Origin of the sequence: Paraburkholderia sp. J10-1, from assembly GCF_905220165.1 — a bacterium.
In the GTDB taxonomy this organism is placed as follows: Bacteria; Pseudomonadota; Gammaproteobacteria; order Burkholderiales; family Burkholderiaceae; genus Paraburkholderia.
In genome coordinates this window covers 798115-1028800 of record NZ_CAJMYW010000002.1, presented here as the reverse complement: position 1 = coordinate 1028800, position 230686 = coordinate 798115, and the positions used below count along the sequence as shown (strand labels likewise).

193 protein-coding genes (1 of these 193 cut by a window edge) are annotated in these 230686 nt (G+C 65.1%); 98 read left to right on the top strand and 95 right to left on the bottom strand.

All coding sequences use genetic code 11. The features are described 5' to 3' along the window. Nucleotides 1–220: 220 nt before the first annotated feature. Nucleotides 221–1096, bottom strand: a complete 876-nt coding sequence (locus U5A65_RS11380) for a lipid A biosynthesis lauroyl acyltransferase (protein WP_321914482.1) — start codon at nucleotides 1094–1096, stop codon at nucleotides 221–223. 878 nt (nucleotides 1097–1974) lie between these two features. On the opposite strand from U5A65_RS11380, the gene U5A65_RS11375 reads away from it, so the two are divergent. The 3 genes from U5A65_RS11375 to U5A65_RS11365 all read left to right on the top strand — a co-directional run bounded on the left by U5A65_RS11375 (nucleotide 1975) and on the right by U5A65_RS11365 (nucleotide 4917). Further along, nucleotides 1975–2709, top strand: coding sequence for a PadR family transcriptional regulator (locus tag U5A65_RS11375; RefSeq protein WP_415764611.1), 735 nt, complete (start codon nucleotides 1975–1977; stop codon nucleotides 2707–2709). A 68-nt stretch (nucleotides 2710–2777) separates the two neighbouring features. Further along, nucleotides 2778–3587 (top strand): siderophore-interacting protein, encoded by an 810-nt coding sequence (locus tag U5A65_RS11370; protein ID WP_321909229.1) that lies wholly within the window; start codon nucleotides 2778–2780, stop codon nucleotides 3585–3587. A gap of 61 nt (nucleotides 3588–3648) precedes the next feature. Then, nucleotides 3649–4917 carry an MFS transporter gene (locus U5A65_RS11365; protein ID WP_321946299.1) on the top strand — a complete coding sequence of 423 codons (1269 nt, stop codon included), beginning with the start codon at nucleotides 3649–3651 and terminating at the stop codon, nucleotides 4915–4917. A 192-nt stretch (nucleotides 4918–5109) separates the two neighbouring features. Here the strand turns inward: U5A65_RS11365 and U5A65_RS11360 are convergent, their stop codons facing one another. Continuing rightward, on the bottom strand, nucleotides 5110–6267 hold the full coding sequence (locus U5A65_RS11360; protein ID WP_321909233.1) for a porin: 1158 nt from the start codon (nucleotides 6265–6267) through the stop codon (nucleotides 5110–5112). 596 nt (nucleotides 6268–6863) lie between these two features. Here U5A65_RS11360 and dbpA point away from each other — a divergent pair. The 6 genes from dbpA to U5A65_RS11330 all read left to right on the top strand — a co-directional run bounded on the left by dbpA (nucleotide 6864) and on the right by U5A65_RS11330 (nucleotide 14049). After that, nucleotides 6864–8261, top strand: a complete 1398-nt coding sequence (gene dbpA, locus U5A65_RS11355; protein ID WP_321909235.1) for an ATP-dependent RNA helicase DbpA — start codon at nucleotides 6864–6866, stop codon at nucleotides 8259–8261. Between the two features lie 107 nt (nucleotides 8262–8368). Then, the gene (locus U5A65_RS11350) at nucleotides 8369–9019 is read left to right on the top strand and encodes a DsbA family oxidoreductase (protein WP_321946298.1); all 651 of its coding nucleotides are present in this window, start codon (nucleotides 8369–8371) and stop codon (nucleotides 9017–9019) included. A gap of 145 nt (nucleotides 9020–9164) precedes the next feature. Beyond that, nucleotides 9165–9878 carry a DUF3348 domain-containing protein gene (locus U5A65_RS11345; RefSeq protein WP_321946297.1) on the top strand — a complete coding sequence of 238 codons (714 nt, stop codon included), beginning with the start codon at nucleotides 9165–9167 and terminating at the stop codon, nucleotides 9876–9878. A gap of 22 nt (nucleotides 9879–9900) precedes the next feature. Further along, nucleotides 9901–12780 carry a DUF802 domain-containing protein gene (locus tag U5A65_RS11340; RefSeq protein WP_321946296.1) on the top strand — a complete coding sequence of 960 codons (2880 nt, stop codon included), beginning with the start codon at nucleotides 9901–9903 and terminating at the stop codon, nucleotides 12778–12780. Next, nucleotides 12777–13424 (top strand): OmpA family protein, encoded by a 648-nt coding sequence (locus U5A65_RS11335; protein WP_321909240.1) that lies wholly within the window; start codon nucleotides 12777–12779, stop codon nucleotides 13422–13424. Before U5A65_RS11340 ends, U5A65_RS11335 begins: the two co-directional genes overlap by 4 nt. Further along, nucleotides 13414–14049, top strand: a complete 636-nt coding sequence (locus U5A65_RS11330; protein ID WP_321946295.1) for a DUF2894 domain-containing protein — start codon at nucleotides 13414–13416, stop codon at nucleotides 14047–14049. The genes U5A65_RS11335 and U5A65_RS11330 overlap by 11 nt, the downstream gene beginning before the upstream one ends. 14 nt (nucleotides 14050–14063) lie before the next feature. Here the strand turns inward: U5A65_RS11330 and U5A65_RS11325 are convergent, their stop codons facing one another. From U5A65_RS11325 to U5A65_RS11315, 3 genes are all read right to left on the bottom strand, one after another. Beyond that, a complete protein-coding gene (locus U5A65_RS11325; RefSeq protein WP_321909243.1) occupies nucleotides 14064–15185 on the bottom strand; it encodes a 3-deoxy-7-phosphoheptulonate synthase in 1122 nt (373 codons plus the stop codon). Nucleotides 15186–15352: 167 nt separating this feature from the next. Beyond that, nucleotides 15353–16360, bottom strand: a complete 1008-nt coding sequence (locus U5A65_RS11320) for a sterol desaturase family protein (RefSeq protein WP_321909245.1) — start codon at nucleotides 16358–16360, stop codon at nucleotides 15353–15355. Between the two features lie 13 nt (nucleotides 16361–16373). Continuing rightward, nucleotides 16374–17360: a beta-propeller fold lactonase family protein gene (locus U5A65_RS11315; RefSeq protein WP_321909247.1), complete on the bottom strand. Its 987-nt coding sequence runs from the start codon at nucleotides 17358–17360 to the stop codon at nucleotides 16374–16376. Nucleotides 17361–17618: 258 nt separating this feature from the next. On the opposite strand from U5A65_RS11315, the gene U5A65_RS11310 reads away from it, so the two are divergent. After that, complete coding sequence (locus tag U5A65_RS11310; RefSeq protein WP_321946294.1) at nucleotides 17619–18962, top strand: Nramp family divalent metal transporter; 1344 nt, start codon at nucleotides 17619–17621, stop codon at nucleotides 18960–18962. A 234-nt stretch (nucleotides 18963–19196) separates the two neighbouring features. Then, nucleotides 19197–20672: a glucose-6-phosphate dehydrogenase gene (gene zwf / locus U5A65_RS11305; protein WP_321909251.1), complete on the top strand. Its 1476-nt coding sequence runs from the start codon at nucleotides 19197–19199 to the stop codon at nucleotides 20670–20672. A 50-nt stretch (nucleotides 20673–20722) separates the two neighbouring features. Here the strand turns inward: zwf and U5A65_RS11300 are convergent, their stop codons facing one another. Together U5A65_RS11300 and U5A65_RS11295 are read right to left on the bottom strand one after the other, a co-directional pair. Continuing rightward, nucleotides 20723–20872 (bottom strand): hypothetical protein, encoded by a 150-nt coding sequence (locus U5A65_RS11300; RefSeq protein ID WP_321909253.1) that lies wholly within the window; start codon nucleotides 20870–20872, stop codon nucleotides 20723–20725. Nucleotides 20873–20937: 65 nt separating this feature from the next. Next, nucleotides 20938–21354, bottom strand: coding sequence for a MarR family winged helix-turn-helix transcriptional regulator (locus U5A65_RS11295; protein ID WP_321946293.1), 417 nt, complete (start codon nucleotides 21352–21354; stop codon nucleotides 20938–20940). A gap of 192 nt (nucleotides 21355–21546) precedes the next feature. On the opposite strand from U5A65_RS11295, the gene U5A65_RS11290 reads away from it, so the two are divergent. Further along, a complete protein-coding gene (locus U5A65_RS11290) occupies nucleotides 21547–22611 on the top strand; it encodes an alcohol dehydrogenase (RefSeq protein WP_158761012.1) in 1065 nt (354 codons plus the stop codon). 154 nt (nucleotides 22612–22765) lie between these two features. Here U5A65_RS11290 and U5A65_RS11285 read toward each other — a convergent pair whose 3' ends face one another. Together U5A65_RS11285 and U5A65_RS11280 are read right to left on the bottom strand one after the other, a co-directional pair. Beyond that, nucleotides 22766–24142, bottom strand: coding sequence for an LLM class flavin-dependent oxidoreductase (locus tag U5A65_RS11285; RefSeq protein WP_321909257.1), 1377 nt, complete (start codon nucleotides 24140–24142; stop codon nucleotides 22766–22768). A 115-nt stretch (nucleotides 24143–24257) separates the two neighbouring features. Continuing rightward, nucleotides 24258–24461, bottom strand: a complete 204-nt coding sequence (locus U5A65_RS11280) for a hypothetical protein (protein WP_321933519.1) — start codon at nucleotides 24459–24461, stop codon at nucleotides 24258–24260. On the opposite strand from U5A65_RS11280, the gene U5A65_RS11275 reads away from it, so the two are divergent. Beyond that, nucleotides 24460–26580, top strand: a complete 2121-nt coding sequence (locus tag U5A65_RS11275; RefSeq protein ID WP_321946292.1) for a tetratricopeptide repeat protein — start codon at nucleotides 24460–24462, stop codon at nucleotides 26578–26580. The genes U5A65_RS11280 and U5A65_RS11275 overlap by 2 nt on opposite strands. Nucleotides 26581–26647: 67 nt before the next feature. On the opposite strand, the gene U5A65_RS11270 is transcribed toward U5A65_RS11275, so the two are convergent. After that, entirely contained in the window at nucleotides 26648–26866 is a 219-nt protein-coding gene (locus tag U5A65_RS11270) for a hypothetical protein (protein ID WP_321909262.1), read from the bottom strand. 164 nt (nucleotides 26867–27030) lie between these two features. Here U5A65_RS11270 and U5A65_RS11265 point away from each other — a divergent pair, with 164 nt between their 5' ends. The 3 genes from U5A65_RS11265 (at nucleotide 27031) to U5A65_RS11255 (ending at nucleotide 30194) form a co-directional block, all read left to right on the top strand. Further along, a complete protein-coding gene (locus U5A65_RS11265; RefSeq protein ID WP_321909264.1) occupies nucleotides 27031–27378 on the top strand; it encodes a DUF1330 domain-containing protein in 348 nt (115 codons plus the stop codon). 157 nt (nucleotides 27379–27535) lie between these two features. Further along, on the top strand, nucleotides 27536–27985 hold the full coding sequence (locus tag U5A65_RS11260; RefSeq protein ID WP_321946291.1) for a hypothetical protein: 450 nt from the start codon (nucleotides 27536–27538) through the stop codon (nucleotides 27983–27985). 79 nt (nucleotides 27986–28064) lie between these two features. After that, the gene (locus U5A65_RS11255; protein WP_321909268.1) at nucleotides 28065–30194 is read left to right on the top strand and encodes a phosphocholine-specific phospholipase C; all 2130 of its coding nucleotides are present in this window, start codon (nucleotides 28065–28067) and stop codon (nucleotides 30192–30194) included. On the opposite strand, the gene U5A65_RS11250 is transcribed toward U5A65_RS11255, so the two are convergent. Beyond that, entirely contained in the window at nucleotides 30191–30409 is a 219-nt protein-coding gene (locus U5A65_RS11250; RefSeq protein ID WP_321909269.1) for a hypothetical protein, read from the bottom strand. The genes U5A65_RS11255 and U5A65_RS11250 overlap by 4 nt on opposite strands. 83 nt (nucleotides 30410–30492) lie before the next feature. Between U5A65_RS11250 and U5A65_RS11245 the strand changes: the two genes are divergently transcribed. After that, nucleotides 30493–32733 (top strand): TonB-dependent receptor, encoded by a 2241-nt coding sequence (locus tag U5A65_RS11245; RefSeq protein WP_321946290.1) that lies wholly within the window; start codon nucleotides 30493–30495, stop codon nucleotides 32731–32733. Between the two features lie 200 nt (nucleotides 32734–32933). Beyond that, a complete protein-coding gene (locus tag U5A65_RS11240) occupies nucleotides 32934–34376 on the top strand; it encodes an NAD-dependent succinate-semialdehyde dehydrogenase (protein WP_321946289.1) in 1443 nt (480 codons plus the stop codon). A 32-nt stretch (nucleotides 34377–34408) separates the two neighbouring features. On the opposite strand, the gene U5A65_RS11235 is transcribed toward U5A65_RS11240, so the two are convergent. Further along, nucleotides 34409–34807 (bottom strand): GFA family protein, encoded by a 399-nt coding sequence (locus tag U5A65_RS11235; RefSeq protein ID WP_321909272.1) that lies wholly within the window; start codon nucleotides 34805–34807, stop codon nucleotides 34409–34411. Between the two features lie 224 nt (nucleotides 34808–35031). On the opposite strand from U5A65_RS11235, the gene U5A65_RS11230 reads away from it, so the two are divergent. Together U5A65_RS11230 and U5A65_RS11225 are read left to right on the top strand one after the other, a co-directional pair. After that, nucleotides 35032–36090 (top strand): catalase family peroxidase, encoded by a 1059-nt coding sequence (locus U5A65_RS11230; RefSeq protein ID WP_321946288.1) that lies wholly within the window; start codon nucleotides 35032–35034, stop codon nucleotides 36088–36090. After that, nucleotides 36087–36629: a cytochrome b gene (locus tag U5A65_RS11225; RefSeq protein ID WP_321909276.1), complete on the top strand. Its 543-nt coding sequence runs from the start codon at nucleotides 36087–36089 to the stop codon at nucleotides 36627–36629. Before U5A65_RS11230 ends, U5A65_RS11225 begins: the two co-directional genes overlap by 4 nt. Before the next feature lie 51 nt (nucleotides 36630–36680). On the opposite strand, the gene kdgT is transcribed toward U5A65_RS11225, so the two are convergent. Next, nucleotides 36681–37697, bottom strand: a complete 1017-nt coding sequence (kdgT, locus tag U5A65_RS11220; protein ID WP_321946287.1) for a 2-keto-3-deoxygluconate transporter — start codon at nucleotides 37695–37697, stop codon at nucleotides 36681–36683. Nucleotides 37698–37986: 289 nt separating this feature from the next. On the opposite strand from kdgT, the gene kduI reads away from it, so the two are divergent. From kduI to kdgR, 3 genes are all read left to right on the top strand, one after another. After that, nucleotides 37987–38823, top strand: a complete 837-nt coding sequence (gene kduI / locus U5A65_RS11215) for a 5-dehydro-4-deoxy-D-glucuronate isomerase (RefSeq protein ID WP_321946286.1) — start codon at nucleotides 37987–37989, stop codon at nucleotides 38821–38823. A 43-nt stretch (nucleotides 38824–38866) separates the two neighbouring features. Next, a complete protein-coding gene (gene kduD, locus U5A65_RS11210; protein WP_321909282.1) occupies nucleotides 38867–39637 on the top strand; it encodes a 2-dehydro-3-deoxy-D-gluconate 5-dehydrogenase KduD in 771 nt (256 codons plus the stop codon). Nucleotides 39638–39764: 127 nt separating this feature from the next. Next, a complete protein-coding gene (gene kdgR / locus U5A65_RS11205; RefSeq protein ID WP_321946285.1) occupies nucleotides 39765–40586 on the top strand; it encodes a DNA-binding transcriptional regulator KdgR in 822 nt (273 codons plus the stop codon). Here kdgR and U5A65_RS11200 read toward each other — a convergent pair. The 3 genes from U5A65_RS11200 to U5A65_RS11190 are packed head-to-tail and all read right to left on the bottom strand — an operon-like array spanning nucleotide 40583 to nucleotide 44823. After that, nucleotides 40583–42088, bottom strand: a complete 1506-nt coding sequence (locus U5A65_RS11200; RefSeq protein ID WP_321946284.1) for an efflux transporter outer membrane subunit — start codon at nucleotides 42086–42088, stop codon at nucleotides 40583–40585. The genes kdgR and U5A65_RS11200 overlap by 4 nt on opposite strands. Before the next feature lie 16 nt (nucleotides 42089–42104). Beyond that, on the bottom strand, nucleotides 42105–43694 hold the full coding sequence (locus tag U5A65_RS11195; RefSeq protein ID WP_415764599.1) for an MDR family MFS transporter: 1590 nt from the start codon (nucleotides 43692–43694) through the stop codon (nucleotides 42105–42107). Next, nucleotides 43684–44823 (bottom strand): HlyD family secretion protein, encoded by a 1140-nt coding sequence (locus U5A65_RS11190; RefSeq protein ID WP_321933543.1) that lies wholly within the window; start codon nucleotides 44821–44823, stop codon nucleotides 43684–43686. The genes U5A65_RS11195 and U5A65_RS11190 overlap by 11 nt, the downstream gene beginning before the upstream one ends. Before the next feature lie 95 nt (nucleotides 44824–44918). Between U5A65_RS11190 and U5A65_RS11185 the strand changes: the two genes are divergently transcribed. The 4 genes from U5A65_RS11185 (at nucleotide 44919) to U5A65_RS11170 (ending at nucleotide 47775) form a co-directional block, all read left to right on the top strand. After that, nucleotides 44919–45641 (top strand): CerR family C-terminal domain-containing protein, encoded by a 723-nt coding sequence (locus U5A65_RS11185; RefSeq protein WP_321909290.1) that lies wholly within the window; start codon nucleotides 44919–44921, stop codon nucleotides 45639–45641. A 112-nt stretch (nucleotides 45642–45753) separates the two neighbouring features. Beyond that, the gene (locus U5A65_RS11180; protein ID WP_321909292.1) at nucleotides 45754–46389 is read left to right on the top strand and encodes a LysE family translocator; all 636 of its coding nucleotides are present in this window, start codon (nucleotides 45754–45756) and stop codon (nucleotides 46387–46389) included. A gap of 102 nt (nucleotides 46390–46491) precedes the next feature. Continuing rightward, complete coding sequence (locus U5A65_RS11175) at nucleotides 46492–47058, top strand: TetR/AcrR family transcriptional regulator (RefSeq protein WP_321946282.1); 567 nt, start codon at nucleotides 46492–46494, stop codon at nucleotides 47056–47058. Nucleotides 47059–47349: 291 nt separating this feature from the next. Then, on the top strand, nucleotides 47350–47775 hold the full coding sequence (locus tag U5A65_RS11170; RefSeq protein WP_092000433.1) for an organic hydroperoxide resistance protein: 426 nt from the start codon (nucleotides 47350–47352) through the stop codon (nucleotides 47773–47775). Nucleotides 47776–47853: 78 nt separating this feature from the next. Here the strand turns inward: U5A65_RS11170 and recD are convergent, their stop codons facing one another. From recD to U5A65_RS11120, 10 genes are all read right to left on the bottom strand, one after another. Beyond that, complete coding sequence (gene recD / locus U5A65_RS11165) at nucleotides 47854–50055, bottom strand: exodeoxyribonuclease V subunit alpha (RefSeq protein ID WP_321946281.1); 2202 nt, start codon at nucleotides 50053–50055, stop codon at nucleotides 47854–47856. Beyond that, nucleotides 50052–53873 (bottom strand): exodeoxyribonuclease V subunit beta, encoded by a 3822-nt coding sequence (gene recB / locus U5A65_RS11160; RefSeq protein ID WP_321946280.1) that lies wholly within the window; start codon nucleotides 53871–53873, stop codon nucleotides 50052–50054. Before recB ends, recD begins: the two co-directional genes overlap by 4 nt. Beyond that, a complete protein-coding gene (recC, locus tag U5A65_RS11155; RefSeq protein ID WP_321946279.1) occupies nucleotides 53870–57454 on the bottom strand; it encodes an exodeoxyribonuclease V subunit gamma in 3585 nt (1194 codons plus the stop codon). Before recC ends, recB begins: the two co-directional genes overlap by 4 nt. Before the next feature lie 228 nt (nucleotides 57455–57682). Then, a complete protein-coding gene (locus tag U5A65_RS11150; protein WP_321909310.1) occupies nucleotides 57683–58774 on the bottom strand; it encodes a sn-glycerol-3-phosphate import ATP-binding protein UgpC in 1092 nt (363 codons plus the stop codon). Nucleotides 58775–58799: 25 nt separating this feature from the next. After that, nucleotides 58800–59645 (bottom strand): sn-glycerol-3-phosphate ABC transporter permease UgpE, encoded by an 846-nt coding sequence (gene ugpE / locus U5A65_RS11145; protein ID WP_321909311.1) that lies wholly within the window; start codon nucleotides 59643–59645, stop codon nucleotides 58800–58802. Nucleotides 59646–59658: 13 nt separating this feature from the next. Next, on the bottom strand, nucleotides 59659–60540 hold the full coding sequence (gene ugpA / locus U5A65_RS11140) for a sn-glycerol-3-phosphate ABC transporter permease UgpA (RefSeq protein WP_321909313.1): 882 nt from the start codon (nucleotides 60538–60540) through the stop codon (nucleotides 59659–59661). Between the two features lie 151 nt (nucleotides 60541–60691). Next, on the bottom strand, nucleotides 60692–61927 hold the full coding sequence (locus U5A65_RS11135) for an autotransporter strand-loop-strand O-heptosyltransferase (RefSeq protein ID WP_321946278.1): 1236 nt from the start codon (nucleotides 61925–61927) through the stop codon (nucleotides 60692–60694). 103 nt (nucleotides 61928–62030) lie between these two features. Next, a complete protein-coding gene (locus U5A65_RS11130; protein ID WP_321946277.1) occupies nucleotides 62031–63272 on the bottom strand; it encodes an NAD(P)/FAD-dependent oxidoreductase in 1242 nt (413 codons plus the stop codon). 145 nt (nucleotides 63273–63417) lie between these two features. After that, nucleotides 63418–64326, bottom strand: a complete 909-nt coding sequence (locus U5A65_RS11125) for a transporter substrate-binding domain-containing protein (RefSeq protein WP_321909320.1) — start codon at nucleotides 64324–64326, stop codon at nucleotides 63418–63420. Nucleotides 64327–64519: 193 nt separating this feature from the next. Continuing rightward, nucleotides 64520–65827 carry an MFS transporter gene (locus U5A65_RS11120; protein ID WP_321946276.1) on the bottom strand — a complete coding sequence of 436 codons (1308 nt, stop codon included), beginning with the start codon at nucleotides 65825–65827 and terminating at the stop codon, nucleotides 64520–64522. Between the two features lie 308 nt (nucleotides 65828–66135). Here U5A65_RS11120 and U5A65_RS11115 point away from each other — a divergent pair, with 308 nt between their 5' ends. Then, complete coding sequence (locus tag U5A65_RS11115; RefSeq protein WP_321946275.1) at nucleotides 66136–66660, top strand: nucleoside 2-deoxyribosyltransferase; 525 nt, start codon at nucleotides 66136–66138, stop codon at nucleotides 66658–66660. Between the two features lie 17 nt (nucleotides 66661–66677). On the opposite strand, the gene U5A65_RS11110 is transcribed toward U5A65_RS11115, so the two are convergent. The 4 genes from U5A65_RS11110 to U5A65_RS11095 all read right to left on the bottom strand — a co-directional run bounded on the left by U5A65_RS11110 (nucleotide 66678) and on the right by U5A65_RS11095 (nucleotide 71768). Next, on the bottom strand, nucleotides 66678–68351 hold the full coding sequence (locus U5A65_RS11110) for a S10 family serine carboxypeptidase-like protein (RefSeq protein ID WP_321909326.1): 1674 nt from the start codon (nucleotides 68349–68351) through the stop codon (nucleotides 66678–66680). A 123-nt stretch (nucleotides 68352–68474) separates the two neighbouring features. Continuing rightward, entirely contained in the window at nucleotides 68475–70097 is a 1623-nt protein-coding gene (locus U5A65_RS11105) for a S53 family peptidase (protein ID WP_321909328.1), read from the bottom strand. A 372-nt stretch (nucleotides 70098–70469) separates the two neighbouring features. Further along, nucleotides 70470–71360, bottom strand: a complete 891-nt coding sequence (galU, locus tag U5A65_RS11100; RefSeq protein WP_321909330.1) for a UTP--glucose-1-phosphate uridylyltransferase GalU — start codon at nucleotides 71358–71360, stop codon at nucleotides 70470–70472. Nucleotides 71361–71624: 264 nt separating this feature from the next. Beyond that, nucleotides 71625–71768 (bottom strand): hypothetical protein, encoded by a 144-nt coding sequence (locus U5A65_RS11095; protein ID WP_199272116.1) that lies wholly within the window; start codon nucleotides 71766–71768, stop codon nucleotides 71625–71627. Between the two features lie 199 nt (nucleotides 71769–71967). On the opposite strand from U5A65_RS11095, the gene U5A65_RS11090 reads away from it, so the two are divergent. Next, entirely contained in the window at nucleotides 71968–73149 is a 1182-nt protein-coding gene (locus U5A65_RS11090) for an acyltransferase (protein ID WP_321933561.1), read from the top strand. 595 nt (nucleotides 73150–73744) lie between these two features. On the opposite strand, the gene U5A65_RS11085 is transcribed toward U5A65_RS11090, so the two are convergent. Genes U5A65_RS11085 through U5A65_RS11075 form a run of 3 tightly spaced genes read right to left on the bottom strand, consistent with a single transcriptional unit; the run spans nucleotide 73745 to nucleotide 79955 of the window. Further along, nucleotides 73745–76231, bottom strand: a complete 2487-nt coding sequence (locus U5A65_RS11085) for a glycosyltransferase family 4 protein (RefSeq protein WP_321946274.1) — start codon at nucleotides 76229–76231, stop codon at nucleotides 73745–73747. Continuing rightward, nucleotides 76228–77694: a flippase gene (locus U5A65_RS11080; protein ID WP_321933563.1), complete on the bottom strand. Its 1467-nt coding sequence runs from the start codon at nucleotides 77692–77694 to the stop codon at nucleotides 76228–76230. The genes U5A65_RS11085 and U5A65_RS11080 overlap by 4 nt, the downstream gene beginning before the upstream one ends. Nucleotides 77695–77723: 29 nt before the next feature. Continuing rightward, entirely contained in the window at nucleotides 77724–79955 is a 2232-nt protein-coding gene (locus U5A65_RS11075) for a hypothetical protein (protein ID WP_415764589.1), read from the bottom strand. 345 nt (nucleotides 79956–80300) lie between these two features. On the opposite strand from U5A65_RS11075, the gene U5A65_RS11070 reads away from it, so the two are divergent. The 3 genes from U5A65_RS11070 to U5A65_RS11060 are packed head-to-tail and all read left to right on the top strand — an operon-like array spanning nucleotide 80301 to nucleotide 83419. Beyond that, nucleotides 80301–81395 (top strand): acyltransferase, encoded by a 1095-nt coding sequence (locus U5A65_RS11070; RefSeq protein WP_321946273.1) that lies wholly within the window; start codon nucleotides 80301–80303, stop codon nucleotides 81393–81395. A 37-nt stretch (nucleotides 81396–81432) separates the two neighbouring features. Next, a complete protein-coding gene (gene gmd / locus U5A65_RS11065; RefSeq protein WP_321909340.1) occupies nucleotides 81433–82476 on the top strand; it encodes a GDP-mannose 4,6-dehydratase in 1044 nt (347 codons plus the stop codon). Continuing rightward, on the top strand, nucleotides 82463–83419 hold the full coding sequence (locus U5A65_RS11060; RefSeq protein WP_321946272.1) for a GDP-mannose 4,6-dehydratase: 957 nt from the start codon (nucleotides 82463–82465) through the stop codon (nucleotides 83417–83419). The genes gmd and U5A65_RS11060 overlap by 14 nt, the downstream gene beginning before the upstream one ends. Nucleotides 83420–83501: 82 nt before the next feature. On the opposite strand, the gene U5A65_RS11055 is transcribed toward U5A65_RS11060, so the two are convergent. The 10 genes from U5A65_RS11055 to U5A65_RS11010 form a co-directional block, all read right to left on the bottom strand. Continuing rightward, on the bottom strand, nucleotides 83502–84659 hold the full coding sequence (locus tag U5A65_RS11055; protein WP_321933568.1) for a glycosyltransferase family 4 protein: 1158 nt from the start codon (nucleotides 84657–84659) through the stop codon (nucleotides 83502–83504). Nucleotides 84660–84690: 31 nt separating this feature from the next. Further along, nucleotides 84691–85911, bottom strand: coding sequence for a glycosyltransferase family 4 protein (locus U5A65_RS11050; RefSeq protein ID WP_321946271.1), 1221 nt, complete (start codon nucleotides 85909–85911; stop codon nucleotides 84691–84693). Then, a complete protein-coding gene (locus tag U5A65_RS11045) occupies nucleotides 85908–87401 on the bottom strand; it encodes an O-antigen ligase family protein (protein ID WP_415764586.1) in 1494 nt (497 codons plus the stop codon). Before U5A65_RS11045 ends, U5A65_RS11050 begins: the two co-directional genes overlap by 4 nt. 2 nt (nucleotides 87402–87403) lie before the next feature. After that, nucleotides 87404–88549 (bottom strand): glycosyltransferase, encoded by a 1146-nt coding sequence (locus U5A65_RS11040; protein ID WP_321946270.1) that lies wholly within the window; start codon nucleotides 88547–88549, stop codon nucleotides 87404–87406. Nucleotides 88550–88583: 34 nt separating this feature from the next. Beyond that, nucleotides 88584–89510: a glycosyltransferase family 2 protein gene (locus U5A65_RS11035; protein ID WP_321909347.1), complete on the bottom strand. Its 927-nt coding sequence runs from the start codon at nucleotides 89508–89510 to the stop codon at nucleotides 88584–88586. A 40-nt stretch (nucleotides 89511–89550) separates the two neighbouring features. After that, the gene (locus U5A65_RS11030; protein ID WP_415764722.1) at nucleotides 89551–91797 is read right to left on the bottom strand and encodes a polysaccharide biosynthesis tyrosine autokinase; all 2247 of its coding nucleotides are present in this window, start codon (nucleotides 91795–91797) and stop codon (nucleotides 89551–89553) included. 60 nt (nucleotides 91798–91857) lie between these two features. After that, a complete protein-coding gene (locus tag U5A65_RS11025; protein WP_321909352.1) occupies nucleotides 91858–93033 on the bottom strand; it encodes a polysaccharide biosynthesis/export family protein in 1176 nt (391 codons plus the stop codon). Then, on the bottom strand, nucleotides 93030–93479 hold the full coding sequence (locus tag U5A65_RS11020; protein ID WP_321909354.1) for a low molecular weight phosphotyrosine protein phosphatase: 450 nt from the start codon (nucleotides 93477–93479) through the stop codon (nucleotides 93030–93032). Before U5A65_RS11020 ends, U5A65_RS11025 begins: the two co-directional genes overlap by 4 nt. Before the next feature lie 50 nt (nucleotides 93480–93529). Continuing rightward, nucleotides 93530–94945, bottom strand: a complete 1416-nt coding sequence (locus U5A65_RS11015) for a UDP-glucose/GDP-mannose dehydrogenase family protein (protein WP_321909356.1) — start codon at nucleotides 94943–94945, stop codon at nucleotides 93530–93532. 77 nt (nucleotides 94946–95022) lie between these two features. After that, on the bottom strand, nucleotides 95023–96402 hold the full coding sequence (locus U5A65_RS11010) for an undecaprenyl-phosphate glucose phosphotransferase (protein ID WP_321946269.1): 1380 nt from the start codon (nucleotides 96400–96402) through the stop codon (nucleotides 95023–95025). A gap of 498 nt (nucleotides 96403–96900) precedes the next feature. Between U5A65_RS11010 and U5A65_RS11005 the strand changes: the two genes are divergently transcribed. Continuing rightward, nucleotides 96901–98421, top strand: a complete 1521-nt coding sequence (locus U5A65_RS11005; RefSeq protein WP_321933579.1) for a mannose-1-phosphate guanylyltransferase/mannose-6-phosphate isomerase — start codon at nucleotides 96901–96903, stop codon at nucleotides 98419–98421. A gap of 57 nt (nucleotides 98422–98478) precedes the next feature. Here the strand turns inward: U5A65_RS11005 and U5A65_RS11000 are convergent, their stop codons facing one another. Further along, nucleotides 98479–99723: a transposase gene (locus U5A65_RS11000; protein ID WP_321909363.1), complete on the bottom strand. Its 1245-nt coding sequence runs from the start codon at nucleotides 99721–99723 to the stop codon at nucleotides 98479–98481. 710 nt (nucleotides 99724–100433) lie between these two features. Between U5A65_RS11000 and U5A65_RS10995 the strand changes: the two genes are divergently transcribed. Beyond that, the gene (locus tag U5A65_RS10995; protein WP_321909830.1) at nucleotides 100434–100862 is read left to right on the top strand and encodes a DUF2501 domain-containing protein; all 429 of its coding nucleotides are present in this window, start codon (nucleotides 100434–100436) and stop codon (nucleotides 100860–100862) included. A 135-nt stretch (nucleotides 100863–100997) separates the two neighbouring features. Then, nucleotides 100998–101483, top strand: coding sequence for a hypothetical protein (locus U5A65_RS10990; RefSeq protein ID WP_321909365.1), 486 nt, complete (start codon nucleotides 100998–101000; stop codon nucleotides 101481–101483). A gap of 5 nt (nucleotides 101484–101488) precedes the next feature. On the opposite strand, the gene U5A65_RS10985 is transcribed toward U5A65_RS10990, so the two are convergent. Continuing rightward, entirely contained in the window at nucleotides 101489–102091 is a 603-nt protein-coding gene (locus U5A65_RS10985) for a DUF4337 domain-containing protein (RefSeq protein WP_321909367.1), read from the bottom strand. Between the two features lie 409 nt (nucleotides 102092–102500). On the opposite strand from U5A65_RS10985, the gene U5A65_RS10980 reads away from it, so the two are divergent. Beyond that, nucleotides 102501–103712 (top strand): helix-turn-helix transcriptional regulator, encoded by a 1212-nt coding sequence (locus tag U5A65_RS10980; protein WP_321946268.1) that lies wholly within the window; start codon nucleotides 102501–102503, stop codon nucleotides 103710–103712. Nucleotides 103713–103807: 95 nt separating this feature from the next. On the opposite strand, the gene U5A65_RS10975 is transcribed toward U5A65_RS10980, so the two are convergent. The 5 genes from U5A65_RS10975 to U5A65_RS10955 all read right to left on the bottom strand — a co-directional run bounded on the left by U5A65_RS10975 (nucleotide 103808) and on the right by U5A65_RS10955 (nucleotide 108749). Then, nucleotides 103808–104509 carry an ABC transporter ATP-binding protein gene (locus U5A65_RS10975; RefSeq protein ID WP_321946267.1) on the bottom strand — a complete coding sequence of 234 codons (702 nt, stop codon included), beginning with the start codon at nucleotides 104507–104509 and terminating at the stop codon, nucleotides 103808–103810. Next, nucleotides 104509–105279, bottom strand: coding sequence for a high-affinity branched-chain amino acid ABC transporter ATP-binding protein LivG (gene livG, locus U5A65_RS10970; RefSeq protein WP_321946266.1), 771 nt, complete (start codon nucleotides 105277–105279; stop codon nucleotides 104509–104511). The genes U5A65_RS10975 and livG overlap by 1 nt, the downstream gene beginning before the upstream one ends. Continuing rightward, nucleotides 105276–106556 (bottom strand): high-affinity branched-chain amino acid ABC transporter permease LivM, encoded by a 1281-nt coding sequence (locus U5A65_RS10965; protein WP_321946265.1) that lies wholly within the window; start codon nucleotides 106554–106556, stop codon nucleotides 105276–105278. The genes livG and U5A65_RS10965 overlap by 4 nt, the downstream gene beginning before the upstream one ends. Before the next feature lie 7 nt (nucleotides 106557–106563). Beyond that, entirely contained in the window at nucleotides 106564–107490 is a 927-nt protein-coding gene (gene livH, locus U5A65_RS10960; RefSeq protein WP_028213765.1) for a high-affinity branched-chain amino acid ABC transporter permease LivH, read from the bottom strand. A 143-nt stretch (nucleotides 107491–107633) separates the two neighbouring features. Next, nucleotides 107634–108749: a branched-chain amino acid ABC transporter substrate-binding protein gene (locus U5A65_RS10955; protein ID WP_321909377.1), complete on the bottom strand. Its 1116-nt coding sequence runs from the start codon at nucleotides 108747–108749 to the stop codon at nucleotides 107634–107636. A gap of 1008 nt (nucleotides 108750–109757) precedes the next feature. Between U5A65_RS10955 and U5A65_RS10950 the strand changes: the two genes are divergently transcribed. The 3 genes from U5A65_RS10950 to U5A65_RS10940 all read left to right on the top strand — a co-directional run bounded on the left by U5A65_RS10950 (nucleotide 109758) and on the right by U5A65_RS10940 (nucleotide 112601). Further along, nucleotides 109758–110747 carry an ABC transporter substrate-binding protein gene (locus U5A65_RS10950; RefSeq protein ID WP_321909379.1) on the top strand — a complete coding sequence of 330 codons (990 nt, stop codon included), beginning with the start codon at nucleotides 109758–109760 and terminating at the stop codon, nucleotides 110745–110747. Between the two features lie 161 nt (nucleotides 110748–110908). Further along, on the top strand, nucleotides 110909–111805 hold the full coding sequence (locus tag U5A65_RS10945; protein WP_321946264.1) for an ABC transporter permease: 897 nt from the start codon (nucleotides 110909–110911) through the stop codon (nucleotides 111803–111805). 1 nt (nucleotide 111806) lies between these two features. After that, entirely contained in the window at nucleotides 111807–112601 is a 795-nt protein-coding gene (locus U5A65_RS10940) for an ABC transporter ATP-binding protein (protein ID WP_321946263.1), read from the top strand. A gap of 85 nt (nucleotides 112602–112686) precedes the next feature. On the opposite strand, the gene U5A65_RS10935 is transcribed toward U5A65_RS10940, so the two are convergent. After that, the gene (locus tag U5A65_RS10935; RefSeq protein WP_321909387.1) at nucleotides 112687–113088 is read right to left on the bottom strand and encodes a PaaI family thioesterase; all 402 of its coding nucleotides are present in this window, start codon (nucleotides 113086–113088) and stop codon (nucleotides 112687–112689) included. A gap of 345 nt (nucleotides 113089–113433) precedes the next feature. On the opposite strand from U5A65_RS10935, the gene U5A65_RS10930 reads away from it, so the two are divergent. Then, nucleotides 113434–114579, top strand: a complete 1146-nt coding sequence (locus U5A65_RS10930; protein ID WP_321909832.1) for an alanine--glyoxylate aminotransferase family protein — start codon at nucleotides 113434–113436, stop codon at nucleotides 114577–114579. Nucleotides 114580–114611: 32 nt separating this feature from the next. On the opposite strand, the gene U5A65_RS10925 is transcribed toward U5A65_RS10930, so the two are convergent. Together U5A65_RS10925 and U5A65_RS10920 are read right to left on the bottom strand one after the other, a co-directional pair. Then, nucleotides 114612–115370 (bottom strand): class I SAM-dependent DNA methyltransferase, encoded by a 759-nt coding sequence (locus U5A65_RS10925; RefSeq protein ID WP_321946451.1) that lies wholly within the window; start codon nucleotides 115368–115370, stop codon nucleotides 114612–114614. A gap of 119 nt (nucleotides 115371–115489) precedes the next feature. Then, nucleotides 115490–116659 (bottom strand): porin, encoded by a 1170-nt coding sequence (locus U5A65_RS10920; RefSeq protein ID WP_321909389.1) that lies wholly within the window; start codon nucleotides 116657–116659, stop codon nucleotides 115490–115492. Between the two features lie 427 nt (nucleotides 116660–117086). Between U5A65_RS10920 and U5A65_RS10915 the strand changes: the two genes are divergently transcribed. The 8 genes from U5A65_RS10915 (at nucleotide 117087) to U5A65_RS10880 (ending at nucleotide 127211) form a co-directional block, all read left to right on the top strand. Continuing rightward, nucleotides 117087–118355 (top strand): MFS transporter, encoded by a 1269-nt coding sequence (locus U5A65_RS10915; RefSeq protein ID WP_321946262.1) that lies wholly within the window; start codon nucleotides 117087–117089, stop codon nucleotides 118353–118355. 31 nt (nucleotides 118356–118386) lie between these two features. After that, entirely contained in the window at nucleotides 118387–120798 is a 2412-nt protein-coding gene (locus U5A65_RS10910) for a glycoside hydrolase family 31 protein (RefSeq protein WP_321946261.1), read from the top strand. 185 nt (nucleotides 120799–120983) lie between these two features. Beyond that, entirely contained in the window at nucleotides 120984–121670 is a 687-nt protein-coding gene (locus U5A65_RS10905) for an HAD family phosphatase (protein WP_321946260.1), read from the top strand. Between the two features lie 171 nt (nucleotides 121671–121841). Then, nucleotides 121842–122306, top strand: a complete 465-nt coding sequence (locus U5A65_RS10900; protein WP_158760321.1) for a MarR family winged helix-turn-helix transcriptional regulator — start codon at nucleotides 121842–121844, stop codon at nucleotides 122304–122306. Nucleotides 122307–122323: 17 nt separating this feature from the next. Then, nucleotides 122324–124459 carry an FUSC family protein gene (locus U5A65_RS10895; protein ID WP_321946259.1) on the top strand — a complete coding sequence of 712 codons (2136 nt, stop codon included), beginning with the start codon at nucleotides 122324–122326 and terminating at the stop codon, nucleotides 124457–124459. 37 nt (nucleotides 124460–124496) lie between these two features. After that, a complete protein-coding gene (locus tag U5A65_RS10890) occupies nucleotides 124497–124706 on the top strand; it encodes a DUF1656 domain-containing protein (protein ID WP_158760323.1) in 210 nt (69 codons plus the stop codon). 7 nt (nucleotides 124707–124713) lie between these two features. After that, a complete protein-coding gene (locus tag U5A65_RS10885; protein ID WP_321933600.1) occupies nucleotides 124714–125694 on the top strand; it encodes an HlyD family secretion protein in 981 nt (326 codons plus the stop codon). Further along, the gene (locus U5A65_RS10880; protein ID WP_321933601.1) at nucleotides 125691–127211 is read left to right on the top strand and encodes an efflux transporter outer membrane subunit; all 1521 of its coding nucleotides are present in this window, start codon (nucleotides 125691–125693) and stop codon (nucleotides 127209–127211) included. Before U5A65_RS10885 ends, U5A65_RS10880 begins: the two co-directional genes overlap by 4 nt. A gap of 15 nt (nucleotides 127212–127226) precedes the next feature. Here the strand turns inward: U5A65_RS10880 and pbpC are convergent, their stop codons facing one another. The 3 genes from pbpC to U5A65_RS10865 all read right to left on the bottom strand — a co-directional run bounded on the left by pbpC (nucleotide 127227) and on the right by U5A65_RS10865 (nucleotide 136678). After that, on the bottom strand, nucleotides 127227–129437 hold the full coding sequence (gene pbpC, locus U5A65_RS10875) for a penicillin-binding protein 1C (RefSeq protein WP_321946450.1): 2211 nt from the start codon (nucleotides 129435–129437) through the stop codon (nucleotides 127227–127229). 62 nt (nucleotides 129438–129499) lie between these two features. After that, nucleotides 129500–135520 carry an MG2 domain-containing protein gene (locus U5A65_RS10870; protein ID WP_321946258.1) on the bottom strand — a complete coding sequence of 2007 codons (6021 nt, stop codon included), beginning with the start codon at nucleotides 135518–135520 and terminating at the stop codon, nucleotides 129500–129502. A 369-nt stretch (nucleotides 135521–135889) separates the two neighbouring features. After that, nucleotides 135890–136678: an SDR family oxidoreductase gene (locus U5A65_RS10865; RefSeq protein ID WP_321946257.1), complete on the bottom strand. Its 789-nt coding sequence runs from the start codon at nucleotides 136676–136678 to the stop codon at nucleotides 135890–135892. 110 nt (nucleotides 136679–136788) lie between these two features. Between U5A65_RS10865 and U5A65_RS10860 the strand changes: the two genes are divergently transcribed. Further along, nucleotides 136789–137346 carry a helix-turn-helix domain-containing protein gene (locus U5A65_RS10860; RefSeq protein WP_321946256.1) on the top strand — a complete coding sequence of 186 codons (558 nt, stop codon included), beginning with the start codon at nucleotides 136789–136791 and terminating at the stop codon, nucleotides 137344–137346. Between the two features lie 122 nt (nucleotides 137347–137468). On the opposite strand, the gene U5A65_RS10855 is transcribed toward U5A65_RS10860, so the two are convergent. Continuing rightward, nucleotides 137469–137804 carry a DUF4148 domain-containing protein gene (locus U5A65_RS10855; RefSeq protein WP_321909410.1) on the bottom strand — a complete coding sequence of 112 codons (336 nt, stop codon included), beginning with the start codon at nucleotides 137802–137804 and terminating at the stop codon, nucleotides 137469–137471. A 253-nt stretch (nucleotides 137805–138057) separates the two neighbouring features. On the opposite strand from U5A65_RS10855, the gene U5A65_RS10850 reads away from it, so the two are divergent. The 3 genes from U5A65_RS10850 (at nucleotide 138058) to U5A65_RS10840 (ending at nucleotide 140699) form a co-directional block, all read left to right on the top strand. Further along, a complete protein-coding gene (locus U5A65_RS10850; protein WP_321946255.1) occupies nucleotides 138058–139452 on the top strand; it encodes a selenium-binding protein SBP56-related protein in 1395 nt (464 codons plus the stop codon). Nucleotides 139453–139466: 14 nt separating this feature from the next. Next, nucleotides 139467–140114, top strand: coding sequence for a hypothetical protein (locus U5A65_RS10845; protein ID WP_321946254.1), 648 nt, complete (start codon nucleotides 139467–139469; stop codon nucleotides 140112–140114). Nucleotides 140115–140297: 183 nt separating this feature from the next. Then, complete coding sequence (locus U5A65_RS10840) at nucleotides 140298–140699, top strand: DUF3597 domain-containing protein (protein WP_321933609.1); 402 nt, start codon at nucleotides 140298–140300, stop codon at nucleotides 140697–140699. 124 nt (nucleotides 140700–140823) lie between these two features. On the opposite strand, the gene U5A65_RS10835 is transcribed toward U5A65_RS10840, so the two are convergent. Then, on the bottom strand, nucleotides 140824–141684 hold the full coding sequence (locus U5A65_RS10835) for an oxidoreductase (protein WP_321946253.1): 861 nt from the start codon (nucleotides 141682–141684) through the stop codon (nucleotides 140824–140826). A 287-nt stretch (nucleotides 141685–141971) separates the two neighbouring features. Here U5A65_RS10835 and U5A65_RS10830 point away from each other — a divergent pair, with 287 nt between their 5' ends. Both U5A65_RS10830 and U5A65_RS10825 read left to right on the top strand, forming a co-directional pair. Beyond that, entirely contained in the window at nucleotides 141972–142829 is an 858-nt protein-coding gene (locus U5A65_RS10830; protein ID WP_321909419.1) for an NADPH-dependent oxidoreductase, read from the top strand. A 45-nt stretch (nucleotides 142830–142874) separates the two neighbouring features. Beyond that, on the top strand, nucleotides 142875–143786 hold the full coding sequence (locus U5A65_RS10825) for a 2-dehydropantoate 2-reductase (RefSeq protein WP_321946252.1): 912 nt from the start codon (nucleotides 142875–142877) through the stop codon (nucleotides 143784–143786). 33 nt (nucleotides 143787–143819) lie between these two features. On the opposite strand, the gene U5A65_RS10820 is transcribed toward U5A65_RS10825, so the two are convergent. From U5A65_RS10820 to U5A65_RS10800, 5 genes are all read right to left on the bottom strand, one after another. Continuing rightward, entirely contained in the window at nucleotides 143820–144269 is a 450-nt protein-coding gene (locus U5A65_RS10820; protein WP_321909422.1) for a PaaI family thioesterase, read from the bottom strand. Between the two features lie 141 nt (nucleotides 144270–144410). Continuing rightward, nucleotides 144411–145670, bottom strand: a complete 1260-nt coding sequence (gene boxA / locus U5A65_RS10815) for a benzoyl-CoA 2,3-epoxidase subunit BoxA (protein WP_321909423.1) — start codon at nucleotides 145668–145670, stop codon at nucleotides 144411–144413. A gap of 52 nt (nucleotides 145671–145722) precedes the next feature. After that, nucleotides 145723–147150, bottom strand: a complete 1428-nt coding sequence (gene boxB, locus U5A65_RS10810; protein WP_321909425.1) for a benzoyl-CoA 2,3-epoxidase subunit BoxB — start codon at nucleotides 147148–147150, stop codon at nucleotides 145723–145725. A gap of 57 nt (nucleotides 147151–147207) precedes the next feature. Further along, nucleotides 147208–148884 (bottom strand): 2,3-epoxybenzoyl-CoA dihydrolase, encoded by a 1677-nt coding sequence (gene boxC / locus U5A65_RS10805; RefSeq protein WP_321933613.1) that lies wholly within the window; start codon nucleotides 148882–148884, stop codon nucleotides 147208–147210. A 127-nt stretch (nucleotides 148885–149011) separates the two neighbouring features. Continuing rightward, complete coding sequence (locus U5A65_RS10800; protein ID WP_321933615.1) at nucleotides 149012–149968, bottom strand: helix-turn-helix transcriptional regulator; 957 nt, start codon at nucleotides 149966–149968, stop codon at nucleotides 149012–149014. A 129-nt stretch (nucleotides 149969–150097) separates the two neighbouring features. Here U5A65_RS10800 and U5A65_RS10795 point away from each other — a divergent pair, with 129 nt between their 5' ends. The 4 genes from U5A65_RS10795 (at nucleotide 150098) to U5A65_RS10780 (ending at nucleotide 155214) form a co-directional block, all read left to right on the top strand. Beyond that, nucleotides 150098–151711: a benzoate-CoA ligase family protein gene (locus U5A65_RS10795; RefSeq protein ID WP_321946251.1), complete on the top strand. Its 1614-nt coding sequence runs from the start codon at nucleotides 150098–150100 to the stop codon at nucleotides 151709–151711. Between the two features lie 21 nt (nucleotides 151712–151732). Then, nucleotides 151733–152554 (top strand): alpha/beta fold hydrolase, encoded by an 822-nt coding sequence (locus U5A65_RS10790; protein WP_321946250.1) that lies wholly within the window; start codon nucleotides 151733–151735, stop codon nucleotides 152552–152554. Nucleotides 152555–152830: 276 nt separating this feature from the next. Further along, the gene (locus tag U5A65_RS10785; RefSeq protein ID WP_321909435.1) at nucleotides 152831–154192 is read left to right on the top strand and encodes a HAMP domain-containing sensor histidine kinase; all 1362 of its coding nucleotides are present in this window, start codon (nucleotides 152831–152833) and stop codon (nucleotides 154190–154192) included. Next, nucleotides 154189–155214 (top strand): response regulator, encoded by a 1026-nt coding sequence (locus U5A65_RS10780; protein ID WP_321909436.1) that lies wholly within the window; start codon nucleotides 154189–154191, stop codon nucleotides 155212–155214. The genes U5A65_RS10785 and U5A65_RS10780 overlap by 4 nt, the downstream gene beginning before the upstream one ends. Before the next feature lie 82 nt (nucleotides 155215–155296). On the opposite strand, the gene cqsA is transcribed toward U5A65_RS10780, so the two are convergent. Continuing rightward, nucleotides 155297–156598 (bottom strand): alpha-hydroxyketone-type quorum-sensing autoinducer synthase, encoded by a 1302-nt coding sequence (cqsA, locus tag U5A65_RS10775; RefSeq protein ID WP_321909438.1) that lies wholly within the window; start codon nucleotides 156596–156598, stop codon nucleotides 155297–155299. Between the two features lie 607 nt (nucleotides 156599–157205). Further along, complete coding sequence (locus tag U5A65_RS10770; RefSeq protein ID WP_321909439.1) at nucleotides 157206–158375, bottom strand: GGDEF domain-containing protein; 1170 nt, start codon at nucleotides 158373–158375, stop codon at nucleotides 157206–157208. 155 nt (nucleotides 158376–158530) lie between these two features. On the opposite strand from U5A65_RS10770, the gene U5A65_RS10765 reads away from it, so the two are divergent. From U5A65_RS10765 to U5A65_RS10740, 6 genes are all read left to right on the top strand, one after another. After that, entirely contained in the window at nucleotides 158531–158833 is a 303-nt protein-coding gene (locus tag U5A65_RS10765) for an antibiotic biosynthesis monooxygenase (RefSeq protein WP_321909440.1), read from the top strand. Nucleotides 158834–158934: 101 nt separating this feature from the next. Then, nucleotides 158935–159246, top strand: a complete 312-nt coding sequence (locus U5A65_RS10760) for a DUF2795 domain-containing protein (protein WP_321909442.1) — start codon at nucleotides 158935–158937, stop codon at nucleotides 159244–159246. Next, nucleotides 159243–159767, top strand: a complete 525-nt coding sequence (locus U5A65_RS10755; protein WP_321946249.1) for a response regulator — start codon at nucleotides 159243–159245, stop codon at nucleotides 159765–159767. The genes U5A65_RS10760 and U5A65_RS10755 overlap by 4 nt, the downstream gene beginning before the upstream one ends. A 249-nt stretch (nucleotides 159768–160016) precedes the next feature. Further along, nucleotides 160017–160550 carry a PRC-barrel domain-containing protein gene (locus tag U5A65_RS10750; protein WP_321946248.1) on the top strand — a complete coding sequence of 178 codons (534 nt, stop codon included), beginning with the start codon at nucleotides 160017–160019 and terminating at the stop codon, nucleotides 160548–160550. 90 nt (nucleotides 160551–160640) lie between these two features. Further along, the gene (locus tag U5A65_RS10745; protein WP_321946247.1) at nucleotides 160641–162773 is read left to right on the top strand and encodes a phosphocholine-specific phospholipase C; all 2133 of its coding nucleotides are present in this window, start codon (nucleotides 160641–160643) and stop codon (nucleotides 162771–162773) included. Nucleotides 162774–162927: 154 nt separating this feature from the next. Continuing rightward, the gene (locus tag U5A65_RS10740; protein ID WP_321933633.1) at nucleotides 162928–163722 is read left to right on the top strand and encodes an SDR family oxidoreductase; all 795 of its coding nucleotides are present in this window, start codon (nucleotides 162928–162930) and stop codon (nucleotides 163720–163722) included. 139 nt (nucleotides 163723–163861) lie between these two features. On the opposite strand, the gene U5A65_RS10735 is transcribed toward U5A65_RS10740, so the two are convergent. The 3 genes from U5A65_RS10735 to U5A65_RS10725 form a co-directional block, all read right to left on the bottom strand. Then, nucleotides 163862–164026 carry a DUF1328 family protein gene (locus U5A65_RS10735; RefSeq protein WP_027820439.1) on the bottom strand — a complete coding sequence of 55 codons (165 nt, stop codon included), beginning with the start codon at nucleotides 164024–164026 and terminating at the stop codon, nucleotides 163862–163864. Nucleotides 164027–164245: 219 nt separating this feature from the next. Further along, on the bottom strand, nucleotides 164246–165091 hold the full coding sequence (locus tag U5A65_RS10730; protein ID WP_321909449.1) for an alpha/beta hydrolase family protein: 846 nt from the start codon (nucleotides 165089–165091) through the stop codon (nucleotides 164246–164248). A gap of 146 nt (nucleotides 165092–165237) precedes the next feature. Further along, complete coding sequence (locus tag U5A65_RS10725; protein ID WP_158760356.1) at nucleotides 165238–165564, bottom strand: hypothetical protein; 327 nt, start codon at nucleotides 165562–165564, stop codon at nucleotides 165238–165240. Between the two features lie 80 nt (nucleotides 165565–165644). On the opposite strand from U5A65_RS10725, the gene U5A65_RS10720 reads away from it, so the two are divergent. Further along, nucleotides 165645–166331: an SOS response-associated peptidase gene (locus U5A65_RS10720; protein WP_321946246.1), complete on the top strand. Its 687-nt coding sequence runs from the start codon at nucleotides 165645–165647 to the stop codon at nucleotides 166329–166331. A 60-nt stretch (nucleotides 166332–166391) separates the two neighbouring features. Here U5A65_RS10720 and rhaS read toward each other — a convergent pair whose 3' ends face one another. From rhaS to rhaM, 6 genes are all read right to left on the bottom strand, one after another. Continuing rightward, a complete protein-coding gene (gene rhaS / locus U5A65_RS10715) occupies nucleotides 166392–167399 on the bottom strand; it encodes a rhamnose ABC transporter substrate-binding protein (protein WP_321909454.1) in 1008 nt (335 codons plus the stop codon). Between the two features lie 81 nt (nucleotides 167400–167480). Then, on the bottom strand, nucleotides 167481–168500 hold the full coding sequence (locus U5A65_RS10710) for an ABC transporter permease (protein ID WP_321946245.1): 1020 nt from the start codon (nucleotides 168498–168500) through the stop codon (nucleotides 167481–167483). Further along, nucleotides 168493–169548: an ABC transporter permease gene (locus tag U5A65_RS10705; RefSeq protein ID WP_321933639.1), complete on the bottom strand. Its 1056-nt coding sequence runs from the start codon at nucleotides 169546–169548 to the stop codon at nucleotides 168493–168495. Before U5A65_RS10705 ends, U5A65_RS10710 begins: the two co-directional genes overlap by 8 nt. After that, nucleotides 169545–171083 (bottom strand): sugar ABC transporter ATP-binding protein, encoded by a 1539-nt coding sequence (locus U5A65_RS10700; RefSeq protein WP_321946244.1) that lies wholly within the window; start codon nucleotides 171081–171083, stop codon nucleotides 169545–169547. Before U5A65_RS10700 ends, U5A65_RS10705 begins: the two co-directional genes overlap by 4 nt. A gap of 28 nt (nucleotides 171084–171111) precedes the next feature. Further along, nucleotides 171112–172017 carry an amidohydrolase family protein gene (locus U5A65_RS10695; protein ID WP_321946243.1) on the bottom strand — a complete coding sequence of 302 codons (906 nt, stop codon included), beginning with the start codon at nucleotides 172015–172017 and terminating at the stop codon, nucleotides 171112–171114. Between the two features lie 20 nt (nucleotides 172018–172037). Next, nucleotides 172038–172352, bottom strand: coding sequence for an L-rhamnose mutarotase (gene rhaM, locus U5A65_RS10690; protein WP_321946242.1), 315 nt, complete (start codon nucleotides 172350–172352; stop codon nucleotides 172038–172040). Between the two features lie 202 nt (nucleotides 172353–172554). On the opposite strand from rhaM, the gene U5A65_RS10685 reads away from it, so the two are divergent. Then, nucleotides 172555–173547, top strand: coding sequence for a LysR family transcriptional regulator (locus U5A65_RS10685; protein ID WP_321909461.1), 993 nt, complete (start codon nucleotides 172555–172557; stop codon nucleotides 173545–173547). 7 nt (nucleotides 173548–173554) lie between these two features. On the opposite strand, the gene U5A65_RS10680 is transcribed toward U5A65_RS10685, so the two are convergent. The 9 genes from U5A65_RS10680 to U5A65_RS10640 form a co-directional block, all read right to left on the bottom strand. Continuing rightward, nucleotides 173555–174337 carry an SDR family NAD(P)-dependent oxidoreductase gene (locus U5A65_RS10680; RefSeq protein WP_158760364.1) on the bottom strand — a complete coding sequence of 261 codons (783 nt, stop codon included), beginning with the start codon at nucleotides 174335–174337 and terminating at the stop codon, nucleotides 173555–173557. A gap of 54 nt (nucleotides 174338–174391) precedes the next feature. Then, nucleotides 174392–175570, bottom strand: coding sequence for an L-rhamnonate dehydratase (gene rhmD / locus U5A65_RS10675; protein WP_321909463.1), 1179 nt, complete (start codon nucleotides 175568–175570; stop codon nucleotides 174392–174394). 24 nt (nucleotides 175571–175594) lie between these two features. Then, the gene (locus U5A65_RS10670) at nucleotides 175595–176953 is read right to left on the bottom strand and encodes an MFS transporter (protein WP_321909465.1); all 1359 of its coding nucleotides are present in this window, start codon (nucleotides 176951–176953) and stop codon (nucleotides 175595–175597) included. A gap of 96 nt (nucleotides 176954–177049) precedes the next feature. Then, the gene (locus U5A65_RS10665; RefSeq protein WP_321909467.1) at nucleotides 177050–177802 is read right to left on the bottom strand and encodes an SDR family NAD(P)-dependent oxidoreductase; all 753 of its coding nucleotides are present in this window, start codon (nucleotides 177800–177802) and stop codon (nucleotides 177050–177052) included. Next, complete coding sequence (locus U5A65_RS10660) at nucleotides 177799–178662, bottom strand: fumarylacetoacetate hydrolase family protein (RefSeq protein ID WP_321909469.1); 864 nt, start codon at nucleotides 178660–178662, stop codon at nucleotides 177799–177801. Before U5A65_RS10660 ends, U5A65_RS10665 begins: the two co-directional genes overlap by 4 nt. A gap of 219 nt (nucleotides 178663–178881) precedes the next feature. Continuing rightward, nucleotides 178882–179598 carry an MIP/aquaporin family protein gene (locus U5A65_RS10655; protein ID WP_042261976.1) on the bottom strand — a complete coding sequence of 239 codons (717 nt, stop codon included), beginning with the start codon at nucleotides 179596–179598 and terminating at the stop codon, nucleotides 178882–178884. 114 nt (nucleotides 179599–179712) lie between these two features. Continuing rightward, nucleotides 179713–181215: a glycerol kinase GlpK gene (glpK, locus tag U5A65_RS10650; protein WP_321909471.1), complete on the bottom strand. Its 1503-nt coding sequence runs from the start codon at nucleotides 181213–181215 to the stop codon at nucleotides 179713–179715. Between the two features lie 106 nt (nucleotides 181216–181321). Continuing rightward, complete coding sequence (glpD, locus tag U5A65_RS10645) at nucleotides 181322–182872, bottom strand: glycerol-3-phosphate dehydrogenase (protein ID WP_321946241.1); 1551 nt, start codon at nucleotides 182870–182872, stop codon at nucleotides 181322–181324. A gap of 279 nt (nucleotides 182873–183151) precedes the next feature. Beyond that, entirely contained in the window at nucleotides 183152–183931 is a 780-nt protein-coding gene (locus tag U5A65_RS10640) for a DeoR/GlpR family DNA-binding transcription regulator (protein ID WP_158760371.1), read from the bottom strand. A 157-nt stretch (nucleotides 183932–184088) separates the two neighbouring features. Here U5A65_RS10640 and U5A65_RS10635 point away from each other — a divergent pair, with 157 nt between their 5' ends. The 3 genes from U5A65_RS10635 to U5A65_RS10625 all read left to right on the top strand — a co-directional run bounded on the left by U5A65_RS10635 (nucleotide 184089) and on the right by U5A65_RS10625 (nucleotide 186774). After that, complete coding sequence (locus U5A65_RS10635) at nucleotides 184089–185480, top strand: nucleobase:cation symporter-2 family protein (RefSeq protein WP_321946240.1); 1392 nt, start codon at nucleotides 184089–184091, stop codon at nucleotides 185478–185480. Nucleotides 185481–185581: 101 nt separating this feature from the next. Continuing rightward, nucleotides 185582–186172, top strand: a complete 591-nt coding sequence (locus tag U5A65_RS10630; protein WP_321946239.1) for an XRE family transcriptional regulator — start codon at nucleotides 185582–185584, stop codon at nucleotides 186170–186172. 53 nt (nucleotides 186173–186225) lie between these two features. Next, nucleotides 186226–186774, top strand: a complete 549-nt coding sequence (locus tag U5A65_RS10625; protein ID WP_321933648.1) for an N-acetyltransferase family protein — start codon at nucleotides 186226–186228, stop codon at nucleotides 186772–186774. Nucleotides 186775–186804: 30 nt separating this feature from the next. On the opposite strand, the gene U5A65_RS10620 is transcribed toward U5A65_RS10625, so the two are convergent. After that, nucleotides 186805–187170, bottom strand: a complete 366-nt coding sequence (locus U5A65_RS10620) for a hypothetical protein (RefSeq protein ID WP_321909479.1) — start codon at nucleotides 187168–187170, stop codon at nucleotides 186805–186807. Nucleotides 187171–187498: 328 nt separating this feature from the next. On the opposite strand from U5A65_RS10620, the gene U5A65_RS10615 reads away from it, so the two are divergent. Then, the gene (locus U5A65_RS10615; protein ID WP_321909481.1) at nucleotides 187499–187768 is read left to right on the top strand and encodes a hypothetical protein; all 270 of its coding nucleotides are present in this window, start codon (nucleotides 187499–187501) and stop codon (nucleotides 187766–187768) included. Between the two features lie 84 nt (nucleotides 187769–187852). On the opposite strand, the gene U5A65_RS10610 is transcribed toward U5A65_RS10615, so the two are convergent. Continuing rightward, nucleotides 187853–190138: an NADP-dependent malic enzyme gene (locus U5A65_RS10610; protein WP_321933650.1), complete on the bottom strand. Its 2286-nt coding sequence runs from the start codon at nucleotides 190136–190138 to the stop codon at nucleotides 187853–187855. A 163-nt stretch (nucleotides 190139–190301) separates the two neighbouring features. On the opposite strand from U5A65_RS10610, the gene U5A65_RS10605 reads away from it, so the two are divergent. Beyond that, nucleotides 190302–191267 carry a LysR family transcriptional regulator gene (locus tag U5A65_RS10605; protein WP_069266119.1) on the top strand — a complete coding sequence of 322 codons (966 nt, stop codon included), beginning with the start codon at nucleotides 190302–190304 and terminating at the stop codon, nucleotides 191265–191267. An 80-nt stretch (nucleotides 191268–191347) separates the two neighbouring features. On the opposite strand, the gene U5A65_RS10600 is transcribed toward U5A65_RS10605, so the two are convergent. Next, nucleotides 191348–192670: an MFS transporter gene (locus U5A65_RS10600; protein ID WP_321909486.1), complete on the bottom strand. Its 1323-nt coding sequence runs from the start codon at nucleotides 192668–192670 to the stop codon at nucleotides 191348–191350. A 290-nt stretch (nucleotides 192671–192960) separates the two neighbouring features. On the opposite strand from U5A65_RS10600, the gene U5A65_RS10595 reads away from it, so the two are divergent. The 8 genes from U5A65_RS10595 (at nucleotide 192961) to U5A65_RS10560 (ending at nucleotide 198989) form a co-directional block, all read left to right on the top strand. Then, nucleotides 192961–193704 (top strand): IclR family transcriptional regulator, encoded by a 744-nt coding sequence (locus U5A65_RS10595; protein ID WP_321946238.1) that lies wholly within the window; start codon nucleotides 192961–192963, stop codon nucleotides 193702–193704. Between the two features lie 63 nt (nucleotides 193705–193767). Then, complete coding sequence (locus tag U5A65_RS10590) at nucleotides 193768–194820, top strand: cyclase family protein (RefSeq protein WP_321909492.1); 1053 nt, start codon at nucleotides 193768–193770, stop codon at nucleotides 194818–194820. 46 nt (nucleotides 194821–194866) lie between these two features. Beyond that, on the top strand, nucleotides 194867–195568 hold the full coding sequence (locus U5A65_RS10585) for an SDR family oxidoreductase (protein WP_321909494.1): 702 nt from the start codon (nucleotides 194867–194869) through the stop codon (nucleotides 195566–195568). A gap of 2 nt (nucleotides 195569–195570) precedes the next feature. Next, complete coding sequence (locus U5A65_RS10580; protein WP_321946237.1) at nucleotides 195571–196539, top strand: 3-hydroxyacyl-CoA dehydrogenase; 969 nt, start codon at nucleotides 195571–195573, stop codon at nucleotides 196537–196539. 70 nt (nucleotides 196540–196609) lie between these two features. Further along, a complete protein-coding gene (locus tag U5A65_RS10575; RefSeq protein ID WP_321909497.1) occupies nucleotides 196610–197941 on the top strand; it encodes a short-chain fatty acid transporter in 1332 nt (443 codons plus the stop codon). Between the two features lie 52 nt (nucleotides 197942–197993). Beyond that, on the top strand, nucleotides 197994–198278 hold the full coding sequence (gene catC, locus U5A65_RS10570; protein ID WP_158760386.1) for a muconolactone Delta-isomerase: 285 nt from the start codon (nucleotides 197994–197996) through the stop codon (nucleotides 198276–198278). A 12-nt stretch (nucleotides 198279–198290) separates the two neighbouring features. After that, nucleotides 198291–198587 carry a YciI family protein gene (locus U5A65_RS10565; protein WP_321946236.1) on the top strand — a complete coding sequence of 99 codons (297 nt, stop codon included), beginning with the start codon at nucleotides 198291–198293 and terminating at the stop codon, nucleotides 198585–198587. A gap of 225 nt (nucleotides 198588–198812) precedes the next feature. After that, nucleotides 198813–198989 (top strand): DUF1328 family protein, encoded by a 177-nt coding sequence (locus U5A65_RS10560; RefSeq protein ID WP_321933658.1) that lies wholly within the window; start codon nucleotides 198813–198815, stop codon nucleotides 198987–198989. A gap of 54 nt (nucleotides 198990–199043) precedes the next feature. Here U5A65_RS10560 and U5A65_RS10555 read toward each other — a convergent pair whose 3' ends face one another. Genes U5A65_RS10555 through U5A65_RS10545 form a run of 3 tightly spaced genes read right to left on the bottom strand, consistent with a single transcriptional unit; the run spans nucleotide 199044 to nucleotide 203727 of the window. Further along, entirely contained in the window at nucleotides 199044–199994 is a 951-nt protein-coding gene (locus U5A65_RS10555) for a dimethyl sulfoxide reductase anchor subunit family protein (protein ID WP_321946235.1), read from the bottom strand. Then, nucleotides 199995–200861 (bottom strand): 4Fe-4S dicluster domain-containing protein, encoded by an 867-nt coding sequence (locus tag U5A65_RS10550; protein ID WP_321946234.1) that lies wholly within the window; start codon nucleotides 200859–200861, stop codon nucleotides 199995–199997. Between the two features lie 13 nt (nucleotides 200862–200874). Further along, entirely contained in the window at nucleotides 200875–203727 is a 2853-nt protein-coding gene (locus U5A65_RS10545; RefSeq protein WP_415764719.1) for a molybdopterin oxidoreductase family protein, read from the bottom strand. A 299-nt stretch (nucleotides 203728–204026) separates the two neighbouring features. Here U5A65_RS10545 and U5A65_RS10540 point away from each other — a divergent pair, with 299 nt between their 5' ends. The 3 genes from U5A65_RS10540 to U5A65_RS10530 all read left to right on the top strand — a co-directional run bounded on the left by U5A65_RS10540 (nucleotide 204027) and on the right by U5A65_RS10530 (nucleotide 207529). Further along, the gene (locus U5A65_RS10540) at nucleotides 204027–204242 is read left to right on the top strand and encodes a TOBE domain-containing protein (RefSeq protein ID WP_321946232.1); all 216 of its coding nucleotides are present in this window, start codon (nucleotides 204027–204029) and stop codon (nucleotides 204240–204242) included. 220 nt (nucleotides 204243–204462) lie between these two features. Then, nucleotides 204463–205635, top strand: a complete 1173-nt coding sequence (locus U5A65_RS10535) for a porin (RefSeq protein ID WP_321909510.1) — start codon at nucleotides 204463–204465, stop codon at nucleotides 205633–205635. Between the two features lie 214 nt (nucleotides 205636–205849). Then, entirely contained in the window at nucleotides 205850–207529 is a 1680-nt protein-coding gene (locus tag U5A65_RS10530) for a metallophosphoesterase family protein (RefSeq protein WP_321909512.1), read from the top strand. Nucleotides 207530–207568: 39 nt separating this feature from the next. On the opposite strand, the gene shc is transcribed toward U5A65_RS10530, so the two are convergent. Next, nucleotides 207569–209602 carry a squalene--hopene cyclase gene (gene shc, locus U5A65_RS10525; protein ID WP_321909513.1) on the bottom strand — a complete coding sequence of 678 codons (2034 nt, stop codon included), beginning with the start codon at nucleotides 209600–209602 and terminating at the stop codon, nucleotides 207569–207571. Between the two features lie 64 nt (nucleotides 209603–209666). On the opposite strand from shc, the gene U5A65_RS10520 reads away from it, so the two are divergent. The 10 genes from U5A65_RS10520 to U5A65_RS10475 all read left to right on the top strand — a co-directional run bounded on the left by U5A65_RS10520 (nucleotide 209667) and on the right by U5A65_RS10475 (nucleotide 219397). Beyond that, complete coding sequence (locus U5A65_RS10520; RefSeq protein WP_321909515.1) at nucleotides 209667–210374, top strand: TetR/AcrR family transcriptional regulator; 708 nt, start codon at nucleotides 209667–209669, stop codon at nucleotides 210372–210374. Between the two features lie 118 nt (nucleotides 210375–210492). Beyond that, nucleotides 210493–211452, top strand: coding sequence for a 4-hydroxyproline epimerase (locus tag U5A65_RS10515; protein ID WP_321934157.1), 960 nt, complete (start codon nucleotides 210493–210495; stop codon nucleotides 211450–211452). Further along, on the top strand, nucleotides 211452–212621 hold the full coding sequence (locus tag U5A65_RS10510) for an FAD-dependent oxidoreductase (RefSeq protein ID WP_321946449.1): 1170 nt from the start codon (nucleotides 211452–211454) through the stop codon (nucleotides 212619–212621). The genes U5A65_RS10515 and U5A65_RS10510 overlap by 1 nt, the downstream gene beginning before the upstream one ends. After that, nucleotides 212614–212889 carry a 2Fe-2S iron-sulfur cluster-binding protein gene (locus tag U5A65_RS10505; RefSeq protein WP_321909518.1) on the top strand — a complete coding sequence of 92 codons (276 nt, stop codon included), beginning with the start codon at nucleotides 212614–212616 and terminating at the stop codon, nucleotides 212887–212889. The genes U5A65_RS10510 and U5A65_RS10505 overlap by 8 nt, the downstream gene beginning before the upstream one ends. After that, nucleotides 212886–214154 (top strand): FAD-dependent oxidoreductase, encoded by a 1269-nt coding sequence (locus tag U5A65_RS10500; RefSeq protein WP_321946231.1) that lies wholly within the window; start codon nucleotides 212886–212888, stop codon nucleotides 214152–214154. The genes U5A65_RS10505 and U5A65_RS10500 overlap by 4 nt, the downstream gene beginning before the upstream one ends. 100 nt (nucleotides 214155–214254) lie before the next feature. Further along, on the top strand, nucleotides 214255–215037 hold the full coding sequence (locus U5A65_RS10495) for an AraC family transcriptional regulator (protein WP_321909521.1): 783 nt from the start codon (nucleotides 214255–214257) through the stop codon (nucleotides 215035–215037). Nucleotides 215038–215207: 170 nt separating this feature from the next. Next, nucleotides 215208–216122, top strand: a complete 915-nt coding sequence (locus tag U5A65_RS10490; RefSeq protein WP_133180379.1) for a dihydrodipicolinate synthase family protein — start codon at nucleotides 215208–215210, stop codon at nucleotides 216120–216122. A gap of 90 nt (nucleotides 216123–216212) precedes the next feature. Then, a complete protein-coding gene (locus U5A65_RS10485; RefSeq protein WP_321946230.1) occupies nucleotides 216213–217250 on the top strand; it encodes an Ldh family oxidoreductase in 1038 nt (345 codons plus the stop codon). 87 nt (nucleotides 217251–217337) lie between these two features. Further along, nucleotides 217338–218000: a response regulator gene (locus U5A65_RS10480; RefSeq protein WP_201696283.1), complete on the top strand. Its 663-nt coding sequence runs from the start codon at nucleotides 217338–217340 to the stop codon at nucleotides 217998–218000. Further along, the gene (locus U5A65_RS10475) at nucleotides 217997–219397 is read left to right on the top strand and encodes an ATP-binding protein (protein WP_321933676.1); all 1401 of its coding nucleotides are present in this window, start codon (nucleotides 217997–217999) and stop codon (nucleotides 219395–219397) included. Before U5A65_RS10480 ends, U5A65_RS10475 begins: the two co-directional genes overlap by 4 nt. A gap of 38 nt (nucleotides 219398–219435) precedes the next feature. Here U5A65_RS10475 and ampC read toward each other — a convergent pair whose 3' ends face one another. The 5 genes from ampC to U5A65_RS10450 form a co-directional block, all read right to left on the bottom strand. Next, nucleotides 219436–220614: a class C beta-lactamase gene (ampC, locus tag U5A65_RS10470; RefSeq protein ID WP_321946229.1), complete on the bottom strand. Its 1179-nt coding sequence runs from the start codon at nucleotides 220612–220614 to the stop codon at nucleotides 219436–219438. Nucleotides 220615–220702: 88 nt separating this feature from the next. Further along, on the bottom strand, nucleotides 220703–222271 hold the full coding sequence (locus tag U5A65_RS10465; protein ID WP_321909532.1) for a purine-cytosine permease family protein: 1569 nt from the start codon (nucleotides 222269–222271) through the stop codon (nucleotides 220703–220705). 161 nt (nucleotides 222272–222432) lie between these two features. Further along, nucleotides 222433–223362 (bottom strand): LysR family transcriptional regulator, encoded by a 930-nt coding sequence (locus tag U5A65_RS10460; RefSeq protein WP_321909533.1) that lies wholly within the window; start codon nucleotides 223360–223362, stop codon nucleotides 222433–222435. Nucleotides 223363–223374: 12 nt separating this feature from the next. Next, on the bottom strand, nucleotides 223375–224808 hold the full coding sequence (locus U5A65_RS10455) for an FAD-dependent oxidoreductase (protein WP_321946228.1): 1434 nt from the start codon (nucleotides 224806–224808) through the stop codon (nucleotides 223375–223377). A gap of 80 nt (nucleotides 224809–224888) precedes the next feature. After that, entirely contained in the window at nucleotides 224889–225233 is a 345-nt protein-coding gene (locus tag U5A65_RS10450) for a cupin domain-containing protein (RefSeq protein ID WP_321946227.1), read from the bottom strand. 171 nt (nucleotides 225234–225404) lie between these two features. On the opposite strand from U5A65_RS10450, the gene U5A65_RS10445 reads away from it, so the two are divergent. From U5A65_RS10445 to U5A65_RS10420, 6 genes are all read left to right on the top strand, one after another. Then, a complete protein-coding gene (locus tag U5A65_RS10445; RefSeq protein WP_321909538.1) occupies nucleotides 225405–226235 on the top strand; it encodes a helix-turn-helix transcriptional regulator in 831 nt (276 codons plus the stop codon). A 164-nt stretch (nucleotides 226236–226399) separates the two neighbouring features. Next, nucleotides 226400–227350, top strand: a complete 951-nt coding sequence (gene speB / locus U5A65_RS10440; protein WP_321909540.1) for an agmatinase — start codon at nucleotides 226400–226402, stop codon at nucleotides 227348–227350. Nucleotides 227351–227368: 18 nt separating this feature from the next. Next, on the top strand, nucleotides 227369–228853 hold the full coding sequence (locus tag U5A65_RS10435; protein WP_415764553.1) for an aldehyde dehydrogenase family protein: 1485 nt from the start codon (nucleotides 227369–227371) through the stop codon (nucleotides 228851–228853). Further along, complete coding sequence (locus U5A65_RS10430; RefSeq protein WP_321946226.1) at nucleotides 228751–229383, top strand: DUF2946 domain-containing protein; 633 nt, start codon at nucleotides 228751–228753, stop codon at nucleotides 229381–229383. Before U5A65_RS10435 ends, U5A65_RS10430 begins: the two co-directional genes overlap by 103 nt. Before the next feature lie 196 nt (nucleotides 229384–229579). Then, a complete protein-coding gene (locus tag U5A65_RS10425) occupies nucleotides 229580–230431 on the top strand; it encodes a hypothetical protein (RefSeq protein ID WP_321909841.1) in 852 nt (283 codons plus the stop codon). 28 nt (nucleotides 230432–230459) lie between these two features. After that, nucleotides 230460–230686, top strand: the 5' portion of a protein-coding gene (locus U5A65_RS10420) for a copper resistance protein CopC (RefSeq protein WP_321909543.1). It continues 136 nt past the right edge of the window; only the first 227 of its 363 coding nucleotides appear in the window; the start codon lies at nucleotides 230460–230462; the stop codon falls past the right edge of the window.

Here is a 230686-nt window from a genome sequence, read left to right as displayed (position 1 = left end):
TGCCCGCGTCAACGGGCGTTCGAGGTCCGCGCGCCCGCTCTCGCGGTATCGAGACACGGCGGGGCGTCGGTCCCTGGTCAGAGACCGTCGGTCGAAAGCGTTATCTATTCGCCATTGCTCGCCGACACTTTCTGCTTCACAGCCTGCATACGCAAAGGTCGAACACAACGCGGTGCCGCTGGCAAACGCGGCCTACAGGCTCAATGCCCCAGTGAACTGTTCAATATACCGATGCCATACCTGGTGGTCGATGCTTGAAACGTCGGTGCACCCAGTAATACTGCTCGGGAAACTTAACGACCTGTTCCTCAAGGAACGCATTCATGCGACGCGCGTCGACCATATCGCTCCCCGATGGGAACTCCGCGAGCGGCTCGAAAATTGTCAGCTTATACCCTTGATAATTCGGGAGCACCTCGGTCACGAAGGGAACAACCCGCGCGCGCGCCAGTCTCGCGATACGCGAAACGGCTGTGAGCGTGCAGGCGGGAACGCCGAAGAATGGGACAAATACAGAGTTGTCAACGCCTTGGTCCATATCCGCCGCGAGCATGACTGGTTTGCCGGAACGCAGCAATGCCACGATCTTTCTTGCACTGGTCGCACGCTCGATCATTTCCGCACCGAATCTCCCGCGTTGCCGCTTGGCCAGGTCACACAGGGTTGTGCTTGACATACGCGTATACAGAGAGGCGACGGGGAGGTGCGTCGAGTAGAGCATGCAGCCCACCTCAATGCCCACAAAATGAAAACCCATGAAGATGGTGGGCGGGGCTGCATCGTCATCGAGATCAATTTTGCTTTCGATCTGGACGATATCCCGGATCGACTGCGCACTGCCAAACCACTGGATGCCTCGCTCAAGATAGCTACGAACAACATGGCGGAAGTGAGCTCTGGCGAGTTTCTGATGTTCGCGGCTGGTCTTCTCTGGGAAGCAAAGACGCAAGTTCACCAGGACAATATGCTTGCGGCGACTCGGAAGCGCGTACAACGCAGTGCCGACAACCATTCCGAGCCTGGCGACAAATTTGTAAGGAAGGATGGAAAGCGTGCGTAGCAACGCCACGATGAGCACATGGCTGAGACGTTTCAAAGATTGTCCCTTATTGGCGGTGAAACCAGGAATGCGAAGTCAAATGCCCGGCAGGTGACCTTTCTGCTCGTCACCGCTCAATGGAAACGGTTTCGCTCAAGAGATCAACCGTGGAGCATACAGTCCCGGCGTGATCACCGGGCAACTGGGACGACTCGCGAAATTACCGACTCTAACAAACGGCTTCGGTGCGATCTATCCCAAGAGATCCTGGTGGTGAGTAGTCGCCGCTGGCACCGACGGCGCTTTCCCACAACTGAAAGGGGGTTCCTGCCTGCGGTGGTTATGCGAATGGCACTTCCGCGCCGCAAGGGGACCTTCGTTCTGCAAGACAGCGAACGACGGCTTCGGGTCGACAAGCGCCCTCCGCGTCGCAGGAAACCATCACACACACATTTCCCCAAAACCGTCCTTTGCGCGCTTTGCCCGGCGCGCAACACCGCGTCGCCCTTTCTGGTTTTCGCGCCAACTGGATCCGGCTGACACAGGAAGCGCGCGCACGATGAGCAGATACGCCATTGCGCTAACCGGCCTTATCGCCGCCCCGAACGCCTGGCAGCGTGCTCCGAAAGGCGCTGGCGTTCCGTCTCACGCTACCGCCCCCAACGCCCGTCACTCGGACCCGTTTGCGCCATCCACGCCACTGGCAAGTACGCTCGGCGAAGACGTTGAGCGGGCGGCCGAATCAAGGTACCTGGGATTCGCTACCCGTGGACCGCGCCTCCGGTAATCTGGCCCCATGCTCTTCTGACCTGCATCCGCGGGGTCGCCGCAGACTGCGTCGCACGCTCCGCCCCCCAAATATTCTCTTTGACAAACACTCTTAAGATATATATCTTAAGACATGTTTTAAGACACCCTAGCGATAAGGAGGCCCTATGCGCCACCATCTGCAGTTTGGTCATACCGGCCGGCACGGCCACGCCGCGCGCGATCCGCGCGCTTTCTTCGGCGGCCGTCACCCGGCCATGCAGGCGCTTCACGCGCTGCGTCACGCCATGGGCCGCCATCGCGGCGGCGAAGGTCCCGGCGACTTTGGCGACCGCTTCGGCGAAGGTTTCGGCCGCGGTTTCGGCGGTTTCGGCGACGGCGACGGTTTCGGCCGTGGCCGCAAGTTCAGCTCCGAAGACCTGCAGCTCATGCTGCTCGTGCTGCTCGCCGAGCGCCCGAGCCACGGCTACGAGCTCATCAAGGCGCTCGACGCGCGTTCGAACGGCTTCTACAGCCCGAGCCCCGGCATGGTCTATCCGGCCCTCACGTATCTGGAAGAACTGGGCTACGTGAGCGTGACGCTGGAGGGCAACCGCAAGCGCTACGAGCTTTCGCCCGAAGGCCGCACGTACCTCGAAACCAACCGCGAACGCGCAGACCTGATCCTCGCGAAGCTCACGCACTTCGGCCGCAAGATGGAAGTCATGCGCCGCGCGATGGCCGGCGAAGATCCCGCCGAAGGCAGCGGCTGGGTGCGCGAACTGATCGAAGCACGCCGCGCGCTCAAGCACGCACTGCTGCGCCGCACCGACGTCGCGCCGGAAGAGCAGCGCCGCATCGCCGCGATTCTTGCGCGCGCCACCCAGGAAATTGAAAACGGCAGCGAGGGCGAAGGCGTTTGACACGCCACATCGATTCGTCACGCGCCACGCGGCGGCCACGCCGCACCACCCCAACATCGGAGCCATACATGCAGAACCCGTCCCAACTCGAAGTCGTCCGTGTACGTCACCCGCTGAAGTTCCGACTGTTGCGCGTGGCGCGCGTCACCGCGCTCTCGCCCGCGCTCGTGCGCGTGACACTCACGGGCGACCTGAGCGACTTCGTCTCGGCGTCGTTCGACGATCACGTCAAGGTGTTCTTCCCCGCCGCTGGCGAAGAAAAGCCAGTAGTGCCAACTTTGGGTCCTGACGGCGTCGCCTACCCCGATGGCGTCGAGCGTCCCGCCATGCGCGACTACACGCCGCGCCGCTTCGATGCGCAAAGTAACGAGCTCGATCTGGAATTCGCACTGCACGAAGCCGGCCCGGCCACCGCATGGGCGGCACAGGCGCAGCCCGGCCAGTATCTCGGCGTGGGCGGCCCGCGCGGCTCCATGGTGATTCCCACGGGCTTCGACTGGCACCTGCTGATCGGCGACGAAACGGCGCTGCCCGCGATCCAGCGGCGCCTCACCGAACTGCCGCCCGGCGCGCGTGTGGCCGTAGTCGTCGAAGTGGCGAACCGCGCAGCCCGCATCGAGCTGCCCACCGAAGCCGACCTGTACGCCATCTGGTGCTATCGCGACGAAAGCGAGTCGGAGCACCCGCTCCTGGACGGCGTAGCCGAAGTGTGGCTGCCGCCCGGCGAGGGTTACGTCTGGGCCGCTGGCGAAGCCTCGGAAATCCGTGCGGTGCGCGCGCATCTGTGCAACGAGCGTGGCGTCGACAAGAAGCGCATCCGCGCCTCCGCCTACTGGCGGCGCGGCGCGCAGGCGGCCCACGAAACGATCGACGACTGATCGATCCTGCTGGCGCGGCAACCCTGCCGCGCCTTTTTACTTTCAGGCTCCAAGCCAATACATGACCACTACTCTCACACCGCTACGCGAACGCACGCTGCTCTGGCTGCTGGCGCTCACGCAGTTCACGGTCATCATGGATTTCATGGTGATGATGCCGCTCGGCCCGCAGATCATGCATGCGTTCGCGATCACGCCGGCGGCGTTCGCAACGGCCGTTTCCGCGTATTCGCTCTGCTCGGGTCTATCAGGACTCCTTGCGGCGACCTATATCGACCGTTTCGATCGCCGCCGTCTGCTGCAAGTGGCCTATGCCCTCTTCGCGCTCTCCAATCTCGCCTGTGCGCTCGCCACGAACTTTCATCTGCTGCTCGCAGCGCGCGCGTTCGCGGGCCTCACCGGCGGCATACTCGGCTCGATCGTGATGGCGATCGTGAGCGACGTGATTCCCGCCGCGCGGCGCGGCGCGGCCACGGGCATCATCATGACGGCGTTCTCCATTGCGGCCATTGCGGGCGTGCCGGCCGGCGTGCTGCTCGGCGCGCATTACGGCTGGAGCGCGCCGTTCCTGCTGCTCGTCGCGCTCTCCGTGGCGATCTGGCTCGCGGGCTCGCGCGTCGTGCCTTCGCTCACCGAGCATCTCGGCCAGCGCACGCCGCTCGCGCAAGTGCTGCCGAATCTCTGGCAGCTGCTCACGTTGCCGCGCCATCTGAAGGCCTTTGCGCTCACCTTCACGATGATGGCCGGGCACATGCTCGTGATCCCGTTCATCGCGCCGATGCTCGTCGGCAATCATGGCGTCGCGCCGCAGCAGCTCTCGTGGCTCTACATGGCGGGCGGCGCCGCGACGTTCATGACCTCGCGCGCGGTGGGCCGTCTCGCGGACCGCTACGGCAAGCGCCGCGTGTTTCGCGTGATGGCGCTCGTCTCGCTCGCGCCGGTGCTGTTCGTCACGCATCTGCCCACGTTGCCCTTCTTCGCGCTCGTGGCGTTCTTCGCGCTCTTCATGATCTCGATGTCGGGCCGCATGGTGCCGATGCAGGCGCTGCTCACCACCATTCCCGAGCCCGCGCGGCGCGGCGCGTTCCTGAGCGCCAACAGCGCGGTGCAGGCGCTCGGCACGGGCATCGGCGCGTGGCTGGGCGGCCAGTGGCTCACGAATGGCGCGCACGGCGCGATCATCGGCTTTGGGCAGAACGGCTGGATCGCGGCGGCGCTCACATGCGTGGCGGTGCTATGGGTTTCGCGGGTGCGGGGAGCGACGGAAGACGTGCCGAATGACGTAGCCGCGCCTGCGGCAAGCGTCGCACCAGCGGCTGTGAAATCCTGAGCCACAAAAGAAAACCGGTTCACAGCCGTGGCGCGCCTTATGAGCGCGCCACGCACCGTGAACCGGTCGTGCTTCAGGTAGAAAGCGGATGAAGCAGCGGGCCAAGGGTATGGCCCGCGTGAAGCGCGGGCCCCGACCGGCCGATCGGGTGCTCGCGCTTCGTCGCTCCACGAGGGAGCGAGCCAGTGATGCTTAGAAGCGGTGACGCAGACCCACCGTTGCGGCGACCTGGTTCTGCGAGGTCGACGGCGACAGCGTGTTGATCATTGCAACGTTCGCGCCGGCGTCGCCGAGGCTGCCCGAAGCGTGCTGGTACACGGCGCCAGCGTACACGTCGGTGCGCTTCGAGAGCGAGTAGTCAGCCGTCAGCGAAACCGTGTGCCACTTCGGATCGCCCGAACCGTTCGAACCCGTGACCTTGCCGTCCGTGAACGTGTACGACGCGTTCAGGGCGAGAGCCGGCGTGAGCGCGTAGGCGCCGTTCAGCTCGAAGTTGTCCATGTGCAGGTTCGTGCCCGACGGGATCGAGAACGTGTTGCCGCCCTGGCCGCCAGCGATCAGGTTTTCGTACTGCGTGTGCGTCCACACGAAGCCGACCGTTGCCGGGCCGTAGTTGTAGTTCACGCCTGCGCCGAACGTGCGTTGCGTTTGTGCCGACAGATTGAAGTTGTTGCCGTTCGAAGCCGAATTCGCGCCGTTGGCGTTCGTGTTCGTCGGCGAGTTGTTCATCTGCAGGTAGGCAGCCGCGAAGTTCAGCGGGCCGTTGCCGTACGATGCGCCCGCGCTCCATGCGCGGTTGTTCGCGAACTGGCCGGCGTCATTGCTGAAGCCGTACATGCCGCCGAACTTGAAGCCCTGGTAGTTGACGCTCTGGTACTTAACCGCGTTCTTGATCGAGAACGAGTGGTCGAGGTTGTCGTTGTCGAACGGGTGAGCGGCGAGGTTGTTGCCGTAGCCCGAGCCGGTTTCCGACAGCGGAGCGAGGTAGTCGACCATCGAGTCGTACTGGCGGCCGAGCGTCAGCGTACCGAAGCGGTCGCTCTGCAGACCGACGAACGCCTGACGGTTGAACATCGTGCCGCTCTCGGTGTCCTTGCCGTTGTTCAGGTTGAAGCCGTTTTCCAACGTGAAGATCGCGTGCAGACCGCCGCCCAGGTCTTCGCTGCCCTTCAGGCCGAAGTACGTGTCGCCAACGGTGCCGCTACCCTGGTTCCATGCGGCGTGGCCGCCTGCATTGTTCGCATAGACGATACCCGCATCCAGTGCGCCGTAGAGAGTAACGCTGCTTTGTGCGTGAGCGGAGGCTGCGAAAGCGCCGAGGACGCCCGCGATAATCAAAGTATTCTTCATGACTTTCCTTATGACATTCAGACCGCGCTGAAGCGGCTCCGGGTATTGGAGCCACACCGGCAATCCCGGGCGAAGTCTACGTGTCAAAGGCTTTAAATCGCCTTGGCAAACGCTGTAACAGATATTTGCTAAATCTGGAAATATCGAAAGAAAATTCCGTAAGTGCCTGTTGTAAATGGGAAATACGGAGTAATGCACCGATCAGCCTGAATAGGCCGTGTGGCAATCACGCGACGCCCGGATCGGTACTGGAATTCGATTATTGTGGAAATCGGCTTAATTGCCGGGTATTTCAGGCGATTAAAATTTCCTTGATGAGTTGAACTTTATCACGACAATACCAGTCATATCGCGCGCGTGCATTATTTCCATATGCGGCGATTATTATTGCGTGAAATCGCGATTATCAAACGAGACGTTTTCGGCCTCCTCTATGGCGCCCGTCATTCCCCTCGCGCGGCACGCGCGCGGGCGCGAGCGCGCGCATCCGTTAAAATCCCGGAACGCTCGCGCGCATTGCGCGCGCACCACCCGCATCGACGCCACTTCTACCGAACGGCCGCGTCGCCCTCACCCGTCCGGCGCGAGACCCCGTCATGACAAACAAAGCCACTGCAACGCCCTTTAGCGAGCTGCCACTCGCGCCCGCCACGCTCGCCAACCTCACGCGCCTCGGCTACGTCGACATGACGCCGATCCAGGCCGCGAGCCTGCCCATCGCTTTCGCGGGCCACGACCTGATCGCCCAGGCCAAGACCGGCAGCGGCAAGACGGCCGCCTTCTCGCTCGCGCTGCTCTCGCGTCTCGACGCGCGCCGCCAGGACGTGCAGGCCATGATCCTCTGCCCCACGCGCGAGCTGGCCGACCAGGTCACGCAGGAGATCCGCCGCCTCGCGCGCGCCGAAGAAAACATCAAGGTGCTCACGCTGTGCGGCGGCACGCCCATGCGTCCGCAGGCGGCGAGCCTCGAACATGGCGCGCACATCGTCGTGGGCACGCCTGGCCGCATCATGGACCATCTGGAGCGCGGCAACCTCGCGCTCGGCGCGCTCAATACGCTCGTGCTCGACGAAGCCGACCGCATGCTCGACATGGGCTTCTTCGACGACATCGCCACGGTGGCACGCCAATGCCCGAAGGAGCGTCAAACGCTGCTCTTTTCGGCGACCTACCCCGAAGGCATTACGAAGCTGAGCCAGCAGTTCCTTCGCAATCCGAAGGAAGTCAAGCTCGAAGAACATCACGACGACAGCAAGATCCGCCAGCGCTTTTACGAAGTCACGGAAGACGAGCGCCTGCACGCCGTGGGCATGCTGCTCAATCACTACCGGCCCGTGAGCACGCTTGCGTTCTGCAACACGAAGCAGCAATGCCGCGACCTGCTCGACGTGCTGCGCGCGCAGGGCTTTCACGCGCTCGCGCTGCACGGCGAGCTCGACCAGCGCGAGCGCGACCAGGTGCTGATCCAGTTCGCCAACCGCAGCTGCTCGGTGCTCGTGGCCACCGACGTGGCCGCGCGCGGCCTCGACATCGCGCAGCTCGAAGCCGTGATCAACGTGGACGTGACGCCCGACCCCGAGGTGTACGTGCACCGCATCGGTCGCACGGGCCGCGCCGACCAGGACGGCTGGGCGCTCAGCCTCGCGAGCATGGACGAAATGGGCCGCGTGGGCGGCATTGAGCAGGCGCTCAAGCGCGAAGTCGAGTGGAGCCCCCTCGCGGAACTCAAGCCCGCCAGCAACGAGCCGCTGTTGCCGCCGATGGAAACGCTGCAGATCCTCGGCGGGCGCAAGGAAAAGATCCGTCCCGGCGACGTGCTGGGCGCGCTCACCGGCGAAGCGGGCTTCAGCGGCGCGCAGATCGGCAAGATCAACGTGACCGATTTTTCGACCTACGTGGCCGTGGAGCGCAGCATCGCGCGCGACGCGCTGCGCAAGCTCAACGCGGGCAAGGTCAAGGGCAAGAAGGTCAAAGCCCGCATGATGGACGAATAAGCCCCCGTACACGCTGACGAATCATCCGCGCCGGGTGCGCACGCCGTTTGCGCACCCGCCATGCACTGCGCCCCAGTGACTCCGCGCTCAACCGGATCAGGAAAGCCATGAAACAAACGCTCAAAATCGATTTCGTCTCCGACATCGCGTGCCCGTGGTGCGCGATCGGCCTCTCGTCGCTGAATCTCGCGCTCGAGCGTCTGCGCGACACCGTCGATGCGCAGATCGTCGTGCATCCGTTCGAACTGAATCCGCAAATGGGCCCGGGCGGGGAATCCGTGGTCGAGTATCTCGGCAAGAAGTACGGCCGCACGCCCGAACAGATTGCCGAGACGCAAGCCATGATCCGTGAGCGCGGCGCGAGCGTCGGCTTCTCGTTCGGGCCGCGCGAGCGCATCTACAACACGTTCGACGCACATCGCCTGCTGCACTGGGCCGGCATGGAAGGCAAGCAGCTGCCGCTCAAGCTCGCGCTGTTGCGTGCGTATCACGGCGAGGGCAAGGACACGAGCGACCACGCGGTGCTCCTCGCGGCGGCGCAGTCCGTGGGGCTCGACGCGGAGCGCGCGCGCGAAGTCCTGGAAAGCGGCCAGTTCGCCGACGAGGTGCGCGCCGAAGAGCACGAATACCAGGCGGCGGGCATCCAGTCGGTGCCGGGGATCATCTTCAACCAGCAGTATCTGATCAGCGGCGGCCAGCCCGTCGAGACCTTCGAGCAAGCCATCCAGCAAATTCTGGACGAGAGCGCCAAGGCCTGAAGCCCCCGCGCGGCGTGGCCTCGCGCCCACGAGAGCCGCGCTTTCACCGCTCGCGGCGGCGCCGTTCAGGCGCCCGGCAAACCGCCGATGCCGGCCGCCTCCTCGCGGGCGTGTAAACTAGCGGGTTTTTTGCCCAGGTGGAAAAGTGCTAGCCCCGCAACGCCTCGCGTTGAGCGGCCCGACGCTCGTTCGCTTACTTGCGCGCTTCGGCGAAGCCGAGGTGCCCGAATCCCGGCAATCGATCTCGGACCAGCTGAGCCAGTGGCTCGGCTGGACGGACGCTATCGCGCTTTCGACGGCGCTGAGCGTTCAAACGCCGGGCGGTGCGCCAGCAACGCGCGTCGGCGTCAGCGCCGAACAAAGCCAGAGCGAGCGCGTGCGCGCGGCGCTGAGAAAGGCCATTGCTGGCGAAGGCGCGCCCGCGCGGCGCGATGGTCGCCGCACGCAGGCCGCCAGCCCGCCAGCCGATGTGGAACCCAATTTCGCGGATTTCCGCCAGCGCTACCTGGCCCTGCAGCAGGCGATGGAGACTGACATCGCCACGCTGCGCGCCCGTTTGCGCGCCGCGCTGGCCGCCCGCGCGCCTGCGCTCGCGCGCCTTGCGACCGTGGATGCCGTCATGGAACAGGCGCTCGGCGCGCGCGAGCGCAGCCTGCTCGCCGGCGTGCCAGCGCTGCTCGGCGCGCATTTCGAGCGGCAGCGCGCGGCGGCGGCCGCTGCGCAAACCGACGCGGAAAGCGCCGCGCCGCACGCGTGGCTCGCCGGCTTTCGCAAAGATATGCAGAGCGTGTTGCTCGCCGAACTTGAGATTCGGTTTCAACCGGTGGAAGGGCTGCTTGCCGCCCTTCGCACCAGCTAACCCAAACGCTATGTCCCGCGCTATGTCCCGAATTCGCATTGAACCTGTTGTCTTCGTCGTGGGTCTCGCCGCCGTGTGCTGGATCGGCGCCGGCTACGCGCTCACCAACCCGCTTGCGAGCGCCGTCACGCTGCTGATCGGTGCGTGCTATGTCGCGGGCGCCTGGGAGCTTTATCGCTTTCAGCAGGCCACGACCACGCTCGTCCAGGCGCTCGCGCAGTTGAACGCGCCGCCCGCGCGCCTGGCCGGCTGGCTCGACACGGTGCATCCGGGCCTGCGCAACGCGGTGCGCGCGCGTGTCGAAGGCGAGCGCGCGGCCCTGCCGGGCCCGGCGCTCGCGCCGTACCTCACGGGCCTGCTGGTGCTGCTCGGCATGCTCGGCACGCTGCTCGGCATGGTCGTGACGCTCAAGGGCACGGGCGCGGCGCTGGAAAGCGCCACCGACCTCGATGCGATCCGCGCCTCGCTCGCCGCGCCGGTGAACGGCCTCGGCTTCGCGTTCGGCACCTCCATCGCGGGTGTGGCCACCTCCGCCATGCTCGGCCTGCTCTCCGCGCTGTGCCGCCGCGAGCGCATCGCGGCCGCGCAGCAGCTCGACGCGAAGATCGCGACGACGCTGCGCGCCTTCTCGCCGGCCCATCAGCGCGAAGCCTCGTTCAAGCTGCTGCAGCGCCAGGCCGACGCCATGCCCGCGCTGGTCGACAAGCTCGGCGCGCTGATGACGCTGATCGAGCGCCAGGGCGCCGCGCAGCACGAACAGCAGATCGCCACCCAACAGGCCTTCGCCGCGAACGCCGAAGCCGCCTGGAGCCGCCTCGCGGCTTCCGTGGGCCAGTCGCTCAAGTCGAGCGCCGCCGAAAGCGCGCGTGCCGCGGGCGCGGCGCTGCAGCCGGTGGTGGAAGCGACCATGGCGGGCCTCGCGCGCGAATCGGCGTCGATGCAGGGTGCGCTCACGCTGGCGGTGCAGCAGCAGCTCGAAGGGCTCGCAAGCGGCTTCGAGGCGTCGACGGCAAACGTCGCCGAGATCTGGAACCGCGCGCTCGCGCAACACCGCCAGACCAACGAGGCGCTGGCCGCCGACCTGGGCGGCGCGCTGGAGCGCTTCAACGCAAGCTTCGAGCAACGTGCCGCCGGGCTGCTCGATGGCGTCTCGACGCGCTTCGAAAGCGCTTCGGGAACGATGTCACAGGCCTGGCAGGCGGCGCTCGAGCAGCAGGAGCGCACCGGCGAAAAACTCGCCGCAGGCAACCAGCAGGCGCTCGCCACGGCGGCGGCCACGTTCGAACAGCATTCGGCCTCGCTGCTGCGTGCGGTCGATGCATCCCATGTGGACCTGCAGACGAAGCTTGGCGCGCGCGACGAAGCGCGGCTCGCAAGCTGGGCCGAAGCGCTCGCGACCATGAGTGCCGAACTGCGTACGCAGTGGGAAGCGACGAGCGCCGTTTCGGCGCAACGTCAGCAGGAAATCTGCGCGACGCTCGCACAAACCGCGAACGACATCGCCGCACAGTCTCAGCAGCACGCGAGCAAGACGATTGCCGAAATCGACCGTCTCGTCGATGCCGCTTCGGAGGCGCCGAAGGCTGCCGCGAACCTGCATGCGGAAATTTCGGCGCGCGACGAGCAACGCATCGAAACGTGGACGGCGTCGCTCGCGACGATGGCCGCCGGGCTGCGCGCGGAGTGGGAAGCGGCTAGCGCGCTTTCGGCGCAGCGTCAGCAGGAAATCTGCGCGGCGCTCGCGCAAACCGCGAACGAGATCGCCGCGCAATCGCAGCAGCACGCGAGCAAGACGATTGCCGAGATCGATCGTCTCGTCGATGCCGCTTCGGAAGCACCGAAGGCTGCCGCGAACCTGCATGCGGAAATTTCGGCGCGCGACGAGCAACGCGTCGAAGCATGGACGGCGTCGCTCGCGACGATGGCGGCCGGATTGCGCCAGGAGTGGGAAGCAACGAGCGCAACCACTGCGCAACGCCAGCAGGAAGTCTGCGCGACGCTCGCGCAACACGCGAACGAGATCGCCGCGCAGTCGCAACGCCACGCAACGAATACGATCGCCGAGATCGATCGCCTGGTACAAGCCGCGGCTGAAGCGCCGAAGGCCGCCGCGAACCTGCACACGGAGATCTCCTCGCGCGACGAGCAACGTCTCGCCGCATGGACTGCCTCGCTGGCCACGATGTCCGCCGCATTGCGCGAGCAATGGGAAACCACGAGCGCGGCCACCGCGCAGCGCCAGCAGGACATCTGCGAAACGCTCGCCCAGACCGCCAGCGACATCACCACGCAGTCGCAGGCCCATAACGCCAGCACGATCGCCGAAATCGGCAGCCTCGTGCAGGCCGCGTCGGCCGCCCCGCAAGCAGCGGCTGAAGTCATCGCCGAGCTGCGCCAGAAGCTCTCGGACAGCATGGTCCGCGACACCGCGATGCTCGACGAACGCAATCGCCTGCTCGCCACGCTCGAAACGCTGCTCGACGCCGTGAACCGCGCTTCCACCGAGCAGCGCTCGGCAATCGACGCGCTCGTCTCCACGTCGTCGGATCTGCTCGAACGCGTGGGCGGCCAGTTCAGCGCGAACGTCGAAGCCGAAAGCGGCAAGCTGGGCGCGATTGCCGCGCAGGTGAGCGGCAGCGCCGTCGAAGTGGCGAGCCTCGGCGACGCGTTCGGCGCGGCCGTGACCGTGTTCGGCGAATCGAACGACAAGCTCGTGGCGCATCTGGAGCGCATCGAGGCCGCGCTCGACAAGTCGCTCGCGCGCAGCGACGACCAGCTCGCCTACTACGTGGCGCAAGCGCGTGAGGTCATCGACCTGAGCATGCTGTCGCAGAAGCAGATCGTCGAGAACCTGCAGCAGCTCGCCAGCCAGCGCGCGACCGCCGGAGCGGATGCGGCATGAACGACGAAATCGACGGCGGCGCGGCCCCTGCCGCGCCGGTCTGGCCCGCGTTCGCCGACCTGATGTCGGTGCTGCTGGGCGCGTTCCTGCTGATCCTCGTCGGCGTGGTCGGCATGCAGCTCGAACTGTCGAGCCGGCTCGCGAACGAGGTGAAACAACGCAAGGCCGAAACCGAGCGCCGCAAGACGCTCGAAGAAGCGCTCGCGGGCCCGCTCGCGGCGGGGCGCGTGACGCTCGTGAACGGCCGCATCGGCATTAGCGGCAGCGTGCTGTTCGCGCTGAACTCGGACCAGTTGACGCCGCAGGGCCGCGATCTGCTCAAGAGCCTTGCCGGTCCGCTCGCGGCGTACTTGAAGACTCGCGATGAAATCCTGATGGTGAGCGGTTTCGCCGACGACCAGCAAGTGCACGCCGGCAACCGCCGCTTCGCGGATAACTGGGAGCTTTCGGCCGAACGCGCGCTGACGGTCACGCGCGCGTTCATCGACGAAGGGGTTCCCGCGTCGTCGGTGTTCGCGGCCGCGTTCGGCTCCGAGCAGCCGGTGAGCGCCAACACCGACGAGACCGGCCGCGCAAAGAACCGCCGCGTGGAGATTGCGCCGGTGCCGCGGCCGACCGTCGGCGAGAGCAAGCATGGTCAATGACATGGGCCCGCAGTCGGCCCCTGACGCACGCGCCCTGCTCGACGCCTGGCGCGCCCGCGGCGCGGACCAGCTCGACCCGGTGCGCTTTCATTTGATCGAGGCGCTGGAGCGGCGCGCCGCCGCGCATGCGGGCGACGCGCGGCGGCTCATCGACGCGCGGCTCGCGCAACTGCTGGACGCCTTTGCCGACGACCTCGCGCGCGAGGACTCGAAAATCACGCACACGCTCCGCGACGAGACGGCGAGGAGCGAACTGGGCCGCCTCGTCGATTCGCTCGCGCGCGCGGAGCCCGCACAACCGGCAACGCGAGTGCGGCACGAGCCGGACCCGGAGCTGGTCGAATACTTCCGGCAAACGTGGTCGCGCGTGCGCTCCGAAAAGCAGTTGCGGCAGTCGCTGGACCAGGTGCCCAGAAACGCCGGGCCGCTCAATTCGAGCAGCCTCGTGCATCGCGCGCTCTCGCTCATGCGCGAGGTGTCGCCGGGCTATCTGCAGCAGTTTCTCGCCTATGCCGATGCGCTTTCGTGGCTCGAGCAGTTGAATGCGAGTGTGGGCGTTGCGGCGCCGGTGAAGGAGCCGCCGCGGGCGACGGCGGCGAAGAAAGGGGCGCGCAAGGGGCGCTAGGGGCGTTAGCGCCCTCACCCCGCCTTGCGCCGCTCCCGCACCGCCTGCGCCAGCCCATCGAGCACCGGCGCCGTTTGCGCCCAGCTGATGCACGCATCGGTAATCGACACGCCGCGCTTGAGCGGCACGCCCGGCTTCTGGTCCTGGCGGCCCTCTTCGAGATGGCTCTCGATCATCACGCCGATAATGCGCTTGTCGCCACCCGCCAGTTGCTCGCCGATATCGCGCGCCACGTCGATCTGACGCTGATGCGCCTTGTTCGAATTCGCGTGCGAGCAGTCGATCATGACCTGCTCGCGCAGCCCCGCCTTCGCAAGCGATGCGCAGCACGCCGCCACGGAAGCCGCGTCGTAGTTCGGCCCGCTCTTGCCGCCGCGCAGGATCACATGGCAGTCGTCGTTGCCGCGCGTTTCGAAAATCGCGGCCATGCCCATCTTCGTCATGCCCATGAACGCGTGGCTCGCGCGCGCCGCGACGATGGCGTCGCTCGCCACCTGCACGCCGCCGTCGGTGCCGTTCTTGAAGCCGATCGGGCATGAGAGGCCCGAAGCCAGCTGCCGGTGGCTCTGGCTTTCGGTCGTACGCGCGCCGATCGCGCCCCACGCCACGAGGTCGGCGATGAATTGCGGGCTCAGCAGATCGAGGAATTCCGTGGCCGTGGGCAGGCCGAGCGCGTTGATGTCGAGCAGCAGCTGGCGCGCCGCGCGCAAGCCCTCGTTGATGCGGAAGCTGCCATCGAGACGAGGGTCGTTGATATAGCCCTTCCAGCCCACCGTGGTACGCGGCTTCTCGAAGTACACGCGCATGACGATCAGCAGTTCGTCCTTGAGCGTGTCGGCCTTCGCCTTCAGGAGCTTCGCGTATTCGATGGCCTGGTCGTGGTCGTGAATCGAGCAGGGGCCCACCACCACCACGAGCCGGTCGTCACGCTGCGCGAGCACCTCGGCGATCTCGCCGCGGCTCGTTTCGACGAGGTTTTGCGTGTCCTGCGGCACCGGCAGCTCGTCGAGCAGCAGCGCGGGCGAAATGAGCGGACGCACGGCGCCGATGCGCGTGTCGTCGATGCGGGTCGTGTCCTGGGTGGCGTCGGCCACGCCGACTTCCTGGTCGTGCTGCGGATTGTCGATACGGCTCAAGATGTTCTCCAACTGCGCCTTTGACGCGCGCATCATGCATGTGTGGGGGATGAATGCGCGATTATCGCATCCGGCGCGCCAGCGGCATCCCGAAACGTCATCCTGAAACGAAACGAGGCGGCCCGAAGACCGCCTCGCATGAGGGCCATGACACTGCGCGCTTCCCGTCAGCGCGCCGCATCTCCCATCGGATAGCCCTTGCCCGCAAGGCGCCGCGCGATGCGCACGAGCGCAAACCACTGCTGCGCGAGCAGCCCTTCGCCATAGTTCGCGCCCCGGCCCTGCGGCACGGGCAACTGGTCGCGAATGCCGGTGGGCTCGTGCTGCTTGTTCCACGACGCCGTGCGGAACAGCATGTCCCACCACGGAAACAGCACGCCGAAGTTGCAGCCGTAGCGCGTGCCTTCGTGGCCGTAGCCGATCGCGTGATGACGCCGATGAAACGCCGGGCTCACCACAATGCGCTCGAGCAGCCAGCCAAGGTCGAGCCGCGCATTCACGTGCTGCACGCTTTGCATGAAGTTGCTCACGGCCACGAGCACGACGAACTGCGCGGGCGGCACGCCGATAAAGAGCGAGATGCCCGCGAAGAACGCGGCCTGCACGATGTCGTCGAGGAAATGATTGCGATCGTCGCACCACAGCGACATCTGCTGCTGGCTGTGATGCACGGCATGCAGTTCCCACCACACGCCGAAGCGATGCTGCCAGCGGTGATACCAGTAGCCCGCGAAGTCGAGCACGACGAGATAAATCAGGAACGACACGAGCGGCTTGTCGGTCACGCCGGGCCAGAGGCTGTCCACTTCGATGTTCGGCACGTTGTGGATCGCCATCAGGCTCTGCCAGTGATTGAACACGGGCGTGAGCAAGAAGAAGAAGGCGATGTTCAGAATGCCGAGCTTCGCGATCCACGTGTACCAGACGTCGGCGCGCAACGCCTTGCGATCACCCCAGTTTTCCGCGGGACGCAGCGCTTCGAGCGGGCGCAGCAGCACATACGAGGCACAGATCTGCAGCACGCCCACGATCACCCAGTAGAGCGCGTCGTAGGTGTCCTCGTCATAGCCCATCAGGCCGATCTTGTAGAAGATCGGCTGCACCACGTCCACGTAAACGAGCGTCTGCAGCCACGAAACGAGGTTGTCGGCCTGCGAAAGCAGCGTGTCGAGCATCGAGACTCCCTAATCAGTCCGGGTTCGGCGCGTAGAACGGCGCGCTGTTCGCGAAGTAGATGCCGTGCGGCGAGCGGCCCACCGCGATCGTGTCGATCAGCTTGCGCGTGGTCAGGTCGATCACGCCTACGTGCTTCGCGAAGCGGAACGTCACCCAAAGGTAACGCTTGTCCGCCGAAAGCTCCATGTCGTCGGGACCGGGGCGCAGGCCCGTGATGTCGGCCACTTTGGTGAGCGTCGTGTAGTCGAGAATGCTGATCGTGCTCTCTACGCGATTCGACACGGCGATATGTTTGCCATCGTCCAGATTGCGGAAGTTATGCGCGCCGCGGCCGGTCTGGATCTTTTTCACGACCGTGCGGTTGTGCCAGTCCACCACGGCCACGTTGTCCTCGCCCGTCATGCCGACGAGCAGATACTTGTCGCCGGGCGTCATCCAAAGGCCCGCAGGCGTGTTGCCCACGTGCAGCTTCCAGAGCACCGTTTGCGTCGGCAGATCGATCGCGGCCACTTCACCCGTGTCCTGCAGCGTGACGAACGCCGTTTTGTTGTCGGAGGCGAACGTGATGTGGCTCGGCGTTTTCGCGAGCGGAATGCGCTTGGCGATCGTGAGGTTCTGGCCGTCGTAGTGATAGACGTCCACGCGGTCGAGCCGCAGGCCCGCGGTCACGAACCATTTGCGGTCGGGCGAGAAGCCGAGCTGATACGGATCTTCAATGCCTTCCAGGCGGCGCTGTACCTGCCCCGTATGCGGGTCGAGAAACAGCAGGTCGTTCGACACCGAATCGGCGACGATGAGCGACTTGCCATCGGGCGTGATCATCAGGTGATGCGGTTCCTTGCCCGTGGGTTCGGTGCCGACCACGGTGCGGCTCGCCTCGTCGATGAGCGAAAGCTTCGCCTCGCCCGAGTCGAGCACGATGACCTTGTCGTCGGCGTGGGCGAGCGCGCCCCATGCGAGGCCGCTCATCAGCAGCGCGGAAGCGAGCGTTTTTTTCATGTGAGCCGGTGCATTCGAAAAGATCGGGAATTCAGGCATTTCGTAAGGGAAAGAGAGCAGCGAAGGCGCGCTGCGCCGGTTTGTGCTGAGATAGTGCCAAGGCAGGCGCGCGGATTGCCTGCTTAACGCATGAGGGCCCGATTCCGATGACGCCTTTGCAACACATTTGCCGCATTTGCGGGCGCATTCGCGTCTGCTCCGTGCAAGGGTCATGGCATTGGGATGCGCTAACAGACTCTTTCTCGTGCGAGAAGTTGCATGGATCATCGCGCCCGCGACGACCGCGCGAATAACGCGGACACCGGCTTGCGCGCGCCCGACGGCCTCACCCGCAGCACGGCCGCCGCGGTGCGCGAAGCGCTCGAAGGACGCCGCCGCGGCGTCGCCCTTCTGCTGCCGCTCGCGGGTCCGGCCGTGGTCATCTCCGTCGCCTATATCGATCCCGGCAATATCGCGACCAATATCCAGGCCGGTGCGCGCTACGGCTACGCGCTGCTGTGGGTCGTGCTGCTCGCCAACGTGATCGCCATGCTGTTTCAGGGGCTTTCCGCGAAACTTGGCATCGCCACGGGGCGCAATCTCGCCGAACTCTGCCGCGACAACTTGCCCGCGCCGCTCGTGTGGTTCATGTGGATCGTGAGCGAGATCGCCGCCATGGCCACCGATCTCGCCGAGTTCCTCGGCGGCGCGATCGGCCTTGCGCTGCTGTTTCATCTGCCGCTGCTCGCGGGCATGGCGGTGACGGCCGTCGTCACCTACGCGCTCCTGTTCCTGCAGCGCGCGGGATTCCGGCCCCTCGAACTCCTGATCGGCGCGCTCGTGGGCGTGATCGGCATTTGTTATGTTCTGGAGCTATTCATCGCGCCGGTCGAGTGGCCGAGCCTCTTGCGCCACCTCGCCACGCCACGCCTGCCCGACGCGCAAGCCGTAACAATCGCGGTGGGCATCATCGGCGCAACGGTCATGCCGCACGCGCTTTTTCTGCACTCGGGGCTCACCCAGGCGCGCGTGCTCGCGCGCAACGACGCCGAGCGCAAGCGGCTCGTAAAGTTTTCCAACGTCGAGGTCGTGGCCGCGCTTTCGGTGGCCGGGCTCATCAACATGGCGATGGTGGTGATGGCCTCCGGTGCGTTCCACCAGGGCTATGCCGATGTCGCCGAAATCGAGACCGCCTACCGCACGCTCGCCCCGCTGCTGGGCGCGGCGGCCGCCAGCATCTTCCTCGTCTCGCTGATCGCCTCGGGCATTTCGAGTTCCGTGGTCGGTACGCTCGCGGGACAGATGATCATGCAAGGCTTCGTGAATTTCCGCATCCCGCTCTGGCTGCGCCGCGCGGTGACGATGGTGCCGAGCTTCGTCGTGGTGGCGCTCGGCGTGAACGCCACGGAGGCGCTCGTCATGAGCCAGGTCGTGCTGAGCCTCGCGCTGCCGTTCCCGATGGCCGCGCTCGTGTGGCTCACGTGCCGGCGCGACGTGATGGGACCCCATCGTAATCGCGCGCTCACGGCCGTGGCAGCCGTGGCGGGCGCGCTCACGGTGCTCGCGCTCAATGTGGCGTTGGTGCTCGCGACCTTCGGCGTGGCGGTGCCGGGGCTCGGCTAATGATCAGCTGAATGCCGCGCGATGCATGCATGAACGGCCGGTCGGTTTATTACCGAAGCGGTGTCGCGCAACACCGCGCTCGCGCCACGCGTGCAAACTCGCGCGAAACCATGCACCATTAGCGTTTTCGCCGCGCCCGCTCTTGCGACGGGTGCGGGTTCTGCAACCGCGCGCTAGCCGTCTAACGGTCGTGCCCGACATCGTTACCCGAGCGCGCGTCACCTCCGACCTGCCATGACGAATCAGCCTGCCCAAGCCTTGCCCGAACAGCCCGTCGACATGATTATTTTCGGCGGCGGAGGCGACCTGGCCGCGCGCAAACTGCTGCCCGCGCTCTACATGGCGCACCTGCACGGCAACCTGCCGCCGGAAACGCGCATCATCGCCGTGGGCCGCAAGAACTGGACGATCGACGACTATCGCAAGTTCATGGAAGAGCAGTCGCGTCCGTTCATCGACGCGAAAGCATTCGACGCGCAAGCGTGGGACCGCTATCTGAACCTGTTCCAGTACGTGATCATCGACGTGAACGATGCCGCCTCTTACGGGAACCTGAAGGCGGCGTCGCGCGAGCATGCGCTGCGCGTGTTCTATCTCTCCACGTCGCCCGAACTGTTCACGACGATTTGCGACAACCTCACGGCGGCCGGTCTGATCGACGGCAGTTCGCGCGTGGTGCTCGAAAAGCCGCTCGGCCACGATCTCGCCTCGGCGCAGGAGATCAACGAGTCGGTGGGCCGGCACTTCGCCGAGTCGCAGATCTACCGGATCGACCACTATCTGGGCAAGGAAACGGTGCAGAACCTGATGGTGCTGCGCTTTGGCAATCCGATCTTCGGGCCGCTGTGGCAGGCGCCGTACATCCGCAGCGTGCAGATCACCGTGGCGGAAACCGTGGGCGTGGGCAGCCGCGCGGGCTTCTACGATCACACGGGCGCGCTGCGCGACATGGTGCAGAACCACTTGCTGCAGCTGCTGTGCATCGTGGCGATGGAGCCGCCCGTCTCGCTCGACCCGGACGCCGTGCGCGACGAAAAGCTCAAGGTGCTGCGCTCGCTGCGCCCCATGTCGCTTGCCGACATCGCGCGCGACACCGTGCGCGGCCAGTACGCGGCGGGCGCCGTGGACGGCCAGCCGGTGAAGGGCTATCTGGAAGAAGACAACGTGCCGGCCGACAGCAAGGCGGAAACGTTCGTCGCGCTGCGCGCGCACATCAACAACTGGCGCTGGGCCAACGTGCCGTTCTTCCTGCGCACGGGCAAGCGCTTGCAGAAGCGCCAGTCGGAAATCGTGATCGAATTCGCGGACCTGCCGTTCTCGATCTTCCCGAGCGGCCCGCGCAACTATGGCAACCGTCTCGTGATCCAGCTTCAGCCGGAAGAGTCGATCCAGTTGCAGATGCTCGCGAAGGAACCGGGCAGCGGCATGAACATGCTGCCAGTGAGCCTGAATCTCGACCTGCAGCAGGCCATTCCCGAGCGCCGCGCAGAAGCGTACGAGCGTTTGCTGATCGACGTGATCCGCGGCCGTCTCACGCACTTCATGCGCCGCGACGAACTGGAAGCCGCATGGACGTGGGTCGAGCCGATTCTCAACGGCTGGAAGGAACTGAACGATCGCCCGCGCACCTACACGGCGGGCACGTTCGGGCCGGCGGCGTCGTCGGCGCTGCTCGCGCGCGAAAACCTGTCGTGGGCCGAAGAGATGTGATGTGAAGGACGCGAGCGCCGCGCGCAACGCGCGGCGTTCGCTGCACTGTGCTACTGGTCGCCCGAATCGGGACGAAAAAGATCGAAGCCGGCGAACACGATCACGCCGCTCAGCGCGATCATCGGCACCGAATGGCGCCCGAGAAAAAGAACCGCGGCCGCAAGCCAGGTTGAAATACAGAAAGCGCCGATGCGCCGCATGATGCTACTCCCTACTCTTTAAATCCCTTGCTTCAAGGCTGCGCATCACGCGCGCCCCAGTGCTTTCAGCCCAACGTCGCGCGCGCGGTGCGCAGGCGCGACACCGTATCCACGAATGCCTCGCCGCCGAGCGTGCGCTTCAGGCGGCTCGCGACCGCCGCGCTCGCCGCGTTGAGCGGCTCGCGGATCGCCATGGCCTGCGCCGTGGGCACGATCGCCACTTCGCGGCCGTCGCCTTCCGTGCGGTGGCGCTCCACATAGCCGCGCGCCTCGAGGCCGTCGAGCACGCGCGTGGCCGTGGGCCGCGCGATGGAAAGCAGATCGGCCAGTTCGCGCTGCAGCGAACCGGGACGCTCCAGCACGGCGCGCAGCATGAAACCCTGCGGCGGCGTGAGTTCGAAGCGTTCGAAGGCTTCCGCCCATTCGCGCTCGAGGCGCCGCGCGAGCGCCGTGGTGTTGAAGTAAAGGCAATGATCGAACATGCGCAGAGGATAACTCAATATAGTTAGCTATGCAACGATCCACGCATATTGCGCATGACAGGTCTCCGCTCAATCAAAGGGAAATAGAACGGTCGGACGAATATGTAACGCATCCGCTATGATGCGAAGGGATCGCAATCGCCTGGCTGTGCCTGACCGTCGTACACAACACTCACGGAGACATCGATGCAAATGCGCTGTTACTGCGTTATCCATCACGGCAAGCCGCTCGAACTGGTCGAGCGCGACGTGCCCGAACCCAAGGGCACCGAAGTCTTGTTGCGCGTGAAGGCCGCGGGCCTGTGCCACTCCGATCTGCACATCTGGGAAGGCTATTACGACCTGGGCGGCGGCAAGAAGCTCTCGCTCGCCGACCGCGGCATCAAGCTGCCGCTCACGCCGAGCCATGAAATCTGCGGCGAAGTCGTGGCGCTCGGCCCCGATGCGCAAGGTGCAGTAGAAGCGCTCGCAGCAGGCACGTCGGCCGTCGTGCATCCGTGGATCGGCTGCGGCGAATGTGCGGCCTGCAAGCGCGGCGAGGAGAACATCTGTGCGAAGCCGCAGTCGCTCGGCGTGCTGCGCGACGGCGGCTTCGCCGACTACGTGATCGTGCCGCACCCGCGCTATCTCGTGGACCTCGCCGGCCTCGATCCCGCGAAGGCCGCGCCGCTCGCGTGCGCGGGCGTGACGACGTATTCGGCGGTGAAGAAGTTCGGCGCGCGTATCCACGAAGGCCCCGTGGTCGTGATCGGCGCGGGCGGCCTTGGCATGATGGCCCTCGAAGTGCTCAAGGCGATGGGCGCGCAAGGCGCGATCGTCGTGGACGTGGACCCCGCCAAGCGCGAAGCCGCGCTGGCGGCCGGCGCGCTCGCCGCCATCGACGCGCGCGCGGACGACGCCGTGCAGCAGATCGTCGCGGCAACGGGCGGCGGCGCACGCGCGGTGCTCGACCTCGTGGGCGCAACGCCTACCGTCAAGCTCGCGCTCGACTCGTGCGCGCGCGGCGGCCACGTGGTGATCGTCGGCCTGATGGGCGGCGACCTCACGCTTTCGCTGCCCATCATCCCGATGCGGCCGCTAAAGATCGAAGGCAGCTACGTGGGCACGCTGCCCGAGTTGCGCGAACTCGTCACGTTGATGCGCGAAGGCAAGATGCAGCCCTCGCCGGTCACCACGCGGCCGCTCACGGAAATCAACGAGGCGTTCGAAGCGCTCGTGCAGGGCAAGGTGGTCGGGCGCCAGGTGCTGGTGCCCTGATGATGGCGCGCAAGCGCGCCGCCGTGAACGGCGGGCGCTTGCCTGCCAACGCGTTGCGTTCTCGCCGGTCACAGGTCATTTCGGCCTTGGCCGCGACACGCGCTGCGGATTGACTCCACCTTGAATGAGCGCGATCAAACTGTCGCGAACGGCATCAAACGCCCGGCTCGAGCGCCTCTTCACGCACATGTCGCGAGCCGGGCCGTTTCAAGCCGAGATGCTCGCGCAGCGTGCGCCCCTCGTACTCGCTGCGAAAGAGACCGCGCCGCCGCAGTTCGGGCAACACGAGCTCGACGAAATCGGTGAGCGAGTCGGGCAGCAGCGCGGGCATGACGTTGTAGCCGTCCGCGCCGTAGTTCACGAAGCGCTCTTCGAGCGCATCGGCAATTTGTTCTGGTGTCCCAACCAGTTGCCAATGCCCGCGCGCGCCTGCAACACGCAGGTACAACTGGCGCAGCGTCAGGTTTTCGCGGCGCGCAAGCGTCAGCGTGAGCGCCTGGCGGCTCTTGCTCGCATTGGTTTCCGGCAGTTCGGGAATCGGGCCGTCGAGCGGGTAGCCCGATAGATCGAAGCCGCCCGTCAACGTGGACACCATGGCGAGCCCCACCGCCGGGTCGATCAACGCCTGCAGTGCCTCGAACTTCTCGCGCGCCTCAGCCTCGGTGCGCCCGACAATCGGCATCACGCCCGGCATGATCTTCAGATCGCCCGGGTCGCGTCCGTATTGCGCCATGCGGCCTTTTACGTCGGCGTAGAACGCCACGGCGTCTTCCAGCCTCTGCTGCGCGGTGAAGATTACTTCAGCCGTACGCGCGGCGAGCGCCTTGCCTGCCTCGGAAGAACCCGCCTGCACGACCACGGGCCGCCCCTGCGGCGCGCGCGCCACGTTCAGCGGCCCGCGCACCTTGAAGAATTCGCCGCGATGCGCGAGCACATGGCGCTTCGCGGGATCGAAGAAGCGGCCGGCGGCCTTGTCGTGCAGGAAAGCGTCATCGTCCCAGCTGTCCCACAGCCCTTCCACGATGTGCGCGAATTCGGCGGCGCGCTCGTAGCGCGTGGCATGCGCGAGATGCTCGTCGAAGCCGAAGTTGCGCGCCTCGTGCTCGCTCGACGACGTGACGAGATTCCACCCTGCGCGCCCGCCGCTGATGTGATCGAGCGAAGCGAACTTGCGCGCGATGTGATACGGCTCGTTGAATGTTGTGGATGCCGTGCCGACGAGGCCGATGCGCTCCGTGACCGCCGCGAGCGCCGAAAGGAGCGTGATTGGCTCGAATTGCGCGACATAGCTGTGCGCGGTGCGGCTCAGGAAGTCGGTGTTGTCGCCGCGTGTGCCCGAGCCGTCCGCGAGAAAGACCAGGTCGAATTTCGCGGCTTCGGCTATGCGCGCCAGGTCGACGTAATGGCGAAAATCGCTGCCCGCGTTGGCATTCGCATGCGGATGCCGCCATGCCGCGATATGGTGGCCAGTGGGATAGAGAAAAGCGCCGAGACGCAGATGACCGCGCCGTGTTCCAGCAGATTGGCTCATGATGACAGGCGTTGCGCGCGAGAAATAGGACCCGGCTCATTCTCTTGCGCGTGGCGGCCTGTCGCCACGAAGAAATCGCCACATCGATATGCCTGCGCGCGCAAAACGGCGCGCCTTACGATGCACCCACGCCCGCGTCCGCCTGCAAGCGCTCTGCAAGCCTTGCGCGCCCGGCACGCTTGATCGGCTGAATAACGGCAACGTAAGCGCTCAGTTCGCGCCGTTGCCTGAGCCCGAGCTGTCGTAAGCTCGACACTGCCCCATTGTTCGTGCCGCCCAGGCGTCGCACACCGGCCCCGACGATTTCCACTGTGACCATGACGACGCCCCTCGCGCCCGCCCTCGACGACCTCCTGCGTGAAGCCAATGCGCTGTGCGAAACGCACCGCTTTGCCGATGCCCTCGCCTTGCTCGACCCGCACATCGGCCCGCCGCCCGACGACGCGGCGCTCGCGCCGGCGCTCAATCTCGCGGCCTTGAGCGCAATGGGCACGGGCGACGCGGCTCGCGCCCAGGCGCTGTGGCAGCGCTGCCTCGCAGCAAAGCCAGACTTCGCGCAGGCATATAGCGGTCTCGCCGCGCTCTTTGCGGCGCTTGGCGTACTCGATCAAGCCGAGGCCCTCTATGAACGGCTGCTGATGCTTACGCCCGCCGACGCCGACGCACGCAGCAACCTCGGCGTCGTGCTGCAGCGCCAGGCCCGCCACGCCGAAGCGGAAGCCGCCTTTCGCGCCGTGCTCGCGCACCGCCCAGCTCACGCCGACGCCCACTACAACCTCGGCCTGCTGCTGCAAGGACAAGACCGCCACACAGAAGCCGAAAGCGCGTTGCGCGCCGCCATCGCCGCGAATGGGCGCCATGCAAAGGCGTACAACGCGCTGGGCGCACTACTGCGTGACGCGGCGCGCGGCGACGAAGCCGCCGACGCCTTTCGCCAGGCCCTGCTGATCCAGCCGCAGTATCCGGAAGCGCTCAATAATCTCGCGATGCTGCTGAAGGCGTCCGGCAAACTCGCGGAAGCCGAACTCGCGGCGCGCCTTGCATTGCAGATTCGCCCCGGTTTCGTCGATGCGCTCAACAACCTCGGTTGCGTGCTCACCGACCTCAAGCGCGTGCCCGAAGCGGAAGCCGCCTTTCGCCAGGTGCTCGCGCTCGCGCCGAACCACGCCGAGGCGCACTACAACCTCGGCGTCGCGCTGCATACGCTCGAGCGGCTGCCCGAGGCCGAAGCGGCATATCGCGAGACGGTGCGCCGCCTGCCGGGCCGCGTGGAGGCCTATAACAATCTCGCCTGCGTGCTGATGGCGCTCGGGCGGCGCGGCGAAGCACTCGACGTGCTCAACGAGGCGGTGGCCGTGCGGCCCGATTTCGCCGAGGCGCACTTCAATATCGCGAGCCTGCACAAGGAATTCGGCCGGCTCGACGAAGCGGAGGCCGGCTACCGCCGCGCGCTCGATGCGAACCCCGAATACGGCGACGCGAAATTCCGCCTCGCCACGCTGCTCATCAGCATGGGGCGCTTCGAGGAAGGCTTCGCGCGCTACGAATGCCGCTATACGATGCCCGGTTTCGTGCACTACGCAACGCAACGCCTGCTGCGGTGCCCGGCCTGGCAGGGCGAACCGCTCGCTGGCAAGTCGCTGCTGCTGTGGCAGGAAGACGGCCTCGGCGACATGCTGCAGTTCGGGCGCTATGCGCGCGTGCTCAAGGCGCAGGGCGCGGCGCACGTCGCATTCGCCTGCCAGCCGCCGCTGCACCGGCTCTTTCGCGGCGTGGAAGGCATCGACGCCGTGCTCGACCATGAAGCCGGTGCGGCAGCGGCCGGCCAGTTCGACTGCTGGGTGAGCCCGATCAGCGTGCCCCACCTTCTGGGCACGACGCTTCAGACGATCCCCGCGCCGCTTGCCTGTACGCCCGAGCCCGCGCTCGCCGACCACTGGGGCGCGCGCCTCGCCACGCTCGCGCCGGGCCCGCGCATCGGCATTGTCTGGAAGGGCAACCCGAAGCATTTCAACGACGCCCATCGCTCGCTGCCATCGCTTGCCGCGCTCGCTCCGCTGTGGAACCTGCCGGGGGCGCAGTTCGTGAGCCTGCAAAAAGGCCAGGGCGAAGACGAAGCGCAGAATCCGCCTGCGAGCCTGCCGCTGCTGCACCTCGGCAGCGACGTGCGCGATTTCGTCGATACGGCGGCGATCATCGCGCAGCTCGATCTCGTGATTTGCGTGGATACCTCTACCGCGCATCTGGCGGCGTCGCTCGGCAAGCCGTGCTGGGTGCTGCTGCCGCAATACGATCTGGACTGGCGCTGGATGCACGAGCGCGAAGATTCGCCGTGGTACCCAGGCACGATGCGCCTGTTCCGCCAGCGCATGAACGAAGCATGGAGCGCCGTTGTGGAGCGCGTGCGCGCGGCGTGTGCGGAGCGCTTTGGCGTTTGAACCGTGTTTGAACCGTGTTTGAAACGCGGCTCGGAGATTCGGGGGACGAGCAAGGCGCTCGCGCGCCTCAATCCCAGATGTTGCGGAACGCCACGGCGACGATCACCGGCACGCACATCACGAGCGGAATGGCGAAGTACGGAACCTCCAGGTCGACCACCCACTTGTAGATGAGCCAGCCAATACCCAGCGCGAGCGTGAGCACGCCCACGAGCGCCGTGAGGGTGTTCAGCAGCCACTTGGGCGGCGGCTTGCGCGCGGGTTTATTCTCGGGTGACGGGTTCATGGCGGCGGTGACGAAAAGCGAAAACGTCTCGATCCGGGCTGTGGATGGTCATGTATTTTACCCCGCCGCAGCGGCCGCATTACCTCCCAGGTAATCGATTCCCCGCCCTGCGCGCCCTATTCTCGCAAGCGTTGGCCCACCCTTTCACGCTCACGAGACCTGCCATGACCGCCTACGCCATTGCCCATCTGCGCGACGTCGAACCTTGCCCCGAGATTGTCGAATACCTGGAGAAGATCGACGCCACGCTCGCCCCTTTCGGCGGCCGCTTCATCATTCACGGCGGGCGCGTGGAGCGGCTCGAGGGCAAGTTTTCCGGCGATCTCATCATGATCGAATTCGCGAGCCGCGAAATCGCGCGCGCGTGGTATCGCTCCAGCGCCTATCAGGCGATCCTGCCGCTGCGCGCGGAACACTCGCACGGCGAAGTGTTCCTGATCGATCAGGTCGAGATGCCGCATCGCGCGACCGACGTGCTGCGTCCCGCTCACGAAAACAGCCCCGCAAAGTGAAAGCATTTCGTTAGCCGCCAATCGGCGGCGAATGATTTTCGCGCGCCACGTTTGCAAAGCAAATTCATCGCTCGCAAACGTTTTCGCGTGTTTCACAATTCTTTCTTCATCGACAGCGAAACTGTGCGCGACCCATCCCCACAGAACGGATGCGCACATGAGAATACGCCGTCCCAACCGCGTGTCGACGACCCTGTCGACCGTGGCGATCGTTGTACTCGCAACCATCATGCTCGATGCATGCGGCCCGGGCTATGGCTCGTCCGCAGCTTCATCGACGCCGGATGCATCGGAAAGCCAGAGCGCCGCTACGGCATCGCCATTGGCCAATAGCGCGCGAATCACGCCGTTGCCGACGCCCGACGCGAACACGTCGGCGAATGCATCGACGAACGCTTCGGCTAACCCGAGCGCCATCCCCGCATACGGCGCGAATGCGGCACCCGCCGCGAACACCGCGAGCGACCCCGCGCAAGGCGCGCGGGCCAGCCTCGCCGCCGACAGCGACCAGGTCACGCCGGTCATGAGCTATGCGCCTGGAGACAGCGCGCAGACCCAGGCCAGCAACGGCAGCGACTCCAGCAGTTCAGCAACGTCCAGCCATTGAAGCACTGCACCCTGTGTGCACCTGTGCCAGTACACCGTCGGGCACGACACTCCAACCTCAAGCAGAAAGGTGAACAACAATGACGTCAACCAGCCGTCGCCGTTTCCTGCAGACCGTCGCGCAGTCGGGCGCCGCAGCCGCAGCGATGACCGTTCTTCCCGAATCGATCCGCAATGCGCTGGCCATTCCGGCCAATTCGCGCACGGGCACGATCCGCGATGTCGAGCACATCGTCGTGTTCATGCAGGAGAACCGTTCGTTCGACCATTACTTCGGCCATATGCGCGGCGTGCGCGGCTATAACGACCGCCTGCCGATTCCGCTGCCGGGCGGCCTGCCGGTGTGGTATCAGCCTTCGAAGGAAGATGCCACGAAGCCCGTGCTGCCGTTCCACCTCGACACGTTCAAGACGAGCGCGCAATGCGTGGGCGACCTCGACCACTCGTGGTACCCCACGCAGTACGCGATCAACAACGGTCTGTACAACCAGTGGCCGCAGTACAAGACCGACATGACGATGGGCTATTACCTGCGCGCGGACATTCCGTTCCACTACGCGCTGGCCGATGCGTTCACGGTGTGCGACAACTACTTCTGCTCGCTGCCTGGCCCGACGCACCCGAACCGCTCGTATCTCATGACCGGCATGGTCGATCCGACCGGCACGATGGGCGGCCCGCTGCTCGACAACAACGACTACGTGGACGGCGACGTGCCGCCCACCTACCAGCTGCTTTCGTGGACGACCTACCCCGAGCGCCTGCAGGCGGCCGGCATTTCGTGGCAGATCTATCAGCAAGGCACGAACGGCAGCGACCCGCTGAACGGCAACTACGGCACGAACATCCTGCAGAACTTCGCGAACTTCATCAACGCGCAGCCGGGCTCCGCGCTCTACCAGCGCGCGCAAACGGTGCGCACGATCGCCGACCTGAAAAACGACGTACTCCAGAATAATTTGCCGCAGGTCTCGTGGCTGCTGCCGCCCGCGGCGTTCTCGGAGCACCCGAAGTACACGCCGGCCTATGGCGCGGAATACACCTCGCAGATCATCGAAGCGCTCACGTCGAACCCCGATGTGTGGAGCAAGACCGTGCTCTTCATCATGTATGACGAGAACGACGGCTTCTTCGACCATATCGTGCCGCCGCAACCGCCCACGACGTCCACGCAGGGCAAGTCGACGGTGAGCGTGGAAGGCGAGATCCACAACGTGGTCAACCCGCTGCGCGGCGGCAAGTACACCGCCGACGGCCTGCCCTACGGCCTCGGGCCGCGCGTGCCGATGACGGTCGTCTCGCCGTGGACCAAGGGCGGCTTCGTGTGCTCGCAGGTGTTCGACCATACTTCGGTGATCCGCTTCATCGAAGCGCGATTCGGCGTGCAGGAGCCCAACATCACGGCATGGCGCCGCGCGGTGTGCGGCGACCTCACCACGTGCTTCGACTTCCGCACGCCCGACGCCACGATGCCCACGCTGCCCGACACGAGCAACTACATGACGCTCGCCGACAACCAGTGCTCGGCCAACTCGGCGCCCACGGTGCCGGCCACGCCGCTGCCGATCGACGCGCAGGAGCCCGGCGTGCGTTACGCGCGCGCACTGCCCTACGAGCTGCATGTGAACGCGAAGGCCAACGCGCAGAACAACACGCTTTCGATCACGTTCGCGAACACGGGCCGCCAGGGCGCGCACTTCTACGTGTACGGCACGAACCGCAGCGACGGCCCGTGGCGCTATACGGTCGAAGCCGGCAAGGCGCTCGACGAAACGTGGGACCTGAGCGCGACGAACGGCGTCTACGCGTTCGAGGTGCATGGTCCGAACGGCTTCGTGCGCCGCTTCGCGGGCACGGCCGCGCAATCGGGCCCGGGCAAGTCCGGCCGCGCACCGGCGCCTGCCGTAACGGCGCACTACGACGTGGCCAACGGCAACCTCTTCCTCAAGTTCACGAACGCCGGGACCAGCGTCGCGCACCTCAACGTGACCGACAACGCCTACGGCGCACACGAGCGCAACGTGGTCGTGCCGGCGGGCGGCTTCATCGAGGAGCCGTGGATCCTCGCTTCGAGCCATCACTGGTACGACCTCACGGTCACGAGCCGCGACGATGCGACGTTCGCCTGGCGCTTCGCCGGACACGTCGAGAACGGCCGGCCGAGCATCAGCGACCCCGCGGCCGTCACGCCGGTCACCAAGCTGAGCTAAGCCCAGCGCAAGCTGTTTTCTTTTCTGTTTCCCTTGTTGCGGCGCCTTCGGGCGCCGTTTTTTTTACCTGTCTGCCCAAGGCGTTGCGGTAGGGCTGCCCCGCCCGAAACGCATAAAAGTGCGGCAAGCGCAAGGAATGGCGCTTCAAGATGCGGCGATTTTGCAACCTTACGGGTTGCTTTATGCTTTTTATTGTAGATGCGAATCATTTGCATTAATATTCCGGACGCTTTCAAGGCGGTTACGCATCAAGACCACCTTTCCGCCGCATCTGTCGCGACCAATTCATCAGAAGAATATGCATAATCCTGCCGCCGCACGCTGCTCCCGCCTCGACACCGTTCGCTTCCGTTTATGCGCTCCGCGCGCCCGCCGTGCCCAACTCAGCGCCGCGCTGCTGGTCAGTGCCGGCGTTACGCTCATCACGCTTTCCACGCCTGGCTGGGCGCAGGAAAATGCCCAGGCCGAAACGCAAGACAGCACGCAAACCGGCAGCACCCAGGCCCTGCCCACCGTCAAGGTCAGCGCCGCGCGCGACAGCCAGGCGGCCTCGCCCGATCGCGTGAGCGCGGGCGCGCTCGGCAATCGCAGGCAGGTGGACACGCCGTTCTCGACCAACGTGGTGACAACGGAGGAAGGCAAGGATCGCCTCGCCTCCACGGCCAACGACCTCTTCAAGTACGACCCGGCCGTGACCGATGTCGGCAACAACATGACCGGCGAAAACTCGGCGTTCAGCATTCGCGGCTTGCCGGTCGACATGCTCAACGGCGTGAAGGTGGACGGGCAGAACTTCCCCTCGTGGGACACCGAGCTTTCGCTCGAACAGTTCGAGCAAGTCGAGATGCTCAAGGGGCTTTCGGGCTTCATGTACGGTTTCGCCAACCCGGGCGGCATCGTCAACTACGTGCTCAAGCGACCGACCGACGACCCGTACCGCAGCTTTTCGATCGGCTACCAGTCGGCGGGCGTGCTCAGCCAGAAGATCGACCTGGGCGGCCGCTTCGGCCCGGACAAGCAGTTCGGCTATCGCCTCAATCTCGTGAACGAAGACGGCAACACCGCCGAAGCGAACGGTCACGTGCGCCGCCAGGTGGCCTCGCTTGCGCTCGACTACCGCATCACGCCGGATCTCACGTGGACGGTCGACGCGTTCTACCAGAAGCGCAAGACCACCGGCACGCTGTTCGGCATCTACTTCGGCTCCGACGAGAACGGCAATCCGCTGGGCATTCCCGACGCGAGCAAGGTCACGCGCCAGCTCACGCAGCCGCAAAACTGGTACGAAACGGAGATCGCCTCGTTCGGCACGGGGCTCGACTATCGCTTCTCCGAGAACTGGCACGCGAACATCAAGTACCGCTTTGCCAAGGAAAACCGCTACAACTCGGACAGCCTGCTCTCCGTCTTCAATACGCAAGGCGACTACTACAACACGCTGTATGCCGCGTTGACGCGTTACTTCTATCAGAACGTCGATGCCAACGTGCAGGGCACATTCAACACCGGCCCGTTCAAGCATGACGTGGTGGTGGGCGCGAGCTACCAGTCGCAGCAAAACGAATACGACAACAGCGAAGGCTGGAACGACGGCTATTTCCTCGGCGTCGGCAATATCTACGGCAGCACGCTGCTCACGAACGACGCGGTGCATATCGGCGAGAACCTGTACCGCCACGAGATCACCACGCAAACCGCGCTCTACGCGAGCGACACCGTGCAACTCACTTCGCGCCTCTCCGCGCTGCTGGGTCTGCGCTATACGCAGTTCCGCGACACCACCTACAACCCCGATCAGTCGCAGGCGTCGAGCTACAGCGCAAATCCGGTTACGCCAACGGCCGCGCTCATGTTCAAGCTCGACCCGAATTCGACGCTCTACGCGAGCTATGTCGAAGGCCTGCAGCAAGGCGGCGCGGCGAGCAACACGAATGCCAACTATCCGCAGACCTATGGCCCGCTCAAGAGCAAGCAGTACGAAGTGGGCTTCAAGGCCGACCATCGCGACTGGGGCGCCAACCTCGCGCTGTTCCGCGTCGATCAGGGCTACGAGTACACCAATACGGCGAACATCTTCGTGCAGAGCGGCACGAAGCGCTACGACGGCGTGGACGCGAGCGGCTGGCTGCAGGTCGCCAACGACTGGCGCGTGCTGGGCGGCGTGATGTGGCTCGACGCAAAGGCCGTGGACGTGGACGACCCGAGCGTGGAAGGCAAGCGCGTGTACGCCACGCCGCGCTTCACGCTCACGGGCCGCGTGGAGTACAACCCATCGTACCTGCGCGCGCTCACGGTCGCGTTCGGCGGCAAATATGTCGGCAATATGGCCGTCGATGCCGCGAACACGCAGTTCGTCTCCGCCTATACGACGTGGGACCTGAGCGCGAAATACGAAACCCAGGTGGCCGGCAAGGACGTCACGCTGCGCGCGGGCGTGAACAACCTGTTCAACCGCCGCTACTGGACCGCGGCGTGGGGTTATTACGTGATGCCGTCGGCCACGCGCACCTTCGTTGCCAACGCAACGCTCGAATTTTGACGGGCTGACGCGCTTTTCTCATAGTGTGGGTTAAAAAGGGCCAATGTCTCCGGACATGGGCCCTTTCCTTTTGCACGCCCTGCAGCATCGGCGATCCAGTGGCACAATGGGCGCTCCGCATTTTCCGGCTCCCGCCTGCGCGCATTGCCGTGCGCGCGGCGGGAGCCTGTCGTTGAACCGTTGAAAAGGATCGTCCCATCATGAGTTCCAGCGTGAAGCCCTATCCCAACACCCAGATCTACATCGACGGCGCATGGCGCGCCGGCGCGAAGACGATTGCTGTGATCGACCCCGTGACCGAAGCGGAAATCGGCCGCCTGAGCCTCGCGAGCGAGCAGGACCTGTCCGATGCGGCCACCGCGGCCGAGCGCGCGTTCCGCGAATGGCGCAAGGTTTCGCCGCTCGAGCGCAGCAAGCTCATGCGCCGCGCCGCGCAACTGCTGCGCGACCGCGCCGACGACATCGCCGCGATCATGACGCGCGAACAGGGCAAGCCGTTTGGCGAAGCGAAGCTCGAAACGCTCGCGGGCGGCGACACGATCGACTGGTTCGCCGAAGAAGGCCGCCGCACCTATGGCCGCGTGATCCCGTCGCGCTCGGACGCCGTTCGCCAGATCGTCACGCGCGAGCCGGTGGGCCCGGTCGCCGCGTTCACGCCGTGGAACTTCCCGCTCAACCAGGCCGTGCGCAAGGTGTCGGCCGCGCTCGCCTCGGGCTGTACCGTCGTGCTCAAGGGACCGGAAGAAACGCCGGCCAGCTGCGCCGAACTCGTGAAGGTGTTCGCCGACGCGGGCCTGCCCGCAGGCGTGCTGAACCTCGTGTTCGGCGTGCCTGCGGAAGTGTCGTCGTACCTGATCGCGCATCCGGCCATCCGCAAAATCTCGTTCACGGGCTCGACGCCGGTGGGCAAGCTGCTCGCCTCGAAGGCCGGCGAGCACATGAAGCGCGCCACGATGGAGCTGGGCGGCCACGCCCCGGCCATCGTGTTCGCCGACGCCGACGTTCCACGCGCCGCCAAGCTGCTCGCGAGCGCGAAGTTCCGCAACGCGGGACAGGTCTGCATCTCGCCCACGCGCTTCATGGTGGAAGACGCCGCGTATGACGAGTTCGTCGAGCACTTCGTTGCGACCACGCGCGCGATCAAGGTCGGCAACGGTCTCGAAGACGGCGTGCAAATGGGCCCGCTCGCGAACGACCGCCGCCTCGCGGCAATGGAACGCCTCGTGGCCGACGCGCGCGAACAGGGCGCAAAGGTGCTGACGGGCGGCGAACGCGTGGGCCGCGAAGGCTACTTCTTCGCCCCGACCGTGCTCACCGACGTGCCGCTTTCGGCGCGCATCATGAACGAAGAGCCGTTCGGCCCGATCGCGCCGATCTCGCGTTTCTCGAGCTACAAGGACGCGATCGCCGAAGCGAACCGTCTGCCGTACGGTCTCGCCGCGTATGCCTACACGCGTTCGAGCGCGACTTCGGCAGCACTCTCCGACGACGTGGAAACCGGCATGCTGTCGATCAACCACCACGGCCTCGCCCTGCCGGAAACGCCGTTTGGCGGCGTGAAGGATTCCGGTTACGGCTCGGAAGGCGGCAGCGAAGCGATGGAAGCCTACCTCGTCACGAAGTTCGTTACCGAACATCGTTGATCGCTTCTCGTTGAAGCGCGCTTCCCGGCCGCTTACGGCTCGGGAAGCGCACGCGGAAATTGTGGCAAGCCGTCCGCGAGTTGCACCCACGCCAGCTTTTGCGAGGTCCAGGTGTGATGCTCGGGCGGCGCGTCATCGGGACGATCGAGCGTGCCCGTCGCCACGTCGATCTCGCCCGCGAACGCCGCATGGCGGTAGGTGAGCGGCGTGCCGCAGTCCGCACAGAACGCGCGCTCCACACCCGGACTGGATACATGCGTTTTCGTTGCGCCCGCAACTAGACGGAACGCACTCCACGGCACGCTGACCCAGCCGACGAACGGCGCACCCGAGGCGCGCCGGCAATCCACGCAATGGCACACCGTGCTGCCAATCGGCGCAGCTGAGATCTGGTAGCGGACCTTGCCGCATAAACAGCCGCCAGTCAGCATCGCTCTCTCCTTTGCACATCGATTGTGACCACCGCTTTCAGCGCTGTAATCACAGCCCGCCCGAGCATCGTTGCACGATTTCACTTCGCACACGGAATAAATCGCAATGACGTATTGTTGACGCCAGTAACGGCCTTCACGCCCTCGACTGGATCCATCATGCACACACTCGCACACTTTTCGCTTTCGATCGCGTTGCGGCACGCGCGCACGGGAGCACGCCCGTGAACCGCGCCCCGATCTGCGTGCCATGCCGGCTCGCGGCCATTGCGGCCGTGGTGGGTTGCGCTGGCGCGGCATTTGCATGGACGGCCGGCTGGCTCACGCCGGAACGCCTCACCGCGCCGCATATCATCAATACATTCGAGTCGAACTACGGCATCCATGCGGGCTATCGGCGCAATCACGCCAAGGGGCTCTGTGTGGAAGGCTGGTTCGAGAGCAACGGCAACGGCGCACAAGTCTCGCGAGCGGCCGTGTTCGCGCCGGGACGCACGCCCGTGATCGGACGTTTCGCCATTCCCGGCAGCAACCCCGCCGCGCCCGACGCGAGCACGCCCGTGCGCAGCATGGCGCTGCTCTTCCAACAGCAGGATGGCGAGCAGTGGCGCACCGGCATGAATTCCGTACCCATCTTTATCGTTCGCACTCCGCAGCAGTTCTATAGCCAGCTGGTCGCCTCGAAACCGGACCCGGCAACGGGCAAGCCCGACCCCGCGAAACTCGACGCCTTCTTCCAGGCGAACCCGGAAACGCTGCCGTTCCGCAACTGGCTGAAGGCGAACCCCCCCGCCTCCAGTTTCGCGAACACGGCGTTCTATAGCGTCAACGCATTCATCGCAACCGATGCCGCAGGCAACCAGCGCGCCGTGCGCTGGCAGACCGTGCCCGAAGTGGCTTATGCCCCGCAAACGGCCGCAGAAAAAGCCGACCCGAATTTCCTCGCCGACGACTTCAGCACGCGTTTCGCAGCGGGCCCGCTACGCTGGCATCTGGTGCTCACGGTCGCCGCACCCGGCGACCCCACGAACGACGCCACGCAGGGATGGCCCGCAGACCGCCAGCAAATCGACGCCGGCACACTGGTATTGCAGAGCGCCGAACCGCAGGCGAATGGTATGTGCCGCGACGTGAACTACGATCCGACCATCCTGCCCAACGGCCTGAAGCCTTCCGACGATCCCTTGCTCGCCGCCCGCTCGGCAGCGTATTCCGTTTCGTTCAATCGACGCACGCATGAGGAAGCCAAACTCGCGCAATCGCATGGAGGCGCGCAGCCATGAAACAACCGGGCCAACACTTCAGCGCACTCCAGCGCCTTCTGCATTGGTCGATGGCAGTCCTGATCGTCACGATGCTGTTCGTGGGCGTGGGGATGGTCGCGACGGTCTCGCGGCTGCATGACACCCTGCTCGCGCTCCACAGGCCGCTAGGTATCGCACTGCTTGCGCTCGTGCTGCTGCGCCTCTACGTCCGGCTCACGCGCGGTGCGCCGGCATTGCCCGCCGATCTGCCGATCTGGCAGCGCCTTGGCGCGCACGCTTCGCATCTCGCGCTCTATGCGTTGATGATCGCAATGCCGCTGATCGGCTGGTCGATGCTGTCCGCAGGCGGCTATCCCATCGTCATGTTCGGCGGCGTGCACCTGCCGCCCATCGTGCCGCACGATGTCACGCTCTACGCCTGGCTGCGCGCCGCGCATACATGGCTTGCCATGGCGCTCTACGCGACCGTTTTGCTACATCTGGGGGCTGCGCTCTTTCACGCGCTCATTCGCCGCGACGGCGTGCTCGCCAGCATGGCGCGTGGCGAAGTGCGCTGAGCGCTACGTGGGCGAAGCGAGGTTCCCGCGCGCGGGAACCTCGCCTTTACATCAAATGTGAGCGTCGCGTCCGGCCACTGGCGGCACGGGCGGTTCCATGAGTTCCTGAAGCAGCGCATCGCGCGCGCTTCGGCGACGCACCCACAGTGCCGTGAGCATCGGCACGAGGATCGCCGTCACGAGACAGGCGGTGGCGACCATTGCGGTTGCTGCCGGCACGAGCGGCTTGAAACTCGGAATCATCTCTCCGATGATGGCCGGATTCGCCACCGCCGCGCCCGCCGTGGACGAAGCCGCAAGCCCCGCCGCGCCGTTGCCGCCCGCAATCAGCCGGTCGGCGAGAATCAGCGGAATACCGGTCACGACGATCACGCCAAGCCCGAGCATCACGCCCGGAATTCCGCTCGTGACGATCACGTTCAGATCGATGCCGTTGCCAAGCGCAAAGCCGAAGAACGGAATGAGCGGATGCACGCAGCGGCCGAACAGTTCGCGCAGATCGCTGTCGAGATTGCCTAACGCAAACCCGACCAGAAACGGCAGCACGGCGCCCACGAAAAGCCGCGGCTCGAAAAAGGCCACACCGGTCGCGCCGAGAATGAGCATGCTCACGAGCGGCCCCGACTCGACGGACATCAGCACGAACGCGCCCGCCTCTTCTTTCGTGCCGTATTGCTGCATCACGGCCGCATAGAGACCGCCGTTGGTCATGTCCATCGACGTCGTGATGGCGAGCACCGAGAGCCCGGCGAAGAGCCCGGTCTTCACGCCGTCAATCGGGATGAAACGCGCCGCAACCAGCGTGGCAACCCAGGCCACGATCATCTTCGTGACGAGCAGCGTGCCGGACTTGCGCAGCACCGTGCCGGTGGCGCGCAGGTCGATGGTCGCGCCCATGCAGAAGAACCACACCGCGAGAATCGGCACGGTGCCGGTGATCAATCCATTGGTGAACGAACCAAAGTACTTGCCAGCGCCTGGCGCGAATGTGTGAACACAGGCGCCGAGCAGCAGCGGCACCAGCATCAGGCCGCCGGGTATGCGGTCTATTGCCTTCTTCAGCTTCATGTCTCCTCCGTGGACCTTGCATCCGGTTGCCGGATCGGCACGTTGGTGCGTCCGGCTTTTTCTCGCGGTGCTCCCTTTCCGGAAACAGGATAGCAGCGTGAAAGGAACGCTGTTCCGATTTTTGAGCCGAAAATCATCAACGTTTACCCGCGAATGATTCACTATCTGGGCAGACCGCTTGCCAAGCGTGCTACGGCGTCGCAACATTTCCGGACCGACGTTCCGAAAATGTGAATCTGCACTATAGTCCACGAGAGACGGCGCGCCACCCATCCAACGGAGACATGGCATGGAAGTCAGACAAAGCCTCAACAGCGACTACGCGAAGACGCTCGACACGGCGGGATTGCGTCGCGAGTTCCTGATCGAACACGTATTCGAACCCGATGCGCTGAAACTCACCTACAGCCACGTGGACCGCATCATCGTGGGCGGCGCGTTTCCGGCTACGCGCGCGGTCGAGGTGAGCGCCGCGCTCGGCAAGTCGATCGGCGTGAGCTATCTGCTGGAGCGGCGCGAACTGGGCGCGATCAATATTGGCGGCGACGGCTGGGTCGACGTGGATGGCGTGCGCCACACGGTGCGCAACGAGGAGGCGATCTATATCGGCAAGGGCGCACAGGCGGTCGCATTCGGCAGCGACGACCCGGCACGGCCCGCGAAGTTCTACCTCAATTGCGCGCCCGCGCATACCGCATATCCCACACGCACCATTTCGTTATCCGAAGCGTCTCCGCAAACACTCGGCGAAGCCGCCACGAGCAACCGCCGCACAATCTACAAGTTCATCGTGCCCGAGGTGCTGCCTACCTGCCAGCTTTCGATGGGCATGACCCAACTCGAACCCGGCAGCCTCTGGAACACCATGCCGTGCCACACGCACGAGCGGCGCATGGAGGTGTACTTCTATTTCAACGTGGCCGACGACGCCGCGGTCTTCCACATGATGGGCGAGCCACATGAAACGCGGCACATCCTCGTGCACAACGAGCAGGCGGTGATCTCGCCGAGCTGGTCGATTCACTCGGGTGTCGGCACGCGCGCCTATACGTTCATCTGGGGCATGGTCGGCGAGAACCAGGTGTTCGGCGACATGGACCATCTTGCGGTACGCGATCTGCGCTGAACCACGCTCTGGCATAGATCCACGATACGAGGCCCGCGCACTCATGGCATCCAGCACGTTCAATCCATTCGATCTCAGCGGCAAGATCGCCATCGTCACCGGCAGCAACACGGGGCTCGGCGCCGGCATGGCGCTCGCACTCGCACAGGCCGGTTGCGACGTCGTCGGCGTTTGCCGCGCCGGGCCCGGCGACACGCCTGCACGCGTCGAGGCCCTGGGACGCCGCTTTGTCGACGTGCGTGCCGACCTCGGTTCGATCGCGCCGGTGGAGGACATCGTGCACGCAGCGGTCGAAGCCTGTGGACGGGTCGACATCCTCGTGAACAATGCCGGCGTGATTCGCCGGGATGACGCCCTCACCTTCGGCGAGGACGACTGGGACGCCGTCATGGACGTCAATCTCAAGAGCGTGTTCTTTCTCGCCCAGGCGGCGGCGCGCCAGTTCGTCGCGCAGGGCAGCGGCGGCAAGATCATCAATATCGCGTCGATGCTGTCGTTTCAGGGCGGCATTCGCGTCGCTTCCTATACGGCCTCGAAAAGCGGCGTGCTGGGCCTCACGCGCCTGCTCGCGAACGAATGGGCCGCGCACGGCATCAACGTGAACGCGATCGCGCCCGGTTATATGGCGACCGCGAACACCGCCGCGTTGCGCGACGACGCCCAACGCAACGGCGAGATCCTCAACCGCATTCCCGCCGCCCGCTGGGGCGCACCGGACGATCTCGCGGGGCCAGTGGTGTTTCTCGCCTCGGCGGCGTCGGATTACGTGCACGGCCACACGCTCGCCGTGGACGGCGGCTGGCTTGCGCGCTAGTCCGCGCGGCGCGCGTGGGACGCGGTATGCTCCCGTCAGAGAGTCACAGGGACCAGCAACAATGGCGGCAAGCGTAGAAAAAGCAGCAAATTCGGGTATGGGGCAGCGCGGCGCACAGGAGCACGCAATGAACGAAACGGACAGCAGCACGGAAAAAGGCGAATCGGTCTCGTCGATCGGCCGCGTGTTCGCGATCCTCGGCGCGCTCGGCGAGAAGGGGCCGATCGGCATCAGCGAGCTTTCGCAGCGCCTCGCGCTTTCCAAAACCACCGCGCACCGCGTGCTGCAAACGCTGAAGGCGCTAGGCTATGTCGCGCAGGAAGTCGAAACCGACCGCTATCGTCTGACGATCCGGCTGTTCGAACTGGGCGCGAAGGCGCTCGAAAGCGTGGACCTCGTGCGCGAGGCCGACATCGAAATGCGGCGCATCGCGCAGGCCACGCGCGAAGCGGTGCACCTCGGCGCATTCGACGAAGACGCGATCATCTACATCCACAAGATCGACTGCGATTACGGCCTGCGCATGCAGTCGCGCATCGGCAGGCGCAATCCGCTGCATAGCACCGCCATCGGCAAGGTGCTGCTCGCGTTCATGCCGCCCGCCAACGCGCAGGAAACGCTCTCGCACGTGGAATTCAGAAAGTCCACGCAAAAAACGCTCACATCCGCCGACGCGGTGCTGAACATACTCCCGCACGTGCGCGAACAAGGCTATGGCGAAGACAACGAGGAACAGGAAGAGGGTTTGCAGTGCCTGGCCGTGCCGGTGTTCGACCGCTTCGGGCATGTGATCGCCGGCCTCTCGATCTCGTTTCCGACCATGCGCTGCGGCGCGGACACGAAAGCGCACTATGTGGCCCTGCTCAAGCGCGCGGGCGCGGCGATCTCGGCGCGGCTCGGCTATTGCGAGCCGGCCGCGCACGAGCATGCGAGCGCCGAACCCGGTTAGCCCGGCGTTGCCCCTGCAGCGGCCGTAGCCGTCGTCGTGGTCTGCCAGCCGAGACCCAGGCTCTTCTGCAGCGACACGAAGTCCTTGAGCAGATCGGCCTGGCCCGACACCACGTTCTGCTGCGCGGTGAATTCCGTGCGCTGCGTGTCGAGCAGATCGACGAGGCTCGACGCCCCGGCGCGATAACGCTGGCGCATGAGCGTCGCGGAACGCTCGGCGGAAACCTGCACTTTCTGCAAGGTCACGAGATGCTCGCGCTGATAGCCATAGCGCGAGAGCGAAGCGTTGGCGTCCTGCAGCGCCGCCAGCACGGCCTTTTCGTAGCGCGCCTCGGCTTCGTCGCGCGACGCTTCTGCGCCCCGCACCGCGCCCAACGTGCGCCCGAAGTCGAACAGGTTCCACTGCAGATACGGCGCCCCTACCCAGCTGAAATTGTTCTTGCGGAACAGGTGGCCCGGCTCCGCCGCCGAAAAGCCGAGGTCGCCGAACAGCGTGAGCTTGGGCAGGAAGTCCGCTACGTGCTCGCCGATCTGCGCGTTGCTCGAGGCGAGACGCCGCTCTGCCGCGCGAATGTCAGGACGTTGCGCAAGCATCGTGGTGGGATCGCTCACCGGCACGCTTGCGGGCAGCATGGGCAGCGGCTGCGCCGTGGCAAGCTCCGCGTCCAGCGCGCCAGGCGCCTTGCCCGTGAGCACCGCCAGCTGATCCAGCGATATTTCCACTTGCGCCGCGAGCGGCGTAAGGGTGGAGCGCGTGTTTTCCACCTGCGTGGTGAGCCGCTCGACGTCGACTTCGGCGGCGGTGCCGCCTGCGCGGCGCTGCTCGGTGAGCGTGAGCATCTCCTGCTGCAGTTGCGCCGTGTGCTGCGCGATGGCGAGGCGCTGCTGCTCGTCGCGCAGGTCGATGTAGGCCTGTGCGACTTCGGCGGCCAGCGATACCTGGGTGTCCGCAAGATCGGCGTTCACGGCATCGGCCTCGTCGCTCGCCGCTTCCACGGCGCGGCGCGTGCCGCCGAACAGGTCGATTTCCCAAGACGCGTCGAAGCCTGCCGTGTAGAACGTGATCGGGCCGCCGCCCGAAAAACCGCTCTGCCCCGAGCTGCTGCCCGACGTCAATGCGCTCAGGTTCGGCTCGCGCATGCGGATCGCCGCCGCGCTTGCGCCGACCTTCGGTAGTTCGGCGGCGCGTTGCTGCTGCAGTTGCGCGCGTGAGGCGCGCAAACGCGCCTGCGCCGCGCGCACATCGGGATTGTGGACGAGCGCCGCTTCGATCAGCGTATTCAGTTGCGGGTCGTTCAGTGCGAGCCACCATTGGCTCGGCGCACGCGCGGGTGTCACGCCTTGCGCCGGTGTGCGCATGAACGACGCGGAATTCGCCGCTTCGGGCGCTACGGCCGGTGCGCCGCGATAGTCGGGGCCCACGGTGCAAGCGGCCAGCGCGCAGGCGGCAGCGAGCACGCTCAACGCGGTATAGGGAAAACGGGAGTAACGGGTTGCCGTCATGAGTCAGAGATAATCTTCAGTGGCCGCCGGACGGCGCTTGCGCGCCGGGCTGCGGCTTCTTGAGCAGGAGCGCGAGCGGCACGCATGCCGCCAGTGCGATGCCGAGCACCCAGAATGTTTCGGAGTACGTGATAACCATCGATTGCTGCGAGATCTGCGCCGCAATCTGGCCGAGCGCCTGCATTTGCGAGTGCGCCATGTCGCCTGTCTGTGTGAACCAGCTGGCCGCGCTCGAAGCCACACGCTCCTGGCCGATGATCGAATTGGCACTCAGCGATTCGCGCAGCACGGCGCTATGAAACGCCTCGCGCCGGTCGATGAGCGTGCCGATGATCGCAAGGCCGACCGAGCCGCCCAGGTTGCGCGCCATGTTGTAGAGCCCGGCCGCGTCGCCGGAATCTTCGCGCGACACCGCCGCCATCGAAGCCTGGTTCAGCGGCATCATCGCGAGCATCTGCGCCACGCCGCGCACGAGCTGCGACCACACGAAATCGTGGCCCACACTCTGCGCCGTGAGCGAAATGTCGAGCATGCAGCTCAGCGTGAAGAGCAACAGACCGGACACGACCAGGATGCGGAAATCCACCTTGCCCAGCAAGCGCGGCAAGATCGGCATGACGAGGAACGCGGGCAGTCCCGAAAGCAGCATGATCGCGCCTGACTGCTGGGCGTTGTAGCCGGCCACGAGGCTCAAAAACTGCGGCAGCAGGTACGAAATGCCGTAAAGCCCGGCCCCCACCGCGAACACGATGATGATCACGCTCGCATAACGCGGATTGCGCATGAGCGAGAGGCGCAGAATGGGCCTTTTCGCGGTGAACTGTGAAAGCGCGATGAGCGCCATGCCCGCGAGCGTGACCCACGTGAGCGTGACGATGAAGTGCGACTCGAACCAGCGTTCGCGCTGCCCTTCTTCGAGCACGACGGTCAGCGAGCTAAGCCCCACCGCCAAGCCGATAATGCCGAGCCAGTCCGCCTTGAGAAAGGATTCCCAGTGCGGCCGGTCGGGTTCGAGCCCGACGATCAGCAGCGTGATGAGCGCGAGACACACCGGCAGGTTGATGAAGAAGCACCAGCTCCAGCTGATGTTCTCCGCGAGCCAGCCGCCCACGACTGGCCCGAGCAGCGGGCCGAGCAGCACGATCAGGCCGAACACCGTCATGCCCACGGGCAGCTGCGAAAGCGGCAGGCGCGTGCGGATGATGGTCTGGCCGGTCGGGATCATCGCGCCGCCGGTAAAGCCCTGGCCGATGCGCCCGGCGATCATCATGCCAAGCGTATTCGACCAGCCGCACATCATCGAAAAAGCGATGAAGAGCGCCGAGTTCGCCAGCAGGAAATTTCGCAGTCCGAATACACGCGTGAGCCACGCGGCGAGCGGAATCATCACGATCTCGGACATCAGATAGCCCGTGGAGATCCACGTGCCTTCGGTGCCCGTCGCGCCAATTTGCCCCTGGATCTGCGGCAGCGCCGAGTTCGTGATCGAGATGTCGAGCGTCGCCATCAACGCGCCGAGCGCGCCCGCCGCCACGGCGATCCAGTCGGCTACACTCGCGCGCTCGCCATGCGGATGCGGCACTGCTGCCGCAGCCTTATTCGCCACGGTGGTTCTCTTGATCGATACGGCGGTCGTCCTCGCGCGCGGAGCGCGTGTCGACATCGACCGTCACCGACATGCCCGGCAGCAATACGCTGCGCGTTTCCGGCCCGGTTTCGAGGCGGATGCGCACCGGCACGCGCTGCACGATCTTCGTGAAGTTGCCGGTGGCGTTCTCCGGCGGCAAGAGCGCGAACTGCGCACCCGTGCCCGGCGAGAAGCTGTCCACCACGCCGTGCAGCGTGTGGCCAGGCAGCGCGTCGACATGCAGTTCCACGGGCTGGCCCGCGCGCATGCGGCCAATCTGCGTTTCCTTGAAGTTCGCTGTGAGGTAAGTGCTTTGCACCGGCACGACGGTCAGCATGCGCGTGCCCGGCTGCACGTACTGGCCCACGCGCACGCTGCGGTCGCCCACGCGGCCCGCAAGCGCGCTCTTCACCACCGTGTTGTCGAGGTCGAGTTGCGACTGCGCGGCACTCGCACGCGCCGCTTCGAGCTGCGCGCGCGCCTGCGAAAGTTGGGCGTTCACCGCCGAGATCTGCGAGCGGGCGGACGTGACGGCGGCAGCGTCGGCAGCGAGCGTCGCCTGCGCCTTATCGCGTTCGCTCTTGAGTTCGGCCAGCCGCTCGGTCGTTTCCGCACCGGTCGCCGCGAGCGGTGCGTAGCGCGCCACTTCGTCGTTCGCGTGGCGCAGGCTCACCTGGGCGACTTCCTGCTGCGCCTGTGCCTGAACGACGTTCGCCCGCTGCTGCTCGATCTGCGCTTGCGCATGCTCAATGTCAGCCGTGCGCGCGTCGACAGTGGCCTGCGCCTGGTCGAGCGCGACCTGATACTGGCGCGCGTCGAGCTTCACGAGCGGATCACCCACCTTCACGGCCTGGTTGTCGGCCACGTAGACATCGGTGACGTAGCCGCTCACCTTCGGCGCGATCGTCACGCTGTCGGCCTGCAGATAGGCGTCGTCAGTGGATTCGATGAAGCGCCCGACAACCCACCAGTGGCCAAGCCACACCGCCGCGGCGACGAGCGCCGCGAGTCCCAGCAGGATCAGAAGGGTTCGTTTCGCGCCGCTTCGCGCGGGCGCGGTGGCGGCGTCCGGCACATCGCGTCCGGGCGCGCCTGCAGTCGTAGACATATTGTTGTTTCTCAATTTATTCCAGTCGGCAAAATTATTCCACTTGGAAAAACTGTGTCAAGTGTTATATTTCGCAGGGATACGAAAGGAAATGCATGAGCGAAGGTAAGAAACTGCGACGTTCGCCCGAAGGAGGCTATGCGCGTGGCGACGAGACACGCCGCAAGATCATCGAGGCGGCGATCAGCCTGTTCGGGCAGCACGGCTTCGACGGCGCCTCCACGCGCGATATCGCCGCGCGCGCGGGGGTGAACGCGCCGGCGTTGCAGTATTACTTCGAGAACAAGGAAGGCCTCTACCGCGCCTGCGCGGAGTGGATCGCCGACGAGTCGTGGCAGTCGTTTGCGCCGGCCGTGCAGCGCGCACGCGTTGCGCTCGAACGCAACGCGGACATCGAAGCGCTGATCGACGCGTTCATCGACATCCAGTCGGCCGTGGCCGACCGTTCCTTCGTCAAGCAGCACGGGCCGGACCAGCGCCTCTTCTTCGCGCGCGAACAGGGCGGCGGCGAGCCGGAGATCGGCTCGGAAATCCTGCGTGAGCGCGTGCGCACGCCGCTGAACACCATCAACGTGCAACTGCTCGAGCGCATTACCGGCATGCCGGCCGACGATCCGCTCACCGTGGTGCGCATGTTCAGTTTGTACGGGCAGTTTCTGCTGTTCTTCATCGCGCGCCGCTCCACGCTCACGATGCTAGGCTGGGACGACATCGACCGCGCGAAGGCCGACTTCCTGAAGGCGAGCATCGCGGAACAAACGCGTGTGCTGCTGCACCACTGGAATCGCGAGCGCGACAAGCACAATCGCTCAGAATAACTAAGCATTATTCAGGCGGCCGGCACACTCCTGCGGCGCCAGCGGGGAGCCCTCGCGGCGCGTTGCTGCGCATGTTAGTGTTCGGGATTCCCTCTCGCATGGAGCCGCCAGCATGTCTCCTCTCGCCGCCGTTGCCAGCATTCTCCTCGCCGTTCTACTCGGGGCCATGAGCCCTGGCCCGAGCTTCGTACTCGTCGCGCGCAACTCGATCGGTTTATCGCGCCGTGACGGCGTCGCCACTGCGCTCGGCATGGGCACGGGTGCGATCTGCTTCGCGGGCATCGCGCTCGCCGGGCTCTACACCCTGCTCGCCACCGTGGCCTGGCTGTACGCTGCGCTCAAGATTGCGGGCGGCGCCTATCTGCTCTATATCGCTTCGCGCATCTGGCGCGGCGCCGGCACGCCGGTCACGGTAAGCAAGACGGCCGCAGCGGACGAGCGCCCCGGCAAGTCGTACTGGAGCGGCCTGACCACCCAGTTGAGCAACCCGAAAACGGCCATTGCCTATGGCGGCATCTTCGTAGCGCTCCTGCCGCATAACCCGCCGCTGTGGTGCTACTTCGCGTTGCCGCCGCTCGTGTTCGCGATCGAAACCGGCTGGTATACGGTCGTCGCGCTGTGCTTTTCGAGCCAGCGTCCGCGCGATCTCTACCTGCGCGCCAAAGGCTGGATCGACCGCATTGCCGCTGGCGCCATCGCGGCGCTGGGCCTGCGCCTTGTTTTCAGCGCCGGACATCGCGGTATCTGACACTGCCCCGCCGGACGCGGCCCAGCGGTCGCGCCCGGCGCCCCGAAACTTTTTTGCATGAGGCGCTTGACAATCTATCTTCCAGTAGATAAATTAGAACCCATGGATACGAAGTTGACAGTGCGGGAGCAGGTTCTGGACCACGCCATCACACTCATGATGCTGCGGGGGTACAACGGGTTCAGCTACCGCGACCTGTCTGAGCTGGTGGGCGTGAAAACGTCGAGCATCCACTATTACTTCCCGTCGAAAGACGACCTGGTGCTGGAGGCGGTGAGTCAGTACAGCGGCGAAGTCATGGCGGGATTGCAGTCGATCGACGCAGCGCTCCCGGCGCGCGAAAAGCTCGCGACGTACACGCGGCTCTTCGGCAAGACGCTTGGCGACGGCCACCAGATCTGCCTGTGCGGCATGCTGGCCGCCGACATCGAGTCGCTGCCGGAAACGGTGCGTCAGGCTGTACAGGCGTTCTTCCGCGCCAACGAAAACTGGCTGGCCGAGGTGCTGGCCCAGGGCGCGAAAGAAGGCACGCTGGTGGTGAAGGGCAAGCCCGAAAGCGCGGCCCGCACGTTGTTCGCGGCCTTGCAGGGAAGCGTGCTGGCAAGCCGCTTGTTTCATGCGAAGTCGCGCCTCGAAGATGTCGAAGCCATGTGGCGCGTGGCGCAGTGAAGGATTTTTTGCCCGTAATGCGGGGCGGCTAGCCGCCTCTTTTATTAGCCCCTTTGTTCTATCTTCTGATAGATAGCTAAAAGGAGGAGCATCATGAGTGTGTTTCGGCGGCCGGAAATCTATCTGGCAATAGATAGAGTGCAAAAGCTGACGACCGGAAATTCACAAGCGGTGCTCTTCTGCTGGACCCTGGTGCACATGGCTGTCGCCTTGCACCAGTAAATTGGACGCTGTACTCCGCCGTACCCTTATTTACCTTTACCGAACCGTCTTTGCTCAAAGGAGCCCGTCATGTCGATCGAAAAAGTCCTCTACCGCGCCGAAGCCAACGTCACCGGTGGCCGCGACGGCCGCGCCGTCATCCCCGCCAGCCACCTGGACCTCAAGCTCACCACGCCGCGCGAACTCGGCGGCGCGGGCGGCGACGGCACGAACCCCGAGCAGCTCTTCGCCGCGGGCTATAGCGCGTGCTTCATCGGTGCGATGAAGTTCGTCTCGGCACGCGACAAGATCGCCCTGCCCGCCGATCTTTCGATCACCGGCAATGTGGGCATCGGCCAGATTCCGAATGGCTTCGGCATTGAAGTCGAACTGAAGATTTCGCTGCCCGGCATGGACCGCGCGGCCGCCCAGGCGCTTGTAGACAAGGCCCATATCGTGTGCCCGTACTCGAACGCCACGCGCGGCAACATCGACGTGACGCTCACGATCGTTTAAGCGTCACGCTCCACGCGAGCGAGATGCAGCACAAGCCGAGGGCCGCCATAAGCGGCCCTCGGCTTTTTTGCCATCCGCTCACGCGCCCTGCGCGTCGCGCGCGAGCCCTGCCATGAGGCCGCTTGCGCGCTGCACCTTGGCGAGCACCGCGCGATCGAGCACGGAACGGCCCTCGGGCACAGCCAGCGTAAGAAACGACCGCGCACGCGTGATGCCGGTGTAGACGAGTTCGCGCGTGAGAATGGGGCTGTACGTATCGGGCAGCACGAGCGCGGCGTGCGTGAACTCCGAGCCCTGCGATTTGTGGACGGTGAGCGCGAACACGGTTTCCACGCCTTGCAGGCGGCTCGGCGACACCCACTTCACGCCGCCCGAACCGTCGCCCGCCGGGAACGCCACGCGCAACACGGGCGGCTCGCCTGCCGCAACGGGCAACGCCAGCGCGATGCCGATATCGCCGTTCATGAGCCCAAGCTCGTAGTCGTTGTGCATGACGAGCACGGGCCGGCCCGCATACCAGTCGCCGTGCGGTTCGATGAGTCCTTCTTCCTGCAGCAGGCGCGCGACGCGCCGGTTCAGGCCTTCGACGCCCCACGGACCGCGCCGCAGCGCGCACAGCAGTTGGAACGCGCCGTGCGCCTTGAGCACGCGCGCGGCCCAGGTGGACAGCGCATCGGTCGTGGCGCCGGGTTCGGGCCGGGTCGTTCGCATCGTTTCCAGGTAGTGCCGGTAGCCCTGGCGCTGGGCGGCGCTTTGCTCGCCCACGCGGCCATCGACGATCAGCGCGCGCAACGGGCCGTCATCGTCGGCGGGACACACGAGCCGCGCGAGATCCTCGTAGCCGCGTGACCAGATCTTCGCGACACCCACGGCGTCGCCGGTGTTGACGAGTTCGGCCAGCGCGCCGATACCGCTTTCCGATGCAAAACGATGGCTCTCGCGCAGCATCGCAATGGCCTGGTCGAGCGGCAGGCCGTGCGCGTCGAGCATGGCGGCATCGATGCGCTCGCCGGTGGCCGCTTCGAGCCACGCGCGCGACGCTTGCGTGTAATGGCCTTCGCGCGCCCGATCGCACAGTTCGCCGAGCACCGCGCCCGCTTCGACCGACGCGAGCTGATCCTTGTCGCCGAGCAGGATGAGCCGCGCGGTGGGCGGCAGCGCGTCGAGCACGGCGGCCATCATTTCGAGGTCCACCATCGAGGCCTCGTCGATCACGAGCACATCCACAGGCAGCGGGTTCGCTGCGTCGTGGCGGAAGCGCCGGCTGCCGGGCCGCGTGCCGAGCACGCGATGCAGCGTGGTCACGACGGTCGGAATCGCTTTGCGCAGCGCCTCAGCATCGACATGCGCCTGCAGCGCGTCGAACGGCAGCCGCTCGACCGCGCCCGCAATCGATTCGTTCAAACGCGCCGCGGCCTTGCCGGTGGGCGCGGCGAGCCGGATGCGCAACGGCCGCGCGGCAGGCGTTCCCTGCGCCGCACGGCCCAGCGCGAGTGTTTGCAGGAGTGCCAACAATCTCACGACCGTGGTCGTTTTGCCTGTGCCCGGGCCGCCCGTGACGATACTGAACGCGCTGCGCGCGGCGAGCGCGCAGGCGAGCTTTTGCCAGTCGGCGGCGCGTGTCTCGCCGCTGCGCGGCGCGAACAGCGCGTCGAGCGCCGCGCGCGCGACGTCGAGCGGCAGCGCGGCTTCGAGCCGTGCGGCGCGGCCAAGCCGGCGCTCGATCCCCTCGCGCACGTCCTGCTCGTATTGCCAGTAGCGCCGCAAATAAAGCCGCGTGCCCACGAGCACGAGCGGCGCGTTGCCTTGCGCAATGTCGGTAGCCGCGGTCTCTTCGCTCACCAGATCGGGCGCGGCGAGCGCCGCGCGCCATTGCGCGAGCGTGACGCCCGCCAGCACTTCGGCAGGCGGCTGCGCCGGCACCGCGGCCAGCACCTGCGGTCCATCGGGCGGCAGGGAAAGCGCGAACGCGGGATCTTCCAGTGTGGCCTTCAGGTCGAGACACACATGACCGCGCCCGAGCTGATGGCTCGCCAGCGCGGCCGCGAGCAGCAACAACGGCTCGCTGTGCGGCGCTTCGGTCCACAGAAAGCGCGCGAATGCGGCATCGAGCGTACGCAGCCAACCGCGCTCCACCCAGTTGTCGAGCACACCGAGCATGTGCACGGCCGTTTCGCGCGCGGCGCCCCGCCCCGGTTGCGGCTCGATCTCCGGCATGTCCAGATTCTCGAACAGATCGCCGGTGAGGCCGTCCTGCCCTTTCGTGCGGCGCCTCGTCATGCCACGTCCTCCAGCGCGTTGCGACGCGCGAAGAGCGCGTCGAGTCGTTCGATCAACTCACGCGGCGGCCGTTCGCAATGCAGCCCCTGCCCCGGCGCGCGGCCGCCACGCAGGAACAGATACACGGCCCCGCCCACGTGGCGGTCGTAGTCGTAATCGGGCAAGCGCGCCTTGAGCAGCCGGTGCAGCGCGAACAAATAGAGCACGTATTGCAGTTCGTAACGCGAGTGGAGAATCTGCGCGCGCATTTTCGCGCTCGTGTACGAAGCGTCGTCGGGACCGAGCCAGTTCGACTTGTAGTCGGCCACGTAGTAGCGGCCTTCGTGTTCGAACACGAGATCCATGAAGCCCTTAAGCATGCCGTTGAGCGTGGCAGCGTCGAGCGCGGGGCGCGCCTCGCCGTCCAGCGTGAATTCGGTGACGAGCGCATCGATTGCCAGCGTATCCACGGCATGGGCCGTGACCCAGAACTCCAGTTCGGCCATGTACGCACCGGGCGCGAACTGCGCGAACGCCACGCTCGACACGCGCTCGCCTTCGATATCGGGCAGGCGCAGCGGCGTGCGCACGAGTTCCAGCATCCACGCCGTAAGCGTTTCGATCCAGTGCGACCAGCCGCGCACGCTGCAACGGCGCGCCACCATGTCGCGCACGCGCGCTTCGTCTTGCGCGATTTCGGCGAAGCCTTCGTTGGCCGCCCACTCCATCAGTTCGTGCAGAAAGGTGCCTGCGTCCGCGCCGCGCTCGAAGCCGTGCATCGGCGCGAGCGCGGGGGCGACGAGCACTTGCCCGGCGCTTGCGAACGCCTCGTCGTCCTCGGGTGGCACGCTCGCATCGAGCAGTTCGAGGAACACGTCCTCGCTGCGCGTGTCGGGCGCGCCGCGCGCGTCGTCTGCTTCGACGGGAACGCCCGACCCGATCGACGTTTCGACCGTCTTCAGGCTCGAATAGCTCGCGATCCACCAGCGTTCGCGCTCGCGTGAGCCAAGCGTGCGCGCCTCGCCGCGCACGGCGCCGGTGTCGCGCAGCGCGAGCACGTCGCGACGCGCTTCGGGAGCGCTCGCCACGGCGATATCCGCGCACGGTCCGCGCAACGCGTCGAGCAATGCTTCGGTTTCCTCAGCAGGAATCGCCGCGCCGCCCCCCATGAGATAACCGAATGCACTCGCCTCGACGCCCTGCACCGGTCCATAGCCAACCCACGTCGCGTAACGCGCGCGCGTCAGCGCAACGTAGAGTTTGCGCAGATCTTCGCCGAGGCGTTCGCGATCGGCCTGACTCAGCACGCGCGGGTCCGCCTCGAGCGTCACGCGCAATCCGCCTGCGTCGTCGTGCCACTTGAACGGCACGTCGTCGGGCTTGACGGCGCGGTGCGCGCACGCGAACGGCAAAAACACGAGCGGGTATTCGAGACCCTTCGACTTGTGAATCGTGACCACCTGCACGAGCCCCGCGTCGCTCTCCAGACGCAACTGGCGTGCGTCGCCCCCGCCGCCTGCGCTTTCGTCTTCGCGCTGCTCGTCGAGATAGCGGATCAACGCGTGTTCGCCATCGAGCTGCGTGCTCGCCTGTTGCAGCAGTTCGGCGAGATGCAGCAGGTTCGTGAGCGCGCGCTCGCCGTTGAGTCCTGCGCCAGCCGCGTCGCCAAGCAAGCGCTGCGGCACATGGAAATCGTTGAAGAGGCGGCGCAACATCGGCAGCACGCCCTTCCTGCGCCAGCATTCGCGGTACTCGCGGAACTGCAGCACGCGCGACTCCCACGCGATCTCGTCGTGCCCGAGCCGGTCGAGTTCGGCCCATTCGAGCCCCAGCGTGGGCGTAGCGAGCGCCGTGCGCACGAGGCGGCCGTCGTCGGGCTCGGCGCAGGCCGCCAGCCAGTAGCGCAGCTCTTCCGCCTGCGGCGTCTGGTAGACCGAATCGCGATCCGAGAGATAGACGCTGCGCACGCCGCGCTCGGCCAGCGCTTCGCGTATCGCCTGCGCCTCGCTGCGGTTGTTGACGAGCACGGCCATGTCGGCGGGCTGCAACGGCCGCATGCCGTGTTCGCCCGAGAAGCCCGCTGCATGTTCCTGACCGAGGTTGAGCAGGCGCACCATCTCGGTCGCGCAGCTCCCCGCCATGCCCGCGAGATACGCGCCCTTGCTGAGCGGCTTGCCCTCCGCGGCAGGCGGCATCCAGAAGACGTTGAGCGCGGGCAGCGCCGCGCCGGCTGCAACCAGCTTTTCGGCACGTCCATGCGCATCGGCGGCGACGAACGGCAATGCGTTCTCGCGTCCATCAGGGCTGCGAAACAAAAACGCGCCGCTGCCCTCGGGCCGCGATTCCGCTGCCTCGAAACAGCGGTTCACCGCCTCGACCATCGCGCGTGTGGAGCGGAAATTCTTCTTGAGCGTATAGAGCCGCCCTTCGCAGGCACGGCGCGCGCGCAAGTACGTGTAGATGTCCGCGCCGCGAAACGCATAGATCGCCTGTTTCGGGTCGCCGATCAGGACGATGGCTGTTTCGGTGTCGTTCTCGGCGATACGGTAGACCGCATCGAAGATCTGGTACTGGACCGGGTCCGTGTCCTGAAACTCGTCGATCAGCGCGACGGGGTACTGCTTGCGAATGATTTCCGCCAGACGCGCGCCGTTCTCGCGCTGCAGTGCAGCGCGCAGCCGCGTGAGCAGATCGTCGAAGCCCATTTGCGAGCGGCGCGCTTCTTCTTCCTCGAAGCGGCGCGCCACCCAGCGCGCGGCGTGGCACAGCAGGTCCTGCTTCGCCTCGGGCGGCGCGGCCAGCGACTCGCGCAACGTTTGCATCGCCACGAAGGCGGCATGGTCCGGCGGTTCGCCCTTCACCCAGATTTCGGCGAGGCCGTCGGGCGTGAGGCGCGTCCACGCAGGCGACTTGTCCCCGAAGCCCGGTTGCGCGGACTCGGGATCGTTGGCCCAGTCGCGCAGCTGGCCGATCCACGTTTCGCTGTGCCTGGTATTGAGCTTTCTGGCGTCGAACTGTTTGGCCGCGCGCGCCGCGTTCAGCAGCGCCTCGACCTCGTCGATCCAGACGGGCCACGGCGCCTTCAGCGTTTCGAGTTCGTCGCGCGCGCGCTTGCGGGCGTCTGCGAGCGCAGCGCCAGGGTCGCTTGCATCCGGTAAAAGATCGGCGTGAGGAAGCAGCCCGCGTATTGCGTTGTGCAATTCGTCCGGACTCGCGAACCATGCTCTCACTTCGGCGGCGCTCGCCGCGTCGAGCGGTGCCATGAAGGTGCGCCAGTAGTCGCGCACGACTTCGGCGCGCAATTCCGTCTGGTCGGTTTCGAGCGTCTGCGAAAAGAGGCTGTCGCTGTCGAACGCGTGCTCGCTCAGCATGCGGTTGCACCAGCCGTGGATCGTCGAGACGGCCGCCTCGTCCATCCATTCGGCCGCGAGTTGCAGGCGCCGCGCGCAGGCCGGCCACTGCTCCGGCGCGTAGTCTTCGCGCAAGTCGTGCAGCAGGTCGACGCCGGGCTCCCGCTCGGGCACGTCTTCCGGCTCCACGCGAAAGCACTCGGCTGCTTCGATGAGGCGCGCGCGAATGCGCTCGCGCAGTTCCTTGGTCGCGGCGTCGGTAAACGTCACCACGAGAATCTCGGGTGGCGTGAGCGCGCGGCCTTGCGTGCGCGCGTCGTCATTGGCATCCGCATTGAGCGCGCCGTGACCCAGCACGAGGCGCACGTACAGCATGGCGATCGTGAAGGTCTTGCCCGTGCCCGCACTGGCTTCGATCAGGCGGCTGCCGTAAAGCGGGAAGCGCAGTGGCTCCAGTACGTGTGCGTCCATGGTCCCGAGCGGATTCATGCCGTTTCTCCTGCCTCGCTCGAGGCCCGCTTCGCACGCGACGACTTGAGCGGCGCGCGGCTCGCCGGCAGCAACAGCGTCGTGGCGAGCGTGATGAAATCGTCGTGGGCGGCAAGCGCCTCGAAATCGGGGAAGGCGCGGCGCAGATACGGGTTCGTCTCGCGCTCGCCGGGCGTGCGTCCATTGCCTTCATACGCCGCGCACGCGGCATCCCACGCTTCGGCAGGCACTGTGTCGCGCGCGCCGTCGAAGCTGTCCGGCAACTTGCGCAGCCACGCAAACGCCGTCTTCACCGCGAGCGGCAGGGGCCGGCGCGCGCCATCGTCCCACGCGGCAAGCAACGCGAGCAGATAGTCGCGCGCAACCTGCGCATCGAGCGGCGCAAACTCTGCCAAGCCAACCTTGCTCACGATTACCGTGGTCACCGGTCCAGCCGCAATCTGTGCGGCAACGTGCGCGACCCAATACGGCACGAGACGATCGCTTCGATAACGGCCGTCCTTCACGACCGTGCCCGGCTCCAGAATCACGCGGCCAAGCGCGCCGTCCGGGCCCGCGCGCAAATCGCCGAGCCAGTCGTCGAGCGAAACGGTGCGGCCTTCCCGCGTCGCCTCGAGACGAATTTCGTATTGATGCTCGAGCGGCTCGGGCCAGCGCGCAAGCGCCTTGCGATATTCGGCGAACAGCTCGGGCATGGGCGCAAGCAGTTCTTCGCCGATCACTTCGCCAAAGCCGCCGGTCGCGAGATCGCCACTGCGGTGCATGCGCTCGAGGCGCGCAAGCGCAGCCGGTTCGAGATTGTCTTCGCCGCGCTCCATCGCCTTGACCTGCGCGCGGATCAGCTCGTTTTGCAACTGCCACGCCTGCAACGCGTCCACCTCGAAGGGCTCGTGATTTTCGCTCGCGGCGTCTTCGCTTTCGAAGGCCACGCGCAGACGCTGCCGGAAGAAGCTGCGCACCGGCTCGCGCAGAAATTCGCCAAGCTCGCGAATCGAAAGCGGCTCGTCGCGTTCGGCGGGCGCGAGGACTTGCGCGTTGGCTTCAGCGGCAGCTCGCACATCAGCAGGCTTGGCCCATTCGTGCGCATACGTGTAGAGCGTGGCTTCTTCCGGGCGCGGCGGAAAATAGTCAGGGCTGAATGGCTGCAAGCGATGCTCGATGGTCAACGCGTCGAGCAGCGCTTCTCCATCGGCGCCTTCGAAGCCTTCGAGCCGCCAGCCGGCCTTCAGATGATCGCGCAACTGCCCCACCAGCACCGAAGGCGGCCGCGGCGTGTTGTCGGTCACGCTGCGCCCGATCCACGAAACGTGCAGATGGTCGCGCGCCGAAAGCAGCGCCTCGAGGAACAGATAACGGTCGTCTTCGCGGCGCGAGCGGTCGCCCGGGCGGTAGTCGCGGCGCATGAGGTCGAAGTCGAGCGGCGTGCGGCTGCGCGGATAATCGCCGTCGTTCATGCCGAGCAGGCACACGCGCCGGAACGGAATGGCCCGCATCGGCATGAGCGTGGCGAACGTCACCGCGCCCGCGAAGAAGCGCTGCGAGAGGCCGCCGCCTTCGAGCGCCGCGAGCCAGTTCTCCGCGACGATGGCAAGCGGCAACGCCTGCGTGAGCGCGGCTTCGTCGCAGGCTTCGCGCCACGTTTCGAGCGCGCCGTCGAGGCGGTCGAGTGTGTAGGCGTCTTCGTCCTGGGCCGCGAAAAAGGCCGCCTTCAAGTCGCGCAGACGTTCGCACCACGCGTCCACCGTGGCCGGCTCGCGCAGCGTGCGCCATGCGTGATCGAGCGCATCCACGAGGCGCGTGAGCGGGCCCAGCAACGCGGCGTCGAGCCCGCCGATTTCGCTATACGGCTCGATGTCGCGCCATGCTCCCGCGCGCTCGCCCGCGGCGTAGCCCAGCAGCATGCGCCGCAAGCCGAACGCCCAGCTATTGGGCGCGTTCAGTTCGTCGGCCTGGGGCAGCCCGAGGCTCGCGCGCTGGCCCGCGTGCAGTCCCCAGCGGATATTTGCGCCGTCGATCCAGTTGCGCAACGTCGGCACGTCTTCGACATCGATGCCAAAGCGTGCGCGTACGGCCGGCACTTCGAGCAGGTCGAGCACGTCGCTCACCGTCACGCGCGAGTACGGCAGCGACAGCAGCATTTCCAGCGCGCCGATGAGCGGGTCGAACGCGCGCTGCGCGCGGTCGGCCACGCTGAACGGGATGCTGCGCGGGTCGTTGCCGTCGAGCAGGCCGAACACGGCCTGAATATGCGGCGCGTAGACCTCGATGTCGGGCACCATCACGATCACGTCGCGCGGCCGCAGCGTCGGGTCCGCCGCAAATGCCGCAAGCAGGCGGTCGTGCAGAATCTCCACTTCGCGTTGCGCGCTGTGCGCAACGTGAAAGCGAATTGATTCGTCCTCCCGTACGTTGACGGGCTCCCAGTGCTCGCGCGTCTCGCCCAGCGGCCGCAGATCGCGAATGTCGTCCTGCAACTGCGAGAGCAGCGTGAGCGCGTCTTCGCCGTCGAACAGATCGATACGCTGGCCAATGCGCGTGAAATGCGGCGTGTAGGTCTCGCGCGCTTCGTCGCTATCGTATTCGTCGAGCAGGCCGATGAAATCGCGCCCCTGTTTGCCCCACGCCGCGAGCAGCGGCTGCGAATGCAGATGCAGCTGCGCCTCGTCGAGCTGGTCCGGCGCGCCCGCGCGGCGGCGCTGGCGTGCGTGGCGCGCGCGCAGCAGGTCCTGGTCGGCGACGATGTCGGCCCAGTAGTGCATGCAGGGGTTGTGCACGCACATCAGCACCTGGCTCCAGCGCGCGAGCGCCGCGAGCACTTCGACCGACTGGCGCGCGAGGCTCGAAATGCCGAATACGACGAGGCGGCGCGGCAGCCCCTTCGGCCGCGCGTCGCCCTCCTGCCACGACTGCGCGCGCGCCATGAATGCCTCGTGCACGGCGGCACGGCCCGTGTCGCGCAGGCCGATGCCGTCCGGCGCCTGCGCGCTCACGTCCGCGAGCAGCGCGCGCCAAAGCGCGGCCTGCCAGCGCGCCTCCTCGGGCAGCGGCGTACGCACGTTGCGCGCATCGATCAGCACGTCCTCATTTGCGGCCCACGCGGCGAGCCAGTCCGCGCGATAGACCTGGTACTGGTCGAGCAAATCCGCCACGCGCTGCGCGAGCTGGAAGCACTTGCGCTGGTCCTCGTCGTTGGCCATGAAGCGTTTGAGCGGCTCATAACCGGGCTCGTCGAGCAGGGCCGGCAGCATGCGCATGAGACGCCATACGAGGCGCGACTTGTCGAACGGCGAGACCGCGGGCACCGCGTCGTTGCCGAGCACCGCGCGATACGCCTGCCACAGGAAGCGCGACGGCAGCGACATTTCGAACGCCGCCGCGATACCGCAACCGCCCTCCTCAGGGTCGGCGGCGAACGCGAGCTTGAGCCACTGCGCGATGCCGTTGCTCTGCACGAGGAACATTTCTTTTTCGAGCGGCGCGACCGGGTTCTGGCCGATCCAGTGCACGATCAGGTCGCGCATGCGCTCGGGCTGATTGCCATGAACGAGCATCAGCCCCGTGGGCAGTTCGCGCGCGCTCAAGCGAAGCTCCGGCGCGCGTGGCGCACATTGGGCACGCGTTGGGCAGGCTGGGCGAGAAAGCGGAGAAAAGGGATTGCGGCCATGTCGCCAGTTCGTGTTGGGTGCCGGTACTTACCGATACGAATTGCGCAGGCGGCATTGCGCCCGCGTGATGCGACAGTTTACGACAATCGGGACCGCGGCGAGCGGCGCATTCGCGCGCAGGCCGCGGTTTGGGTGCCAGCCTCGTCAGGCCGTCGCGGCCGGGCCCAGGCGCTTACCCGTAGCCGGATCGAAGAAATGCAGGCGCGCCGGCGGCAAGTGCACCGCCAGCCGCTCGCCGGGCGTGGGCCGCGTTTCGTGCGGCAGGCGCACCACCACATCGGCGCTGCCCCAGCGGCCGTGCGCGAGGTTGTCCGCGCCGAGCAATTCGCAGGTCTCGACTTCGAGCGTGACCGGCTCGTTGGCGCCGCGCGCATGCATATGCTCGGGCCGCACGCCCAGCACGCATGGCGCACCCTTCGGCAGCCAGGCCGGCGCATCGCCAAGCGGCAGATGCGGCCCGTTGCCCTCGATTTCGAAGCGCTGGCCGTCGTCGCTCACGCGCCCGCGCAGCAGGTTCATGGCCGGCGAGCCGATGAAGCTCGCCACGAACATCGAAGCGGGCCGGTCGTACACTTCGCTGGGCGTGCCGATCTGCTCCGCGCGCCCGCCGTTGAGCACCATCACGCGCTGCGCGAGCGTCATCGCCTCGATCTGGTCGTGCGTGACATAAAGGCTCGTCGTGCGTAGACGCGCATGCAGACGCTGGATTTCAAGGCGCATCTGCACGCGCAGCTTCGCGTCGAGGTTCGAGAGCGGCTCGTCGAACAGAAACACCGAAGGCTCGCGCACGATCGCGCGGCCCATCGCCACGCGCTGGCGCTGCCCGCCCGAAAGCTCGCGCGGCTTGCGCTCCAGCAGCTTGCCCAGTTCCAGGATTTCAGCGGCCGCCGCCACGCGCGCATCAATCGCTGCGCGGTCGAGCCCCTGCAACTTGAGGCTGTAGCCCATGTTGCGCGCAACCGTCATGTGCGGATAAAGCGCGTAGTTCTGGAACACCATCGCAATGTCGCGATCCTTGGGCTCCACGCGATTGACCACCTTCTCGCCGATGGCGATCTCGCCCGACGTGATGGTCTCCAGGCCCGCCACCATGCGCAGCAGCGTCGACTTCCCGCAGCCCGACGGGCCGACGAGCACCATGAATTCGCCGTCCGCCACCTGCACGTCGATGCCGTGCAACACCTGTTGCGCGCCGTCGTACGACTTCGTGACGCCCCGTATGCTCAATGCCGCCATGCCGTCTCCCGAATTGCATTCATGCTTATTTCTCCACATCCACGAGGCCGCGCACGAACCAGCGCTGCATGGCCAGCACCACCACGAGCGGCGGCAGCATGGCGATCATCGTCGCGCACATCACGAGATGCCATTGCGTGGCCGCGTCGCCGCTCGAAATCATGCTCTTGATGCCCACCACGGCGGTCGTCATCGAGGCCGTGCTCGACATGAGGATCGGCCACAGATACTGGTTCCAGCCGAAAATAAACGTAATGACGAACAGCGACGCGATGTTCGTTTTGGATAGCGGCAACACCACGTCCCAAAAGAAACGCAGCGGACCCGCGCCGTCGATGCGCGCGGCCTCGATCAGTTCGTTGGGCAGCGTGAGGAAGAACTGGCGGAACAGGAACGTGGCGGTGGCCGAAGCGATGAGCGGCAGCGTGAGGCCTGCGTAGGTATTCGTGAGATGCAGCGTGGCCGCAACCTGCACCGTGGGGAAGATGCGCACTTCCACGGGCAGCATGAGCGTCACGAAGATCAGCCAGAACGCGAGACGCCGGAACGGAAAGCGAAAGAACACGATCGCATAGGCCGAGATGATCGAAATGGCGATCTTGCCTACTGAAATCACGAGCGCCGTAATGACGCTGTTCAGGAGCATCGCGCCGAACGGGCTCGCGGCGCTGCCCGTGCCCACGTTCCACACGGTGGCCATGTTCGCGAACAGATGCGTGCTCGGCACGAGCGAGAGCGGCACCGAGAAGACTTCTTTCTCGTTCATCGTGGCGGCGCAAAACGCCACGTACACGGGGAAGGCCACCACCGCCACGCCGAGCAGCAGCATGACGTGGCAGAACAGGTTGAAGTATTTGCGGTTTTCGACCATCAGCTCATACCCCTTAGTACTGCACGCGTCGTTCGATGAAGCGGAACTGGAAGATCGTGAGCGCCGTGACGATCAGCATCAGCACGACCGACTGCGCGCCCGAACTGCCGATGTCGAGGCCGCGAAAGCCTTCGTCGAAGATCTTGTACACGAGCGTGCGCGTGGCCTGCCCCGGGCCGCCCCCGGTTGCGGCGTCGATCACGGGGAAGGTGTCGAAGAGCGCATAGACCACGTTCACGACGAGCAAGAAGAAGCTCGTGGGCGAAAGCAGCGGAAACGCAATGCCGAAGAAGCGCCGCACGGGCCCCGCGCCGTCGATGGCGGCCGCCTCGAAGAGCGATTGCGGAATCGACTGCAGGCCCGCGTAGAAGAACAGAAAGTTGTAGCTGATCTGCTGCCAGACCGATGCGATCACAACGAGCGTCATGGCCTGGCCGGGGTTGAGCGCGTGATTCCACGTAACGCCGAAGCGCGCGAGCGCGAAGGTCACGAGGCCGATGCTCGGGTTGAACAGAAAGCCCCACAGCACGGCGGCAATGACGGGCGCGACCGCATACGGCCAGATGAGAAACGTTTGATAGAAGCGCTTGCCGCGCGTCACATGGTGCGCCATGGCCGCCAGCAGCAGCGAAATGGCGAGGCCCCCGAACGTGACGAGCGCCGTAAAAACGAGCGTGGTCTGGACCGAGGCCAGATAGAGCGGATCGTGCAGGAGCCGCGTGAAGTTGGCGAAGCCGACGAACACCGACGACGTGCCGAAGGCGTCCTGGGCCTGGGTGGACTGCAGCAGCGCCACCCCGGCCGGCCACAGGAAAAAGATCACGGTCACCGCAAGCTGCGGGCCGACGAGCAGGTACGGCAGCAGGCTCGCCCCAAAGCGGGAGCGTTGTTCCATTGCGTCACTCTCCTCGAGTGGCGGCGTTCGGCTGGGCGCGAACGCCAGTTGGCGCGGCTTGTTGATCGAATTGAGCCGCCTCCTGGGCGGCGCCGCGTTCGCATTCTAGCCGAGAGTCATGACAGTGCGGATCAAAGCCCGGTTTGAAACGCTATTCGTCTCGGTGTGTTGCACCAAGCGTGGTGATGAGCCGGTCCACCACGCCGATCACGTGCGCCGGCGTAATGGCCTTCGTGCACTGGTAGCGAAACGCGTCGCCCGCATGGCGCGGGCACCAGCCGAAGTCGGTGTCGTCGGACTCGTAGCGCGTGTCGTTGTAGCAGCTATTGCAGGCGTGGAAGTTGATCACGCGCCACGGCGTGTGGAATTCCGCCTTCGGGTGCGAGAAGCCGCTGATCAGCACGACCGGCACGCCCACGGCCCATGCGAGCCACGAGAGCCCGCTGCCAAGGCCCACGAAAAAGTCGGCATGGGCGAGCAGGCTCGCGCGTTCCGTCAACGCTCGCGCGCCCGTGAAATCCTCGGCGCCTTCGGGCATGACGTTCAGTTCACCGGGCAAGCCATATTCGCGGTCGCGGTCGATACACAGCACCCGGTAGCCGCGCGCCAACAGGTGCGCGACGAGCGCCGGCCAGCCATGCGGATTGTTCCAGTACTTGCACTGCGAAGAGGCTTGCGTGGCGATGCAGACATAGCGCCCGGCAATGACACGCTCGGGGCTCGCGACGGAAACGCGCGGGCGGCGTTCGAGCGCCGGCACGCCCAGCATGTACGAAGCGAAGTCCTGCAAATTGCTTACGCGCAGGTCGGTCGGCTGGTGATCGCGGTCGGAGAGCGGCCGGTACGCGCCGACGCGGTAAGTCGCGTAGACGGGCTCGCCGGTTTCATCATCGGCGGCAGCGGCAGCCGTGAACGCGATGGCGGGATAGCTCGCCTCGAACAGCGCATGCAGCGGGGCCGCCATCCGCACGGTCAGCGCACACCCATGGCGCGCGCGAAAAACCTCGAATGCCGGCATCCAGGCGATCGCATCGCCCATCGCGCCCGATCCGACTTCCACGCGCACGTGGCGCCCTGCCGCATCGAAGGCATGCGAAAAAACGCGGCGCGGACCGTCGAATACCTCCAGCAGGAAGCGCACATAGTATTTCCGGCGGCTCGCGGCGATCTCGCCCGCGTGCAACACCTCGTCGAACAACACATTGGCCGTGTCGAGATCGTGCATGCGCACACGCCAGCCGTCTTTCGGCACCTGCACGCGGCAACCGAAATTGAAGTCGTAACGGATGCCTTCCAGGCCCGCCAGCGCGGGGGGGCCGGGCTGCGCGAAAGCGGTGGACTGGAGGCCGCGCTGGGCGCCTGGAGAGGGGTGAGTGGAGGGATGCATCGGGCGATCGGGCTGCTGGGACGGTTGAACCGACGCAGCGTATCCCGGTCGCGAAAATAACGGGGACGTCGCCGCCCCCTGACTTCATCTTTGAACGCGCGGCTCAGGCAAGCGCCGCAGCGGCAAACTTGCCCATATCCGTGGCCGGATCGCGCAGCGCGTCGAGGTCGAGCTTCACACCCTTGCCCACGAGCTTCTTGCCGCACAGAAAGTCGGGCATCGAATTGACGGCGTCGACCGCGAGCAGCGCGCGGTCCTTGAGGTAGTACACCGCGAAGCGGCGCGCTACGGGGTCGCCGCGCACGATGGCCTCGTCATAGCCCTCGAGCAGGCCCACCGTCTGGAGCTTGAGGTCGTACTGATCGGACCAGAACCATGGCGCGTCGCACGCGGGACGCGGCTTGCCGACGATCGCCGCGGCCGCGAGCTTCGCCTGCTCCACCGCGTTGTGCACGCTTTCCAGGCGCCCCGCGCGGCCATAGTGCGCAAGCGGCCGGTGCGCGCAATCGCCGATGGCGAACACGTCGGGGTCGCTCGTGCGCGCGTCGTCGTCCACCTGGATGCCGTTGGTGCACACAATGCCCGCCGCTTTCGCGAGCGCCTCGTTCGGCAGAATGCCGATGCCGACCAGCGCAAGCGTGGCGGGCACGATCTCGCCATCGGCCAGCTTCACGCCGGTGAGCTTGCCGCCCTCGCCCACGAGCGCCTCGATCGTCGCGTTCAGGCGCAGTTCGACGCCCTGCGCGCGATGCTCGTTCGCGTAGAACGCGGAAACGGTCTCGCCCGCCACGCGGCCCAGCACGCGCGGCGCCGCTTCGAGCACTGTGACCTCGTGGCCGAGCTGGCGCGCCGCCGCTGCCGCTTCGAGGCCAATATAGCCGGCGCCGATCACCACGAGCTTTTCGCCCGGCTTCACGCGCTCGCGCAGCACGTCTGCGTCCGCGAGCGAGCGCAGCGCGATCACGCCCGCGAGATCGTGGCCCGGCACCGTCAACGCGCGCGGCGTCGAGCCGGTGGCGAGAATCAGCTTGTCGTATTGAACGTGGCTGCCGTCGGCGAGTGTGAGCGTGCGGTTCGCGCGGTCGAGCGACTGCGCGCTTGCGCCGAGCTTCAGCTCGATGCGCTGCTCGTCATAGAACGCACGCGGCTTGAGCCACAGACGTTCGACGTCGGCCTCGCCCTTCAAATAGGCCTTGCTGAGCGGCGGCCGGTGATAGGGCGGCACCGGTTCTTCGCCGACCAGCACCACGCGGCCGTCGAATCCATATTGCCGCAGCAGCGCCGCGGCGTTGCCGCCCGCATGCCCTGCCCCAACGATCACCACTGTGCTGCCGTTTTCTTGCATGTCCGCTCCCGCTTGATCCTGCTCTTTACCTATTAATCGATTCATCGCGCGCATCGGCGGCCAGGACTCATTCATGCACTTGAATCCACGCCGCCCGCCGCGCCAGGAACGAGATCATCTCATGGTTCGCACACGCACGCGGCGCTTAGTCGAAGGCGCGATCGTTCGGCGCGGCATAGAGCGCACGCAATTGCCCGCTCATCGGAAACGCGAAATTCACGCCTTTGGGCGGCACCGGCTTCTCGAACCACTTCGCGTACATTGCGTTGATTTCGCCGCTCTTCATGATCCCCGCCATCGTGTCGTTCACGAGTTGCCGGAATTCGGGGTCGCCGTTGCGCATCATGAACGCATAAGCCTCCAACGATTGCGGCGTACCCACGATCACCCATTCGGACGGCTTCTGCGTGAGCGAGCGCGTACCGGCGAGCAGCACGTCGTCCATCATGTAGGCCACGACGCGCCCCGACTCGAGCGTGGCGCGCCCCTCGGCATAGTCGCGCGCGCTGATGATGCGCATGTTCATCTGCTTGTCGAGGTTCATGCGCCGCAGGATGCGCTCGGACGTCGTGCCCTGGTTCGTGAGCACCGTCTTGCCCGCGAGATCGGGAAAGTCGTGAATGCCCGAATTCTTGTGCGTGAGCAGGCGTGTGGTCGCAATGAAGAACGTATTGGAAAAGCTCACCTGAGCCTCGCGCGCTTTCAGGTTCGTCGTGACGCCGCACTCCAGATCCACGGTGCCGTTCTGCACGAGCGGAATGCGGTTTTGCGAAGTGACGGGAATGAAATGCACCTGCAAATTCGGACGCTTCGTCCTGAGCTTGACCGCGTCGATCACCTTGTTGCAGATGTCCTGCGAAAAGCCGATCACCTGGTTGTCGCCAATCACGTAAGAGAACGGGACCGAAGTCTCGCGATACCCAACGGCGATGATGTTTGCCGCGCGGATCTTGTCGAGCGTGGGCTGCGCAACCTGGGCGGCCGCCGGCTGCAGCAGCGCAATGCATGCCGCGAAGGACCAGCAAGCCAGCGACAGCAGCTTCAGTGCGTTCATCAGTCGGTCCTCTACTCGCGTATCGTTGTCTTGCGCATTCAAAGCCTACATATGTCGCCAGAATCGATCATCGCGCAACATGTGGGAAATACCAGGGCTTTCCCGAGATGTTAAGCCGACGACGAAAAAAAAGCAGCGGACCTTGCCGCTGCTTTTCTAGCTCAATGCTGCGCAATCTTCGCGGCAAACGCCATCAGCCGTTGACGATCTTCTTCGGCTGCAGCAGCGCCAGCAGCGCGCCCAGCACCATGGCCGCCGAAACGCAGTACATGCCCGCATTCGTGCTTTGCGTCGCGTCCTTCATCCAGCCGATGATCGAAGGGCTCACGAAGCCCGCGAGATTGCCGATCGAGTTGATCATGCCGATGGCGGCGGCGGCCGAACCGCCCGCGAGAATCGCGCTCGGCCAGGTCCAGAACACGGGCATCGTGGCGAGCATGCCAGCCGCGCCCACCGAGAGCGCGAGCATGGCGAGCGGCACGTTGTTGCCGAACACAGTGCTGAAATACAGGCCGAGTGCCGAAGCCAGCGAAGCGATGGCGAAGTGCCAGCGGCGCTCGCCCGTGCGGTCGGCGCTCTTCGCCACGAACAGCATGCTGAACACCGCGCACGCGTACGGAATGGCGGTGAGCAGGCCCACGTCGAGCGCGCTCTTCACGCCGCTCGCCTTGATGAGCGTGGGCAGATAGAAGCTGATGCCGTAAAGGCCCATCATGCAGCAGAAATAGATCACGGCCATGAGCCACACGCGGCCGTTGGCGAACACCGAGCCGATCGATGCGTGGCCCTTGCCGGCCTGGTCCTGCTCGATATTGCGCTCGAGCACGGCCTTCTCGTCTTCCGAGAGCCACTTCGCCGCGCGAATGCCGTTAGGCAGATAGAAGAGCGTAATCACGCCCAGCACGAGCGAAGGCACGGCTTCGATCAGGAAGAGCCACTGCCAGCCCGCCCAGCCGTTCGTGCCGGTGAACGCCGAGAGAATCCAGCCGGAGAGCGGTCCGCCCAGCACGCCCGCGATCGGAATGCCGATCATGAAGAGCGCGTTCATGCGGCTGCGGCGCGCGGCCGGAAACCAGTAGGTGAGATAGAGCACGATGCCAGGGAAGAAGCCGGCCTCGGCCACGCCCAGCAGGAAGCGCACGAAATAGAACTGCGTGGGCGTCTTCACGAGCAGCGTGGCCGCCGAAAGCACGGCCCACGTAATCATGATGCGCGCGATCCACACGCGTGCGCCCACGCGGTGCATGAGAATATTGCTTGGGACTTCGAAGAAGAAATAGCCGATAAAGAAAATGCCCGCGCCGAGACCGTACACGGTTTCGCTGAACTGGAGGTCGCTCAGCATCTGCAGCTTGGCGAAGCCTACGTTGACGCGGTCGAGATACGCGGCCACATAGCAGAGGAAAAGAAACGGCAACAGGCGCAGCGTCGCCTTGGAATAGGCGCCCGCTTCGAGATTGTGTAGTGCGGCCTTCGACTGGCCGCCGGCGATCGTATTCATGGTCTCCGACATGGTGCGAAGCCCAAGCCGCAAACGGCAAGGGCCAAGGAAAACGAGGGCGCATTGGCCGGGTTTCAACCCCGAGGTTTGTCCCCAATACGTTGCGCCCACAACAAGATGCGCGCAGTTGCGCGGCGCGCAACGCCGCACGATAGCATGCAAAGCGCATCATCGTAGCGAGACGCAACAATTGCTGTCAACTGTTTGTAAGTAACGGGAATACGCCCGAAACGCCGCTGCCCCGGGACCTGGCGCTAGAATCGTCGAACTCGCTCTCGACGAACCGCTTGCATGGAGAACCGCGCGCCATGAATTCCACCCCGCTGCCCCGCCGCCCGCGCGTGTATCTCGCCGGCTTCGACGTCTTCCGGCGCGACGCGCTCGAGCACGGCGCCCGCCTCGTCTCTGCGTGCGCGGAATATGGCTTCGAGGGCGTCTATCCGCTCGACGCGCAAGTGCCGCCGGACCTCGACGGCCCGCGCCTCGCCGCGTGGATCTATCGCGCGAACGTCGAAGCGATCCGCGCCGCCGATATCGTGATGGCAAATGTGAACGACTTTCGCGGCCCCGGCGAGCCCGACTCCGGCACCGCCTTCGAGATCGGCTATGCAACCGCACTAGGCAAGGAAGTCTGGGCCTACACGTCCGACCAGGGCACGCTCATCGAACGCGTGCCTTCGGTGCCCGACGCGCAGGGGCGCGTGTGCGAACGCGGCTATCTGGTGGAAGATTTCGGCCTCGCCAAGAACCTGATGATCGCGTGCGCGGCGCGCCTCGTGCAGGGCGACGCGCGCGCGTGCCTCGAAGCCATGGCGCAAGGGCGCACGCGTTGAGAGCGTACGCCCCCGCCTCAATGATGCATGGTGCTCATCGTGCTCATGCGCTGGAGGGCGCGGATGCGCGCCACCGCGGGGCGGTCCGTCACGGCGACCTGATAGAGCTTCGCGAGATCGGCCTTGAGCGCCGTGCGTGAGCCGGCGTCGAGATACACCATGTGCCCCGACGGATAGAAGCGTGCGCTCAGGTTGTCGCGCACCTTCTGGTCGAGGAGCGGCATCTTCTGCAAGTCGATCACGGTCTGGTAGAACGGCGTGACGAAGTCGTAGTAGCCGTTCGCCGAGAGCACGCGCAAATCCGGGTTCAGCGCCATCACCGCCGCCAGGTCGCCGGCCGTGTAGAGCACGATATTGCCCTGTGCATCCACGCCCTTTTGCGCGCCCGTCGGATCGATATGGCCGAAGTTCCAGTTCTTGAATGCCTGATCGTTCAGGTCCGTGAACGACGAGTTCGTGCGGAACTTCAGCTGCTCGTTCAGGTAGCTGTTCCACATCGCCGTATACACGCCGCTCACCGCCGTCATGGTGGGATCGTTGCCGCCCGAGTTGGGGTCGATATTGCCGGCAATACCCGTGTCGATGGCAGTCACGCGGCCGTCGTACGAGCCGAGCGCCACGCCCTTGTCCTTCATGAGCGTGGTGAGAAATAGCGAATTGCCGCGGCTGTCGTACGAGGCGATGTCGAGATTCCACGACTCCAGCGTTTGCGTGTCGATGCCCGTGTATTGCGACAGCGTCTTCAGCGTGGCCGGAATGCCCTTGTCGCTGGGATCGGGAAACTTCGACAGCGCCTGCAGATAATCGGTGCGCGCGAATTGCGCGACCTGCGCGGCGAACGCCTGCAGGTCCTTCGGCGCGGGCGTCACGCCAAGGCGCTTGTGGTACCAGGCGTCGGCGGCCGCCGTGGGCAGCGCGCCCACCGGATTGCCGCTTTGCGTGTAATCGAGTATCGACGACTGCAGCGTGATGCCGTTCAGATCCACGCCATCCTCGTGCAGCCGGTAGGCGAGCACGCAACTGCGCGCCGTGCCATACGATTCGCCGTAGAGAAACTTCGGCGAATTCCAGCGATCGTTCGCCGAGAGGTAGCGCTTGATGAACTGCTTGAGCGAATCCGCGTCCTGATCCACGCCCCAGAAGTCGCGATTGTGATGCGGCGCGATCGCGGCCGAATAGCCCGTGCCCACCGGATTGATGAAGATGAGGTCGCTCTTGTCGAGCAGGCTGTCCGGATTGTCTTCGAGCGTATAGGGCGCAGGCGGCGTGAAGCCCGGCATCGAGGTCTTGATGCGCTTGGGCGCGAACGAGCCGAGCAGCACGAACACGGAAGACGAGCCCGGGCCGCCGTTGTAGAAGAACGTGACGGGACGGTCCTGCGCCTGCACGCCGTCCTTCGTGAACGCCACGTAGAACATCTTGGCATTGGGCTGCGAGCTGCTCGGATCGACCGTCACGAGATGACCGGCCGTAGCCGTATAGGCGATGACTTCCTTGCCGATCTGAATGGCGTGGTGCGTGATTGCGGCATTCTCGGTCACGTCGGTGACGAAGTCGTCGGGACCGTTGCCGTAAGCGGTGGGATCGAAGCACGGCTGGTCGGCCTGGGAGCGATGCTTGCCGTTGCCGCTCGCGGGGCTGGCCCCTTGAGCGCCGCCGTTGCCCTTGGTGGACTGCGCTTCGTCGTTCATGTCGTCTCCACTTTCTGAGTGTTCGCGTTTGAGACAGTGAATGCAACTTCGAATGGCAACCTTTCATGCAACTCGCATGCGCTCGCCATTTCCTTCTCGCCGGGGCGGCGCGCCGCGCTCATCCTACGTCGAGCCGAGTGCCGCCGCCACCTTGCTGCCGACCGGCGTGCCGAGGCCCGTGCAGGCGTCCCAGCCGGGCGCCGCGGAGAAGTCGCCATTGCTGCCGCTCGTCACGTCGTTGAAGGCGCCGGGCTGCGCATAGAGCCTCGCGTTCGCGAAGCCCACGGGCGTGCCGCGCGCCGCGTTGATACGCGCGATCAGCGCAGCCCACAGCGGCGCGACCGCGCTCGTGCCGCCCACCACCGTATCCGCGCCGGCCACGCGCACCTCGTAGCCCGTGGCTGGGTCGGCATCGGCTGAGACATCGGGCACGCCGCGACGCACCAGCGCACCGGCCCCGCCGCTGCCGCGCACGACGCGCAGACCCTTTTGCCAGTCCGGCAGCGCGAACGTCGCGCTCACGCCGCCGCCGGTCGCGCCGTTTTCGCCGTCGCTCCACACGGTCTCTTGCGAGATGCGTCCGTTCGATGCCGCGATGTGCGTGCCGCCGCAGCCGAGCGCATAAGGGCTCGACGCGGGGAAATCGACATGATCGGCGCCGTCGCCCACGCCATCCGACGAGCCGCTGTCGCCCGAGGCCGCACACACGGTCACGCCGAGCGCGACGGCCGTTTGCATGGCGTCGTTCAGCGCGCCGAGCGTTTGCTGCGACCACGCCGACTCCGGCGCGCCCCAGCTGATCGAGATGACCGATGGCTTGCGCTGGCTGTCGTGCAGCGCCGCGCTCACCGCATCCACGAAACCGGCCTCGCTGTTCGGCGCGAAATACACGGCAATGAGCGCCCCGGGAGCCAGCGCGCCCGCGATCTCCACGTCGAGCGTGACTTCGGCGTCGGGCCCGTTGGGGTCGCCGGTCGGCGCATTCGTCGCCTGATCGACCGACACATCCTCCACGCGCGGCGCGCTCACGCCCAGTGCCTTGAAATACGCGGTGAGGTCCGCCGTGTCGTATCCGCCGCCCATTTCGACGATTGCAATGCACTGGCCGCTGCCGTCACCTGCGGGAAAGCTGTAAAGCTCCGCAAGCTGCAAAGGCGTGAACGACCGGGTCACCGCGCGCGCGGCACGGATGGGCGGACGGATGGGTGCGCCAGCAGCCGGCGCATTGGCGAGACTCGTCGGCACGAAGCGAAAGTGCGGCTGCGCCTTCGCGCGATTGTCGAGCCCCACGACGGCGGTGACGACCTCGTGCATGTCTTGCGGCAAATGCAGAGGGCCGCTCGGCTGGTGAAAATGATGCGTGGTCTTGCCGACCTGATGTTCGAAACGCTGCAAATCGATGCCAAAGGCGGCGTTGTACTGCTGCACCGTGCCCGAGAGCACGACCCGGCGCGCCGAGGCGTCGGCGTGGTCCACGGCGAGGCCGTGCGCCTTCGCGAACTGTTCGACACGCTCGATATCCGCCGTGCTGGCGCCAAAGCGCCGCTCATACTCTTCGCGGGAAACCGGCTTGGCGGCGGGGTCGTTGGCGGTGAGCCGGTTGACCAGCTCGTGAAATTCAGGCGACGCCTGACGCCGCAGGATCAACACGATCTTGAAGCGCTCCGCCGGGTCGCACGCGCCGACGCACTGCGCGCCAGCGGGCGCGGGATGTTCGCTGCCTGCCACGGGAAGGTGCCTGGTCATGGCCGGTTTCTCCTTCGTGAAGCGCGTGCCTGTGACTGGACTCTGGCGCCCGGACGCGCGTTGAATCACCGCAATTGCGCGCACCAAACCAGCCCGGCATGCCATACGACAATCGTTGGGATATTCATGCAGCATCGCCACCGCACGATGCGGCCAACGGCGCAGCGCGAGCACAAACGAAACGTTGTGCGCATTCGGCGTGCCCGCCAGAATCGTTATACACCGATGACGATTGCAAATCTCTCCGGGCGCAAGCGCATGGCCATGCCAGGAGATCGTTGGGGAGGAGGACAAGATGTGCAAAAAGCGCGCGGGCACTGAGCCCGCGCGCTTCGAATGACCCCGTAGCGTGGTTGCGCCGCTGCGGAGTGGTTATGCCGCAGCAGCGAGCGCGGCCGGCAGATGCGTTTGCAGATACGCCTCGAACTCGTCCTTCACCTCCGGATGGCGCAGCGCGAACTCCACCGTTGCCTTGAGGTAGCCGAGCTTGCTGCCGCAGTCGAAACGCGTGCCCATATAGCGGTACGCGAGCACCTGCTCTTCGGTGAGCAGCGACTGCAATGCGTCGGTAAGCTGCAGCTCGCCGCCCGCACCCGGCTTCAGCGAGCGCAGATGGTCGAAAATCGTGGGCATCAGCACATAGCGGCCCACCACGCCGAGATTCGAGGGCGCGGCTTCCGGCGCCGGCTTTTCGACGATGCCCGACAGCTTGAACACATCCTCTTCCCACTCGCGGCCATCGACAATGCCATACGACGCGCTGTTTTCACGTGCGATCGATTCCACACCGATCACCGAGCTGTGATAGTGATTGAACGTATTCACGAGCTGCTTCATGACGGGCGTGGGGCTGTAGAGCAGGTCGTCCGCCAGGATCACGGCGAACGGCGAGCCGCCCACGAGCTTTTCCGCGCACAGCACGGCGTGGCCCAGACCGAGCGCCTCGGCCTGGCGCACGTAGAAGCAGTCCACATTGGCGGGCTTGATGCTGCGAACGAGGTCGAGCAGCTTTTGCTTGTTGCGGGCTTCGAGTTCGCATTCGATCTCGTACGACTTGTCGAAATGGTCTTCGATCGCGCGCTTGCTGCGGCCGGTCACGAAGATCATTTCGGTAATCCCCGCAGCGATCGCCTCTTCCACCGCGTACTGAATGAGCGGCTTGTCGACGACCGGCAGCATTTCCTTGGGGCTCGCCTTGGTGGCGGGCAAGAAGCGCGTCCCCAGGCCTGCAACAGGAAATACCGCTTTGGTTACTTTGAGCATGATGTCCATTCCCAGATCGTTCGTTTGAGTCTCGGTCTCGCAGCGAGGCAAGCCGACTTCCCCGAGGTTCTGCACTGGCAGATTCTTGTATTGAACAAGATTGTTTACCGCCTTTTAAAGAATAAAAAAGGCCAATAAATTCAGATTGTAAGATTCAAGCTTAACACCGGAAATTATTTCCATTCATTCCGAATAATTTAGAGCGAATCGGCATGAATTTCCTGATCCGGCTTGTGTCGGTGACGCGTCTCGTTCGGGCGCAGTCTACTCCGCTTCATCGGCGGGCGGCAAGGCGCCGGAACGCGTGCGTGCGCGCCGGATGGGCTCATTGCGCAAGGCCTCACGATATGCGGATACCCCCACGAGTATCAACAGCACGGCCACGCCGGCCAGCAAGTGCAGGTTCATCGGATTCTCCAGCGACCATAGTCGATCACACACAAACTAGCATTTCAATTTCCACAAATAAACTGCTTTGATTTTCAATCTATTTATTTCTCCATTTCTCTTAACCGCTCGAATACATTTTGAAAATATTTTGCTTACTTCACTCGCGCGCGCGCCCCTAAGATCGCCGGGTACTCTCCCCAAGGACCGGCTGACACCGATGAGCGATCCCGTACTCCAAACTGCCATGCCGCCTGCGTCTGCGCTTCCCGCCGCTGCTGTGTCCTCTGCGGCGCGGCCCTTGACCGCGGCGCGCGAGCTTGCAGGCGATCAACTGATCGAGGCTCTGCGCGGTTTTGCGGCCCTGCTGGTGGCCTATTTCCATTGCCGCCAGGTGACCTGGATCGGCATGGGTGCGTTTCACCAGTTGCACGCGAGTCTCGCGAGCCCAGGCACGATCGCCGCGTGGCTTACGTTTCCCATTGCCTGGGGATCGGCGGGTGTGCCGATTTTCTTCGTCATTAGCGGGTATTGCATTCACCGCAGCGGCGCCGCGCGCCTGAATGCAAACCCCAATTTCCGGCTCGACACGCGGCAGTTCTGGCTGCGCCGTTTCGTGCGCATTTATCCGGTGCTGCTCGCGGCGTTGCTGCTCACGCTGGCTGTGGATTCGGTCAGCCTCTCGCTCTTTCCTGTGAGCCACAAGATCAATGGCATCGGGGTGCGGGACTTCTTCGTCAATCTTTTCTCGCTGCAGGGCGTGGCCGGTAAGACGTATGGCTCTAACGGCGCGCTCTGGACCCTTTCGCTCGAAGTGCAGTTTTATCTGCTCTATCCGCTGCTTTTTGCTGCGCGCCGGCGGTTTGGGCTGAATGTCGTGCTCGCTGCTGTGGCGCTCATCAACGTGGTGTCTGCGTTGACGCTGGAGCGGCATGACATCGTCGTCTTCACGTCGTACTGGTTCTCGTGGATGCTCGGCGCATGGATCGCCGAAGTGCGCTTGCGTGGGTCTTCCGGGTTCCGGTTTGCCTATCCCGCTGCGGCGCTTTTCGCCGTGGCCGGATGCGTGGCGTTTCACTTTGGCCAGTTTGGCGCGTTCCAGCTCTGGGCGTGTGCGTTTGCCTGCTATCTCGTGAAGGCGCTTGCGCAGCCTGCTTCTCCTGGCATGCTCCACCTGCTGTTCTCCAAACTCGGCGATTTCAGCTACTCGCTCTATCTCATCCATTTGCCACTGTTCGTGCTGCTCGGGTCGCTGTTGTTTCGCTCCGAGTTGCAGACTTCGATCTGGCCGTCGTTCGGTTTTACCCTCGCCGTGATTCCTGTTGGCTGGGTGTTCTATCGGCTCTTCGAGCGGCCTGCGCTGAATGCTGCCGCGCGGCTTAGGAGGCGGGTCGCCGTTTGATCGTGGGTCCTTGGTGCTTTGGCCTTTTCTTGTTTTCGCGGCGGTATGCCAGCGTTGCCCCTGTGCGGGGCGGCACCTACTTTTCTTTGCAGCGGCAAAGAAAAGTAGGCAAAAGAAAGCCGCTCAAACCGCTAATGCCTGCCACAGTTCACATCGCACCACGAAAGGTGAATGGCTCCGGAGCGTCTGTCATCTCGCACCATTTTCGTTAGTGACAAGGGGCTCATCCGTTCCCGCTGCTCGCTACGCGCGCAGCGGTTGGGTCTGCAAGGGAAACCAGGGGGCGTTGTCATTCTTGGCGGAAGGCAAGCGCACCAATGGCTTTAGGTTATGCCCTTCGGCGCGCGTAGCGCCGCCGGAAGGATGAGCGCCTTGTCACTGAGTTCGGTGGTGCGAGGTGACAGACGCTCCGGAGCCATTAACCCTTGGTGGCGCGATGTGAACTGTGGCTGGCGCTGGCGGTTTGAGCGGCTTTCTTTTGCCTACTTTTCTTTGCCGCTGCAAAGAAAAGTAGGTGCCGCCCCGCACAGGGGCAACGCCTGCATACCGCCGCGAAAACAAGGAAAGGCCAAAGCGCCAAGGAGCCAAAAACCCTTTACTTCCCCCGCGCAACAACCCCATCGAGCACCCGCTCGACCGCCTCGACATACTGCTGCTTCCCAAACCGCTCCCGCGCAGTAGCGAGCCCTTGCGCGGCAAGCGCTTCACGCAAACCCGCATCATCATGCAACCTGCCGATAGTCGCAGCCAGTTCCTTCGCATCGCCAGGCGTGCAGAGCAACCCACTCTTACCGTGCTCGACAATCTCGGTCACACCACCATCACGCGAAGCCACAACCGGCCGCTGCGCCAGCATGCCTTCCACGACCACACGCCCGAACGGCTCAGCCGTAATAGACGTATGCGCGATCACATCGACAGCACGCATACACGCCGCGATGTCATGCCGAAAACCAAGAAAATGCACACGCGCCTGCAACCCATTCGCATCGACGAACGCACGCAACTCCGCCGCATAGGCGTCCTCGCCAAACAGCGGCGCCCCCACAAACACAGCATGCGCCCGCGGCTCACTGAGCAACGCTTCGAGCAGCACATGCTGCCCTTTCCAGCGCGCAAGCCGGCTAAACGCGCCAACGAGGAACGCTTCCTCGGGCAACCCGATCTGCGCACGCAATTGCGCCTGCGGCACACGCGCAAGCGCTCGGAACGGCGATTCATCCACCCCGTTATGCACAACATCGATACGCTTCGCATCGAATCGCGTGAGTTGCGCAAACACCTTCGCCGAAGCATGCGAATTCGCAATCACATGCGCGAGCCCCAGCTTCGCGCAGCCCTTGATCACGGCGCGCTGCACGCGGCCGAAGTGCTCGTCGCTCACGATGTCGCGCAAATGCCAGACCACCGGCTTACGCGCCAACTTGCCCGCAAGCACGCCAATCACCATGGCGCGTTGCGTGTTGGCGTAAAGCACGTCAGCTTCACGGGCGCGGCGGCGCGTCTCGCGCACGAGCGCGGCAATGCCCGCGAGCACACCCAGACGCGGCGCCGCACCGCCATCGCGCCGCACCTTGCTCAATGCGCCCGAATCGAGCACCTCCACGCGCGCGCCAGCCTTGTCGAGCGCCTCCCTGAAGGGGCCGTCGTTAAAGAGCAGCACGTCGATACGCGAGCGCAAGCCCTTCACCACTTCGAGCAGCGATAGCTCGGCGCCGCCCAGCACACCGCTCTGGTCGATCGCGAGTACACGCGGCGACTCCGTTGCGTCCACGTCGACTTCGAACGGCGGCGCGCCGTGCGCGGAGCCCGCCTGCGAGATCGCCGGCACCGCCTTCGCCACGCGCGCGAAAAACTGCTCGCGGAAATGCCGCGAAGAAAAGCGCTCGGCGTTCGCGCGGCAATCCTCGGCGCGGAATCGCCCCGGATCGCTTTCGAATGAGTCGACGGCCGCGATGATCGCGTCCGCGTTTTGCTCTTCGAAGAAGATGCCCGTGGGCCGCGAACCGGTGTCGCGCACCGTTTCGAGCGCGCCGCCCTTCCCGAAGGCAATCACAGGCGTGCCGCAAGCCTGTGCCTCAACCACGGAAATGCCGAAGTCTTCTTCCGCCGCGAACACGAAGGCTTTGGCGCGCCGCATGCGGTCATGCAGCACCGCGAACGGCTGATAGCCGAGCACTTCCACGTTGGGCGTAGCCTTCGCGCGCACCTTGTTCATGTCGGGACCGTCGCCGATCACCACGAGGCGCCGCTCAGGCATGCGCGAGAACGCCTCGACAATCAGGTCGATCTTCTTGTACGGCACGAGTCGCGAGGCAGTCACATAGAAGTCTTCCTTCTGCGTTTCCAGCTCGAACGCGTCGACATCCACGGGCGGGTACACCACCTCGGCCTGGCGCTGATACACCTTCTGAATGCGGCGCGCGATGAACTCCGAGTTGGCGACGAACTGGTCCACCGAATTCGCCGTACGTACGTCCCAGTTGCGGATGTAGTGCAGGATCAGGCGCGCGAGCATCGACTTCGGGCCGCGCGTGAGGCTCGACTCCTGCAGGTACTGATGCTGGAGATCCCACGCATAGCGGATCGGCGAATGCACGTAGCTGATATGAAACTGGTCCGGTCCCGTGAGCACGCCCTTGGCTACCGCGTGGCTACTCGAAATCACCACGTCGTAGCCCGACACGTCGAGTTGCTCGATGGCGAGCGGCATGAACGGCAGGTACGCGCGGTAGCGCTTGCGCGCGCCGGGCAGTTTCTGAATGAAAGAGGTCGTGGCGCTCTTGCCGCGCAGGAACGTGCGGTCCTTCGCATCGACGAAGTCGACGACCGAGAACAGGTCCGCGTCGGGAAAACAGGCCAGGATCTGCTCGAGCACACGCTCCGCGCCCGCGTAGGTCACGAGCCAGTCGTGCACGATGGCCACGCGCGGCGCGCGGCCCGCGGCGAGGGCTGGCCGCAAGGGCCGCAGCGGCATGACAGCGCCCGTTTCGGCGCGTCGCGCTTCGGTGGCGTCGCGCCGTTGAATGGGCGCGGCGGCGCTTTCGGACGGCGCCGCTTCGTCGATCAGTTCGTGACTCATGCGCTTTTCCGTGAATTCAGTCGAAAGAGAAGGGAACGGGCGTAGCCGCGCAGCATGGGCGTGGTCGCTACCGACCACACCACGTTGCCGAGCGCCAGCACGACACCGGCGCCGATGGCGTACAGCGCGTCCGGCAGCCACCACGCAAGAGCAAGCGCCGTGGCAAGAAAACTCAGGTGCGCAAACATATCGACGATGATCGTGCGGCTATGAATGCGCGACAGCCACAACAGCACGACGTAGTCGAACAGTGCGCGAAACAGCACGGCGGCCGCCGCGCCCGGCAAACCGAAACGCGAAATGCCGAGCCACAGCAGGCCCGCAAAGAGCGGCAATTCCACGAGCCCCACGCGTGCGGCAGCGGCAGGATTGTTTTGCGACTGGATAAGAATGCGCGTGACGCCCGCCTGCCCGACGAGCCACACGGCGATGATCAGCACGCGTCCAACCGGCGCGCCATGCTCGGCGATCACCGGTCCCACCCACGCATGCAGGAAGGGCGCGAGCACGACGATCGCGCCGATGGCGATGGGCGTGAACACGGCATTGAGAAATTGCAGCGACTGCGCGGCGATTTCATCCGCATGCTCGCGACCGAGTGCCGAGAGGCGCGGGAACAGTGTGCGCACGAGCGCATTGGGCACCATGTTCAGGCGCGTGACGAGGTTCTGCGGCACGGTGTAATACGTGACGAAGCGCGCGCCGAGGCCCGCGCCCAGCATCATGCGGTCGAGCGAGTCCGCGACCATCGTGGTGACGCTCGCAACCAGCATCCAGCCGCCGAAATTGAAGAGCGCCTTCGAGGTATCGAGGCGCGGCCCGCGCACCTTGCGAATGCCGAGTACGCGCAGCGCGGAGCGGCCAAGCAGGATGGCGGCCGCGAGACGCGCGAACACGGCGGCGGCCAGCACGGTCTGCAGATTCGGCTCGTACGCCCAGGCGGCGGCGAGCGGCAGCAGCTGGAACAGGAACGTGCCGAGCGTCTGGTTCGTGTTGTAGATGCCAAAGCGCTCCGCGCCGTTGATCGCGCCAGCGAACACCCACGACACGTTCGCCACCGGAATCGCCACGGCGAGCCAGGGCAGCGCGAGATAGACCTCGTGGCGCAGTTCGGGCGTGACGTGCGTGAAATACGCGGTATAGAGCGCGCCGCCCGAATAGATCAGCAGGCCGCCGATCGCGCCGGTCGTGAAGTTCAGCCAGAACGCGCTCCAGAACACACGCTCGCACGCATCGGCATCTTTGGACGCATACGCCTTTGAGATCTGGTTCTGCGCGGCCATGCTCATGCCGAGATCGAGCACGCTGAAGTAACCGATCAAGGTCCACACGAGCGCGATCACGCCGTAGCGCTCCACGCCGAGCAGGCGAATATACGAAGGCACCGTGACGAGCGACACGAAGGTCGGCAGCACGAGACCGAACAGATTGATTGCGACGTTGCGCAGTATTCCTTTATCCATTAGGTATCCAGTTGCGTGGCCCGTGAGGGTCAGGCCGGTTTCCAGCGGTACATGAGGACCTTGCCGCGCGCGTCTTCCTCGACGAACACGAGGTATTCGCCGTTTGCTTCGCGATGCGCGGTGATGCCGAACGGCACGTCGACCCAACCCGAGGTATTGCCCACTTCCGCGCCTGGGCCGAAGGTGCCGATCTCCTTCGCGCTGTCCTTGTCGTACACGTGCACGTTGCCCGCGGGCTCGACCACGAACATGTACTGGCCTTCCACCGTGAGCCCTGCCGGCGTGACAGGCGGCTTCGCCTTCGGGTCCCACGGCAGGCGCAGCATGTAGCGCTGCTCGGGGTGAGCGCTCGACCACTTGTCGTAGCGCACCAGCACGCGCCCCGCTTCCTTCCAGAAGCCGGGATCGTGGGGCGCGTCGGCGGTGTAGCCCGTCACATAGAGCGTGTCGGTCTGCGGTTCGTAGATCGCGCGATGCACCTCGGAAAACGGCGCGGGAATCGCGTACTTGTCGAGCTTGTCGTACGAGTAGATTGGGTTGCCCTTCGCATCGAGACCGCCGAAGCGAAAGCGCCAGATACCCTTGTCGTCGCGCGCGCGCCAGATGTCGCCGCGCGTGTCGATCCACCAGCCCCACCCGCCTGCAAGGTGATCGCGGCCCGGATTGCGCGTGAATTCGTCGGCGTCGAACGCGCCGTTGCCGTTCGTGTCGCGCCAGATCCAGTCGCCGGCCGACGGTACCGTTGGCGCATTCGGCACGTTTTGCACCCCGCGGCCGCGCCCCGCGATGAAGCCCGAGGGAATCGCGGTCTCGCCGTCGCGCTGCGCGTCGAAGCGATAGATCTTCAGGTGGTCCGCATACATGTCGGTCAGGAACAGGAACGTGCGCCCGTCCAACACGCGCGCGGTCGGCAGACCCGGCCACTGGTCGGTGTGAAAGACCGGGTCGTCGGGATAGCGGAACCGATTAGACAGGAATCCGACATATTTCCAGTCTTGCCCCGCCGGCTTCGACAAATCAAGTTCGAAGCGCTTGTTGCCCGTATAAACGCTGTTGGGGCGCTGCGGGTCCACCCAGGCGCCATCTACGAAGAGCAGGCCTTCCAGGTTCCACAGGCGCTTGCCTGCAGGCGTATACGCTTCCAGCGTCGCGCCAAGGCCCGCGCCGATGCTGCCATCGTGTTGCGGCCCCACGCCGTTGGTCGAGACGTAGATGTTGCCGCGCGCATCGGTGCCGACGCCCGTCAGGCCATTGAACCGGCCCGGCCCCGGCCTGCCCGCGACACCCGAGAAGATGCCGCCGCGTTCGCCAAGCGTGGCGCTCTGCGTCCACGTCTTGCCGTTGCGCGTGAAGATGAGAATCTGCTGGCGCGGCCCGTTATCGGCGATCAGCAGGCGTTGCTGCGGATCGAACGCGAGATCCACGGGCACCGCATCGTCGGGCAGCGCGAGCGTGTCGTCGAGGCGCTTGCCATCCGCCGAGTAATGCGCGACGCGCGGCTGGGCAGCGCCCTTGCCCGCGCCACTCCCCGTGAGCACCCACACCGACCCGTCGGCCGCGAGCGCGATACGTCCCGGCGCCTCAACGTCCCATTGCGTCTTGCGCTGCATCGAGTTCGCGTCGTACACCTCGATGCGGTTCATCGGCGTGTTGCTCACGTAGAGCGTCGAATCCGTAGCGGCGAGTCCGCCAATGTCAGCAGGTGTGCCCGCGGGGACTTCGTTGATCTTCAGAAACGACGCCGAAAGCTGCGCATGCGGATTGAGTGGATCGGGCGAAGCCTGAAACGTGGCCGCACGTTTGGGCTCGTCGAGCGGCCGGCGCGTGATGCCGTACCACTGGCTGCCCTTCGCAGGCCAGATGCCGCTGCCGACGAGATGGCCCTTCTCGTTACCCACGCCCACCGCCGCATACAGATAGCGATGATTCACGGCCACCGCGTTGCCGCCGCCGCCGCCCCACCCATGCGTGCCGCCGGCAAAGCCGAGCGGCTTGCCGTCCTGGTACGCGCTGATCTCGGCGCCGCTCTCGTCCCACGGGGCGTTGGTGAAGACCTTGCCTTCGGGTGTGACGGCAATGGCCGTGACGTTGATTTGCATCCACGTGCCCTGGCCGTTGCCAAAGGTGTTGCCGATCCACGAGGTCGTCACGTTGAGCTGCGGCGCGGCGATGGTCTGGACCGAAGACGTGCAGATAAACGTGCACGTCGCGGCCAGCGCCAACGTCCTGCGCAAACGGCGATCGGGATTCGATAACGGCAAGGCAATTCCTCCGGTCTGATGACGGCAATCTGCCTGGATCATGCCGCACAAACCGTATGAAAAATCGCCTCCAAAAAAGGGAAAATAATTCAAAAAAATTCAGTATTTATGACCCATTTCCGAGTGCGCCGGAAATAAATCCCAGAGCCCGGGCGTGAAGTCTGTAAGGCCTATGCAGCTTGACCTGGCCTCATTTCCGGACAGCCATGCGTATTTCATATCGGACAAACTCCGGCAATTAAAATTAAAAATCCAATGCCAATATATTTCGGCTTTTTGAAGATTTAATTCTTTCTAGAATGAATCGCACAGTAATCGTGCATGCATGAACTCACCGGAGAACCGATGACCGTTAGCCGCCTGGTCCATCAACAAGGCCCCGCCGACCATTCCCACCGCATCGTCCAGCTGGACGGTCTGCGTGCTTTCGCCGTGCTCGCCGTGTTCGCGCAGCACGCCTTGCACGCGCCGCTGTGGATGGGCGTCGACCTGTTCTTCGTGCTGAGCGGCTTTCTGATCACCGGCATCCTGCTCGAGCGCAAGGCGCGCGGGCAATCGTATTTCAGCTACTTCTATGCGCGCCGGCTGCGCCGCATTCTGCCGCCTTACGTGCTGCTGCTCGTGGTGTCGTCGCTGCTGTTCGGCTTCGGCTGGGCGCACTACTGGCCGTGGTATGCGTTCTTCGCCACCAATATCGGCGACGCGCTCGGCCAGAGCGGACACGACAGCCTCAACATTCTCTGGTCGCTCGCCGTAGAAGAGCAGTTCTACATCGTGTGGCCCTTCGTCGTGCTGCTCCTGCCGCAGCGCCTCATGGCGCTCGTGGCCGCCGCGCTCATCCTGCTTGTGCCCGTGCTGCGCGCCGTTGCGACGCCGTGGTTCGACACGTACTGGCCGATTTACTATCTCACGCCGTTCCGCATGGACCTGCTGGCCGCCGGCGCACTGCTAGCCGTGCTCGTGCGCCGCGACCGCAACGCGCTCGAGCCTTTCAAATGGCCCGCCGCCGTGCTGTTCTTTGCCGCGCTCGGCGCGCTGGCCTGGCTGCACCTGCATTACCCGCGCTTTCGCGCGATGAACACGCCGCTCTCGAACGCGACGCTCTATAGCATCTCGCTCGTGCTCTGCACCTCCATCGTCGTGTTCGCGCTGCAGTCGAAAGGCATCGTACGGCGCCTGCTGTCGAACCCGGTGCTCGTGTATATCGGCACGATCAGCTACACGATCTACCTCATTCACCTCACGATTCTCTATGCCGTGTGGCCGCTTCACTACGGCCGCATCGAGAGCGCCGCGATTGCGCTCGTCCTCACGCTCGCTTATGCGAGTGCGAGCTGGTTCCTCTTCGAGCGCCGCCTCACGCGCGGCCCGCGCCGCCGCTCGGCGGCGAAGCCGGTGGACATCACCGCGCGCGTGCGCCAGTCGAGCCCGCAATCGTAATTCCTGAATCCCGTTCGCTATTTCAAGGACACATCACATGAACGAACGTCGCAAAGCGATCATCACCGGTGTTTCCGGCCAGGACGGCGCCTACCTCACGCGCCTTCTGCTCGACAAGGGCTACAACGTCACCGGCACGTATCGCCGCACCAGCTCCGTGAACTTCTGGCGCATGAACGAGCTCGGGATCCTCGACCATCCTTCGCTCGAACTCGTCGAACACGACCTCACGGATGCGGGCTCGACCCTGCGCCTCGTCGAGCGCGCACAAGCGCAGGAGGTCTACAACCTCGCGGCCCAGAGCTTCGTGGGCGTGTCGTTCGACCAGCCCGCTACGACCGCCGAAGTCACCGGCATTGGCGTGCTGAACATGCTCGAAGCGATTCGCGTGGTGAACCCGAAAGCGCGCTTCTATCAGGCTTCGACCTCCGAAATGTTTGGCAAGGTGCAGGCGATCCCGCAATGCGAGGAGACGCCGTTCTATCCGCGCAGCCCCTACGGCGTGGCGAAACTGTTCGCGCACTGGTCCACCGTTAACTATCGCGAGTCTTACGACATCTTCGCGACGAGCGGCATTCTCTTCAATCACGAGTCGCCGCTGCGCGGGCGCGAGTTCGTCACGCGCAAGATCACCGACAGCGTCGCCAAGATCAAGCTCGGCAAGCTCAACATGCTCGAACTCGGCAATCTCGACGCCAAGCGCGACTGGGGCTACGCGTCCGAATACGTCGAAGGCATGTGGCGCATGCTGCAGGCCGATGAACCGGACACCTACGTGCTCGCCACGGGCCGCACCGAAACCGTGCGCGACTTCGTGAAGATGGCGTTCACGGCAGCCGGTATCCAGCTCGAATGGTCGGGCAAGGGCGAGCGCGAAACCGGCATTTGCGTCGCCACGGGCCGCACGCTCGTGCGCGTGAGCCCGCGCTACTACCGCCCCGCCGAAGTCGATCTGCTCATTGGCGACCCGACCAAGGCGCAGCAAAAGCTCGGCTGGCAGCCGCAGACTTCGCTCGAGCAGCTCTGCCAGATGATGGTCACGGCCGACCTTGCGCGCAACGAACGCCATGACACATTCTGATCCCGCTAGCCGTCCGCGCGCGCTCATCACGGGCATTGGCGGCTTTACGGGCCGCTATATGGCCGCCCGCCTCGCGGCGGACGGCTACCGTGTCTGGGGCACCGTCCGGGCCGGCGAATCGCTCAGCGCCGAGGCCTTCCCGTTCGGCGCCACGGCGATCGAAGCCGACCTGCTCGAGCGCGGCGCCATCGCGCATGCGCTCGAGTCCGTGCAACCGGACGTGGTCGTGCATCTCGCCGCGTTGGCCCATGTGGCCGACAGCGACGTTGCGCGCACGTATCTCGTGAACGTGGTCGGCACGCGCAATCTGCTCGAAGCCCTCGCGCAGCAAAAGCACGTGCCGCGCGCCGTGCTGCTGGCGAGCAGCGCGAATGTCTATGGCAACGCCACGAACGGCGTGATCGATGAGCACGTCGAACCCCAACCCGCCAACGACTACGCAGTCAGCAAGCTCGCGATGGAATACGTCGCGAAGCGTTTTCAGGCGCAATTGCCGATCATCATCGCGCGCCCGTTCAACTACACAGGCGTTGGCCAGTCGCCGGACTTCCTGATCCCGAAGATCGTCGAGCACTATGCGCGCGGCGAAAAGCAGATTTCGCTTGGCAACCTTCACGTGGCCCGCGACTTCTCCGATGTGCGCGACGTGGTGAACGCCTATGCGCGGCTTGTCGAAGTCGCGCCGCGCGGCGTCACTGTCAACGTCTGCTCGGGCAGTGGTCAAACGCTCGGCGCGCTGCTCGGCATGCTTGCGCGCATTGCCGGCTACGAGATCGAGGTGCATGTCGATCCACGTTTCGTGCGCGCCAACGAGGTGCGCCAGTTGATCGGCTCGAACGCGAAGCTTCGCTCGATCGTCGGCGACAGCTCGCGCAAGCACCTGGAAGACACGCTGCGCTGGATGTACGAAGAAGCCCGCGAACGCGTGCTCGAAACGCAATAGCGCGCACTGCGCGCTTTCTCTCGTCGACACATCAACCGCCGCTCTCCCGAGCGGCGGTTTTCTTTTGGTCTAACGACCCGCTTCAGTGGGTAGCAATCGCTTCCGCATAAACACCGGCCACGCGCTTCGCGATCACGGCGTTGTCGAAGTGCTCGCGCGCATACGCCTTGCATGCCGCTTCATCCGGCAGCTTGATGCGCCCAGAAAGCGCGCCGTCGATGCCGTCGGCAATCGCGTTCGCGCCCGTGGCCGGCAGCACGAGGTCCTGTGACAGCCCTGCCACCGCTTCCGGCAGGCCGCCCACTGGCGTCACCAGAACCGGCGTGCCAGCGGAAAGCGATTCCACCGTAATCAGCCCGAAACCCTCCAGCGCGACCGTCGGCACCACGCTCAGCGTTGCGGCGCGATAGAGCGACGGCAGGTGCGCGTCGGGCACGAAACCGAGCAGCTTCACGTTATCGACCAGACCCGCTTCATCGATGCGCTGCTGCAGTTCGGACTCCAGACGGCCGCGCCCTGCGATCAGCAGGAGCACGTCCGGATGACGCTGCTTCACCATCTTGATCGCATCGATCAGGTCCTCCAGACCCATGCGGCGCACGAGGCGGCGCACAGCCAGGATGATCGGGCGGCCCTGCGGCAGCTGCAGCCTCAGGCGCGCCTCGGCGGAGGAGCACGCCGGGTCGAAATGCGCCGTATCCACGCAGCCCGGCACGATGCGCACGCGCTCGGGCGAAATGCCGTAGCGGCGCGTGAGAATGTCGCCAAACGCCTTCGAAAGCACGATGAGCCGCGACGAGCGCTCATACACCGACTGCTCCAGCGAGTGCTTGATGCGCTGGCTCAGCGTGGCCGCGCCTTCCACGAAGCTCTCGTCGGCCCACGGTCCCTGGAAGTGCGAAACCTGCGGAATGCCGCGCGTGACGTCGAGTCCGGGGAAGGTATACAGCGCGAAGTGCGAGGAAATCACGTCGGGACGGTGGCGGCGAATCTCGCTGCGCAACGCGCGGCGCGCGTCCATCAGGCGAAACGGCAGCGAGCGCGAAGCGGAGCCGAAGCCCTGGATCGCACCGCCGCTGTCCTCTGCCACCTTGGGCGAGCCGGCCACGACGCCGCGCACGCGTACGCCCGCACCGGGCAGCGCGCCCACCAGCGAGTAGTACATGCGGTCGAGCCCGCCTGCGCGCTCGGGAAACCAGTGCATGCCGATTTGCAGCGATTGAATGGAGTGTGTGGTCATCGCGTGTCCTTGTTCTGCACGTGTGCGGTTATCAGGGGGTTTCTGCGCGCTGGAGCGGTTGACCGCCCGGCAGCGTCGCAGCAGCGAACTCGGGTTCTTCGCGGCGCACGGCCTCGCTCGCGTCGCCGGCCAGTTGCCGGTAGAGCGAGATGTATTGCGCAGCCATACGCGCCCAGCCGAATTGCGTGGCGAGTTCCGCCGCGGCCGCGCCCATTGCGAGGCGGCGCGGTGTGTCGGTGGCGAGCGTTTTCACGGCATTGGCGAGCGCGGGCACGTCGTCGGGGTCGTCGAGCACGATGCCGCACTCCGGCGTGATGATTTCCGCGCCGCCCGCCGTGCGCGCCGTCACGACGGGCAAGCCCGCCGCCATCGCTTCGAGCAGCGACAGGCTCATTGCTTCGTAGCGCGAAGGAAATACGTAGGTATCGACGGAGCGCATGAGCGTGGGCATCTCGCGCACAAGGCCGAGAAAATGCACGCGAGACTCGATGCCAAGCTCGCGCGCGAGATCGGGATACGGGCTGCCCGGCAGGTAGCCGGCCACGGCCAGATGCACGTTGCCGGGCATCTGCTTGAGCGCGTGCAGCACCGTGCCGAGGTTCTTGCGCGGCGTGCGCAGATCGCCCACGAAAAGCAGCAGGAATGCATCGGCGGGCAGCGAGAACTTCGCGCGGTCGGCGCTCGCGGCCGAAAAGCCGCGCGTGTCCACGCCGTTGTAAATCACGTCGAGCCGCTCCACGGGGTGGCCGCCCGACGCGCGGATTTCGTCCGCGACCTTGCGCGAGACTGCGGCGATCACGCGCGAGCGCCGGTACGCCCAGCGCTCCAGCACCGCATTGGCGCGCGTATACACGAACTGGTAAGCGGACCACACGCCGCGCGTAAGACCGAACGGGTAATACTTGCTGCGCGCCCAGCCGCCGTGCACGAAGTGCGCGGTGTTCACGTCGGCGTGCGCCCAGGTAATGAAGCCGTTCACATGGAGCACGTCGTATGCGCGCCGGTTGCGGCGCAGCCACAGTGCGCTCTTCAACGCGAACACCTGCTGGCGCAGCAGGTTGGTGGGCCACGCGCGCGAGGGTTGCACGTTCACCCACTTCACCTTCGGGTGGGCAAGCAGTTCGGGCGCGACATGCGAGGCGACCAGCGTCACCTCGAACCCCTCGTCGAGCGCGGCGCGCGCGATTTCATGATTGACGCGGCCCTGGCCGTCATTGTGGCGCACGACATGCGTGACGATTGCGACTCTCAATCGGAGACCTCCGTGGTGCGGACATTGGCCTGGCGTTGAAGCTTCGTCCAATGTCCCGCGCTGAGAATGGAAAACACGCTCGAAAAGAGCAGCAGGCCGCCGGTGCCCACGAGCGAGTTGGTGAAGACGAGCATGGCGAAGATCGAGATCGCGAGGCTCAGGCACGCGCAAACGTAGCGGTCCTCCTGCAGGCGAAACGACACGCGCACCGCGCGCACGATCAGCCACAGCACGCCCGACATGTAAAGCAGCGTGCCGGGCCAGCCGAGCACGAACGGAATGTTCATCACACCGCTGTCGAAGCTGCCGTACTGCCCAAGCTGGCCGTTGTTGCTGGAGAGCTTCGTCGATGCGCCGGTGGCGCCCAGGCCCTCGCCCGTCACGTCGGTGAAGGCCTTCTTCGCGAAGTCGGCATAGAACTGGTTACGCGCCTCGTAGCTCTGGTCGTCCTTCAGATTCACGAGCGTATTCAGGCGCTGCTGCATGCGGTCCGCCACCGGACCGAACGTGAGCAGCGGCACGCATACGCCCGCCAGCACGACCGCGCTCACGATGATGCGAATGCGCACCTTGTTGCTCGACTTCATCAGCTGGATGACCATCGCGATCGCCCAGCCGCCCCAGGTGGAGCGCACGAGCGAGAGCGCGAACGAGAAGAAGCCGAACCCAGCCGCGACCCAGCGCACGCGATGCTGCGCGGCCATCACGAACACCATCGCGCCCATCATCGCGAACGCGAACGGGCCCGACGAATTCATCGTGCTGAACACGCGCACGCCGAGCGGCACGGGGTCGCCCTGCGAGTTCATGTCCGAGCCGATCATCCACATGGCGTCCCACGGCGGCATGATGAAGAACTGCACGAGACCATACGCGCCCATCACGAGCATGCCGTAGATGAAGGTGTTGATGATGGTCTTGCTGCATTCGGGGTACTGGCGCGTGAGCACCATGATGTGAAAGCCGATCAGGAACGGATAGATCCAGTTCGCGAGGTCATAGACGGCCGCCGCCGGGCCGCTGCCCACTACGCCCACCGCGAACCCATAGCCGATGCCGAGCAGCGCGAGCAGGAGCGGCAGGCCGCGCCGCTGCCCGAGGATCGGGTAGTAGCGCAGCAGCGAAATGCCGCTGATCATCGTCACGGCGAGCGGAGCGACCTGAATGAGGCTCGTGGGCGTGAAGCCGCCCTTGCCGTAGTCGGCCAGACGCCGCACTTCCGGGCTCAGGAACCACAGCCACCACATGAAGCCGATATAGCGCACCGGGTTCACGAAGTAGAGCCAGAAGCCCACCGCGATCGAAAGCACGGGGAACGCGAGCGTGAGCACCGTGCCCTGGTGCGCGCCGATCAGCAGCGCCGTGAGCACCCACAGGGCCAGCGGCGGCAGCGTATCGCGGCCCATCAGGCTGCGCAGGCCCCCACGGCGGGCGCGTTGCGGGCTCGCAGGCTGCGGCGCCGGTGCAGGGATAGCGGTCGTGACATCCATGATCACATCCCGCGCGCAGCGACGCCCCGGCCTTGGGGTTCGCCCGCCATCGATCCGCCATTGAGCGCGTCGCGCTCGAGCAGCATCTCGCGCGTGAGCTGCGCGTGCTGGCGCGCGAAGTGCTGCGTCGTGAGATCGCGCGTGCGCAGCTGCTCACAGGCTTCACACGCCTGGCCGAGCGCGCGCGCCGGATCGGCCACGAGCGCGTTCGCTGCATCGCGCAACTGCTGGACGTTGAACGGTTCCACATACGACGCGGCCTTGTCGTCGAAGTAGTCTTCGAGCGCGCCGACCTTCGTCGCGATCATCGGCTTGCCGAGCGCCGCGGCTTCGAGCATCACCGTGATGCCCGAAGCGTGCGTGTTGGGACGCAGCGGCACGACGATAATGTCCGCCCAGTCATAGAGTGCATGCTGCTGCTTGATGCCGGAAACGCGCACGATTTCGACGTTGTCCGCGCGCGCCGATGCCGGCATGCGCCGCCGCGTGGCGATACGCACCTGGTAGCGCGTATCGTTGCCGAGCGCGCTCACGAGCGTGGTCCAGTCGCGGTCGCGGTCGTTGCCGATCGCGGCCACGCGCACCGGCGTATGCGGCTTCCATTCTGAAGGCGCACGCAGCGGAAAGTCGTTGGTGTTCAGCCCATAGAGCACGTGTCGCGCCTCGCGCCCGAAGTACTCGCCACACAGCGCGGCGTTCTCGCTCGCGAGCGTGGTGAGCAGATCGGCCCGCTTGAGCAGCCGCTTGTAAATCGCGCGGCGCAGCGCGCCATAGCCCGGCCAGCGGTCGAGCAGCCACACGCTCTGCGCGAGCAGCAGCGGGCGCGCGCCGCCCTTCTTCGCGTTCATCAGCAGCACCAGCGCCACAGCCAGATGCTCCTGCTCGGTATGCGTCCAGATCACATCGGACTGCAGAATGGCGCGACGATTGCGCCATGCGTGAATGAAGTCGAAACCGAACGCCGCCTTCAGGCCGCGCCGCACGAAGCGCATGGGCGTGCTCTCGCTCGCGTCCTGCGCGTAATTGAGCGCGAATTCCGCAGATTCCGCGTGATGGTATCCGTACAGGCTGCCGATATTCTCGCCTTTGCGATAGCGGCGCGGATCGGCGCCATAGAAAAGGTGGACGTGGACTTGCGTACCGCTCATTCGGGGTCCTCCGTATAGTCGTTGGCCGCGCCGCTCAAACGAGCGCGCGGCGCGCCTCTCGTGCGCCGCCGCGCACCGCGCGCCAGCGTGCGAACGCCGCACCCGCGGAATCGCCGCGCACGGCGCTCAGGCCCGTGTGCACGAGGCCCGGATACACGCGCGTGCCGACCAGCGCATACCACCACCAGGCAGTTTCGCGGCGCAGCGGCGTGAGATGGCCGAGCAGGATCAGATGCAGGTTGTAAGCGGCGTTGCGGATCGAAGCGAGCGTCTGCGCATTGCGCGGGTCTTCGCCCGGGCGCGGCGCGGGATAATGGTCCACGGCCACGAGCGGGTCGTACACGAGCTTCCAGCCCGCGCGCTTCACGCTCATGCTGAATGCCATGTCGTTATGCGTTTGCGCGCCGGTGCCGCGCAGGCGCCGGTCGAAACGCCGGTCGCCGATCGCCGCGCGGCGATAGCTCATGTTCGCGCCCTTGAGCAGGTCCACTTCGCGCGCGCCGCCCGCACCCAGATGATGGTTGCCGACGATGCGGCCCGAGCGCTGCAGCTTGCCCACGAGCGTGCGCTCGCCGTCGATCATGCGCCCGTCTTCGTGCACCCAGTCGCGTCCGCCGAGCGCGCCGAGCTTCGGGTCGGACTCGAAGGCCGCCGCAATGCGCGCCACCCAGTCGGCGCGCGGCGCGGCATCGTCGTCGGTGATGGCGATCACGTCGCCCGTCGCAGCCTCGATGCCGCGATTGAGCGCCGCCACCTGCCCCGGCTCCTTGACAATGGCCACTTCCACGTTCAGCACGCGGGGCGTGACATGTTCGGCGAGGCACGCGTGCGTGGCCTCGTCGTCGGCGCGGGCCACCACCACGATTTCGTCGGGCGCGCGCTGCTGGCGCAGGAGCGCCGAAAGGCAGCGCGACAGATCGTCAGGACGCCGATACGTCGGCACGAGCACGGTCACTTTCATCGCGTGTTCTCCTTTGCTGTGCTGGATAGGTGGGTAGACGTCATGCGCTCAGGTACTCGCGCACGTTCGCATAGCCGTAGCCATAGTTGCCGCGCGTGCGTGCCGGCACGCCGTTGAATACGCCGCCCTGCACGCGCACGCCGGCATTGCGCAGACGCTTGAGCGCCTCGGTGATTTCGCCTTCGGTGTGCAGGCCCGAGCGCAACACGAGGAACGTCGAGCCGGCATGTCCGCCGATGATGGCGGCGTCGGTCACGGCGAGCACCGGCGGTGTGTCGATGAGCAACACGTCGTAGCGGTTCGACAGGCCTTCGAGGTACTGGCCAAGACGCGGCGACATCAACAGCTCGGAAGGGTTGGGCGGACGACGGCCGCACGAGATGAAGTGCAGGTTGTCCACTTCGGTCGCGCGAATCGCCTCGTCCAGCGCAATCTGCCCCGAAAGCAGCTCGGAGAAGCCGTTTTCCTGCGGGCCGCCCAGATGACGTTCGAGCGCGCCACGGCGCATGTCGCCGTCGATCATCAGCACGCGCTTGCCCGAATGCGCGAGCAGCACGGCGAGGTTCGCGGTCAGGAAGCTCTTGCCGACGCCGGGCACCGAACCCGTCAGCATGACCACGCGATTACGCGCGTCCATCACACTGAACTGCAGCGAGGTGCGCAGGCTACGCAGGCTTTCGACCGTGAGGTCCTTGGGGCGCGCGTTGGCGAGCACTTCGCGCAGGCGCGAGCCGCCACGCACCGGGCCGCGCTTTTCGAGCGCCAGCTGCTCCGGCGAAAGCGGCACGAGGCCGTACACGGGCAGCTGGAACGAGCGCTCGATCTGGTCCGGATCGACAATGCCCTTGAACATGTTGCGGCGCATGAGCACGAAGCCCGTGCCGAGAATGATGCCGAGCAGCGACGCCGCCGAAACGATCAGCAGTTTCTTGGGCTTCGAGGGGCTGCCGGGGCGCAACGCCGGATCGATGATATGCACGTTGCCGCCCGTGCCCACACGCTGCACGGAAAGCTCCTGAATGCGGTTGAGCAGCAGCACGTAGATGTCCTCTGCCACCTTCGCGTCACGCTGCAGTTGCACGGCCTTCACTTCCGTGGCCGGCAGGTCGCGGAACTTCGTGTCGTACTTTGCGCGCTCCGCCTGCAGCTGCGCGAGCTGCTGGCGCGCCGCGATCAGCACCGGATGCTGGTCGCCGAAGCGCTGTTGCAGCGAGGCGATCTGCAGTTGCAGCGCGGAAATCTGCTGCTCGTATTGCACGCTGCCGTCGAGATAGATCTTCGCTTCGTCGCTCGCGTTGATCGAACCCGACTTGCTCTGGTACGCCGTGAGCGCCGCTTCGGCGTTTTCGAGGTCCCCCTTCAGGCGCGGCTGTTCGCTGCGCAGGAAGTCGAGCATCTTGCTCGCGTCGGCCTGCTTCGTCGCCACGTGCTCGCGCAGGTACGACTGCGCCACCGCGTTGGCAATCGCGGCCGCGTGCTCGGGGTCGTTGTCTTCGAGCGAGATGTCGATCACGCCCGTTTGCTTGCCCTGCTCCTGCACCTGGATCGCGTTCTGGAAGCCGCTGATCGCGTCGAGGTCGTTCAGGCGCACGACCTTGAAGCGCGTGCCCGGACGCGCAACGAGCTTGCTCACGAGCAGCTTCACGCCGCCGCCCTCTTCGACCTGGCCAACGGTGCCTTCGAGCAGGCGCGCGCCGTCCGGCGTCGAGATCACATAGCGGTCGTTATCGAGCGCGGTGAGCGTGAGCTTCTTGCCTTCGAGCCCGGCCGTGACTTCGACCGAGTCGATATTGATGACCTCGCCGCCCCAAGCATAGCTGCCGAGCCAGTTGCTGAGCCCGAACCACGGACGCGCGGGCGTGCCCGGCGTCGCGAGGCGTGCGGAAAGGCTGCCGATCAAGGGCAGCATGACCGGCGTGACGGTGGTGTTCAGCTTGAACTGCTTGACCACCGGCTCGACCACGCTGCGGCTCTTGATCATCTGGATCTCGGCGTCCGTGGGCAAACTGCCCGCCGACGATCCGGAGCTGATGTTCGCGCCCGTTTGCGTTTGCGTGAGGGCCTGCGACGTGTAGTCGGAAGGCTCCACGCGGACCTGAGTGTCGGCCGTATAGACCGGCTTGGCGATAAAGCAATAAAACACGGCCATGGCGATCACCGCCGCCGCGATTGCGATGAGCCAGCCGATGTCGTCGATGATGACGCGCAGCAACTGGCCGAGAACGACGTCCTCTTCCTCGGTGCGGGCCGCCGGGGCCGCCTGGCTATTGGCTTGTAGGGTCACGATTCAATCCCGTTGTTTAGGTGTTGCTCCTGCGTCTTCCCAGGAAGCGCTTTGATCACGCGCTTACTTCGCGATCTGCTTCAGATAGAAGACGGTCTGGATGGTCGGCAGCACCTGCTGCAACACACGGTTGAAGGTCGTCGAAGCGGCCGTGCCCACGTACACCACATCCAGCGGCTTGAGCTGGAATTGCGACGAAAGCATGATCGCGTCGGGCTTGGTCATGTCGAGACGGTAGATCTCGGGTTGCGTCGGGTTGTCCTTCATGCCGCGCATCACGAAGATCTGGCGCGGGTTCGCGTCGGTATCGAGAATGCCGCCCGCCTGGGTGAGCGCGTCGGCGATCGTCAGATTGCCGCGGATGAGGCTCGTCTGCGTCGGCGTCTTCACTTCACCCATCACGAATATTCTGCTATCCGAACGATCTGGAATATTGATGACGTCGCCGTCCTGCAGCATCACGTCCTGAGTCGTGTCGCCGCCGTCGAGCATGCGGTTCGCATCGAGCGTGTACAGCTTGCCGCCGCGCGTGAGGCGCACGCGGTTGATGTCGGCGCTGTCGGTCGTGCCGCCCGAGCGCGTAATGGCGTCGACCAGCGTGAGCGGCACGTCGCTCATGGAGAGCGGGCCGGGCGTCTTCACGTCGCCCGTGACCTGCACCTTCTGGCTGCGATAGGCGAGCACGCGCACGTCCACCTGCGGGTTCTTCACGTAGGGCCCGAGTCCTGCCGCGAGTTGCTCACGCAACTGCGAGGGCGTCTTGCCCGCCGCCATCACGCGGCCCACGAACGGAAAGAAGATCGTGCCGTCCTTCGACACGGTCTGCCCGTAGGGGTCGGACTGCCCCGAGAGCGCATTGGTATAGGGCTGCGTGAGCGCCTGACCCACAGTCTGCGTGGTGTTGCCGCCCGTGGAGAACGTCGAGCCCTGCGGCGTCGAAAGCTCGGGGTGATCGAACACGGTCACACCGAGAATGTCCTGCGGCGCGATGTGATAGACGTAGTCGGCGGCGCTTGCGAACTTCGAGGGCGGCAGCGGCGCTTTCGGCGCGGTGGCGGCCGCCTGCGCCTGCTGCAGCACGACTTGCTGCGTGATGAGCTGCACGTTGAACTGCTGCTGCGGCTGGTTGTTCGGCGCTTCTTTCAGGCTCGACGTGTCGAGATAGTTGCCGGGCGCCGTTGCGCACGCGGAAACGAAGACGCTCAACGCGACTACCGCCGTCAGTTTCAGTTTTGTCATTGGCATATTCGGCTCAACCATCCCTTAACCATACGATCCATCAATTCAAGACTCTTGCGATACGCGGACTCGTGGAGCCCATGCGGATCGCTGACATCAGAGTTTTCCCAGTTACCGAGCGCGTACACCTTGCCGCGCGCGGTGGGTTCAATGCGCTCGACCGCGGCGACCTGACGGCGCTCGGTCACAAGCACGAGGTCGGCCGAGCGCACGAGGCGGCTCGTGAGGCGGCGCGACTGATGCTCGCCCACCTTCATGCCGCGCTCGGCAAGGAGCCACTGCATCACGGGGTCCATGTCGTCGCCGTCGCGCGCACGCAGGCCCGCCGATTGAAACGATTCCGCCCCTGAGCCTTGCTGTTCGCGCAGACGCTCGCGAAAGAGCTGCTCAGCAGCCGGCGAGCGGCAGACGTTGGCGTGGCAAACGATGAGCACGTTCTTGATCATGGTCGCGTGACTCCCTTCCTTGACATGCGCGATGCGTAGCCCGGCAGCGCTCAGGCCAGCGCCTGCGTGGCGGCGGTTTCGGCGCGCGCGCGGCTTGCCTGCGTCGCACTCGCGCGGCCCACGGCGTGGTACTCGATGCCGAGTTCCTGCAATGCCGACGGCTCGTAGAGATTGCGGCCGTCGAACACGATCGGCATCTTCAACTGCTGCTTGAGCGTTTCGAAATCGGGCGCCTTGAAGACCTTCCATTCCGTTGCGATCACAACGGCGTCCGCTTCGCCCGCGGCTTCCATCGCGTCGGTCACGAACGACAGCCGCGCCTGATGTTCCGGCGCGTGCGCGAGATCGATCGCGAGAACACGCTTCGCCTCTGCGGTCGCAACCGGGTCGTATGCCTTGACCGTGGCGCCGCGCGCGAGCAGTTCGGCGATGAGCGTGCGGCTCGGCGCCTCGCGCATGTCGTCGGTGTTCGGCTTGAACGCGAGACCCCAGACGCCGAACGTGCGGCCCGTGAGGTCGGAGCCGAAGCGCGTGACGATCTTCTGTGCGAGCACCTGCTTCTGCGCTTCATTGACGGACTCCACGGCGCGCAGGATCTGCAGCGGCTCGCCGAAATCCTCGGCGGTGCGCATGAGCGCCTTCACGTCTTTAGGGAAGCACGAGCCGCCATAGCCGCAACCCGCATAGAGGAAGTCGTAGCCGATGCGCGGGTCCGAGCCCACGCCGCGGCGCACGGCCTCGATATCGGCGCCCACGCGGTCGGCCAGGTTCGCGAGTTCGTTCATGAACGAAATGCGCGTCGCGAGCATGGCGTTGGCCGCGTACTTGGTGAATTCGGCCGAGTGCACGTCCATGTAGAGCGTGCGCTCGTGATTGCGGTTGAACGGCGCGTAGAGCCGCTTCATGACCTCTTTCGCGCGCTCGCCGGGCACGTCGTCGTTGCAGCCGAGCACGATGCGATCCGGCCGCGCGAAGTCCTCGACGGCCGCGCCTTCCTTCAGGAACTCGGGGTTCGAGACCACCGAGAACATGTGGCTTTCGCCGCGCTTGCGCAGTTCGGAGGCGATCGCGTCGTGCACGAGCGCGGCCGTGCCCACCGGCACCGTGGACTTGTCCACCACCACCTTGAAGCCGGTCATGTGACGGCCGATATTGCGCGCGGCCGCCAGCACGTATTGCAGATCGGCCGAGCCGTCTTCGTCGGGCGGCGTGCCCACGGCGACGAACTGCACGTCGCCGTGCGCGACCGCCGCTTCCACATCGGTCGAGAACTTGAGCCGGCGCGCGCGCACATTGCGCTCGATGATTTCCTTCAGACCCGGCTCGTGAATCGGCACGACGCCCTGGTTGAGCAGGTCGATCTTGCGCTGGTCCACGTCGAGACAGAACACGTCGTTGCCGATGTCGGCAAGACAAGCGCCCGTTACGAGACCCACATAACCGCTGCCAATGATCGTCAGATTCATGCCCACCTCAAAAGTGATTGGTTCTTCCTGTCATGCGAACCGTTGCGCACACTAGCCGTGCGCGCACTCGCTTCGCCTCAATATGCGTTCTGGCCTGCGAAACCCTTCCACATGGTCATCGCCACGATGCGCAGGTCGAGCGCGAAGCTCCAGTGCTGCATGTAGTGCAGATCGAAGCGCACGCGGTCGCGCATCTTTTCCACGCGATCGGTTTCGCCGCGAAAGCCGTTGACCTGCGCCCAGCCGGTAATGCCGGGCTTGATGCGGTAGCGCGCCATGTAGCCGCGCACGAGGTCCTTGTAGATGTCGTCGTGCGCAAGCGCGTGCGGGCGCGGCCCCACCACCGACATCTCGCCCTTGAGCACGTTGATGAATTGCGGCAGCTCGTCGAGGCTCGTGCGGCGCAGGAACGCGCCCACGCGCGTCACGCGCGGATCGTTGCGGCGCGCTTGCGTGATCTGGCCCGCGACTTCCGCGTGGACCTTCATCGAGCGGAACTTGTAGATCTCGAACTCGTTGCCATCCAGACCCTTGCGGCGCTGCTTGAAAAACACCGGGCCCTTCGACGTGAGCTTCACGGCGAACGAAATCACGGCGAGCAGCGGCGCGAGCGCGACCAGCACGCCGCCCGCGAACACGATGTCGAACACGCGCTTGGGCAGCACGCTCAGGTCCGTGACCGGCGAGGCCGCGAGATTGATGGCGGGCACGCCGAGCAGGTCGACCACGGGCTGGCTGAAGAACGAGAGGCTGCGCACGTCCGGAATGAAGCGGATGTTCACGAAGTCGTTGCGCAAGGCCGTCACGATGCGATGGATCGTGCGCTCCTTGGTAATCGGCAACGCGAGCCACAGTTCGCGCACTTCGTTCTCGCGCACGAACGCGAGCAACGCCTGGAGGTTGCGCTCCACAGGCACGCCGTCGATCGCGGCGGCGCCGTCCGCGTCGCTGTCCTCGTCGAACACGATCGCGGGATGAAAGCCCGCTTCCGGGTGAAAGCGCATGTGCTCGATCAGGAAGCGCCCGTTGCGCGGGCCGCCCACCACGGCCACGGCCTTCTGGTTGTAGCCCTCGCGGCGAATGCCACGCAGCACCATGTGCACGAGCGCCTTCGAGACGATCAGCAACGCCACCGAGGCGACGACCCAGTACGCGAGCCACAGGCGCGAGAGCGAATCGGCGCGGTGCAGGCTGAAGCTCAGCAGGATGCCCGTGCCCTCTACTGCGAGCCATGCGGCGCACACGCGGGCAAAGAGCGCGTACAGCGACTTGCCGCGCCACGACTTGTAGATGCCGAACGCCGGGAACATCCAGATCGCGAGCACGCAGTTGAACGCGAGCGCCACGCTCTCCGCGTCGGTGAGCGGCACGAGCTGGCCACGATGCAAGGCGGCCGCGAGCAACGCTCCAGCAGCAATGGCGGCAACGTCGAATATTCTGGCTAGAACGCTGAGCATGTCCGGCACCTCGGGTTAAAAAAATGAATCGCGGCCACGCACTGCACATCGTGGCCGTTCTCTTCAAAAGTTTCTGGGACAGCGTCGCCGCAAAAAACGCAGGGCGCCGCTAATTCTGATCCGAATAAACCCTAATAAGGCGCGATAAAAATTCCGCCCGCAAGCCTCAAAAGTATCTCTAATTGTTTCGTCGCTTTCAGGTCAATTTTTTGCGAATTTTGTCGGCAAAGATTGCCGGAATCCGCCTCCGCATTGACCCATAACCCCGATCGTTCCGGCAGATTTTTCCTGTCATGGTGTGAAATTTCGGGTTTCGACAAGAAATTTCATAGGCATACAGCCTATTTTTTATTGAATTTTTTATCGATATTTAGACTCATCGCTTATGCAATTTAAATTTAATTCCAATATTTTCCGTTTTCTTCTTTACGACTCGATTTATGACGATTTTAAGCATGCTACAAATCGCATCACCGATACCTTTTACAGGAGAGCGAGATGACGGATACGGGTTCCGCTACGGCATCGGCAAAAGCGTCCCAGACGCGTGCCGAAACGCGCAGCGCATTGCAGGTATGCCCTGTCGTGCTTGCGGGCGGCGCGGGCTCGCGACTGTGGCCACTGTCGCGCGAGCAATATCCGAAGCAGATGATCAACCTCGTGGGCGAGCAGTCGCTGCTTGCCAGCACCGCGGGCCGCCTCGATGCGCTCGCCGAGCGCGTGACGCTCGCAGAGGAACTGCTGATCGTCTGCAACGAAGAACATCGATTCACCACCGCCGACCAGGTTCGCGCGACAGGCAAGCGCGCGCGTCTGATCCTCGAGCCGGTGGGCCGCGATACGGCGCCCGCACTCACGATCGCCGCCATGTCGGTCGTCGCCTCGCACGAGGACGGCATTCTCGTGGTGATGCCGGCCGACCATGCGCTTGCCGACCTCGAAGCGTTCCAGAACGCGGTGGCCGAAGGCGTGCGTCATGCGGCGAACGGGCAGATCGTAACGATGGGCATCGTGCCCACGCATCCCGAAGTGGGCTACGGCTACATTCACGTCGGCGAGCCGCTCGCGAGCACCGAGCCCAATGGTGCGCGGCGTCTGAACGGCTTCGTCGAAAAGCCTTATTTCGAGCTGGCGCAGCAATACGTCGCTTCGCAGCGCTACTGGTGGAACAGCGGCATTTTCATCGTGCGTGCATCGACCTGGCTCAAGGCGATTCGCCATTTCCATCCGGCTATCTACGCCGCATGCGCACAATCGATCGAGCACGGCAAGGCGGACGGCGACTTCTTCCGCGTGGATAGCGACGCGTTCGCACGTTCGCCTTCGAACTCGATCGACTACGCCGTGATGGAGCCGCTCGCCGGCGACCCGTCTGTGGCAAGCGGCGTAGTCGTGCCGCTCACGGCCGGCTGGACCGACCTCGGCTCATGGGACACCGTCTGGCAAGTTTCGCCGAAGGACGACGAAGGCAACGTCGCGCAAGGCCGCGTGATGTTCGAAGGCGCAACCGACACCTTCGCGCATGCGGACGGTCGGCTCGTGGCCTGCCTCGGCACGAAGGACCTCGTGATCGTGGAGACGCCCGACGCTCTCCTCGTTGCCGACCGCTCGCGCGCCCAGGACGTCAAGAAGATCGTGCAACGTCTGAAGCAGGAGCGCCGCACGGAAGCCGTGGCACACCGCCTCGTGCATCGTCCGTGGGGCCACTACGACAGCGTGGACAGCGGCGAGCGCTTCCAGGTCAAGCGGATTGTGGTCGAGCCGGGCGCACGCCTGTCGCTGCAGATGCATCACCACCGCGCCGAGCATTGGGTCGTCGTACGCGGCACGGCGCTCGTCACGCGCGGGGAAGAACGCTTCATCGTTTCGGAAAACGAGTCAGCGTATATCCCGCTGGGCGTGTCGCATCGACTGGAAAATCCGGGCAAGATGCCGCTCGAGATCATCGAGGTGCAGTCGGGCTCGTATCTCGGTGAGGACGATATCGTGCGTCTGGACGATCAGTACGGCAGGCAGTGAAGAAAGCAGTAGAGGCCATGCAGGAAGGCTGCGCGCACCGCGCGCGGCCTCGCAAGATCAGCGCGAGAGCGTGCGGTAGCGCGTTCCGGTGGTGCCGGCAGTGCGGCGCTCGGCGGTGCCGGACGACGCCGTATTGGCTTCGTGAGACTCGCCGCTGGCAAGCAGTGCGCCTTTGGCGGTGTAACGCTGGACCGGCGGTTGCAGCGGCGTGAGCCGCACGCTGCCCGGCACGGCCGGAGGCAACGCGCGTGCGGCGGCGGCATTCGACGGGTCACCACGCGTCACGCTCGTGCTCTGAACGCTCGCGTGCGGCGCGGCGTTCGCCGACGTGGTTCGCGAGCCGCTCTGTGCCGCGCCCGTCGAGGCGGCATGCCTCGCGAGATGCGAGCCCGGCCACGACACGCCGGACTCGGACTCGGCCGAGCCTTCGCGGTCGAGCCATTCACGCGCCCAGTCGAAAGCGAAATTGCGCGCGGATTCGCGATCCTGGAACGGCGGCCCGATCAGGCCCGAGCGCTCGATGCGCTTGCCATCCTTGAGGATCTCCACGGCCCCGCGAAACATGCGGTTGCGCACGGGCTGCACGGTCAGGCTCATCGTATAGCCGCGCCATTCCGCGACCTGCACGACGCCGCCCGCCGGGTGTGCGACCCGATGCGACGCGTCGCGCGGCATTGCGCGAGTCGCAGCAGGCTTGTTCACGCGCGAAGGCGAGAACGGTGCGAATGCGGTTTCACTTTGCGAACGCGTCGCACTCGCAACAGCCTTTGCCGTCGTTGCCGTCGTTGCGCTGGACACGACAGGCGCGTCGATCGAAACGGGCAACGCCGGCTCTCCGCCAGCGAGCTGACGCATCATGCTTTCCATGGGGTCGGCCAGCGGCGCGTCGGCGAGCGCGGCGGGCGCTTGCCAGGCTTCGGGGCTCTTCCAGAACACGGCCGGCTGGCCGTCGTCCTCGGCGACTTCCTCGACTGCGACTGCAACGGGTTGCGCATCGGCCTGCACCGGCTGGGGCACATAAACGAACTTGCGGCCGCGTTGCGAGAGCAACTCGACCAGTTCGATCAACGTGCCGCTGCCGTGCCATTCCTCGAAACGACGGCGGCAGGTGGGCCCGGACGGATAACGCGCGGGCAGGCGCGACCACGACTCACCGGTGGTGAGAATCCAGAGGACGGCATTGGCCACGACGCGCGGCTCGGCGCGAGGGCGGCCGCGCCGGTTGAGTCTAATAGGAGGTTCATCTGACACGAGCGAAGACACCTGCATCCACTCGTCGTCGCTCAGTTCTTCGAAATTCATGCTGTTCTCCACGCAGCCGGACCGGGGCTGCAGTGACGGAGCATCGGCTCGCGGATCTTGCTGCCCGCGTTGGCTAGCTCGGTTGCACCATATGCTTATATGACGTGTTCATTTGCGTCGCTGCGCGCACTCTGGCAGTGCGTTCTTTCACTGTATTGACGCAATAAACGTGGTCTCACTCGTGCAAGGGAGAATTTGTGCAGGAAGCATACCACCTGAAACCAGCCGATGAGGAGGACCGTAATAAGTGTTACGGTTAGAAACAATCTCCCGCTTGAATCGTCGGGAATATTGCCAGAAAAGGCCTGTAAACGTGGTGTTTTACAGCGTCGATACAGTTGTAACAGGCGCATTCGTTGCGTAGCCCGCGCGTGGTCCGCGTCGTGCGCAATTCCAAACGCATGCATACCACTTGAGACACACCCCCCTCTTCGGACACCCCGGTTCGCTCCCGCATCGCCATCGTTGTGCCCGCAACAAATGACATGCCGATGAAATCATCGGATGCAACACAAAACGGTCACGGCGAGATGCGGCGACCGTACTTTGCACAGGTTGCACCCCTACCGTCCGAACGCCCGTGCGGCGTCACGTAGCGAAGCCGCGCAAACGAATCCGTCTATAGTAAGAGCGCACTGAACCACCACGGAGATTCGTGTATGCAAACCTCTGTTCCGGGCGTCGCCACGCCGCGCATTGCCACGGCGCTGATGGCCACCCTGACTCTGGCGCTGCTCGCCCCCTGGGGCGGCGCACAGGCGCAACTCGGCAACCTGCTCAACCAGGGCGGCAGCGGCGGCTCGGCACAGGGCGCGCTCGGCAATCTGGGCGGACTCGGCAGTTCGCTTTCCGCGTCCTCGCTCACCTCGAGCAGTCTCGGCAATGTCACCGGCGTGCTGCAGTACTGCATCAAGAACAATTACCTGAACGCCGACGCCGCGAGCAACGTGAAGGACTCGCTGCTGAGCAAGCTGCCCGGCGGCGCGAACACCACAGACAGCGGCTATACGCAGGGCACGAGCGGCATCCTCACGGCCGGCAATGGGCAGAAGCTCGACCTCACGGGTAGCGGCCTCAAGGAGCAGGCCACGAAGCAGGTCTGCGACAAGATCCTGAGCCAGGCGAAATCCATGCTGTAACGGCCGCGATCGCGCATGCGGATGTGTGCGGGCGCACGCCCCGCGCAATTTATGTGCCGTAAGCTTTGAACACGAACGAAGTCCGGGTGTCGAATAGAGTCAACCGGACTTCTCCCGGCATTGCTGCTCGTAGCCATGACCAAGCGCCAAACTTCCGTGATATTCGCGTTCCCGGCGATTACGCTGCGGGCCGCGCTTAGCGGCCTTGCCGCTTTTGCCGCGCTGCTGGCGCCGCTGGTCGCGCATGCGCAAACCAGCACACGCGACCAGCAGTTCGACTGCAAGTCCGATCCCCACACGTTCATTTCGTCGCTTATCGACGACAAATCCATCGAACCCGAGCCGACGCGCGTCGAAGCGAATTCGGTCAACGCGTTCAGCCCCGTGCGCGGCACCCGCCTGAGCGCGTTCGGCTTTCCCATTTACGTGGTACTCGGCTACGACCGCGACGACACGCTCTTCAAGCGAGGCGCGGGCAAGGAGATCGCCTCGCCGCTTTATGGCGTCGTCGTGTCCGCGCCCGCGGAGAAGGTGCGCTCGCGCGTGCGCGAAGCCAACAGCGACGCCACGGTGCAATCGGTCGTGCCGTTGCTCCTCACGGCGATCGTGTGCGGCGGTTGAAAAACTCAGCCGCCGAAGAACGCCAATGCGCCCAGGCCCACGCCAACGATGGCCACGCCCACCGACGTATTGAGCAGCCAGCGGCGCCGCGTAAGCAGCGTGATGGCCGTGAGCGCGATCGAGATCTGGATGAGCGTCGTGGCCTGCGCCCAGCGATGATGGCCGTGCAGCACCTGCTCGCTTAGCGCATCGTCCTGCTCGACGATCTTTTCGAGCGCCTCCGCCTTCGCGCGGATCGGTTCCTTCTGCTGGCGATAGCGGTCGGCGTCGGCGGCAAAGCGCTTTTGCGCGGCTTCCGAATTCGGCGCGAGCGCAGAAAGTTGCGCGCCCAGTTCCGCCAGATTCTGCTTCTCGCCCTTCGCCTGATAGTAGGCCCATTGATTCGCGGCTTCGGTCTTGCGAATCGCCGCTTCGTTCTTGTAATAGAGCGCCTGGTTCTCGCTGTTGCCGCTCTGGTAGGCAAAGATCGCCCCAATGGAAGCGAGGATCGCCGTCATCACCGCCATGCGGCCCGGGAACGGGTCGCCCTCGCCGTGCCCGCCATGGCCCGCCGCGGCGTGTTCGACCGCGTGGTCGTGCGGCCCATGCACTTCGTACTCTTCAGACATCCAAAGACTCTCCGCTTGATCTGACTTTCACCAATTCGTCGCCCTGTCGCCCTTCGCTCCGGCGGCTCGCGCCGCCTTTCCCCCGTGCAGCGCGCCTGATATGGGACGCTCAATTATCGTGAGCGCAGCGCGCTTGTCCAGTACCCGGAATGCATTGGATGTAACGAAACCCGAAATGTCTTCTGACGAAAGCGAAACGTAGGCTTTATCGTCTATTCATTCAGAATAGGTACCCCGGGATGCTGCAGCGCATCCCCTCCCGCCTGCCGTTTGCAAACGTGGATTGACGCCTCAGTTTGCCCCTTCGCGCCACCGGCGTCGTTGCAGTGCCACATGGCCCTATATGCAACGTCGCAAGGCATGCCTTGAGGCCTTCTGCCGTGAATATATTCCAGCCTGGGAGACCGCCATGGGGCCTACAACGGCCGCGCAAGCTGCGGCTATCGATACCGTTGCACACCGTGCGCGCGTGAGGCTTTCCGGGCCGGACGAAACGGGCGGCCTGATCGACGCGATCTACGACGCCGGTTTCGACGCGCAACGCTGGCCGGATGTCTGTGCGCGCATTGCCCAGCGCATCGGCGCGCAACACGTGAATCTCACCATGCTGCCGCCCGAAAGCACCTTCTCGCTCGCCGAGTGGGACGGCATCGACGCTTCGTTTGCCCACTCGTATGCGCAGTACTACGGCGGCTTCGATCCGATCGTGCCGCAGGCGCGCCGCTGGGCCGCCGGCACACTCGTCACCGACACGATGATCCACCCGCAGGGGAGTCTGGAACGCAGCGCTTTCGTGCAGGAGTGGGTGCGCCCGCAACGCTTCTACACGGTGGCCTTCGCGAACGTGCTGCGCGAAGGCGACATGGCCGCCGTACTCGGCGCACTGCGCCACGAAAAGCGCTTCTATAGCGAAGACGAACTGGACGCCCTGCGCGAGCTGCTGCCGCATCTGCGCAACGCGTTGCGCGTGCAGCGGCACACCGCCCGCACCGTCGCCTCGTACGACAAAAGCGGCTATGCGCCCGCAGACGCGCTCGACGCGCTCGCACACGGCGTCCTGATCGTCGATGCCGATGCGCACATCGTGTTCGCGAATCGCGCCGCCACCGCGCAGCTCGCACGCGCAAACGGGCTGCGCACCGAACACGGCACACTCAGCGCCGCCACGGCCGCCGCCACGCAGCAGTTGCACGCGCTGATCGCGCGCGCAGCCGGACGCGACGCACGGGACCGCACGGGCGGCGCGACGCTGATCGCCCGCCAGCCACCCGACGAGCCGCTCCAGGCGCTCATTTCGCCGCTGGGCGCGCACCGGCGCGCCGACTACTGCGCGCAAGCCGCGCGCGCTGGCACGGCCATGCTGATCGTGATCGATCCGCAGTCGTCGCGGCGCGGCGTGGAAACGCGTCTCGTCGCGCTGTTCGGCCTCACGCCTGCCGAAGCGCGCGTGGCCTGCGAAGTCGGCAAGGGCCTCAACACGAAAGACGTGGCCGAGGCGCTGGAGGTTCTGCCCTCCACCGTGCGCACGCATCTGCATCACGTCTTTGCGAAAACCGCCACGCGCCGCCAGGCCGAGCTGATGCGGCTGATCGCGCAGCTTGCGATTGCACGCGGCGATTGAAGCATGTTCCGGGTGCCATAAAAGAAACGGCCCGCGCAACCCACGTTCGATGAACGCGGATTGCGCGGGCCGCAGCGCGGCACGACCTCAGACGATCAACCGCCCAGATATGCGCGCTTGATATTGTCGTTGGCGAGCAGGTTGTCGGCGCTGTCGGCGAGCACCACGCGTCCGGTCTCCAGCACATAGCCGCGATCGGCCACATGCAGCGCCTTGTTCGCGTTCTGCTCGACGAGGAACACCGTCACGCCTTCCTCGCGAATCGTGCGGATGATGTCGAAGATCTGCGCGATCACGAGCGGCGCGAGGCCGAGCGTGGGTTCGTCGAGCAGCAGCAAACGCGGACGGCTCATGAGCGCGCGGCCGATGGCGAGCATCTGCTGCTCGCCGCCCGACATCGTGCCCGCACGCTGTTTCGCACGCTGGTTCAAACGCGGAAACAGCTTGAACACATGCTCGATGCCCGCATCGATCTCGTGCTGCGAGGCGAAGAAGCCGCCCATCTGCAGGTTTTCGAGCACCGTGAGGCTCGGGAACACGCGGCGCCCTTCCGGCGAAATCGCCATGCCCTTGCGCATGATGTCGTGCGTGGGCATGCGCGTGATGTCCTCGCCTTCGAACGTCACTTTCCCGGCCGATGCGCGCGGCATGCCGCACACGGTCATCATGAGCGTGGTCTTGCCGGCGCCGTTGCTGCCGATCAGCGTGACGATCTCGCCCTTGTTCACTTCGATCGACACGCCCGCCAGCGCTTCCACCGCGCCATAGTGGGTATGGACCTTTTCCAGCTTCAGCATCAGTCCTCTCCGAGATAGGCCTTGATCACGCGCGGGTCGTTGCGCACTTCGTCGGGTTTGCCGATCATGATCGGCTTGCCGTGCTCCATCACGAGAATGCGGTCCGACACGCCCATCACGAGGCTCATGTCGTGTTCGATCAGGAGTACGGAGATTCCGAACTCGTTGCGCAAGCCGTCCACCATCTGCTGCAACTCGACCTTCTCCTGCGGATTCAAACCGGCCGCGGGTTCGTCGAGCATCAGCAGACGCGGGTCGGTGATCATGCAGCGCGCGATTTCGAGCCGGCGCTGATGGCCGTATGAAAGCGTGCCCGCCTCGCGATTCGCCACCGGCTTCAGGCCCACGCGTTCGAGCCAGTACGCGGCGCGCTCGAGCGCTGCACGCTCGGCCCGGCGATACGCGGGCGTCGCGAACAGGCCGCTCAGCATGTTGCGGTTCACCTTCAGGTGCTGCGCGACCATGAGGTTTTCGAGCACGGTGAGCTGCTTGAAGAGGCGAATATTCTGGAACGTGCGCACGAGGCCGCGGCGCGCGACCTGGTGGCTCGGCTGGCCAGTGATGGCGTGGCCTTCCAGCACGATGTCGCCAGCGGTCGGCTTGTAGAAACCGCCCACGCAGTTAAACACCGTGGTCTTGCCCGCGCCGTTCGGCCCGATGATCGCGAACACCTCGTTGGGAAGCACGTCGAAGTCGATGCCGTCCACGGCCAGCAGACCGCCGAAGCGCATCTGCAGGCCCGCTACTTTCAACAACGCTTGTGCGCTCATTGCGGCAACTCCACGTGCGGACGGCTTGCGGGCAACAGGCCCTGCGGACGCCACATCATCATCAGCACCATCACCAGACCGAAGATCAGCATGCGGTACTCGGCAAAGCCGCGGGCCACTTCGGGCAGCGCGGTGAGCAGGATCGCGGCGAGCACCACGCCCAGTTGCGAACCCATGCCGCCCAGCACCACCACGGCGAGAATGAGCGCCGACTCGATGAACGTGAACGACTCGGGCGTGACGAGCCCCTGGCGCGCCGCGAAGAACGCGCCCGCGAGACCCGCGAACGAAGCGCCCAGCGTGAACGCCGAGAGCTTGATGCGCGTTGGGTTCAAACCCAGCGAGCGGCAGGCGATCTCATCTTCGCGCAGCGCTTCCCAGGCACGGCCCATCGGCATGCGCAGCAGGCGGCTCGTGACGAACAGCGTGAACGCCACCAGCACGAGCGCGAGCAGGTACAGGAAGATCACCATGTGCTCGCCGCTGTACTCGATGCCGATCAATTCGTTGAACGTCTTCGCGCCTTCCACACTGGCGTGGCGGGCCATTTCGAAGCCGAACACGGTGGGCTTGGGAATGCTGGAAATGCCGTCCGGGCCGCCCGTGATGCTCGTGAGGTTATTGAGCAGCAGGCGAATGATCTCGCCGAAGCCGAGCGTGACGATGGCGAGATAGTCGCCGCGCAGGCGCAGCACCGGGAAGCCGAGCACGAAGCCGAACGTGGCCGCGGCGAGCGCCGCAAGCGGCAGGCATTCCCAAAACGTGAAGCCGAAGTACTGGTTGAGCAGCGCATACGTATAGCCGCCCACCGCGTAGAAGCCCACGTAGCCCAGGTCGAGCAGACCTGCGAAACCCACCACGATATTGAGGCCGAGACCAAGAATCACGTAGATGAGCGCAAGCGTCGCGACGTCGATCGCGCCGCGCGAACCCATGAACGGGAACACCGCGCCGAACGCGAGCAGCACCCAGATTGCCACGCGCTGCTGGCGCGCGCCGAGCGCCGGCGCCTTCGGCAGGCGCACGTTACTCGTTGCGCGCACAAACATCGGCTTGACGAGCTGGAACACGAACACCACGGCGGCCGCGATCCAGACCGGGCGCCAGTGCTGCTGCAGCACCACCTGATAGCCATCCAGCGTGAGCTGCAGGCCGAGAATGGGCGCCGTGAGGATAATGGTCGCGACAGCGGCGGCAAGCGCGCCCTTCACCGTTTGCGACGAGGACTGACCGTGTGCGCTATTGCTGGCCGCGCGTACCGAAACAGTTTGGCTCATATCGACCTCACACCTTTTCGACGTCCGGCTTGCCGAGCAGGCCGGTGGGACGGAAGAGCAGCACGAGCACGAGCAGGCCGAAGGCCACGACGTCCTTGTACTCCGCGGGCATGTAGCCCGAAGCGAGGGTTTCGGCGAGACCGAGCAGCACGCCGCCGAGCATCGCGCCCGGAATGCTGCCGATACCGCCGAGCACCGCGGCCGTAAACGCCTTGATGCCCGCAATGAAGCCGATATACGGATTGAGCTTGCCGATCGTCAGCCCGATCAGCACGCCGCCCACCGCCGCGAGCATCGCGCCGAGCACGAACGTGAACGAGATCACGCGGTTCGTGTCGATGCCGAGCAGGTTGGCCATCTTCATGTCTTCGGCGCAGGCGCGGCACGCGCGGCCCATGCGCGAGCGCGAAATGAAGAGCGTAAGCGCGATCATCAACACGAGCGTGACGCCGACGATCAACATGCGCGCGTACGGAATCGTCACTTCGAAGTTGCCGCCCATGTTGAAGTCGAGCGCGCCGGAAATGAGCATCGGCACGGACACGTCGCGCGCGCCCTGCCCGATCTGCACGTAGTTCTGCAGAAAGATCGACATGCCGATGGCGGAGATGAGCGGCACGAGGCGAGGGCCGCCGCGCAGCGGCCGATACGCCACGCGCTCGACCGCGAAACCGTAGAGCCCGGTGACGAGCACCGAGACAATGAGCGCCGCGCCCAGCACGAGCGGCAGCGGATAACCCGCCGAGGTGCCGATGGCCGTGAGCGTGACGAGGCCCACATAAGCGCCGATCATGTAGATCTCGCCGTGAGCGAAGTTGATCATGCCGATGATGCCGTAGACCATCGTGTAGCCGATGGCGATCAGCGCATAGATCGCGCCCAGCGTGAGCCCGTTGACGAGCTGCTGGGTGAACTGCGGAAGAAAATCATTCATGCGTAAGCCCCGCGGCTGTGAAGCCGATAAGAGACCTTTGGAGAGACCTTTGAAACCGATCCTGTTGCTTTAGTTGCGCGCGCAACCGCTGCAAAAACGCCCCGCCACCAGGAGCGGGGCGTTTGCTGCGTGCAGCGCCGGGATCAGTTCGCGGCGGTCTTCGTGGCGTCCTTGTGCCACGTGTAGACGACGAAGCGGAACGACTTGAGGTCGCCCTGTGCGTCGTATTCGACCTTGCCGATCGGCGTGCTGAACGCGTTCTTGTGCAGGTAGGCGGCAACCTTGGTCGGGTCCGTGCTCTTCGCACCGGCAATGCCGTCGGCGATCACTTCAACCGCAGCGTACGACGGCATCTGGAACGGGCCGTTCGCGTCGCGCTTGGCGTCGGCGAATGCCTTCACGAGCTTGGCGTTGGCGGGGTCCGAAGCGAAGTCGGCGGGCAGCGTGACGAGCATGCCTTCCGAAGCCGGGCCGGCAATGGCCGTCACGTCCTTGTTGCCCACGCCTTCCGGACCCATGAACGTAGCCTTCACGCCCTGTTCACGCGACTGGCGCATGAGCAGGCCCATTTCCGGGTGGTAACCGCCGAAGTAGACGAAGTCCACGCCTTGCGACTTGAGCTTCGTGACGACTGCGGAGTAGTCCGAATCACCGGCGTTGATGCCTTCGAACACGACAACGGGAATGTGTGCCTTGTCGAGCGCGGCCTTGACCGACGTGGCGATGCCCTGGCCGTACGACTGCTTGTCGTGCAGGATCGCGACCTTCTTCGGCTTGACCTTGTTGATGATGTAGGCGGCGGCTGCCGGACCTTGCTGGTCGTCGCGGCCAATCGTGCGGAAGATGAACTGGCGCTTCTTGCCTTCGGTCAGCTGCGGCGCGGTGGCCGACGGCGTGACCATCACAACGCCTTCGTTCTCGTAGATGTCCGAGGCGGGAATCGTCGAGCCCGAGCAAACGTGGCCAACCACGTACTGGATGTGCTGCGAAACGATCTTGTTGGCGACGGCGACAGCCTGCTTCGGCTCGCACGAGTCGTCCATCAGGACGGCTTCGAGCTTGTTGCCGTTCACACCGCCGGCGGCGTTGATCTGCTCGATGGCAGTCAGCGCGCCCGCCTTGACCATGTCGCCGTACTGGGCGACCGGGCCGCTGAACGGGCCGGCAATGGCGATCTTCACGGTGTCGGCGTTTGCGCTTGCACCAAATGCGAGCAGCGCGGCAGCCACGGAAACAGCGGTAAGACGGGACAACGTCATCAGGAGCTCCTCGATTGTTTTCGGGTCAACCGGTCAGACGGAATGACCTGCGCAAACGAACAGCGCCCCAATGACATTCAATGGGGAACAACCACGACGAGCACCAGAGAAAAAGACGTGACGGGGCCCGGCGTGTATCAGCGCCCTGGTAGGCGGCTGAGTTCGGAGAGACTGCTGAGTTACAGACTCTGTTGCGCAAGCGATCCGCCTGCCCCGTTCGCTGCAATTCGTACCGGTAAGGTGGACCGGCCTGAATCAGCGACCCGCGGATGCTATCAATAATCCATTTTCACGGCAACTAAGGGTTTTTTCGGATATCGACTTGACTTTTGACATCGGTCAATTGAGGGGGATGCCGGAAAGCGCTTGAAAAAGCTCGGGAAAATGCCCTTTCATGCGGGTTGCGGACCACTCTCCGCCCTGAGACGACCGGTTGATGCGGGTGTACGAAATGACAGGATTTCTGATTTTTACAGGGCTTTGTCGGTTATTTTAATTTTCAACGAGATCTGATCGACGAATCGCGCGAATCAATAAAATAAATATCAGTCGATAACCACACAAAAATCATCGAACACATTATCGAGATACCGGGAATACCCTAAATGCAAAACACGCCAAATCGTTGATTTATAAGGATAAATATTACAATAACCTTAAAATGAAATTTTTGAAAAAAATACACAATCCATATCACCCTCCATCTCACCCGCACTTTTCACCCAAACCCCGAAAGCGAGAAACTTTTCGTTAAAGCGCAGCGTTTCCCCATAATCGGATTGTGCAATCTCGAATAAATCTTCACGGCACCGTCGCGCGGCCGCCTCACTGCCCCGCCAACGCGTTCCAGCCCCGCAAGAGTCGGTGGTATCCTCGCTCCCTCGCCGCGCCCGCATGCACCACGACGGCGCATGCCGCGTGCTCCCGCCACGCGTGAAGCCGGCGATGCCGCACCCTGCAGATCCGAAAAAACCGCAAGAACCCAGCACTCGGGGGAGATCAAACCGCATGAAGACCTTCAAGCAGGCAACCGTTGCCGCCACCCTTTCCCTGATCGCCGGCGCCGCCGCGCTCGCGCTGACTTCGGGCGCCGCACGCGCCACCGAAACCGCGACCGTGGAAGTGCTGTCGATCGTCGAGCACCCGGCACTCGATGCGATCCGCGACGGCGTGCGCGACGAACTGAAGGCCGCCGGCTACGACGCCGGCAAGAATCTCAAGTGGGAATACCAGAGCGCGCAAGGCAACACGGGCACCGCCGCGCAGATCGCGCGCAAGTTCGTGGGCGACAACCCGAGCGCGATCGTTGCGATCGCCACGCCTTCTGCGCAGGCCGTTGTGGCCGCAACGAAGTCCGTGCCCGTGGTGTACTCGGGCGTGACGGATCCGGTGGCCGCACAACTCGTCAAGACGTGGACGCCGAGCGGCACGAACGTGACCGGCGTGTCCGACAAGCTGCCGCTCGACAAGCAGGTCGCGCTCATCAAGCGCGTCGTGCCCAACGCGAAAACCGTCGGCATGGTCTACAACCCCGGCGAAGCGAATTCGGTCGTGGTCGTGAAGGCGCTCAAGGAACTGCTCGCGCAACAAGGCATGACGCTGAAGGAAGCCGCCGCGCCGCGCACCGTGGACATCGGTCCGGCTGCGAAGAGCCTGATCGGCAAGGTCGACGTGATCTACACGAACACCGACAACAACGTGGTTTCGGCGTACGAAGCGCTCGTGAAGGTCGCCAACGACGCGAAGATTCCGCTCGTCGCTTCGGATACGGACAGCGTGAAGCGCGGCGCCATCGCGGCGCTCGGTATCGACTACAGCGACCTCGGTCATCAAACGGGCAAGGTCGTCGTGCGTATTCTCAAGGGCGAGAAGCCGGGCGCAATCGCCTCGGAAACCAGCAGCAAGCTGCAACTGTTCGTGAATCCGGCCGCCGCGCAAAAGCAAGGCGTGACGCTCTCGGCCGACCTGCTCAAGGACGCGACCACGGTCGTGAAGTAAGCCGCAGGCGTGGCGCATCGCACGCGCCACACTGCCAGGCCCGATAAAGGCCGCTCATTTGCGTAACGACGATGCACAGCGGCGCGCTGCCCCATCCGGGCGGTGCGCCGCGCATCGACTCCGGTGCACCGCCGCCGCAGACCGCAACAGGATTTCTCCTCATGTCCCTCTACTCGCTTCTGGGCGCACTCGAGATCGGCTTGATCTTCAGTCTCGTGGCCCTCGGGGTGCTGATCTCGTTTCGCATCCTCAACTTCCCCGATCTCACCGTCGACGGCAGCTTTCCGCTGGGCGGCGCCGTGGCGGCCACATTGATCGCCGCGGGCCACGATCCGTTTCTCGCGACCGCCTGTGCGATCGTTGCGGGCGCAATCGCCGGCTTCATTACGGGCTGGCTCAACGTGCGCCTGAAGATCATGGATCTGCTCGCGAGCATCCTCATGATGATCGCGCTCTATTCGATCAACCTGCGTGTGATGGGCGCGCCGAACGTGCCGCTCATTTCCGAAGCCACGGTATTCACGATCATCCAGCCCGCCTGGCTGCCCGACTACGTGCTGCGCCCGCTCGCGCTGCTCGTCGTCGTGCTGGCCGCGAAGTTCGGGCTCGACTGGTTCTTCTCTTCGCAATACGGTCTCGCGCTGCGCGCAACGGGCGCGAATCCGCGCATGGCGCGCGCGCAGGGCATCGCCACGGGCCGCGCAACGCTCGCCGGCATGGCGCTGTCCAACGCGCTCGTCGCACTGGCCGGCGCCCTTTTCGCGCAAACCCAGGGCGGCTCGGACATTTCGATGGGCATCGGCACCATCGTGATCGGGCTTGCAGCCGTGATCATCGGCGAGAGCGTCCTGCCCGCGCGACGGCTCGGGCTCACCACGCTCGCCGCCGTGCTCGGCGCAATCCTGTATCGCTTCTTCATTGCGCTCGCGCTCAACAGCGACTTCATCGGCCTCAAGGCGCAGGACCTGAATCTCGTCACCGCCGTGCTCGTGACGATCGCGCTCGTGCTCCCCGCCACGCGCAAGAAGCTGTTCGGCCGCAAGAACGGGAGGGCATGAAATGCTCAGCGCCAAAGACCTCAAACTGACTTTCAACCCCGGCACGCCGATCGAAACGCGCGCGCTGCGCGGGCTCACGCTCGAGATTCCGAGCGGCCAGTTCGTGGCCGTGATCGGTTCGAACGGCGCGGGCAAGTCCACTTTCCTCAACGCGATCAGCGGCGACCAGCGCGTGGATAGCGGCACGATCACCATCGACGGCCACGACGTCACGAAGCAACAGGCCTGGGACCGCGCGCCTCTCGTCGCCCGCGTGTTTCAGGACCCGATGGCCGGCACCTGCGAAGCGCTCACCATCGAAGAGAACATGGCGCTTGCGATGGCGCGCGGCAAGCGCCGCGGCTTCGGTCCCGCCCTGAAAAAGCAGGACCGCGAACTGTTTCGCGCGAAGCTGCGACTCCTGAACCTGGGCCTGGAAAATCGTCTGACCGATCGCATCGGTTTGCTGTCGGGCGGCCAGCGCCAGGCGGTCAGTCTGCTGATGGCGTCGCTGCAGCCTTCGCGCATCCTGCTGCTCGACGAGCACACGGCCGCGCTCGATCCGAAAACGGCCGCGTTCGTGCTGGAGTTGACCGCGCGTATCGTGGAAGAGGCGAAGCTCACGACCATGATGGTCACGCACAGCATGCGCCAGGCGCTCGACTACGGCCAGCGCACGGTGATGCTGCACCAGGGTCAGGTGGTGCTCGACGTTTCGGGCGATGCTCGCCGCGGACTCGACGTGCCGGACCTTCTGCGCATGTTCGAGCAGAATCGCCACGAGAAGCTCGACGACGACGCGCTGCTGCTGGGATAACGCGCTTCCGGCCAAAACCGCCGCTCACGCCAGGCCCGCCCCTCGATCGAGACGGCGGGCTTTTTCAACCCGGCACGACGACCGTTCAAGCCTTCTTCGGATACGAATACTTGAACGTCCCCTGCGCGCTCGCAATCAGCAGTTGATCGTCCACCCATGCCTCGGCGCGCGCAAAGAAGATCGAGCGGCCGCCGCGCTCCAGAAATCCCTTCGCGCGCACGAACTGGCCAAGGCCTTTGTCGAGGTAGTTGGTCGTGAGCGAGAGCGTGAAACCATGGCGCGGTGCGTCGCCAACCGGCGCGAACAACCCCGCATAGCCAGCCGCCGCGTCGAGCAGCGTGGCAATCGCGCCGCCTTGCAGCACGCCCTGGCGATTGAGCTTCGAAGCGTCGATAGGCATGACAAGCTCCGCATAACCCTCGCGCCACTGCGCGACGCTCACGCCGAGCGTTTCAAGAAATGGATTGTCCACGGCGAATTGCGACATACGCTGTCTTCCTTGCATTATCGGGCGATGCGATCGATTATAGGGTGGCTGTACAAAGGCCGCAGCGCAGCAATGCCGCCCAAACGACTGTTCAGCGAAATTCCGCGCAACTGTACATGGCCAGCACTGCCGCGCCGCACAACACTGCCTGAAGGCGCACGATCCGCGCCTCCCACGCAACCCACTTCCCGGTCAATCAAGGTACCCAAGATGAACGACAACGCGCTCCACTCCGATCCGCTGACCCCTTCGCGCGCTGCCGCGGCGGCGGCGGCCGGGGCCGCGCCCGTGCCTTGCCCCACTGTCGATACGCTCGACCGCATCCTGCCCGAGGAGCCGCTCCTCATGATGGGTGCGGGCCCTGTGCCGATTCCCGACGCCGTGGCCAAGGCCAACACCGTCGTCATCAATCACCTCGGCGACACCATGGCGCGCGTCATTCACCAGGTGAAGGCGATGGCGCGCTACGTGTTCCAGACGCACTCGAACTGGGTGCTCGGCGTAGCCGGACCGGGCTCGGCGGCCATGGAAATGGCGATCTCGAACCTCGCGTGGCCCGGCACCCGCGTGCTCTCCATCGTCAACGGCTTCTTCAGCCAGCGCATGGCCGAAATGGCGGGCCGCGTGGGCGCCGAAGTCACCACGCTCGACGTGGCCAACCGCGAGATCGCCTCGCTCGAAGCCGTCGCGCAGGCCATCGAGCGCACGCGCCCGGCAGTCGTCACGATCGTCCATGGCGAAACGTCCAACACGGTCTGGAATCGTGAGCTCAAGGAAATCGTGCAGCTTGCCAAGGCCGCCGGCGCGCTCGTGGTGGTCGACGCCGTGTGCACGCTGAGCACCATGCCGCTGGAAATGGACGCCTGGGGCATCGACGTCGTGATCACGGGCGGCCAAAAGGGCCTCTCGTCGATCCCCGGCGTGTCGCTCATTGCCTTCTCGGACGCCGCATGGGAGCGCGTGCGCACGCGCACCGCGCCGAACACGCACTGGTGCCTCGACGCCATGCTCGCCGAAAACTTCTGGCACAACGCCGGTTACCACTACACCGCGCCCGTTTCGGGCGTGCTGGCGCTGCACGAGGCGCTGCGCCTCGTGTGCACGGAAACGCTTGAAAAGCGCTTTGCGCGCCACCTGCGCTGCTCGCTCGCGCTGCAAAGCGGCGTGAGCGCGCTGGGCCTCGCGCTCTATACGCCGCCAACGTGCCGCCTGAATTCCGTGGTCGGCATCGAGCTGCCCGAAGGCGCGACCGCGCGCGAGGTGTGCAACCACATCTCGCAGCAATATCAGGTTGAGATTGCCGGATCGTTCGGTCTCCCGATCGTTCGCATCGGGCAAATGGGCGAGCAGTGCCGCGAGCACAATCTCTTCCGCACCGTGCACGCGCTTGGCCGCACGATGAGCGACCTCGGCGTGAAGGTCGATCTGCCTGCCGGTGTTGCCGCGCTCGAAGAGTCGCTTTCGGCCGGCTCGCGCGAAACACGCCGTTAAGCGCTCATTGCGCCGCACGGCCGCTCAAACACTCAAACACGCCGCGCGCGAACGCAGATGAACGCCGGCGACTGCACGAGTTCTGCGTGCAGCGCCGGCGATACCGCCTTCATTTCCGCTTGCGGCACGGGTTCGAGCACGCGGTCGATGGCCCAACCCGTTTCCATGAGCGCGTTGAAGATATCGGCAAGCGGGCGCCTGAATGCTTCCACCCAAGGCTTCGGCTCGCCAAAGCCGCCCCAATGCAGGCCGAAGCGCGTCGTCTCGAAGTAGGTGCGCGAACCGCGCGTGCGCGTGTCGATCCAGTCGCGCATGGGATGGGACATCGAAAACACCAGCAGTGCGCCTGGGCGCGCCACGCGGTGAAACTCCTGAAACGTCGGCGTGAGGTGCTCGACATAATCGAGTGCGAGCGAGCACACGATACGGTCGACCGAAGCGCTCGCGAGCCATTCAAGCGGCTGCGCGAGATCGCCCTGCGTGAGCTCGACGGCAAGGCCCGCGCAACGCGTCTTCGCCAGTTCGACCATCGCTGGCGTAACGTCGAAGGCCTGCACGCGCGCACCCTCGCCCGCCAGCTCCGCGCTCACGATGCCGGGCCCGCAGCCCGCGTCGAGCACGTCGAGTCCCTCCACCGCGCCCAGCAGGGAGCGCGTGGCGGGACGCTCGTAGAGCGCGTTGTGCGGCTTGACGGGGGCCTGCTCGGCGTAGCGATCGGCGAACTGCGTGTAGCTGGCGCGGCCGGGCGGTTCGTTGGGCGCTGGGGTGGTGTTCTTGTCGTCGGTGGACATGAGAGCGGTTGGATGGCGATTGGGTACGCTATTGTCCATCGTTTCACGCCTGCGGACCAACGCCGCATCAGGCTACACCTACCCAGCCGGACCTACCTGGCCGGGTAGGTCCGGCCGGACTAGAACAGCACCGAAATCCCCGCCATGCCGACAAACTGCGCGTTCGTCGACGAAGGCGTTGCGTTCTGCGAGTCCCCCACTGTCGCCACGGCGCCGGTGATAGCGCCTGTGGCGCCGAGCGTCTGACCGTTCGCGCGCTGATACGCCTGCAGCGCATAGAGCGTGGTGCGCTTCGAAAGATGCCACGACTCGCGCAGCGAGTATTGCTGGTAGCGCGCTGCGTTCGCGATGCCGTTCGCCTTCGCCGCCATGGTGTACGAGAACGCGCCCGCGAGATCGAACGCCGGTGTCGCGCGCCATGCGGCCAGTGCGCCGTACGTGTTGAACACGGCCGTGTTCGCGAACGCCGCGCTGCCGCCCGCCAGATATTGCACGTTGGTGTAATTCAAGCCGAAAGTGAAATCGCCCAGCGTGTAGTTGCCGGCGGCGGCGATGTTCTGCACCGCGCGCGCCGACGCATAGCCGCGATTCACCGCCGAAACGGCAAACGAGCCCGACGCGTTCGGATCGAAGTTCAGCGTGCGGCCCGTGTTATTCAAGCGCAGATAACCGGCCGCGAGGCTCAGCGGGCCTGCCGTGTAGCGCAGCGCGGCGCTGAGGCTCTGCCCCGCGCCCGGACTGCCGGCTATGCCGCTGAATCCGTACAGCACGCTCGCGCTCACGCCCTTGAAAACGGGTGACGTATAGGTGAGCGCATTGTTGATGCGCACCGTCGTGTCGAGGCTGTCGTAATCGCCGGGGTGCGCGCCGGTCGCGCCCGTGAGCCAGCTGCTGGACGCAAGCGGCCCGACGAAGAGCATATAGGGCGTGTACTGGCGGCCCAGGGTCACGGTGCCGTAGGTGTCGTTGGCGAGGCCCACGTAGGCCTGGCGGTTGAAAAGCAATCCGGCCGACGACGCCGCGCCCGTGTTCGCGTCGAAGCCTGCCTGGAGATCGAAGATCGCACGTGTTCCCCCGCCCAGGTCTTCGTTACCGCGAAGCCCGAACTTGGAGGCGTAAAGGTTGCCCTGCCGCAGGTATACGTTCGAGCTGCCGTTCTGGTTGTTGACGTAGCTGATCGCGTCGTCCACGACGCCGTATAGCGTCACGTTCGATTGCGCTTGAACGGGTGCCACCTCGCAGATTGCTGCCGCAAGCAGAAAGGCACGCAGCGTAGCGTGTTTTTTCATCAGGTCTCCTTATGTTATTGAACGCACCGGCTAGCCGAACGAAGCGGGCGATAGCCATGTCATACGACAACCGATATCATGAAAAGTCGGAGCCATCGTAGATTTGCACCCGGACGCCGTCAAGCACCCCTCCCGCGATACGCCGGCCTTTATCGCAAAGGTGTGATTTCGCTCAAACCGGCGAAATATAAAGCACCAAACACGCGTACTGGCGTCGCCTGCCTGGCCCTGCGTATCTTGACACCTGCTAGCCGCAAAACTTAGCATCAGCGAAAACACAGATGTGCGTTGTCGTATAACTTGTAGCGGTCACGACCCGGCACGCACGACACGGAGCGCCTACACGAAAAGCCCCATTTAATTAGTACAGTGAACTGTTCTCCAGGCGCAACACGTCACCGCGCGCGGAAACAGGAGGAGACAAAACTTGAAAACAGTCAAAGGCCTGCGCTGGTGGATCATTGCCCTCGTTTGCGTGGGCACCATTCTGAACTACCTGGCGCGCAACTCGCTGGCGGTGCTCGCGCCCGAACTCCGGCACGTGCTGAGCTTCAGCACGCAGCAATATTCGTATATCGTCGCCGCCTTTCAAATCGGCTACACCATCATGCAGCCGGTGTGCGGCATCATCGTCGACCTGCTCGGACTGCGCATCGGCTTCACGCTGTTCGCCGCGTTGTGGTCCGCAGCGGGCGTCATGCACGGCTTCGCCACGGGCTGGCTGTCGCTCGGCGCCATGCGCGGCTTGCTCGGTCTTTTCGAAGCCGCGGCCATTCCCTCGGGCATGAAGGCCGTTGCGGAATGGTTTCCCGACCGGCAAAAGTCGGTGGCAGTCGGGTACTTCAACGCGGGCACGTCGCTGGGCGCCGTGCTCGCGCCGCCCGTCGTCATTTTCTTTTCACTGCGCTTTGGCTGGCAAACGGCCTTCATCGTGACGGGCGCGGTCGGTTTCATCTGGGCCGCCGCCTGGTACGCGCTCTATCGCGCGCCCAGCGCTCACCCGCGCATTAGCGAAGGCGAGCGCGCGTTCATCATGGAAGGGCAGCACCGGCCGGCGGCGCAGGGCAAGGCGAGCACGCGTGAGGTCGTCACATCGCGGCGCTTCTGGGCGATTGCATTGCCGCGCTTCTTCGCGGAACCGGCCTGGCAAACCTTCAGCTTCTGGATCCCGCTCTATCTGGCCACTGAACGCCACATGGACCTCAAGCAAATTGCCGCGTTCGCATGGCTGCCCTTCGTCGCCGCGGACCTGGGCGGCATTCTGGGCGGCTATCTCTCGCCCTTCCTGATGCGCCATTTCCGAATGCCGCTGCTGTGGTCGCGCGTGGCGGGCGTGGTGCTCGGCGCATTCATGATGATCGGGCCCGCGTGCATCGGGCTCGTCGCTTCGCCGTATATGGCCATCGCGCTCTTTTGCGTCGGCGGCTTCGCCCACCAGATGATCTCCGCGCTCGTCAACACGCTCGCCGCCGACGTGTTCGACCCGCGCGAAGTCGGCACGGCAAGCGGCTTCGCGGGCATGGCTGCGTGGATCGGCGGACTGAGCTTCTCGCTCGTGGTCGGCGCGCTCGCCGACAAGGTGGGCTACGGCCCGCTGTTCGCGAGCCTCGGCGCGTTCGACCTGATCGGCGCCGCGCTGCTCGTGTGGCTCATCCGCGGGCAATCGCGCAGCGAATACAAGCTGGCGCGTGCATGACAGCGCCCGGCAAGACCAACAAGGAACACCCATGACGACGCTCCTCCATCCCCCCAGGTTCACGCTCGCGCAGCACGACGGGCACCACCTGTGCCTCGAAAGCGCACAAGGCGCCACGATCGATGTGTTCGTGCTCGAAGAAGATATCGTGCGCGTACGCGTACTGCCCGATGGCCGCGCGCATGGGCCGCGCACGTGGGCCATTGCGCCAGGGCTAGAAGACGTTCCGTACGAGGGCCGCGACCGGCTCGACGCGACCGGCTTCGCGCTGCCTTCGTTCGGCATCCTTTCCAATCCGGATGAGATCTGCGTCGAGACCTCGCAGATCCGGCTCACCATCGCGCTGGCAGGCGGCCACTGCACATGGGAAATGCGCGACCGCGACGGCTGGCTCTGCGTGCTGCAGGACCGCGCGACGCAGGCCTACAACTTCGGCTGGTGGGACGAGCGCGTCTACCATTACGTGCGCCGCCAGCCCGGCGAGATGTATCTGGGTCTCGGCGAACGCGCCGGCTCGCTCGACCGCGCGAACCAAAGCTACCGCATGACCAATGTCGACGCGATGGGCTACAACGCGAGAACAACCGACCCGCTCTACAAGCACATTCCGTTCTATTTGACCTGGCAACGCGATGCGCGGCTCGGCTTCGGCCTCTTTTACGACACGCTCGCCGACTGCACCTTCGACATGGGCCGCGAGCTGGACAACTATCACGGCCCCTACCGCCACTTCGTCGCCGACCACGGCGACCTCGACTACTACTTCATCGCCTCGCCGCAAACGCCGCTTGCGGCCGTGCGGCGCTTCACATGGCTCACCGGCCGCCCGGCGCTCATGCCGAAGTGGGGCCTCGGCTACTCGGGCTCGACCATGAGCTACACCGATGCGCCCGACGCGCAGCGCCGCATGGGCGAATTCCTCGAGCGCTGCCGCGAGCACGATATGCTTTGCGACTCGTTTCATCTGTCGTCGGGCTATACGTCGATCGGCGCGAAGCGCTATGTGTTCAACTGGAATCACGAGAAGTTTCCCGACATCGCGCGCTTCGTTCAGGATTACCTGGAAAATGGCGTGAAGCTATGCGCGAATATCAAGCCATGCATGTTGCGCGATCATCCGGAGTTCGAACAAACCGCGCGAGAAGGCTTGCTGATCGAGGACCGCAACGGCGAACCGGCGTGGGTGCAGTTCTGGGACGACGTAGGCGCGTATCTCGACTTCACGAACCCCGCCGCCGCGCTCTGGTGGAAGGCGCACGTGAAAGACGCGCTGCTGCGCTACGGCATCGCCGCCACGTGGAACGACAACAACGAGTTCGAGATCTGGTCGCCCCACGCTATGGCCCATGGCTTCGGCACGCCGTGGCCCGCGCGTGAAGCCAAGGTTCTGCAAACGCTGCTGATGATGCGCGCCTCGCGCGACGCGCAGCGCGAGCACGCGCCCACTACGCGTCCCTTCCTCGTTTCGCGCGCGGGAGGTGTGGGCATGCATCGCTACGTGCAGACCTGGTCGGGCGACAACTGCACCTCGTGGGAAACGCTGCGCTACAACCTGAAAATGGGCTTGGGGCTGGCGCTTTCGGGCGTGTCGAACATCGGCCACGATATTGGTGGCTTTGCGGGTCCCGCACCTGAGCCGGAACTGTTCATGCGCTGGATACAGTTCGGCGTGTGGATGCCGCGCTTTTCCATTCACTCCTGGAACGACGACGGCACGGTCAACGAACCGTGGATGTACCCACAGCTCACGCCCCAGGTTTCGGCGCTGCTCAAACTGCGCTACCGGCTGCTGCCTTATCTGTATCAGTTGCTCTGGGATTCGACGACGCACTACGAGCCCGTACTGCGCCCGACCTTCGCTGAGTTTCCCGACGACGCGCGCTGCTACGCCGAATCCGACGACATGATGGTCGGCGCTTCGCTGCTCGCGGCGCCCGTGGTCGAGCCGGGGCAAACGGAGCGCGAAGTCTGGCTTCCAACCGGGGCGCGCTGGACCTGCTACTGGAGCGGCGAGCCGTTCGAGGGCGGCCAGAGCGTGACGCTGCCCGCGCCGTGGGACCGGCCCGTCATGCTGGTGCGCGAGGGCAGCGTGATTGCGCTGAACGTCGCCGAGCAGCAGTTCGGGCATCGCGCCGACCAGCGCGCATTCATCGTGGTGCCGTTCGCGGGCGGCGAACGCGTGTGCCGCCGCTATGTGGAGGACGACGGCGAATCCGAGGCGTGGCGGCATGGGGCGTTCGGCGAGTGGATTGTGTGCGCGCAAGGCGACGCAACCACCCTCACGCTCGCCGTCGAAGCGACCGGGGCGATGCCTCATGCGCCTATGTCGGCGGAGATCCACTTGCCCGCAAGCGAAGCGCGCGGCGTGGCCGTGGCCGCGGGGCGCATCGTCACGGACGAGCGCATGGGCGGCTGGCGCCGTATCGTCATCGAACTCGGTTGATGTAGCGGGACACCGGGCGCTGGCCAGTCCCGCTGATACCGCACCCCGTATGGCGGGCCGCCCTGGCCCGCCCCCACTTCAGTGAATTGCCCGCGAAAAGCCCACACAAACGCGACCCCGGTTATCATCGCGCTCTTGCGTGCGCGATCCCGATGCGCACGGCATAACGCAACCGCAGGCAAACGATGTCCCCCATCCCTTTCGACGCCATCCTCTTCGACTGTGACGGCGTTCTCGTCGACTCAGAGCGCATTACGCACGTGGTCCTCACGCAGATGCTGGGCGAACTCGGCTGGACGCTCTCGGTGGACGAAGCCATGGGCATCTTCGTGGGCAAGGCCGTGAAAGACGAAGCGGCGCGTATCGAGGCGCACACCGGCTTCGCGATCACGCATGCCTGGCTCGAAGGCTTTCGCGCGCGCCGCAACGAGGCGCTCGAGCGCGATCTCGTCGAGATTCCGGGCGCGCCCGCGGCCGTTCGCGCGGTGCACGCGGCAATGGACGGGCGCATCGCCGTGGCCTCGGGTGCGGACCGGCGCAAGGTCGAGCTGCAACTGCGCAAGGTGAACCTGCTCGACTGCTTCGAAGGGCACATCTACAGCGGCCACGAAACGCCGCGCAGCAAGCCGCATCCCGATGTCTATCTCGCGGCGGCGGCCGGTCTGGGCGTGGCGGCCGGGCGCTGCGCCGTGGTCGAGGACACGGTCACGGGCGCGCGCGCGGGCCTCGCCGCGGGCGCCACCGTATTCGGCTACAGCCCGCCCGAGCCCGGCCACAGCAGCGCGCAAGCGTTGCTCGAGGCGGGCGTCGCGCACGTTTTCACCGACATGGTGCAGCTCCCCGCCCTGCTTGCCGGCTGGTCAAATCGTTAAGCGCCTATAAAAAACGGCCAACAGCCGCGCTCCCCGCGTATTGTTGGCCCCACGCATCACCGCGCACCACATAGAAAGCAGCCCGCTCCCGACTCGCATACCATCCGAGTCGTGGCGCTGCGAAAGAAAAAGATAGTTTGCTATCGAATCGCTTTGGGCTATTATCCGCCGATGTCGAATCTTCATACTTTACGCCTTGCGGTTAGCAGCACGCTCGTGGTGGCGGCACGCAAATGGCGGCGCACGACGCACGGCGCGCTCACCGCATACAACGTCTCCGAAGCGTGCGCCGCGCCGCTTCTCACCGCCGGGCGTCTCGGTGAAGCCGTGCGCCAGGTCACGCTCGCGGAGCACGTGGGCATTGAAGGCCCTTCGCTCGTGCGGCTGCTCGACCAGCTGTGCGCCGCCGGGCTCGTACGCCGCGACGAGGACCCCGACGACCGCCGAGCCAAAACGATCTCGCTAACGAGCGAAGGCCGCGCCGTGACCGAGCGCATGGAGGACGAACTGCGCTCGCTGCGTGCGCGCGTGCTCAAGGGCGTGAGCCGCGCCGACCTCGAAGCGACGCTGCGCGTGCTCAACGCGTTCAATGCGGCGCCCTCCGCTGACCAGGCTGACCGGGCCTTACACGACTGAAAGCAGAAAGCGGACCCATGACCTACCCCTCCATCCGCGACTGGCTCTTTTCGGTCAAGACCTTCGCCGCGTCGATGCTTGCGCTCTATATCGCGCTCGTATTCCAGCTGCCGCGTCCCTACTGGGCGATGGCAAGCGTGTACATCGTCTCGAACCCCTTCGTGGGCGCCACGCGCTCGAAGGCACTGTATCGCGCGCTCGGCACGGCGCTCGGCGCGGCCGCTGCCATCCTGCTCGTGCCGCCCTTCGTCGAAACTCCGCTGCTTTTCAGCGTGATCGTCGCCGCGTGGACCGGCACGCTGCTCTTTCTGGCGATCTCGGACCGAACCGCGCGCAGTTATGTGTTCATGCTCGCGGGCTACACCATGCCGCTCATCGCGCTGCCCACGGTGACCGATCCCACCACGATCTTCGACGTGGCCATCGCGCGTACCGAGGAAATCACGCTCGGCATCATTTGCGCGAGCGTGGTGGGCAGCAACATTTTGCCGAGCCGCCTCGCGCCCACGCTGATCGAACGCGCCGACGCGTGGTTCCGCGACGCCGCCTGGTACGGCAGCGAAACGCTCTCGGGCCATATTGTGGGCAACGCGCTTTCGGCCTGCCGCCAGCGCCTGGCGGCCACTGTGAACCAGCTCGAATTCCTGCTGAGCCAGCTGAGCTACGACCACACGCACCCGGAAATCCTTTCGCGCGCCGAATCGCTGCGCGGGCGCATGCTGCTCTTTCTGCCGATGATTTCCGCGCTCGCCGACCCGCTCATCGCGCTGCGCCGCGATTTGCATGTGTGGCCCGAGGGCCTCGACAGTCTGCTCGACGACGCGGCCCGCTGGTTCAGCGAGCCGCTGCCCACGCGCGCCGCCGACATGCACGACGATGCGGGCGACGCGACCGCGGAAAGCCTGCGCAGACGCGTCGCCGCGCTGCAGCCCGCGCGCGACGCGCTGGGGAGCTGGGAAGGCGCACTGCTCTCCAACGCGCTCTGGCGCCTCGGCCAGGTGATCGACGTGTGGCAGGACTGCCGCGCGCTGCGCGCGCTCATCGCGCACGACGGGGGCGGCACATGGCGCGCGCGCTATCGGCACTGGCGGCTCGGCGGCACCGAGCGCTTCTACGACCGCGGCCTCATGCTGTTCTCGTGCTTCGTGCCCATGAGCGCGATCCTCGTGGCCTGCTGGCTGTGGGTGAGTTCGGGCTGGCACGACGGCGCGGGCGCGGTGACACTCGCGGCCGTGGCCTGCTGCTTCTTCGCGGCGTCCGACGAGCCCGCGCCGCTCGTGTTCCGCTTCTTCCTCGCCACGGCGGCAAGCGTGGTGTTTGCGGGCCTGTACCTGTTCGTCGTGCTGCCCAAGGTGCACGACTTCGCCATGCTCGTGCTGCTGTTCGCGGGGCCGTTCATCCTGATCGGCACGCTCATTCCACGCCCCGCTTTCAATATGGTGACGATGCTCGTGGCCGTGAACACGGCGACTTTCATCAGTGTGCAAAGCGCCTACGAGGCCGACTTCCTCGTGTTCCTCAACAGCAATATCGCCGGCGTGGCGGGCCTGCTGTTCGCGTACCTGTGGACGCGCGCAACGCGCCCGTTCGGCGCCGAACTCGCGGCGAAGCGCTTGCTGCGCTCGAGCTGGAGCGACGTCGCGCTCTCGGCCTCGCCCACGCCCATCGCGGACCAGCGCAACCTCACCTCGCGCATGCTAGACCGGCTCATGCAGATCATTCCGCGTCTGGCCGCATCCGACGACCATCGCCATCCGTCGGTCGAGAGCTTTCGCGATCTGCGCATCGCGCTCTCGGCGCTCGATTTGCGCCGCTCGCTGCGCAAGCTCGACAGCGAAGTGATCGACGCGATCGACCGCGTGCTCAGCGGCGTGAGCGACCACTATGCGCGCTGCGCGCGCGAAAGCGAGCGCCAGAGCGCGCCGCCCGCGCTGCTCGAGAACATCGACGACGCCATGCGCCGCGTCGCGGCCCACGCCCGCGCGCAACTGCCGCCCGCCACCGCAGGCGACGCCGAGGCGCAGAGCGCGCCGCGCGCGCTCGTTTCGCAGCGCTCGTTGAGCAACACGCTGCACGCGCTCGTGGGCATGCGCCTCGCGCTGTACCCCGCTTTGTCGGCGCAGTCGCCTTCCCACCCGGACGCCACGGTATGAGCGCGCATTCCTCTTATCCTTTTTCGAAACCCGCATCATGATCGGCGAAATCGATATTTTTGGTGTGTTCGTGCCCACCGTGCTTGTGTTGATGCTGATCGCGTACCTCATCAATGTCGTGATCGGCAAGGTGCTCACGCGCGTCGGCTTCTATCGGCTCGTGTGGCATCGTTCCATTTTCGATCTCGGCATTTATGTGTTTGTGCTGGCTGCCGTCGTCATCGTGTCGCATCGCTTCGTGAAATAACGTTAACGTGAAAAAAACCTGGTTCTCCGCAGGACAGATCCTGCTGACGCTCATCGTCGTCGTGGTCGCCGCCCTCGTGCTGTGGCGCATCGTCAACTACTACATGTTCTCGCCGTGGACGCGCGACGGCCGCGTGCGCGCTGACGTGATCCAGGTCGCGCCGGACGTAGGCGGCCTCATCACCGGCGTCGACGTCGTCGACAACCAGCAGGTCAAGCAAGGCCAGGTGCTGTTCGTGATCGACCAGGCGCGCTACGCACTCGCGCTGCGCCTGGCACAGGCCACGCTCGAGCAGCGCAAGGCCACGCTCGCCCAGGCGAAGCGCGAATACGCGCGCAACATCGCGCTCGGCAATCTCGTGGCAGCGGAAACGCTCGAAGAAAGCCGCACGCGCGTCGACCAGGGCGAAGCCGCGGCGGCCGACGCCCAGGTCCAGGTCGATACCGCCAAGCTCAATCTGCAGCGCACGACGATCGTGAGCCCCGTGGACGGCTATTTGAACGACCGCGCACCGCGCGTTGGCGAGTACGTCACCGCGGGCCGCGCCGTGGTCGCCGTGGTGGACATGCATTCGTTCCGCGTGGATGGCTACTTCGAGGAAACGCGCCTGCACGGCATTCAGATCGGCCAGCCCGTGGAGATCACGGTGATGGGCGAGTCGCGCCCGCTGCGCGGTCATGTGCAAAGCATCGTCGCGGCGATCGAGGACCGCGACCGCCAGGCGGCCCCGAACCTGCTGCCCAACGTGAATCCGGCGTTCAGCTGGGTGCGTCTCGCGCAGCGCATTCCGGTGCGCGTGGCGCTCGACGAAGTGCCCGCCGATTTCCGTATGATCGCGGGCCGCACGGCAACGGTGGCCGTGCGCACGGAGGCGGGCAACGACCGCCAGGCCGCAGGCGCGAATAACGCGAGCGGCGCCGTCGCCTCGCAGCCCGCTACGGCTGCGAGCGCGCCTGCCGCTTCGCACGCCGCCGGAGCTTCGCAATGACACGCCGCAGTCTCTGGCGCCGCCGCTCCTGGTCCAACCTCGCGCTTGCGCCGCTCACGCTCGCGCTCGGCGCGTGCATCACGCTCGGTCCCAACTACCACGTGCCGCAGGAAGCCATGGTCAATGCGCCGTTCGCGCAAGGGCCGATCGAAGGCGCGGACCATGCGCCCGTTTCGCAACTGGGCGTGCCCGCCAACTGGTGGCAGCTTTACGACGACCCCACGCTCAACGAGCTCGTGCAGGAAGCGCTGAAGTCGAACACGGACCTGCGCGTGGCGGCGGCGAACCTCGCGCGCTCGCGCGCGGCGGTCGATATCGCCAACGCGCAAGGCGGTTTCTCGGGCAACGCGCATGCTGCCGTCGAGCGCGCGCAGGTGTCGGGCGAGCAGTTCCTCCTGTTCGAAAAGGTGCCCGTTGCGACGCTGGGCGACCTCGGCCTCAACGTGTCGTACGAATTCGATCTGTTCGGCAAGCTCAGGCGCGGCGTGGAAGCCGCGCGCGCCGACGACGCAGCCGTGGAAGCCGCCGCCGATCTCGCGCGCATTACCGTGGTCGCGAGCGTAGCGCAGGCTTACGTAGAATCGTGCTCGGCAGCCGAGGAACTGGAGATCGCGCAGGAATCGCTCAAGCTGCAGAAAGAGCGCGTCGCGCTCACGAAGCGCCTGCGCGACGCGGGCCGCGGCAACCAGCCCGACGTGACGCGCGGGCAGACCCAGGCCAACACGATCGCCGCCGATATCCCGCGCTTCGAGGGACGCCGCCGCGTGGCCCAGTACCAGCTCGCCATGCTGCTCGCGCGCGCACCCAAGGACCTGCCGCCCGCCGCGCTTGCGTGCAAGCGCCTGCCCAAACTCAAGCAGCCGATTCCCGTGGGCGACGGCGCCACGCTCCTCAAGCGCCGGCCCGACGTGCGCGAGGCCGAGCGCCAGCTTGCGGCGTCCACCGCGCGCATTGGCGTGGCGATCGCGCAGATGTACCCCGACATCACGTTCGGTGCGGGCGTGGGCACGATCGGCCTGACGAGCGATCTGTTCACCCCCGCGACCAACGCGTGGTCATTCGGACCCCTGATCAGCTGGACCTTCCCGGTCAACGGCCAGCGCGACCGCGTGCATGCGGCGGAAGCGGCCACGGGCGGCGCGCTCGCGCACTTCGACGGCGTGGTGCTCAACGCGCTGCGCGAAACGCAGTCGAGCCTCGCCACCTACGCCGCCGACGACCAGCGCGCCGATGCGCTGCGCACGGCCTACACGTCCGCGCAGCAGTCGGCGGACGAAACGCATCGCCTCTATGCGGCGGGCCGCGAACCGTTCCTCTCCGATCTGGACGCCACGCGCACGCTGACCAGCGTGCATGCGCAGGTCGCGGCCGCCGAAGGCCAGGTTGCGCTCGACCAGGTACGGTTGTTCCTCGCGTTGGGCGGCGGCTGGGAAGGCAATCAGCAAACGCTGCAGCAGCAAGGCGCTCAAAGCGCGCCGGCAGCAGCCGGTGCAACGTCGCCAGCGCCGGCGAACTAAAGACGCCGGCCCCCCTCAGCGCGCCACGCCGCCTTGCGCGGCGTCGGCGCGCATCAACTTCTGCGGCTTCGCAAGCGCGCCGCGCACCTCGAAGCGCACGGTGTCGATCACCTGCCCTCGCGCATCGACGAGTTCGAGCGTGTGCTTGCCGGGCCACGGCAGCCACGCCACACGCGCGGCGCCGCCCAACACCTTGCCGTCGAGGCGCCAGTTCACACGCGCGCTCGAGCCCGTCGCGCGCTCGAACCAAACGCGCTGACGCTGCGCGGGAATATCGGGATCGAGCGCGAAGATCGTACCGTCAACAGGACTGCCGATCTGCGCCGGGCCGCGCGCGAGATCGGCGGCGTTCGAGGCGAGGCCCACCAGCGGAGTCGACGTGCCCGCGATGAACCACTCGTTGCGCGCGGGCTCCACGGCGTCGGCGAACTGCACGCGCACGCGTTCGACGCCAGGCGGCGCAGCCGGCGCGACGCTCGGCACGCGCCGATGCAGATAGCCGACGATGGCGGCCCACACCGGCGCCGCGCCGGTCACGCCGGAAACGTCCCACATGGGCGAGCCGTCCGCGTTGCCGACCCACACGCCCACCGTATAGCGCGACGTGAAGCCCACGGTCCAGTTGTCGCGCATGTCCTTGCTCGTGCCCGTCTTGACTGCGGAAAACATGCGCGTATCGAGCGGGCTGTCGAAATCGAAGGTACGCGTGCGCGCGTTGTTGTCCGCGAGGACGTCGGTGACGATGAACGCGGACTCGCGGCTGAATACGCGCTTTGACGCGTTATTCGGCACCGCCTTCGCAGGCACGGGCAATTCGGCGATCGGGCTCACGACGCCGCCATTGGCCAGCGCGCGATACGCATTCGTGAGCGTGACGAGGCTCACGTCCGCGCTGCCCAGCGCGAGGCTGAAGCCGTAGTAGTCGCCCGCTTGCGTGAGCGGCAGGCCGAGCGCCGTGAGCGTTTTCGCGAAGCGGTGCGGCGTGACCATCACGAGCGTGCGCACAGCCGGCACGTTCAGCGAAGAACCGAGCGCGGTGCGCACGCTCACCCAGCCCTTGAAACCCTTGTCGTAGTTCTGCGGCATGTAGAGACCGCCGCCCGCGGCAAGATCGAGCGGCGCGTCGTCGAGCAGCGATGCGGTCGTCACGCGGCGCTCGTCGATGGCCTCGGCGTAGAGAAAAGGCTTGAGCGTCGAGCCCGCCTGGCGCAGCGCAAGCGCCGCGTCGACCTCGCGCGCTTTCGACAGGCCTCCCGATGAACCGACCCAGGCGAGCACTTCGCCCGTTGCGTTGTCGAGCACGACCACCGCGCCGTCCTGAACGTTGCGCGGATGCGCTCGCGCGTTGAGTTCGATGAGCGTGCGCGTGAGCGTGTCGCGCGCGTAGCGTTGCAGGCTCGCGTCGAGCGTCGAGCGCACGCGCATGCCGGGCGCGGGGTGCACGGCGTTCGCGATCTGGCGCGCGAAGTGCGGCGCAAGCTGCGGCGAGGTTTCGCTGCGGCCGTCGAGCGAAGGATCGTCGGCGGCGATGGACGGGCGCGCGAAAGCCATCTGCACGAAGGCATCGAGATTGGGGCAGCTGCTATCGACGTTCGCGGCGCGCATGTCGCGCAGAATGCGGCACGCACGCGTGGCGACCTTCATATAAGGCGCATTCGGTGCGCGGATCAGCGCGGCGGCGACGGCCGATTCGCGCTCGTCGAGGCCCGATGGCGCCTTGCCGAACAGCGTTTGCGAAAGCGCGGAAAGCCCCACCGACTCGCCGCGAAACGGCACGAGGTTCAAATATGCTTCGAGAATCTGGTCCTTGCGCCAGTTATGCTCGAGCCGCAACGCGTCCACCGCCTGCACGGCCTTTTGCGCGAGCGAGCGCTGGCCCGAGTGCTTCGGGTCGTCGTCGAGCAGGCCGGTAAGCTGCATCGTGACCGTGGAGGCCCCGCGCGTGCGCGTATTCCACAGGTTCGCCCACGCGGCGGCCGCCGCGCCGCGCCAGTCCACGCCGCTATGCTCGTAGAATCGTTTGTCCTCCGAAACGACGATCGCTTCGCGCAGCGCCGGCGAAACGTCGGCGAGCGCCACCCAGTCGCCGCGCCTCGCGGTGTGTTCCACGCGCGTGCGCTGCAGCGGCGTGCCGTCGCGCGCGAGCAGCACCCAGTCGGAGCTTTGCCACTGGCCGCGCACGTCATCGAACGTCGGCAATGCAAATGCGGGCAACGGCAGCAACATGAGGCATAGCGTGGCAACGCCAAGTGCCCTCGTGCAGCGATGCCGTTGCGCGACCAGGCGGCTCATTGCGCTGCCTTCACGACCACCGGCGCATTCGGCGCGACGCCGAACGTAGCCGGCGCATAAAGCGCCTCGACGCGCGTGGGCGGCAGCCCGAACGTGCCGGCGTTGTTGAGCCGCACCGTGTACTCCACCGAGACCTTGCCCTTCGGCAGAAACTCGTAATACGCACGATAGCCGTCGAAGCCGCGCTCGATGAATGCGGGCCACGGACCGTTCTCGTCCTGCTTCTCGCCCTGCGTCGCCACGGCCGAATCGCGCCCGAGCCCGGAGCCAAGAATCGTCGCACCTGCGGGAATCGGGTCGTTCACGACGACCCACGTCATGTCGGTTTGCGCGTCGATGTCGAGGCGCACGCGCACGATGTCGCCGCGCGTGTACACGCCCTTCACCGCGGCGCTCACCGGCGTGACGGTCTTCGTGATGCGATAGCCTGCCGCGAACGGCGCGCGCAACGCGAGCGCCGCGAGGCTTTCCACTGTGGCCCACGGCTTGCCGCTTCCCTCCTGTGTCAGCGTGAGGGTCCCGCTCTGCTTTGGCCATGCGAGAAGCGTGCTGCGCGCGGGCGCATTGCGCGTCGCCGCCGTGGCTCCACTCGCGCTCGATGCCGCTTGCGCCGCCACGTTCCAGGCGACGACGCGAGACGTGTCGCCGAGCTGGATCTTCGTCGCGCCCGTTACCGGATCGCGCTCGAACACGCGCGAGAAGCGCTCGACCGCAAGCGAGCCGTACGCGTTCGCGGTCGTCGTGCTCCATGCGCCGTTGCGTTGCATCGCGAGCAGGCCCGCCACGAGCCGCGGCATTTCATCCTTCCACGCCGGGTTATCGACGAACGCAAGCGCGAGGCGCGCCGCGTTGACTTCGGTGCCCGTCATGAGCCACCACAGATCGTCTTCGGCGGCAGTAGAGAACGTAAGCTGCGTGCCCTGCCACGTAAGACGCGAGCGCAGGATCTGATCGAGCTGTGCCAGTTTTTCCGCGCGCTGCGGCACGTCGCGCATGCGCGCGAGACTTTCCGCATAGTCGATGACCGCCGACGTAGGCCACTGGTTCGGCGCGATCTCGATCGAGCCGAACTGGCGTGCGTTCGCCGCGCCGTAGCGCGAGAGCGCATCGATGGCCGCAAGCTTGCGCAGATCGAGGTCGCGGCGCGGCGCCCACGAATTGCGCTCGATGCGGCCTTCCACGAAGCGCGTGAGGCCCTCGACCATCTTGCTGCGCAAGGCGTCGGGAAGCGCGAAGCGCGGGTCGAGCTTCGACGCCTCGTCGCTCACCGTGAGCAGATACGCGGTGAGCGCGGTGCTGCCGTGGCTTGCGCTGCCGTCGGAGGGCGGGAAGTAGTTCGCGAGGCCGTCGCGATCCAGGTACACCGGCATGCGCGCAAGCTCCGCCTGCCAGCGCGCGGGGTCCCGCAGACCGATCGCGATCGACGTTTGCTGCTCGAGGCAGGAATACGGATAGCGCGTGAACCAGCGGCGCACGCCGGGCAAGCCATCCGCGAGCTTCGGCTGCAGCGACACCGCGATGCCGCCTCGCACCACGCCTGCGCGCGTTACGCTCGCATTGGCCGGCGGCGCAACGGGAATCGAGAGCGTACCGTCCACTTGCGCGAGCGTGGCCTGCTGCACCGTCACGGGTATCGCCGCGCTCACCTGCTGCGCGAGCTTCACCGCGTCCGCCGCGTGCGCGCCACCCTGCTCCGCCGCGCTTACGTTCCACACGAGCGCGGGCCGCTCCGCCTCGGCGAGATCGTCGGGAACCGCGACCGTCCAAGCAATCTCCCGCGAGGCATTGGGCGCGAGGTCCACAGTCTGCGCGTCGAGCGCGAGCGGCGGCACGTTCGGCGTGACCCGCACTTTCATCGCGCGCGCAGTCGTATTGCGCAGGGTGAATTGCGCGCGGAAGGTATCGCCTTCGCGCACTTGCGGCGGCAGGCCCGAAATCAGCTGCAGGTCTTGCGTGCTCTCGATACTCGCGCTGCCGGTGCCGAAACGCACCGCCCCGCTCGCCGCGACAGCGACAATGCGAAAACGCGTGATCGAGTCGTTCAGCGGCACGTCCACTTGCGCCGTCCCCTTCGCGTCGAGCGTGACGCGCGGGTTCCAGTAGAGCAGCGTGTCGAAGAGTTCGCGCGTCGCGCCATGGCCGCCGCCGCCGCCCGCCGGCACCGCCTTGCGCCCGAAGTGACGACGCCCGACGATCTCCATCTGCGCCGTAGCAGTGTCCACGCCGTAGGCGCGTTGCTGCAGCATGGCGTCGAGCAGGTCCCAGCTGCGGTTCGGCATGAGTTCGAGCAACGCCTCGTCCACGGCCGCCACGGCGATCTGCGTGCCCGCCGGCACCGGCTGGCCGCCTGGTAGTTGCACGCGCAACTGTACGTGCGACGTTGCGCGTACCGCGTAGCGTTTCGCATCGGGCGTCACGTTCACCGCCAGCCGGTGCGCCGCGTCGCCCACGCGGATCTGCGCGAGGCCGTAGCGGAAGGCGGGCTTCGACAGATCGACGAGCGGCGTGGGCGCCTCGTACTGGCGGCCTTCATACCAGAACGCTCGCGCCCATTCGAGCGGCGCCTTCCAGCCCCAGGTGAAGAACGAGTACCACGGCACTTCGTGAATACGCCCACGCAGCGCAAGCACCGAAACGTAGACGTTCGGCCCCCACGTGTCGCTCACCTTCAGCTCGACGGTCGGGTCGCGCCCGTCGAGCTGCACCACGTGCGTTTCGATGATGCCCTCGCGCTCCACGGCCACGAGCGCCGTGGCGAAGCGAAACGGCATGCGCACCTGGAAGCGCGCGGTCTCGCCGGGCTCGTAGCTCGTCTTTTCGGGCAACACGTCGATGCGGTCCGTGTTTTCGCTGCCGAACCAGAGTTCTTCCTCGCGCGTGACCCAGACCGAAGTCGTTGCCGTGGACGCATGGCCGTCGCCGTCGCGCGCCGTGGCCACCAGCTGGATGTTGCCCGCTTCCTTGAGCTTGGCGTTGCACGTGAGCAAGCCGTGATCGTCGCTCGTGCCGCTGCACAGCGTGCCGAGGTCGCGCGTTTCGGTGTGGTTGTCGTAGGCGTAGAAGCCGCCCACCATGCGCTTGCGCGACGTGGTCGTGATCTTCGCGACGCCCCGCACTTCGAGCTTCACGCCCGCGTGCGGCTTGCCCTGCAAGTCGAGCGCAATCGCAGTGACCGGCACCGTATTGCCCACGGAAACCCAATGCCCCGACTTGATGCCCGCCACCACGGCCGCTGGCCAGAGCGTGGCCGCGCCGCTGATGGTCTGCACCTCGCCGTTCGGGTCCGCGAAGGTCGCTTCTAGCGCCAGGCGCTTCGGTCCCTCCACGCTCGGCAGGTTTTTCAGCACGAGCGTACCCGCGCCGTTGCGGTCGAGCGTGAGCGGCTCCTTGTCGGCCACGAGCTTCGCGACCTCGTTATCCTCCTGTGGGCCGCTCTCGTCGTCCTCGGATGTGTTGTCGGCCTGGCTCTTGCTCACGTACGGCGTGAAACTGAAATCGCTGTACGTGCTGGCGAATGACGGCGTCGTCTCCTTCACGAGCGCCGAAACCTGCACGGGAAGATTCGACGCCGCGCCGCCCGACACGTAATCGATCTGCACCGCGACGCTCGCTTGCGTCGCCGCGACGAGCGGCGATGTTTTCTCGTTCTGCACGGCTATCGTGCCCTTGAGCACCGGCAAGCGGAACGCCTCCACGCGGAAGCTGCCGCTGTCGTAGCTCATGTGTATCGCGTCGGCGCTGTTGTCGGCTTCGTCGCTGCCTTCGCCCGCCGTGCTCGCGTTCGCGTCGCCGTCGTCGAGCGAGACATCGTATTCGCCAAGCTTCGCTTCGGGCGGCAACGCAAAGGTCGAATCGGCCGTATGGTCGGCGGCCCATTTGAGCGGCAGGTGCCACGTCTGCCCGCTGCCCGCATGGCGTATCGTCACGCGCGTGGGGTACTGCTGCGGGAACGCGAAGCCATGCATCGTCTGCGCGCGGATGAAGTGTTTCATCGACACCGTCTCGCCCGCGCGCAGCAGCGTACGGTCGAACACGGTATGCGCGCGCACCGTGGGCGCCACGCTCGTATCGGTCGGCACATTGAAGCGCCACGACTCGATGCCGCGATTCCAGTCCGACTGCACGAATGCCATATCGGGGCCCGTTTTCGGGTCGTCGATGCGCGCTGAGACAAATAGCCCGCTGAAACTGTTTTCGCCGCAGTCACGGTGGTTCGAAAGCGGGCCGTCGATCGTCAGCAGTCCGTGAGAATCGGTTTTTCCCGTGGCGAGCGTCTCGCCATTGCAATCCGATACGTGCACGTCCGCGCCCGCTACCGGCTCGCCCTTGTCGAGCGATGTGACCCACACCACGCTGTTCTCGCGGCCCTGCTTGAAATGCACGCCGAGATTGGTGACGAGCACGGTCGTGCGCACGTACATGGGCGCGGGCTTGCCGAGCAAGGATGCCCCTAGCGATGGCGAAGCGAGTTCGATCACATAGAAGCCTGGCTTCGGCACGGGTATGCCGACCACTTCGAACGGCCGCAGCGCCTTGGGATCGGCCTTGGGCAGCGTGAGCGTCTGCACGCCCGGCTGGCCGTCGAGCAATGAGAGCGAGCGCACGTCGATAGTGCGCTCCTTCGCGTCGTCGTCCCCATCACCCGTCGTGCGCGGAATCACCACCGGCGACTTTGCTCGCGCGAGCAACCCCGGCATCAGCTTGTCGATCGACGTTTCGCTCATGCCGAAGTTGTCGAATTGATCGACGAGACGCATCCAGCGGCGCATGTCTATGTCGGACTGCACCGCGAGTTTTGCGAACTTCGCTTCGCCCGCGTTGAGCCCCTGCACGTGCAGGTCGGCCTCGACGTTGCGCAGTGTGACCGGCACGAGCGGCGGCGTGCCCGGCTCCGCATAGCGCTCGATGATGCCGAAAGTCGAGGACGGAAATTTCGCGAGCGGCGGCATCGGCGCGGTTGCCGTGTGCAGCGGGAACAGGTCGGCGTTCGCGAGCGCCCGGCCGCTGACGTCCTTGAGGCCCGCGGGCGCGGTGAGCGTGAGCGTTGCGTGATCGGGCAAGGGCGCGGCGAACGAGATCGAGCTGACTTCGTTATCCTTGTCGTCCGCACGGAAGCTCGGAGCGATTTCGCCCTTCGGCCCTTGCAGGCGGAACTTCTGCGCGTCGGCGCGCGTGATGGGCGCGCTCAGGTCGATGCGCAAGGGCCGCAGCGGCGTGCATGGCGCCTTCGCATTCTCGCGCTCGCAACTCATGCTCGCGGTGAAGGGCGCGCGCACCGTGAAGTCGAAGCGGCGCTCCACGTCGTTGGGCGTGCCGTTCGGTCCCAGCACGCCCTTGCCGTACACGAGTTGCATCTTCGCGCTGGAGGGCAGCGTTTGCTGGCAGGCGAGCGTGAGCACGCTGGCGCCGTCCTTCTCGAGCCGGAAATGTTTGAGCAGCGCCGCGCGCGTTGATGTATCGGCAAGCTGCACCGGAATGCGGTTGCCGAGCCCACCCGACTCGCACCATACGTGTTCGCGCACGGAAGCCGGCGTGGCGGGGCCATTGAGCTTCAGCACGAATACCTGGTTTTCCTCTATTTCGCCCCCGTAGGGTCGCACGCTCACCGGAAACGGGCCGCCCGTCAAGAACGTGAAGCGGCGCGCGCCCGTCACGGCGTTGCCGGCCTGCGACTTGAGCCCGTCGGCGAGCGTGACGCTGCATTGCACGTCGGGCGGCAGATCGGCGGCGAAATCGTAGGCCCACGTCTTGCCGTCGATCCAGCGGCCCTGGCCCGCACTGGCCGCCGCATGGCTGCATTGCAGGCGCGCCGGGTCCTTCGCGTCGGGCGCGCCGAACGCCACCATGGGCTCGTCGAACTTTACGACCGCCTGGCGCACTTGTGCCACAGTCCCCTGGGGCGACACGCTCACCACGCGCGCGGCATAGGCGCGCCACGCCCAGACCATGCATAGGCCCAGCACCAGCGCTAGCGCCAACGTCCACCACCCGCCAGTTTTTTGTGTTGTTCGTTGCATCGACCGGTCCTCGTTTGCGCGCACGACGCGCGGCCAGTGCCGGGCGGCGTGCGGTGAATGGTACAGGGCGCCGCACGCTTACGCGCCAGGAATGGCCGGCCGCGCGCTTGCGCAAGCGGCTCGCGCCGAACGCGCAGCATGCCGCGACCTGCCAACCGGCGATATCGGAAACCGCTGAATTTTCGAAGGGGCTACGGCGGAGGGAGGACCGCGTGAAATACGCTAGCCCTGGCTTGCGAACGCGAGCCGGCGGGAGATGGGGCGAATGTGTGGCGATGATGCGCAGAGAAGGCGCGCCGAGGAGATTACCGCGCCCCGCAGCCGCGCCGTGAAACGCGAGCGGCCGGTGGCCGCTCGCAATACATCGGACTACATGGCTTCGCGATAGCGCGACGCCGGCTTCGACTGGCCAAAGTTTGCGAACATCGCAGACCGGGCGGCTTCGTAGTCGTCCCACTGCTGCGCATCGGGCAGCGGCGGGATCGTCACCGTCTCGCGCCGGTCATAGCCCACGAGCGCCGCGTCGACGAGATCGCCCACTTCCATCACGGCCGGCAATGCGTTGACGTCCTTGCCGGAGCGCTCCCAGATTTCGGTGCGGGTGGCGCCAGGCACGACGGCCTGAACGTACACGCCTTTCGCGCCAAGTTCCAGATTCAACGACTGCGAAAAATACAGCACGAATGCCTTCGTCGCGCCATACACGCTCGAACGAAACTCGGGCGCAAGACCGATGACCGAACCGACGTTCACGATCGCCCCCTTGCCTTCGCGCGCAAAACGCGGCGCGACCGCCGATGCGAGGCGTGCAACCGCCGTGACGTTCAGGCCGATGAGGCCGCCCACTGCTTCCGGGCCCTGCTCGACGAACGTGCCCGGCAGGCTCGCACCTGCGTTATTGATCAGCACGCCGATGCGTGAGTCTTCCACGAGGCGCGCCTCCAGCAGTGCAAGGTCCGCATGCGAGGCCAGATCGGCGCGAACGATTTCCACGTTCACGCCATCGCGCTCGCGCAGGCGCGCCGCGAGGTCTTCCATGCGGGCGCGATCGCGCGCCACCAGCACGAGGTCATGACCGCGCTTGGCGAAACGGTCGGCGTACACGGCGCCGATGCCCGTGGATGCGCCAGTGATCAGGACAGCAGGTTTAGCAGACATCGAAACTTCTCCTTGGGGATTCCGTTTACATGATGAACGTCATGTAAACGGAATCATGATGACCATCATGTATAATGTCAAGCGTCGATCGAAGGAAAGCGGAGAGAACAATGAGGGTCAGTCGCGAACAGGTGGAGATCAATCGCCAGCAGATCCTGGAAGCTGCCGGCCGGCTCTTTCGCGAGCACGGCTACGATGCGGTGACCGTCGCGGACGTGATGAGCGCCGCCGGGCTCACGCACGGCGGGTTCTACGGCTACTTCAAGTCGAAGGACGAATTGATCGCGCAAACGCTCGCCCACGTCTTCGCACAGGGCGAAGGCGGCGATACCGATCTGGCGCGCTATGCGTCGCGCTATCTCTCGGCCCAGCATCGCGACAACGTAGCGGGCGGCTGTCCGACTGCGGCGCTCGCCGCTGAAACGGCACGGCAAACGCCCGAGGCGCGCGCCGTCATGGCGGCAGGACTCGAGCGTCAAATTGAGCGCTTGAGCGCGGGCGTGAATGGCGTGGATGCCGCAGCGGCGCGCCAGGCGGCGATAGGCGGCTGGGCCGCGATGGTGGGCGCGGTGGTGCTTGCGCGCTTGTGCGACGATCCCGCGCTATCGAACGAGATCCTCAAGTCCACGCGCGCCTGGATTGGCGAGCGTGAAGCACCGCGTGACTGAAAGGGGCCCCTGCCGGTGTTGTGCAGGCAGGCGAGAAGTGAATCAGCCCGCCGTGCGCGTTCGCGCCGTTGCGGGCCGACAGTCGCTATGCGGCACGAATCGGCTTCGTCCCGCAGTCAAACTCAATGCGCGTTATACACCGGCGGCGAATAGCTGCTCACTGCGCCATCGGTACGCGAGCCGCTTTCCGAAGAGCCGCTCGTCGCCGGACCGTAACCGGTTGCCTGCGCAACGGCTGCGCCGTTTTGCGCGTTCACGCGCGCCTGGGCGCGTTGCAGATCATTGGGGTAATTCAGATCGTTCGTCGAAGGACGATAACCCGCCGCTTCGAGTTGCACGAGCTCACTGCGCACCTGGGCGCGCGTCACAGGGCCATTGGTGCCTTGCGACTGCGCAAATGAAATGGCCGGCGCTGCAAGCACAGCAGCGATCGCAACGGCCTTGATTAGCGTTCTCATGACTCACCTCCAGTAACTTGGTCGAATCGGCGCAGCAGCTTGTCTGCATCCGTTGAGTACAAGTCTAGGAACGTTGGCCTTGCGAATAAATGCCGCAAACGCGAATTTACTATTCTCTCAGGGCAGATAATCCACTCTCATTGCTCAAATGCATAAGCTTCTATTCGTTTGGAATATGGAGCACGTGTGCAACGCACTGTTCCACTCTGATGCATGATAGGGACTCTTCCGAATCTTCGATGAGGAGGCAGCAATGGCGACATGGCAACCGGACCCGACCTTCTACCCGTCTGCGCGCATGGCTGGCGACGCCCCACCGGAGACACTGGCGTATGTCGCCAGCTTCGACCCCACGCGCAGCGTGCCCGATTCGCTCGATGTGGTCGATCTGGACCCGCGTTCACCGGAATTCGGGCGCATCGTGCACCGGCTGCCGATGCCCAATGTCGGCGACGAGCTCCATCACTTCGGCTGGAATGCCTGCAGTTCGTGTCTGTGCCCCAACGCCCCTCACGCGCATACCGAGCGCCGCTATCTCATCGTGCCTGGGATACGCTCCTCGCGCATTCATATTGTCGACACGAAGCCCGATGCACGTCGCCCCCATATCGCACGCGTGCACGAACCCGAGAGCGTCGCGCAGCGCGCGGGCTATACACGGCCCCACACCGTGCATTGCGGGCCGGAAGGCATTTATGTGACGTCGCTTGCGAACGCGCAGGGCGAGGCGCCCGGCGGCGTCTTTCTGATGGACCATGAGAGCTTCGACATTCTCGGCCAGTGGGAGATCGACCGCGGCCCGCAACAGCTCGCCTACGACGGCTGGTGGCACCTCGGTTATGACACGCTCGTGACGAGCGAATGGGGCCTGCCTGCGGACTTCGAGAACGGCCTCGTGCCCGAAGTGCTGCTCGGCGGCCAGTATGGCCATCGCCTGCACTTCTGGGATCTGCACACGCGCCAGCACAAGCAGGTGCTCGACTTCGGCGCAGAAAACCAGCTCGTGTTCGAGCTGCGCCCCGCGCACAACCCCACGCGACCCTACGGCTTCGTGAATTCCGTGATCAGCCTGAAGGACCTCTCGGCCTCGATCTGGCAGTGGTATCTCGACGGCGACCAGTGGGCCGCACGCAAGATCATCGAAATTCCGGCCGAGCCGGCCGATCCCGAACATCTGCCGCCCATGCTCAAGGGCTTTGCGGCGGTGCCGCCGCTCGTCACCGATATCGCGCTCTCGCTCGACGACCGCTTTCTCTACGCGTCATGCTGGGGAACGGGGGATTTGCGGCAATACGATGTGTCGGACCCGGAGAATGCGCGTCTGACGGGGTGCGTGCGCATCGGCGGCATTGCGGCGCACGCGGCGCATCCCTTCGCGCCCGGGCGCAAGCTCAACGGCGGACCGCAAATGGTGGAAGCGAGCCGCGACGGCCGGCGCGTCTATTTCAGCAACTCGTTGTATGGTGCGATCGACGGGCAGTTCTATCCCGAAGGCATCGACGGCTGGATGGTGAAACTCGACGCCGCGCCCGACGGCGGCCTCGAGTTCGACGAGCGCTTCTTTGTCGAATGGCCGAAGTCGCACCGGCCGCACCAGATGCGGCTCGAAGGCGGCGATTGCTCATCTGATTCGTACTGCTACCCATAAGCGCGGAGCGTCGTATGGAGGAAGTCTTTGGCACACACTGGGGCGCCTGGGCAGCCGTAGTGGGCAGCGGCGTCTTTCACGGTGTGAACCCGGCGATGGGTTGGCTCTTCGCAACCGCGCTCGGTCTGCAGCGCGGAAGCCGCGCGGCGCTGCTGTTCGCGTTGCCGCCTATCGCGCTCGGTCATGCGGCATCCATTCTGCTGTTCACGAGTTCCACGGCAGCGCTGGGCGCGCACCTGCCGGTTGCCGCGCTGCATTGGGGGCTCGGTGCGCTACTCATCGCATGGGCCGCCTGGCAGCACGCGTATGGGCACCGGCACCGCGTGCGCGTGGGGATGACCGTGGGCTTTGCCGGGCTTGCGGCATGGTCCGCGTTGATGGCCACGCTGCACGGCGCGGGACTCATGCTGATGCCCGCCATGCTGCCGCTGTGCGCAGGCACGGGCGCGGGCGGCACAGCGGGCCTTGCGAACCCGCTCGCGCTTTCGTTTGCGTTCACCGCACTGCATACGGTCACGACGCTCGCCACTACGGCGACCATCGCGCTGCTTGCCTACGAGTATCTCGGCCTTGGCGTGTTGCGGCGGGGCTGGATCAATTTCGACTGGCTCTGGCGCGGAGCGCTCGTGGCGACTGGCACGTTGATGATCGCGACGGCGTGAGTCGTTGATTCAAACTCCCGGGGCGGCATCGTCTGTTTGCGGTTGGACAGCGCCCGCACATCCTTGACCTTTCCTGAAACTGTGCCTGCGCGAACTGCGCGATACTTGCCGGCAGGTCGCTGCGCGATTCGCGTGGGTGCCTTGTTTGCCAACACGCCAACCCCTGAACCAAAGGAGAGAGAAATGAGTATCTTCGGTGACATCGTCAACAAGCTGTTTCACAAGGCCAAACCCGATGCGGCCCCGCCCGCTGCCGAGCCGACTCCTGATCCGGCGGCGGCTCAGGCCGCCACTCCGGAAGCAGCACCGGCGCCCGCGCCGCTGGCCGATGTCGACGTTGCGGCGGTGATGGATCAACTCGTTGCGGAAAGCGGGCAGACGCTCAACTGGCGCACGTCCATCGTGGACACGATGAAAGCGTTGGGTGTGGACAGCAGCCTTGAGCATCGCAAGCAACTGGCGCAGGAACTCAAGTACACCGGGGACATGAACGACTCGGCCAGCATGAACGTATGGCTGCATGGGCAAGTCATGGCAGCGCTGGCCGCAAATGGCGGCAAGCTGCCGGCGGATCTGGGCGGCTAATGCCATACCGGCAGGCCTGGGCGTGATGACTCACGCCGGGCCTGCCCGCATGAACCGGCGTAGTTGCTGCGAACGCTGAGCGATCGCGTCGCTGCCATGCGGGCCGTTGTGAACCCCGAGCGCCTCAACTGCCCGCCGGAAAATCCGTGCCAAGGCTCAAGTCGCGCCATGCCTCGATATCGGCAAGCGCCGCGCGCAAGCGGTTCGCCACCGCATCCACGCCGAATGCGCCCAGCACGAGATGCCGCGGCGGCTTTTCGACTTCTGTGATGCGTATCATCGCCTGCGCCGCGCGCACCGGATCGCCGGGCTGATGCCCGCTGCCTTCCGCCGTGCGCTTCATGCGCGCGCCTGCCGTTTCGGCATAGTCGTCGATACGGTTCGGCGTCTGCACGAGCGAGCGGCCTGCCCAGTCCGTGCGAAACGGCCCCGGCTCCACGCAGGTCACCTTGATGCCAAGCGGCCCGGCTTCCGCCAGCAGCGAATCGGAGAACCCTTCCACGGCGTGCTTTGAGGCCGCGTAGTATCCGGAACCCGGAAAGCCCGCGAGCCCCGCCACCGACGTAATGTTGATGACGTGTCCCTTGCGGCGCGCGCGCATGCCCGGCAGCACCGCGCGCGTGAGTGCGAACAGGCCGTACACGTTGGCGTCGAATTGCGCGCGGATCGCGTGCTCCTCGCCCTCTTCGATCGAACTCTGGTAGCCGTAGCCCGCGTTGTTGACGAGCACATCGACCGCGCCGAACTGCTTGTGCGCGGCCGCGACGGCGGCGTCGATTTGCGCGGCGTCGGTCACGTCGAGCGAAACGGGCAGCAGGCGATCGCCGGCCTCGGGCGCGAGATCGTCGAGCGAGGCCTTGTTGCGCGCGCTCGCCACGCAGCGCCAGCCGCGCGCGAGCACGGCACGCGCAAGCTCGCGGCCAAAGCCGGTCGAACAGCCGGTCACGAACCAGACGGGCGTTGCATTCTGGGAATCAACGGACATGGGATAGCCTCCCGGAAGAAGGGGCAGACAAGGCTGCCGAAGACAGGGGGAAAGCAGAAGATGGCGGCCGCCGCCCTGGGCGAGCGCATGCGCAGATCCAGATGATACCGGTCACGCGCGAACTCTGCTGGCGCGCCCCAGCGCTTGGGAGCGTGCCGGTGAACGCCTGCGCCAATCGCGCGAGCCATGTACCATACGGCGCTTGGCGCCGCGATCGATCGCAGCGGTCGATTACAGCGCATTACAGCGCGCCCGATTCAACCGTCACCTGCCGGAGAAGAAACCCGATGTCCACCGTCACCACGCCCGCGCACCCCACTGCCGAAATCGCCGATGCCATGCGCGCCCTCGAAGCGCGCTACGGCACGCCGTGGTCCGCGCCGCTGCCGGACTGGAACGCTACGCTCGACACGCTGCTCGCGCATCGCTCGGTGCGCAATTACGCGGACCGTCCGCTGCCTGAAGGCACGCTCGAAACGTTGATCGCAGCGGCACAATCGGCCTCGACCTCGTCGAACCTGCAGACGTGGAGCGTGGTTGCCATCGAGAACCCCGAGCGCAAGGCGCGCCTCGCCGAGCTTGCGGGCGGCCAGTCGCATGTTCGCGCAGCACCGCTCTTTCTCGTGTGGCTCGCCGACCTCTCGCGCCTCGAAGCGGCGGGCGCGCGCGGCGGGGCTAGCGTCGAAGGTCTGCACTACATGGAGACGCTGGTCGTCGGCATGATCGATGCGGCGCTTGCCGCGCAAAACGCCGTGGTCGCGCTCGAATCGCTCGGCATGAGCGCGGTGTATATCGGCGGCATCCGCAATCAGCCTGAGCAGGTGGCTGCGGAACTGGGCCTGCCACCGCGCGTGCTCCCGGTGTTCGGCCTGTGCGTGGGCTATCCCGACGAAACGCGCCCCGCGGATGTGAAACCGCGCTTGCCGCAGGAGGTCGTACTCCACCGCGAACAATACGACGCGCCCTCGCAAGCAGCGGCCATTGCACAGTACGACGAAGTCATGGGCGGCTTCCAGACCGCCCAGGGACTGAGCGCGGCGGGCTGGACCGTGCGCTCGCTCGCGCGCTGGCGCAGCCGCGAGTCGCTGCACGGCCGCGACCGCTTGCGCGACGCGCTCAACGCGCTCGGCTTCGAGCTGCGCTGAACATCACAGACGACGTAGTCCGTACGCCACACAGGAGAAACGCAAATGAAAGTCGCCGTCATGGGCGCGGGCGCAGTAGGCTGCTTTTTCGGCGGCATGCTCGCGCGCGCGGGACACGATGTGGTCTTGATCGGCCGGCCCCAGCACGTCGAGGCCGTGACGCGCGACGGGCTACGCGTCGAAGCGCAGCAGTTCGACGAGCGCATCGGCGCGCCGCATCTCACGGCCAGTACCGAAGCCTCCGCGGTGGCGGGCGCCGACCTCGTGCTGTTCTGCGTAAAGTCGACCGACACCGAGAACGCAGGCGCGGCGATCAAACCGCATTTGCGCGCCGACACGCTCGTGCTCACGCTGCAGAACGGCGCGGATAACGCGGAGCGCCTGCGCACCGTGATCCCGCAGGACGTGGCGGCCGCGGTGGTCTATGTCGCCACGGAGATGGCGGGGCCCGGCCACGTGCGCCATCACGGGCGCGGCGAACTGGTGATCGAACCTTCACGCGCGAGCGACGCCACCGCGCGCACGCTCATCGACGCAGGCGTGCCCACCGAAATCTCGCCCAATGTACGCGGCGCGCTGTGGGCGAAGCTAATCGTGAACTGCGCGTACAACGCGCTCTCGGCGATTACGCAATTGCCCTATGGGCGTCTCGTGAAAGGCGCGGGCGTGAGCGAGACGATGCACGACATCGTCGGCGAATGCGTGGCCGTTGCTCAGGCCGACGGCGTGACGCTGCCGCCGGACATCGACAGCGCAGTGCCGCGCATCGCGCAGACCATGCCCGGCCAGTACTCGTCCACGGCGCAGGATCTCGCACGCGGCAAGCTCAGCGAGATCGATCACCTCAATGGCTACGTCGTGAAGCGCGGCGCGGCGCTTGGCGTGCCTACGCCTGCGAACCGTATGCTGCAAACGCTCGTACGACTCATCGAGGACAAGGCGCGCGCGGCGATCTAGCCCCCGTGCGCCGGTCGTCATGCTCGTCATGCGTTAGCGGTCGAACACGAGCAAGGTGGAAGTCGCGGATGCGTAGAGCTTGCCCTGCGCATCCGTGATGCTGGCCTCTGTGAAGGCGGCGCGGCGGCCAATGCTCAGCACACGCCCTTCCGCACGCACCGGGCCGGTATCGGCGGTCATGGGCCGGTGGTACGCGACCTTCAACTCGAGCGTGGTGTAGCCCTGATTCGTGCCGAGCCGCGAGTGCGCGGCGCAACCGCACGCGGAATCGAGCAGCGTGGCGGCATAGCCGCCGTGCACCGTGCCGATGGGGTTGTACACGTGCAGACCGGGCGTGCCTTCGAACACTACGCGGCCCTCTTCGACTTCGACCAGCCTGAAGCCAAGCGTTTCGCCAATGGCCGGGCCACGGCTTCCATGCAGCATGTGCTGCAACTGTTCGACGCCGGTCAGGCCGGCAGGCATTTCAGCAACGAGGTTCATTCAGGCGTCTCCAACGATGGCGCGCGAGTGCGCGCGCCTTTGCGATTCGCCATCGTAACGCTTTTCGAACGACCGTGCTTAAACTATCGCTGGCTCTTTACGTGTTTCGATTCAGGCCTCGATTCATTGCATTCGAACGTTTCAATACGTCTCGAGATGCAGCCGCCCTTCGCGTTTGAGACGGTCCCACAAGGCCTCCCAGCCCATGCCGTGCGTCTCGGCAATCTCCTGAAGCGCCTGCAGCACGCCGTCCTCCATGCCCTTCAACCCGCAGACATAAACATGCGTGTTGCCGTCCTTGAGCAACTGCGCAACATCCACGGCGCGCTCGCGCATGGCGTCCTGCACATAGCGCCTGGGCTGGCCCGGCGTGCGTGAAAAGGCGAGATTCGTGTCGATGAAATCTTTCGGCAGATTCATCAGGGGTCCGAAATACGGCAATTCCTGCTGCGTGCGCGCGCCGAAAAAGAGCATGAGCTTGCCAGTCGCGCCCTTGAGCCTGCGGCGGCGGCGATATTCGGTCATCGCGCGCATGGGCGCGGAGCCGGTGCCCGTGCAGATCATCAACAGATGCGAATTCGGATGGTTCGGCATCAGGAAGGTATTGCCGAACGGCCCGATCACGGTCACCACGTCGCCCTTCTTCAGGTCGCAGAGATAGTTCGAGCACACGCCATCGGTTGCGTTGCCACTGTGATCGCGCGTCACGCGCTTCACCGTGAGCGAGACGTTGTTATAACCAGGACGCTCGCCGTCGCGCGGACTCGCAATCGAATACTGGCGCGCATGATGGGTCCGGCCTTCCAGGGTCGCGCCCGGCGGCAAGATGCCGATAGACTGGCCTTCCAGCACCGGGAACGGCATGGCGCCGAAATCGAGCACGATGTGATGGATGTCGCTTTCGGTCGCGTCGTCGGTGAGGCGATAGTTGCCGACCACGGTCGCCGTGGTCGGCGCCTTGTGCGTGTAGAGCTGGACATAGGGGCGCGCCGCCGACCACGGCGGCACGGTCGAGCCGCGCACCATGTCGGAGCCGCCGACGGGCACATCGGCGGCATTCGGCGCCGCTTGTGCAACGCTTGCCGCATCGCCTGATTCTTGTGCTGCGGCCGGCGCACCGACCGATGGATTCTGCGCAGGCAGTTCGTCCCACGTGAACTGCTCGTCAATGGAGTACGCCTCGGCCTTGAGCACGTTGCGCCAGTTGTCGATCGCGCCGGTCGGACATGGCGGCACGCAGGCCATGCAGGCGTTGCAGACGTCGGCCTTCACCACATAGTTGGTGCCGTCGTGCGTGATCGCGTCGATGGGACACGTTTCCTCGCACGTATTGCAGCGTATGCAGATCTCAGGATCGATCAGATGTTGCCTGAGAATTTCCACGGGTAGCGGACCGTTCATGATTGTCTCCCATCGCGGCGCGCGAATGCGTCGCTACGCGCCGCCGCGCTCCTCAGTTAAAGCGCACGTATTCGAAATCGATGGGCTGCCGGTTGATGCCCATGGCCGGCGGCGCGATCCAGTTGGCGAACTTGCCGGGCTCGGTCACGCGGCCCATGAGCGAGGCGACATAGGCGCGGTCTTCCGCGGTGGGCAGCCATTTCGCTTCGTTCGCAGCCCATTCGGCCTCGCCAATCACGCGGCCGTCCGGCGAAACACGCACGCCCGCAAAGGTGCCGATCTGGCGGTTGAACGCCTTGTGCGGCACCGTGAGCCGGGCGTCGATGCCCGCCTTTTCCAGCACCTTGTTCCAGCGGTTCACGCCCGCAATCGAGTCCTTGATGTAGTCGTCGCGCAGCACTTCGTTCATCGCATTGAGCATCGGCACCTCGCGCTCCACGAGCTTGCCGTCCTGCACGTCGAGCAGGCGGTATTGCTGGCCTTCGAGCTGGTGGTCGTCGTCTCGCTTGGTCTCTTCGTAGCGGCCCTTCAGGCCCGAGCTGTAGAACGTCGCGGCGTTCGACGAGTGGTCGGCGCCGAACAGATCGATCGTCACCGAATAGTGGAAATTCAGGTAGCGCTGAATCGTTTCGAGGTCGATCACGCCCGCGGCGCGCAGGCGCTTCACGTCGTCGGTCTTCAGTTCGTTCATGACCTGAGCGGTGCGTTGCACGACACGCGAGATGCCCGATTCGCCGACGAACATGTGATGCGCTTCTTCGGTCAGCATGAATTTCGTCGTGCGCGCGAGCGGGTCGAAGCCGGATTCGGAAAGCGCAGAAAGCTGGAACTTGCCGTCGCGGTCGGTGAAATACGTGAACATGAAAAACGCCAGCCAGTCAGGCGTTTTCTCGTTGAACGCGCCGAGGATGCGCGGGTTGTCGTCGTCGCCCGAACGGCGATCGAGCAACGCTTCGGCTTCCTCACGACCATCGCGTCCGAAGTAGCGATGCAGCAGATACACCATCGCCCACAGGTGCCGGCCTTCTTCCACGTTCACCTGGAACAGGTTGCGAAGGTCGTACATGGAAGGCGCCGTGAGGCCGAGATGACGCTGCTGCTCGACGGAGGCGGGCTCCGTGTCGCCTTGCGTAACGATGATGCGGCGCAGATTCGCGCGGTGCTCGCCCGGCACGTCCTGCCACGCGGCCTCGCCCTTGTGCGCGCCGAAATGGATCTTGCGATCCGCTTCGCCCGGCGTGAGGAAGATGCCCCAGCGGTAATCGGGCATTTTCACATGGTCGAAGTGCGCCCAGCCGCCCGCGTCGACGCTCACCGCCGTGCGCAGATAGACGTCGTAGCCGTGCGAACCGTCGGGGCCCATGTCGCCCCACCACGAGAGGAAGTTCGGCTGCCATTGCTCGAGGGCGCGCTGCAGCGCGCGATCGTCGGCCAGGTTGACGTTGTTCGGAATCTTTTCGCTGTAATTGATCGTGGACATTGCGGTTCCTTCCAGCAAATTCGACGGACGCGGCAAACGCGGCGGCGGATGCGGATCTTAGACGCGGGCGACGTCGAACTGCGCCTTGCTGCCCTTGCCGTACACCTTGAGCGCGCCCTTCTCGCCCACGGCGTTGGGCCGGTTGAAGATCCAGTTCTGCCACGCGGAGAGCCGCCCGAAGATGCGCGTTTCCATCGTCTCCGGGCCGTTGAAGCGCAGGTTCGCTTCGAGACCCGTGAGCGCGTCAGGCGACATGACCGCGCGCTCTTCCAGCGCGAGACGGATTTCGTCGGGCCAGTCGATGTCGTCGGGCGAGGCCGTCACGAGGCCAAGGCGCTCCGCCTCGACCGGCTTGACCGCTTCGCCAATCTTTTCGCGCACGGCATCGAGCGGTTCGGTTTCCTCATAGAAACGCCGCGCGAGACGCGATTGATGCGTGACCATGGGATAAAGGCCAAAATTCGCTTCCGAGAGCGTGATGGCCGGTTCTTCGTCTTCGTTCGCGGGCAGCGCGGCCATGTACGTACGGTCGGCGGCGAATGCGAGTTCGGCAAAGGTGCCGGCGAAACACGAGCCAGGTTCGATCAACGCGAACAGCGAACGCGAAGACACATCGATGCGCGCCAGCGTGCGGCGCAACATGCCGATGGTCTCGCGCACTAACCAGTGGTCGCGGTGCGCGAGCAGCGCGGCGTCGGCGGCGAGCACGGTGCGCGCGTCGCCTTCGGTCTTGAGGATCCACGTGCCGATGTCGAGTTCGTTCGTGCGCATGCAGAGAATCGCGTCGTCCAGTTCACGCGCGAACTGCAGTGGCCACCACTTCGCGCCGGCCTCGACGATTGATTCGATGTCCGAAGCAGGTGCTGTGACGGGCGCTTTCGCGGTAAACGTCGCGGTGCGCTTCGCGCGGTCGATCGTAATTTCGACGGTTGCGTAGCTCAGCCCACTATCGTGCTCCACACGTTCGATACGCGTAAGCGCAATGCCTTGCGCACCCGCTGGCCGGTCACTCGCAGCCGCAAGTTCGAGCGCGCGCGCCTGCACGGCCTGGCCGAACTGGTTCGGCTTCACGACTTCATCCACGAGGCGCCAGGCTTTCGCGCGTTCGCCGCGTATGCCTTCCACCACGGTGCAGAAGATGTCGGCACGGTCGTGGCGCACCTTGCGCTTGTCGGTCAGACGCGTGAGGCCGCCCGTGCCGGGCAGCACGCCAAGCAGCGGCACTTCCGGCAGCGCAACCGAGGAGGACCGGTCGTCCACGAGCATGATCTCGTCGCAGGCGAGCGCCAACTCATAGCCGCCGCCGGCGCAGGCGCCGTTCACCGCCGCAATGAACTTCAGGCCCGAATGGCGCGACGAATCTTCCATGCCGTTGCGCGTTTCGTTGGTGAACTTGCAGAAGTTGACCTTCCACGCATGGGTGGAAAGGCCGAGCATGAAGATATTGGCGCCCGAGCAGAACACGCGGTCTTTCAGGCTGGTCAGCACGACCGTACGCACTTCCGGATGCTCGAAGCGGATGCGCTGGAGTGCATCGTGCAGTTCGATATCGACGCCGAGGTCGTATGAATTCAGCTTCAGCTTGTAGCCGTCGCGAATGCCGCCATCCTCGGCGATGTCCATGCCAAGCGTCGCCACGGCGCCGTCGAACGTCAGCTTCCAGTGCCGGTACTGCGAAGGCTCGGTGCGGTAATCGACCCGTTGCGGGGCGACGGCGGTTTCGACTGCGGCCATGAGCGTCTCCTTTCTGCACTTCGTTTCAATCAACGATAGTGCAATGGAATGCTCATGTAAAGCACATCAATGCATTTTAATGCATGTTAAGGGGTTAACCCGCAACATCGCAGTGCGCGGCCGCCAGTTACTCGATGCGCGGCGCCTCGGCGGCCAGGCGGGCGGCGAGCCGGTCACGCAGTTGCAGGTAGGCGTCGGCGAGCGTCTTTTCGCTGGTGTCGAAGCTCATGTCGGCGCGGCCATACAGTTCGCTGCGGCCCGCCAGGATGCGTTTGAGGTCGTCCATCGCCTCGCTGTTGCCCGAATTGCCCGACATGGGGCGCAGGTCGCCCTGCGCCACGACGCGGCGCATGTGCTCTTCGGGCGCGGCCTGCAGCCAGACGGTGAAGCAATGCGCGAGCAGCACATTGAACGTGGCCGGCTCGGAAACGAGACCGCCCGGCGAGGCGATCACGGCGCGCGGGTGCTCCGCGACCACGGCCTCCAGCGCCCGATGCTCGTAGCGGCGATAGGCGCTTGCGCCATACAGCGAATGGATCTCCGACGGCGGACAGCCCGCCAGCTGTTCGATCACCCGCGTCAGTTCGACGAACGGCACTTTCAGCTCCTGCGCGAGCATGCGCCCCAAGGTGGACTTGCCCGCGCCGCGCAGGCCGATGAGCGCGATACGCTCGTTGCGATGCGGATCGGCGCTGGTTTGCGAGAACATCTCGGCGAGCGCCACGCGCGCGCGCTGCAAGGCAGCCGGGTCGCGCCCCTGCAGCAGTTCGCGGATCAGGAGCCATTCCGCCGACGAGGTCGTGACGTCGCCGATGACCTCGGCGAGCGGGCAGTTCAGCGTGTTCGCGATCTGCCGCAGCACCAGCACGGAGGCATTCCCCACCCCGGACTCCAGATTCGCCAGATGCCGCTCCGAGAGCCCGGTTTCCGCCGCCAGCGTCTTGCGCGTCATGCCGCGCCGCGCGCGCAGCATGCGCACGCGCTCACCCATGGCAGTGAGGAACGGATCGCGTTCGGCGCGTTCGCCGCGCGCGGCGTCGTCGGCGGCTTCCGCTGGAAGCTCGGCAATGTAAGTTTGCTTCATCTTAGGGAATCTCTTAACCCGCGTTGATGTACTATAGTGCTTGACATGCATTTTGCTAACCGCTAATTTTCCGCGAAAAGGTCGAACGACGACAAATCCGATCGTGGCAGACAGAGCGGAGACACCACCGTGCAAATCCATGCAGCGTCGCCAGAACACGCCGCGGCTGTAGCGCCGCCGGCGCAATTCAACTTCGCCACGCACCTGTTCTCGCTCAATGCGGCGCGCGCCGCGAAGACCGCTTATATCGACGACACGCTCACGCTGAGCTACGGCGAACTCGAAACGCAGGCCCGCCGCTTCGCGTCCGCCATGCGCGCGCTCGGCGTTCACACCGAAGAACGTGTTCTGCTCGTGATGCTCGACACCATCGAGTTGCCCATTGCCTTTCTCGGCGCGCTCTATGCGGGAATCGTCCCGGTGGTCGTCAATACGCTGCTCACGCCGGCCGACTACGTGTATATGCTCACGCACAGCCGCGCGCGCGTGGTCATCGCATCGGGCGCGGTGCTGCCAGCGGTGAGTGCAGCGCTCGCCGAAGCACAATGTGAGGACTGCCAGTTAATCGCTTCGCAGCCCGCTTCACCACCCGCTCCACAGCCCGCTTCAGATGAACCACTAGCGGTCCTCGCCGATCTGATCGCGCGCGCCGAGCCCGCCCCGCGCGCCGCGCAAACGGGCTGCGACGACATCGCGTTCTGGCTCTACTCCTCGGGATCGACGGGAAAGCCCAAAGGCACGGTGCATACGCACGCCAACCTCTACTGGACCGTCGAGACTTACGCGAAGCCCATTCTCGGCATACGCGAAAGCGACATCGTGTTTTCGGCGGCCAAGCTGTTCTTCGCCTATGGACTCGGCAACGGTCTATCGTTTCCCCTGTCGGTTGGCGCGACCACGATCCTGATGGCCGAACGCCCCACCGCCAACGCCGTATTCGCACGCCTCGTGCAGCATCGGCCCACGGTGTTCTACGGCGTGCCCACGCTCTATGCGAGCATGATGGTCTCGCCCAACCTCCCCGCACGCGCCGATGTCGCGCTGCGCGTGTGCACCTCCGCGGGCGAGGCGCTGCCGCGCGAACTGGGCGAGCGCTTCAGGGACCACTTCGGCAGCGACATTCTCGATGGCCTCGGCTCCACGGAAATGCTGCACATCTTCCTCTCGAACCGGCCAGGCGACGTGGAATACGGCACCACGGGCCGCCCCGTGCCCGGCTACGAACTCGAACTGCGCGACGAGACCGGCGCGCTCGTGCCCGACGGCGAGATCGGCGACCTCTTCATCCGCGGGCCGAGCGCGGCCGTGATGTACTGGTGCAATCGCGAAAAGTCGCGCGCGACCTTTCTCGGCGACTGGGTGAGAAGCGGCGACAAGTACCGGCGCCTGCCAGGCGGCGCCTATGTCTACGCGGGCCGCAGCGACGACATGCTCAAGGTGAGCGGCCAGTACGTTTCGCCCATCGAAGTCGAAATGGTGCTCATGCAGCACGACGCCGTGCTCGAAGCCGCCGTGATCGGCGTCGATCAGGGCGGGCTCGTGAAAACCTGCGCGTTCGTCGTCCTCAAGCAGGCGGCAGCGGACACCTCGCATGAAGCACTGGCCGAGCAGTTGAAGGCGTTCGTCAAGACGCGGCTTGCGCCGCACAAGTATCCGCGCGACATTCTGTTCGTCGACGATCTGCCGAAAACGGCGACCGGTAAAATCCAGCGTTTCCGGCTGCGCCAGCAGTTTCAGTCGTGACTGCGACACGTGACAAGCACCATGAACGAAAGCGAATTTGCCGACCTCCCCGCCACGCATACGCACGATGCGCTGCGCATTGAATATCGCTGGATCGGCGCGGCGGATGGCGAAGCGCCGCTCGCCGTGTTCCTGCACGAAGGTCTCGGCTCGATCGCGATGTGGAAGGATTGGCCCGCCGCGCTTTGCGAGCGCCTCGGCATGCGCGGGCTCGTTTATTCGCGTCCGGGTTACGGGCGCTCCACGCCGCGCGCGCCTCACGTGAAATGGCCAGTCGATTTCATGACCCAGCAGGCGCGCGAGGTCTTGCCCGCCCTGCTCGACGCACTCGGCATCAGCGCAGCCGAACGCACGCGCATGTGGCTGATCGGTCATAGCGACGGCGCCTCCATCGCGCTGCTCTATGCCGCCGCTTTTCCCGAGGCGCTCGATGGCGCGGTGGCAATCGCGCCGCACGTCTTCGTCGAAGCGATATCCGTCGAAAGCATAGCCGAGGCGAAGGTTGCGTACGAAACGACCCGCCTGCGCGAAAAGCTCGCGCGCTATCACGACGATGTCGATTCCGCGTTCTACGGCTGGAACGACATCTGGCTCGATCCCGCCTTCCGGGCCTGGAACATCGTCGGCGATCTTGCATCGATTCGTGCACCATTGCTCGCCGTACAGGCCGTAGACGACCACTACGGCACCATGGCGCAGGTCGAAGAGATTGGCGCGGCCGTGCCGCACGCACGCGTGCACGCGCTAGCACACGGTGGCCATTCTCCACATCGCGACGCGCCGCAGCCGCTGGACGACGCAATCGAGCAGTTCATTTCCGCCCAACGCAAGCCAGCGGCCTGAAGGCCGCACAGAGGCGCGCCCGAGCGCCCGTCGAATGCCTCTAAAATGAGGCGAATCGATGCGCAGCGCATAACAAACCTCCTCCGGTACCGCATCGAAGCCCATCCAGGGGCCAAACACGCCTCATCGCTGCAATCCTTTGGTGATATTGTCTTTCTTTGCCGGGTGGAGACGGGGTCCGACCACGCGAGACCTCCGGCGGGAAAGCAGAAGCACGGGGCACCAAAAAAGCGAGACGCAAGAAGACCGGCCGGACCGCGCGCGCCGGCCAGAACGATGAGCGATTCCATTCTGATGAACGTTTCAAGAACCTCGGTGCGACTGAGGCGAGCCTGGGCGTCGATGCGTCCGCGCTTCGTGCGCGCCTTCGCGCCCGCGCTGCGCAACCTGCAATATGTGAAGCGCCGCATGCGCCCGCTCGCCGTCGTGGCTAGCGTGGGCTTTCCGCTTTACTACTACGTCTGGAAAGACCTCTTTCCTCAGCCGTATGAAAATCTCACGCTGCGCCTGATCGGCTCTCTTCTCTTTGTGCCGATTCTGGCGTTCGAGCGCTGGCCTGCCGCGCTGAAAAAGCTGCTGCCGTGGTACTGGTACTTCTGCACGCTCTACGCATTGCCGTTCTTTTTCACGTTCATGCTGCTCAAGAACAACGGCAACGAAGTGTGGGTGGAGAGCGCGCTGATCGCGGCGTTCGTGATGGTGCTGCTGCTCGACTGGCTCATGCTCGTGCTGCAGTTCCTTGTGGGCATCAGCCTCGCGGTGATCGCGTACTGCCTCACCACGTACCCCGTCGTGCTGGGGCCGAACTACCTCACCCATCTGGCGATCTTTTCGTTCGCGGTGGCGATCGGCGCGGTGGCCAATTACGATCAGGACCGCATTCAGATCGAACAGGAGCGCGCCATGCTGGCTACGGCAGGCAGCGTGGCGCACGAACTGCGCACCCCGCTCGTGGCGATCCGCGTGGGCGCCGCAGGCCTCATGCGCTATTTACCCGCGCTGCTCGACACCTATCAGCTCGCCCAGCGCAGCCGCTTGCCCGTGCCCAAAATACGCGTGGCGCATCTGCATTCGCTGCAAGGCGTGGTTGGCCGCATTGAACAGGAAGCCCTGCATTCGAACGCGATCATCGACATGCTGCTCGCCACGGCGCGCTTCACGGGCGGCAACATGCAAAACGCAACAACGTGCTCGATCGTGCATTGCGTGGAAACCGCGCTTGCGCGTTTTCCGTTTCGCGAAGGCGACCGGCGTCGGGTAATCTGCAATCTGCGCCCCGATTTCGAATTCCACGGATCTGAAATGCTTACCGTTCACGTGCTCTTCAATCTGCTCAAAAATGCCTTCCGGCATATGGGCAGCATCGACGGCGCGCAGATTTCTATTCGTCTTGAATCAGGGCAACGGGCCAATCGTTTGATTTTCAGCGATACGGGCACCGGTATTTCCCCTGAGGTATTGCCGCACATCTTCACGCGCTTTTATACTTCGACAACCGCCACCGATGACGTGACGCTCGGAGCAGGAATCGGGCTGGCATTCTGCCGCGATGTCATGCAAGCGATGGGTGGAGCAATTACCTGCTCTTCCGTAAAAGGCGAATATACCGAGTTCGTTTTGACATTCCCTGCGCCATGACGAAAGCCATTCAGCCGTTCTCCTACCCGACCACCGTCGCCTTCGTCGACGACAGCGCCGCGTTCCTTTCGAACCTGAGCCTGCAACTCGACCCCGACCTGGCCTTCCGCCTGTTCAGCTCGCCCAGCGAGGCGCTGAAGTTTCTCAATGGCCGCGCCGGGCCGAACCGGGCCGCTGAGCCCATCTTCAGCCCGTATCTGGACCGCACCGAAGAAAACGATGCGCACCAGGTCATCGCCATGCGCGTCGACGCGATACGTAGTCTCGTACATAACGCGTCGCGCTTCGAGTCGGTATCGGTCGTGGTCGTCGACTACGACATGCCCGAACTCAACGGCATGGAGTTTTGCCGCCGGATTACCGACCCGTCGATCAGGAAAATCGTGCTGACCGGCAAGGCCGACGAGCACGTGGCGGTGAAAAGCTTCAACGAAGGGCTGATCGACCGCTTCATCCGCAAGCATGAAGTCGATGCCGTGGAAACGCTGAACCAGGCGATCGGCGATATGCAGCGCGCGTATTTCGACCGCTGCTGCAGCACGGTGCTCGAAGCACTCGCCGTTTCCGAATATGCCTTCCTCAAGGATCATGCGCTCGCCGCGCACGTGAAAGGCATTGCCGATTCATTGGGCATCGTCGAGCACTATCTCTCGTACCAACCGCACGGACTCCTGATGTTCGACGGGGTCGGCACGGCATACCTGCTCGTCATTCACACCGACGAATCGCTGCGCGGCGTGCGCGAAATCGCGGTCGAACAAGGTGCGCCCGCAAGCTTTCTCGCGGAGCTCGACAGCCGCCGCAGCCTGCCCTATTTCTGGCGCACGGAAGGCTATTACCCGGCGCAGTGTGCGGAATGGCAGCCGTATATGCACCCCGCATCGGAATTTCACGGCGACCGGCGCTATCTCTACGCCGTGGTGAAGAAGCCGGCGGGGCTTGCGCTCGACAACGTGCTGCCCTACGACCGGCATCTCGACCAGCTCGACCGCGAGATCCAGGCGGCGTGGGACTCACCCTGATTTACGGCACCGAATGCGGTAAGTTTTCCGCAGGCCGTAAATCGGGTGCCCCCACGCTATCGCCGCCTCGCTGCACGCATGCTCAGGCCGCCACGGCCACCATCGGCATATTCACCACAGCCTGCGGCACACGCACGCGCGCACGGCCCGCGTTGCGCTCGTTGCGGCGCGTAGACGGCCAGTTCCACATCTGCACCTCATCGCGAATCTCCGCGCACACCTCCACGAGCCGCTCCAGTTCCTCCTCGCACAGCGCCGCATTGAGTGAGAGCCGCACGAGCGAGCGGTTCTGCGCCGTGGCGGGCGCGCAGAACACCGAACCAAAAATGCCGCGCGCTTCGAGCGCGTCGCGCAGCAAGATCGTCTGCGGCTCCGGCCCGGCTTCGAGCGCGATGATCTGCGTTTCGCTGCCGTTCAGGTTGTAGCCGAGTTCGGCAAGCCGCCCGCGTACGTAACGCGCGTTGGCCGCAACGCGCGTGCGCCGCCAATCTTCGCGCTCGATCACGTCGAGTGTCGCCGCGAGGCCCGCCGTCTCATGCGGCAGCAGCGTCGAGCTGAAAATCGCCGGCAGCGCCTCGCACTTGAAATACTCCTGGAAGCGCCGCGAACAACTAATGATGCCCGCGCGCCCGGCAAACGCCTTGGCGAGACTGGCCGTGCGGAAATGCACGCGGTCGATGAGCCCGAGTTCGGCCACCATGCCCGCGCCGTGCGGGCCGTGCGTGCCGAGCGAATGCGACTCGTCGACGACCAGCACGCAGTCGTGCTCGGCGCACACCTCGGCAATGGCAGTGAGCGGCGCCACGCTGCCGTTCGTGCTGTACACGGAGTCGACAATCACGATCCCGGCCCCGTAGCGCTGAATGCGCTGCTCGAGGTGTTCGACATCGTTGTGGAAGAAACTGATCGCGCGCGCACCAGCGCTGCGTATGCCCTCCCACAGCGACATGTGCGCCATCATGTCGACGTACACCGGCGTTTGCGCATTGGCGATCGACTGAATCAGCCCCGTGTTCGCAGCAAAACCCGACTGGCACAACACACTCGCTTCGGCGCCCATGTATGACGCGAAGCGGTCTTCGAGCGTGAGTTGCGGGCAGTCGTCGCCGTGCAGGAACACGCCCGACATCAAGAGCCCGTTGCCCTCCGAGCGGATGCTCGTGCACATTGCATCGAGAATCTCGGGGTGGCGCGCAATCGAAAGGTAGTCGTTACTCGAAAGGTGCAAGGCATCAGCATCGGCAACACGACCCTTCATGATGTGGCCCCCGGCCCAGCTCTCCTGCACGCGCTCGGTGTAGTAACGATCGACACGTGCTGCGAGGAATGCGGGCAATGCCGCGTCGTTGTTATGTGCGTTACGCCAGTTGCTGCCAACTTTCATCTCAGGCTCCTTGTGGTTAAAGCCTGCCCCCGGAAGCGACTTGTCTGGTCAGGATGGATACCGGGAGGCAGGCCCGTAATGTGCCCGCAGCGCAACGACACGCGCGATGAGGCCTGACGTGCGCGTTGCGGCAACGGACTTTTGAATGTGGGTAATGCAATGACTGGCGAGCGCGTGAGTCGCGGCGCGCGGCGGGGAACCAGGGAGTGCCCAGGCCGGCGGCGCCAGAGCGCGCTTGAATGCGGAGCGAAATCGAAAACCAATGCGGGCGCGGGGCGCCAGGAGCAGGCGTTTCATATCCGCAGGAATCCCGCATCGCGTGATCGCCACTGGTTACAAGGGAAGAAACGCCCGCCCGAAAATTTTTGAGGCGCGCCACGCAGGCCACCTGGACCCTGCACGTCATGCAGCGAAAGCGCCTTTACGCTGCACGCAACGTCAGTCGCGCCATTGATAATTATCGTTTAAAAACAGCGCTGTTTAGATCTTCGCGGTGCGCAACTATGCGTAGCGCATGGAGTTTCGATAAGGAATACCCGTCGCGCCGCGAAAGGATTCGGGCATTGATTCACCACGCATAAACTGCCGAGGGAGACCGACAGACTCTTCAGATGGCCACGACGCGGTCGCGCCCGCGTGACTTGGCGACATAGAGCGCGGCGTCGGCGCGCGCCATCAAGGTGGCGAGCGAGTCTTGCATCTGGGCTTCATCCACGCCCGCACTGAACGTGAGGCCGTCGTGCGCCTCCTGCCCGGATTCACGGGCGTGAGCGTCGGCGCTGCGCCGCACGGCGAGGGCCAGCACGCGCAATTCGTCGAGGCGCCTCACGGCGTCGTCGCGGGTCATGCCAACAAAGAGCAACGCGAATTCTTCGCCGCCCAGCCGGCCAAACACGTCCTCTACGCGCACGCCACTCTTCACGACGCGGCAAAACTGCGCGAGCACGCGGTCGCCTGTGGCGTGTCCGTAGCGGTCGTTGATCGACTTGAAGTGATCGATATCGAGAATCGCGAACGTGACCTGCTCGCCCTGCTCGCGCGCGGCTTCGAGCTTCGCGTTGGCCTGGGCCAGAAAGGCGCGGCGCGTGAGCGCGCCGGTCAGCTCGTCCTGATTCGCGAGGCGCTCGAGCCGCTCGGCCATGCGGTCGTGCGCGAGCAGAACCAGGCCGATCGAAAGCGCGGGTAACACGAGAATGCCGAGTGCGAGCCACGCCACGTTGAGCGGCGTGGAGTCGAGCAGCCCGTACTGCCTCACGATGCCGCTGCCGTACATCGCCCCGCGCAGCGCGTGTGCGAATGCGCCCAGCCAGGCCGCCAGCGTCACGAACCGGTAGCTGTAGACAGGGCGCGCGGGCGGCCGGCAACGCCATGCGAGCCAACCGATCGACACGTAAATGGCCGCATGAAACGCAGAGGCGACGGCCACGCGCGCGCCGAGACTGGGCGTCACCCAGTACCACCACGCAATACCCGTTGCGAGCGCAACGATTCCCGCGTAGGCGAGCGGCACGCGCGGCTTGAGCCCGAAGAACTCGCGGCAGCCCTCGAGCATGCGCACCACAGCCAGCGCCAGCAACGTATTCGAAACGAAGACGGTGAGGACAGGCAAGCCAAGGCGTTGCATGCCCGCGAGCAGGATCGCGACGCTTGCCATCAAATAGGCGCCGATCCACCGCCCCACACCGGGAATACCCGCAGGCCGCAGCGAGCCGAGAATGGCGAGGCTCATGATGCTCGAAAGCACCGTGACAAGAAGAATATTGACCGGATCTAGCATGTACGGCGTGGTCTGAAGATATGTCCGAGTTTACGGCATCATCGTGAAAAACATGCGCCTTGGGCCACGCTATCCCCCACCATCCCGACGCTTGACGAACGCCCCGAAACACCGCGACCATGCCTGAAGCGCCACGACGTAACAGGAGGCATGTCATGACCCAGCGTGCGTTGTACGTCGAGCTGCATGCGCAGCCCGGCAAGGAAGAGGAACTGGCGGCATTTCTCGCGGGTGCGAAGCCGCTGGTCGACGCGGAACCCGCCACGCCGGCCTGGTTCGGCGTGCGCTTCGACACGTCGACGTTTGCGATCTTCGATGCCTTCGACGACGAAGCTGGCCGTGAAGCGCATCTGAACGGCAAGGTGGCGGCGGCCTTGATGGCGCATGCGGGCGAACTGCTGGCCACACCGCCGCAAATTCGCCGCGCCGACGTGCTTGCCGACAAACTTCCCGCTTGAACGTCCGCCGGAAGCCGCGCGTAGACAACGAGCAAAAGGCAGGCAAAAGGGTGCCAGGAATGGCGCCTGCGGGAAACATCGGATCTTCGAAGGAGGAGCCGATGAAGCCTGCTTCCGCTTGCGAGGCAACAAGAGCCGACACCCTTGGCGAGGCGCGCTCGAACGCCAAGGCCCTGACCGGGCGCGCGCTGCACGCCCTCGAATGCGTCACCTGGCCTGCGCACCCAGCCACGCTGATCGAAAGCGCCGAAAGCCGCGGCGCACCGCGCGACGTGATCGAAGCCCTTCGCCAGTTGCCCGACGAGGCGTTCGGCAGCTTTCCCGAGGTCGCGGCCTCCATCGTCGCCGCACAACTGCGCTTGCGTGAATCCGCCGCCCAACACGCCCAACAGGGAGCGGCGCCGCGGCGATGACGATCGAAGCCGAAAAGAATCCCGCCCGCGCGACGGCGCGGGAACGGAAATTGCGCGGTATGGGACGGCCGCTGGATAGTTTGGGCCCGCCGCGGCGCGATCGCAAAGAAGATCACGAAGAACAACGGCCCAGCCACCGTAACCGGCTCTGCCGCTCACGCAAGAAACGTATGGCTACCGTATTGCTGGTCGACGACGACATCAACGCACTCGATGCGCTCAAGGAACTGGTCGGGCAGGAGGGTTACCGGGTGCGCACCGCCGCAGACGGCTCGGATGCGCTGCAAAGCGCGCTCGACGACCCTCCCGATGTCGTGATCTCCGACTGCATGATGCCGCGCATGGACGGTCTGTCCCTCATGCGCGAAATGAGGCGCAGCAGCAAGCTCGCGCGCGTGCCGCTCGTGCTCGTGTCCGCGCTCGTCACCCCGCCCCCCGACGCCGACGTCGCGGGCTTCCTGCGCAAGCCCTTCGCGGTTGCGCAATTGCTGGACATCCTCCACCGGGTCGCCACGCCCTGATACGCGCGGGCCTCGTGCGCCGCATGAACGATTTACCGTCGTCGTAGCGCCTTACATGGCGCAGCGGCGCGCAAATCGCCCACTCGCGCGGCCTTGCTTCATTCGGTTTCCTGATCGATAACCTGCGCGATAGCCTGCACCGGCGCGCCACGGCATGACCGATGCTGTGGAACCGGCGTGGCCGGTCCATTTCGGGCGCGCGCGGGAAACACCCGGCGTGCGCGTTTCATCATGAACAAGGAGAACATCATGGCCTATTCGAAAAACCCAGCGCACAACCCAGCACACACCCCAATCGCTTCAACGCCGCGCAGCGGCGAAGGCGCGCGCATTGTCGGCCGCGACCGCGCGACAACGCGTGGCCCCGGCCCCGACGTGATGGCGGCGAGCACGCTGGACAGCGACCGCGTGCTGAGCTCGGACGGCGACGAAGTCGGCAAAGTCAAGGAGATCATGCTCGACGTGGAAAGCGGCCGCATTGCCTACATGGTGATGTCGAGCGGCGGCTTTCTCGGCATTGGCGACAAGCTGCTTGCGGTGCCGTGGAACGCTCTCACGCTCGACGCGTCGCGCAAGTGCTTCGTGATCGCCCTCAACTCCGAGCGCGTGAAGAACGCACCGGGCTTCGACAAGGGCGAGTGGCCTTCGATGGCCGATCGCACCTGGGCCAGCTCCGTGCATCAGTACTACGGCCGCGAGCCGTACTGGAGCGACGACGCCGTGAGCCTGCCGCTCGCCGAGCCAGGGCGTGAGCCGCCGCAAGCGGGGGGTGTGAAGCTCTGACGCACGCGCGCGCGTTCATCGAGCGCCCGCAGCGGCGCCAACGTGTCATGCTAATGGTCGCGAGTACAACGACAACAACGCGAACACAACATGACTTCGATGGACCGCCGTGATTTCCTTCGCGCCGCCGCCGCGGGCGCCACGCTCAGCCTCGCTTCGCCCGCCATCCAGCGGGCGCTGGCCATTCCTGCAAACAATGCGACCGGAACGATTGAAGACGTGCAGCATATCGTCGTCTTCATGCAGGAAAACCGCGCCTTCGACCACTACTTCGGCACGCTGCCCGGTGTGCGCGGCTTCTCGGACCGCTTCACGATTCCGCTACCCGGCGGCGCCAATGTCTGGCAGCAGAGCGATGGCTCACGCACGCTGCTGCCGTTCTACCTGGACAGCCGCAAGGGCAACGCGTTGCTCGCGGGCGGCGCACACAACTGGGCCGACGCCCACGAGGCCTGGGACCATGGCCGCATGACGCACTGGCCCAAGTTCAAGGGCGACGCTTCAATGGGTTACTTTCAGGCCGCCGACCTGCCGTTTCATTTCGCGCTCGCCAACGCCTTCACGATCTGCGACGCCTACTATTGCTCGCTGCACGGCGGCACCAACTCGAACCGGCTCTTTCTGTTCACCGGCACCAATGGCCCCACGGCCTCGCCATACGCGGTGGTCGACAACAACGGCTGGGACAACATCGCCGCGCCGGCCACGGGCCTGAAATGGACCACGTATCCCGAACGCTTGCAGGCCGCAGGCGTGACGTGGAAGGTGTATGAGAATCAGCCCGATAACTACACGGACAATCCGCTCGTCGGGTTCGCGAGCTATCGCAAGGCGCTCGAGGCAATCGACGGTTCGCCCAACGTGCCGTGGACCGAGGCGCTCGACGCGCGCGAACCCTTGTACAAGGGTGTCGGCAATACGATGCCCGATGGCGGCTTCCTGCAGGCGCTCAATGACGATATCGCGGCGAACCGGTTGCCTCAGGTGAGCTGGATCGTCGCGCCGCAGGACTATAGCGAGCACCCAGCCGTATCGACGCCAGGCCAGGGCGCCTACTACCTCCAGAAGCTGCTCGAAGCGCTCACGCGCAACCCGGACATCTGGAGCAAGACTGTGCTCTTCGTGAACTTCGACGAGAACGATTGCTTCTTCGATCACATGCCGCCGCCTTGCCCGCCCTCGCCCATCAAGGATGGCGAGTACGCGGGCAAATCCACCACCAGCACGCGCCACGAATACTTCACCATGCCGAATCCTCCCGGCGACGGCAAGCCGGTCAAGCCAGACGGCCTGCCATTCGGGCCTGGGCCGCGCGTGCCGATGATCGTCGTCTCGCCGTGGAGCACGGGCGGCTATGTGAACTCGGAAGTTTTCGATCACACGTCGGTGCTGCGCTTCATCGAAGCGCGCTTCGGCGTGCGTGAGACGAACATCAGCCCGTGGCGGCGTGCCGTATTCGGCGACCTCACCTCGGCATTCAATTTCAGCACACCGAACGAAAAGCCGGTGCAGACGTTTTCCGCGCCGACGAAAGCCGCCGCCGACGCGTTGAACAAGCAACAGAACGCCCTCAAACCCGTGCCGGTGCCGCAGCCCGACCTGCAGACCATGCCGCAGCAGGCGCGCAAGGCGCGGCCCTCGCGCGCACTGCCGTACCGCCTCAACGTGGATGCGAGCGTCGACGGGCGTCATCACAAGATTCAGCTGGAGTTCGGCAACGAAGGACAGGCCGGCGCCGTATTTCACGTGTACGACCAGCTTCACCTCGACAAGCCGCCGCGCCGCTACACCGTCGAGGCAGGCAAGACATTGCACGACACCTGGACACCCGCTGCCTCCGACAACGGCGCATACCGCCTGTGGGTGCTTGGGCCGAACGGCTTTCATCGCGCATTCGAGGGCAACGTGCGCGCGGCGGTGCACGGGCCGAATCCTGAAGTGCGCGTGCGCCATGACGCCGCGAACAATACGCTCGAGCTTGGCATCGCGAATCGCGCAAGCACGGCTTCGAACGTGACCATAGCGGCCAATGCCTACCGCATCGACGGACCGTGGACTTACGCGTTACGCTCCGGCGAGCAGGTGCAGCCGAACTGGGCGCTCGCGGATTCGGGCGGCTGGTACGACTTCACGCTAAGCGCGGAGAACGGTGTATTGCGGCGCTTTGCGGGCCGTCTGGAAACCGGCAAGGACAGCGTGAGCGATCCGGCTATGGGTGAATGAGGTGAGTGAATCGACTGAGGCGCCCGAGAATACCTCCAACGCCGCTGCGCAGTACACTGCCCGTTCCCTTCACGATGGCCGCGACCGGCGTTGCGCCCCGCACGTTCAACGCGCGTTCAGAAGCGTGGCCTGCCTCCCCCCTCAAGGAGCCCGCATGAAAATCGATCTGACTGGAAAACTCGCGCTCGTCACCGGCTCGGCTGCCGGCATCGGTCTTGCCGCGGCGAAAGGCCTCGCGCTCTCGGGCGCCGACGTGATCGTCAGCAGCCGTCGCACCGAAAGCGTGCGCGAAGCCGAGGCGGCGCTGCGCACCGCGGCGCCCGGTGCGCGGGTGCAAGGCTTCGTCGGCGATCTTTCCAGCGCAGAGGGATGCGACGCACTCGTGAAGGCGCATCCGCAGGTGGACATTCTCGTGAACAATCTCGGCGTGTTTCAGCAGCAGGACTTCTTCGAGATTCCCGATGCCGAATGGCTGCGTTTCTTCGAAACGAATGTGATGTCGGGCGTACGCCTCTCGCGCGCCTATGCGAACGCGATGGTCAAGCGTGGCTGGGGGCGCATTGTGTTCATTTCATCGGAATCGGGGTTGAACATTCCCGCCGACATGATTCATTACGGCATGACGAAAACCGCGCAACTCGCGCTCGCGCGCGGCCTCGCCAAGCGCCTGGCGGGTACCGGCGTCACGGTCAATTCGGTGCTGCCGGGCCCGACGCTTTCGGAAGGCGTGTCGCATATGCTCAAGGACGAAGTGGCCGCTTCGGGCAAAACCGTCGAGGAAGTCGCCGCGCAGTTCGTGCAGACGCATCGTGCCTCTTCCATCATCCGCCGCGCGGCGAGCGTGGAGGAAGTCGCGAACATGATCGTCTACGCGTGTTCGAAGGAAGCATCGGCCACGACGGGCGCGGCGTTGCGCGTGGATGGCGGCGTGGTGGATACCATCGCGTGACGCGCCCGGCCGCGAGGGCACGGATTTGATTCGTTATACGAATCACAACACGCAACAGAGCATTGAACACAAAAAAGTGCAGCCCACGCGGGCGGGCTGCACTTCGACTGCAACAAGCGTAACAAACGTGGCTCGCCGGTTAACCCCTTCTCACGACGCCAAGCAGCAACGTGACGAGGAAAACCACGAGGAAGATGAAGAACAGGATCTTGGCGATCGATGCCGCACCCGCCGCGATGCCGCCGAAACCGAACACGGCCGCGATGATCGCGATGATAAAGAAAATGACAGCGTATTGAAGCATGACGTCCTCCTGCACCCGGTGTGATCCGGCTCAAGGGTGGTCGCCGCGCCCCGGCGCCGCGTGCGGTCGCCCGATGCCCGGCATCTGGTTGAGCGGGACGGATCTACGCGCCCATCCCTGCAGGACCATTGGAGCAAACGCGGTGCCTGAGGTCGGGCACGCGCTGCGGGCAATCGTGTGATGGAAAGATGTTGGCAAACGCGCGCGAGCCGCGACGCGTTACGCCACTTGCGGATGCCAGCCGGCGCGCTGGAATGTCGTGGCGAAGAAGAGCACCTGATAGCGGATCGAGTTCGACCAGTAGGACCACGTATGACCGCCCGGGCGTTCCGCGTAATCGTGAGGCACGCCCAGTTCGACGAGCTTTTCGTGCAGCGTACGGTTCGACTGCACGAAGAAGTCGCTCACGCCGCAGTCGATGGTGAGCGCGATATGCGCATGCTCGAAGTCCTGCGCACTATCCACGATCGCATTGCTGTTCCAGAACGACGCGTGCCGCGCGGGATCGCCGAATACGTGAGCGATGCCCGGTTCGTCGTCGCAATTGCGCGGATCGACGGCGCCGCTAATGCTGCCGGCCGCGCCGAACGTCTCCTGGCGGTCCAGCGCAATGCGCAGTGCGCCGAAACCGCCCATGCTCAAACCCGTGATCGCGCGCCCCTCGCGCGTGGCGATCGTGCGGAAATGCATGTCGATATACGACACGACCTCGTTGCCGACATAGGTTTCATAACGGCTGCTCCGATCGAACGGGCTGTCGATGTACCAGCTTTCGTGGCCGCCGTCCGGCATCACCAGCACCACGTGGTAACGGTCGGCGAGCTTGCCGATGTGGGTGTTCGAGGTCCAGTCGGCATAACTGCCGCCCGAGCCGTGCAGCACGTAGATGACCGGAAAACGCGCGGCGTGGTTGCCGCGCGCGTAGTCGTCGGGCAGGACGACGGTCGCGTCGAACGAGCGCTGCATCGCGGTGCTTGGGATCGAGACGACACGCGTCTGGTATGCCCAGACGGGAGCACTGAGAAGCAGCGCCAGAACGAACCAGCATGTACGGACAATAGCCATGAGAAGTCGCTCTTGTGTTGACTGCCACGAAAGACAACTGCTTTCAGGGACTCTAACAAGGGCCACTTACAACCAAATTTCAACGTGCCATACGATTTATTGCGAATTGTTCACAAACGTGGGGGAGCCCACATGATGGGGGACGCTCAATCGCCATTGCGCCGCCTGCGTCGCAGCCGCCCCTGCGGCTCGCCCTCATGCAGCAAACCCTTTTGGCGCGCCGTGAGCGGATCGGTCAAACACGGCTCCGCGTCGAGGTCCTGCTCGAAACGCTCCCACATGCCTGCCGGCGTATTCGCCGTGCCCACGCGCTTGCCGATCGTCAGCCGGATCTGGTTCGCCCGGCTGATGGTGGAGCGCAGCCGGTGGATTTCCCAAAGCAACCGCAACACGACCGGCAAGGGATTCCGGTCGTAGATTTCAGCCAGTTCCGCTGCCGTGAGCGGAGGGAAGTGACGATGATCGCGTCCCATTATCCGCCCCAAAACACTGTATATTTATACAGCCTATCACATGTCAGAATGAATCTGAAGGACGGGACGGAGAGACGACCATGTGCACGAACTACGCCGCCGCACGCCGCGACTACCTCTTCAGGCACTACGGCGTCCTGCCGCCGGACGACCCTTGGCGCGACGAGATCTACAAGGACTATGCCGCGCCGGTAATCCGCCGGGCGAGCGAGGTGCCGGATGAGCCCGACGCGCGCGAAGCCCTGCTCGCGACCTTTGGCATGGTGCCGCGCAAGCACATTCCGCCCGGCGTGAAAGTGTTCGACACGATGAATGCGCGCGCTGAATCAGTGGGTGAAAAGCGCAGTTTCAGTGGCGCGTGGAAAAAGCTGCAACTTTGTTTGATTCCGTGCGAGGCGTTTTTCGAGCCGAGCTACGAGACCGGCAACGCGGTACGCTGGCGCATTGGTCTTGCCGATGGCGCGCCGTTCGCCATTGCCGGCTTATGGCGCGAGTGGGACGAAGGCGAGGCCGGCCGTGCGTACTCGTTCACGATGCTCACGGTCAATGCAAGCGAGCATCCGCTCATGAACCGCTTTCACAAGCCCGGGGACGAGAAACGTTCGGTGGTGATCGTGCCGCCTTCCGAGTATGAAAACTGGCTTGCTAGCCGCTCGATGGACGAAGCGAGATCGTTTCTCAATCTTTACCCGGCTGACGGGATGGCGGCCGAGCCTCAGCCCATGCCGCCGCGCGCCACGGCGAAGCCCGAAACGAACGACAAGTAAAAAACGACCCGGGCAAGCCGGGTCGTTCAGCACTCCGCATCAACCCGCAGGCAACGCCAATCAGAAGTTGAAGTTATCGATATTCGAAGCGTCGAACGTCGTGGGCGGCCCGAGAATCACTTCGCCGCTCTTGCCGATCGTGCGCTTGCCGAGCTTGCCCGCATCAAAGGACTCGCCTTCCTTGCCCGTGATCGTGCCCGAAGCCAGATTGGCGGCAGCATACGCAGCGAGATAACCGAGTGCACCCGGGTCCCAAAGCTGGAACGCCTTCACGGTGCCGTTCTTCACGAACGCGCGCATCTGGTTAGGCGTACCGAGGCCTGTCACCACCACTTTGCCCTTGCTCGGCGACGAGGAAATGTAACGCGCCGCCGCCGCGATGCCGACCGATGTAGGCGCAACGATCGCCTTCAGGTTCGGATACGCCTGCAGCAAGCCTTGCGTCTCGACGAAGGACTTCTGGTCGTCGTCGTTGCCGTAGGCGATCTTCACGAGCTTCATCTTCGAATACTCGGGCTTCTTCAGCTCTTCCTGCATCCACTTGATCCAGGTGTTCTGGTTCGTCGCGTTGGGCGTGGCCGAGAGAATCGCGAACTCGCCCTCGCCGCCCATCAGCTTCGAAACGAGCTGGATCTGGCCGCGGCCAATGCCCTCTGCATTCGCCTGGTTCACGAAGATCTGCCGCCCCTCGGGCGCCGTGTCCGAGTCGAACGTAACGACCTTGATGCCCTGGTCCATCGCGCGCTTCAAATACGGCACGAGCGCGTTCGCGTCATTGGCCGCGATCACGATCGCGTCCTGGTGCTGCGTGGTGAGCGTGTTGATGTACGAGACCTGCGAGGACGCGCCCGCGTCCGACGGCCCCACCGCCTTGCCTTCGCCCTTGAACTCCTTGATGGCGTCCAGGCCGCCGTTATCGGCGATCACCTCGTAGGGGTTGTTGATCTGCTTGGGCACGAACGCGATCTTCAGCCCTTCCTTGATGCCGGCCGCATGCGCCGCGACACCGCCTCCCACTAGCATCGCGCACAGCAAGGCCGTGCACACGTGACGTACTGGCTTTCTCATGAATCGTCTCCTCGATGGGTACCGGACGCATCCGGTTGATTTGACTACCTCTTGACTTCATTTCCCTCTTTCACACCATGCTCAAGCCGCCCGTGCGAGCGCGCGTTTGTCGCGCAGCGTGCGCCAGCGCGCCGCGAGATTCGGGATCAGCACCGACGCCAGCAGCAGCGCTCCGGTCACGATCGTGAGCGTCTCGCTCGACACGTCGACGAGCGTGAGCGCATTCTTCAGCACACCTACGATCACAAGCGAGAGCAGCACGCCATACATCGACCCGCGCCCGCCGAAAATGCTCACGCCGCCGAACAACACCGCCGCGATCACCGAAAGCTCGAAGCCCTCGCCGTTGTCGCCGCGCGCGCTCGTGAAGCGCAGCGTATAGACAATGCCCGCGAGCGCGCTCATCACGCCCGACATCACGAACAGGCGCAGCTTGATCTTCGGCACGTCGATGCCCGAGAACGATGCGGCCGTACTGTTCGCGCCGATCGCGTAGAGGCTGCGGCCGAAAGCGGTCGCCTGCAACAGGATCGTGAACACGATGGCGCATGCCGCGACGATCAGGAACGGCAGCGGAATGAAGGTGCTGCCCAGGTTGCTCATGCCAAAGAGCGTATAGCCCGGCGGAAAGTCGGCAATCGCCTGGTCGCCGAGCAGCACGTAAGCCAGCCCGCGAAAGAGCGCGAGCGTGCCGATCGTCACTGCGAGCGAAGGCAGATTGAGCTTCACGATCACGAGCCCGTTGAAGAGGCCCGCGAGGCCGCCCGCCACGAGCACGAGCGCCATGGCGAGGGGCATCGGCAAGCCCATGTGCCAAAGCACGCCCAGCAACGCGCTCGATGCGCCGAGCACTGAGGCCACGGAAAGGTCGATTTCGGCGGCGACGATGATGAGCGTCATCGGCAACGCCATGAGCGCGACTTCGGTGAGATCGGCGAGCACGTTGCTGATGTTCGCTCCCGTGAGGAACACAGGCGAGAGCACGCGCCCCACCACCAGCGAGGCAATGAGAATGACGACGAGCAGCGCTTCCCAGCTAAGCGGCAGGCCGGGCTTGCGCGTGAGCAGCGCGGCGTCGGGTTTCGGGTGGTTCTTAGCCATGGTCGCGTTTCCTCATCATGCGTTTTGCCACGGAGCGGGCGAGCAGCGTATCGGCGGCGATGGCGGCCACGATCAGCGCGCCCTGAATCGCCTGTTCCCAGAATGGCGAGACATGCAGCACCACGAGCGCAATGCTGATCACGCCCAGCACGAGCGCACCGAGCGTCGCGCCGAGTATCGTGCCCACGCCGCCCGTGATCGCCACGCTGCCAACCACGGCGGCCGCGACCACCTGCAGTTCGATGCCCTTCGCGGTGCTCGCATCCACGGTGCCGAAGCGGGAGAGCCACAGCGCGCCAGCCAGGCCCGCTATCGCGCCGCTGATCAGAAAGCCCGTCGCGACACGGCGCTCCACATTGATGCCGGCAAGCCGCGCCGCTTCCGGGTTCGAGCCAATCGCGTAGTACTCGCGGCCCGGCCGGAACTGCTTGAGATACACCGAAAGTCCGGCGAGCAATACGAGCGCGATGAGCGCCAGCACCGGAATGCCGAGCACCGAGCCCGTGGCGAGCCGCGAAAACGCATCGGGCAGGCTCGTGGCGTTGATCTGCCCGCCGTGCACCCACGCATAATCGGCGCCGCGGAAAATGTAGAGCGTGGAGAGCGTCGCGACGAGCGACGGCACACGCCCTACTGCCACGAGCAACGCATTGATTGCGCCCGCAACGAGTCCGATGGCAAGCCCCGCGACGAGCGCAACGAGCACCGGCATATGCGGGAACGCCACGTAAAGACTGCCCACGCCATAGGCGCTGATGCCGACCGTCGACCCGATCGAGAGATCGATATGGCGCATCAGGATCACGATCGTCATGCCCGCCGTGAGCAAGCTCACGATGGAGACGTTCAGCAGCACGTCGCGCAGATTCTGCAGATTGAGGAATTGCGGCCGCGCGAGCGCCGTGCCGCCCACGATCAGCAGCAGGACGACGAAGAGCGTGGTCTCGCGGCTGCGCGCCAGCGCTTCGGCCCACGCGCCAGCGTTGCGCCGCTGCGCGCGCGGCTCGCCGCCGTGCAAGGGATGAGGAGAAGTGGAATGGCGCATCATGCGGCGTGCCCCAGATGAATGTTGGTCTCGCCGAGCGCGGCGCTCATGATGCGCTCTTCGTTGGCGTCGGCGCGCGCAATATCGGCCGTAATGCGGCCTTCGTGCATGACGAGCACGCGGTCCGCCATGCCGAGCACTTCGGGCAGTTCGCTCGAAATCATCAGCACGGCCATGCCCTCTTTCACGAGTTCTGCGAGTGCGCCGTAGACTTCCGCCTTCGCGCCCACGTCAATGCCGCGCGTCGGTTCGTCGATGATGAGCACCTTCGGTCCTGTGGCAAGCCACTTGCCGAGCACCACCTTCTGCTGGTTGCCGCCCGAAAGCGTGCCCACCGGTGCGTTCAGATCGCTCGCCTTCAGGCGCAGGCGCGTGCCCCACTGTCCGGCCAGCTGCACTTCGCGCCCCGTGGAGATGAGGCCGAAGCGCACGAGCCGCCCGAGCACCGTGAGCGACGCATTGCGCGCAATGCTCAGTTCGAGGGCAAGGCCTTGCTGACGCCGGTCCTCCGGCACGAGCGCAAGGCCTGCTTTCACAGCAGCGGCGGGCATGCCGGACGCGAGCGGCTTGCCCGCGATCTGGACTTGCCCCGCATCACACGGATCGATGCCGAATATCGCGCGCGCCACTTCGCTGCGCCCCGCGCCCACGAGCCCCGCAAGCGCGACGATCTCGCCTGCGCGCACGTCGAACGATATGTCCTTGAATACTCCGCGGCGCGTGAGGCCGCGCACCCGCAGCATCACGTCGCCTGGCTGCACTTCGGCCTTCGGGTAGAACGTGGCGAGGTCGCGCCCCACCATCTTCGCGACGATGTCCTGAGTCTTGAGCGTGGCCGTGGGTGCGTCGAACACCTTGGCGCCGTCACGCATGATCGTCACGTGCTGCGTGAGCGCGAACACTTCTTCGAGCCGGTGCGTGATGAAGAGAATCGCCACGCCCCGGTCGCGCAACGTGCGGGCTATCGTAAAGAGCCGCTCGACTTCGGGCAGCGAAAGCGCGGCAGTCGGCTCGTCCATGATGAGCACGTTCGCGTTGAGCGACAGCGCCTTCGCAATCTCGATCACCTGCTGGTCCGCAATCGAAAGGCCGCGCACGAGCCGCTCTGCCTTCAGTTCGACACCGAGCGATTCGAGCAGCGCCGCCACTTCGCGATGCATCGTGTCGTAGTCGATGCGGCCCACGCGATCCACGGGCTGACGGCCCATATAGATGTTCTCCGCAATCGAAAGATCGAAGAACAGCGTGGGCTCCTGATAGATCACCGCGATGCCGGCGTCGCGGGCCTGCGCAGGCGTCGCGAACGCGCGCGCCACGCCGTCGATACGCATTTCGCCGCCATCGGGCTGGTGCACGCCCGCGAGAATCTTCACGAGCGTCGACTTGCCCGCGCCGTTTTCGCCGAGCAGCGCGTGCACCTCGCCCGCCATGAGCCTCAAGCTGCCGTCGATGAGCGCGCGCACGCGCCCGAACGACTTGCTCGCGTTACGCAACTCGAGCCGCGGAGTGCCGCCGGCCGTGACTTTTTCTGCTTCCACACCTGTCTCCATGTCGTTGCGCGCACACTCAAATGCGGTAGATACGTTCAGCGTTGCCGCGAAATAGCGCCGCGTGCTCGCTCTCGCTCGCGCCGCTCACGATCGACGCATACGCATGCCATAGCTTCGAATAGCCGCCGAACAGGCGGTCCACCGGAAAGTTCGAGGCGAACATTGCGTGATCCGCACCGAACGCGTCGATCGTTTCCAGCACATAAGGCCGCAGGCTTTCGACGCTCCATTCATGATCGAACATTGCCAGCCCACTGATTTTCACGGCTACGTTCGGGCACGCCGCGAGCAGGCGCAGGCCTTCTCGCCACGCACGGTAGCCCGCCACGCTGTTGCGGTCGACGAACATGCCCGCGTGGTTGACTACTAGCTGGATGCCGGGATGCGCTTGCGCGAGTGCGGCCGCCTCCTCCATCTGCGAGGGATAAATCTGCAGGTCGAACGAAAGCCCATGCTTCTCCAGCAGCGCGAAGTTCTCACGCCATGTCGCCTCGCGCATGTAGTGCCGGCCCACGTAGTCGTAGAGCTTGTTTTCGTGGACGTTGAGAATCTGGCGAATGCCGCGCGTGCGAGCGAAGGCGGCGTGCGCTTCGAGTACGGCGGCCGCGTTCGGCGCACTCAGGTCGCATGCGGCCACGATGGCGTCAGGCAATGCGCGTGCTTCACCCGCGTTCGCTGCGTTGTCCGCAATCGACTCCAGCCAGCGCGTTTCCTCCACCGGATCTTCAGGATCGTGATTCGCCTCGACGTGCACGACCTTGAGCACGTCGATGTCGCCCGCCTCGCGCAGCAGGTCGTCAGGCAGATAGTTGTGCTTGAGCTCGCGCGCATCGCCCACGAACGACGTGCCCGGATTCGCGAGCCACGGGTAATGATGCGTATCGAGGTTCCAGAAGTGGACGTGCGGATCGACGACCTGCATGGCATGCTCCTCGCGTGTGCTCAAGGCAAATGGAAAACCTGCACGAGTGGCTGTTGCAGCGGCACGTTGTGCGCGTCCGCTTGCATGATGTCGGCCATGTAATCCCACCATTTGCGCATGACGGGCAACTCGGGCAGCGCGTCCATGGTGTGATCGTCGCGGCGTTCGAGCACGGCGAAGAGATGGTGCGTCGCCTCGTCGAGAAAGATGCGGTAATTTTTCACGCCCGCATCGCGCAGCGCGCTCGCGAGTTCGGGCCAGATTTCGCGGTGACGCCGCTCGTATTCGTCCCGCTTGCCGGGATCGAGCTGCATGCGAAACGCAATTGTCTCCATGATCGTGTCTCCGTCCAGCCTTGTTTCGGCGTGCGCTTCATTGCGCCTCGCGCGCGTTGCCTCGGTGTTTGCCCTGGCTTCGCAGCGCGCAACGGCACGCGTTTTTACGTAGTTAGCCGCGTTGTGATCCGACTATAATTCCCGCATCGATAGCCAACCAATCCGATGTTGGGATCGGGCGATGCACAAACCGGATCGCTCCATGAATCATCAAACTGCCGTCGTCGCACTCGTCAACCGGCTCAGATTCAAACATCTCGCCTTGCTCGTCGCACTCGACGACGCGCGCAACGTTCATCAAGCCGCCGACGCCATCAACGTCGCCCAACCCAGCGCGAGCCGCATGCTGAGCGACATCGAAGAAGCGTTCGGCTTCCGGCTCTTCGAGCGCAATGCGCGCGGCATGCAGCCCACCGCGCTTGGCGTCGTCACGCTCGCCTACGCGCGCCGCGCGCTCGCCGAACTCACGCGCTTTGCCGAAGACCTCGACGTGAAGCGCCGCGGCGGTCACGGCCAGCTCACCGTGGGCGCGATCATGGGCGCCGCGCCGGACCTGCTCGCGCAAGCCGTCGCCACGCTCAAGACCGAACGGCCGCTGCTGCACGTGCGCATCCTCGGCGAAACGAGCGACCAGGTCGTGCAACTGCTGCATCGCCGCGAAGTCGATCTCGCGCTCGGGCGCCTCACCACGCCGCTGCAGCACAACGACTTCAGCTTCGAGCCCATCGCACGCGAAACGCTCGTGCTCGTGGTGCGCGCGCGCCATCCGCTTGCACGGCGCGAACACGTCACGCTCGCGGAGCTGATGGACTGGCCATGGGTGGCACAGCCCATTGCGAGCCCCGCGCGCGAGTTGTTCGAAGGCGAACTTGCGCGTGCCGGTCTTGGCACGCCCGCCAATCTCACTGAGTCGGCCTCGATCTTCGCCACGCTGCAACTGCTCGAAAGCTTCGACGCCGTGGCCATGCTGCCCGAGCCGGTCGTGCGCGACCATGTGCGCGGCAAGCTGCTCGTCGTGCTGCCGCTCGAAATCGGCAAGAGCCTGCCGGGCTACGGCGTGCTCACGCGCAAGAACGAGCCGCTTGCGGAGCCCGCCGAGCATTTCGTCGGCTTGCTGCGGCGCTTTTCGCAGCCCTTCAAGATGGACGATATCGCTCACGGTGGTTCGCACGCAGCCGCGCTCGCTCCTCATTGATGCGTTTTCACTGCAGGTTCACGAAGAGCCCGCCGTCGACGAGCAACGCCGCGCCCGTCACATAGCGCGCGCGGTCCGAGGCGAGAAACACCACGCATTCGGCCACGTCCTCCGGCGCACCCAGGCGCCCGAGGGGAATGCGCTTTTCGAAGTACTCGCGTTTGCTTTCGTCGCTCAAGTCTTCGGCGTTCAGGTCGGTGGCGATCGTGCCCGGCATCACCGAATTGCAGCGTATGCCATAGGGTCCCAGCGCAATCGCGCAAGACTGCATGAGCGAATGCACGCCGGCCTTGGTCGGCGTGTAGTGCGTTTGCATGCCGCCGCCCACGAGCGCGCTGATCGAACTCGTCGCCACGATCGCGCCGCCCGTGCCCTGCTCCTTCATTTGACGCGCAACGGCCTGGGTCACATAGAACGCGCCGTTCAGGTTCACGCCTATTGTGCGTTCGAGCACGGCGGGCGGCATGTCGAGAAACGAGTGGAACGGGCAGATACCCGCATTGCTTGCGAGCACATCGACCTTGCCGAAGCGCTCCACCGTCTGCCTCACGAGGTCCACGCCGGTTTGCGGCGCGGCCACGTTGCCTTCCAGCGCAATCGCGCGGCGCCCTAGCCGCTCGATCTCGCCCACGACCTCGTCGATCGCCGAGCGGCGGCCGTACGAGGCGTCGTTGTCGCCCCAGTAGTTGATCGCGACATCGGCGCCCTCGCGGGCGCTGGCAATCGCAATGGCGCGGCCGATGCCGCGCGAACCGCCGGTGACGATCACCACCTTGTCCTTGAGCAGCACGTGCTTTCTCCTCGTAGCTTTCGATGAGCCTCGATCAGCGCGCTTTCGCTGCGCTTAATGTGTATAAGGACGCGACAGTTTGCAGTCCGGATTAAGCCGCACGCCGAAGCCAGGCGCATCCGGCACCTTGAGGCGGCCCTTCACCGGCACCGGTTCGTCGAGCAGCAGCGGCGTGAACATCGGCACCACCTTGTCGGCCTTCGGCGCCATCATGAGGAATTCCGCGAACGGCGAATTGTGGCGCGTCACGACGAAGTGATAGCTGTACACCGACGAGCCATGCGGAACGACCAGCACATTGTGCGCGTCGGCGAGCGCCGAAATCTTGATGAGTTCGGTCATGCCGCCGCACCAGTTCACGTCAGGCTGGATCAGGTCGCAGCACCCCATTTCCAGCAGCATGCGAAAGCCCCAGCGCGTGGCCTCGTGTTCGCCCGTGGAGACCATCATGCCGCGCGGCACGTTGCGGCGCAGTTCGGCATAGCCCCAGTAGTCGTCGGGCGGCAGGCATTCCTCGATCCACTTGAGGTTGTACTCCTGCGCGGCTTGCGCGAGGCGCGTGGCATAGCGCACGTCGAGGCTCATCCAGCAGTCATACATAAGCCAGAAGTCGTCGCCCACGCGCTCGCGCATCGTAGCGAGCAGTTCGATGTTCTTCCGGAGGCCCTCCTCGCCTTCGGCCGGACCGTGCAGCAACGGCAGCTTGCCGCCGATGAAGCCCATTTCCTTCGCGAGGTCGGGGCGCGCACCGGTCGCGTAGAACATCAGCTCGTCGCGCACCGGGCCGCCGAGCAGTTGATACACAGGCTCCTTGCGAATCTGCCCGAGCAGGTCCCACAGCGCGAGATCGACGCCCGAAATGGTGTTGAGCACAACGCCCTTGCGGCCGTAGTAGAGCGTGGCGTAGTACATCTGATCCCACATCTTCTCGATGTCGGTAACGACCTGCCCTTCGAGAAAGCGCGCGAGATGCTTCTCGACGATGAACGCGCCGATCTCGCCGCCCGTGGTCACGGCAAAGCCCACGGTGCCGTCGCTCGCCTCCACTTCCACGACGAGCGTGCCGAGCACGTCGATGCCGAACGAGCGGCGGCTCTGGCGATACTCGGGATAGCGCGCCATGGGCGTGGAAATGTGGTCGTCGATCCAGTGGCCGTCGGGTTGATCGTGATAGTCGGCGCCGCCGCCGCGCACGGTGAAGGCTCGCACGTGTTTGATGGTTGGCATGGCCATGTGACGTAGCTCCTGTGTAGTGGATTAACGCGCGCGCCGCACGGGCGGCTCGAACGAACGAGCCGCCGGGGTAACGGCGCGCGGCGCGACGATAAGGATGAGCAGCGCGGCGGCAATGCTCGCAAGGCCGAGCAGTTCGAGGCCCGCCGCGTGTGAAGCGAAGTTCCGGTCGGCGGCGGCGCGCAGCATCGGCGCGACGAAACCGCCCAGACCGCCGAGCGAGTTGATGAGCGCAATACCGCTGGCCGAGGCCGCGCCCGCAAGGTCGCGCGCCGGGAAGGTCCAGAAGAGCGGCTGCGCCGCAATGAAGCCGCTTGCAGCGAAACACAGGCCGACCATCGCGACGATCGCGCCCGCCGTGCCGCCAAGACCGCCCGCCAGGCCCGAGACCACAATGCCGGCACCCGACATCACGAGCAGGCGCGCAGCCCACGCACGATGACCGCCCAGGCGGTCCGCGCGGCGCGGCACGATCCACGTGAGCGCCACGGCGCACAGCCAGGGCACCGCCGCGAGCAGGCCCACCTTCAATCCCACGGATGCGCCCACGATCGAGGCCACCTGTTGCGGCAAAAAGAAGATCACGCCGTACACGCTCATCTGGATCAGCGCGTAGATGCCGGCATAGGCGAGCACGCGGCGGTCGAACAACGCAGCGAGCGCATCGCGCGGACCATGCGCGGCGGCCTCGCGCGCATCGAGCTGGATCGCGCTGCAAAGCGCGCGGCGTTCGTCGGCGTTCAGCCAGCGCGCGTCCTCGGGCTTGTCGACGAGATACCAGAAAGCCCACACGCCCACGACCGAGGCAAGGCCGCCCTCTACGAGAAAGAGCCATTTCCAGCCCGCGAGCCCGAAGGTGCCGTGCATGTCGATCAGAAGTCCTGACAACGGCCCGCCGAAGATGAACGCAAGTGGCGCGCCGAAATAAAACACGCCGATCGCGCGCGCACGCGAGGACTGCGGGAACCACTGCGTGAGGTAATAGATGATCCCGGGGAAGAACCCCGCTTCGGCCACGCCCAGCAGGAATCGCAGCACGTAGAACGAGGTAGGCGACTGCACCCACGCCATGGCCGCGGAAATCAGGCCCCACGTGACCATGATGCGGCACATCCAGATGCGCGCGCCCACGCGGTGCAGCGCGAGATTGCTCGGCACTTCGAACAGCGCGTAGCCGACGAAGAACACGCCGGCGCCGAAGGCAAATGCCGCATCCGACAGGCCCGTATCGTGCTGCAGCGCCTTTTGCGCGAAGCCGATATTCGCGCGGTCGAGAAACGCGAGCACGTACATCAAGAGCAGGAACGGCAAGAGGCGGCGCATGGCCTTGCGGCCAGCGGCTTCTGCCAGGGTGGGTGCCAAGCCAGGTGCCTCGATCGACATCAATGTCTCCTGTCGGCGCTTGTCTGTTACCGCTGCGCCGTTATCGTGTTCCCGCGCGCTCAATCAGACCCATGCGCGCGGGTCATGCTTGCCGCCTCAGTACGTTGCGCGTCCGCCCGAAAGATCGAACACCGAACCGGTGCTAAATGCGCAGTCTTCCGTCGTGAGCCACACGATCATCGAAGCGGCCTCGTCCGGCATCAGGAAGCGGTTCATCGGGATCTTGGCGAGCATGTAGTCGATATGCTGCTGCGACATCGAATCGAAGATCTCGGTCTTGGCCGCCGCCGGCGTCACGGCATTGACGAGCACGCCCTTCGTGGCAAGCTCCTTGCCGAGCGACTTGGTGAGCCCGATCACTCCGGCCTTCGATGCACTGTAGTGCGAAGCATTCGGATTGCCTTCCTTGCCGGCCACGGAGGCGATATTGACGATGCGCCCATACCCCTGCTCGATCATGCGCGGCACCACGGCGCGGCAGGTGAGGTAGCTGCCGATCAGATTCACTTCGATCACGCGGCGCCACACCTCCACGGGCAACTCCCACGTGAGGCCATTGCCGCCCGTAATGCCTGCGCTGTTCACGAGCGCGTGAATCGCGCCGTGCGTCTTCACGGTTTGCTGCGCGGCGGCCTCGACCGACGCTTCATCGGTCAACTCGACTGTCACCACCGAGACATTGCCAAGCTCCGACAACTCGCTGCGCGCGCGCTCGAGCCGCTCGGCGTCGATGTCCCACAACGCGACCGCCGCGCCCGAGCGCAGTGCGCGTTGTGCCACGGCATAACCCAGACCGCGTGCGCCGCCCGTCACCACCATCACGCGATTCTTCAGATCCAGTTGATTCATTGCGCCTGCCCTCCTTGTTCCGCCACGAGGCGTTGCTGTTGTTCGCCGAGCCCGCTCGCGCCGAGGCGCATGGTCTGGCCCGCGCGCAGATAGATCGGCTCGGGCTTCTGCCCCATGCCCACGCCCGGCGGCGTGCCGGTCGAGATCACATCGCCGGGCTGCAGGCTCATGAACTGGCTGATATAGGAAACGAGCGTGGCCACGTCGAAGATCATCGTGCGCGTGTTGCCGTTCTGGTAGCGCTTGCCGTCGACTTCGAGCCACATGTCGAGCGCCTGCGGGTCGGCGACTTCGTCGCGTGTGACGAGCCAGGGGCCGAGCGGCGCGAAAGTGTCGTAGCCCTTGCCCTTGTCCCATTGGCCACCGCGCTCGATCTGCCATTCGCGCTCGGAAACATCGTTGACCACGCAATAACCGGCCACATAATCGAGCGCACGCTCGCGCGGCACATTGCGCGCTTCTTCGCCGATCACAACACCTAGCTCGACTTCCCAGTCGACCTTCTTCGCGCCCGGAGGAATCAGCACGTCGTCGTTGGGGCCGGTGACGGAACTCGTTGCCTTGAGGAAGAGCACCGGCTCCTTGGGCACGGGCATATTCGATTCGGCGGCGTGGTCGGAGTAGTTGAGGCCCACGCAGACGATCTTGCCGACGCCGCCCACGCACGGGCCCAGGCGGGTGTTGGCGGGAACGAGCGGCAAGGCGGTGAGATCGAGTGCCGCGAGTTCGCGCAGCGCAGCCGCGCCGAGGCGCTTGCCGGCCACGTCTGGCGTGACGCCGGAGAGATCACGCACGCGCCCCTCGTTGTCGATCACACCCGGCTTTTCAGCCCCCTTACTGCCCCAGCGGACCAGCTTCATGTGGCGTCTCCTGATATTGGAATGCATCGTTGACAGCCAATATAGGTGCGCCGCGATAGCCGAACAATCCGAAAGCCGCATGAGGCGATAGCGAAACCGGATCGCGCCCTTTCAAACGTTATGCGTTATAGATACGCAGATAAACAAAAGCCCGCGAACGCCTTGACGTTCGCGGGCTTTGTGCACTGCAACGCGCCTGCGAGACAGGCGCGACGGGCATCAGTGCATTGCGTGCAGGTAATGATAGAGACCGGCCGCAGCCGCGCCGCCGGCAAGCGGGCCGAACACCGGAATCCACGCATAGCGCCAGTCGCTGTCGCGCTTGCCCGGAATGGGCAGCAGCGCGTGCATGATGCGCGGCGAGAGATCGCGCGCCGGGCTCATCGCATAGCCGGTCGGGCCGCCGAGCGAAATGCCGATGCCGAGCACGAGCAGGCCCACGGGCAGCGCGTCGAGCGCGCCGAGGCCCACCTGCGGCGAGGCCAGATAGAGCACGCCCAGAATCAGCACGAAGGTGCAGATCGCTTCCGTCAACACGTTGTGCCGCTTGCTGCGAATAGCAGGCGCCGTGCAAAACACCGCGAGCTTGATATCCGGATCGGCTTCGTTTGCGAAGTGCTGGCGATAGGCGAGCCACACGAGCAGTGCGCCCGCCATGCCGCCGAGCATCTGCGCCGCGATATAGCCGCCGACCTTCGACCAGGCGAACTTGCCCGCCAGCGCGAGGCTGATCGTCACGATGGGGTTGAGGTGCGCGCCGCTGAACGAGGCCGTCACGTAGACCGCCACGAACACGGCCATGGCCCAGCCCATCACGATGACGATGAGGTCGGCGCCCTTGCCCTTCGTTTTCGCGAGCAGCACGTTGGCGACAGCGCCGTTGCCTAGCAGCACGAGAATGGCCGTGCCAATGAATTCCGCAAGATAGGGTGACATGATTGTCGAAGTCTCTCTCTGCCCGCGCGGCGCATGCGCATGTAGCGCATGCGAACCCGCTGCGGGTTATGTTAATTAGTTATGCTTGTTTGTTTGAAAGGCGGATTGCGCGGCTCAGTGCGAGTCGTCCGCCCAGGCCTTGGCCGCACGCACCGCGCGCTGCCAGCCCGCGCGGCAGGCGTCGACCTGCGCGGCCGGCATCGACGGCGAGAAACGCCGGTCGAGTTTCCACTGGGTCTGCAACTCGCCCACGTTTTGCCAGTAGCCCGTTGCAAGGCCCGCGAGGTAGGCCGCGCCGAGCGCCGTGGTTTCGGTGATCTTCGGGCGTACCGCATCCACGCCGAGCAGGTCTGCCTGGAATTGCATGAGCAGATTGTTCGCGCTCGCGCCGCCGTCCACGCGCAACTCGCCCACGCTGATACCCGAATCCGCTTCCATCGCAGCCAGCACGTCGAGCGACTGGTACGCGATCGAGTCGAGCGCCGCGCGCGCAAGGTGCGCCGAGGTCGTGCCGCGCGTCACGCCGAACAGCGTGCCGCGTGCGTGCGCGTTCCAGTGCGGCGCGCCGAGGCCCGCGAAGGCCGGCACGAGGTACACGCCATCCGTATGCGGCACGCTCGCGGCGAGCGCCTCGATTTCCGGCGCGCTCTTGATAATGCCCATGCCGTCGCGCAGCCACTGCACCACCGCGCCCGCAATGAAGATGCTGCCTTCGAGCGCGTAGTTGACCTCGTCGCCGATCTGCCAGGCAATCGTCGTCACGAGGTTGTTCTTCGACTCGATGGGCTTCGTGCCCGTGTTCATCATCAGGAAGCAGCCCGTGCCGTAGGTGTTCTTCACCATGCCCGTGCTCGTGCACATCTGGCCGAACATCGCGGCCTGCTGGTCGCCCGCGATGCCGGCCAGCGGAATCTTCGAGGCAAACACCGTGGTCTTGGTCGGGCCATAAATTTCGGATGACGAACGGACTTCGGGCAGCATGCTGCGCGGAATTTCGAGCGCGTCAAGCAGCTCGTCGTCCCATTGGCGCGTGTGAATGTTGAAGAGCATGGTGCGCGACGCGTTCGTCACGTCGGTCACGTGCAGTTCGTGCTTCGTGAAGTTCCACACGAGCCAGCTGTCCACGGTGCCGAACGCCAGCTTGCCTTGACGCGCTTTTTCGCGTGCGCCGGGCACGTTGTCGAGAATCCAGCGGATCTTGGTGCCCGAGAAGTACGAGTCGATCGGCAAGCCGGTCTTCGCGCGCACTTTTTCTTCGAGGCCGCGCTCCTTGAGCGAGTCGCAGAAGTCGGCCGTGCGGCGGTCCTGCCACACAATGGCGTTATAGATGGGATGGCCCGTTTCCCGGTCCCAGACGATGGTCGTCTCGCGCTGGTTCGTAATGCCAATCGCGGCGATATTGGTGCCGTTCAGGCCCGCGCGCGTGACGGCCTCGGCGGCCACGCCGGCCTGCGTCGACCAGATTTCCTGCGGATCGTGCTCGACCCAGCCCGGCTGCGGATAAATCTGCTCGAATTCCTTTTGAGCGACCGAAACGATATTGCCCTGGCGGTCGAACAGCATGGCGCGCGAACTCGTGGTGCCCTGGTCGAGCGCAAGAATGTACTGTTCCTGCATGTCTCTCATCTCCGTGTGTACTAGTTGTGATTGTGCGCCGTGGGGGACGGCGCGGGGGGTACGTGCCTGGTATTACGTAAAAACGCTTGCGTGGTGCCGGCGAACTTCAGTGCTGCGCGGTCGCCGTCGCGCTTGATGCGGCAAACCAGTGATCGATTGCGGCGGTCACGCCATTGAGCGTGCCCGGTTCGACATGCAGGCCCAGCTTCGAGCGGCGCCACAGCACATCTTCGGCGCGCGTGGCCCATTCGGCGGCGCGCAAATAGCGCAATTCGGCCTCGTAGATGCCCGGCGCGACTTCGGCGCCGAGGTCTGCGAGCGATTTCGCGTTGCCCAGAAGACGCTCGGCGCGCGTGCCGTACGCACGCGCGTAGCGGCGCGCAAGCGCGGCAGGCAGCCACGCGTGGCGCTTCGCGAATGCCTGCGCAAAGGGCTCGAAACGCGCGTTCGCGATATCGCCGCCGGGCAACGGCGCGCCCGCCGTCCACGAAGGCGCGGCGTGGCCGAGCGCGCGGCACAGCATGTCCGAAGCTTCTTCCGCGAGCTTGCGGAAGGTCGTGATCTTGCCGCCGAACACCGAAAGCAGCGGCGCGCCAGCGGTTTCGTCGAGTTCGAGCTTGTAGTCGCGCGTGACGGCGGACGCATTTTCCGCGCCTTCTTCCTCGAGCAGGGGACGCACGCCCGAGTAGGTCCATTGCACGTCGGCGGGCGAGATCTTGCGCTTGAAATAGCGGTTGATCGACTCGCACAGATAGCGCGTTTCGTCGCCGTCGATCGACACCTTCGCGGGGTCGTTGTGATACTCCACGTCGGTCGTGCCGATGAGCGTGAAGTCATGCTCGTACGGAATCGCGAAGATGATGCGCTTGTCGGGGTTCTGGAAGATGTACGCGTGGTCGTGATCGAACAGGCGCTTCGTCACGATATGGCTGCCCTTCACGAGCCGCACGCTGTGCTGCGCGCCACGCCCGAGCGCGCCGTGCAGCACCTCGCCCACCCACGGGCCGGCCGCGTTGGCGATGGCGCGCGCACGCACGTCGAAGGTGCTGCCATCGGGGCGGCGCAGCAACGCCTGCCATTCACCGTCCGCGCCGTTCGAGACATTCGTGCGCACGGCCGAAACCAGCTTCGTGCGCGTGAGGATTTGCGCGCCGCGCTCTTGCGCGTCGAGTGCGTTGAGCACGACGAGGCGTGCGTCGTCGACCCAGCCGTCCGAATAGACGAAACCGCGCTGGATCGAATCGATGAGCGGCTCGCCCGCCGCATGGCGGCGCATGTCGATGCCGCGCGAGCCCGGCAGCAGCTCGCGCTTCGCCAGATGATCGTAGAGGAACAAGCCCATGCGAATGAGCCATGCGGGGCGCAGGTTCGGCATGTGCGGCATGACGAAACGCAGCGGCCACATGATGTGGGGCGCCGCGCGCAAGAGCGTTTCGCGCTCCTGCAGCGCCTTGCGCACGAGCCCGAATTCCTTGTACTCGAGATAGCGCAGCCCGCCGTGAATCAGCTTGGTGCTGGACGACGAGGTATGCGAGGCGAGGTCGTCCTGCTCGCAAAGGAGCACCGACAATCCGCGGCCGGCCGCGTCGCGCGCGATACCCGCGCCGTTGATCCCGCCGCCCACAACGAGCAGATCGTACCGGTTCTGTTGAGTCACCCTGCTGTGTCCCTGAAAGAAAAACGAACCTCGGAATGTTCGAATTCGAAATTTATCGAACATGAACGAAAAAGTAAAGGTTCGATTTAGCAGAGAAAGGATGGAAAGGCGCGCGTAAACGAACATGGTTCGAACATGTTTCGAACGTTCGTCATGCGCGAATGAAAACGGGGTGCCAACACGTTCCCGAGAGGCAACGCGCCGGATTTCAGATCGGAAAGGAAGAAAACACGCGGACTGCGCGCGCCTCAGATAAAGCGCGTACGCAAATCCCGCGGCTTACGCTGCGACGTGAACCTGCGTGCCCGCCGCGAGCACCGCCTCGTTCATTTCCTCGGGCAGCGGCTGGTCGGTGAAGAGCGCGTGAACCTGGCTCAGATGCCCCTGGCGCACGAGCGCGGGGCGGCCGACCTTCGAATGATCGGCGACGAGGTAGACCGTACGCGCATGCTCGATGATGGCCTGCGCCACGCGCACCTCGCGCGTGTCGAAGTCGCGCAGCGTGCCGTCGGTTTCGATGGCCGAGGTGCCGATGATCGCGTAATCCACCTTGAACTGGCGGATGAAGTCGATGGTGTGCTCGCCGACGATGCCTTTGTCCCAAGGCCGCACCACGCCGCCGGTGATCATGACTTCGCAGTCGGGATAGCCGCTCATCACGCTCGCCACGTTCAGGTTGTTCGTGACGACGCGCAGGCCCTGATGATGATTGAGCGCGCGCGCGACTTCCTCGGTCGTGGTGCCGAGGTTGATGAACAGCGAAGCCTGATCGGGAATGTGCTGGGCCGCGAGCGCCGCGATACGGCGCTTCTCCTCATGAAACATGTGTTGCCGCGCGCTGTACGAGACGTTTTCCGCGCTCGTGGGCAGGCTCGCGCCGCCGTGATAGCGGCGCAGCAGATTCATGTCGGCGAGCCAGTTCACGTCGCGGCGAATGGTCTGCGGCGTGACGTCGAAATGCGAGGCGAGATCGTCGACCGTGACGAAGCCGTCGCGTTGCACCCATTCGAGCATTTCCTGCTGGCGCGCGTTCAGGGTGAGGCGAGGATCTCGTGTCATTGGCTCTTTAGGCAGACGTATGAGGACTTGGCCTATTGTAAAGGCTCGCCCACCTGATTCAGGAGAAAGCCGGTTAATCGGGACTGCGAGCGCGCCCAGGGTTCCCCCTGCGCTTCCGTTAAAATGCTGCGCTTTCTCCGCTCACCCGCCGCTCCCGATGCAATCCGCCTCATCGACCCCGCGCGCCGCCTCCCACGGCGCCGACGAAAACGAAACCACCCACGACCTCGTCTACGGCCCGAACGATCGCCCCGCGCCGACCATCGCCTTCGTGGCCGCGCTCCAGCATCTGCTCGCGATCCTCGTGCCTATCGTCACGCCGGGCCTCCTGATCTGCCAGGCGCTGGGCGTTTCCAGCCGCGACACTACGCTGATCGTCTCGATGTCGCTGGTCATTTCCGGCATCGCCACGTTCCTGCAATGCAAGCGCGTCGGGCCGCTCGGCGCGGGCCTGCTCATCGTCCAGGGCACGAGCTTCAACTTCGTCGGCCCGCTCATCGCGGGCGGCAGCCTCATGGTCAAACAGGGCACGCCGGTCGAAACGGTAATGGCCGCGATATTCGGCGTCGTCATCGCCGGCTCGTTTGTCGAAATGGCGGTGTCGCGCATCCTGCCCTTCATCAAGCGGCTCATCACGCCGCTCGTCACCGGCATCGTCGTGCTGCTGATCGGCCTCACGCTCATCAAGGTCGGCCTCATCAGCATGGGTGGCGGCTATGGCGCCATCGCCAAGGGCAATTTCGCGAGCGTCCAGAACCTCACGCTCTCGGGGCTCGTGCTCGGCGCCATCATCGTGCTCAACCGCGTGCCCATCGTCTGGGTGCGCAGCACGGCGCTCGTCATCGCCCTCGCCATCGGCTATATCGTTGCGGGCGCAATGGGTCGGCTCGACTTCACCGGCGCGCGCGAAGCCGCGTTGTTCCAGATTCCGACCCCGTTGCATTTCGGCCTCGGCTTCTCGTGGTCGCTCTTCGTGCCCATGCTGATCATCTACCTCGTGACCTCGCTTGAAGCGATCGGCGACGTCACCGCCACCAGCAAGGTGTCGAAAGAGCCGGTGGAAGGTCCGGTGTGGATGCAGCGCATCAAGGGCGGCGTGCTCGTGAACGGCTTCAATTCGCTGATCGCCGGTTTCTTCAACACGTTCCCCAGCTCCGTGTTCGCGCAGAACAACGGCGTGATCCAGCTCACCGGCATCGCCAGCCGCCACGTGGGCCTGTGGATCGCGGGCATGCTCGTCGTGCTGGGCCTCTTCCCGAGCGTGGCGGGCGTGCTGCAGGCCGTGCCCGAGCCCGTGCTGGGCGGCGCGGCCATGGTGATGTTCGGCGCGGTGGCCGCTTCGGGCATCAACATCCTCGCGGGCACGCACCTCGATCGCCGCGCCCTGCTCATCATCGCGGTGTCGCTCGCGCTGGGCCTTGGCGTCTCGCAGGTGCCGGAGATCCTGACGAGCCTCCCGCATGCGCTCAAGAACGTGCTGGAGTCGGGCGTTGCCACGGGCGGCATCTGCGCGCTCGTGATGAACTGGTTCCTGCCGGAAAAGCGCTAACGCGCCGGGCGCACGGCCGCGATACCGGGCCGTGCGCTTTTTTATTGACCGCAATTTCCAATTTACTGGATAATGACTCCATCATCTTGGAATCAAACCCAATGGACAGCCCGACCGACGCCGGAATCAACGAGCGTATCGCCCGCTGCGTGCGCGACTTGCGCGCCACGCGCGGCCTGACGCTGGACGCGCTCGCCACGCGCAGCGGCGTAAGCCGCTCGATGATCTCGATGATCGAGCGCGGCGCCGCCAGCCCCACGGCAGTGGTGCTCGAAAAGCTCGCGGCGGGGCTGTCGGTCTCGATGGCGAGCCTCTTCGGCGCAAGCGGCGAGAGCACGCCCGCCGAGCCCCTGGTGCGCCGCGAACAGCAGGCGCAGTGGCGCGACCCGCAGTCGGGCTATATGCGCCGGAGCGTGTCGCCGCCCAACTGGCCTTCGCCGATCCAGCTGGTCGAAGTGGATTTCCCCGCCGGCGCGCGCGTCGCCTATGAAACGGGCGGCCGCGAGAATGTGATTCACCAGCAGGTCTGGGTGATGGAAGGCAGCATCGACGTGGAATTGGGCAATGAGCGGCATTCGCTGCATGCGGGCGACTGCCTCGCCATGCGGCTCGATCAGCCGCTGATCTTCAGCAATCCAGGCTCGCACGCCGCGCACTATGTCGTTGCCATTTGCGACGTCAACGGTATCTGAATGCGCCTGATGCGTCTGAATCTGCCACCCTTTTCATTTAAAGAGGATTCCCTATGAATTCGAACCCACAGAGCGATGGCGTGCGCTTCATCGATTGCAACGAAGCGGACCATGCGTCGGCGATTCTCGAGATCCTCAACGACGCGATCGTCAACTCAACCGCGCTCTACGACTACAAGCCGCGCGCGCCCGAGGCTATGGCCACATGGTTCGGCACCAAGCGCGCGAACGGCTTTCCGGTAGTGGGCGCCGTGGATGAAGCCGGCACGCTGCTCGGCTTCGCGAGCTGGGGCACATTCCGCGCGTTTCCCGCCAACAAGTACACGGTCGAGCACAGCGTCTACGTGCACCGCGACCAGCGCGGCCGCGGCCTCGGCGAACGCCTGCTGCTGGAGTTGATCCGCCGCGCCCGTGGCGAACAGATTCACGTGCTCGTGGGCTGCATCGACGCCACCAATGCCGGCAGCATTGCGCTGCACGCCAAGCTGGGATTCACGCACTCGGGCACGATCAAGGAAGCGGGATTCAAGTTCGGACGCTGGCTCGACGCCGCTTTTTACCAGCTCAACCTCGAGATGCCCGCCCCGCCCGTGGATGGCTGAACTTCGCGCGCAATGCCTGCGATAAGCGCGTTACCGTGCGATCGACCGGGCCGCAGCCGCGGTCATGGCATTGCGGAGATGGCGTGCGCGCAGCGGCGCGCGAGCCGCGCGCTTTGAAGCGCACGCCGCGCGCGTAGCACGTAGCTTCGCCTGGCTGCGGTTGCGGGACTCGGCTTCGCGCGTGGCACGCCGCGATTGCCCGCGCACGAAAAGGCGCACGGCGAGCAGCACGCAGCCTGTCACCGCAAGCACGGCCACGCGAAACGGCGACGACTCGAAGGCGCGTTCGGGCACGTGCAGCAGCAGGATCGAGATGAACACGGCGACCTGAATCAGGATCGCCGAAAGCGAAGCGACGAACAGGTACGCGTGCAGGCGATCGGTCGGCGGCTTCATGGGGGCTGCACTCAAGAAAGTTGCGCTGACAACGATATCCAGTCTGGCTGGTTCCACACTACGCCTCGCGAATGTCACACGCATGGCAACGTACGATGCGGGGCGGAGTTTTGAGATCGTGCCTGCTCGAAGCTGAAGAGAACCTTAAGGAAAGGCGCCTGTGCATGCGCTTTTTTCATCGGAAGATAATCCTTTGCGCACCTTACTAACCAGCGCCTTTCATCGCCTTTCGACTTACCCCCTGGCGTCTCATTCAGCGCTTACGTAAGGTTGACTTAAGCTCGCATGCCGTACCCTTGCACGCTGTAATCTGTACGGCAATGCAGTCATGAATCGCACCTATGAATATCGCGGCTACGCAATCCGCGTTGGCGTCGAAGCGAACGGCACAGTCCCGCGCGAACGACCCGAAATCGAACGTCCTCGCTACGCGGCCGTGGTGAGCATCGCGGCCAACGACAAGTGCGCGTTGCCCTCGCCCCTGAAAATCGAGAATGCCGCCGGCCTTCCCTTCAGCTCCGATATCGACGCCTTGATGGGCGGCTACAGCGCGGCCTGCCGCCTGATCGACGAACGGCTGGCCGAAAGCGCGGCCTGATCCGCCAAAGAAAAAACGCGCGGTGGCTTCAAGCCATCGCGCGTTTTTTAATCAGGACGCAGGTCGTGCGTCCTCTGTCTACGCTCAGTCGCGGTTCGCCTGCAACACGGTCAGCGCGGCCATGTTGATGATGCGTCGCACCGTCGAGCTCGACGTCAGCACGTTCACCGGCGCATTCACACCCAGCAGGAACGGGCCGACCGCCACGTTGCTGCCCGCACCCGTCTTGAGCAGGTTGTAGGCGATGTTGCCCGAGTCCACGTTCGGGCACACGAGCAAGTTCGCCGCGCCCTTGAGCTTCGAATGCGGCAGGATGCGCAAGCGCAGTGCTTCGTCCAGTGCGCAGTCGCCGTGCATTTCCCCGTCGATTTCCAGATCGGGATTCTTCTCGGTCACGAGCTTGAGCACTTCACGCATCTTCGTGCCCGAAGCCGAGCTGCCCGAACCGAAGTTCGAACGCGAGAGCAGCGCAACCTTAGGCTGCAGATTCAGCCATTCCATCTGGCGCGCAGCCGCCAGCGTGAACTCGGCGATCTGCTCCGCGTTCGGGTTGTCGTTCACGTGCGTGTCGACGATCGCGACCGTACGCTTGTCGAGCAGCAGGATGTTCATCGCCGCGTACGTTTTCGCGTTCGGATGCATGCCGATCGCTTCGTCGACGAAGCGCAAGTGGTCGTGATACGCCCCCACCGTGCCGCACACCATGCCGTCCGCGTCGCCCAGGCGCACCATCATCGCGCCGATCAGCGTGAGACGGCGGCGCATTTCCACGCGCGCCATTTCCTTCGAAATGCCGTCGCGGCAGCGCAGTTCCCAATACGTCGTCCAATACTGGTGGAAGCGCTCGTCGTACTCGGGGTTCGTGACTTCCACGTCTTCGCCGAGCTTCAGGCGCAGGCCGAACTTCTCGATGCGGGCGAGCAGCACTTCCGGGCGGCCAATCAGGATCGGACGCGCGAGCTTCTCGTCGACGATCACCTGCACCGCGCGCAGCACGCGCTCTTCCTCGCCTTCGGCGAACACGATGCGCGACTTGCCGCCGTCACGCACGAACTGCTTCGCGGCCGCGAAAATCGGCTTCATGAACGCGCCCGAGTGGTACACGAACTGCTGCAGCTCGTTCGTGTACGCACCAAAGTCGTCGATGGGACGCGTGGCCACGCCGTCTTCCATCGCGGCCTTCGCCACGGCCGGTGCGATACGCACGATCAGGCGCGAATCGAACGGCTTCGGAATCAGGTACTTCGGGCCGAAGCGCAGATCGTAGGCGCCGTACGCGGCAGCCACCGAGTCGTTCAGTTCTTCTTCCGCGAGCTTGGCGATCGCGTGCACAGCCGCGATTTCCATGTTTCGCGTAATGGTCGTAGCGCCCACATCGAGTGCGCCGCGGAAGATGTACGGGAAGCACAGCACGTTGTTGACCTGGTTCGGGAAGTCCGAACGGCCCGTGGCGATCACCGCGTCCGGGCGCGCTTCGAGCGCGACCTCGGGGAAGATTTCCGGCGTGGGGTTGGCCAGCGCGAGAATCAGCGGCTTGTCGGCCATCTTCTTGACCATCTCCGCCTTGAGCACGCCGCCCGCGGAAAGGCCGAGGAACACGTCCGCGTCTTCGATCACTTCGGACAGCGAGCGCGCGGAGGTGTCCTGCGCGAAGCGTTCCTTGTCCGGGTCCATCAGCGTCGTGCGGCCCTGGTAGACCACGCCGTCGATGTCGGTCACCCAGATGTTCTTGAGCGGCAGGCCCAGATCGACCATGAGGTCCAGACACGCCAGCGCCGCCGCGCCCGCGCCCGAGGTCACGACCTTGACCTTCGTAATGTCCTTGCCGATCACTTTCAGGCCGTTCATGAACGCGGCCGAAACGGTAATGGCGGTGCCGTGCTGATCGTCGTGGAAGACCGGAATCTTCATGCGCTCGCGCAGTTTGCGCTCGACCGTGAAGCAGTCGGGGGCCTTGATGTCTTCCAGATTGATGCCGCCGAACGTGGCTTCGAGGCTCGCGATGATGTCCACGAGCTTGTCCGGATCGCTTTCAGTCACTTCGATGTCGAACACGTCGATGCCGGCGAACTTCTTGAACAACACCGCCTTGCCTTCCATGACCGGCTTGGAGGCCAGCGCGCCGATGTTGCCGAGACCCAGCACGGCCGTACCGTTCGTGATCACGCCCACCAGATTGCCGCGAGCGGTGTAGCGGAACGAGTTCTGCGGATCGGCGACGATCTCCTCGCAGGCCACGGCCACGCCCGGCGTATAGGCGAGCGCGAGGTCGCGCTGGGTGACGAGCGGCTTGCTGGCCGTCACCGAGATCTTGCCCGGGGTGGGAAATTCGTGGTATTCCAGCGCGGCCTGACGATCGGTCTTGTTCATGTTCCTCACTCGCTATGGACGGGGCCCGGCTCGCGCTGGCCAGCCTGGATCGGGGCTGGCGCGGCCTGGCGTGTTCGAATGAGGCGATTCTAGAGAGCCCTCATAACGTGTCCATTTTGATTTAGTATGGGGCCATCATTTTTTCGTAATACCCTGGGGAATCGTGTCTTTCAGCATTGACGACGTGACGAGGCGGTTGAATACGCGCCTGAAAATGCGCCATCTGGTCCTGCTCCTGCAGATCCGCCAGCACGGTTCGCTCACGCGCGTGGCGGAACACATGGCGACGAGCCAGCCCGCCGTCACCAACGCGCTGGCCGAAATGGAGAGCATGTTCGGCGCGCCGCTCTTCGACCGCACGCCGCGCGGCATGACACCCACGGCGCTCGGCAACGTGGTGCTCGCGCGCGCCCAGGCCATGCTGCACGACCTCGACCACCTCGCGCGCGATATCGAAGCCGTGGTGGCCGGCCACGCCACGCGCGTGCACGTGGGCGTGATTCCGTTCATCTCGGGGCGCACGCTTGCCGCGGCCATTCGCCTTACGCAGTCACGGCTGCCGCAACGCGTCACCATGACGATTCACGAAGGCACGAGCGACGCGCTCTTGCCGCAGCTTCGCGACCATACGCTCGATATCGTGATCGGCCGCGCGTCTTCCGCCGTCGATGTCTCGCAGTTGCGCTTCGAGGTGCTGCATCAGCAAAAGCCGCGGCTCATCGCGAGCCGGCGACTCGCGGCGCGGCTTGCGCGCGGCAAGCTGGACTGGGAAAAGCTGGTCGAACTCGACTGGATACTGGGCGCGCCGCACACGCCCATTCGCGAGCAGATTTCCGACCTCTTCCTGCACGCGGGCGTGGCGCCGCCCGTGCCGATCGTGGAGAGCTACACGTCGCGGCTGATCGGCGAAATGATCAGCACGAACGAGAACGCCGTGTCGATCGTGCCCGCCGATATTGCCGAGGAACTCGTGCACTTCGCGGGCGTGGCCATCGTGCCGTACACGCTCGACTGGACGCTGCCGCCGGTCGCGATGTTCACGCGCGCGGGCGTGCTGCGCGACGTCGACGCCACCTTTGGGCAGTCGCTGCGCGAGTTGTATCAGGAGGCGGAGAAGGCGCGGGGGTGAGCGGTTAAGGCTGAACGCAAACAGGGCGCGGACCCAATCGCCCGCGCCCCGTCTGTCACGCATCACAGGTATTCAGCAGATCAAACCCGCGCCGTCACCGCGCTCTGCGTCTCCAGCGTGCCTTCGCCCTGCATGCGCGCCACCAGCATCAGCGCGCAAACCAGCGTGATGAGCACATGCACCACGCCCAGCGCCACCACCGAAAGAATGCTGCCCGTGGCGCTCAACAGGTACTGGCCGAGAATCGGCGTCGTGCCCGCGAACACCATGCCGCAAATCTGGTAAGCGAGCGAAATGCCGGTGTAGCGCACCTGCGCGGGGAAAGCCTTCGCCAGCATGCCCGCCATGGCCGCGTAGTAAAGCGAATGCGGAATCGAGGCGAGCGCCATGCCGATCATCGCGAGCTTCGTCGACCCGGTGGCGATCATCGAGAACATCAGGGGCAGCGCAACGATCTCGGGCACGAGCATGTAGATGATGGCCTTCTTGAGGTCCATCTTCGTGGCGAGCACCGCGCCGAACGGTTGCACGATCAACTGCACGACAATCGCGAACGTGATGACGCTCAGGAACTGCGTGCGGTCGAAACCGATCGAGGTCACGGCCCACGAAAGTGCGAACGTCGTCTTGAAGTATGTGGCCGAGAGCGCGATCACGCAGGCGCCCACGCCCATCGCCACCAGGCCCTTGTGATGACGCAGCACTTCGGCGATCGGCAGCTTCGCCACCTTGTTCTTTGCCTGCAACTCCTTCATGGCGGGCGACTCGTCCACGCTCATGCGGATAAAGAGCCCCACGGCCACGAGCGCCGCCGACATCAGGAACGGCACGCGCCAGCCCCAGGTCATGAACTGGTGATCAGGCAGCATGGAAATCACGAGAAACGCGACCGTGGCGAGCAGATTGCCCGCGGGCGAGCCCTGCTGCGCGAACGCCGAATAGAAAATTTCCTTGCCCTTGGGCGCATGTTCCGAGGAAAGCACGACCGCGCCGCCCCATTCGCCGCCCATGGCGATGCCCTGCGTGAGACGCAGCAGGATCAGCAGCACCGGCGCGAGCACGCCCACCTGGTTGTACGTGGGCAAAAGGCCCATGAGCGTGGTGCAGCCGCCCATCAGCATGAGCGTGACGATCAGCGTTTTCTTGCGGCCCACCTTGTCGCCGAGGTGGCCGAACACGATGCCGCCAATCGGGCGCGCGAGAAAGCCAACCCAAAACGAGGCGAACGCGGCCAGCGTGCCGATCAGCGCATTCGTCGATGGGAAAAACAGCTTACCGAGCACGAGCGCGGCCGCGGTGCTGTACGCGTAAAAGTCGTACCACTCGATCGTCGTGCCGACGAACGATGCGATGCCCGCCTTGCGAGCCTGGCGATGCTGGGTGTCGAGGGAGGTTGCTGCCAAGAGACGTCTCCAGATTTCGATTTCGAGCGGCGGTTTCCAGAGCGAAACGCGCCGTTTCCCGGGCTTTTTCGATTCGAAAGTGCCTTGCGATCACGTTCGCCTTTCGAACTACCTTTCATTTATCGAACAAAGCGCCAGAAGGTGCGGACTATGAAACGGTCGTTCGCTAGCGTCAACCAAGGGATAACCCTCAGCCCTCCCGCCGCCCGAGCGGGCCGTGATTGCGGCGACTTAGGTGTTTACCCGTAACCGTATTGTCAGCTGGTTATCGGTATGCCGATAATGCTCTCATGGATGTGAAAACTGCAGTGCGCGTCTTCGACGTGATCAACCTCTTTGCCGAAGTCCGGCAGCCGATGATCTACAGCGAAATTGCGCGTCGAACCGAGATCCCGCTGTCGAGCTGCCACGCGCTGTTGCAGACGATGGTGGCCAAAGGCTATCTGTACGCGCCGGGCGTGAAGGCGGGCTACTACCCCACGCAGCGTCTGCTGCACGTGGCGCGCGACATCTGCAGTGAGGACCCGCTCACGCTGATGTTCCAGCCGCTGCTTTCCGCGTTGCGCGACGCCACCGGCGAAACCGCCGCACTCGCCACGCTTGCGGGCAACCGCGTGGTCTATCTCGACGTGATGGAGTCACGCCAGAAGATCCGCTACAGCGACGAGCCGGGCGGCTTCATGACCATCGCGAGCGCTGCGGGCAAGGCGCTGCTCGGCGCGCTTGCGCCCGCAGCGCGCCGCAAACTGCTCGACAGTGTCGAGCCGCAGTTGCACTCGGCCAGTGGAGCAGCGATTGACCGCGCCGCGTTCGAGCGCGATGTCGAACAGGGCGTGACGGAAGGCTGGCACCGCTCGACGGGCGAGAGCGTGGAGGACGTAGCCGGCCTCGCGCGCGGCTTCCTGATTCACGGCGAGGCGTTTGCGCTCGTCATCGGCGCGCCCAAGGCGCGTCTTCTGAACAACGAGCAGAACGCCGTGAAGGCGCTGCTCGAGGTGTACGCGCAAATCCCGCCGTCGCTCCTCGCCGCCTGAGACCCCTCGGGCACCCGATGTAGCGTCGCGCGAGCGCGGAAATCCCGAAGTGGAGGCAAAAGCATGCGTTGGAAGAACCGGCCGGAAGGCTCGAACTGGGGCGATTTCGGTCCCGACGATCAATTGGGCCGCCCCAATCTCATCGGCGCGCAGCAGGTGCTCAAGGGCGCGCAGGAAATTCGGGCCGGGCTCACGTTCACGCTCTCCCTGCCGCTCGACTTTCCCGGTGACAGCAAGCTCAACGTGCGCCGCCATCCGCCGGTGCTGCGCCCCACCTTTCGCGACGGCCTCCCGTATGTGAACTTCCCGTTCGCGCGGAACGTTGCGGGCGCAACCGACGTGGTGAGCGACGATCAGGTGCTGCTCTCGCTCCAGTACTCCACGCAGTGGGATTCGCTCGCCCATGTGGGCGCGCGCTTCGACGCCAACGGCGACGGTATGGCCGAGAGCGTCTACTACAACGGCTATCGCGCGAACGTGGACGTGGTCGGCCCGATGGAATATCGCGCCGAAGACAACTTCGCGCCCCACGCCTGTGGCGGCGAGCATAGCCATGCCGATGTGCTCGGCATCGAGCATCTTGCGGTGAAGGGCATGCAAGGCCGCGGCGTGCTGATCGATTTCGCCGCGCATTTTGGCCGCGAGTTTCGCACCGTCGGCTACGACGATTTGATGCGCGTGATCGAGGCGGACGGCGTGGAAGTCGAGCGCGGCGACATGCTCGTGCTGCGCACCGGCTTCGCGGAGATGGTGCTCGAAATGAACCGCCAGCCCGACGAGGCCGTTCTGTCGAGCCACTGCAGCGCACTCGACGGACGCGACGAACGCCTGCTGCAATGGATCACCGACTCAGGCATCGCCGCGCTCGCCGCCGACAACTACGCCGTCGAACGGTATCCCGCGCGCGCGCCGGCCACGCCTGGCGACCACCCGCTCATGCCGCTGCATCACCACTGCCTCTTCAAGCTCGGCCTGCCGCTGGGCGAACTTTGGTATTTGCGCGATCTCGCTTTGTGGCTGCGCGAACACAAGCGCTCGCGGTTCATGCTCACTGCGCCGCCGCTGCGGTTGCCGGGTGCAATGGGCTCGCCCGTCACGCCGGTTGCAACGGTTTGACGAACTAATTCGCAATCCTTTGTTTTATCCGAATTCCCGAGAAAACATGGCTAAAGAAAGAGTCCTGATTACCGGCGCCGCCGCCGGCATCGGCGCCGCGTGCGCTGCGCGCTGCGAGGCCGACGGTTACGAAGCCGTCGTCATCGACCGCGTGGGCGACGGCATCATCGCCGACCTCTCCGACACCCAGGCAACGGCGGCCGCGCTCGAGCGCGCGCTGGAAGGCGGCCCGATCACGCGCCTCATCAACAACGTGGGCGTGGTCGTGCCCAACGACGCCGAGCACCAGACGCTCGAAGAACTCGAACGCGCCTGGGCCCTGAACGTGCGCTGCGCCCAGCAGTGCATGCAGGCGCTGTTGCCCGGCATGAAGGCCGCGGGCTTTGGACGCATCGTCAACATGTCGTCGCGCGCCGCGCTCGGCAAAGAGTTGCGCACGGCCTATTCGGCCACCAAGGCCGCGTTGATCGGCATGACGCGCGTGTGGGCGCTCGAACTGGGCGCGTTCGGCGTGACCGCGAACGCCATTGGCCCAGGCCCCATCCGCACCGAACTGTTCGACCGCGCCAATCCGCCCGGCGCCCCGCGCACCGAGGCGATCATCAATGCCGTACCGGTGAAGCGCGTCGGCACGCCCGACGACGTCGCGCACGCCGCTTCGTATCTGCTCGATGCGCGCAGCGGCTTCGTGACCGGCCAGGTGCTCTACGTATGCGGCGGCATGACCGTTGGCGTCGCGGGGGTTTGACGATGACGGCCCCAGATACGCCCACGCAGCGGCGCGCCGGCATTGTCGGCGCGGGCAGCATTGGCGTGGCGTTCGCGATTTGCTTCGCGCGGGCCGGCTGGCGCGTGCGTCTCTACGATCCCGACGCTGCGCGCCGCGCCGCCGCGCCTGAAGAGATTGCACTTCGCCTTGGCGATCTCACGCACTACGCCCTGCTCGACGAAAGCGCGAGCGAGATCGCCGCGCGCGTAGCGATTGTCGACACGCTCGAAGCCGCCGTGGCTGAAGCCGATCTCGTGCAGGAATGCGCGCCCGAGCGCGCCGAACTCAAGCGCGAGATCTTCGCGCAGCTCGACCGCGCAGCGCCTCCCGAAGCGATCCTCGCGAGCGCTTCGTCGTTTCTCGCGGCTTCGAAATTCGTGGACGAAACGCTGCCGGGCCGCGCGCGCTGCCTGGTCGCTCACCCCGGCAACCCGCCCTACCTCGTGCCCGTGATCGAGGTCGTGCCCGCCCCCTTCACGTCCGAAGCCGCAGCCACGCGCGCCATCGCGCTTTACGCCGAAGCGGGCATGAAGCCCGTGCGCGTGAAGCACGAGGTGGAAGGCTTCATCTTCAACCGCCTGCAAGGCGCGGTGCTGCGCGAGGCGTATTGCCTCGTGCGCGACGGCGTGGCATCGGTGGAAGACATCGACACCGTGATGCGCGAAGGCCTCGGCCCGCGCTGGTCGGTGATCGGCCCGTTCGAGACCGTCGATCTGAACACGCGCGGCGGCATCGCCTCGCATGCGCAAAAGATGGGCCCATCGTACGCACGCATGGGCGCCGAACGCGGCCAGCACGACCCGTGGACGCCTGAACTCGTCGCACAGGTCGAGGCCGCAAGACGCGCGGCGCTGCCGCTCGATCAATGGGACGAGCGTGTGGGCTGGCGTGACCGCCAGCTCATGCATCTCGCCCGCCATCGCAAGACCCGAAGCCACGACGACTCATAAGCGCCTCGAACGCACGCGCCGAGAGCCGAAGAGACCCGACAACTATTACGATTCAGACAGAGACACTTCCATGCAGAAAGTCACCGCTTTCTTTACCGAGCTGATGCGCCGGTACTTGCCCGATCCCTTCGTGTTCGCGATCGGCCTCACGCTGCTGACGATGGCGCTTGCCGTGATCGTGCAAGGGCAAGCCGTCACGGCCCTCACCACGAGCTGGGGCAAGGGCTTCTGGGCGCTGCTCGCGTTCACCACGCAAATGGCGGTAATTCTCGCAATGGGCTACGTGCTCGCCACAGCGCCGCTCACCGACCGCTTCCTGAACCGAGTCGTTGCACGCGTGAACGACCCGCGCATGGCGATCATTGTCGCGACGCTGGTGGGCGGCATCGGCAGCTATCTGAACTGGGGCTTCGGCCTCGTGGTGGGCGGAATCGTCGCGCGCAAACTCGCGCTGCGTGTGAAAGGCGTGCACTATCCGCTCATCATCGCTTCGGCCTATAGCGGCTTTACGCTCTACGGCCTCGGGCTTTCGGCGAGCATTCCCGTGCTGATTTCGACGAAGGGGCATCCGCTCGAAGCGCAAATGGGCGTCATTCCGCTCTCCGAAACGATTTTCTCGCCCACCATGCTCATCACGAGCCTCGTGACCATCATCACGCTGCCGCTCCTGAACGCATGGCTGCACCCGAAGCCCGGCCAGCCGATCAAGGAGATCGACCGCGCCCTGGAAGAGAAGCAGCAGAAGGCAGCCGCGCTCGGCGTGGATCTCGACGAAGGCAACACGCTCGCCAACCGCCTGAACAACAGCCGCATTCTGAGCTATGTGATCGGCCTGATCGGCATGGGTTATGTCGCGCTGCACTTCGTGCAGGGCGGCTCGATCGACCTGAACCTCATCAACTTCTTCATTCTGTTCCTCGGCATCCTGTTGCTCGGCACGCCGATCCGTTATGTGGAGAAGCTCAACGAAGGCATTCGGACGATCAGCGGCATCATTCTGCAGTACCCGTTCTACGCCGGCATCATGGCGATCATGGCGTCGTCGGGTCTCGTGAATACGCTTTCCGAAGCGTTCGTGAAGGTCGCCACACCGGCCACGCTGCCGTTCTGGGGCTTGATCAGCTCGTTCGTCATCAACTTCTTCGCGCCTTCGGGCGGCGGCCACTGGGTCATTCAAGGACCATTCATGATCGAAGCGGCGAAGACGATCGGCGCCTCCGTGGGCCATACGTCGACGGCCGTGATGCTCGGTAACGCATGGAACGATCTCGTGCAGCCGTTCTGGATCTTGCCGGCCCTCGCGCTCTCGAAGCTCAAACTCAAGGACATCATGGGCTACACGGTCATCATGATGTTCTGGATCGGCATCGTTTATTCGGTTGCGATTCTCGCCTGGGGCTGACGGGACCTGAAACGAGCCCGCCCTGAACCCATACCTTTAACGGAGACCATTCATGCTGTATCTCGTGCACATGCAGGTGCAGATTCCGCACGGCACCGACGCCGCCTTCGCCGACGCCCTGAAGGCCGAAGAAAAAGCGTTCTCGCAGAAGCTGCAACGAGAAGGCAAATGGCGCCACTTGTGGCGCGTGGCCGGCGAATACGCCAACTACAGCGTGTTCGATGTCGAATCGAACGACGAACTCCATACGCTGCTTTCCGCGCTGCCACTCTTCCCGTTCATGAAGATCAGCGTGACGCCGCTCGCCCAACACCCGTCGGCCATCGTGCCCAATTAAGAGGAACGCGCCATGCCCTTTCTCATCGAAACGTTCGACAAGCCCGGCCACGCCGAGGTGCGCGTGCGCGAGCGCGACGCGCACCTGGAATTTCTCGCGCAAAACAAGGCGCTGTTGCTCGCCTGCGGTGCGAAACTCAACGACGACGGCAGCAGCGCGGGCGGCGGCATCTATATCGTCGACCTCGAAACCCGCGAAGAAGCCGAGCGCTTTATCGCGCAGGATCCGTTCACGCATGCCGGGCTGTTCGAAAGCGTGAAGATCGTTCGCTGGCGCAAGGCCTATATCGACGGAACCTCCTACCTGTAAGCGCGACGCGCAGTTCCTCGCGAACGCGAAGTTCGCTATCGACCCTCGACGGCGCTGTGCTCCCCTGTGCAGCGCCGTTTTTGGCTCGGCGTGCACCTCCACACGCCGGGCCGTTTTTCATTCGCCATCCGGCTCGGGCACATCGATTGCTGCGCAGGTGCGCCGTCAGTCCATCCAGCAGCACAGCCTACACGGCTGCGCTCTCACGCAAGGAGGAAATCGACCATGCTCAAGCTGGCCCTGTTCTTTGCCGTGATCGCCGTGATCGCGGCCTTGTTCGGCTTCACAGGCTTGGCGGCCGGCGCAGCCGCCATTGCCAAGATCCTGTTCTTTATCTTCGTCGTGCTGTGCGTGGTATTCCTCGTGATCGCGCTCGTGGTCACGAAGAAAATAGTCGATTGATCAGAGCGTGAACGCGTACCGGGGCATCGGCGGTGCCGATGCCCTCTTGCCCCATCAGGCCGCACGCTGGTAATACAGGTTCTGCGGGTGACGCGCCTGCGCGAAGAAAAACCAGCGCTCCGCAACGAGTCCCGCGTACTGAATAACGCACGCCGCGACGAACAACGTTGCGGAAGACGTATGCAGCGCCAGTAAAAGCAACGCCAGCGGCACGACAAATGCGCCCGCGAGAAAGCCCCACTTGACCCATTGCATCACGGCGTCGGACTGGCCATGAAAGAACTCGCGCAAGTTGAAGGCGCTTGCCGTAAAGCCGCGCGAAATCTGCCTGATTTTCTCAGCCTTGATGCCCGTGGCGCTTTGCAACGTAGAACGCGGATGCAAACGTTGATTGCGTGCGAGCGCGGCAACGCGAGCCACGCAAGCGGCCACAATCAACCCACCTGCCGCGAACCCGAGGCCCGGCACGACGCCGGGCGCAAGCCACGCGGCACTGGCCGTTGCGATCGTGAAGCCGGAGGCACAGCCGAGCAGCACGAAATTCACCAGCGTAAGCGGCGTGGCCCACTCCTGCAGAAAGCGCAGGCACGCATAGATCATGGCCGTGCAGACAAAAAGGCTGACGCTCGCAAGCGCGGCAATCGCGCCGATGGTGAACGACCACGGTGCATGCATCCAGTGCGCCAGACCATAGAGGAACGTCGTTGCGAGGAACACGGGCAGCGCGAGACATTCACGCGAAAGCCACGAAGTGCGCCACATGGCGATCGCGCGCCACGCGCGCTCCGGGTGCCCAAGATGGAAGACCGAAGCGAAGAGCCCCAGCGCACCGAGCGCAACCGCGAGCCCCGCACCGCAGATATAGAACGGCTGAGGGATTCCCTGCAACGCCGTCCACTCGGGATGCATCCGCGCAAGCCACTCGACGCCAAAGAGCGCGATCAACAGACCTTGCCCCGCACCTGAAAGCGTGGTCAGGAAAACAACCGAAAATGCGGGTCTCATTCAAATCTCCTTCGTCGCGACCGGCCGCGCACGCGTGAATAGCGACTTCACTCGCGTTGCAAAGGCGGCCAGATTCAGCTTGCCCGAATCCAGTTGAGCGTCGAGTCGCTTATCGCGCGACATGGCCGGTGTGCCGCGCCGGATCGCCAGGCTCGCGAGGTTGATCGGCTCGCCGGCTTCGAGCATGTTCACCGGCGACGCCGCCGATGCGCCACCGCCGCACCCGCACGAACCGCTGCCACAACTGCTTTCGGTCTTCACACGCGGCAGATAATGGTTCGAGGGCTTCGTCCCCCACTCGGGCATCAACTGATAGCCGCCGCGCGCCTGAATCGCCTTGGACGCATCCGACTCGGGGTCGTGAATGTCGCCGAAAATACGCGCCGATGTCGGGCACGCGAGCACGCAAGCGGGCTTGCGGTCGCGCTCGGGCAGCGCCTCGTTATAGATGCGGTCCGCGCACAGCGTGCACTTGGTCATCTCCTTGCGCTCCTCGTCCAGTTCGCGCGCGCCATACGGGCAGGCCCAGGAGCAATACTTGCAGCCAATACACTTGTCGTAGTCGACGAGCACGAGCCCGTCTTCCTTGCGCTTGAAGCTCGCGCCCGTGGGGCAAACCGGCACGCACGGCGGGTCCTCGCAGTGCAGGCACGATTTCGGGAAGTGAATGGTGTCCGAATTCGGAAACTCCCCGGCTTCATAGGTCTGCACGCGGTTGAAGAAGGTGCCGGACGGATCGGCGTCGTAGGGGCGCACGTCCGAAAGACTCCCCGCCTGCCCCGAGGTATTCCATTCCTTGCAGCTCGTCACGCACGCGTGGCACCCCACACAGACGTTCAGGTCGATCACCAACGCCATTTGCGTCATTTCGGATTCCTCCTTACTTGCCTGTCACAACATTGCGCAAGCGCGCGGCAAACTTGCCACCGCCCGCAAAATACGCCTGAATCCGGCCAACCGTGCCGGTCGAACCCGGCAGCGGTTGCATCGGCGCGAACTGCGGCAGTGTGTGATCGGCATCGGCCTCCGCCGGATAGACACGCACACGCACGTCGTACCACGCGGCCTGCCCAGTGATCGGGTCCGAGTTCGAAACGCGCCGGCCGTCGCCGAAGGGCAGTTCTTCGGTAATCAGGTGATTGAGCAGGAAACCGCGTTGCGACTCATTGGCGTCCGGGCCAAGATTCCACGCGCCGGCGGCCTTGCCAATGGCGTTCCACGTCCACACCGTGCCCGGCTCGACCGCCTCGCTGTAGCGCGCCATGCAGCGCACCTTGCCCCACTGCGATTCGACGTAGATCCATCCACCGTCCTCGATGCCGTTTTCCTGCGCCATACGCGGATTCACGTACAGGTAGTTCTCGCCATGAATCTGCCGCAGCCACGCATTTTGCGAGTCCCACGAGTGATACATCGCCATGGGGCGCTGCGTGACCGCCGCGAGCGGGTAGCGTTCGAGATCGGTTGTCGCGAGCTCCAGCGGCGCATACCAGAAAGGCAGCGGATCGAAATAGCGCTCGACGCGCTCGCGCAAATGTTCGGGCGGCTGGCGCGCATCCGTCTTGCCCTGCGCGGCGAGGCGAAACTTCTGCATGACATCCGAATAGAGCTGGATAAGGATGGGTTCTGCGAACTTCCGGAATCCCTTCTCCACGGCGAATTGCAGGTAAGGCCCATTGACGCCGCGCATGTACTGAAGTTCTTCCGGCAGCGTGTAATGGAACACGCAGTTGTGCTTCGCGTATTCCTCCCACTGGCGTGGATTGGGTTCGCCCACGAGCGCCTTGTCGCCGTCCTTGCCGCGCCAGCCAATCAAAAAGCCCACGCCGGAATCAGGCGCGGTCTGGAAGTTGACGATGAAGTCCGGATAGTCCTTGTACTTGCGCTTGCCTTCGGCCGTCGTGAATGCGGGCAGCTTCAGGCGGCTGCCCAACTCGACGAGCACTTCCTGGAACGGGCGGCACTCGCCGGTGCGCTCGAGCACCGGCACGCGCACGGAATCCACCGGCCCGTCGAACTCCGAAATCGGCCGGTCGAGCATCGACATCGCATCGTGCCGCTCGAGGTAGGTCGTGTCGGGCAGGATCAGATCGGCGAACGCCGTCATTTCCGACTGGAACGCGTCGCACACTACGAGGAACGGAATCTTGTACTCGCCGTCCGGCCCGCGGTCGGTCAGCATCTTGCGGACCTCGCTCGTGTTCATCGACGAGTTCCACGCCATGTTGGCCATGAAGATCAACAAGGTGTCGATGGGGTACGGGTCGCCTCGCCATGCGTTCGTGATGACGTTGTGCATCAGGCCGTGCACCGCGAGCGGATACTCCCACGAGAAGGCTTTATCGATGCGCACCGGCTCGCCCGCTTCGTCGATAAAGAGGTCGCCCGGCGCCGCGGGCCAGCCGAGCGGCCCGGCCGGCAGCGGCGTATTCGGCTTGACATCGTTCGGACTGCTTGGCGGCTTGGCCGATGGCGGCACCGCGCGCGGATACGGCGACTTGTGACGAAAGCCGCCGGGCCGGTCGATCGTGCCGAGCAGCGACATCAGCACGGCGAGCGCGCGGATCGACTGAAAGCCGTTCGAATGCGCGGCCAGCCCCCGCATGGCGTGAAAAGCGATGGGGTTGCCCGTCACGCTTTCGTGCTTCACGCCCCAGGCGTCCGTCCACTCAATCGGCAGTGTGATCTTGTGGTCGCGCGCCGTTTGCGCCATCTCGCTCGCGAGGCGGCGGATCGTGTCGGCCGAGATGCCTGTGATTTCCTGCGCCCATTCGGGCGTCGTCTCCTTGAAGCGCTCGCGCAGCAGCGCAAAAGACGGCGCCACCGGCGTGCCGTCGTCGAGCACATAGCGGCCGTCGAGCGCGGGTTGCGCGCCGGGCGTGTGATGCTGCACCGCACGGCCGGTGTTCTCGTCCCACCACAGATGGTTTTGCGGGAACAGCGGATTGCCCTCTGGGAGGTTCGCGTCCTTCACGAACAGGCCGAACGTGTGGCTCTGCGTGCGCATGTCCAGCAGTTCGCCCGCGTTGGTGAAGCGCTTGACGAATTCGTGATCGTACGCGTCGGCCTCGATCAGTTCGTGGATCAGCGCCATGAACAGCGCGCCGTCCGTACCGGGACGAATGGGCACCCATTCGTCGGCAATGGCCGCGTAGCCGGTGCGGATCGGGTTGATCGCAATGAAGCGGCCGCCCGCACGCTTGAACTTCGAAATGGCGATCTTGAGCGGATTGGAGTGGTGATCCTCCGCCGTGCCGATCATGATGAAAAGTTTCGCGCGGTCGAGGTCCGGGCCGCCGAATTCCCAGAACGAACCGCCCATGGTGTAGATCATGCCCGCGGCCATGTTCGCGGAGCAAAAGCCGCCGTGGGCGGCGTAGTTCGGCGTGCCGAACTGCCTCGCGAAAAGGCCGGTGAGCGCCTGCATCTGGTCGCGGCCGGTGAACAGCGCGAACTTTTTGGGGTCGGTTGCCCGCAGATGGGCGAGACGCTTCTCGATCGTTTCGAGCGCCACGTCCCACGAAACGGGCTCGAACTGCGCCTGGCCGCGCTCGGCGCCCTGCTTGCGCATGAGCGGCTGCGTGAGGCGGGCCGGCGAATACTGCTTCATGATGCCCGACGAACCTTTCGCGCAGATCACCCCCTGGTTCAAGGGATGCTCGGGGTTGCCGTCGATATAACGGACTTCCCCTTCGCGCAGATGCACGCGAATGCCACAGCGGCACGCGCACATGTAGCAGGTCGTGGTCTTGATTTCCAGCTTTTCGTCTTGAGTTCGGGCGCCGTGGTCCACTAGAGGCCTCCAATAACGACTGACGGGTGTCCGGGAACCGCCACGGCACGCCATCTATGCGCTAGAGATGGTAGGCCTGTGTGATTGACTACTCAACTTTGCATTCCGGATACCAGCCATCACGAAATCCGATAGTTTCGATAAGCTTACCCTGCTGCGGGAAACCCTGATTTCCTGAAAGCCACGCAGCGCGGTATGGTCCAGCGCTTCGCCACCCAACCTCCATACGTTTGCGAATCATGGATATTCCAGCGCCCCGCGTTCGCAACCAGTTTCCCGGCCGAATCGTCGGCATCATCAGAGGAGCGGAGCAATCGGAGGTCGATGTCGCCACGGCGGCGGGCATCTTCACCTCCGTCATCGAAACCCGGACTCTGGACCAGCTCGGCCTGAAAGCCGGCGCGATGGTCGTTGCCATCGTCAAATCGTCTGACGTCAGCCTTTCAGTGCCTTGACGCGTCATTTCGACCGGCTGCCTGTCAGCGTCGGCTCCCTGCTATTTGGTTGAATTATCAACCATCATTTGAAACCTAACGCGTCCCATGAACTGAAGGCATCAAGAACCTAAACGAAGTTTCATTTTAAGGGCCATTTTCGACACGTTTGCGTCATTGCCCGCGCATAAATTTCCGGTTCCGCCACACACGAAGATCTCTCCTTCTCTACGGAACTGAAATGAAAAAAGCGTTGTTGAACATCCTCGCGCTCGCGGCGGCCGCCGCCTGCACGAGCGCTCACGCACAAAGCAGCGTTACGCTGTACGGCACGGTCGATGCGGGCCTCGACTACGTCAGCAATCAGAAGTCGTCCACGGGTCATGGCACGACCTGGGGCATGCAGTCCGGCAACGTGAGCACGAGCCGCTGGGGCCTGCGCGGCACGGAAGACCTGGGCGGCGGGCTCAAGGCGATCTTCGACCTCGAGAACGGCTTCTCGGTCGTCAACGGCAAGGGCTCCAACGGCGGCTATATGTTCGGCCGGCAAGCGTGGGTGGGACTAGGCAGCGACCAGTACGGCACGCTCACGCTCGGGCGCCAGTACGACGCGCTCGTGGACATGATCGCGCCCATGTCGGCCACGGGCTCCGGCTTCGGCGGCAACCTCGCGATGCACCCGTTCGACAACGACAACCTCAACAACGACGTGCGCATGAACAACGCCGTCAAGTTCCGCAGTGCAACCTACGCGGGCTTCCAGGTGGAAGGCGCCTACGCGTTCAGCAACCAGGGCGGCGGCTTCTCGAACAATAACGCCTACACGATGGGCGCTTCGTGGAACGGCGGCCCGATCAACCTGGCCGTGGCCTACTTCCAGGGCAACGAGCCCGGCTCGACCACCAACGGCGCGCTGAGCGCCGGCAGCGGCACCGACAACGATCCGATGTTCGTGGCCGCGCGCACCCGCACGCTTGGCGCGGGCGGCAGCTATACGATCGGGCCGGCCAAGGTGGGTCTCGTGTTCACGCGCACGATGGTTGCCGAACCCACGCAGATCGCCCAGGGCGGCTCGCTCAACGCGTTCGACGCCGACTACCTGACGTTCAATAACTTCGAACTGAACGGCCGTTACGCGCTCACGCCGCAACTGAGCCTGGGCGGGTCCTATACCTATACGGACGGTTCGGTCAGTCGCGCAGAGGGCAACGCGTCGCCGCACTGGAACCAGTTCATGCTCCAGGCCGACTATGCGCTGAGCCGCCGTACCGATGTGTATCTGGAGGGCGTGTATCAGCGCGTTTCCGGAGCGCAAGGCATTCCGGTGCTCGGCAATGCGTCGATTTATAACCTCGCGGCTTCGTCGAGCAATACACAAGCCGTCGTCGCGGCGGGGATGCGCCTGAAGTTCTAAGCTCATGCTTAACGGCTAACCGAGAAGTCGCAGCGGGCCGCGCGGGAAAAGCGCGGCCCGCTGTGCTGCGTAGAATAAGGGCGGTGTCATCGCCAGGTCATGCAAGCGCGCCATCGTTGCGCAGACACTCACCCTGCGATGCTTGCGCCCGCGCGCGTCAGTCATGCAAGTCCGTTAGCGCAGGCTTCGCCTTCTGCTCCCAAGGCGAGACGACATGACGAAAAAAGACATCCCCGAGAATGCATCCACCGAAAGCGGCGCCAGTGTCTCGCGCCGCGGCTTCCTGAAGCTTGCCGGCGCTTCCGGCTTTGCGAGCGCCGCCAGCGCGTTTGCGGGCAGCGCGAAGGCCGACGCCTCCACACCCGACGGCACACCTGAGCAGATCCACCTCACCTGGGGCGAAGACCCGACGCGCGAAGTCGTCGTTTCGTGGGCATCGCTCGCCTCCTCCACGAATCCGCGCGTGATCTACAGCGCCGATCGCGGCAAGCGCGAGACCGTGCACGCCATTCAGCGCACCTATACCGACGGGCTCACGGGCAATGTCGTGTTCACCTATCACGCGCGGCTGCGCGGGTTGGAGCCGGCCACGACCTACCGCTACGAAGTCACTGCCGATAACGACAGCCGCACGAGCAGCCCGTTCAGTTCGAGCTTCGCCACCGCGCCGCGCGCTCGCGCGCCGTTTCGCTTCACGAGCTACGGCGACCTCGCCACGCCGAACACGGGCTGGGTGCTGTCGTCGCCGCAAAGCCGCTTCGCCGTGGAAGCCGTGGAGCGCTTCCAGCCGCTCTTTCATCTGCTCAATGGCGACCTCTGCTACGCGAACCTGAATCCCGCGCACCAGACCGACGTGTGGCGCGACTTCGGCAACAACAACCAGACGTCGGCGGCGAACCGTCCGTGGATGCCGTGCCCCGGCAATCACGAGATCGAGTTCTACAACGGTGCGCAGGGCCTGAATTCGTATCTCACCCGTTATACGCTGCCCGATAACGGCACGCATTTTCCGGGCCGCTGGTACAGCTTCCGCGTGAGCAACGTGCTGTTCGTTTCGCTCGACGCCGACGACGTGGTCTACCAGGACGCCGCCGCCTTCGTGGCCGGCCCCTCGCCGCTCGTGCCCGCCGCGAGCACGGGCAACGCGCCCATCCAGCCCGGCTCGTCGTTCTACGTGCGCGGCTACAGCAACGGCGTGCAAACGCGCTGGCTCGAAGAAACCCTGAAGCAAGCGAAGAACGACGACGATATCGACTGGATCGTGGTGCAGATGCACCAGGACGCGCTCAGCTCGTCGAAAACCGGCAATGGCTCGGACAAGGGCATACGCGAAGCGTGGCTGCCCCTCTTCGACCGCTATGGCGTGGATCTCGTGGTGTGCGGCCACGATCACGACTACGAGCGCAGCTACCCGGTGCGCGGCTGCAATCATCACGCGGGCGTCGACGCGAAAACCGGCGTGAGCGTCGACACGCTGCAGCCGCGTCCCGTCACGCATGCCCAGGGCACGGGCAACACCTTCGACACGAGCCACGGCACGATCCACCTGATCCTCGGCGGTGGCGGCACGAGCGCACCGCTCGACGTGTATGGCGTGGATGCCGGCAACGGCAATCCGCAGGCACAGGTGTTCACGAAGCCCAACCACCCGGCGCCGGGCGCGACCGCGGGAACCTTCGCGCGCCCGACTGCCGATGCGCTCGAAGACGCGATCTGGTCGGCGCAGCGCGATACGGGCACGGGTTATGGCATTGCGGTGTTCGACGTCGATCCCGGCACACATGGCGGCAAGACGACGATCACGATGAACTACTATCACGCGCCGGGCGCCGATCAAACGCCGACCGGAAATTATGAGTTGTTCGAAACGATTACGCTGGCGAAGTCACGCTAAGCCAGCAATGCGGGGCGCTTGCGCCCCGCGTCGAATGCACTATGCGAGTGCGGCCTCTTCCACTTCGCGCACTTCGACAGCACTGCCCGCCAGCCGCCGGTAACGCGACAGCGCCCACAGCGGGAAATACGCCGTGTAGCCGTGATACTTGAGGTAGTAAATACGCGGGAAGCCCGGCGCATTATGCGAGCGATGCCACCAGAACCCGTCCTCCTGCTGCACGGATAGCAAATACGCCACGCCGCGCCGCACCGATTCGGATTCCCAGTCGCCGAACGCCATTTGCGCGAGCAGTGCCCACGCCGTGAAATTCGACGTGCTTTCGCCGCCATTGGTGCCGGCCAGGCGCGGGTCGATATAGCTGTCGTTGGTCTCGCCCCAGCCGCCGTCCGCGTGCTGGCGCGCGCGCAGCCACGCGAGCGCGCGCGCGATGTACGGCTGACTCGGGTCCTCGCCTGCGAGCGCGAGACCCGCCAGCACGCTCCACGTGCCGTAGATGTAGTTGGTGCCCCAGCGGCCCCACCAGCTGCCGTCGGCGTGCTGCGTGGCCTTCACGTACTCGATGGCGCGCGCGAGCGCCGCCTTGTCTTCGGTGCGGCCCGTCACGCCGAAGCACAGCAGTACGCGGCCCGATACGTCTTCGGTTGGCGGGTCGAGCAACGCGCCGTGGTCCGCGAACGGAATCGCATTCAGATAGAGGCGGTCGCAATCGGCGTCGAAAGCGGCGAAGCCGCCGTTGCGCGATTGCAGGCCGCGCATCCAGTCGAGCGCTCGCGTCACGCGCGCCGCGTAGGGGTCCACGCCCGTTTTGCGGGCCTCCGTGCGGCCACGACGATGGAGCATGGCGACGACCACGGCCGTGTCGTCGATGTCGGGATAGTACGGGTTCTCATACTGGAAGGCCCAACCGCCAACCGGCGTGTCCGGCTGCGCGTTCTCGATCCAGTCGCCGCGCACGTCGTCCACCTGGCGCGCCGCGAGCCACTCGTACGCGCGCGCAATGCGCTGCTCAAGTTCGTGCCCGGTGATCGTTGCCGACGCCGGATCGGCGGGCACGACCGTACGCGCCTGCTCGAGCGCCATCGTGCTCCACGCCGTGTCCCAGACCGGCGAAAGGCACGGCTGGCAATACACGCTGCCGTCCGGGCGCTCGACGAGCAGCTTTTCCAGCGCATTCTCGCAATCGCGGCGCAGCGGATGATCTTCAGGATACCCAAGCACCTGCATCATCTGGTAGCTGTAGACGATCGGCGGAAAGATGCCGCCCATGCCGTCCTCGCCGTTCATGCGCTCGGCGCACCAGGCCTCGGCGTGCTTCATGGCGCGCTGGCGCAGCGCGCGCGGCAGCAGCGGCTCAATATGGCGCAGCGCCCGGTCAGCCGCGAGAAAGAACCGGCGGATGCCCTTGCCGCGCGCAAAGTATTCGCGCTCCTCTTCGGGCGGCGTGACGAACAGTTCGGCAATCGATACATCATGAGGATTGGCCGCGCGCGCCTTCAGCGAGCAGAGCGCGAGCAGCGGCACCATGGTCGTGCGCGCCCAGTAGGCGACCTTGTACATCGAAATGGGCACCCACTTCGGGAACAGCACGAATTCGATCGGCATGAACGGCGTGGCGCGCCACGGCACCTGACCGAAGGTGGCGAGGAGAATGCGCGTGAACACGTTCGACTTCGCCGCGCCGCCGAGCTTCAAAATGGCTTCCCGCGCGCGCACCATGTGCGGCGCGTTCGCCGGGTCCCCCGCCGCCTTCAACGCGAAATACGCCTTCACGCTGCACGAGACATCAGGCGCACCATCCACATAGAGGTCCCATGCGCCGTGCGTTTGCAAGCGCTGAATGTCGCGCAGATAGCGCGCCATCTTCTCCTGGCGTACCGCGTCGATCTTGCCCATGAAATGCATCATGAGGATGTATTCGGCGGTGATCGTGGCGTCCGATTCGAGTTCGAAACACCAGCTTCCATCGGCATCCTGCTGTCGCACGAGCGCTTCGCGGCCGCGAATGATCGAGGCGTCGAGCGCCGCCATGGCGGCTGCGGAAGCGGTAAAAGGCGGGGGGATTTTTTTCATCGGCGGATCATACCATCCGTACGGAATGTTTAGCCGCGAAGCCTGCAATGGTATGATCGGCGCCATGAAAGACTCCTCCGTCAAGGCGCCCGCGCGCGCGACAAGGCGCAGCGCGAAGGCGGCTGACGCAGCGGCTCCCTCTGCCCCGGCGGTCTCGAAGCCTGCTTCCCCACGCGAGGACACGGCTCCAGCCGCCGGCACGCGCCGCAAGAAAGCCCCGGCCCAGGTGCGCGCGCAATTGCTGCAGGCGGCTTCCGATATCGCCACCGACCAGGGCGTACCCGCCGTCACGCTCGATGCGGTAGCCGAACGCGCGGGCGTGACCAAGGGCGCGTTGCAATATCACTTCGCCAACAAGCAGGGCTTGCTCGATGCGCTCTTCGAGCAGACGCTGGAGCGATTCGAGCAGCAGATGCATGCGCGCATCGAAGAAGGCGAGGCAAAGGGCGCGCCCAAACACGGCGCGGCCGCGCGCGCCTACTTGCACACGACCATCGACGAAACAAGCCCCGCCGCCAGCACCAACGTGCTGCGCGTGCTGGTGGCCGCGATGATGACCGATCCCGCGATTCGCGAGCGCTACGCCGCGCCCATGCGCAAGTGGACGCGCCCCGACCCGCTGCCGCTCGAAGCCGCCGCCCGCCTGATGATCTGCCGGCTCGCCGCGGACGGCCTGTGGATCTCCGACCTGCTCGGCTACCAGAACATGCCGCCGCGCCTGCGCGCCGAAGTGGTGCGCCAGCTGGAGCAACTGGCGCTCGTGAAAGACTAAAGAAAGCATGCGCCAGGGATCACCCTGAGCGCCGCGCATTCACACGCGGCGCACTATGCCGAAATCGTCACCGCGCAAGGGCCGTTCGAGCAAGACGGCCAAAATGGCGCGACCTACGATTGTCGGCATGAAAACCCTGACCGTTATCGACTCCCACACGGGCGGCGAGCCTACGCGCCTCGTGATCGCAGGCGGCCCCGAGTTGGGCCACGGCCCGCTCGCCGAACGCCTCGCCGTTTTCCGTCGCGACTTCGACCGCGTGCGCGCGGGCGTCGTCAACGAGCCGCGCGGCTCGGACGTGATGGTCGGCGCGTTGCTGTGCGAGCCGCATGATCCGTCCTGCTCCGCCGGCGTGATCTTCTTCAACAACGTCGGCTTTCTCGGCATGTGCGGGCACGGCACCATCGGCCTCATCGCGTCGCTCGCGCATCTCGGGCGCATCGCGCCCGGCGTGCATCGCATCGAAACGCCGGTGGGCAACGTCGAGGCCGAACTGCACGCCGACGGCAGCGTCACCGTGCACAACGTGCCCGCGTATCGCTACCGCCAGGCCGTGCCGCTCGACGTGCCGGGCTACGGCCGCGTGCATGGCGACATCGCCTGGGGCGGCAACTGGTTCTTCCTCGTCGCCGATCACAACCTCACGCTCGAGGCGGGCAACGTCGAAGCGCTCACCGAAGCCACGTGGGCCATGCGCCAGGCGCTCGAAGCGAACGGCATCACCGGCGCGGACGGCGCGTTGATCGACCATATCGAACTCTTCGCGCACTCCGACGTTGCGGGCATCGACAGCCGCAATTTCGTGCTATGTCCCGGCAAGGCCTACGACCGTTCGCCGTGCGGCACCGGCACGAGCGCGAAGGTCGCCTGCCTCGCCGCAGACGGCGCGCTCGCGCCCGGCGCGCAGTGGCGGCAGGAAAGCATTATCGGCAGCGTGTTCGAGGCGAGCTATGAAACCGCGCCCGAACTCCCCGCAGGCTACGTGCGCCCGAGCATACGCGGCAGCGCGCATATTAGCGCGGAGTCCAAACTGATTTTCGCCGACGACGATCCGTTCGCGTGGGGCATTCCCGCGTGATGCAAGGTTCGAGCGGTCAACACGATGTTGCCGTCGATGTTGTCGTAATCGGCGCGGGCATCGTGGGCGCGGCATGCGCGCATGAACTCGCGGCGCAGGGCCTGAATGTGCTGGTGATCGAGCGCGCGGGCGTGGGCGGCGGCGTGACAGCAGCCGGTATGGGCCACCTCGTCGTAATGGACGACACGCCCGCCGAATTCGCCCTGAGCGCGTGGTCGCTGGCGCTGTGGCACGCGCTCGCTCCGCGGCTCGACGAACGCCATGCGTTCTTGCGCTGCGGCACGCTCTGGGTCGCTGCCGACGACGAGGAACTGGCGCTCGCGCAAGCGCGCCAGCAGGCGTTGCATCAGCAAGGCGTGGCGTGCTCGATGCTCGACGTGCACCAGTTGCGCGAAGCCGAACCGGGCCTGCGCCATGGCCTGGTAGGCGGCATGATCGTCGATAACGACGCTGTGGTGTACGCGCCTGCCGTAGCAACATGGTTGCTCGAACAACCGGTTAGCGGACGCATTACCTGCCGCACGCAAACGCAAGTCACGCGTATCGACCGCGCGGGCGTGCATCTCGCCGATGGCGAGGTCATCGGCGCGGGTGCGGTTCTCGTCGCGAACGGCCTGCAAGCGCTCGATTTACTGCCGCGCCTGCCGCTACAGGCCAAGAAGGGCCACCTGCTCATTACCGACCGCTACCCCGGCACGATTCGCCATCAGATTCTCGAACTCGGCTATATCAAGAGCGCGCACAACGCGAGCGGAACCTCCGTTGCGTTCAACGTGCAGCCGCGGCCAACCGGGCAATTGCTGATCGGCTCGTCGCGCCAGTTCGACAGCACGGACCCCGCCGTCGAGCCTGCGATTCTCGCGCGCATGCTGCGCCGCGCCGCCGAATATCTGCCGCAATTGCCCACGCTCAACGCGATTCGTGCATGGACGGGCTTTCGCCCCGCATCGAGCGACGGCATGCCGCTGATCGGCCCCGCTGCCTCGTTCGCCGATGATGACAGCCATCCGTCCACGTGGCTCGCCACCGGACACGAGGGCCTTGGCGTCACCACAGCGCTCGGCACCGCAAAGCTGATTGCCGCGCAAATACTCGGACGCCCCGCCGAGATCGACGCGACGCCGTATCTCCCCGCGCGCTTCGCTGCCCAAGGGGCTGTGCATGTCTGAAACCAGCACGACGTTGACGATTGACGAATACCAGGTGAGCGTCGCGCCAGGCAGTTCGGTGGCAGCAGCCATCGCCATCGCTGCACAGGCACGGCACGCTGCGCTCGTCACGCGGCGTTCGGTAACCGGCGCGCTGCGCGGGCCGTTGTGCGGCATGGGTATCTGCCAGGAATGCCGCGTCACCATCGACGGCGTGCCGCATCGGCTCGCATGCCAGACGGTTTGCCTCGCGGGCATGAACGTCGTTACCGGGAATGCAGCGCCATGAAGTTCGATATCCTGATCATCGGCGCCGGACCGGCTGGATTGAACGCCGCGCGTATCGCCGCAGAGGCGGGCGCGAGCGTAGGCATCGTCGATGACAATGCGCTGCCTGGCGGCCAGATCTGGCGTCAGGGTCCCAGCCATCGCGCCACGGGCCCCGCACGCGCCTTGCTCGATGCCCTCGCCGCACGAGCGAACGTCACGCTGCTAAGCGGAACCCGCATCGTGCAAGCGCTGCCAGGGCGACAACTGCTCGCGGAAAGCCCCGACCGGGCGCTCACGCTCGCTTACGACAAGCTCATCGTCGCTTCGGGCGCGCGCGAACGCTTCCTGCCCTATCCCGGCTGGACTTTGCCGGGCGTCACCGGCGCGGGCGGCTTGCAGGCGCTCATCAAGGGGGGCATGCCCGTGCGCGGCGAGCGGATCGTGATCGCGGGCAGCGGGCCGCTGCTCTGGGCCGCCGCCTTGACCGCGCGCCAGCATGGCGCGACGATCGCCGCCATCGTCGAACAGGCGCCGCCGCAAGCGGTGCGCCGCTTCGCGGCGGGCCTCGTCCATACGCCCGCGAAACTCGCTCAGGCGCTGCGCATGCGCTTCGATCTGCGCGCCACGCCTTACTGGTGCGATGCCTACGTGAGCGAGGCAATCGGCACTACGCGCGTGACGCAGGTGCGCGTGCGCCGCGGCAACAACGAAATACTGGTCGATTGCGACCGGCTCGCGTGCGCCTATGGCCTCGTGCCCAATACGGGCGTCGGCGCAGCGCTCGGTTGCAAGTTGGACACCCACGCCAACGCTCCCGCCATCGCCGTGAACGAATGGCAACAGACCTGCGCCGAAGCCATCTACGCGGCTGGCGAATGCACGGGCGTGGGCGGCATGGAACTCGCGGCGGTGGAAGGCCGCATCGCCGCATACGCCGCGCTCGGGGACAACACGAACGCCCGGCAGCTGTTCGCCGGGCGTGAACGCTACCGCCGTTTCGCCGAGCGCCTGCACGCGGCGTTCGAACTCGCTCCCGCGTTGCGCGCGCTCCCGCAGCCCGACACCGTGTTTTGCCGGTGCGAGGACGTCGCGTATCGCGACGTTGCCCGCCATGCGTCGTGGCGCGACGCCAAGCTGCAGACGCGCTGCGGCATGGGCCCCTGCCAGGGCAAGATTTGCGGCGAAGCGGCGGCGTTCTGCTTCGGCTGGCCGCAAAACAGCCAGCGCCCGCCCTTCTCGCCCGCGCGCATCGACACGTTGCTGCACGCGGAAACGACGCCTTAGCGCGGAAAAAGCACCGCACACGTTTTTTGTTGCAGATGCGCGGGCGCGCGCAAATCGGCACAATGGAGTTTTCTGCCGATCCCGCCCCAAGCGCCACGCGATGCCCGAACTGGTCCTGCCCGCCGCCCTCGAAAACGCCACGTTTGCGCAGATGGTCGCGCATTTCACCATGCTCGAGCCGCTGTTCGACGCCATGCCCGACGTGGTGTTCTTCGTGAAGGACGACGAGGCGCGCTACGTGATCGCGAACACCACGCTCGCCGCGCGCTGCGGCTTCAAGGACAAACGCGCGCTGCTCGGCAAGACGGCCGAGCAGGTTTTCCCGTCCCGCTTCGGCCACAGCTACACCGCGCAGGACCAGGCCGTGGTGCGGCTGGACAGCAGTCTCATCGACCAGCTCGAACTGCACCTGTATCCGGGCCGGCAACCGGGCTGGTGCCTCACCTCGAAAGTCCCGCTGCACGACGCGCGCGGCCGCGTGCTGGGCGTGGCGGGCATTTCGCGCGACCTGCAGGCCGCCGAGGGCACGCATCCCGCTTACCAGCGGCTCGCGGTCGCCGCCAAGTACATCCAGGACAACTATGCGCAACCGCTCAAGCTCGCGCACCTGGCGAAGCTCATCAACATGTCGGTGGCGCAGATCGAGCGCTACTTTCACAAGATCTTTCACCTCACGCCGCGCCAGATGCTGCTGAAAACGCGCCTGGACGCGGCCTCCGTGCTGCTTGCGAGCGACCTGAGTATCACCGACATCGCCACGCAATGCGGCTATAACGATCACAGCGCGTTTACGCGGCAATTCAAGGCCACCGTGGGCGTGACGCCAAGCCAGTATCGCGCGTTGCTGCAAGCGCCCGCCAGCGCGCAGACGCCCGGCGCCTAAGCGTCGCGTGTGCAGGCCAGGGTTCTCCCCAGGCCACGCCCGACTATGCAGATTTCGTCTTTTTGAAGCACGAAAGGCCCCAAGCGCCAAACGATTTGGACAGCGATACTGCACTCACATTCAACACGTACCGCGGCGCGAGCCGCTACGCATTCAAGGAGTGAGTCACAGTGAGCGCTATCCAGTGGAGCGGGGTGTTTCCCGCCGTCAGCACGCAGTTCAAGGCGGACTTCTCGGTCGATATCGACGCCACGCACCGGGTGGTGAGCAATCTCGTCAAGGACGGCGTGTCGGGCCTCGTGGTGTGCGGCACCGTCGGCGAGAACACCTCGCTCGCGACGCATGAAAAGATTGCCGTGATCGAAGCCGCGCGCGACGCCGCCGGCGGCAAGGTGCCGGTGATCGCGGGCATTGCCGAATTCACCACCGAGTTCGCGCGTCAAACCGTGAAGGAAGCGGCACGCGTGGGCGTGGACGGCGTGATGGTCATGCCGGCGCTCGTGTATTCCTCCAAGCCGCACGAAACGGCCGCGCATTTCCGCGCCGTAGCCTCCAGCACCGACGTGCCGGTGATGGTCTACAACAATCCGCCGATCTACAAGAACGACGTCACGCCCGACATCCTGATCGCTCTTCAGGATTGCGAAAATATCGTCTGCTTCAAGGATTCGTCGGGCGATACGCGCCGCTTCATCGATCTACGCAATGCCGTGGGCGACCGCTTCGTGCTGTTCGCGGGCCTCGACGACGTGGTGGTCGAAAGCGTGGCCGTGGGCGCGCAAGGCTGGGTTTCGGGCATGTCGAACGTGTTCCCGAAGGAAGGCGAAACGCTTTTCCGTCTTGCGAAGCAAAAACGCTTTGACGAAGCGCTCGCGCTGTATCGCTGGTTCATGCCGCTGCTGCACCTCGACGCACGTCCCGACCTCGTGCAGTGCATCAAGCTGTGCGAAGAGCTGGTCGGCCGCGGCAGCGCAGTCACGCGTCCCCCGCGCCTGCCGCTCGAAGGCGAGGCGCTCGCGCACGTGAAGGCCGTGGTCGAGAAGGCGCTCGCTACGCGTCCCGCCCTGCCGGACGTCGGTCTATAAACTGATGTAAGCACGCCTCTCTCCAGCGCTTTTTCCAGATCACCGAAACCGGGCCACATTGGCCCGGTTTGTCTTTTTACACGGGATGCCATGTCCAGCACCGTCACGAACGACGCACCCGAACCGGTCGTCCTCACACTCGACGAAGTCTTCACGCTCTCGCGCAACGTGCTGCTGCGGCACGGCATGTCCGAGGCGCATGCCGATGCGATCGCGCGCGTCATCACGCAAGGCCAGCGCGACGAATGCCACTCGCATGGCATTTATCGCCTGCTCGTTTGCGCGCGTTCGCTCAAGAGCGGCAAGGTCGATGCGCGCGCCGAGCCCACGCTGCGCGATATTGCGCCCGGCGTGCTGGCCGTGGACGCGCACTATGGCTTCTCGCTGCTCGCATTCGAAACCGGCCTGCCCGCGCTCGCGCAGAAAGCGCGCAGCCAGGGCATCGCGGCGATGACCATCAACCACTGCTTTCACTTCTCGGCGCTGTGGCCCGAGGTCGAAGCCATCGCAGCGCAAGGGCTCGTGGGCATCGCGATGAACCCGAGCCATAGCTGGGTTGCACCGGCGGGCGGCACGACCGGCGTGTTCGGCACGAATCCGCTCGCGTTTGCGTGGCCGCGCGAAGGCGGTCTGCCGTTCGTGTTCGACTTCGCCACGAGCGCCATTGCGCGCGGCGACATCGAACTGCACGCGCGCGAGGGCAAACCCATTCCGCCGCACTGGGCGGTCGATTCCGACGGCCAGCCCACCACCGACGCGCGCGCCGCGCTGGACGGCGCGATGCAAACGTTCGGCGGCCACAAGGGCTCGGCGCTCGCGGCCATGATCGAGCTGCTTGCGGGCGCGCTGATCGGCGACCTCACGAGCATGGAGTCGCAGGCCTTCGACGGCGGCGCGGGTGCGAGCCCTTGCCACGGCGAGCTCGTCATTGCGATCGACCCCAGGCGCTTTGGCGGCGACGGCTATGCAGCCGGCCAGGCGCGTGCAGAGCGGCTCTTCGCCGCCATCACGGCGCAGGGCGCGCGCTTGCCGTCGCAGCGCCGGTTCGAGGCGCGCGGGCGCAGCGAACGCCACGGCGTGAAGGTGCCGCGCGCGCTCTACGACGATGTGCTGAAACTCCTCGACTGATTGCCGGGCGCTCCCCTCGCGTGACGCTTAAGCACCGGTTAAGCCGGGATGAGCGACAATGTAAGGCTGGAATAAGGGGAGCGAGCGATGCGCCTGTTGCTGGTGGAAGACGATGAAATGATTGCCGAAACGGTGCTCGACTCGATGCGCCGCGAGGGTCATGCCGTCGACTGGGCGCGCGACGGGCGGGAAGCCGAGCTTTCGCTCGACAACGACGTGTATGACCTCGTGCTGCTCGATCTCGGTCTGCCGAAGAAAGACGGCATCGAGGTCCTCAACGGCTATCGCCGCAAGGGCGGCGAAGCGGCCGTGCTGATCCTGACCGCGCGCGACTCGGTCACGGACCGCATCGCCGGGCTCGACGCCGGCGCCGACGACTACCTGATCAAGCCCTTCGATCTCGACGAACTGGCCGCCCGCACGCGCGCCATGCTACGCCGCCGCACGGGCCAGAAGCAGCCGGTCTACACGCACAGCGGCCTCTCGCTCGACCCCGCCGCGCACGAAGTGACGAAAGACGGCGAGAGCGTCGCGCTCGTGCCGCGCGAATTCGCGCTGCTGCGCGTGCTCATCGAACAGCCCGCGCGCGTATTCACGAAGGCCGAACTCGAAGAGCGCATGTACGGCTGGGGCGAGGAAGTCGGCAGCAACGCGATCGAGGTGCATGTGCACAGCTTGCGCCGCAAGATCGGCACCGACCAGATCGTGACCGTGCGCGGCGTGGGCTATCGGCTCAAGAGACCGGAATGAATTCCATCCGCCGCCGCCTGCTGGGCTGGCTCATCTGCGGCTTCGCGGCCGCTTCCTTGGTGGCGGGCTACGGCATTTTTCACACGGCGCGCGACGAAGCGGGCGAGTTGTTCGATTACGAGCTGCATGCCGTGGCGCTTTCCATGCCCGCGAACGTCGCAACGGCGCGCGAGGTCGAGCAGTCCAGCCCCGGCTTCGACGAGATCGCCGACGACCGCATTCTCATCCAGATCTGGGACCGCGAAGGCAAGCTGATTTACCGCTCGCAGGAAACGCCTGTCCTGCCGCGCCAGTCCACGGGCTTTCGTACGATCGAAGACGACGAAGTGCATTGGCGCGTGTACGGCATCGAGCAGCCGGAACGCTTCGTTCAGGTCGCACAGCCCATTTCCGTGCGCGATTCGCTGGCGCTGCACCTCGCGCTGCATACGTTGTGGCCGCTCGCGCTGCTCGTGCCGGTGGCGATCGTGCTCGTGCTGTTCGTGGTGACGCGCGGGCTCGCACCGGTGCGCGCGCTGTCGGCGCTGCTCGCTGCGCGCTCGGCGCATGCGCTGGAGCCGTTGCGCCTCGACGGTTCGGTGCCCGTCGAGCTGCGCCCGCTCGTCGTCGCGCTCAACGATCTGCTGGACCGCTTGAACGCGGCCTCGCAGGCGCAGCGCACCTTCATCGCCGACGCTGCGCACGAGCTGCGCTCGCCGCTCGCCGCGCTCAAGCTGCAATGGCAGGCGGCGCTGCACGACGGCACGCTGAACGGCGAGCCGCGCACGCTCGAGCGCATGCAAACCCGCCTGAACCGGACGATACGCCTCGTGCAGCAACTGCTCACGCTCGCGCGCGAAGATGCGCAGGCGAGCGCGCCCGCCACGATCGTGAGCCTGCGGCGGCTGGGCGAGCAGGCCATCGGCGACTTCTCGCTGCTCGCGGAGGAAAAAGGCATCGACCTCGGCCTCGAATCGCGGCCGCCCGTGACACCCGAGTCCATCTGCAACGTGAGCGCCGACGCGCACGGACTGAACACGCTGCTGAACAACCTGCTCGACAACGCGATCCGCTACACGCCAGCCGGCGGCAAGATCGATCTCCTGCTCACGCGCTCGCAGGACACGCTCGGCTTCGAAGTCATCGATAACGGGCCCGGAATTCCCGAAGGCGATCTCGAACGCGTGCTCGACCGCTTCTTTCGCGGCGATCATGCCCAGGGCACCGGCAGCGGGCTTGGCCTGTCGATCGTGGCGCGCATCGCGCAGCGTCAGGGCCTGACGTTCACGCTGCGCAACAACCCGGGCGGTCGCGGGCTCACGGCGGCGGTGAGCGGGCTGCCCGCAAACGACGAGCCCGTGACCAGCACGAATGCGCCCGCCAGCCGAGCCGCCCGGGCGACGAGCGATTCGGCCTGAGGCCGCACGCGCGCTCGCTCACCGCGGATCACTGCGGATCACTGCGCAGACGCGCCCTGCACCAGTTCCAGCACGCGGTACGCAAACCGCACACGCGATTCGGTGGGGTGATTGCGGTTGGCAAGAATGACGATGGCCGTCTTGCGCGCGGGCTCGAACGCGAGATAGCCGCCGAATCCGTTGGTCGCGCCCGTCTTGTCGAGCAACACATCGGCCTGCGGCGGCAGCGGCGGGATCAACGCCGTGGCCGGATTGTCCTCCAGCACCATGAAGTTCGCGTTGCCCTGCACGAGATCATTCAGGCTCACCGGCTGCGCGTACTGCTCCCATACGAGGTCCTGAACGTACGGGCCCGTGCGGAAATAGCCCACATGCGTGGCCTCCAGCGCGCGCTGCAATTCCGGCTCCACTTCGAGCTCGCCCATGTTCGCTTCGAGAAAGCGCAGCATGTCGCGCGTATCCGATTTCACGCCGTAGGCTTCGTCGGCGAGCACGCCGGGGTTCAGGCGCACAGGCGTATCCTTGCTGTTGTAGCCCTGCGCATAGGCGGCACGCTCCCCGTCGGGCACGCGAATGAACGTGTGCGCCAGCCCCAGCTTCGGAAAGAGTGTTTTCTCCACGGCGTCTGCGTAGCTCATGCCGAGCTGCTGCGCCGTGATGCGCGCGAACATGCCGATGCTCGGGTTCGCATAGGTGCGCTGCGTGCCCGCCGGATAGCGCGGGCGCCATGCCTTGAGCCACGCCATCAGCTGCGCGTCGTTTGTGACTTCTTCGGGCACCTGCAGCGGGAAGCCGCCACCGGTGTGCGTGCCGAGATTGATCAGCGTAAGCGCGCCAAACGGCGTGCCACGCATGTCGGGCAAATACGTGCTCACTGGCGCATCGAGCGCGAGCTTGCCGTTCACCTGCGCCCAACCGGCAAGCGTTGCGGCGAAGGTCTTGCTGATCGACCCGAGTTCGAAGAGCGTTTCGTTCGTGACGGGCGCGCCGGTTTCCTTCGACGCGACGCCAAAGTTGTAGAAGCGCGCCGCGCCGTTCACGGCGACCCCGATCGCGAGACCGGGAATACCGTTCTCGCGCATGAACGCGAGCGCGGCTTCGCGTATTCGAGCGTCGCTGCCGGTCGCGATTTCGGCTTCTGCGCCAATGGCGGGACGGTTCAGCGCGACGGCGACGAGCACTGCGCCGGCACAGACCCTTGCGAGTGAACGAAGCAAGATCGTCTCCTTGCACGATGTGCAAAAGCCGTGATCTTACCCGGTCTGCGCGCACGGGCCGCCAGCGAAGCGGCCCGTGCTTCCCGACTTACTCGGCGTACTCCGGGCTGCGCTGCAGTTCGCGCACCGCGCTGGCAGTCTGCGCTTCGTGCCTGCGTGGCGCATGAACCGGCGCAGCGGCATGAGCGCGCGCGCCGCCGCGCACGAAGCGCCGCCCTTCCCGGCCATACACGGCGTCCGGCTCGGGGAAGATCGTGAGCAGTACGACGTAGATCATGCCGCCCACCGCGAGCGAAACCGGCACGCTCAGATCGAGCCCACCCGCCAGCGAGCCGAGCGGACCGATGAATTGCCCCGGCAGATTCACGAACGAAAGACCGAGGAACGCCGCCGGCAACCAGGCGCCCATCGCGCGCAGATTCCAGCCGTGCGTGAACCAGTAGTGCCCGCCGCGGCCGCCGCGATTGAAGACCTGAAGGTCGTCTGCGAGATAGTGCCCGCGGCGCGTGAGGAAGCCGATCACCATGATCGCCATCCACGGGCAGCTGAACGTGCAGATCAGCGTGGAGAACGTCGAGACGCTTTCCACGAGATTGAACGCGAAGCGTCCGACGAAGATGAAGCCGATAGCGAGCGTGCCGATCAGCATGGTCGCACGCACGCGGTTCAGCAGCTTCGGGAACATGCTGGACATGTCGAGGCCGGTGCCGTACAGCGCGGTCGTGCCCGTCGACATGCCGCCGATGATCGCAATAAGGCAGGTAGGCAACAGGAACCAGCGTGGCGACACAGCCAGCAGCCCGCCCACATAATCGTTCGAGGCGATATAGCTCGGCGCCTTCGTCGCAATGAGCGTGGCCGTGACGAGGCCGAAGAAGAACGGCACGAATGTGGCGATCTGCGCGGCAAATACAGCGCCCATGATGCGGCGGCGCGGCGTGTGCTGCGGAATGTAGCGCGCCCAGTCGCCGAGCGTCGAGGCGAACGACACCGGATTGCTCAACGCAACGAGCACCGCGCTCACGAACGCCACCCAGAAGCCCGCGCCGCCCTCGTGCAGCGTGCCGGCGTAGCCCGGATCGAACGCGCCCGCGAACGCGAAGGCGCCCACCACGAACATGAGGCTCGCGGCCCACACGGCAATCTTGTTCACCCACAGCATGAAGCGAAAGCCGTAGATGCACACGACCACCACGAGCACGGCGAACACCATGTAGGCCGAGCCGAGCGTCCAGGTGTTGACCGGCACGCCGACCATGTTGTGCGCGCCGCCGACCAGTGCATCGCCCGAACTCCAGACGGCGAGCGCGAAGAACGCAATCGACGTAAGCAGCGCGAGGAACGAGCCCACGATGCGCCCGTGTATGCCGAAGTGCGCCCCCGACGAAACCGGATCGCTCGTGCCGTTGCGCGGGCCAAACAGGCTCATGGGCGCGAGAATGCAGGTGCCGGCCAGCACGCCAAGCAAGATGGACCACACGCCTGCCTTGAACGAAAGGCCCACTAGCACCGGGAAACTGCCCAGCACCGAGGTGGAGAAGGTATTGCAGCCGCCGAACAGCAGCCTGAAAAGATCGATGGGCCGCGCGTAACGCGACGCATCGGGAATACGCTCGAAACCGAATGTTTCGATCTGGGTAATGCTGTTGTCGCTCATTGTCTCACTCCTTGCCACGCCGATCCGGTTGTGTATGCAAGCAACCGGTCAACGCACTATCAACGTCTCTCGCCCACTTTAATCGATCAGAGCAGGCTAATTATTCTGCATTCCATACGTTTACATCATGCGCGGCCAATGTATGGCGCGCACCGCATCTCTCATTCAACCAGCGATTCGGGCACGGCGGCATGCTGACCATAGACGTTCAGCAGATCGTCGCAGAACGCGCGCACGATGGGCTTTTCCGCGGCGCTGCGCTTGACGGCCAGATGCATCGGCACGTCGAAGCCGAACGTGGCGCGCCCAAGCGCCCGGATGAGGCCACGCTGCTCGAACGGCTCGGCGTGATGCGCGGGCAGATAGCCGATATGGCTGCCCGAGAGGATCAGGACCGTGGCCGCGTCGATGCTGTCGGCAATCGCCGTCACCTGCCGGTCGCCAATACCTGCAAGCTCTTCCGGTATCGGATAGCTGCGCCAGACCCAGTCGTGCGCGCGCAGGTCGTCCACGTTCACATGCGGTGCGCTGTGGAACAGCGCATGCCCGCGCCCGCAGCACAGCACCTGGCGCTCGCTGAACAGCTCGGTGTAGTCGAGCCCCGCCACGCGATGCCAGAAGTAGCCAATCGCAATGTCGAGCTGGTTGTTGACGAGACTTTCCTCGAGCTCCTGGGGCGCCGCGACCTTCATCGTGAAGCGCACAGCCTGATCGCGTTTGCGAAACGCGCCGATCGCCTCCGCAAGCCGCGCATTCTCGACATGCGAAGCCTGGCCGATCAGGCCAATGCCGAGCGTGCCCACGAGCTTGCGGTCGATATCGCGCACGCGCGCCACGAAATCGGTTGTGGCCGCAACGAGCGCGCGCGCCGAAGGCACGAAGCGTTCGCCCTTTGAAGTGAGGCGAAAGCCGCCGCGCCCGCGCTCGCAGAGCTTGAAGCCCACGCGCGCTTCGAGCGCGGAGAGTTGCGTGCTGATGGTGGATTGCCGCACGCCTAGCGTGGCTTCGGCCGCCGTGATGCCGCGCGCGTCCACCACGGCGAGAAACACGCGGATCAGGCGCAGGTCGAGATCGGAGGTATTGGAGAACATGGCGCTACACACTCACATGGGAAAGCCCATCGCCTTGATGCCCTTGATCCACGCGCGCTTCCAGCCGCCTTCGGCGTCGGCGCCGTCGAACGCATGGAACGTGACCTTGGCGGCCAGCCAGCGCACCGGCTCTGGCGGAATATAAGTGGGGCTCTGGTTGGCGATATCGAGCGCACGTTCCGGGCTGTTGCGATCGAACAGGATATTCAGGCCCATGAAGGCGCCGAAGCGGCTCGCCGCCACGCCAAAGCCCGTGTAACCCGCCACGAAAACGGCCTTGTCGTTCAGATAGCGCTTTGCGAACACGGAGCCGCGCGAGCAGTAGTCGATCGGGCCGCCCCACGCATGCGAGAAGCGCACGTCAGCAAGCTGCGGGAAGGTGCGGTAAAACGCCTGCGCGAGCCGGTAGTAGGTCTCGGCCTTCTCGTCCTGCGGGGGATTCGGATCGCCGTCGAAGTGATAGCTCACGAGACCGCCGAAGATGATGTTGTTGTTCTTCGTGAGGCGGAAGTAATTGAGCTGCGTGCGCGTGTCGTAAATGCCCTGGCGATTCTTCCAGCCGATGCGCGCGAGTTGCTCGTCGGTGAGCGGCTCGGTGGCGAGCACGTGGTCGCGCACCTGCAGCACGCGCCGGTTGATATCGGGAATGCCGACCTTCGCCGTGCCGCTGCCGAACACCACGCGCGGCGCGCGCACGCTGCCCTCGGGCGTCTTCACGTACACGGTCTGGCCTTCGTCGATCACGTCGATGAGCGGCGTGTGCTCGTAAAGCTTCACGCCGAGCGAAAGCGCCGCGCGCTTCAGACCCCATGCCAGCTTGGCCGGATGCACGATACCGCTGCGATTGCGCGACCACAGCGCGCCCGCGAACAACGGCGAATCGAGTTGCTCGCGCGTCGCTTCGCTATCGAGCAGCACGACATCGTGCCCGTAGCGTTTGTGGAGGTCGTAGTCGCCCTGCAAATGCTCGATATGCTCGGGATCGACTGCAACGGTCATTTCGCCGTTCCATTCGATGTCGGCGTCGATGCCGTAGCGCTTGAGCGTTTCCTCGAAACCATCGAGATTGTGATGGCCGAATTCTTCGAGCTGCGCAATGTCGTTGGGGAATACCCGTACGGCATTGGGCAAGCCATGCATCACCGAAGTCGAAATGATGCCGCCCGCGCGGCCCGACGCACCGTGCGCGACCTTGCCCGCCTCGATCAGCACGACGTTCAGATGCGGCATCTGCTCCTTGGCCTGCACCGCGGCCCAGAGCCCCGTGAAGCCGCCGCCGACGATCAGCAGGTCGGCCTCCACGTTGGCGGTGAGCTTCGGTTCCGTCGGCGGTTCGGCGGGGTTGTCGAGCCAGTACGGAAAGAACCGCGTGCGCGAAAGCGCCTCTTGCACGCTGAGCGTGACGGGCGGGGGCGATGCGACTTCAACTTCTGCAGGGGTACTCATGATGGTCTTCACTGCACGGATCGGGATAAAGGATCGGGTAAACTGCGCCGCCTCGCGCGGGAGGCGGCTCGCCTGGTTCCTTAGGCTTGTTCGAGCACGACGTAGAACTTCTTCGCGTCTTCGATCGTTTCCCAGCGGCCTGCAAAGCCTGCGGGCAGGAGATAGCCCTGGCCCGCCGCAAATTCCTTGCGGCCGCCGTTCGCGTCGGTCAGGGCGATCTTGCCTTCCACGAGCCATACCGCTTCGTCTGCGGTCGTGGCCGGGAAATCCACGGCGCCGACCTTGCCTTCCCACCAGCCGATCACGTAGTTATTGTTCTTGCCGACGGTTGCGCGCCAGTCGCTTTCGTCCATGCCGTATTCCAGCTTGGTGAATTCGCCGATGCCAGCGCCCAGCGGCACGATGTCCTGAATCAGTTTGCTCATTTGCGTCACTTCCGGTTGTTTTGATTGAGTGCTGCCAAAGTTACCGACTGGCGCGGCGGCGGTATGCCCCCCCTCAGGGGGGGCAAGCGGTGTTTTGCTGCCCGAGCCCCGCATTTTTGGCGGCCTAACCCCTTCAGCTATAATGATTCAGCCTTCACGAAGGGGCGCGCCATGCTGCTCAACGTACCCCCGCTCAACCGCGATCAACCGAATTTTCCGCTCTCGTTCAAGACCCTCGGCAATGTGATCGAGGCCGTCGGCACGCCCGATTTCGTGCCGCGCCTCACGCTGCTCGTGAACGAGGTCGTGCCCGTCAACGTCGTGCATATCGAGCGTTCGCGCGCGGACAGCACGATGCCAACGGGCTATCGCTGCGAATGGATCGGCAGTGGCGGGGTCGGAATGGATTCCGGCGCGATTTCCGACGTGATGACGCTCTATTACGACCGCTTCTACGAAAGCGATCCGCTTTTCGCGGGCATTCGCGGCAAGCTCGGCACCATGCTGGTCGTGCGCGACATCGGCGCGATCCCGCCGGGCGAGTTCCGCCAGCGGCTCTTCGACGAAGCGCGCATTGCCCACGAATGCGTGCTCGCACGCGGCACGCGCCACGCTCAGGACTCCATCGCGCTCGAACGCGGGCTGCGCGAACCGCCGTTTACGCTCGTGGAAATGAACCGCTTTCGCAGCGTGAGCGAGTTTCTGTTTCCGCTGCTCGAACTGCACGCCTCCACGAGCGCTGCCCGGCTCATTGCCCATGCGGCGCCATTCATGCATCCGCTCGCGCAGTTCGACGCGCGTATTGCGGCAGACCATGTGCGCCTCTCCAAACGCGAATACGAAACCTGTGCGCACCTCATCACGGGCAAGACCGTGCCCGAGGCCGCGCAAATCCTGGGCGTGCAGGTGGCCACCGCCGAGTCGTACGTGAAGCGCGCCTTCGCGAAACTGGGCGTGCGCACCAAGCGCGAGTTGATCGCGTGGGGCCATGCCGCGGTGTAGCCGCCGCTTCCAGTCCCAGGATTTACCCGCAGCGTTTGCCTGATTAAGGGCTTGCATACATCGACCTCCATCGATGTAAACATCTCAACTTCAATATTTGGCGGCGCGGGATCTCCCCTACCATCGTCCGATCGATTTGACTCTAACGATCGGAGACACACCAGATGGAGCGCCAGTTCAACCAGCCGCTCGGCGGCAACGAGATGCCCCGATTCGGCGGCATCGCCACGATGATGCGCCTGCCGCAGGCCGAAACCACGGAGGGCCTCGACGTCTGCTTCGTGGGCGTGCCGCTCGATATCGGCACCTCGAACCGTTCCGGCGCGCGCTTCGGGCCGCGCCAGATCCGTTCGGAATCCGTGCTGCTGCGGCCGTACAACATGGCCACACGCGCGGCGCCGTTCGATTCGCTGCAGGTGGCCGATATCGGTGACGTCGCAACGAACCCGTACGACCTGAAGGATTCGATTCGTCTGATTGAAGCCGCCTACGACCGCATTGTCGAGACCGGCTGTCGCCCGATCACGCTCGGCGGCGACCACACGATCGCATGGCCGATCCTGCGCGCGCTGCACAAGAAGTACGGCAAGGTTGCCGTCGTTCATATCGACGCTCACGCCGACGTGAACGACACCATGTTCGGCGAGAAGATCGCGCACGGCACGCCGTTTCGCCGCGCCGTTGAAGATGGCCTCCTGCAATGCGACAAGGTCACGCAAATCGGCCTGCGCGGCACCGGCTATCACGCCGAAGATTTCGACTGGTGCCGCAAGCAGGGCTTTACCGTCGTGCAGGCCGAGGCCTGCTGGAACCGCTCGCTTGCGCCGCTCATGGAAGAAGTGCGCGCACGCGTGGGCGACACGCCCGTGTACCTGAGCTTCGATATCGACGGACTCGATCCCGCTTTCGCGCCCGGCACCGGCACGCCCGAAGTGGGCGGCCTCACCGTGCAGCAGGGCCTCGAAATCGTGCGCGGCATGAAGGGGCTCAACGTGGTGGGCGCCGATCTCGTCGAAGTCTCGCCGCCGTACGACCAGGCCGGCACGACCGCGCTCGTGGGCGCGAATCTCGCCTACGAAATGCTTTGCATCATGCCCGGTGTGGCTTACCGCTAGGGCGCGAGGAGAAACATCATGGCTACGAATACCGAACGTCAGATCGACGGCGAGGCCTTTGTGCTGCCCGCCGCGATGATTGCGGGCACAACCTTCTGCGCGACGGACCGCGAAGTGTGCTCGCGCATCTGCAACGCGGCCACGGGCGAAACCATCGGCTGGCAGGAGCACGCCACGGCCGAAATGGTCGATCGCGCCGTGCACGCCGCGCACGATGCGCTGATCGCCTGGCGCCACACGACGCCCGCCGCGCGCGGCAAGCTGCTGCGCAAGATCGCCGAATTGCTGGAGGCCGACCGCGCGCGCCTCGCCGCCATGCAGATGCAGGTGAGCGGCAAGCCGCCGTTCGAAGCGGACCTCGACGTGAGCGACGCCATCGCGACGTTCAACTACTACGCGGGCCTGTGCGAAGACGCGTCGATGTTCGCGGCCGAACCGGTCGCGCTGCCGGACGACGCGCTCCTCGCTGAACGCATGCACGAACCGGTTGGCGTTGCGGCGCTGATCGTGCCGTGGAATTTCCCGATGGTCACGACCGCATGGAAACTCGCACCGGCGCTGGCCGCGGGCTGTACGGTCGTCATCAAGCCTTCGGAACTCACCTCGCCCACCGAGCATATGCTCGCCGAGATCGTGAACGAAGCGGGCGTGCCCGATGGGGTCGTGAACGTGGTCAACGGTGGCGGCGAAGTCGGCGCATGGCTGACGACGCACCCGCTCGTCGACAAGATCTCGTTCACGGGCAGCACGGCGTCGGGCCGCAAGGTCATGCAGGCCGCCGCGCAGGACATGAAGCGCCTCACGCTCGAACTGGGCGGCAAGTCCGCGCTGATCGTGCGCGAAGACGCGGACGTGGTGCAAGCCGTCTCGCTCGCGGTGGGTGGCGCGTTCGCGAACGCAGGGCAAATGTGCTCGGCAACGGCGCGCATACTCGTGCACGACAATGTGTATCGCAAGTTCATGGCCGCGTTCGAGACAGCGGTGCGAGCGGTTGTCGTCGCGCCGCCGCAGGGCGCCGACGTGGCGATGGGGCCGCTCATCAGCGCCGCGCAACACGCGCGCGTGGCAGCGCTCGTGGCGCAAGGCGTCGAAACCGGCGCACAGATCGCGTTCGCAGGTCAGCTCGATGCCGCTTGCGCCGATGGTTTCTTCATGGCGCCGGTCGTCATCGCTGAACCCGCGGCGGACAACGTGCTGTGGACCGACGAGATCTTCGGCCCCGTGGCCTGCGTGAAATCATTCCGTTCGGATGACGAAGCAATTGCCCTCGCCAACGATACGCGCTACGGACTGGTCGCCACTGTCGTGACGAAGGACGAAAAGGCCGCGCGACGCTACAAGGCGCAGCTTCGCGCCGGGCTCGTATGGGTCAACACCCCGCAACTGATCTTCCCGCAAGTGTGCTGGGGCGGCTTCGGCCTGAGTGGCATTGGCCGCGAGCTGGGCGTTGCGGGTTTGCGCAGCTACCAGGAATTGCGTCACACGGTCGGTCTGAGCGCTTAATCGCGGCATCCGGCTTGACTCTGGCTTCCTCGCGGCCTCGCACGCAACGTGCGAGGCCGCGACGCTTTGACAGGCAGCGCGCCGGGAGTGGCGGCTCGCGTGGCATAATCCACGCACTATTCCTGCCACTTCCATTCGCCGTGCGCCGATTCCATCTCAGGCTGGGCAGTCTACTGGGGACGCTTGCGCTCCTCATGGCGACGCTCGCGCCCGTGGTTTCGCACCTGCTTGCCGCCCAGGCCATGCAGATGGCGCCAGGCACGGTGGAACGCGCCCCCTGCGGCATGCCGTCGATGGAGCGCCACATTCACGGCGCAAGCGGCGAAGCCGGCATGCACGCCACGCCGGGCGACATGCAGGACTGCGGCTATTGCAGCTTCTTCGCACACCTGCCTGTCGTCTCGGGCGTACCTGTCGCCCTGTTTGTCGTTGGCAAACTCGTGCAGGCCCGCATCGAGGCGCAGTTCGAAAGCGTTCGCCTCGCCGCGCCTGCGAGCCACATCCACGCCCGCGCCCCACCCCTGTCCTGACCGGATCGATCATGCCAATCCCGGACGACACGCCCAGCGTGTCACCGGGCCAGCACGCGAGCCCCTTTAACTTGCGTGCGTGCGTCGCTCCTCGACAGGACACCTCATGTCTGACCAATCGCCGTCCAGCCGCCTGGCGCTGGGCGAGCTTGCACACATTCGCGCGTTCAATCGGACCAACCTCGAAATCAACCGCATGATCGCCCGCGTGATCGGCTGCGCGTTGCTGCTCGGACCGTGCGCGGCCCATGCGCACGCTATCGCGGGCGACCGCGTCTTTCCCTCCACGCTTTCCGTCGACGACCCCGGCGTAGGCGACGAAGCCAACCTCGAATTCGGGCACCAGCGCGTGCCGGGCGATGCCGGCGACCAAAGCATCAACACCTTCAGCTTCGAGTACGACAAGCTCATCACGCCGCGGCTCGCCTTCTCCGTGGACGGCGGCTACGTCATGCAGAACAACCCGAGCGAGCGCGGCTTCGACAACTTCGGCGTGGGGCTCAAGTACCTGCTCTATGTGAACGACGCGCATGAATTCATGACGTCGGTGGGCGTGAACGCCGAGTTCGGCGGCACCGGCAGCCGCGCGATTGCCGACAACTTCTCGACGATCTCGCCCACGATCTTCGCCGGCAAGGGCATGGGCGACCTGCCCGACTCGCTCGCGTGGCTGCGGCCCATCGCGATCACCGGCGAAGCGGGCCCGTCGTTCACGACAGGCGGCGGCCAGCCAAATTCGTTCGACTACGGCTTCACGTTCCAGTACAGCCTGCCCTACCTGCAACAGCACGTGCACGATCTCGGCTTGCCGCAGCCGTTTTCGAACCTCATCCCCCTCGTCGAAGTGCCCCTCTCGCGCAGCCAGGGACAAACGACCGGGACCGTCAACCCCGGCTTCATCTGGATGAACCGCTACGGTCAGCTCGGCATCGAAGCGCAGATACCGATCAACCGGGCGAGCGGCTCGCACGTCGGCGTTCTCGCGCAGGTGCACATCTTCTTCGACGATGTCGCGCCGCGCACGATCGGCAAGCCGCTTTTCCAGTAAGCCCATTCATTCACACAGGAATCTCGCCATGAAACTCACTACATTGCGCACGGCTGTCGCCACGATCGCGCTGCTCGCCGCCCATCTCGCTTGGGCGCACGCTTATCCGAAGCATCAGGAACCGCCCGCGGGGTCGACCGCACCGGCCACGCTCGACGCCGTCGTGATCGACTTCGACGATGGGCTCGAGCCCGCGTTCAGTTCCATCGACGTGACAAACGCGCAGGGCAAGTCCGTGATTCGCGAAAAGGCCAA

Coding starts and splice junctions, on each gene's coding strand:
- U5A65_RS11375 (WP_415764611.1), top strand. CDS start 1,975: ATGCGCCACCATCTGCAGTTTGGTCATACCGGCCGGCACGGCCACGCC.
- U5A65_RS11370 (WP_321909229.1), top strand. CDS start 2,778: ATGCAGAACCCGTCCCAACTCGAAGTCGTCCGTGTACGTCACCCGCTG.
- U5A65_RS11365 (WP_321946299.1), top strand. CDS start 3,649: ATGACCACTACTCTCACACCGCTACGCGAACGCACGCTGCTCTGGCTG.
- U5A65_RS11360 (WP_321909233.1), bottom strand. CDS start 6,267: ATGAAGAATACTTTGATTATCGCGGGCGTCCTCGGCGCTTTCGCAGCC.
- dbpA (WP_321909235.1), top strand. CDS start 6,864: ATGACAAACAAAGCCACTGCAACGCCCTTTAGCGAGCTGCCACTCGCG.
- U5A65_RS11350 (WP_321946298.1), top strand. CDS start 8,369: ATGAAACAAACGCTCAAAATCGATTTCGTCTCCGACATCGCGTGCCCG.
- U5A65_RS11340 (WP_321946296.1), top strand. CDS start 9,901: ATGTCCCGAATTCGCATTGAACCTGTTGTCTTCGTCGTGGGTCTCGCC.
- U5A65_RS11335 (WP_321909240.1), top strand. CDS start 12,777: ATGAACGACGAAATCGACGGCGGCGCGGCCCCTGCCGCGCCGGTCTGG.
- U5A65_RS11330 (WP_321946295.1), top strand. CDS start 13,414: ATGGTCAATGACATGGGCCCGCAGTCGGCCCCTGACGCACGCGCCCTG.
- U5A65_RS11320 (WP_321909245.1), bottom strand. CDS start 16,360: ATGCTCGACACGCTGCTTTCGCAGGCCGACAACCTCGTTTCGTGGCTG.
- U5A65_RS11315 (WP_321909247.1), bottom strand. CDS start 17,360: ATGAAAAAAACGCTCGCTTCCGCGCTGCTGATGAGCGGCCTCGCATGG.
- U5A65_RS11310 (WP_321946294.1), top strand. CDS start 17,619: ATGGATCATCGCGCCCGCGACGACCGCGCGAATAACGCGGACACCGGC.
- zwf (WP_321909251.1), top strand. CDS start 19,197: ATGACGAATCAGCCTGCCCAAGCCTTGCCCGAACAGCCCGTCGACATG.
- U5A65_RS11300 (WP_321909253.1), bottom strand. CDS start 20,872: ATGCGGCGCATCGGCGCTTTCTGTATTTCAACCTGGCTTGCGGCCGCG.
- U5A65_RS11295 (WP_321946293.1), bottom strand. CDS start 21,354: ATGTTCGATCATTGCCTTTACTTCAACACCACGGCGCTCGCGCGGCGC.
- U5A65_RS11290 (WP_158761012.1), top strand. CDS start 21,547: ATGCGCTGTTACTGCGTTATCCATCACGGCAAGCCGCTCGAACTGGTC.
- U5A65_RS11285 (WP_321909257.1), bottom strand. CDS start 24,142: ATGAGCCAATCTGCTGGAACACGGCGCGGTCATCTGCGTCTCGGCGCT.
- U5A65_RS11275 (WP_321946292.1), top strand. CDS start 24,460: ATGACGACGCCCCTCGCGCCCGCCCTCGACGACCTCCTGCGTGAAGCC.
- U5A65_RS11280 (WP_321933519.1), bottom strand. CDS start 24,461: ATGGTCACAGTGGAAATCGTCGGGGCCGGTGTGCGACGCCTGGGCGGC.
- U5A65_RS11270 (WP_321909262.1), bottom strand. CDS start 26,866: ATGAACCCGTCACCCGAGAATAAACCCGCGCGCAAGCCGCCGCCCAAG.
- U5A65_RS11265 (WP_321909264.1), top strand. CDS start 27,031: ATGACCGCCTACGCCATTGCCCATCTGCGCGACGTCGAACCTTGCCCC.
- U5A65_RS11260 (WP_321946291.1), top strand. CDS start 27,536: ATGAGAATACGCCGTCCCAACCGCGTGTCGACGACCCTGTCGACCGTG.
- U5A65_RS11255 (WP_321909268.1), top strand. CDS start 28,065: ATGACGTCAACCAGCCGTCGCCGTTTCCTGCAGACCGTCGCGCAGTCG.
- U5A65_RS11250 (WP_321909269.1), bottom strand. CDS start 30,409: ATGCAAATGATTCGCATCTACAATAAAAAGCATAAAGCAACCCGTAAG.
- U5A65_RS11245 (WP_321946290.1), top strand. CDS start 30,493: ATGCATAATCCTGCCGCCGCACGCTGCTCCCGCCTCGACACCGTTCGC.
- U5A65_RS11240 (WP_321946289.1), top strand. CDS start 32,934: ATGAGTTCCAGCGTGAAGCCCTATCCCAACACCCAGATCTACATCGAC.
- U5A65_RS11235 (WP_321909272.1), bottom strand. CDS start 34,807: ATGCTGACTGGCGGCTGTTTATGCGGCAAGGTCCGCTACCAGATCTCA.
- U5A65_RS11225 (WP_321909276.1), top strand. CDS start 36,087: ATGAAACAACCGGGCCAACACTTCAGCGCACTCCAGCGCCTTCTGCAT.
- kdgT (WP_321946287.1), bottom strand. CDS start 37,697: ATGAAGCTGAAGAAGGCAATAGACCGCATACCCGGCGGCCTGATGCTG.
- kduI (WP_321946286.1), top strand. CDS start 37,987: ATGGAAGTCAGACAAAGCCTCAACAGCGACTACGCGAAGACGCTCGAC.
- kduD (WP_321909282.1), top strand. CDS start 38,867: ATGGCATCCAGCACGTTCAATCCATTCGATCTCAGCGGCAAGATCGCC.
- kdgR (WP_321946285.1), top strand. CDS start 39,765: ATGAACGAAACGGACAGCAGCACGGAAAAAGGCGAATCGGTCTCGTCG.
- U5A65_RS11200 (WP_321946284.1), bottom strand. CDS start 42,088: ATGACGGCAACCCGTTACTCCCGTTTTCCCTATACCGCGTTGAGCGTG.
- U5A65_RS11190 (WP_321933543.1), bottom strand. CDS start 44,823: ATGTCTACGACTGCAGGCGCGCCCGGACGCGATGTGCCGGACGCCGCC.
- U5A65_RS11185 (WP_321909290.1), top strand. CDS start 44,919: ATGAGCGAAGGTAAGAAACTGCGACGTTCGCCCGAAGGAGGCTATGCG.
- U5A65_RS11180 (WP_321909292.1), top strand. CDS start 45,754: ATGTCTCCTCTCGCCGCCGTTGCCAGCATTCTCCTCGCCGTTCTACTC.
- U5A65_RS11175 (WP_321946282.1), top strand. CDS start 46,492: ATGGATACGAAGTTGACAGTGCGGGAGCAGGTTCTGGACCACGCCATC.
- U5A65_RS11170 (WP_092000433.1), top strand. CDS start 47,350: ATGTCGATCGAAAAAGTCCTCTACCGCGCCGAAGCCAACGTCACCGGT.
- recD (WP_321946281.1), bottom strand. CDS start 50,055: ATGACGAGGCGCCGCACGAAAGGGCAGGACGGCCTCACCGGCGATCTG.
- recB (WP_321946280.1), bottom strand. CDS start 53,873: ATGAATCCGCTCGGGACCATGGACGCACACGTACTGGAGCCACTGCGC.
- U5A65_RS11150 (WP_321909310.1), bottom strand. CDS start 58,774: ATGGCGGCATTGAGCATACGGGGCGTCACGAAGTCGTACGACGGCGCG.
- ugpE (WP_321909311.1), bottom strand. CDS start 59,645: ATGGTCGAAAACCGCAAATACTTCAACCTGTTCTGCCACGTCATGCTG.
- ugpA (WP_321909313.1), bottom strand. CDS start 60,540: ATGGAACAACGCTCCCGCTTTGGGGCGAGCCTGCTGCCGTACCTGCTC.
- U5A65_RS11135 (WP_321946278.1), bottom strand. CDS start 61,927: ATGCATCCCTCCACTCACCCCTCTCCAGGCGCCCAGCGCGGCCTCCAG.
- U5A65_RS11130 (WP_321946277.1), bottom strand. CDS start 63,272: ATGCAAGAAAACGGCAGCACAGTGGTGATCGTTGGGGCAGGGCATGCG.
- U5A65_RS11125 (WP_321909320.1), bottom strand. CDS start 64,326: ATGAACGCACTGAAGCTGCTGTCGCTGGCTTGCTGGTCCTTCGCGGCA.
- U5A65_RS11120 (WP_321946276.1), bottom strand. CDS start 65,827: ATGAATACGATCGCCGGCGGCCAGTCGAAGGCCGCACTACACAATCTC.
- U5A65_RS11115 (WP_321946275.1), top strand. CDS start 66,136: ATGAATTCCACCCCGCTGCCCCGCCGCCCGCGCGTGTATCTCGCCGGC.
- U5A65_RS11110 (WP_321909326.1), bottom strand. CDS start 68,351: ATGAACGACGAAGCGCAGTCCACCAAGGGCAACGGCGGCGCTCAAGGG.
- U5A65_RS11105 (WP_321909328.1), bottom strand. CDS start 70,097: ATGACCAGGCACCTTCCCGTGGCAGGCAGCGAACATCCCGCGCCCGCT.
- galU (WP_321909330.1), bottom strand. CDS start 71,360: ATGCTCAAAGTAACCAAAGCGGTATTTCCTGTTGCAGGCCTGGGGACG.
- U5A65_RS11095 (WP_199272116.1), bottom strand. CDS start 71,768: ATGAACCTGCACTTGCTGGCCGGCGTGGCCGTGCTGTTGATACTCGTG.
- U5A65_RS11090 (WP_321933561.1), top strand. CDS start 71,968: ATGAGCGATCCCGTACTCCAAACTGCCATGCCGCCTGCGTCTGCGCTT.
- U5A65_RS11085 (WP_321946274.1), bottom strand. CDS start 76,231: ATGAGTCACGAACTGATCGACGAAGCGGCGCCGTCCGAAAGCGCCGCC.
- U5A65_RS11080 (WP_321933563.1), bottom strand. CDS start 77,694: ATGGATAAAGGAATACTGCGCAACGTCGCAATCAATCTGTTCGGTCTC.
- U5A65_RS11070 (WP_321946273.1), top strand. CDS start 80,301: ATGACCGTTAGCCGCCTGGTCCATCAACAAGGCCCCGCCGACCATTCC.
- gmd (WP_321909340.1), top strand. CDS start 81,433: ATGAACGAACGTCGCAAAGCGATCATCACCGGTGTTTCCGGCCAGGAC.
- U5A65_RS11060 (WP_321946272.1), top strand. CDS start 82,463: ATGACACATTCTGATCCCGCTAGCCGTCCGCGCGCGCTCATCACGGGC.
- U5A65_RS11055 (WP_321933568.1), bottom strand. CDS start 84,659: ATGACCACACACTCCATTCAATCGCTGCAAATCGGCATGCACTGGTTT.
- U5A65_RS11045 (WP_415764586.1), bottom strand. CDS start 87,401: ATGGATGTCACGACCGCTATCCCTGCACCGGCGCCGCAGCCTGCGAGC.
- U5A65_RS11040 (WP_321946270.1), bottom strand. CDS start 88,549: ATGAGCGGTACGCAAGTCCACGTCCACCTTTTCTATGGCGCCGATCCG.
- U5A65_RS11035 (WP_321909347.1), bottom strand. CDS start 89,510: ATGAAAGTGACCGTGCTCGTGCCGACGTATCGGCGTCCTGACGATCTG.
- U5A65_RS11025 (WP_321909352.1), bottom strand. CDS start 93,033: ATGACAAAACTGAAACTGACGGCGGTAGTCGCGTTGAGCGTCTTCGTT.
- U5A65_RS11020 (WP_321909354.1), bottom strand. CDS start 93,479: ATGATCAAGAACGTGCTCATCGTTTGCCACGCCAACGTCTGCCGCTCG.
- U5A65_RS11015 (WP_321909356.1), bottom strand. CDS start 94,945: ATGAATCTGACGATCATTGGCAGCGGTTATGTGGGTCTCGTAACGGGC.
- U5A65_RS11010 (WP_321946269.1), bottom strand. CDS start 96,402: ATGCTCAGCGTTCTAGCCAGAATATTCGACGTTGCCGCCATTGCTGCT.
- U5A65_RS11005 (WP_321933579.1), top strand. CDS start 96,901: ATGACGGATACGGGTTCCGCTACGGCATCGGCAAAAGCGTCCCAGACG.
- U5A65_RS11000 (WP_321909363.1), bottom strand. CDS start 99,723: ATGAATTTCGAAGAACTGAGCGACGACGAGTGGATGCAGGTGTCTTCG.
- U5A65_RS10995 (WP_321909830.1), top strand. CDS start 100,434: ATGGCCACCCTGACTCTGGCGCTGCTCGCCCCCTGGGGCGGCGCACAG.
- U5A65_RS10990 (WP_321909365.1), top strand. CDS start 100,998: ATGACCAAGCGCCAAACTTCCGTGATATTCGCGTTCCCGGCGATTACG.
- U5A65_RS10985 (WP_321909367.1), bottom strand. CDS start 102,091: ATGTCTGAAGAGTACGAAGTGCATGGGCCGCACGACCACGCGGTCGAA.
- U5A65_RS10980 (WP_321946268.1), top strand. CDS start 102,501: ATGGGGCCTACAACGGCCGCGCAAGCTGCGGCTATCGATACCGTTGCA.
- U5A65_RS10975 (WP_321946267.1), bottom strand. CDS start 104,509: ATGCTGAAGCTGGAAAAGGTCCATACCCACTATGGCGCGGTGGAAGCG.
- livG (WP_321946266.1), bottom strand. CDS start 105,279: ATGAGCGCACAAGCGTTGTTGAAAGTAGCGGGCCTGCAGATGCGCTTC.
- U5A65_RS10965 (WP_321946265.1), bottom strand. CDS start 106,556: ATGAGCCAAACTGTTTCGGTACGCGCGGCCAGCAATAGCGCACACGGT.
- livH (WP_028213765.1), bottom strand. CDS start 107,490: ATGAATGATTTTCTTCCGCAGTTCACCCAGCAGCTCGTCAACGGGCTC.
- U5A65_RS10955 (WP_321909377.1), bottom strand. CDS start 108,749: ATGACGTTGTCCCGTCTTACCGCTGTTTCCGTGGCTGCCGCGCTGCTC.
- U5A65_RS10950 (WP_321909379.1), top strand. CDS start 109,758: ATGAAGACCTTCAAGCAGGCAACCGTTGCCGCCACCCTTTCCCTGATC.
- U5A65_RS10945 (WP_321946264.1), top strand. CDS start 110,909: ATGTCCCTCTACTCGCTTCTGGGCGCACTCGAGATCGGCTTGATCTTC.
- U5A65_RS10940 (WP_321946263.1), top strand. CDS start 111,807: ATGCTCAGCGCCAAAGACCTCAAACTGACTTTCAACCCCGGCACGCCG.
- U5A65_RS10935 (WP_321909387.1), bottom strand. CDS start 113,088: ATGTCGCAATTCGCCGTGGACAATCCATTTCTTGAAACGCTCGGCGTG.
- U5A65_RS10930 (WP_321909832.1), top strand. CDS start 113,434: ATGATGGGTGCGGGCCCTGTGCCGATTCCCGACGCCGTGGCCAAGGCC.
- U5A65_RS10925 (WP_321946451.1), bottom strand. CDS start 115,370: ATGTCCACCGACGACAAGAACACCACCCCAGCGCCCAACGAACCGCCC.
- U5A65_RS10920 (WP_321909389.1), bottom strand. CDS start 116,659: ATGAAAAAACACGCTACGCTGCGTGCCTTTCTGCTTGCGGCAGCAATC.
- U5A65_RS10910 (WP_321946261.1), top strand. CDS start 118,387: ATGACGACGCTCCTCCATCCCCCCAGGTTCACGCTCGCGCAGCACGAC.
- U5A65_RS10905 (WP_321946260.1), top strand. CDS start 120,984: ATGTCCCCCATCCCTTTCGACGCCATCCTCTTCGACTGTGACGGCGTT.
- U5A65_RS10900 (WP_158760321.1), top strand. CDS start 121,842: ATGTCGAATCTTCATACTTTACGCCTTGCGGTTAGCAGCACGCTCGTG.
- U5A65_RS10895 (WP_321946259.1), top strand. CDS start 122,324: ATGACCTACCCCTCCATCCGCGACTGGCTCTTTTCGGTCAAGACCTTC.
- U5A65_RS10890 (WP_158760323.1), top strand. CDS start 124,497: ATGATCGGCGAAATCGATATTTTTGGTGTGTTCGTGCCCACCGTGCTT.
- U5A65_RS10880 (WP_321933601.1), top strand. CDS start 125,691: ATGACACGCCGCAGTCTCTGGCGCCGCCGCTCCTGGTCCAACCTCGCG.
- pbpC (WP_321946450.1), bottom strand. CDS start 129,437: ATGTTGCTGCCGTTGCCCGCATTTGCATTGCCGACGTTCGATGACGTG.
- U5A65_RS10870 (WP_321946258.1), bottom strand. CDS start 135,520: ATGCAACGAACAACACAAAAAACTGGCGGGTGGTGGACGTTGGCGCTA.
- U5A65_RS10865 (WP_321946257.1), bottom strand. CDS start 136,678: ATGTCTGCTAAACCTGCTGTCCTGATCACTGGCGCATCCACGGGCATC.
- U5A65_RS10860 (WP_321946256.1), top strand. CDS start 136,789: ATGAGGGTCAGTCGCGAACAGGTGGAGATCAATCGCCAGCAGATCCTG.
- U5A65_RS10855 (WP_321909410.1), bottom strand. CDS start 137,804: ATGAGAACGCTAATCAAGGCCGTTGCGATCGCTGCTGTGCTTGCAGCG.
- U5A65_RS10850 (WP_321946255.1), top strand. CDS start 138,058: ATGGCGACATGGCAACCGGACCCGACCTTCTACCCGTCTGCGCGCATG.
- U5A65_RS10845 (WP_321946254.1), top strand. CDS start 139,467: ATGGAGGAAGTCTTTGGCACACACTGGGGCGCCTGGGCAGCCGTAGTG.
- U5A65_RS10840 (WP_321933609.1), top strand. CDS start 140,298: ATGAGTATCTTCGGTGACATCGTCAACAAGCTGTTTCACAAGGCCAAA.
- U5A65_RS10835 (WP_321946253.1), bottom strand. CDS start 141,684: ATGTCCGTTGATTCCCAGAATGCAACGCCCGTCTGGTTCGTGACCGGC.
- U5A65_RS10830 (WP_321909419.1), top strand. CDS start 141,972: ATGTCCACCGTCACCACGCCCGCGCACCCCACTGCCGAAATCGCCGAT.
- U5A65_RS10825 (WP_321946252.1), top strand. CDS start 142,875: ATGAAAGTCGCCGTCATGGGCGCGGGCGCAGTAGGCTGCTTTTTCGGC.
- U5A65_RS10820 (WP_321909422.1), bottom strand. CDS start 144,269: ATGAACCTCGTTGCTGAAATGCCTGCCGGCCTGACCGGCGTCGAACAG.
- boxA (WP_321909423.1), bottom strand. CDS start 145,670: ATGAACGGTCCGCTACCCGTGGAAATTCTCAGGCAACATCTGATCGAT.
- boxB (WP_321909425.1), bottom strand. CDS start 147,150: ATGTCCACGATCAATTACAGCGAAAAGATTCCGAACAACGTCAACCTG.
- boxC (WP_321933613.1), bottom strand. CDS start 148,884: ATGGCCGCAGTCGAAACCGCCGTCGCCCCGCAACGGGTCGATTACCGC.
- U5A65_RS10800 (WP_321933615.1), bottom strand. CDS start 149,968: ATGAAGCAAACTTACATTGCCGAGCTTCCAGCGGAAGCCGCCGACGAC.
- U5A65_RS10790 (WP_321946250.1), top strand. CDS start 151,733: ATGAACGAAAGCGAATTTGCCGACCTCCCCGCCACGCATACGCACGAT.
- U5A65_RS10785 (WP_321909435.1), top strand. CDS start 152,831: ATGAGCGATTCCATTCTGATGAACGTTTCAAGAACCTCGGTGCGACTG.
- U5A65_RS10780 (WP_321909436.1), top strand. CDS start 154,189: ATGACGAAAGCCATTCAGCCGTTCTCCTACCCGACCACCGTCGCCTTC.
- cqsA (WP_321909438.1), bottom strand. CDS start 156,598: ATGAAAGTTGGCAGCAACTGGCGTAACGCACATAACAACGACGCGGCA.
- U5A65_RS10770 (WP_321909439.1), bottom strand. CDS start 158,375: ATGCTAGATCCGGTCAATATTCTTCTTGTCACGGTGCTTTCGAGCATC.
- U5A65_RS10765 (WP_321909440.1), top strand. CDS start 158,531: ATGACCCAGCGTGCGTTGTACGTCGAGCTGCATGCGCAGCCCGGCAAG.
- U5A65_RS10760 (WP_321909442.1), top strand. CDS start 158,935: ATGAAGCCTGCTTCCGCTTGCGAGGCAACAAGAGCCGACACCCTTGGC.
- U5A65_RS10755 (WP_321946249.1), top strand. CDS start 159,243: ATGACGATCGAAGCCGAAAAGAATCCCGCCCGCGCGACGGCGCGGGAA.
- U5A65_RS10750 (WP_321946248.1), top strand. CDS start 160,017: ATGGCCTATTCGAAAAACCCAGCGCACAACCCAGCACACACCCCAATC.
- U5A65_RS10745 (WP_321946247.1), top strand. CDS start 160,641: ATGACTTCGATGGACCGCCGTGATTTCCTTCGCGCCGCCGCCGCGGGC.
- U5A65_RS10740 (WP_321933633.1), top strand. CDS start 162,928: ATGAAAATCGATCTGACTGGAAAACTCGCGCTCGTCACCGGCTCGGCT.
- U5A65_RS10735 (WP_027820439.1), bottom strand. CDS start 164,026: ATGCTTCAATACGCTGTCATTTTCTTTATCATCGCGATCATCGCGGCC.
- U5A65_RS10730 (WP_321909449.1), bottom strand. CDS start 165,091: ATGGCTATTGTCCGTACATGCTGGTTCGTTCTGGCGCTGCTTCTCAGT.
- U5A65_RS10725 (WP_158760356.1), bottom strand. CDS start 165,564: ATGGGACGCGATCATCGTCACTTCCCTCCGCTCACGGCAGCGGAACTG.
- U5A65_RS10720 (WP_321946246.1), top strand. CDS start 165,645: ATGTGCACGAACTACGCCGCCGCACGCCGCGACTACCTCTTCAGGCAC.
- rhaS (WP_321909454.1), bottom strand. CDS start 167,399: ATGAGAAAGCCAGTACGTCACGTGTGCACGGCCTTGCTGTGCGCGATG.
- U5A65_RS10710 (WP_321946245.1), bottom strand. CDS start 168,500: ATGGCTAAGAACCACCCGAAACCCGACGCCGCGCTGCTCACGCGCAAG.
- U5A65_RS10705 (WP_321933639.1), bottom strand. CDS start 169,548: ATGATGCGCCATTCCACTTCTCCTCATCCCTTGCACGGCGGCGAGCCG.
- U5A65_RS10695 (WP_321946243.1), bottom strand. CDS start 172,017: ATGCAGGTCGTCGATCCGCACGTCCACTTCTGGAACCTCGATACGCAT.
- rhaM (WP_321946242.1), bottom strand. CDS start 172,352: ATGGAGACAATTGCGTTTCGCATGCAGCTCGATCCCGGCAAGCGGGAC.
- U5A65_RS10685 (WP_321909461.1), top strand. CDS start 172,555: ATGAATCATCAAACTGCCGTCGTCGCACTCGTCAACCGGCTCAGATTC.
- rhmD (WP_321909463.1), bottom strand. CDS start 175,570: ATGGCCATGCCAACCATCAAACACGTGCGAGCCTTCACCGTGCGCGGC.
- U5A65_RS10670 (WP_321909465.1), bottom strand. CDS start 176,953: ATGTCGATCGAGGCACCTGGCTTGGCACCCACCCTGGCAGAAGCCGCT.
- U5A65_RS10665 (WP_321909467.1), bottom strand. CDS start 177,802: ATGAATCAACTGGATCTGAAGAATCGCGTGATGGTGGTGACGGGCGGC.
- U5A65_RS10660 (WP_321909469.1), bottom strand. CDS start 178,662: ATGAAGCTGGTCCGCTGGGGCAGTAAGGGGGCTGAAAAGCCGGGTGTG.
- U5A65_RS10655 (WP_042261976.1), bottom strand. CDS start 179,598: ATGTCACCCTATCTTGCGGAATTCATTGGCACGGCCATTCTCGTGCTG.
- glpK (WP_321909471.1), bottom strand. CDS start 181,215: ATGCAGGAACAGTACATTCTTGCGCTCGACCAGGGCACCACGAGTTCG.
- U5A65_RS10640 (WP_158760371.1), bottom strand. CDS start 183,931: ATGACACGAGATCCTCGCCTCACCCTGAACGCGCGCCAGCAGGAAATG.
- U5A65_RS10635 (WP_321946240.1), top strand. CDS start 184,089: ATGCAATCCGCCTCATCGACCCCGCGCGCCGCCTCCCACGGCGCCGAC.
- U5A65_RS10630 (WP_321946239.1), top strand. CDS start 185,582: ATGGACAGCCCGACCGACGCCGGAATCAACGAGCGTATCGCCCGCTGC.
- U5A65_RS10625 (WP_321933648.1), top strand. CDS start 186,226: ATGAATTCGAACCCACAGAGCGATGGCGTGCGCTTCATCGATTGCAAC.
- U5A65_RS10620 (WP_321909479.1), bottom strand. CDS start 187,170: ATGAAGCCGCCGACCGATCGCCTGCACGCGTACCTGTTCGTCGCTTCG.
- U5A65_RS10615 (WP_321909481.1), top strand. CDS start 187,499: ATGAATCGCACCTATGAATATCGCGGCTACGCAATCCGCGTTGGCGTC.
- U5A65_RS10610 (WP_321933650.1), bottom strand. CDS start 190,138: ATGAACAAGACCGATCGTCAGGCCGCGCTGGAATACCACGAATTTCCC.
- U5A65_RS10595 (WP_321946238.1), top strand. CDS start 192,961: ATGGATGTGAAAACTGCAGTGCGCGTCTTCGACGTGATCAACCTCTTT.
- U5A65_RS10590 (WP_321909492.1), top strand. CDS start 193,768: ATGCGTTGGAAGAACCGGCCGGAAGGCTCGAACTGGGGCGATTTCGGT.
- U5A65_RS10585 (WP_321909494.1), top strand. CDS start 194,867: ATGGCTAAAGAAAGAGTCCTGATTACCGGCGCCGCCGCCGGCATCGGC.
- U5A65_RS10580 (WP_321946237.1), top strand. CDS start 195,571: ATGACGGCCCCAGATACGCCCACGCAGCGGCGCGCCGGCATTGTCGGC.
- U5A65_RS10575 (WP_321909497.1), top strand. CDS start 196,610: ATGCAGAAAGTCACCGCTTTCTTTACCGAGCTGATGCGCCGGTACTTG.
- catC (WP_158760386.1), top strand. CDS start 197,994: ATGCTGTATCTCGTGCACATGCAGGTGCAGATTCCGCACGGCACCGAC.
- U5A65_RS10565 (WP_321946236.1), top strand. CDS start 198,291: ATGCCCTTTCTCATCGAAACGTTCGACAAGCCCGGCCACGCCGAGGTG.
- U5A65_RS10560 (WP_321933658.1), top strand. CDS start 198,813: ATGCTCAAGCTGGCCCTGTTCTTTGCCGTGATCGCCGTGATCGCGGCC.
- U5A65_RS10555 (WP_321946235.1), bottom strand. CDS start 199,994: ATGAGACCCGCATTTTCGGTTGTTTTCCTGACCACGCTTTCAGGTGCG.
- U5A65_RS10550 (WP_321946234.1), bottom strand. CDS start 200,861: ATGACGCAAATGGCGTTGGTGATCGACCTGAACGTCTGTGTGGGGTGC.
- U5A65_RS10545 (WP_415764719.1), bottom strand. CDS start 203,727: ATGTGCGCGTGCCGCTGTGGCATTCGCGTGCATCTGCGCGAAGGGGAA.
- U5A65_RS10540 (WP_321946232.1), top strand. CDS start 204,027: ATGGATATTCCAGCGCCCCGCGTTCGCAACCAGTTTCCCGGCCGAATC.
- U5A65_RS10535 (WP_321909510.1), top strand. CDS start 204,463: ATGAAAAAAGCGTTGTTGAACATCCTCGCGCTCGCGGCGGCCGCCGCC.
- U5A65_RS10530 (WP_321909512.1), top strand. CDS start 205,850: ATGACGAAAAAAGACATCCCCGAGAATGCATCCACCGAAAGCGGCGCC.
- shc (WP_321909513.1), bottom strand. CDS start 209,602: ATGAAAAAAATCCCCCCGCCTTTTACCGCTTCCGCAGCCGCCATGGCG.
- U5A65_RS10520 (WP_321909515.1), top strand. CDS start 209,667: ATGAAAGACTCCTCCGTCAAGGCGCCCGCGCGCGCGACAAGGCGCAGC.
- U5A65_RS10510 (WP_321946449.1), top strand. CDS start 211,452: ATGCAAGGTTCGAGCGGTCAACACGATGTTGCCGTCGATGTTGTCGTA.
- U5A65_RS10505 (WP_321909518.1), top strand. CDS start 212,614: ATGTCTGAAACCAGCACGACGTTGACGATTGACGAATACCAGGTGAGC.
- U5A65_RS10500 (WP_321946231.1), top strand. CDS start 212,886: ATGAAGTTCGATATCCTGATCATCGGCGCCGGACCGGCTGGATTGAAC.
- U5A65_RS10495 (WP_321909521.1), top strand. CDS start 214,255: ATGCCCGAACTGGTCCTGCCCGCCGCCCTCGAAAACGCCACGTTTGCG.
- U5A65_RS10485 (WP_321946230.1), top strand. CDS start 216,213: ATGTCCAGCACCGTCACGAACGACGCACCCGAACCGGTCGTCCTCACA.
- U5A65_RS10480 (WP_201696283.1), top strand. CDS start 217,338: ATGCGCCTGTTGCTGGTGGAAGACGATGAAATGATTGCCGAAACGGTG.
- U5A65_RS10475 (WP_321933676.1), top strand. CDS start 217,997: ATGAATTCCATCCGCCGCCGCCTGCTGGGCTGGCTCATCTGCGGCTTC.
- U5A65_RS10465 (WP_321909532.1), bottom strand. CDS start 222,271: ATGAGCGACAACAGCATTACCCAGATCGAAACATTCGGTTTCGAGCGT.
- U5A65_RS10460 (WP_321909533.1), bottom strand. CDS start 223,362: ATGTTCTCCAATACCTCCGATCTCGACCTGCGCCTGATCCGCGTGTTT.
- U5A65_RS10455 (WP_321946228.1), bottom strand. CDS start 224,808: ATGAGTACCCCTGCAGAAGTTGAAGTCGCATCGCCCCCGCCCGTCACG.
- U5A65_RS10450 (WP_321946227.1), bottom strand. CDS start 225,233: ATGAGCAAACTGATTCAGGACATCGTGCCGCTGGGCGCTGGCATCGGC.
- U5A65_RS10445 (WP_321909538.1), top strand. CDS start 225,405: ATGCTGCTCAACGTACCCCCGCTCAACCGCGATCAACCGAATTTTCCG.
- speB (WP_321909540.1), top strand. CDS start 226,400: ATGGAGCGCCAGTTCAACCAGCCGCTCGGCGGCAACGAGATGCCCCGA.
- U5A65_RS10435 (WP_415764553.1), top strand. CDS start 227,369: ATGGCTACGAATACCGAACGTCAGATCGACGGCGAGGCCTTTGTGCTG.
- U5A65_RS10425 (WP_321909841.1), top strand. CDS start 229,580: ATGATCGCCCGCGTGATCGGCTGCGCGTTGCTGCTCGGACCGTGCGCG.